Source organism: Microbacterium sp. 1262 (assembly GCF_040544895.1).
GTDB lineage: Bacteria > Actinomycetota > Actinomycetes > Actinomycetales > Microbacteriaceae > Microbacterium > Microbacterium plantarum.
Window position 1 is genome coordinate 395,822 of sequence record NZ_JBEPKU010000001.1, and the last position, 225,396, is coordinate 621,217.

217 protein-coding genes and 4 tRNA genes (2 of these 221 only partly in view) are annotated in these 225,396 nt (G+C 69.7%); 126 read left to right on the plus strand and 95 right to left on the minus strand.

All coding sequences use genetic code 11. The features are described from left to right. Positions 1-322: the end of a transcription termination factor Rho gene (gene rho, locus ABIC53_RS01860; RefSeq protein WP_354450114.1), read on the plus strand. 1,829 nt of this gene lie to the left of the window's left edge; 322 of the gene's 2,151 nt are visible here — the last part of the coding sequence; its start codon lies off the left edge, out of view; its stop codon occupies positions 320-322. Between the two features lie 2 nt (positions 323-324). After that, positions 325-1,401: a peptide chain release factor 1 gene (gene prfA, locus ABIC53_RS01865; RefSeq protein WP_112617271.1), complete on the plus strand. Its 1,077-nt coding sequence runs from the start codon at positions 325-327 to the stop codon at positions 1,399-1,401. A gap of 45 nt (positions 1,402-1,446) precedes the next feature. On the opposite strand, the gene epsC is transcribed toward prfA, so the two are convergent. Beyond that, entirely contained in the window at positions 1,447-2,019 is a 573-nt protein-coding gene (gene epsC / locus ABIC53_RS01870) for a serine O-acetyltransferase EpsC (RefSeq protein ID WP_354450116.1), read from the minus strand. Next, positions 2,019-2,972: a cysteine synthase A gene (cysK, locus tag ABIC53_RS01875; protein ID WP_269267732.1), complete on the minus strand. Its 954-nt coding sequence runs from the start codon at positions 2,970-2,972 to the stop codon at positions 2,019-2,021. The genes epsC and cysK overlap by 1 nt, the downstream gene beginning before the upstream one ends. Before the next feature lie 126 nt (positions 2,973-3,098). Here cysK and prmC point away from each other — a divergent pair, with 126 nt between their 5' ends. The 17 genes from prmC to ABIC53_RS01960 all read left to right on the plus strand — a co-directional run bounded on the left by prmC (position 3,099) and on the right by ABIC53_RS01960 (position 19,773). Further along, positions 3,099-3,980 (plus strand): peptide chain release factor N(5)-glutamine methyltransferase, encoded by an 882-nt coding sequence (gene prmC, locus ABIC53_RS01880; protein WP_323986157.1) that lies wholly within the window; start codon positions 3,099-3,101, stop codon positions 3,978-3,980. A gap of 34 nt (positions 3,981-4,014) precedes the next feature. Then, entirely contained in the window at positions 4,015-4,776 is a 762-nt protein-coding gene (locus ABIC53_RS01885) for an L-threonylcarbamoyladenylate synthase (protein ID WP_112617267.1), read from the plus strand. Then, positions 4,773-5,924, plus strand: a complete 1,152-nt coding sequence (locus tag ABIC53_RS01890; protein ID WP_112617266.1) for an MraY family glycosyltransferase — start codon at positions 4,773-4,775, stop codon at positions 5,922-5,924. The genes ABIC53_RS01885 and ABIC53_RS01890 overlap by 4 nt, the downstream gene beginning before the upstream one ends. Then, positions 5,921-6,379 carry a Cg1360 family ATP-synthase-associated protein gene (locus tag ABIC53_RS01895; protein ID WP_112617265.1) on the plus strand — a complete coding sequence of 153 codons (459 nt, stop codon included), beginning with the start codon at positions 5,921-5,923 and terminating at the stop codon, positions 6,377-6,379. The genes ABIC53_RS01890 and ABIC53_RS01895 overlap by 4 nt, the downstream gene beginning before the upstream one ends. 182 nt (positions 6,380-6,561) lie before the next feature. After that, on the plus strand, positions 6,562-7,338 hold the full coding sequence (atpB, locus tag ABIC53_RS01900) for a F0F1 ATP synthase subunit A (RefSeq protein ID WP_309300110.1): 777 nt from the start codon (positions 6,562-6,564) through the stop codon (positions 7,336-7,338). 43 nt (positions 7,339-7,381) lie between these two features. Beyond that, a complete protein-coding gene (gene atpE, locus ABIC53_RS01905; RefSeq protein ID WP_091502856.1) occupies positions 7,382-7,621 on the plus strand; it encodes a F0F1 ATP synthase subunit C in 240 nt (79 codons plus the stop codon). 31 nt (positions 7,622-7,652) lie between these two features. Next, entirely contained in the window at positions 7,653-8,204 is a 552-nt protein-coding gene (locus tag ABIC53_RS01910; RefSeq protein WP_112617572.1) for a F0F1 ATP synthase subunit B, read from the plus strand. Further along, positions 8,204-8,992, plus strand: a complete 789-nt coding sequence (locus tag ABIC53_RS01915; RefSeq protein ID WP_354450120.1) for a F0F1 ATP synthase subunit delta — start codon at positions 8,204-8,206, stop codon at positions 8,990-8,992. The genes ABIC53_RS01910 and ABIC53_RS01915 overlap by 1 nt, the downstream gene beginning before the upstream one ends. Before the next feature lie 73 nt (positions 8,993-9,065). Next, positions 9,066-10,706, plus strand: coding sequence for a F0F1 ATP synthase subunit alpha (atpA, locus tag ABIC53_RS01920; RefSeq protein WP_274178794.1), 1,641 nt, complete (start codon positions 9,066-9,068; stop codon positions 10,704-10,706). 21 nt (positions 10,707-10,727) lie between these two features. Further along, entirely contained in the window at positions 10,728-11,630 is a 903-nt protein-coding gene (locus tag ABIC53_RS01925; RefSeq protein WP_112617262.1) for a F0F1 ATP synthase subunit gamma, read from the plus strand. Between the two features lie 21 nt (positions 11,631-11,651). Beyond that, positions 11,652-13,097: a F0F1 ATP synthase subunit beta gene (gene atpD, locus ABIC53_RS01930; RefSeq protein ID WP_274178793.1), complete on the plus strand. Its 1,446-nt coding sequence runs from the start codon at positions 11,652-11,654 to the stop codon at positions 13,095-13,097. Position 13,098: 1 nt separating this feature from the next. After that, entirely contained in the window at positions 13,099-13,356 is a 258-nt protein-coding gene (locus tag ABIC53_RS01935; RefSeq protein ID WP_023955192.1) for a F0F1 ATP synthase subunit epsilon, read from the plus strand. A 69-nt stretch (positions 13,357-13,425) separates the two neighbouring features. Next, complete coding sequence (locus ABIC53_RS01940; RefSeq protein WP_282501307.1) at positions 13,426-14,178, plus strand: YaaA family protein; 753 nt, start codon at positions 13,426-13,428, stop codon at positions 14,176-14,178. A 113-nt stretch (positions 14,179-14,291) separates the two neighbouring features. Next, complete coding sequence (locus ABIC53_RS01945; RefSeq protein WP_112617260.1) at positions 14,292-15,023, plus strand: large exoprotein; 732 nt, start codon at positions 14,292-14,294, stop codon at positions 15,021-15,023. Between the two features lie 84 nt (positions 15,024-15,107). Continuing rightward, positions 15,108-16,091 (plus strand): aldo/keto reductase, encoded by a 984-nt coding sequence (locus ABIC53_RS01950; RefSeq protein ID WP_112617259.1) that lies wholly within the window; start codon positions 15,108-15,110, stop codon positions 16,089-16,091. Positions 16,092-16,163: 72 nt separating this feature from the next. Continuing rightward, entirely contained in the window at positions 16,164-16,964 is an 801-nt protein-coding gene (locus ABIC53_RS01955; protein ID WP_274178791.1) for a PP2C family protein-serine/threonine phosphatase, read from the plus strand. A gap of 67 nt (positions 16,965-17,031) precedes the next feature. Next, positions 17,032-19,773, plus strand: a complete 2,742-nt coding sequence (locus tag ABIC53_RS01960) for an FtsK/SpoIIIE domain-containing protein (RefSeq protein ID WP_354450124.1) — start codon at positions 17,032-17,034, stop codon at positions 19,771-19,773. On the opposite strand, the gene ald is transcribed toward ABIC53_RS01960, so the two are convergent. Next, on the minus strand, positions 19,739-20,854 hold the full coding sequence (gene ald, locus ABIC53_RS01965) for an alanine dehydrogenase (RefSeq protein ID WP_354450126.1): 1,116 nt from the start codon (positions 20,852-20,854) through the stop codon (positions 19,739-19,741). The two genes, ABIC53_RS01960 and ald, sit on opposite strands and share 35 nt — an antisense overlap. A 34-nt stretch (positions 20,855-20,888) precedes the next feature. Beyond that, on the minus strand, positions 20,889-21,878 hold the full coding sequence (locus ABIC53_RS01970) for an asparaginase (protein WP_112617255.1): 990 nt from the start codon (positions 21,876-21,878) through the stop codon (positions 20,889-20,891). Positions 21,879-21,930: 52 nt separating this feature from the next. On the opposite strand from ABIC53_RS01970, the gene ABIC53_RS01975 reads away from it, so the two are divergent. Continuing rightward, a complete protein-coding gene (locus tag ABIC53_RS01975) occupies positions 21,931-22,410 on the plus strand; it encodes an OsmC family protein (protein WP_112617254.1) in 480 nt (159 codons plus the stop codon). Positions 22,411-22,419: 9 nt separating this feature from the next. On the opposite strand, the gene ABIC53_RS01980 is transcribed toward ABIC53_RS01975, so the two are convergent. Continuing rightward, positions 22,420-23,223 carry a lysophospholipid acyltransferase family protein gene (locus ABIC53_RS01980; protein ID WP_378719934.1) on the minus strand — a complete coding sequence of 268 codons (804 nt, stop codon included), beginning with the start codon at positions 23,221-23,223 and terminating at the stop codon, positions 22,420-22,422. Between the two features lie 125 nt (positions 23,224-23,348). Then, positions 23,349-24,773 carry an HNH endonuclease signature motif containing protein gene (locus tag ABIC53_RS01985; protein ID WP_354450129.1) on the minus strand — a complete coding sequence of 475 codons (1,425 nt, stop codon included), beginning with the start codon at positions 24,771-24,773 and terminating at the stop codon, positions 23,349-23,351. Positions 24,774-24,915: 142 nt separating this feature from the next. Between ABIC53_RS01985 and ABIC53_RS01990 the strand changes: the two genes are divergently transcribed. Together ABIC53_RS01990 and dxr are read left to right on the plus strand one after the other, a co-directional pair. Continuing rightward, a complete protein-coding gene (locus tag ABIC53_RS01990) occupies positions 24,916-25,893 on the plus strand; it encodes an FKBP-type peptidyl-prolyl cis-trans isomerase (RefSeq protein ID WP_274178787.1) in 978 nt (325 codons plus the stop codon). A 57-nt stretch (positions 25,894-25,950) separates the two neighbouring features. Further along, the gene (dxr, locus tag ABIC53_RS01995) at positions 25,951-27,036 is read left to right on the plus strand and encodes a 1-deoxy-D-xylulose-5-phosphate reductoisomerase (protein ID WP_354450131.1); all 1,086 of its coding nucleotides are present in this window, start codon (positions 25,951-25,953) and stop codon (positions 27,034-27,036) included. A 9-nt stretch (positions 27,037-27,045) separates the two neighbouring features. Here the strand turns inward: dxr and pflA are convergent, their stop codons facing one another. The 5 genes from pflA to ABIC53_RS02020 all read right to left on the minus strand — a co-directional run bounded on the left by pflA (position 27,046) and on the right by ABIC53_RS02020 (position 33,315). After that, positions 27,046-27,849 carry a pyruvate formate-lyase-activating protein gene (pflA, locus tag ABIC53_RS02000; protein WP_274179033.1) on the minus strand — a complete coding sequence of 268 codons (804 nt, stop codon included), beginning with the start codon at positions 27,847-27,849 and terminating at the stop codon, positions 27,046-27,048. A 14-nt stretch (positions 27,850-27,863) separates the two neighbouring features. Then, positions 27,864-30,137 carry a formate C-acetyltransferase gene (pflB, locus tag ABIC53_RS02005; protein ID WP_354450133.1) on the minus strand — a complete coding sequence of 758 codons (2,274 nt, stop codon included), beginning with the start codon at positions 30,135-30,137 and terminating at the stop codon, positions 27,864-27,866. A gap of 182 nt (positions 30,138-30,319) precedes the next feature. After that, on the minus strand, positions 30,320-31,927 hold the full coding sequence (locus tag ABIC53_RS02010) for a Mur ligase family protein (RefSeq protein ID WP_274178784.1): 1,608 nt from the start codon (positions 31,925-31,927) through the stop codon (positions 30,320-30,322). 66 nt (positions 31,928-31,993) lie between these two features. Continuing rightward, positions 31,994-32,695: a DUF1775 domain-containing protein gene (locus ABIC53_RS02015; protein ID WP_274178783.1), complete on the minus strand. Its 702-nt coding sequence runs from the start codon at positions 32,693-32,695 to the stop codon at positions 31,994-31,996. A 56-nt stretch (positions 32,696-32,751) separates the two neighbouring features. Beyond that, positions 32,752-33,315 carry a hypothetical protein gene (locus tag ABIC53_RS02020; protein ID WP_282501304.1) on the minus strand — a complete coding sequence of 188 codons (564 nt, stop codon included), beginning with the start codon at positions 33,313-33,315 and terminating at the stop codon, positions 32,752-32,754. Between the two features lie 80 nt (positions 33,316-33,395). Here ABIC53_RS02020 and ABIC53_RS02025 point away from each other — a divergent pair, with 80 nt between their 5' ends. After that, positions 33,396-34,700: a M50 family metallopeptidase gene (locus tag ABIC53_RS02025; RefSeq protein WP_274178781.1), complete on the plus strand. Its 1,305-nt coding sequence runs from the start codon at positions 33,396-33,398 to the stop codon at positions 34,698-34,700. 25 nt (positions 34,701-34,725) lie between these two features. Here the strand turns inward: ABIC53_RS02025 and ABIC53_RS02030 are convergent, their stop codons facing one another. Next, a complete protein-coding gene (locus tag ABIC53_RS02030; RefSeq protein ID WP_323986152.1) occupies positions 34,726-36,663 on the minus strand; it encodes an anthranilate synthase family protein in 1,938 nt (645 codons plus the stop codon). A 238-nt stretch (positions 36,664-36,901) separates the two neighbouring features. Here ABIC53_RS02030 and ispG point away from each other — a divergent pair, with 238 nt between their 5' ends. Beyond that, positions 36,902-38,032 carry a flavodoxin-dependent (E)-4-hydroxy-3-methylbut-2-enyl-diphosphate synthase gene (gene ispG, locus ABIC53_RS02035; protein WP_023955151.1) on the plus strand — a complete coding sequence of 377 codons (1,131 nt, stop codon included), beginning with the start codon at positions 36,902-36,904 and terminating at the stop codon, positions 38,030-38,032. A gap of 67 nt (positions 38,033-38,099) precedes the next feature. Continuing rightward, positions 38,100-39,170 carry a hypothetical protein gene (locus tag ABIC53_RS02040; protein WP_354450136.1) on the plus strand — a complete coding sequence of 357 codons (1,071 nt, stop codon included), beginning with the start codon at positions 38,100-38,102 and terminating at the stop codon, positions 39,168-39,170. Positions 39,171-39,185: 15 nt separating this feature from the next. On the opposite strand, the gene pcp is transcribed toward ABIC53_RS02040, so the two are convergent. Next, positions 39,186-39,821, minus strand: a complete 636-nt coding sequence (gene pcp, locus ABIC53_RS02045; protein WP_354450138.1) for a pyroglutamyl-peptidase I — start codon at positions 39,819-39,821, stop codon at positions 39,186-39,188. 135 nt (positions 39,822-39,956) lie between these two features. On the opposite strand from pcp, the gene ABIC53_RS02050 reads away from it, so the two are divergent. From ABIC53_RS02050 to ABIC53_RS02060, 3 genes are read left to right on the plus strand one after another with little or no spacing between them, the layout of a single operon-like run. Next, entirely contained in the window at positions 39,957-40,493 is a 537-nt protein-coding gene (locus tag ABIC53_RS02050; protein WP_354450140.1) for an RNA polymerase sigma factor, read from the plus strand. Next, positions 40,484-41,683, plus strand: coding sequence for a hypothetical protein (locus tag ABIC53_RS02055; protein WP_354450142.1), 1,200 nt, complete (start codon positions 40,484-40,486; stop codon positions 41,681-41,683). Before ABIC53_RS02050 ends, ABIC53_RS02055 begins: the two co-directional genes overlap by 10 nt. A 50-nt stretch (positions 41,684-41,733) precedes the next feature. Beyond that, positions 41,734-43,491: a proline--tRNA ligase gene (locus tag ABIC53_RS02060; RefSeq protein ID WP_354450144.1), complete on the plus strand. Its 1,758-nt coding sequence runs from the start codon at positions 41,734-41,736 to the stop codon at positions 43,489-43,491. A 114-nt stretch (positions 43,492-43,605) separates the two neighbouring features. Here ABIC53_RS02060 and ABIC53_RS02065 read toward each other — a convergent pair whose 3' ends face one another. From ABIC53_RS02065 to ABIC53_RS02080, 4 genes are all read right to left on the minus strand, one after another. Beyond that, positions 43,606-44,415, minus strand: a complete 810-nt coding sequence (locus tag ABIC53_RS02065) for a DUF1206 domain-containing protein (protein ID WP_240309721.1) — start codon at positions 44,413-44,415, stop codon at positions 43,606-43,608. Positions 44,416-44,499: 84 nt separating this feature from the next. Beyond that, a complete protein-coding gene (locus tag ABIC53_RS02070) occupies positions 44,500-47,019 on the minus strand; it encodes a LamG-like jellyroll fold domain-containing protein (protein ID WP_354450146.1) in 2,520 nt (839 codons plus the stop codon). A 199-nt stretch (positions 47,020-47,218) separates the two neighbouring features. Further along, positions 47,219-48,325: an NAD(P)-dependent alcohol dehydrogenase gene (locus ABIC53_RS02075; RefSeq protein WP_274178772.1), complete on the minus strand. Its 1,107-nt coding sequence runs from the start codon at positions 48,323-48,325 to the stop codon at positions 47,219-47,221. Positions 48,326-48,423: 98 nt separating this feature from the next. Beyond that, complete coding sequence (locus ABIC53_RS02080) at positions 48,424-49,032, minus strand: acetate uptake transporter family protein (protein ID WP_269267706.1); 609 nt, start codon at positions 49,030-49,032, stop codon at positions 48,424-48,426. A gap of 141 nt (positions 49,033-49,173) precedes the next feature. Between ABIC53_RS02080 and nusA the strand changes: the two genes are divergently transcribed. The 4 genes from nusA to rbfA all read left to right on the plus strand — a co-directional run bounded on the left by nusA (position 49,174) and on the right by rbfA (position 53,918). Then, entirely contained in the window at positions 49,174-50,160 is a 987-nt protein-coding gene (gene nusA, locus ABIC53_RS02085) for a transcription termination factor NusA (RefSeq protein ID WP_274178771.1), read from the plus strand. Positions 50,161-50,190: 30 nt separating this feature from the next. Further along, positions 50,191-50,442, plus strand: coding sequence for a YlxR family protein (locus tag ABIC53_RS02090; RefSeq protein ID WP_112617239.1), 252 nt, complete (start codon positions 50,191-50,193; stop codon positions 50,440-50,442). A gap of 95 nt (positions 50,443-50,537) precedes the next feature. Beyond that, positions 50,538-53,345, plus strand: coding sequence for a translation initiation factor IF-2 (gene infB / locus ABIC53_RS02095; protein WP_112617238.1), 2,808 nt, complete (start codon positions 50,538-50,540; stop codon positions 53,343-53,345). 135 nt (positions 53,346-53,480) lie between these two features. Beyond that, positions 53,481-53,918, plus strand: coding sequence for a 30S ribosome-binding factor RbfA (rbfA, locus tag ABIC53_RS02100; protein WP_274178769.1), 438 nt, complete (start codon positions 53,481-53,483; stop codon positions 53,916-53,918). A gap of 43 nt (positions 53,919-53,961) precedes the next feature. Here rbfA and ABIC53_RS02105 read toward each other — a convergent pair whose 3' ends face one another. Genes ABIC53_RS02105 through ABIC53_RS02115 form a run of 3 tightly spaced genes read right to left on the minus strand, consistent with a single transcriptional unit; the run spans position 53,962 to position 58,243 of the window. Continuing rightward, positions 53,962-54,828: an HhH-GPD family protein gene (locus tag ABIC53_RS02105; RefSeq protein ID WP_274178768.1), complete on the minus strand. Its 867-nt coding sequence runs from the start codon at positions 54,826-54,828 to the stop codon at positions 53,962-53,964. Positions 54,829-54,837: 9 nt separating this feature from the next. Continuing rightward, positions 54,838-57,228, minus strand: coding sequence for a glycosyl hydrolase family 95 catalytic domain-containing protein (locus tag ABIC53_RS02110; protein WP_354450150.1), 2,391 nt, complete (start codon positions 57,226-57,228; stop codon positions 54,838-54,840). Positions 57,229-57,241: 13 nt separating this feature from the next. Continuing rightward, positions 57,242-58,243, minus strand: a complete 1,002-nt coding sequence (locus tag ABIC53_RS02115) for a LacI family DNA-binding transcriptional regulator (protein ID WP_114588436.1) — start codon at positions 58,241-58,243, stop codon at positions 57,242-57,244. 259 nt (positions 58,244-58,502) lie between these two features. Here ABIC53_RS02115 and ABIC53_RS02120 point away from each other — a divergent pair, with 259 nt between their 5' ends. The 5 genes from ABIC53_RS02120 (at position 58,503) to ABIC53_RS02140 (ending at position 63,585) form a co-directional block, all read left to right on the plus strand. Beyond that, positions 58,503-59,780 carry an ABC transporter substrate-binding protein gene (locus tag ABIC53_RS02120; RefSeq protein WP_269267698.1) on the plus strand — a complete coding sequence of 426 codons (1,278 nt, stop codon included), beginning with the start codon at positions 58,503-58,505 and terminating at the stop codon, positions 59,778-59,780. A 61-nt stretch (positions 59,781-59,841) separates the two neighbouring features. Continuing rightward, positions 59,842-60,813, plus strand: a complete 972-nt coding sequence (locus tag ABIC53_RS02125) for a carbohydrate ABC transporter permease (RefSeq protein ID WP_274178765.1) — start codon at positions 59,842-59,844, stop codon at positions 60,811-60,813. Between the two features lie 101 nt (positions 60,814-60,914). Next, the gene (locus ABIC53_RS02130) at positions 60,915-61,724 is read left to right on the plus strand and encodes a carbohydrate ABC transporter permease (protein WP_274178764.1); all 810 of its coding nucleotides are present in this window, start codon (positions 60,915-60,917) and stop codon (positions 61,722-61,724) included. Beyond that, on the plus strand, positions 61,721-62,500 hold the full coding sequence (locus tag ABIC53_RS02135; RefSeq protein ID WP_274178763.1) for a ThuA domain-containing protein: 780 nt from the start codon (positions 61,721-61,723) through the stop codon (positions 62,498-62,500). The genes ABIC53_RS02130 and ABIC53_RS02135 overlap by 4 nt, the downstream gene beginning before the upstream one ends. Then, a complete protein-coding gene (locus ABIC53_RS02140) occupies positions 62,497-63,585 on the plus strand; it encodes a Gfo/Idh/MocA family protein (protein WP_274178762.1) in 1,089 nt (362 codons plus the stop codon). The genes ABIC53_RS02135 and ABIC53_RS02140 overlap by 4 nt, the downstream gene beginning before the upstream one ends. Positions 63,586-63,728: 143 nt before the next feature. On the opposite strand, the gene ABIC53_RS02145 is transcribed toward ABIC53_RS02140, so the two are convergent. The 3 genes from ABIC53_RS02145 to ABIC53_RS02155 all read right to left on the minus strand — a co-directional run bounded on the left by ABIC53_RS02145 (position 63,729) and on the right by ABIC53_RS02155 (position 68,773). Continuing rightward, a complete protein-coding gene (locus tag ABIC53_RS02145; protein WP_354450154.1) occupies positions 63,729-65,141 on the minus strand; it encodes an HNH endonuclease signature motif containing protein in 1,413 nt (470 codons plus the stop codon). A gap of 102 nt (positions 65,142-65,243) precedes the next feature. Then, positions 65,244-66,500 (minus strand): glycoside hydrolase family 27 protein, encoded by a 1,257-nt coding sequence (locus ABIC53_RS02150; RefSeq protein ID WP_354450156.1) that lies wholly within the window; start codon positions 66,498-66,500, stop codon positions 65,244-65,246. Positions 66,501-66,535: 35 nt separating this feature from the next. After that, the gene (locus tag ABIC53_RS02155; protein ID WP_354450158.1) at positions 66,536-68,773 is read right to left on the minus strand and encodes an alpha-galactosidase; all 2,238 of its coding nucleotides are present in this window, start codon (positions 68,771-68,773) and stop codon (positions 66,536-66,538) included. A 76-nt stretch (positions 68,774-68,849) separates the two neighbouring features. Between ABIC53_RS02155 and ABIC53_RS02160 the strand changes: the two genes are divergently transcribed. After that, positions 68,850-70,673, plus strand: coding sequence for a beta-L-arabinofuranosidase domain-containing protein (locus ABIC53_RS02160; protein WP_354450160.1), 1,824 nt, complete (start codon positions 68,850-68,852; stop codon positions 70,671-70,673). Positions 70,674-70,695: 22 nt separating this feature from the next. Here ABIC53_RS02160 and ABIC53_RS02165 read toward each other — a convergent pair whose 3' ends face one another. After that, complete coding sequence (locus ABIC53_RS02165; protein ID WP_354450162.1) at positions 70,696-71,712, minus strand: LacI family DNA-binding transcriptional regulator; 1,017 nt, start codon at positions 71,710-71,712, stop codon at positions 70,696-70,698. A gap of 91 nt (positions 71,713-71,803) precedes the next feature. Between ABIC53_RS02165 and ABIC53_RS02170 the strand changes: the two genes are divergently transcribed. Genes ABIC53_RS02170 through ABIC53_RS02205 form a run of 8 tightly spaced genes read left to right on the plus strand, consistent with a single transcriptional unit; the run spans position 71,804 to position 79,056 of the window. Then, positions 71,804-72,988, plus strand: coding sequence for a Gfo/Idh/MocA family protein (locus ABIC53_RS02170; RefSeq protein ID WP_354450164.1), 1,185 nt, complete (start codon positions 71,804-71,806; stop codon positions 72,986-72,988). Continuing rightward, positions 72,985-73,692: a ThuA domain-containing protein gene (locus ABIC53_RS02175; protein WP_274178756.1), complete on the plus strand. Its 708-nt coding sequence runs from the start codon at positions 72,985-72,987 to the stop codon at positions 73,690-73,692. Before ABIC53_RS02170 ends, ABIC53_RS02175 begins: the two co-directional genes overlap by 4 nt. Continuing rightward, complete coding sequence (locus ABIC53_RS02180) at positions 73,665-74,759, plus strand: Gfo/Idh/MocA family protein (protein ID WP_274178755.1); 1,095 nt, start codon at positions 73,665-73,667, stop codon at positions 74,757-74,759. Before ABIC53_RS02175 ends, ABIC53_RS02180 begins: the two co-directional genes overlap by 28 nt. Continuing rightward, positions 74,756-76,273 carry an alpha-N-arabinofuranosidase gene (locus tag ABIC53_RS02185; protein WP_354450167.1) on the plus strand — a complete coding sequence of 506 codons (1,518 nt, stop codon included), beginning with the start codon at positions 74,756-74,758 and terminating at the stop codon, positions 76,271-76,273. Before ABIC53_RS02180 ends, ABIC53_RS02185 begins: the two co-directional genes overlap by 4 nt. 42 nt (positions 76,274-76,315) lie before the next feature. Then, positions 76,316-77,236, plus strand: a complete 921-nt coding sequence (gene truB / locus ABIC53_RS02190) for a tRNA pseudouridine(55) synthase TruB (protein ID WP_354450169.1) — start codon at positions 76,316-76,318, stop codon at positions 77,234-77,236. Next, positions 77,233-77,601 (plus strand): hypothetical protein, encoded by a 369-nt coding sequence (locus ABIC53_RS02195; RefSeq protein WP_274178752.1) that lies wholly within the window; start codon positions 77,233-77,235, stop codon positions 77,599-77,601. Before truB ends, ABIC53_RS02195 begins: the two co-directional genes overlap by 4 nt. Positions 77,602-77,635: 34 nt before the next feature. Continuing rightward, entirely contained in the window at positions 77,636-78,088 is a 453-nt protein-coding gene (locus ABIC53_RS02200) for a hypothetical protein (protein ID WP_112617219.1), read from the plus strand. Then, positions 78,085-79,056 carry a bifunctional riboflavin kinase/FAD synthetase gene (locus ABIC53_RS02205; RefSeq protein WP_112617565.1) on the plus strand — a complete coding sequence of 324 codons (972 nt, stop codon included), beginning with the start codon at positions 78,085-78,087 and terminating at the stop codon, positions 79,054-79,056. The genes ABIC53_RS02200 and ABIC53_RS02205 overlap by 4 nt, the downstream gene beginning before the upstream one ends. Before the next feature lie 42 nt (positions 79,057-79,098). Here ABIC53_RS02205 and deoC read toward each other — a convergent pair whose 3' ends face one another. Next, positions 79,099-79,815, minus strand: a complete 717-nt coding sequence (deoC, locus tag ABIC53_RS02210) for a deoxyribose-phosphate aldolase (protein ID WP_282501281.1) — start codon at positions 79,813-79,815, stop codon at positions 79,099-79,101. A gap of 92 nt (positions 79,816-79,907) precedes the next feature. Here deoC and ABIC53_RS02215 point away from each other — a divergent pair, with 92 nt between their 5' ends. The 5 genes from ABIC53_RS02215 (at position 79,908) to ABIC53_RS02235 (ending at position 86,622) form a co-directional block, all read left to right on the plus strand. Then, entirely contained in the window at positions 79,908-80,120 is a 213-nt protein-coding gene (locus ABIC53_RS02215) for a heavy-metal-associated domain-containing protein (protein WP_023955083.1), read from the plus strand. Beyond that, complete coding sequence (locus tag ABIC53_RS02220; protein ID WP_282501280.1) at positions 80,120-82,387, plus strand: heavy metal translocating P-type ATPase; 2,268 nt, start codon at positions 80,120-80,122, stop codon at positions 82,385-82,387. Before ABIC53_RS02215 ends, ABIC53_RS02220 begins: the two co-directional genes overlap by 1 nt. Positions 82,388-82,413: 26 nt before the next feature. Further along, positions 82,414-83,058 (plus strand): hypothetical protein, encoded by a 645-nt coding sequence (locus tag ABIC53_RS02225; RefSeq protein ID WP_274178749.1) that lies wholly within the window; start codon positions 82,414-82,416, stop codon positions 83,056-83,058. Positions 83,059-83,268: 210 nt separating this feature from the next. Then, positions 83,269-85,422: a DEAD/DEAH box helicase gene (locus ABIC53_RS02230; protein ID WP_112617215.1), complete on the plus strand. Its 2,154-nt coding sequence runs from the start codon at positions 83,269-83,271 to the stop codon at positions 85,420-85,422. 171 nt (positions 85,423-85,593) lie between these two features. Continuing rightward, on the plus strand, positions 85,594-86,622 hold the full coding sequence (locus ABIC53_RS02235; protein ID WP_023955073.1) for a 6-phosphofructokinase: 1,029 nt from the start codon (positions 85,594-85,596) through the stop codon (positions 86,620-86,622). Between the two features lie 81 nt (positions 86,623-86,703). On the opposite strand, the gene ABIC53_RS02240 is transcribed toward ABIC53_RS02235, so the two are convergent. Beyond that, on the minus strand, positions 86,704-88,095 hold the full coding sequence (locus ABIC53_RS02240; protein WP_282501279.1) for a threonine/serine exporter family protein: 1,392 nt from the start codon (positions 88,093-88,095) through the stop codon (positions 86,704-86,706). Between the two features lie 154 nt (positions 88,096-88,249). Here ABIC53_RS02240 and ABIC53_RS02245 point away from each other — a divergent pair, with 154 nt between their 5' ends. Then, entirely contained in the window at positions 88,250-89,536 is a 1,287-nt protein-coding gene (locus ABIC53_RS02245) for an aspartate kinase (protein WP_112617213.1), read from the plus strand. Between the two features lie 95 nt (positions 89,537-89,631). After that, positions 89,632-91,035: a threonine synthase gene (gene thrC / locus ABIC53_RS02250; RefSeq protein WP_282501278.1), complete on the plus strand. Its 1,404-nt coding sequence runs from the start codon at positions 89,632-89,634 to the stop codon at positions 91,033-91,035. Positions 91,036-91,185: 150 nt separating this feature from the next. On the opposite strand, the gene coaBC is transcribed toward thrC, so the two are convergent. Continuing rightward, positions 91,186-92,397: a bifunctional phosphopantothenoylcysteine decarboxylase/phosphopantothenate--cysteine ligase CoaBC gene (gene coaBC / locus ABIC53_RS02255; protein WP_274178747.1), complete on the minus strand. Its 1,212-nt coding sequence runs from the start codon at positions 92,395-92,397 to the stop codon at positions 91,186-91,188. Positions 92,398-92,468: 71 nt separating this feature from the next. Between coaBC and ABIC53_RS02260 the strand changes: the two genes are divergently transcribed. From ABIC53_RS02260 to ABIC53_RS02285, 6 genes are all read left to right on the plus strand, one after another. After that, positions 92,469-93,185, plus strand: coding sequence for an NRDE family protein (locus tag ABIC53_RS02260; protein WP_274178746.1), 717 nt, complete (start codon positions 92,469-92,471; stop codon positions 93,183-93,185). Between the two features lie 94 nt (positions 93,186-93,279). Next, positions 93,280-94,338: an aspartate-semialdehyde dehydrogenase gene (locus ABIC53_RS02265; protein ID WP_274178745.1), complete on the plus strand. Its 1,059-nt coding sequence runs from the start codon at positions 93,280-93,282 to the stop codon at positions 94,336-94,338. Positions 94,339-94,358: 20 nt separating this feature from the next. Further along, on the plus strand, positions 94,359-95,867 hold the full coding sequence (locus tag ABIC53_RS02270; protein ID WP_181574220.1) for a malate:quinone oxidoreductase: 1,509 nt from the start codon (positions 94,359-94,361) through the stop codon (positions 95,865-95,867). 5 nt (positions 95,868-95,872) lie between these two features. Beyond that, complete coding sequence (locus tag ABIC53_RS02275) at positions 95,873-96,487, plus strand: thymidine kinase (RefSeq protein ID WP_274178744.1); 615 nt, start codon at positions 95,873-95,875, stop codon at positions 96,485-96,487. Between the two features lie 101 nt (positions 96,488-96,588). After that, positions 96,589-97,308 (plus strand): FadR/GntR family transcriptional regulator, encoded by a 720-nt coding sequence (locus ABIC53_RS02280; RefSeq protein WP_274178743.1) that lies wholly within the window; start codon positions 96,589-96,591, stop codon positions 97,306-97,308. A gap of 48 nt (positions 97,309-97,356) precedes the next feature. Next, positions 97,357-98,640 (plus strand): alpha-hydroxy acid oxidase, encoded by a 1,284-nt coding sequence (locus ABIC53_RS02285; RefSeq protein ID WP_112617206.1) that lies wholly within the window; start codon positions 97,357-97,359, stop codon positions 98,638-98,640. A 97-nt stretch (positions 98,641-98,737) separates the two neighbouring features. Here ABIC53_RS02285 and ABIC53_RS02290 read toward each other — a convergent pair whose 3' ends face one another. The 4 genes from ABIC53_RS02290 to ABIC53_RS02305 form a co-directional block, all read right to left on the minus strand. Then, entirely contained in the window at positions 98,738-99,502 is a 765-nt protein-coding gene (locus ABIC53_RS02290) for an HAD-IIB family hydrolase (RefSeq protein ID WP_274178742.1), read from the minus strand. Between the two features lie 61 nt (positions 99,503-99,563). Continuing rightward, a tRNA-Pro gene (locus ABIC53_RS02295) sits at positions 99,564-99,637 on the minus strand. A gap of 48 nt (positions 99,638-99,685) precedes the next feature. Next, the gene (locus tag ABIC53_RS02300; protein WP_274178741.1) at positions 99,686-100,615 is read right to left on the minus strand and encodes a metallophosphoesterase; all 930 of its coding nucleotides are present in this window, start codon (positions 100,613-100,615) and stop codon (positions 99,686-99,688) included. Further along, positions 100,615-103,155, minus strand: coding sequence for a transglycosylase domain-containing protein (locus ABIC53_RS02305; RefSeq protein WP_354450177.1), 2,541 nt, complete (start codon positions 103,153-103,155; stop codon positions 100,615-100,617). Before ABIC53_RS02305 ends, ABIC53_RS02300 begins: the two co-directional genes overlap by 1 nt. 107 nt (positions 103,156-103,262) lie before the next feature. Between ABIC53_RS02305 and sp36 the strand changes: the two genes are divergently transcribed. From sp36 to ABIC53_RS02320, 3 genes are all read left to right on the plus strand, one after another. Next, complete coding sequence (gene sp36 / locus ABIC53_RS02310; protein ID WP_094261190.1) at positions 103,263-103,484, plus strand: Sp36 family protein; 222 nt, start codon at positions 103,263-103,265, stop codon at positions 103,482-103,484. Continuing rightward, positions 103,481-103,948, plus strand: a complete 468-nt coding sequence (locus ABIC53_RS02315; protein ID WP_354450179.1) for a RidA family protein — start codon at positions 103,481-103,483, stop codon at positions 103,946-103,948. Before sp36 ends, ABIC53_RS02315 begins: the two co-directional genes overlap by 4 nt. 102 nt (positions 103,949-104,050) lie before the next feature. Beyond that, a complete protein-coding gene (locus ABIC53_RS02320; RefSeq protein ID WP_114588411.1) occupies positions 104,051-105,790 on the plus strand; it encodes a Na+/H+ antiporter in 1,740 nt (579 codons plus the stop codon). Between the two features lie 22 nt (positions 105,791-105,812). On the opposite strand, the gene acs is transcribed toward ABIC53_RS02320, so the two are convergent. Then, positions 105,813-107,777: an acetate--CoA ligase gene (acs, locus tag ABIC53_RS02325; RefSeq protein WP_354450181.1), complete on the minus strand. Its 1,965-nt coding sequence runs from the start codon at positions 107,775-107,777 to the stop codon at positions 105,813-105,815. 287 nt (positions 107,778-108,064) lie between these two features. Further along, positions 108,065-109,336, minus strand: coding sequence for an MFS transporter (locus ABIC53_RS02330; RefSeq protein WP_354450183.1), 1,272 nt, complete (start codon positions 109,334-109,336; stop codon positions 108,065-108,067). 106 nt (positions 109,337-109,442) lie between these two features. On the opposite strand from ABIC53_RS02330, the gene ABIC53_RS02335 reads away from it, so the two are divergent. The 9 genes from ABIC53_RS02335 (at position 109,443) to ABIC53_RS02375 (ending at position 118,777) form a co-directional block, all read left to right on the plus strand. After that, positions 109,443-110,459, plus strand: a complete 1,017-nt coding sequence (locus tag ABIC53_RS02335; RefSeq protein ID WP_354450185.1) for a TadA family conjugal transfer-associated ATPase — start codon at positions 109,443-109,445, stop codon at positions 110,457-110,459. Continuing rightward, the gene (locus ABIC53_RS02340) at positions 110,456-111,355 is read left to right on the plus strand and encodes a type II secretion system F family protein (protein ID WP_354450187.1); all 900 of its coding nucleotides are present in this window, start codon (positions 110,456-110,458) and stop codon (positions 111,353-111,355) included. Before ABIC53_RS02335 ends, ABIC53_RS02340 begins: the two co-directional genes overlap by 4 nt. Before the next feature lie 96 nt (positions 111,356-111,451). Further along, on the plus strand, positions 111,452-111,652 hold the full coding sequence (locus ABIC53_RS02345; protein ID WP_114588405.1) for a DUF4244 domain-containing protein: 201 nt from the start codon (positions 111,452-111,454) through the stop codon (positions 111,650-111,652). A 26-nt stretch (positions 111,653-111,678) separates the two neighbouring features. Then, positions 111,679-111,987 carry a TadE family type IV pilus minor pilin gene (locus ABIC53_RS02350; RefSeq protein WP_354450189.1) on the plus strand — a complete coding sequence of 103 codons (309 nt, stop codon included), beginning with the start codon at positions 111,679-111,681 and terminating at the stop codon, positions 111,985-111,987. Beyond that, positions 111,987-112,304, plus strand: coding sequence for a helicase (locus ABIC53_RS02355; protein WP_354450190.1), 318 nt, complete (start codon positions 111,987-111,989; stop codon positions 112,302-112,304). Before ABIC53_RS02350 ends, ABIC53_RS02355 begins: the two co-directional genes overlap by 1 nt. Before the next feature lie 352 nt (positions 112,305-112,656). Continuing rightward, positions 112,657-115,362 carry a type I DNA topoisomerase gene (gene topA, locus ABIC53_RS02360; protein WP_354450192.1) on the plus strand — a complete coding sequence of 902 codons (2,706 nt, stop codon included), beginning with the start codon at positions 112,657-112,659 and terminating at the stop codon, positions 115,360-115,362. Then, positions 115,359-115,997 (plus strand): dTMP kinase, encoded by a 639-nt coding sequence (gene tmk, locus ABIC53_RS02365; RefSeq protein ID WP_354450194.1) that lies wholly within the window; start codon positions 115,359-115,361, stop codon positions 115,995-115,997. The genes topA and tmk overlap by 4 nt, the downstream gene beginning before the upstream one ends. A 75-nt stretch (positions 115,998-116,072) precedes the next feature. Continuing rightward, the gene (locus tag ABIC53_RS02370) at positions 116,073-117,227 is read left to right on the plus strand and encodes a DNA polymerase III subunit delta' (protein WP_354450196.1); all 1,155 of its coding nucleotides are present in this window, start codon (positions 116,073-116,075) and stop codon (positions 117,225-117,227) included. Continuing rightward, a complete protein-coding gene (locus ABIC53_RS02375) occupies positions 117,224-118,777 on the plus strand; it encodes an alpha/beta hydrolase (RefSeq protein ID WP_354450198.1) in 1,554 nt (517 codons plus the stop codon). Before ABIC53_RS02370 ends, ABIC53_RS02375 begins: the two co-directional genes overlap by 4 nt. 106 nt (positions 118,778-118,883) lie before the next feature. On the opposite strand, the gene ABIC53_RS02380 is transcribed toward ABIC53_RS02375, so the two are convergent. The 5 genes from ABIC53_RS02380 to ABIC53_RS02400 all read right to left on the minus strand — a co-directional run bounded on the left by ABIC53_RS02380 (position 118,884) and on the right by ABIC53_RS02400 (position 122,271). Then, entirely contained in the window at positions 118,884-119,159 is a 276-nt protein-coding gene (locus ABIC53_RS02380) for a hypothetical protein (protein WP_354450200.1), read from the minus strand. A gap of 149 nt (positions 119,160-119,308) precedes the next feature. Beyond that, complete coding sequence (locus tag ABIC53_RS02385; RefSeq protein ID WP_354450202.1) at positions 119,309-119,497, minus strand: nucleotidyltransferase domain-containing protein; 189 nt, start codon at positions 119,495-119,497, stop codon at positions 119,309-119,311. A 119-nt stretch (positions 119,498-119,616) separates the two neighbouring features. Then, complete coding sequence (locus ABIC53_RS02390; protein WP_181574219.1) at positions 119,617-120,276, minus strand: methionine ABC transporter permease; 660 nt, start codon at positions 120,274-120,276, stop codon at positions 119,617-119,619. Beyond that, entirely contained in the window at positions 120,269-121,306 is a 1,038-nt protein-coding gene (locus ABIC53_RS02395; RefSeq protein ID WP_354450204.1) for a methionine ABC transporter ATP-binding protein, read from the minus strand. Before ABIC53_RS02395 ends, ABIC53_RS02390 begins: the two co-directional genes overlap by 8 nt. Positions 121,307-121,374: 68 nt before the next feature. Then, entirely contained in the window at positions 121,375-122,271 is an 897-nt protein-coding gene (locus ABIC53_RS02400; protein ID WP_354450206.1) for a MetQ/NlpA family ABC transporter substrate-binding protein, read from the minus strand. Between the two features lie 230 nt (positions 122,272-122,501). Here ABIC53_RS02400 and ABIC53_RS02405 point away from each other — a divergent pair. Then, positions 122,502-122,577 (plus strand) — tRNA-Thr (locus tag ABIC53_RS02405). A 68-nt stretch (positions 122,578-122,645) separates the two neighbouring features. Here ABIC53_RS02405 and ABIC53_RS02410 read toward each other — a convergent pair. Beyond that, on the minus strand, positions 122,646-123,773 hold the full coding sequence (locus ABIC53_RS02410; RefSeq protein WP_323986103.1) for a Gfo/Idh/MocA family protein: 1,128 nt from the start codon (positions 123,771-123,773) through the stop codon (positions 122,646-122,648). After that, positions 123,770-124,534: a sugar phosphate isomerase/epimerase family protein gene (locus ABIC53_RS02415; RefSeq protein ID WP_404568857.1), complete on the minus strand. Its 765-nt coding sequence runs from the start codon at positions 124,532-124,534 to the stop codon at positions 123,770-123,772. The genes ABIC53_RS02410 and ABIC53_RS02415 overlap by 4 nt, the downstream gene beginning before the upstream one ends. 188 nt (positions 124,535-124,722) lie before the next feature. Here ABIC53_RS02415 and ABIC53_RS02420 point away from each other — a divergent pair, with 188 nt between their 5' ends. The 4 genes from ABIC53_RS02420 (at position 124,723) to ABIC53_RS02435 (ending at position 128,613) form a co-directional block, all read left to right on the plus strand. Further along, positions 124,723-125,301 (plus strand): TetR/AcrR family transcriptional regulator, encoded by a 579-nt coding sequence (locus ABIC53_RS02420; RefSeq protein ID WP_112617561.1) that lies wholly within the window; start codon positions 124,723-124,725, stop codon positions 125,299-125,301. A 69-nt stretch (positions 125,302-125,370) separates the two neighbouring features. Further along, complete coding sequence (locus ABIC53_RS02425) at positions 125,371-125,766, plus strand: hypothetical protein (protein ID WP_323986102.1); 396 nt, start codon at positions 125,371-125,373, stop codon at positions 125,764-125,766. Between the two features lie 61 nt (positions 125,767-125,827). Further along, a complete protein-coding gene (locus ABIC53_RS02430; protein WP_354450209.1) occupies positions 125,828-128,032 on the plus strand; it encodes an MMPL family transporter in 2,205 nt (734 codons plus the stop codon). Beyond that, positions 128,029-128,613 (plus strand): isochorismatase family protein, encoded by a 585-nt coding sequence (locus ABIC53_RS02435; RefSeq protein WP_112617185.1) that lies wholly within the window; start codon positions 128,029-128,031, stop codon positions 128,611-128,613. The genes ABIC53_RS02430 and ABIC53_RS02435 overlap by 4 nt, the downstream gene beginning before the upstream one ends. Positions 128,614-128,617: 4 nt before the next feature. On the opposite strand, the gene ABIC53_RS02440 is transcribed toward ABIC53_RS02435, so the two are convergent. The 5 genes from ABIC53_RS02440 to ABIC53_RS02460 all read right to left on the minus strand — a co-directional run bounded on the left by ABIC53_RS02440 (position 128,618) and on the right by ABIC53_RS02460 (position 134,992). Continuing rightward, positions 128,618-130,240: a serine/threonine-protein kinase gene (locus tag ABIC53_RS02440; RefSeq protein WP_282501266.1), complete on the minus strand. Its 1,623-nt coding sequence runs from the start codon at positions 130,238-130,240 to the stop codon at positions 128,618-128,620. Between the two features lie 108 nt (positions 130,241-130,348). Beyond that, positions 130,349-131,665, minus strand: coding sequence for an ABC transporter permease (locus ABIC53_RS02445; protein ID WP_112617183.1), 1,317 nt, complete (start codon positions 131,663-131,665; stop codon positions 130,349-130,351). Then, positions 131,665-132,417, minus strand: a complete 753-nt coding sequence (locus ABIC53_RS02450) for an ABC transporter ATP-binding protein (protein ID WP_112617182.1) — start codon at positions 132,415-132,417, stop codon at positions 131,665-131,667. Before ABIC53_RS02450 ends, ABIC53_RS02445 begins: the two co-directional genes overlap by 1 nt. Continuing rightward, positions 132,414-134,027, minus strand: coding sequence for an efflux RND transporter periplasmic adaptor subunit (locus ABIC53_RS02455; RefSeq protein WP_354450212.1), 1,614 nt, complete (start codon positions 134,025-134,027; stop codon positions 132,414-132,416). Before ABIC53_RS02455 ends, ABIC53_RS02450 begins: the two co-directional genes overlap by 4 nt. Next, a complete protein-coding gene (locus tag ABIC53_RS02460; RefSeq protein WP_354450214.1) occupies positions 134,024-134,992 on the minus strand; it encodes a hypothetical protein in 969 nt (322 codons plus the stop codon). The genes ABIC53_RS02455 and ABIC53_RS02460 overlap by 4 nt, the downstream gene beginning before the upstream one ends. 115 nt (positions 134,993-135,107) lie before the next feature. Between ABIC53_RS02460 and ABIC53_RS02465 the strand changes: the two genes are divergently transcribed. From ABIC53_RS02465 to ABIC53_RS02480, 4 genes are all read left to right on the plus strand, one after another. Further along, the gene (locus ABIC53_RS02465) at positions 135,108-136,460 is read left to right on the plus strand and encodes a D-alanyl-D-alanine carboxypeptidase family protein (protein ID WP_282501261.1); all 1,353 of its coding nucleotides are present in this window, start codon (positions 135,108-135,110) and stop codon (positions 136,458-136,460) included. Between the two features lie 222 nt (positions 136,461-136,682). Continuing rightward, positions 136,683-137,234 (plus strand): CGNR zinc finger domain-containing protein, encoded by a 552-nt coding sequence (locus ABIC53_RS02470; protein WP_354450216.1) that lies wholly within the window; start codon positions 136,683-136,685, stop codon positions 137,232-137,234. A gap of 45 nt (positions 137,235-137,279) precedes the next feature. Continuing rightward, positions 137,280-138,149 (plus strand): WcbI family polysaccharide biosynthesis putative acetyltransferase, encoded by an 870-nt coding sequence (locus ABIC53_RS02475; RefSeq protein ID WP_354450218.1) that lies wholly within the window; start codon positions 137,280-137,282, stop codon positions 138,147-138,149. Between the two features lie 172 nt (positions 138,150-138,321). Then, positions 138,322-138,615 carry a hypothetical protein gene (locus tag ABIC53_RS02480; protein WP_269267639.1) on the plus strand — a complete coding sequence of 98 codons (294 nt, stop codon included), beginning with the start codon at positions 138,322-138,324 and terminating at the stop codon, positions 138,613-138,615. A gap of 75 nt (positions 138,616-138,690) precedes the next feature. Here ABIC53_RS02480 and ABIC53_RS02485 read toward each other — a convergent pair whose 3' ends face one another. Next, entirely contained in the window at positions 138,691-139,365 is a 675-nt protein-coding gene (locus ABIC53_RS02485) for a TetR family transcriptional regulator (RefSeq protein ID WP_112617175.1), read from the minus strand. 53 nt (positions 139,366-139,418) lie between these two features. On the opposite strand from ABIC53_RS02485, the gene ABIC53_RS02490 reads away from it, so the two are divergent. Then, on the plus strand, positions 139,419-140,894 hold the full coding sequence (locus ABIC53_RS02490) for a DHA2 family efflux MFS transporter permease subunit (RefSeq protein WP_502915508.1): 1,476 nt from the start codon (positions 139,419-139,421) through the stop codon (positions 140,892-140,894). A gap of 78 nt (positions 140,895-140,972) precedes the next feature. Here ABIC53_RS02490 and tkt read toward each other — a convergent pair whose 3' ends face one another. Then, positions 140,973-143,048, minus strand: coding sequence for a transketolase (gene tkt / locus ABIC53_RS02495; protein WP_354450221.1), 2,076 nt, complete (start codon positions 143,046-143,048; stop codon positions 140,973-140,975). 124 nt (positions 143,049-143,172) lie between these two features. On the opposite strand from tkt, the gene ABIC53_RS02500 reads away from it, so the two are divergent. Genes ABIC53_RS02500 through ABIC53_RS02520 form a run of 5 tightly spaced genes read left to right on the plus strand, consistent with a single transcriptional unit; the run spans position 143,173 to position 146,816 of the window. Continuing rightward, a complete protein-coding gene (locus tag ABIC53_RS02500; RefSeq protein ID WP_354450223.1) occupies positions 143,173-143,916 on the plus strand; it encodes a GntR family transcriptional regulator in 744 nt (247 codons plus the stop codon). Positions 143,917-143,930: 14 nt separating this feature from the next. After that, on the plus strand, positions 143,931-144,383 hold the full coding sequence (locus tag ABIC53_RS02505) for a PTS sugar transporter subunit IIA (RefSeq protein ID WP_274178711.1): 453 nt from the start codon (positions 143,931-143,933) through the stop codon (positions 144,381-144,383). After that, entirely contained in the window at positions 144,380-144,661 is a 282-nt protein-coding gene (locus tag ABIC53_RS02510) for a PTS sugar transporter subunit IIB (RefSeq protein WP_023954969.1), read from the plus strand. Before ABIC53_RS02505 ends, ABIC53_RS02510 begins: the two co-directional genes overlap by 4 nt. Positions 144,662-144,711: 50 nt before the next feature. Next, positions 144,712-146,124: a PTS ascorbate transporter subunit IIC gene (ulaA, locus tag ABIC53_RS02515; RefSeq protein WP_282501252.1), complete on the plus strand. Its 1,413-nt coding sequence runs from the start codon at positions 144,712-144,714 to the stop codon at positions 146,122-146,124. Between the two features lie 59 nt (positions 146,125-146,183). Further along, a complete protein-coding gene (locus tag ABIC53_RS02520; protein WP_274178709.1) occupies positions 146,184-146,816 on the plus strand; it encodes an HAD-IA family hydrolase in 633 nt (210 codons plus the stop codon). Between the two features lie 77 nt (positions 146,817-146,893). Here ABIC53_RS02520 and ABIC53_RS02525 read toward each other — a convergent pair whose 3' ends face one another. After that, positions 146,894-147,913 (minus strand): NADP-dependent oxidoreductase, encoded by a 1,020-nt coding sequence (locus ABIC53_RS02525; RefSeq protein ID WP_274178708.1) that lies wholly within the window; start codon positions 147,911-147,913, stop codon positions 146,894-146,896. 85 nt (positions 147,914-147,998) lie between these two features. Continuing rightward, positions 147,999-148,388, minus strand: a complete 390-nt coding sequence (locus ABIC53_RS02530; protein WP_274179031.1) for a DUF1304 domain-containing protein — start codon at positions 148,386-148,388, stop codon at positions 147,999-148,001. 94 nt (positions 148,389-148,482) lie between these two features. Between ABIC53_RS02530 and ABIC53_RS02535 the strand changes: the two genes are divergently transcribed. From ABIC53_RS02535 to ABIC53_RS02550, 4 genes are all read left to right on the plus strand, one after another. Then, positions 148,483-149,073: a TetR/AcrR family transcriptional regulator gene (locus ABIC53_RS02535; protein WP_274178707.1), complete on the plus strand. Its 591-nt coding sequence runs from the start codon at positions 148,483-148,485 to the stop codon at positions 149,071-149,073. A 109-nt stretch (positions 149,074-149,182) separates the two neighbouring features. Further along, on the plus strand, positions 149,183-150,082 hold the full coding sequence (locus ABIC53_RS02540) for an SDR family oxidoreductase (protein WP_274178706.1): 900 nt from the start codon (positions 149,183-149,185) through the stop codon (positions 150,080-150,082). Continuing rightward, the gene (locus ABIC53_RS02545; RefSeq protein WP_282501247.1) at positions 150,079-151,077 is read left to right on the plus strand and encodes a gluconate 2-dehydrogenase subunit 3 family protein; all 999 of its coding nucleotides are present in this window, start codon (positions 150,079-150,081) and stop codon (positions 151,075-151,077) included. The genes ABIC53_RS02540 and ABIC53_RS02545 overlap by 4 nt, the downstream gene beginning before the upstream one ends. Further along, entirely contained in the window at positions 151,074-152,621 is a 1,548-nt protein-coding gene (locus ABIC53_RS02550) for a GMC family oxidoreductase (protein ID WP_282501246.1), read from the plus strand. The genes ABIC53_RS02545 and ABIC53_RS02550 overlap by 4 nt, the downstream gene beginning before the upstream one ends. Positions 152,622-152,695: 74 nt before the next feature. Here ABIC53_RS02550 and ABIC53_RS02555 read toward each other — a convergent pair whose 3' ends face one another. Genes ABIC53_RS02555 through ABIC53_RS02565 form a run of 3 tightly spaced genes read right to left on the minus strand, consistent with a single transcriptional unit; the run spans position 152,696 to position 155,854 of the window. Then, entirely contained in the window at positions 152,696-154,213 is a 1,518-nt protein-coding gene (locus tag ABIC53_RS02555; RefSeq protein ID WP_274178703.1) for a tripartite tricarboxylate transporter permease, read from the minus strand. Between the two features lies 1 nt (position 154,214). After that, complete coding sequence (locus ABIC53_RS02560; RefSeq protein WP_274178702.1) at positions 154,215-154,835, minus strand: tripartite tricarboxylate transporter TctB family protein; 621 nt, start codon at positions 154,833-154,835, stop codon at positions 154,215-154,217. Next, on the minus strand, positions 154,832-155,854 hold the full coding sequence (locus ABIC53_RS02565; RefSeq protein ID WP_354450229.1) for a tripartite tricarboxylate transporter substrate binding protein: 1,023 nt from the start codon (positions 155,852-155,854) through the stop codon (positions 154,832-154,834). Before ABIC53_RS02565 ends, ABIC53_RS02560 begins: the two co-directional genes overlap by 4 nt. Positions 155,855-156,017: 163 nt before the next feature. On the opposite strand from ABIC53_RS02565, the gene ABIC53_RS02570 reads away from it, so the two are divergent. Genes ABIC53_RS02570 through ABIC53_RS02580 form a run of 3 tightly spaced genes read left to right on the plus strand, consistent with a single transcriptional unit; the run spans position 156,018 to position 158,968 of the window. Beyond that, the gene (locus ABIC53_RS02570; RefSeq protein ID WP_354450231.1) at positions 156,018-157,298 is read left to right on the plus strand and encodes a sensor histidine kinase; all 1,281 of its coding nucleotides are present in this window, start codon (positions 156,018-156,020) and stop codon (positions 157,296-157,298) included. Then, positions 157,295-158,053, plus strand: coding sequence for a response regulator (locus ABIC53_RS02575; RefSeq protein WP_112617160.1), 759 nt, complete (start codon positions 157,295-157,297; stop codon positions 158,051-158,053). The genes ABIC53_RS02570 and ABIC53_RS02575 overlap by 4 nt, the downstream gene beginning before the upstream one ends. Positions 158,054-158,113: 60 nt before the next feature. Next, the gene (locus tag ABIC53_RS02580; RefSeq protein WP_354450233.1) at positions 158,114-158,968 is read left to right on the plus strand and encodes a PhzF family phenazine biosynthesis protein; all 855 of its coding nucleotides are present in this window, start codon (positions 158,114-158,116) and stop codon (positions 158,966-158,968) included. A gap of 23 nt (positions 158,969-158,991) precedes the next feature. On the opposite strand, the gene ABIC53_RS02585 is transcribed toward ABIC53_RS02580, so the two are convergent. Continuing rightward, entirely contained in the window at positions 158,992-159,270 is a 279-nt protein-coding gene (locus ABIC53_RS02585; protein ID WP_274178698.1) for a PLDc N-terminal domain-containing protein, read from the minus strand. Between the two features lie 76 nt (positions 159,271-159,346). After that, positions 159,347-160,384: a YdcF family protein gene (locus ABIC53_RS02590; RefSeq protein ID WP_354450235.1), complete on the minus strand. Its 1,038-nt coding sequence runs from the start codon at positions 160,382-160,384 to the stop codon at positions 159,347-159,349. Positions 160,385-160,542: 158 nt separating this feature from the next. On the opposite strand from ABIC53_RS02590, the gene ABIC53_RS02595 reads away from it, so the two are divergent. Both ABIC53_RS02595 and ABIC53_RS02600 read left to right on the plus strand, forming a co-directional pair. Beyond that, positions 160,543-160,785 carry a hypothetical protein gene (locus tag ABIC53_RS02595; RefSeq protein WP_071917863.1) on the plus strand — a complete coding sequence of 81 codons (243 nt, stop codon included), beginning with the start codon at positions 160,543-160,545 and terminating at the stop codon, positions 160,783-160,785. Between the two features lie 48 nt (positions 160,786-160,833). Continuing rightward, entirely contained in the window at positions 160,834-161,190 is a 357-nt protein-coding gene (locus ABIC53_RS02600) for a hypothetical protein (RefSeq protein ID WP_354450237.1), read from the plus strand. Here the strand turns inward: ABIC53_RS02600 and ABIC53_RS02605 are convergent. The 5 genes from ABIC53_RS02605 to ABIC53_RS02625 all read right to left on the minus strand — a co-directional run bounded on the left by ABIC53_RS02605 (position 161,151) and on the right by ABIC53_RS02625 (position 167,168). Beyond that, the gene (locus tag ABIC53_RS02605) at positions 161,151-161,384 is read right to left on the minus strand and encodes a glycine zipper domain-containing protein (RefSeq protein ID WP_064955024.1); all 234 of its coding nucleotides are present in this window, start codon (positions 161,382-161,384) and stop codon (positions 161,151-161,153) included. The two genes, ABIC53_RS02600 and ABIC53_RS02605, sit on opposite strands and share 40 nt — an antisense overlap. A 79-nt stretch (positions 161,385-161,463) precedes the next feature. Beyond that, the gene (locus tag ABIC53_RS02610; protein WP_036305878.1) at positions 161,464-161,805 is read right to left on the minus strand and encodes a histone-like nucleoid-structuring protein Lsr2; all 342 of its coding nucleotides are present in this window, start codon (positions 161,803-161,805) and stop codon (positions 161,464-161,466) included. Between the two features lie 78 nt (positions 161,806-161,883). Then, positions 161,884-163,539 (minus strand): catalase, encoded by a 1,656-nt coding sequence (locus tag ABIC53_RS02615; RefSeq protein ID WP_354450240.1) that lies wholly within the window; start codon positions 163,537-163,539, stop codon positions 161,884-161,886. 538 nt (positions 163,540-164,077) lie between these two features. Then, positions 164,078-165,439, minus strand: coding sequence for a hypothetical protein (locus tag ABIC53_RS02620; protein WP_354450242.1), 1,362 nt, complete (start codon positions 165,437-165,439; stop codon positions 164,078-164,080). Beyond that, entirely contained in the window at positions 165,432-167,168 is a 1,737-nt protein-coding gene (locus ABIC53_RS02625) for a hypothetical protein (RefSeq protein WP_354450244.1), read from the minus strand. The genes ABIC53_RS02620 and ABIC53_RS02625 overlap by 8 nt, the downstream gene beginning before the upstream one ends. A 249-nt stretch (positions 167,169-167,417) precedes the next feature. On the opposite strand from ABIC53_RS02625, the gene ABIC53_RS02630 reads away from it, so the two are divergent. Beyond that, positions 167,418-167,729, plus strand: a complete 312-nt coding sequence (locus ABIC53_RS02630; protein WP_354450246.1) for a hypothetical protein — start codon at positions 167,418-167,420, stop codon at positions 167,727-167,729. Between the two features lie 71 nt (positions 167,730-167,800). On the opposite strand, the gene ABIC53_RS02635 is transcribed toward ABIC53_RS02630, so the two are convergent. Both ABIC53_RS02635 and ABIC53_RS02640 read right to left on the minus strand, forming a co-directional pair. Next, a tRNA-Lys gene (locus ABIC53_RS02635) sits at positions 167,801-167,873 on the minus strand. A 172-nt stretch (positions 167,874-168,045) separates the two neighbouring features. Beyond that, positions 168,046-168,717 carry a fasciclin domain-containing protein gene (locus ABIC53_RS02640; RefSeq protein ID WP_274178683.1) on the minus strand — a complete coding sequence of 224 codons (672 nt, stop codon included), beginning with the start codon at positions 168,715-168,717 and terminating at the stop codon, positions 168,046-168,048. A gap of 245 nt (positions 168,718-168,962) precedes the next feature. On the opposite strand from ABIC53_RS02640, the gene sigK reads away from it, so the two are divergent. From sigK to ABIC53_RS02660, 4 genes are all read left to right on the plus strand, one after another. Beyond that, complete coding sequence (sigK, locus tag ABIC53_RS02645; protein ID WP_274178682.1) at positions 168,963-169,562, plus strand: ECF RNA polymerase sigma factor SigK; 600 nt, start codon at positions 168,963-168,965, stop codon at positions 169,560-169,562. Beyond that, a complete protein-coding gene (locus tag ABIC53_RS02650; protein WP_282501231.1) occupies positions 169,559-170,410 on the plus strand; it encodes an anti-sigma factor in 852 nt (283 codons plus the stop codon). Before sigK ends, ABIC53_RS02650 begins: the two co-directional genes overlap by 4 nt. 119 nt (positions 170,411-170,529) lie before the next feature. Then, positions 170,530-171,168, plus strand: a complete 639-nt coding sequence (locus ABIC53_RS02655) for a DNA-directed RNA polymerase subunit beta (RefSeq protein ID WP_274178680.1) — start codon at positions 170,530-170,532, stop codon at positions 171,166-171,168. 340 nt (positions 171,169-171,508) lie between these two features. After that, on the plus strand, positions 171,509-172,393 hold the full coding sequence (locus tag ABIC53_RS02660) for an aminodeoxychorismate lyase (protein WP_354450249.1): 885 nt from the start codon (positions 171,509-171,511) through the stop codon (positions 172,391-172,393). A gap of 42 nt (positions 172,394-172,435) precedes the next feature. Here ABIC53_RS02660 and ABIC53_RS02665 read toward each other — a convergent pair whose 3' ends face one another. The 8 genes from ABIC53_RS02665 to ABIC53_RS02700 form a co-directional block, all read right to left on the minus strand. After that, the gene (locus ABIC53_RS02665) at positions 172,436-173,215 is read right to left on the minus strand and encodes an endonuclease domain-containing protein (protein ID WP_354450251.1); all 780 of its coding nucleotides are present in this window, start codon (positions 173,213-173,215) and stop codon (positions 172,436-172,438) included. A 214-nt stretch (positions 173,216-173,429) separates the two neighbouring features. Continuing rightward, positions 173,430-174,209, minus strand: a complete 780-nt coding sequence (pstB, locus tag ABIC53_RS02670) for a phosphate ABC transporter ATP-binding protein PstB (RefSeq protein ID WP_112617144.1) — start codon at positions 174,207-174,209, stop codon at positions 173,430-173,432. Positions 174,210-174,228: 19 nt separating this feature from the next. Continuing rightward, positions 174,229-175,326, minus strand: coding sequence for a phosphate ABC transporter permease PstA (pstA, locus tag ABIC53_RS02675; protein WP_354450253.1), 1,098 nt, complete (start codon positions 175,324-175,326; stop codon positions 174,229-174,231). 1 nt (position 175,327) lies between these two features. Beyond that, positions 175,328-176,281: a phosphate ABC transporter permease subunit PstC gene (gene pstC / locus ABIC53_RS02680; protein WP_112617142.1), complete on the minus strand. Its 954-nt coding sequence runs from the start codon at positions 176,279-176,281 to the stop codon at positions 175,328-175,330. Between the two features lie 79 nt (positions 176,282-176,360). After that, entirely contained in the window at positions 176,361-177,470 is a 1,110-nt protein-coding gene (gene pstS, locus ABIC53_RS02685) for a phosphate ABC transporter substrate-binding protein PstS (RefSeq protein ID WP_112617141.1), read from the minus strand. Positions 177,471-177,632: 162 nt separating this feature from the next. Then, positions 177,633-178,571, minus strand: a complete 939-nt coding sequence (locus tag ABIC53_RS02690) for an NUDIX hydrolase (protein WP_354450256.1) — start codon at positions 178,569-178,571, stop codon at positions 177,633-177,635. After that, positions 178,568-180,736, minus strand: a complete 2,169-nt coding sequence (locus tag ABIC53_RS02695) for an RNA degradosome polyphosphate kinase (protein ID WP_112617139.1) — start codon at positions 180,734-180,736, stop codon at positions 178,568-178,570. The genes ABIC53_RS02690 and ABIC53_RS02695 overlap by 4 nt, the downstream gene beginning before the upstream one ends. Before the next feature lie 50 nt (positions 180,737-180,786). Further along, the gene (locus tag ABIC53_RS02700) at positions 180,787-181,485 is read right to left on the minus strand and encodes a winged helix-turn-helix domain-containing protein (RefSeq protein WP_112617138.1); all 699 of its coding nucleotides are present in this window, start codon (positions 181,483-181,485) and stop codon (positions 180,787-180,789) included. 108 nt (positions 181,486-181,593) lie between these two features. Between ABIC53_RS02700 and ABIC53_RS02705 the strand changes: the two genes are divergently transcribed. From ABIC53_RS02705 to ABIC53_RS02730, 6 genes are all read left to right on the plus strand, one after another. Next, positions 181,594-181,884 carry a hypothetical protein gene (locus ABIC53_RS02705; RefSeq protein WP_205289251.1) on the plus strand — a complete coding sequence of 97 codons (291 nt, stop codon included), beginning with the start codon at positions 181,594-181,596 and terminating at the stop codon, positions 181,882-181,884. A gap of 171 nt (positions 181,885-182,055) precedes the next feature. Beyond that, the gene (locus ABIC53_RS02710; RefSeq protein WP_112617137.1) at positions 182,056-182,661 is read left to right on the plus strand and encodes a nitrobindin family protein; all 606 of its coding nucleotides are present in this window, start codon (positions 182,056-182,058) and stop codon (positions 182,659-182,661) included. Further along, positions 182,661-183,749: a CAF17-like 4Fe-4S cluster assembly/insertion protein YgfZ gene (gene ygfZ / locus ABIC53_RS02715; RefSeq protein WP_354450259.1), complete on the plus strand. Its 1,089-nt coding sequence runs from the start codon at positions 182,661-182,663 to the stop codon at positions 183,747-183,749. Before ABIC53_RS02710 ends, ygfZ begins: the two co-directional genes overlap by 1 nt. Before the next feature lies 1 nt (position 183,750). Beyond that, complete coding sequence (locus ABIC53_RS02720; RefSeq protein WP_354450261.1) at positions 183,751-184,869, plus strand: FUSC family protein; 1,119 nt, start codon at positions 183,751-183,753, stop codon at positions 184,867-184,869. A 104-nt stretch (positions 184,870-184,973) separates the two neighbouring features. Continuing rightward, complete coding sequence (locus tag ABIC53_RS02725; RefSeq protein ID WP_282501226.1) at positions 184,974-186,185, plus strand: alcohol dehydrogenase catalytic domain-containing protein; 1,212 nt, start codon at positions 184,974-184,976, stop codon at positions 186,183-186,185. 128 nt (positions 186,186-186,313) lie between these two features. Further along, positions 186,314-186,988, plus strand: a complete 675-nt coding sequence (locus ABIC53_RS02730; RefSeq protein WP_354450263.1) for a HEAT repeat domain-containing protein — start codon at positions 186,314-186,316, stop codon at positions 186,986-186,988. Positions 186,989-187,016: 28 nt separating this feature from the next. Here the strand turns inward: ABIC53_RS02730 and ABIC53_RS02735 are convergent, their stop codons facing one another. Further along, positions 187,017-187,835, minus strand: a complete 819-nt coding sequence (locus tag ABIC53_RS02735; RefSeq protein WP_354450265.1) for a class I SAM-dependent methyltransferase — start codon at positions 187,833-187,835, stop codon at positions 187,017-187,019. Positions 187,836-187,875: 40 nt separating this feature from the next. Here ABIC53_RS02735 and ABIC53_RS02740 point away from each other — a divergent pair, with 40 nt between their 5' ends. Then, positions 187,876-188,625, plus strand: a complete 750-nt coding sequence (locus ABIC53_RS02740; RefSeq protein WP_112617128.1) for a phosphoglyceromutase — start codon at positions 187,876-187,878, stop codon at positions 188,623-188,625. Positions 188,626-188,691: 66 nt separating this feature from the next. Here ABIC53_RS02740 and phoU read toward each other — a convergent pair whose 3' ends face one another. Continuing rightward, positions 188,692-189,378 carry a phosphate signaling complex protein PhoU gene (gene phoU, locus ABIC53_RS02745; protein ID WP_274178669.1) on the minus strand — a complete coding sequence of 229 codons (687 nt, stop codon included), beginning with the start codon at positions 189,376-189,378 and terminating at the stop codon, positions 188,692-188,694. Positions 189,379-189,549: 171 nt separating this feature from the next. On the opposite strand from phoU, the gene ABIC53_RS02750 reads away from it, so the two are divergent. Further along, complete coding sequence (locus ABIC53_RS02750) at positions 189,550-190,758, plus strand: sensor histidine kinase (protein WP_112617126.1); 1,209 nt, start codon at positions 189,550-189,552, stop codon at positions 190,756-190,758. Next, on the plus strand, positions 190,755-191,438 hold the full coding sequence (locus ABIC53_RS02755) for a response regulator (protein ID WP_112617125.1): 684 nt from the start codon (positions 190,755-190,757) through the stop codon (positions 191,436-191,438). The genes ABIC53_RS02750 and ABIC53_RS02755 overlap by 4 nt, the downstream gene beginning before the upstream one ends. A 75-nt stretch (positions 191,439-191,513) precedes the next feature. On the opposite strand, the gene ABIC53_RS02760 is transcribed toward ABIC53_RS02755, so the two are convergent. Further along, the gene (locus tag ABIC53_RS02760) at positions 191,514-192,029 is read right to left on the minus strand and encodes a DNA modification methylase (RefSeq protein WP_114588359.1); all 516 of its coding nucleotides are present in this window, start codon (positions 192,027-192,029) and stop codon (positions 191,514-191,516) included. A 155-nt stretch (positions 192,030-192,184) separates the two neighbouring features. Here ABIC53_RS02760 and ABIC53_RS02765 point away from each other — a divergent pair, with 155 nt between their 5' ends. Both ABIC53_RS02765 and ispD read left to right on the plus strand, forming a co-directional pair. Beyond that, positions 192,185-192,667 (plus strand): CarD family transcriptional regulator, encoded by a 483-nt coding sequence (locus ABIC53_RS02765; protein WP_023954865.1) that lies wholly within the window; start codon positions 192,185-192,187, stop codon positions 192,665-192,667. A 22-nt stretch (positions 192,668-192,689) separates the two neighbouring features. After that, positions 192,690-193,871: a 2-C-methyl-D-erythritol 4-phosphate cytidylyltransferase gene (gene ispD / locus ABIC53_RS02770; protein ID WP_282501225.1), complete on the plus strand. Its 1,182-nt coding sequence runs from the start codon at positions 192,690-192,692 to the stop codon at positions 193,869-193,871. Positions 193,872-193,978: 107 nt separating this feature from the next. On the opposite strand, the gene ABIC53_RS02775 is transcribed toward ispD, so the two are convergent. Both ABIC53_RS02775 and ABIC53_RS02780 read right to left on the minus strand, forming a co-directional pair. Next, positions 193,979-194,473, minus strand: a complete 495-nt coding sequence (locus ABIC53_RS02775) for a GNAT family N-acetyltransferase (protein WP_323986056.1) — start codon at positions 194,471-194,473, stop codon at positions 193,979-193,981. Between the two features lies 1 nt (position 194,474). Beyond that, positions 194,475-195,395, minus strand: coding sequence for a DMT family transporter (locus ABIC53_RS02780; protein WP_323986055.1), 921 nt, complete (start codon positions 195,393-195,395; stop codon positions 194,475-194,477). 81 nt (positions 195,396-195,476) lie between these two features. Here ABIC53_RS02780 and cysS point away from each other — a divergent pair, with 81 nt between their 5' ends. The 4 genes from cysS to ABIC53_RS02800 all read left to right on the plus strand — a co-directional run bounded on the left by cysS (position 195,477) and on the right by ABIC53_RS02800 (position 201,166). Then, positions 195,477-196,880: a cysteine--tRNA ligase gene (cysS, locus tag ABIC53_RS02785; protein WP_282501221.1), complete on the plus strand. Its 1,404-nt coding sequence runs from the start codon at positions 195,477-195,479 to the stop codon at positions 196,878-196,880. Then, complete coding sequence (gene rlmB / locus ABIC53_RS02790) at positions 196,873-197,862, plus strand: 23S rRNA (guanosine(2251)-2'-O)-methyltransferase RlmB (protein WP_274178664.1); 990 nt, start codon at positions 196,873-196,875, stop codon at positions 197,860-197,862. The genes cysS and rlmB overlap by 8 nt, the downstream gene beginning before the upstream one ends. Positions 197,863-198,003: 141 nt before the next feature. Next, positions 198,004-200,472: a glycogen/starch/alpha-glucan phosphorylase gene (locus tag ABIC53_RS02795; RefSeq protein ID WP_439117199.1), complete on the plus strand. Its 2,469-nt coding sequence runs from the start codon at positions 198,004-198,006 to the stop codon at positions 200,470-200,472. Between the two features lie 55 nt (positions 200,473-200,527). Continuing rightward, positions 200,528-201,166, plus strand: coding sequence for an NAD(P)-dependent oxidoreductase (locus ABIC53_RS02800; protein ID WP_282501220.1), 639 nt, complete (start codon positions 200,528-200,530; stop codon positions 201,164-201,166). A 37-nt stretch (positions 201,167-201,203) separates the two neighbouring features. Here the strand turns inward: ABIC53_RS02800 and ABIC53_RS02805 are convergent, their stop codons facing one another. Beyond that, the gene (locus tag ABIC53_RS02805; protein ID WP_112617117.1) at positions 201,204-202,508 is read right to left on the minus strand and encodes a DUF4032 domain-containing protein; all 1,305 of its coding nucleotides are present in this window, start codon (positions 202,506-202,508) and stop codon (positions 201,204-201,206) included. 85 nt (positions 202,509-202,593) lie between these two features. After that, positions 202,594-203,697: an ABC transporter ATP-binding protein gene (locus ABIC53_RS02810; RefSeq protein ID WP_274178662.1), complete on the minus strand. Its 1,104-nt coding sequence runs from the start codon at positions 203,695-203,697 to the stop codon at positions 202,594-202,596. Positions 203,698-203,942: 245 nt separating this feature from the next. On the opposite strand from ABIC53_RS02810, the gene ABIC53_RS02815 reads away from it, so the two are divergent. After that, on the plus strand, positions 203,943-204,923 hold the full coding sequence (locus ABIC53_RS02815) for a DsbA family protein (RefSeq protein ID WP_274178661.1): 981 nt from the start codon (positions 203,943-203,945) through the stop codon (positions 204,921-204,923). A 66-nt stretch (positions 204,924-204,989) separates the two neighbouring features. Next, positions 204,990-205,062: transfer RNA gene (locus tag ABIC53_RS02820), tRNA-Thr, on the plus strand. Positions 205,063-205,075: 13 nt separating this feature from the next. On the opposite strand, the gene ABIC53_RS02825 is transcribed toward ABIC53_RS02820, so the two are convergent. Together ABIC53_RS02825 and ABIC53_RS02830 are read right to left on the minus strand one after the other, a co-directional pair. Then, a complete protein-coding gene (locus ABIC53_RS02825) occupies positions 205,076-205,507 on the minus strand; it encodes a hypothetical protein (protein WP_274178660.1) in 432 nt (143 codons plus the stop codon). Positions 205,508-205,752: 245 nt separating this feature from the next. Next, positions 205,753-206,100: a hypothetical protein gene (locus tag ABIC53_RS02830; protein WP_282501162.1), complete on the minus strand. Its 348-nt coding sequence runs from the start codon at positions 206,098-206,100 to the stop codon at positions 205,753-205,755. Between the two features lie 198 nt (positions 206,101-206,298). Here ABIC53_RS02830 and ABIC53_RS02835 point away from each other — a divergent pair, with 198 nt between their 5' ends. Then, on the plus strand, positions 206,299-206,628 hold the full coding sequence (locus tag ABIC53_RS02835) for a DUF7882 family protein (protein ID WP_274178658.1): 330 nt from the start codon (positions 206,299-206,301) through the stop codon (positions 206,626-206,628). 4 nt (positions 206,629-206,632) lie between these two features. Here ABIC53_RS02835 and ABIC53_RS02840 read toward each other — a convergent pair whose 3' ends face one another. The 5 genes from ABIC53_RS02840 to ABIC53_RS02860 form a co-directional block, all read right to left on the minus strand. Continuing rightward, entirely contained in the window at positions 206,633-206,977 is a 345-nt protein-coding gene (locus ABIC53_RS02840; RefSeq protein WP_274178657.1) for a hypothetical protein, read from the minus strand. A gap of 176 nt (positions 206,978-207,153) precedes the next feature. Next, positions 207,154-207,513 carry a hypothetical protein gene (locus ABIC53_RS02845; RefSeq protein WP_274178656.1) on the minus strand — a complete coding sequence of 120 codons (360 nt, stop codon included), beginning with the start codon at positions 207,511-207,513 and terminating at the stop codon, positions 207,154-207,156. 64 nt (positions 207,514-207,577) lie between these two features. Then, positions 207,578-207,895 carry a hypothetical protein gene (locus ABIC53_RS02850; RefSeq protein WP_274178655.1) on the minus strand — a complete coding sequence of 106 codons (318 nt, stop codon included), beginning with the start codon at positions 207,893-207,895 and terminating at the stop codon, positions 207,578-207,580. A gap of 78 nt (positions 207,896-207,973) precedes the next feature. Beyond that, positions 207,974-208,249 carry a hypothetical protein gene (locus ABIC53_RS02855; protein ID WP_112617109.1) on the minus strand — a complete coding sequence of 92 codons (276 nt, stop codon included), beginning with the start codon at positions 208,247-208,249 and terminating at the stop codon, positions 207,974-207,976. A gap of 21 nt (positions 208,250-208,270) precedes the next feature. After that, positions 208,271-208,636 carry a DUF7882 family protein gene (locus tag ABIC53_RS02860; RefSeq protein ID WP_282501161.1) on the minus strand — a complete coding sequence of 122 codons (366 nt, stop codon included), beginning with the start codon at positions 208,634-208,636 and terminating at the stop codon, positions 208,271-208,273. Positions 208,637-208,831: 195 nt separating this feature from the next. Between ABIC53_RS02860 and ABIC53_RS02865 the strand changes: the two genes are divergently transcribed. Continuing rightward, positions 208,832-209,785, plus strand: coding sequence for a DMT family transporter (locus tag ABIC53_RS02865; RefSeq protein ID WP_258524673.1), 954 nt, complete (start codon positions 208,832-208,834; stop codon positions 209,783-209,785). A 17-nt stretch (positions 209,786-209,802) separates the two neighbouring features. On the opposite strand, the gene ABIC53_RS02870 is transcribed toward ABIC53_RS02865, so the two are convergent. From ABIC53_RS02870 to ABIC53_RS02895, 6 genes are all read right to left on the minus strand, one after another. Further along, on the minus strand, positions 209,803-210,777 hold the full coding sequence (locus ABIC53_RS02870; protein WP_354450274.1) for an NAD-dependent epimerase/dehydratase family protein: 975 nt from the start codon (positions 210,775-210,777) through the stop codon (positions 209,803-209,805). After that, the gene (locus tag ABIC53_RS02875; protein WP_354450276.1) at positions 210,774-213,395 is read right to left on the minus strand and encodes an alpha/beta fold hydrolase; all 2,622 of its coding nucleotides are present in this window, start codon (positions 213,393-213,395) and stop codon (positions 210,774-210,776) included. Before ABIC53_RS02875 ends, ABIC53_RS02870 begins: the two co-directional genes overlap by 4 nt. Before the next feature lie 41 nt (positions 213,396-213,436). After that, positions 213,437-214,459, minus strand: a complete 1,023-nt coding sequence (locus ABIC53_RS02880; RefSeq protein ID WP_240309742.1) for a 3-oxoacyl-ACP synthase III — start codon at positions 214,457-214,459, stop codon at positions 213,437-213,439. Between the two features lie 124 nt (positions 214,460-214,583). Next, on the minus strand, positions 214,584-215,012 hold the full coding sequence (locus ABIC53_RS02885) for an ImmA/IrrE family metallo-endopeptidase (protein WP_354450278.1): 429 nt from the start codon (positions 215,010-215,012) through the stop codon (positions 214,584-214,586). Then, complete coding sequence (locus tag ABIC53_RS02890; RefSeq protein ID WP_354450280.1) at positions 215,002-215,367, minus strand: helix-turn-helix domain-containing protein; 366 nt, start codon at positions 215,365-215,367, stop codon at positions 215,002-215,004. The genes ABIC53_RS02885 and ABIC53_RS02890 overlap by 11 nt, the downstream gene beginning before the upstream one ends. A gap of 45 nt (positions 215,368-215,412) precedes the next feature. Next, positions 215,413-215,739, minus strand: a complete 327-nt coding sequence (locus ABIC53_RS02895; protein ID WP_354450282.1) for a helix-turn-helix domain-containing protein — start codon at positions 215,737-215,739, stop codon at positions 215,413-215,415. A gap of 83 nt (positions 215,740-215,822) precedes the next feature. On the opposite strand from ABIC53_RS02895, the gene ABIC53_RS02900 reads away from it, so the two are divergent. After that, entirely contained in the window at positions 215,823-216,065 is a 243-nt protein-coding gene (locus tag ABIC53_RS02900) for a helix-turn-helix domain-containing protein (RefSeq protein ID WP_162815455.1), read from the plus strand. A gap of 7 nt (positions 216,066-216,072) precedes the next feature. Here the strand turns inward: ABIC53_RS02900 and ABIC53_RS02905 are convergent, their stop codons facing one another. Continuing rightward, on the minus strand, positions 216,073-216,609 hold the full coding sequence (locus ABIC53_RS02905) for a nitroreductase family protein (protein WP_112617104.1): 537 nt from the start codon (positions 216,607-216,609) through the stop codon (positions 216,073-216,075). Continuing rightward, entirely contained in the window at positions 216,606-217,013 is a 408-nt protein-coding gene (gene msrB, locus ABIC53_RS02910; protein WP_023954808.1) for a peptide-methionine (R)-S-oxide reductase MsrB, read from the minus strand. Before msrB ends, ABIC53_RS02905 begins: the two co-directional genes overlap by 4 nt. A 66-nt stretch (positions 217,014-217,079) precedes the next feature. On the opposite strand from msrB, the gene ABIC53_RS02915 reads away from it, so the two are divergent. The 5 genes from ABIC53_RS02915 (at position 217,080) to groL (ending at position 221,061) form a co-directional block, all read left to right on the plus strand. Further along, on the plus strand, positions 217,080-218,075 hold the full coding sequence (locus tag ABIC53_RS02915) for a DUF2332 family protein (protein WP_354450285.1): 996 nt from the start codon (positions 217,080-217,082) through the stop codon (positions 218,073-218,075). Between the two features lie 9 nt (positions 218,076-218,084). After that, positions 218,085-218,327: a DUF3263 domain-containing protein gene (locus ABIC53_RS02920; protein WP_354450287.1), complete on the plus strand. Its 243-nt coding sequence runs from the start codon at positions 218,085-218,087 to the stop codon at positions 218,325-218,327. A gap of 29 nt (positions 218,328-218,356) precedes the next feature. Further along, complete coding sequence (locus tag ABIC53_RS02925) at positions 218,357-218,941, plus strand: LytR C-terminal domain-containing protein (protein ID WP_354450288.1); 585 nt, start codon at positions 218,357-218,359, stop codon at positions 218,939-218,941. Between the two features lie 121 nt (positions 218,942-219,062). Beyond that, a complete protein-coding gene (locus tag ABIC53_RS02930; RefSeq protein ID WP_023954799.1) occupies positions 219,063-219,266 on the plus strand; it encodes a cold-shock protein in 204 nt (67 codons plus the stop codon). Positions 219,267-219,441: 175 nt separating this feature from the next. Further along, a complete protein-coding gene (gene groL / locus ABIC53_RS02935) occupies positions 219,442-221,061 on the plus strand; it encodes a chaperonin GroEL (protein WP_354450290.1) in 1,620 nt (539 codons plus the stop codon). 60 nt (positions 221,062-221,121) lie between these two features. On the opposite strand, the gene ABIC53_RS02940 is transcribed toward groL, so the two are convergent. From ABIC53_RS02940 to ABIC53_RS02950, 3 genes are all read right to left on the minus strand, one after another. Continuing rightward, positions 221,122-221,409, minus strand: coding sequence for a WXG100 family type VII secretion target (locus tag ABIC53_RS02940; RefSeq protein ID WP_354450292.1), 288 nt, complete (start codon positions 221,407-221,409; stop codon positions 221,122-221,124). A 131-nt stretch (positions 221,410-221,540) separates the two neighbouring features. Then, entirely contained in the window at positions 221,541-223,226 is a 1,686-nt protein-coding gene (locus ABIC53_RS02945; protein WP_354450294.1) for a sensor histidine kinase, read from the minus strand. A gap of 112 nt (positions 223,227-223,338) precedes the next feature. Further along, complete coding sequence (locus ABIC53_RS02950) at positions 223,339-224,031, minus strand: response regulator transcription factor (RefSeq protein ID WP_023954791.1); 693 nt, start codon at positions 224,029-224,031, stop codon at positions 223,339-223,341. Positions 224,032-224,119: 88 nt separating this feature from the next. On the opposite strand from ABIC53_RS02950, the gene ABIC53_RS02955 reads away from it, so the two are divergent. After that, positions 224,120-225,124 carry a CPBP family intramembrane glutamic endopeptidase gene (locus ABIC53_RS02955; RefSeq protein ID WP_354450296.1) on the plus strand — a complete coding sequence of 335 codons (1,005 nt, stop codon included), beginning with the start codon at positions 224,120-224,122 and terminating at the stop codon, positions 225,122-225,124. Positions 225,125-225,148: 24 nt separating this feature from the next. On the opposite strand, the gene ABIC53_RS02960 is transcribed toward ABIC53_RS02955, so the two are convergent. Then, positions 225,149-225,396: the end of a DNA repair helicase XPB gene (locus ABIC53_RS02960; protein WP_354450298.1), read on the minus strand. The gene runs 1,396 nt beyond the window's last position; 248 of the gene's 1,644 nt are visible here — the last part of the coding sequence; its start codon lies off the right edge, out of view — the gene reads right to left on this strand; it ends in the stop codon at positions 225,149-225,151.

Below are 225,396 nucleotides of genomic sequence, written 5' to 3' on the forward strand. Positions count from 1 at the left end.
GGTCATCTTCGAAGAGTTCAAGGGCACGGGCAACAGCGAGCTGCGCCTGTCGCGTCAGCTGGCCGACAAGCGCATCTTCCCCGCCGTCGACGTCAACGCCTCCTCGACGCGTCGTGAAGAGATGCTGCTCTCCTCCGACGAGGTCAAGATCACGTGGAAGCTGCGCCGTGCCCTCGCGGGTCTCGACCAGCAGCACGCGCTGGGCGTCATCCTCGACAAGCTCAAGGAGACGCAGTCCAACGTCGAGTTCCTCGTGCAGATGCAGAAGTCCATCCCGGCGCCGACCACGCACTCCGGCGGGCACGACAACAGCATCCGCTGATCGTGTTCGAGTCGGTCCGGGGGCTGCTCGACGAGCACCGCGCGGTTCAGGAGGAGCTCTCCGACCCCGCGGTGCACGCCGACGCTGCGCGCGCGAAGCGCGTGAACCGGCGGTACGCCGAGCTGTCGCGGATCGTCGCGGCCCACGACGCGTGGGTCGCGGCATCCGACGATCTCGCGGCGGCTCGCGAGCTCGCCCGCGAGGACGAGGCCTTCGCCGCGGAGGTGCCCGCGCTCGAGGAGGGGCTGCGCGAGGCGCAGGAGCGGCTTCGCCGTCTGCTCATCCCGCGCGATCCCGACGACGCCCGCGACGTCATCATGGAGATCAAGCAGGGCGAAGGGGGAGCGGAGTCCGCTCTCTTCGCCGCCGACCTGCTGCGGATGTACATGCAGTACGCCGCCTCGCGCGGATGGAAGACCGAGCTGCTCGAGCGCAACGAGTCCGACCTCGGCGGGTACAAGGACGTCCAGGTCGCCATCAAGGGCTCGTCGTCCGACCCGTCGCAGGGGGTGTGGGCCCACCTGAAGTACGAGGGCGGGGTGCACCGCGTGCAGCGTGTGCCCGCCACCGAGTCGCAGGGGCGCATCCACACCTCGACGACCGGCGTGCTCGTGTTCCCCGAGGTCGATGAGCCCGAAGAGATCACCATCGACCCGAACGACCTGAAGATCGACGTCTTCCGTTCGTCCGGCCCGGGCGGGCAGTCGGTCAACACGACCGACTCGGCCGTCCGCATCACCCACGTGCCGACGGGCATCGTCGTCTCGATGCAGAACGAGAAGAGCCAGCTGCAGAACCGCGAGGCCGGCATGCGCGTACTGCGCGCCCGGCTGCTCGCGAAGCAGCAGGAGGAACGGGATGCCGCGGCATCCGACGCCCGCCGCTCGCAGATCCGCGGGATGGACCGGTCCGAGCGCATCCGCACGTACAACTTCCCCGAGAACCGCATCGCCGATCATCGGACCGGGTACAAGGCCTACAACCTCGATCAGGTGATGGACGGCGCCCTCGCGCCGGTCATCGACAGCTGCATCGCCGCCGACGAAGAGGCCCGCCTCGCGGCTCTTGCCGACGACTGAGCCCCGCTCCCCCTCCCGCCAACAGGGCGGACAGGGGAGGGGGAGTCAGATGTGGTACTCGGGGGCGGTCAGGACGGCGCGGGTGTCCTCGCCCTCGCGGCGGGCACGCGGCCGGGCGGGGACGCCGACGAGCACCGAGTCGGCCGGGGCATCCTTCGTGACGACCGCATTGGCGCCGACGACGCTTCGGGCGCCGATCGTGATCGGACCGAGGATCTTCGCGCCGGCGCCGACGGCGACGCCGTCCTGGAGGGTGGGATGCCGCTTGCCGGCATGACGGGTGCGGCCGCCGAGGGTGACCCCGTGGTAGAGCATGACGTCGTCACCGATGACGGCGGTCTCGCCGATCACGACGCCCATGCCGTGGTCGATGAAGAACCGGCGGCCGATGCGCGCCCCCGGGTGGATCTCGATCCCCGTGAGCCAGCGGGTCAGCTGCGACCCGGCGCGCGCGAGGAAACGCGCGCGCCGGAGCCACAGCCGATGCGTGATGCGGTACGACCAGACCGCGTGCAGCCCCGGGTACAGCAGCGCGATCTCGAGGCCGCTGCGAGCCGCGGGGTCGCGGAGCTTCGCGGCGGCCAGGTCTTCGCGGATGCGTGCTCGGAGCGTTCCCATCAGTCTTCGCGCAGGTCCTCGAACAGCGGGGTCGAGAGGTAGCGCTCACCGAACGAGGGGATGATCACGACGATGTTCTTGCCCTCGGACTCGGGGCGTGCCGCGACCTGGAGCGCGGCCCAGACGGCGGCTCCCGACGAGATGCCGACGAGGATGCCCTCCTTCTGCGCCACCTCGCGCGCGACGCGGACAGCGTCGTCGAAGGTGACGTCCTGCACCTCGTCGATGACGCCCTGGTCGAGGATCGGCGGGATGAAGTTGGGCCCGATGCCCTGGATCTTGTGGGGGCCGGGCTTTCCCTCCGTCAGGAGGGGCGAGTCCTTCGGCTCGACCGCGACGACCTTCACATCGGCGACGCGCTCCTTGAGCACCTGGCCGACGCCGGTGATGGTGCCGCCCGTGCCGATGCCGGCGACGAAGTAGCCCACCTGGCCATCGGTGTCGCGAAGGATCTCCTCCGCGGTCGTGCGGCGGTGGATGTCGGGGTTGGCCTCGTTGGCGAACTGCTTCGCGAGGACGGCGCCCGGCGTCTCGGCGGCGATCTTCTCCGCCTCCGACACGGCGCCCTTCATGCCCAGCGACGGGTCGGTGAGCACGAGCTCGGCGCCGTAGGCCTTGAGCAGGAGGCGACGCTCCATCGACATGGAGGAAGGCATCGTGAGGATGACGCGGTAGCCCCGCGCCGCGCCGACCATCGCCAGGGCGATGCCGGTGTTGCCGCTCGTGCCCTCGACGATCGTGCCGCCGGGCTGCAGGGCACCGGCCTTCTCGGCCGCATCGACGATGGCGATGCCCAGACGGTCCTTGACGGATGACGCGGGGTTGTAGAACTCGAGCTTCGCGAGAACCGTGCCCGGCAGGCCCTCGCTGACGCGGTTCAACCGCACGAGAGGCGTGTTGCCGTACGCGGTGGTGATGTCGGGGTGGATGCCGTGAGTGACCGGGTCGGACATGTCTGCCTTTCGGGTTTTCGAGCGGATGCCGCGTCGCGGCGGGATCGTCGCCCCAGCCTATTGTCGCCCTTCGCCACGGGAGCCGAATGTGACGAATCCGCACTCGTGATTAGGCTTGTCGGCGCCATGAGCACCGCGCCCCTTCCCGCACCGACCCTGACCGAGGTCCTGCGTGCCGCGACCGCCGAGCTCGAGGCCGCCTTCGTCCCGACCCCGCAGGTCGACGCCGAGCTCCTCGCCGCACACGTCCTGGGAGTCGGCCGCGGCGAGCTGTCGGCCGCCGTCTTCCGCGGCGATGCGATCGGCGCCGAGGATGCCGCGCGACTGGCTGAACTGGTCGCGCGTCGCGCGTCGCGCGAGCCCCTGCAGCATCTGACCGGCGTCGCGCCGTTCCGCCACCTCGAGCTCCGCGTCGGCCCCGGTGTGTTCGTGCCGCGCCCCGAGACGGAGTCGGTCGCTCAGATCGCGATCGACCTGCTGCGCGCGGCGGCCGGCCCCGAGCCCGTCGCGGTCGACCTGGGCACCGGCTCGGGAGCGATCGCCCTCGCTCTGGCGACAGAGGTGCCGCACGCACGCGTCTACGCCGCCGAGAATTCCGTCGACGCGTTCATCTGGACGAAGGAGAACTTCGCCCTCGTCGGGGCTCCGAACGCCCGCCTCGCCTTCATCGACCTCGAGCGCGCGTTCCCGGAGCTCGACGGCACCGTCTCGGTGCTCGTGTCGAACCCGCCGTACGTGCCCGACGACGCGATCCCGCGCGATCCCGAAGTGCGGCTGTGGGACCCGCCGGCGGCGCTCTACGGCGGCGCGGACGGCCTGGACGTCGTGCGGACCCTGTCGCGCGTCGGGCTCCGCCTGGTGCACCCCGGGGGCAGCATCGTCATCGAGCATGGCGAGCTGCAGGGGGCCGCGATCCGCGGCATCCTGGCCTCCGACGGGTGGTCGGCGACCGCGACGCATCCCGACCTCACGATGCGCGACCGCACCACGACGGCCATCCGCTCCTGAGTGCGGCCGGGGTCCGCCGTACACTGGAGCGGTCATGTCTCCCGTTTTCGACTGCCGCGACGAGACCCAGGTCCTCCCCGGCATGCGCCAGGCGCGCCAGGCCATCGGTCGCGGCGATCTCATCGTCCTGCCCACCGACACCGTCTACGGTGTCGCCGCCGACGCCTTCAGCGCCTCGGCCGTCGCCAAGCTGCTCGCCGCGAAGGGACGGGGTCGTCAGTCGCCGCCCCCGGTGCTCGTCGCCGGCATCGCGACGATGCGCGCGCTCGTGGCCGAGGTCCCCGAGCCCGTCGAACGGCTCGTCGAGGCCTTCTGGCCGGGCGGCCTGACGATCGTCCTGCCGGCACAGCCGTCGCTGTCGTGGGATCTGGGGGAGACCCGCGGGACCGTCGCCGTGCGCATGCCCGCCGACAGGTTCGCCCTGGAGCTCCTGGAGGAGTGCGGGCCCTTGGCCGTCTCGAGTGCGAACCTCACCAAGATGAACGCCGCCGTCACGATCGACGACGCGGTGCGGATGCTGGGCGACAGCGTGTCGGTCTATCTCGACGGCGGCCCCGCGGCGACCGGCGTCGCATCGACGATCATCGACGCGACGCCCCTCGTCGGCCCCGACCCCGCCCCGGTGCGCGTGCTGCGTGACGGGGCGGTCACACGTGAGGCTCTGCGCGACGTCCTCGGCGACCTGCTCGAGCCCGACGTCGAGCCGGAGCATGCCGAGGCGGCGAATCGCACGCCCATGGAGTCGGGCTCGGCCGGTGTCACCGGCGGAGAGACCGCCGGCGGCAGCGTCGCGTGAGGCTCTACCTGGCCACCTTCGTGGTCACGGCCCTCGTCACCTTCGGGCTGACCTGGCTCGTGCTGAGGGTGAGTCTGCGCTACAAGCTCTATCCGGAGATCCGCGAGCGCGACGTCCACAAGACACCGACACCGAGGCTCGGCGGCGTCGGGATGTTCCTCGGCGCCACCGCCGTCATCCTGACTTCGTCGCAGATTCCCTTCTTCTCGATCTTCTGGGCCAGACCCGAGCCCATCTGGGCCATCCTGGCGGCGACCGCCCTCATCGTCGTCGTCGGCGTCGCCGACGACCTGTGGGACCTCGACTGGCTCATCAAGCTCGGCGCGCAGTTCGGCGCCGCAGCGATCGTGGTCGGGTTCGGGGGCGTGCAGATGTACACGATCCCGCTCGGCGGGCAGACTGTCGTCTCGAGCGCCGCGAGCTTCACGATCACGGTCTTCTCGATCGTCGTCGTGATGAACGCCGTCAACTTCATCGACGGTCTCGACGGCCTCGTGGCGGGCGTGGCACTGATCGCGAACGGGGTGTTCTTCACTTACACCTACCTGCTCGGTCGCGACTTCGGTGCGAGCAGCTACGCGAACCTCGCCTCCTTCCTCGCCGTGGTGCTGCTCGGGGTCTGCGCGGGCTTCCTGCCGCTGAACTGGAACCCTGCGAAGCTGTTCATGGGCGACTCCGGAGCGCTCATGATCGGGTTGCTCATGAGCTGCTCGGCCATCCTCGTCACGGGCACCCTCGTCCCGGCCACGGGTGACAACGACGTGTTCGGCCGCTCGCAGCTGCTGGGTGCGTTCATCCCCATCCTGCTGCCGGTCGTCGTGGTCCTCCTGCCGCTGCTCGACTTCGGGATGGCGGTCATCCGCCGCATGTCCCGGGGCAAGTCGCCGTTCTCGCCCGACCGCAAGCATCTCCATCACCGCATGCTCGACATGGGTCACAGCGACCGCGACGCCGTCCTGATCTTCTACGCCTGGACCACGGTCGTCAGCCTCTCGGTGCTGCTGATGTACATCGGCACGACCGCCGCCTGGCCGGGGGACTACCTCTTCGGCCTCGGCTTCCTCATCCTCGGCGTCGCCGCGTGCCTCGTCGTCACCCTGATCCCCGCTCGGTCCGCGCGGGATGCCTCACCCGTGGAGAACTCATGAATCAGAAGACCCTCTCGAGCACGCCGATCCTGCGTGCCGCGCTCACCTGGGGCCTCATCGTCGGTGCCGTCGTCGCTGTCGTCGCCGCCGTCGCGGGCGCGGTCGTCGCCGGACCCGAGGGTGCGTGGAGCGGAGTGATCGGTGCGGCGGTGGGAGTCATCTTCCCCGCACTCACCGCGCTCAGCATCCTGATCGCCAACCGGTGGTACGGGCAGGACACGTTCCTGCCGATCTACTTCGGCATCGTGATGGGCGGCTGGGTGGTCAAGTTCGCCCTCGTGCTCGTGGCGCTCCTGGTCATCAGCCGCATCGAGTGGATCGTGTCGCCGATGTTCTTCTTCGCCCTGGTGGCTGCGGCGATCGGCGCGATCACCGTCGATCTCGTCGTGATGGCGCGGATGCGACTGCCGCACGTATCGGACACGACGCTGCCGGAGACGAACCCCGAAGTCTGACGTCCAGGCATTCGGATGACGGGCAGTGCCCGGTTGTTTGATAGGCTGACACAGCACTTCACGGATGGTGGGCAGCGGCGACGCTGAGGCCCCGTGGAGATCTCTTCTCATACTTACCGAGCTGGTTCACGCTGGCACGAGAAGCTGGAGCCAACCCGTTGACTCAAGCGGCAATGATCGCCATGGCGGCCGACAACGAATTCCACCCGCCCTCCATCAGCGACTTCTTCCCTGAGGTCCTGCTCTTCGAAGGCACTCCGTTCGCGTTCACGCGGATCTCGATGGTGCAGTTGATCGCGACCGCGGTGCTGGTGCTCATCCTCGTGATCGGCGCACGGCGCATGACCGTCGTGCCGGGACGCTTCCAGAGCGTGCTCGAGCTGGGCTTCGGCTTCGTGCGCGAGCAGGTCGCCTATCAGGTCCTGGGCGAGAAGGACGGCAAGCGGTTCCTTCCGATCCTGACGTCGCTGTTCTTCGGGATCCTCTTCCTGAACCTCACGGGCATCATCCCGTTCCTCAACATCGCGGGCACCGCGGTCGCGGGCGCGCCGCTGATGTTCGCGCTGGTCGCATACGTCGTCTTCGTCTACGCCGGCCTCAAGAAGCACGGCCTCGGACGTTTCCTGAAGAACTCGCTCGTGCCGAGCGGTGTGCCGATCGTGATCGTGCCGCTGATCGCCCTGATCGAGCTCATCTCGATCTTCGTCGCGCGGCCCTTCTCGCTGTTCCTGCGACTGCTCGCCAACATGATGGTCGGCCACCTCATGCTCGTGCTGTTCTTCGCAGCCACCCAGTTCTTCCTGATGAGCTTCAACTGGTTCTCGATCCTGTCGGCCGGTACCCTCGCGATGGGTTTCGCCTTCACCCTGTTCGAGATCTTCGTTGCCGCCCTGCAGGCATACATCTTCACCATCCTGACCGCGGTCTACATCCAGCTCGCTGTCGCCGAAGAGCACTGACGATCAGCCACCCGGCTGCTCGCCCTACGAAAGGAAAAATCCAGTGGACGCTACGACGATCCTTGCCGCCGTCACCGGAAACATCGCAACCGTCGGCTACGGCCTCGCCGCCATCGGTCCGGCCATCGGCCTGGGCATCATGATCGGCAAGACCATCGAGTCGACGGCCCGTCAGCCCGAGCTCGCCGGTCGCCTCCAGGTGACGATGTTCATCGGTATCGGCCTCATCGAGATCCTCGCGCTGATCGGCATCGCCACGCCGTTCATCTTCAACGCGCTCTGATCCGCTCGTCATTCACCAAGAGGGAGGCATGATGGTCGACGCACTGCTCACCGTCGCCGCCGAAGAGGGCTCCGGCAACCCGCTGCTGCCCGCCTACTACGACATCATCTGGTCGGGCGTCTGCTTCGTCATCATCGTTCTCGTCGTCGTCTTCTACGCGCTGCCCCGTGTCACCACGGTGCTCGACGCGCGCAGCGCGGCCATCGAGGGCAACATCGCCAAGGCTGACGAGGCGCAGCGCAAGGCGGAGGCAGCGCTCGAGGAGTACACCGCTCAGCTGGCCGAGGCCCGCAAGGAGGCCGGTGAGATCCGCGACGCCGCTCGCGAGGACGGTCGCAAGATCGTCAGCGAGGCGAAGCAGAACGCATCGGCCGAGGCCGAGCGTCTCACCGCTGCCGCGCACACGCAGATCGAGGCCGAGCGCCAGGCTGCCGTCGTCTCGCTGCGCAGCGAGGTCGGCACGCTCGCTCTCGACCTGGCCGGCGGCGTCATCGGCGAGACCCTGTCCGACGACCAGAAGGCGCAGGCCGTCGTCGACCGCTTCCTCAGCGAGCTCGAGGCTTCTGAGAAGGCGTCGAACTGATGGGCAGCGCGACCACTCAGGCACTCGTCGCGACGACGGCGGCCATCGCCGAGACCCCCGGGCTCACGCTCGACGTGTCCGGTGAGCTGTTCGTCGCGGCGCGGGCTCTGGCGGACTCGCCGCAGCTGAGCGGCGCGCTGACGGACAACGCGGCTTCGCCGCAGGCTCGCGACAAGGTCGTCGGCGACGTGTTCGGTCCGGCCTTCGCGGCGCAGACCGTGTCGCTGCTGCGCACAGCCGTCGCGCAGCGCTGGTCCTCGGTCGACGACTTCGTCGACGCCGTCGAGGAACTGGCGATCCGCGCCGCAGCCGTCGCCGATCAGGGCGATCTCGAGAACGAGCTGTTCGGTGTGCTGCACACCGTGTCGGCGAGCCCCGAGCTCGAGCTCGCTCTCGGCAGCCGGCTGGGGGAGGCCTCGGCCAAGGGGGCTCTCATCGAGCGCCTTCTCGACGGGCGTTTCGGTTCCGCAACGCGTCTGATCGCTTCGTCGATCGTGCAGCGTCCGCGTGAGCGCCGTGTGCGGCAGCTGCTCGAGCGGGCGATCCGCATCGTCTCGGACCAGCGCGGCCGCGTCGTCGCGAGCATTCGCACGGCGACCGCTCTCAGCGATCAGCAGCGCGCCCGCCTCGCCGAGACCCTCTCGAACCGCTACGGCACGCCCGTCGCGCTCAACCTCGTCGTCGACCCCGCGGTCGTCGGGGGGCTGCGCATCGAGATCGGCGACGACGTGATCGACGCGACCGTCGCCTCTCGCCTCTCCGATCTCCGCCAGCGACTGGCGGGCTGACCCACCTCACCGCCCGCAGGGGCGCACCGGCCGGATGCATCCGGACCCTCAGACTCAGGACCGAAGGAACACCATGGCAGAACTGTCCATCAGCCCGGATGTCATCCGTGACGCGCTGAAAGACTTCGTCGCCGCGTACGAGCCCACCGGGGCCGCCGCGACCGAGGTCGGCACCGTCGTCGACGCGGCCGACGGCATCGCCCACGTCGAGGGTCTGCCCGGCGTTATGGCGAACGAGCTCGTCCGCTTCGAGAACGGCGTCGAGGGCCTCGCGCAGAACCTCGACGAGCACGAGATCGGTGTCGTCGTCCTCGGCGACTTCGCCGGTATCCAGGCGGGCCAGAAGGTCACGCGAACCGGTGAGGTGCTCTCGGTCGGAGTCGGCGAGGGCTACCTCGGCCGTGTCGTCGACCCGCTCGGCAACCCGATCGACGGTCTCGGCGAGATCGCCACGACCGGCCGTCGCGCACTCGAACTGCAGGCGCCCGGCGTCATGCAGCGCAAGTCGGTCCACGAGCCGATGCAGACCGGCATCAAGGCCATCGACGCCATGATCCCCGTCGGCCGCGGTCAGCGTCAGCTGATCATCGGCGACCGCCAGACCGGCAAGACGGCCATCGCGATCGACACGATCATCAACCAGAAGGCCAACTGGGAGTCGGGCGACGTCAACAAGCAGGTCCGCTGCATCTACGTCGCGATCGGCCAGAAGGGCTCGACCATCGCTTCGGTGAAGGGCGCGCTCGAGGACGCCGGTGCCATGGAGTACACGACGATCGTCGCGGCTCCCGCATCCGACCCCGCCGGCTTCAAGTACCTCGCTCCGTACACCGGCTCGGCCATCGGCCAGCACTGGATGTACGAGGGCAAGCACGTCCTGATCATCTTCGACGACCTGTCGAAGCAGGCCGAGGCCTACCGTGCGGTCTCGCTGCTGCTGCGCCGTCCGCCGGGCCGCGAGGCGTACCCCGGTGACGTCTTCTACCTGCACTCGCGTCTGCTCGAGCGTTGCGCGAAGCTCTCCGACGACCTGGGTGCCGGATCGATGACGGGTCTGCCCATCATCGAGACCAAGGCCAACGACGTCTCGGCGTACATCCCGACCAACGTGATCTCGATCACCGACGGCCAGATCTTCCTGCAGTCAGACCTGTTCAACGCCAACCAGCGTCCGGCGGTCGACGTGGGCATCTCGGTGTCGCGCGTCGGCGGTGACGCTCAGGTCAAGTCGATCAAGAAGGTCTCGGGAACGCTGAAGCTCGAGCTCGCTCAGTACCGCTCGCTCGAGGCGTTCGCGATGTTCGCGTCGGACCTCGACGCCGCGTCGCGTCGTCAGCTGGCTCGCGGTGCGCGTCTGACCGAGCTGCTCAAGCAGCCGCAGTACTCGCCGTACCCCGTCGAGGAGCAGGTCGTCTCGATCTGGGCCGGCACCAACGGCAAGCTCGACACGATCGAGGTCGAGGACGTCCTGACCTTCGAGCGCGAGCTGCTCGACTACCTCAAGCGCAACACGTCGATCCTCGACACGCTGCGTGAGACGAACGTGCTGGGCGATGACACCGTCGCCGAGCTCGAGAAGGTCGTCGACGAGTTCGTGCTCGAGTTCCAGGGCGGAAAGGGCCAGGCCATCAACAAGCCGGGCCACGAGGAGACCGCTGCCGCCGAGGCCGACGACGTGAACCAGGAGCAGATCGTCAAGGGCCGCCGCGGCTGACGCGGAGGACGACACACACTTATGGGCGCACAACTCCGGGTCTACAAGCAGAAGATCAGTTCTGCTCAGACGACCAAGAAGATCACGAAGGCGATGGAGCTCATCGCGGCTTCGCGCATTCAGAAGGCGATGGGACGCGTCCGCGCATCCTCTCCCTTCGCGCGAGCTGTGACGCGCGCCGTCTCCGCGGTGGCGACCCACTCCGACGTCGAGCACCCGCTGACGACCGAGCGCGAGACGATCCGTCGTTCCGCGGTCGTCATCTTCGCCTCCGACCGCGGCCTCGCCGGCGCGTTCAACTCGCAGATCCTCCGCGAGGGTCTCGAGCTGGCCGAGCTGCTGCGGTCGCAGGGCAAGGAAGTGGACTACTACCTCATCGGTCGCAAAGCCGTCGGGTACTTCCAGTTCCGCCGGATGCGGGCTGCGGGCGAGTGGACGGGTGACACCGACACGCCGCACTTCAGCACGGCCGAGCAGGTCGCCGGGGCTCTCCTCGACGCCTACGCTCAGGGCGGCGAAGACGGCGGCGTCGACGAGATCCACCTCGTGTACAACCGTTTCGTCAGCATGATGACGCAGACGCCTGAATCAGTCCGTCTGCTGCCCCTCGAAGTCGTCGAGGCCGATGCGGCGACGGCGGACCAGGCTCCGGTCTATCCGCTGTACGAGTTCGAGCCCGACCCCGAGACGGTGCTCGACGCGCTGCTGCCGGTGTACGTCCAGAGCCGCGTGTTCAACGCGCTTCTCCAGTCGTCCGCCGCTAAGCACGCCGCGACGCAGAAGGCGATGAAGTCGGCGAGCGACAACGCCGACAAGCTCATCACCGACTACACCCGCCTGCGCAACAACGCTCGCCAGGCCGAGATCACTCAGCAGATCGCCGAGATCGTCGGCGGCGCCGACGCTCTGGCGTCGGGCAAGTAAGACCAACCGAAAGAGACAGACATGACTACCGTCACTGCCGAAGCCACGTCGGTCGTCGGCCGCGTTGCGCGCGTCACCGGCCCCGTCGTCGACATCGAGTTCCCGCACGACTCGATCCCCGACATCTACAACGCGCTGAAGACCACGATCACGATCGGCGGCGAGTCGACCGAGATCACCCTCGAGGTCGCTCAGCACCTCGGCGACGACCTCGTTCGCGCCATCTCGCTGAAGCCGACCGACGGCATGGTCCGCGGCCAGGAGGTGCGCGACACCGGCGGCCCCATCACGGTCCCCGTCGGCGACGTCACCAAGGGCAAGGTCTTCAACGTCACGGGCGACGTTCTCAACGCCGCCGAGGGCGAGACCGTCGAGGTCACCGAGCGCTGGGGCATCCACCGCCAGGCGCCGAGCTTCGACCAGCTCGAGTCGAAGACCCAGATGTTCGAGACGGGCATCAAGGTCATCGACCTCCTCACCCCGTACGTCCAGGGTGGAAAGATCGGCCTCTTCGGTGGTGCCGGCGTCGGCAAGACCGTCCTCATCCAGGAGATGATCCAGCGCGTCGCGCAGGACCACGGTGGTGTGTCGGTGTTCGCCGGTGTCGGTGAGCGCACCCGTGAGGGCAATGACCTCATCCACGAGATGGAGGAGGCGGGCGTCTTCGACAAGACCGCCCTCGTCTTCGGCCAGATGGACGAGCCGCCGGGGACGCGTCTGCGCGTCGCCCTGTCGGCCCTGACGATGGCGGAGTACTTCCGCGACGTGCAGAAGCAGGACGTGCTGCTCTTCATCGACAACATCTTCCGCTTCACGCAGGCCGGTTCCGAGGTCTCGACGCTGCTGGGCCGTATGCCCTCGGCCGTGGGCTACCAGCCCAACCTCGCCGACGAGATGGGTGTGCTCCAGGAGCGCATCACCTCGACGCGCGGTCACTCGATCACCTCGCTGCAGGCGATCTACGTCCCCGCCGACGACTACACCGACCCGGCCCCGGCGACGACCTTCGCGCACCTCGACGCCACGACCGAGCTCTCGCGCGAGATCGCGTCGAAGGGTCTGTACCCGGCCGTCGACCCGCTGAGCTCGACGAGCCGCATCCTCGACCCGCGCTACATCGGTGAGGACCACTACCGCGTGGCCACCGCCGTGAAGCAGATCCTGCAGAAGAACAAGGAGCTGCAGGAGATCATCGCGATCCTCGGTGTCGACGAGCTCTCCGAAGAGGACAAGATCGTCGTGTCGCGTGCACGCCGCATCCAGCAGTTCCTCTCGCAGAACACCTACATGGCGAAGAAGTTCACCGGTGTCGAGGGCTCCACGGTCCCGATCAAGGAGACCATCGAGTCGTTCGACGCGATCGTCAAGGGCGACTTCGACCACGTGGCCGAGCAGGCCTTCTTCAACGTCGGCGGTATCGGCGACGTCGAAGAGAAGTGGGCGAAGATCCAGAAGGAGAACAGCTGACATGGCTCTGACGGTCACGCTCGTCTCCGCCGAGGCGGAGGTCTGGTCGGGCGAGGCGTCCCTCGTCGTGGCCAAGACCGTCGAGGGCGAGATCGGCTTCATGGCGGGTCACGAGCCGGTGCTCGCGATCCTCGCCGAAGGTCAGGTGCGTATCACGCAGCCCGGCGGCGAGAAGATCGTCGCCAATGCGCAGGACGGCTTCCTGTCGATGGAGGGCGACGAGCTCACCATCGTGGCGGGTAACGCTGCGCTCGCCTGACCCGCACTGCGTCTACGAGAGACCGCACCCTCCGGGGTGCGGTCTCTCGCGTTGAAGGGAGATTTCCGGATGCTGCTCCTGCTGCCGCCGTCCGAGACCAAACGCGCCGGGGGTACCGGTGCGCCGCTCGACATCGACGCCCTGGCCCTGCCGCAGCTGGCGCCCGAGCGCCGCGCGGCCGTGGACGCGCTCGTCGCGTTGTCGGCGGATCCGGACGCCGCGGCGCGGGTGCTCAAGCTCAGCGCGCGTCAGCTGGGCGAGGTGGCGGTGAACTCCGCGCTCATGACCTCTCCGACGATGCCCGCCGTCGACCGGTACACCGGCGTCCTCTTCGATGCTCTCGATGCGGCCGCGCTCGACGCCGGGGCGCGGGGCTGGCTCGGCGAGCATGTGCTCATCCAGTCGGCGCCCTTCGGTCCCGTCGCCGCGCTCGATCCCATCCCGGCGTATCGGCTGGCGGCGGGCACGGCGCTTCCGGGCATCCCGCCGCTCCGCCGGCATTGGGCTGCGGCGAGCTCGGCCGCCTTGATGGGGGCCGGGGCGCCGTTCGTGCTCGATCTGCGCTCGGAGGCCTACGTGGCCCTGGCTCCGGTCCCCGCGGCGATGCCCTCCGCGTTCGTCCGCGTGGTCTCCGCCGGCGCCGATGGAACAGTGCGCGCCCTCAACCACTTCAACAAGCACGCGAAGGGCGAGTTCACGCGTTCGCTCGCCCGTTCGGCTGCGACCGTGAGCTCTCGAGACGACCTTCTCGCGTGGGCCGCGTCACACGGATGGGTGCTGCGCGAGACGGCTGGATCGTCCGAGCTCGAGCTCGTCGTCTGATGCCCCATGCCCGGTGCTGTCGAGGTCGCACGCCGGGTCCGGTGTTTCGCTAGCATGAGCGGCGACCCACGGCGCGAGCGCTTCGTGCCGGGTCGCGACTGAGGAGGTCGTACATGTCGGGTTACTACGACGATGGTGCGGGCGCGGGCGCTTTCCTCGCCCTCATCCTGCTGATTCTTCCCATCATCCTGATCATTGTGCTCGCGGGCTACATCATCAGCTCGTTCTTCTACATGAAGATCTTCGAGAAGGCCGGCGTGCAGGGAAAATGGCGCGCCTGGGTTCCGGTCTACCGCGAGATGGTCTTCGCGAAGCTCGGTGACATCTCTCCCTGGGTCATGCTGGGCGCGCTCGTCGCGACGGCGGTGCTGAGCAACATCCCGGCGATCGGATTCATCTTCAGCTACCTCGCGATCGTCGCGCTGGCTCTGGCCAGCGTTCGCGTCGGTCAGAAGCTCGGCAAGGACTGGCCGCTCGTGCTGCTGTACATCATCCCCGGCATCGGCGGGCTGATCTGGCTCGGTATCGCCGCGTTCTCGAGCTCGCCGTGGAATCCCCACGTGCAGCCCTCGCCGTGGCGCACCTCGTTCCTGCGCGACACGACGGTCTGGCAGGGCATCCCGGTCCAGCCCGACGGCGGCGCGGCACCCGCACCGGGCGCGTACGGCTCCACCGGTGCCGGCTATGCATCTTCCTCCGCTCCCGCCGCGCCGCCGGCCGGTTCGTACCCGCCGCCGGCCACGCCGCCGGCGCCCCCGGCCGGTGCCTACCCGCCGCCGGCGGCACAGCCGCCCGTGACGCCTCCGACCACCGAGCCCCCCGCGCCGGACGCCCCGCGGCAGTGAACACCCGAGGAACCCTCGTCGTATGACGGGGGTTCCTCGCCGTAGCGGGCGCCGACCCCACGGATTCGGGTCTAGCGTGGAGGGATGGACGACGCAGTGCACACCCGCCGACTCGGAACCTCCGGCCTGCTCGTCTCGGCCGTCGGGCTGGGATGCAACAACTTCGGGCGGCGGGGAACTCCCACGCAGACTCTCGACGGCACGGTCGCGGTGCTCGACGCCGCTTTCGACGCCGGCATCACCTTCTTCGACACCGCCGACATCTACGGCGGCGAGCCCGGTCTGTCCGAGACGCTGATGGGTGAGGCCCTGCGGGGACGTCGCGACCGCGTCGTGGTCGCCACGAAGTTCGGTCACAGCGCCGTGGACCTCGGGCTGCCGGGCGCGAAAGGATCTCGCGCCTACATCCGACGCGCGGTGGAGGCCTCGCTCGAGCGCCTGCAGACCGACTGGATCGACCTCTACCAGCTGCACACCCCCGACCCCGAGACGCCTATCGAAGAGACGCTCGACGCGCTGTCGGAGCTCGTACGGGAGGGCAAGGTCCGCTACATCGGACACTCCAACTTCGCGGGTTGGCAGATCGCCGAGGCCGAGGCCGTGGCGCGTGCACGCGGTGATGTGCCGTTCGTCTCCGCGCAGAACCACTACAGCCTGCTCGCACGCGCCGCCGAGCGTGAGGTCCTGCCGGCCGTCCGTCATTTCGGGAGGGGATTCCTCCCGTACTTCCCGCTGCACAACGGCTTGCTCACCGGGAAGTTCACCCGCGACCACATCCCCGCCGACTCGCGGGTCGCGAGGGAACGGCGTCATCTGTGGGAGAACGCTCCCTGGGACGCCATCGAGGCGTACCGGACCTTCTGCGACGAGCGTGGCATCACGATGGTGCAGGCGACCTTCGGCTGGCTCCTGGCGCAGCCGGCCCTGAGCAGCGTGATCGCCGGCGCGACCTCACCCGAGCAGGTTCACTCGAATGCGGCAGCCGCCTCGGCGTGGCACCCCGATGCTGCCGAGCTGGCCGCGATCGACGCGCTCTTCCCGCTGCCGTCCGACCCCGCCGCGGGGTGAAGAAATCACGCTCAGCGGGTGCGTCCACTAGAGTGTGACACGCCCATCCGTCGACGAAAGAAGAGTGACAGCGTGCCCGACCCCACGACCCAATCCCGGATCGTGGACGTCCCGTCCGGTGCGATCGAACTCCGGTGGGCCGCCGCGACCGACACCGGACGCCGCCGCGACAGCAACCAGGACGCCGTCCTCGCGCAGTATCCGCTGTTCATCGTCGCAGACGGCATGGGCGGACATATCGGCGGCGAGATCGCGAGCGCGAGCGCCGTCGACCGGCTCCGTGGTGTCGCCGAGCGCGGAGTGGTGACTCCCGAAGACATCGAAGAGGCCCTCGAGCGCGCCGTCGGAGACATCGCGGATCACCCCGAGACGACGGATGACGGAACGGGAACGACCGTCACCGGCGTGTACCTCGACATCGTCGACGGCGAACCGCAGTGGACGACGTTGAACATCGGCGACTCGCGGGTGTACCTGTTGCGCGACCAGGCGATCGCCCAGGTCACGACGGATCACTCCGTGGTGCAGGAGCTCGTGGCGGCCGGCCGCCTCAGCCCCGAAGAGGCGGAGCAGCACCCGTACGGGAACGTCATCACCCGCGCCGTCGGGCCGAGCGACGGAGTCACCCCCGACTACGTTCGCCTCGATGTCGTCGACGGCGATCGCTTCGTGATCTGCAGCGACGGGCTCACGAAAGAGCTCACGGACTACGGCATCCTGCACTTCCTGCTCGAGAACGCCGATCCGGCGGCGGCTGTGTCGGCGATGATGACGGCGGCGCTGGAGAACGGGGGTCGTGACAACGTCACGGTCATCGTGCTCGACGCGCACGTGCGTGCTTCGAACGACGACTCCTCCCCGGACCAGGGCTGAGCCCGATCCTCCACCGCGGGCCGTGGCGCCTCTCCGGCGGCGTCTCGTCATCGCTTGACTGGGGTGCGTGCACTCCTCAGCCCGACTCGACGACCCCATCCGGCTGTCCACGTCGCTGACGCAGACGCAGGCGCGGCGATCATCCTTTCCGCTGTGGGCGGTGGTGGTCCCCATCGCCGGGGCGGTGATCCTGTGGCAGGTGACCGGCTCGCCGACGGTGCTCTGGTTCGCTGCGCTCGGTCCTCTCGTAGCCACCGCCACCATGCTCGATTCTGCACGCGTCGCGCGGCGGGAGCGGCGGCGGGCCGCGAAGCACGCAGCGGCGAGCATGCACAGAGCGCGCCTCGAGGTCGACGAGCGGCACGCGCTCGAGCGCGCGGAGCTCTGGCGTGCCACGCCGGATGTCGCGCGGCTGCTCGACGACCCCGACGAGCTGTGGCGCCCGAGGGCGGTACGCGATGTGCTCGTGATGGGAGCGGGTGATGCGCGGTCGTGTGTGCGGATCGAGGGCGAGCCGACGCCGGAGCTCCGGCATGCCGCAGGGGTGCTCCGAGATGCACCGGTCACGATCCCACTGACTGCAGGAGTAGCCGTCGTCGGACCGGCTGCGGCGGCAGCGGCGATCGCGCGCGCTCTCGTGATGCAGATCTGCCTCGTCCACCCGTCCGGTGAGGTGTGGGTGGTCGGCGCCGCTGAGGACTGGGCCCGTGACCTCCCGCACGCATCGACTCCGGGCGGCCGGCGCCTGTGGTGGGGGACCGGGGTGCCGCCTGCCGATGCCGACATCGTCATCGTCTCCGCGGGCTCCGGCGCACCGCCGCCGCAGTGTGCGGCCGTGCTCCGCGTGGGGGACGCCGACGCGGCGGTGCTCGCGTACAGCGGTTCGTCGCGGCCGATCCGTCCGGAGCCGCTCGGACGGGAGCAGGCTGCTGCGGTGACCGCCCTGCTGCGGGAGCGCGCGGAGGCGATGGGTGGTGACGCGGCGGCACCTCCGTCATTCGATGATCTCCCCGTCGTCGGAGGGGCCGGCCTCGCTGCCGTCCTCGGGGCGGGGCCCGACGGCCCGCTGGCGATCGACCTGGTCGACGACGGGCCGCACGCCGTCGTGGTGGGGGTCACGGGCAGCGGCAAGAGCGAACTGCTCGTGACGTGGATCGCCGCGCTCGCGCGGAGTCTGCCGCCCGAGCGGGTGAATTTCCTGCTCATCGACTTCAAGGGAGGTCGGGCTTTCGATGCCCTCGCGTCGCTGCCCCACGTGACCGGCGTCGTGACGGATCTCGACGAGCGCAACGCGGTGCGCGCGATCGAGAGCCTCACCGCGGAGGTGCGCCGTCGCGAGCGCGTTCTCGCCGGCCTCCGGGCCCGCGACATCGCGGATGTGCCGGACGCTCTGCCGCGATTGGTCGTCGTCGTCGACGAATACGCCGCGCTCACCTCGACACACCCCGCGATGCACGATGTCTTCGCCGACATCGCCGCTCGAGGCCGCGCACTCGGGATGCACCTCGTGCTCGCGACCCAGCGTGCTGCGGGCTTCCGTGAGGCGGTGCTCGCGAACGCACCGTTGCGGGTCGCGCTTCGCGTGACCGACGTCGCGGATTCGCGCGCCGTGCTCGGTTCGGGCGACGCCGCCATGCTTCCCGGCGGCCGCGACGAGCGCGGGACCGCGCTGGTGATGCGTCCGGCTGATGTCCATCCGCACGTGATTCGGGTGAGCCGGTGCCCGTTGCCGGCCATCGAGTCGATCGCGCGAGCCGCGGCGGGTGCGGCCCCCGCGCGTCGGCCCTGGTTGCCGCCCTTGCCGGATCGCGTCGCGCTCGCCGACCTGCGGGGCGAGGGGTCCGTGGTGCTCGGTCTGGCCGACGAGCCGGATGCGCAGCGTCAACGTGCGGTGACGCTGGACCCTGGAGCGCCGGGGGTGGCGGTGCTCGGACGAGCCGGAGCCGGGCGCACGACGGTGCTCCGGACCATCGCTGCCCAGGTGCCCCACGATCGGGTGTGCTGGCTGCCCGACGATCTCGAGGCCGCGTGGGACGTCATCGTCGGACTCGACGACATCCCGCCGGGGTGGCTCATCGTCGTCGACGATCTCGACCGTGTGCTGGCGAGGCTGCCGGATGACTACAGCGCCGCCGCCGCGGCGATCCTGGAACGTGTGGCGCGCGACTCGCGGTCGCGTGGCGTTCAGTTCATCTGCTCTGCACAGCGGATGACCGGCGCCGTCGGCAGGATCGTCGACCAGCTTCCCGATCGCGCCGTGCTCGCCGCCGTGTCCCGGTCGGAGCATGTCGCCTTCGGCGGTGAGGGGGCTCACCATGACCCGACGGCCCCAGCGGGCCGCGGGAGGTGGCGCGGCATACTCGTGCAGTTCGCGGACGCCGGAGCGTTCGACCCCGCGCGGGAGCGGGCCCGGCCGCCCGACGTGTTCGAGCCGCGCCACGCCACGGCGTTCGTCGCGCCGCCCACCGCCGCCACGCGTGCCGCGCTGGAGCATTGGAATCGTCGGGGCTTCGAGATCGCGACCGTCGAGCAGACGACGTCGCTGCGGTCGAGGAGGGTGGTCTGGGGCACCCCGGACGCCTGGATCGGTCGGTGGCGCGCAGCGGCGACCGCCGCGCAGACCCGATGCCAGCTCGTCATCGATGCCTCGTGCGTGGGGGAGGTGCGGCTTCTGACCGGCAACAGAGATCTGCTGCCGTACGCCGCTCCCGGGCGCGGCCGCGCCTGGGTCATCGACACGCGGACGGATCGGGTCCGGCGGGTGGTGCTGCCCCTCAGCTCAGCGCGTCATCCAACGACCCCGCGGTGATGCCGTGCGCCGCCGCGACGCCGGAGTTGACGACGTGGCCTCCGGCGGTGTTCAATCCGGCGGCCAGGGCGCCGTCTGCCCGCAGGGCAACGCGCCAGCCGTGGCGGGCGATCTGCCGGACGTAGGGCAACGTCGCGTTGGTGAGCGCGGATGTCGAGGTATTCGGCACGGCGCCCGGCATGTTGGCGACGCAGTAGAACACGGTGTCGTGCACGCGGAAAGTCGGGTCGGCGTGGGTCGTCGGTCGCGTGTCCTCGAAGCAGCCTCCCTGGTCGACCGCGATGTCGACGAGCACCGAGCCCGGCCGCATCCGTGCGACGGTCTCGTTGCGCACCAGTTTGGGAGCCTTCGCCCCGGGGATGAGCACCGAGCCGATCACGAGATCGGATGCCACGACCGCACGTTCGAGATCGAGCGGGTTGGATGCCGCGGTCTTGACGCGCCCCTGGAAGTGATCGTCGAGGAAGCGGAGACGCTGGATGTTGGTGTCGAAGATCGTGACGTCCGACCCGAGACCCGCCGCGATGTACGCCGCGTTGGCCCCGGCGACCCCGCCGCCGATGACCGTCACCGCGGCGGGCCGGGTTCCGGGAACGCCGGACATCAGCAGTCCGAGGCCCCCGGCGGAGCGCAGCAAGGTTGAGGCCCCCACCATCGGGGCGAGGCGGCCGGCCACTTCGCTCATCGGGGCGAGGAGCGGCAGGCCCCCGCCGGGCAACTGCACCGTCTCGTAGGCGATGGCGGTCATGCCGCTTTCCATGAGCCGGTCGGTGAGCGGACGGTCGGCTGCAAGATGCAGGTAGGTGAACAACACGAGGTCGTCGCGGAAGCGGTGGTACTCGCTCGCGATCGGCTCCTTGACCTTCAGCAGCAGCTCCGCGCGTGCCCAGACCTCGTCGGGGTCGTCGAGGAGCACCGCGCCGGCGTCGGCATACTCGGAGTCGGGAAGCGACGATCCTTCGCCGGCCCCGCGCTGGACGAAGACCTCATGGCCTGCGACGACCAGGTCGTGCACGCCTGCGGGGGTGAGGGCGACGCGGTACTCGTTGTTCTTGACCTCGGTGGGAACGCTGATGCGCATGGCAGTCCTTTCTGCGCTCCCTCGTGAGGAGCCGCTACACCGTCGGCCGGATGATGCCGACGTTCTGTCCGCCGCCGAGCACGGTCAGCGGAAGATGAGAGATCACGCGGGCCACCGGCGCCGCTTCGAGCGCACCGGCCTTCACGAGGAGCGTGAGTGCGATCGCCGTCGCGGCTCTCCCGTTGCCGTCGAGCACCTTCAGGGCCACGGTGGTGCCGTCGGGGGCCACCATCACGAGCACACCCTCGGCACCGGTCTTCGCGAAGACGCCGAGGCGCTCGATCGCGACGGTGTCGGGCCGGCCGGGGCCGTCGATCGTCCACGGGTTCTCGCGAACTGCTCGGACGAGGGCGCCGGCCATGCGGTGCAGCGCGAAGGGCGACCGCTCGCTCGCGGTGCCGATGCGCTGGATAGCGCGTCCGAGCGCGATGAGGCTCATCGCGTAGACGGGGGCGCCGCAGCCGTCGATCGCCATCGCCGACGCCTTGGTGCCGGTGAGTCGCTCGATGACCTCGCGGGTGTGAACCTGAAGCGGGTGGTCGGGGTCGAGGTAGGTGGTGGTGTCCCATCCGCTCGCGACGCAGGCAGCCAGCATCGCGGCGTGCTTGCCGGAGCAGTTCATCCGGATGCGGGTGGGGGAGCCGAGTTCGCGGACCATCTCGTCGCGCGTCGCGGTGTCGCCCGGCCAGGCGGGAGGGCAGCCGAGGTCGTCCTCGCCCAGCCCGACGTCGTTGAGGATGCCTCGGACGACGGAGACATGCCGGTCGGTGCCGGAGTGGCTGGCCGTCGCCAGGCCGAGTCGCTCACCCTCGAGAGAGGCCCCGGCGGTCAGGCTGGCGAGGGCTTGGAGGGGCTTGAGCGTCGAGCGCGGCAGGATCGGGGCGTCGACGTCGCCGAGGGTGCGGATCGGTGCGCCGTCGGCGCCCAGGACGACCGCTGCACCGGCATGTCGCGACTCGATGAAACCGCTGCGCTCGACGACCGCGAGCTCGACAGCGGCGGGAACGGCGAAGGTCTGCGGCACCCCGACAGCCTACCGTCGCGGACCCCGCGATGCCGCGTGCCAGACTGTCCGCATGTTGGGTGAGCATCACTACTCCGTGCGGGCTGAGTGGACCGGCAACCGCGGCACCGGGACGAGCGGCTACCGGGACTATGACCGGGCCGTGACGTTGAGCATCGAGGGCAAGCCGCCCCTCGCCGCGTCGAGCGATAAGCCCTTCCGCGGAGACCCGAGCCGGTGGAATCCGGAGGATCTTCTGCTCTCGGCGCTCTCCGAGTGCCACCTGCTGTCGTATCTGCACGCCTGCGTGACGACCGGCGTCGTCGTCGTCGAGTACACGGACGACGCCACCGGGATGATGCGCGAAGACGGGCGTGGCGGCGGTGCGTTCACGGAGGTCGTTCTGCGGCCCCGCGTCGTCGTCGCTGAGGAGTCGATGCGCGAAGCAGCCATCGCGGCGCACGCGCAGGCGAACGAATGGTGCTTCATCGCGAACTCGGTGAACTTCCCGGTCCGGCACGAGCCGACGATCGTCGTGTCGGGCGAGGGATGATTCGCTGCGTCAGCGGCGCTCGTGGGGCAGGGCCTGCTTGATCCGTTCGACGGCGTTCTGCGGCGGGGCCTCGTTGTAGGCGCCGGCGAGCTCCTGACCCGACAGGGCGTGGATCGCGGCCATGATCTCGTCGGTGGCATTGCGGCGCGCGCGACCGGAATCCGCCGACCCGTGGTGGCTGAGGTCGAGCGGCTCGCCGAATCGCACGGTGACGCGTGGGCGCAACCGCGGGAACTTGGCGCCGACGGGCATGATCTCGCTCGTGCCGATCAGTCCGACGGGGATGACCGGTGCGCCGGTCTGCAGAGCCAGGAAGGCGACCCCGGTGCGGCCCTTGTACAGGCGGCCGTCGAGTGACCGCGTGCCTTCCGGGTAGAGAGCCGTCGACCATCCCGCGTCGAGCATCTTCTTCTGCTGATCCAGGGCATCCAGCGCAGCCTGGCCGGCACCGCGCCGGACCGGGAACGCGCCGGCGGCGTAGAAGAACTCGCGCGAGAGCCACCCGCGGAAACCGGTGCCGTCGAAGTAGCTCGACTTCGCCAGGAACCGCACCGGACGCGGCGAGGCCATCGGGATGACGAAGGAGTCGATGAACGAGAGATGGTTGCTCGCGAGGATGACGGCGCCCTTGCGAGGGAAGTTCTCGCGGCCCTCGATGCGCGGGCGGTAGAGCATGCGCGCCAGCGGCGCGAGCACCCAGCGGCCGATCACGTAGGTGAGACCGATTCCGGGAACGGCTTCGACGGCGGCTGCGGCTTCTTCGTGCTCGCCGGGCTCGCCGGACTGCGGCTCGGTTGCGTCAGCGTTCACCAGACGAGGCTACTGCGGAACGCATAACTCCGTGGACATGTTGTCCCAGCGCGCGCACCCGCCGAGCGCGCGCGCCGAACTCGCGGAGCGGGCCGAACTCGCGGAGCGCGCGTCGAAGGGTGGACTCGTCAGAATGGCGGAACTCCCGGTCCGGGCGGAGCCGCGACGGTGAAGGCGACGAGCGGTGGTGGTGCGTCCTCGCGGTAGACCCGCCCCGTCGGTGATGTCCAGATCAGCCGTCCGCCGGGGAGTTGTCGTACTCGCCATCGGGTGTGGTGTTTGACGTCGTGATGGCGTTTGCAGAGGTTGGCGAGATTGCACACGTGGGTGGCACCGCCGTCGGATGCGGCGATGGTGTGGTCGAGTTCGCAGCGGATGGCGGGTTGCCGGCATCCGGGGAATCGGCAGTGCCGATCACGGGCCCGCAGCAGCCTGACCATGGCGGCGGTGGGCCGGTAGCTGTCGCACTCGAGCACGGTTCCCGTGACCGGGTCGGTCATCAACCGATCCCACGCGGTCGCGTTGCCCGCGAGCTCACGTGCAGTGGCGGCATCGATGGGGGAGCGGCCGGCCAGGTCAGCCGGCCCCTCGTCCTGACCCATCAGCGTGAGTGCCGATACCGCGACCTGCACGTGCGCGCGGATCGCCCCGAGGGTTCCGTTCCCGTCACCGGTGCCAGTCGGGTCGAGGGTCGGCGAGCCGGCGAGGAGCAGGTCGGAGAACACATCGGCGCGCACCTGATCGATCGTGCGGGCATCGTCGACGAACGACGACCCGTCGCAAATCGTCGTATCGGCATGGAGCGCGCCACCGCTCGCGTCGGTTCGCGCGTCAGGGACGTCGGCTCGTGCTTCGGGGGCGCCCGCGCCACCCGCCGCGTCGCCCTGCACCCGCGCATTGATGATCTCCCGGGCCTGGCGCGTCAGCCGGTCCACGATTCCGTCGGCGATCACGGTCGGCAGCGTCGCGATCAGGTCCGACATCCCATCCGGCCCGGGCTGCACCCGCACGCACCGCCCCGCGGCGGCGTCTTCGTGCCGCTCGGTGAACGTCCGCGGGTTGATCCGCTCCGCCAGCATCCGCAGCGCTTCGCGCACCCGGTTGGGCGTCTCGCCCTCGCACTTCTCGATCGCGGCGCGTTCGAACTCCGCCCGGCCCTCTGCGGGCACGAGGCATCCGACCTCCTGAATCACCCGCACATGCCCGCGGACGATGCGCCCGTCCTCCCACGCGGCCATCGCCAGCGGGAAGTTGTCGACCAGATCCCGGGCCTCGTCGATGCGGCGCTGCAACGTCCGGTCGGTCGCGACGAACACCCCGGCGAGCTCCGCCGCGATCCCCCGCAGCGCCATCTCGCGCGCCTTGACCTTCTCGGACGCGCCCGCGGCCTGCTTCTCCGCGAGCACCGAGGCCGCGGCGAGCACCCGAACCTCACGCACCTGACCAGCCCGAACGACGTCCGCCGCTCCTTCGGCATCCGCGACCAGCTCCGCGAGCGCATCGACGTCTGCGTCATTGCCCATCCCGCCGCTCAACCCGCCATTCGAATGCATGTTCTAATATTCCCACGGACCTCCGACATCGCCCCGCGGTTCTCCACAGCCCGAAGGGGCACGTGCATCCGCCGCTCTCAGCGCACACCGATGCTCGTGCGAGAGGATGAGAGCTCCCACCCCCGATCGAAGAGGTTCTTCCGTGCGTCTGCGCCCGTTCGCCGCCCTGTCCGTCGTCGCCGTCTCGGCGCTTGCGCTCGCCGGTTGCGCGAGCGGTGACACGGCCACCGAGTCGCCCAGCCCGAACGCCTCCGGTGCGTCGGAGCAGTGCCTCGTGAACGCCCAGCCGGGGGAGTCCTCCGACAGCATCGAGGTCTCGGGGTCCGCACCCGAGCTCACGGCGAAGGTCAATCCGGGCCTCGAGCCCGCCGAGATCGAGCGGACGCTCACGACTCGCGGCGACGGCGAGGACCTCGTCTCGGGCGATCTCGTCTCCGGCTCCTACGCGATCTACGACGGCGCGACGGGCGAGCTGCTCGAGCAGTCGCGCGACACCTCTCCCGATGACTCCGGTCTTGTGCCGGTGCTGCTCGACCCGCAGCAGTACTCGGTGTTCGTCGCGGCTCTCGAATGCGCGCCGCTCGGCTCGACCGCCGCCCTCGCGATCCCCGGCTCGGCCTTCGGTCAGGATCGGACATCAGTGGTCGTCGTCGCCGAGGGGGTCGAGAAGCTTCCGACGCGAGCCGACGGCGCCGACCAGGCCCCCGTCGACGGAATGCCGACCGTCGCCCTGGCCGACAACGGCGCCCCCACCATCACCCTCCCCGGCACGGACGCGCCGACCGAGGTGCAGCTGGCCAACCTCAAGACCGGTGACGGCGCCACCATCCAGCCCGGTGACACCGCGTTCGTGCAGTACACCGGCGTGAAGTGGTCGGACGGCTCGGTGTTCGACTCGAGCTGGGACCGCGGCCAGCCCGCAGCGTTCGAGACGAATAAGGTCGTCGCCGGCTTCCAGCAGGCGCTCGAGGGGCAGCAGGTCGGCTCGCAGGTGCTCGTCGTCATCCCGCCGGCCGCGGGTTACGGTGCGCAGGAGGGCAGCGAGCTCCAGAACGAGACGCTCATCTTCGTCGTCGACATCCTCGGCGTCCAGCGCACCCCGGCCCCCGCCGCGGGCTGAGGTCACCCACCGCCGCGGCAACTAAACCGGCACACCCGCAGCACCTAGGCTGACGGCATGCGTCGCGTCCTCATCCTCGGCTCCACCGGCTCGATCGGAACGCAGGCGCTCGACGTCATCGACTCCCGTCGAGACCGGTTCGAGGTCGTGGGACTCGCCGCGGGCTCGAACGCTCGGATGCTGGAAGAGCAGGCGGCGCGGTTCGGTGTGACCCACACCGCACTCGGTGCGGCCGACGCGGAACGTCTCGTCCGTGACGTCGAGGCCGATGTCGTGCTCAACGGCATCACGGGGTCGGTCGGGCTGGGCCCGACCCTGGCCGCCCTGGAGTCGGGCCGCACCCTCGCGCTGGCGAACAAGGAATCTCTCATCGTCGGCGGCGAGCTCGTCGCGTCGCTCGCCGCGCCCGGTCAGATCGTGCCTGTCGACTCGGAGCACTCCGCCATCGCGCAGGCGCTGCGGTCGGGCGAGCCTGACGAGGTCCGGCGGCTCGTGCTCACGGCATCCGGCGGGCCGTTCCGCGGCCGTCGCCGCGACGAACTGGCCTCCGTCACACCGGACCAGGCCCTCGCTCACCCCACGTGGGACATGGGACGCGTCGTGACCACCAACTCCGCGACCCTCGTCAACAAGGGGCTCGAGGTCATCGAGGCGCACCTGCTGTTCGGCGTGGAGTACGACCGCATCGACGTCGTCGTGCATCCCCAGTCCGTCGTGCATTCGATGGTCGAGTTCCTCGACGGGTCCACCATCGCCCAGGCCTCGCCGCCCGACATGCGCCTGCCGATCTCGCTCGGTCTCGACTGGCCGCGCCGGGTCGCGGGCGTCGGCGCTCCGCTCGACTGGACGCGCGCGAGCGCGTGGACCTTCGAGCCGCTCGACGACGCCGCGTTCCCGGCCGTCGCCCTCGCCAAACGCGTGGGTCGCGAGGGCGGAACCTATCCGGCGGTCTTCAACGCCGCGAACGAGCAGGCCGTCGAGGCGTTCCATGCGGGCGCGCTGAGCTTCCTCGGCATCGTGGAGACCGTCGAGCGCGTCGTCGAAGCGCACCGCCCGCCGAGCGAACTCTCGCGGGAGTCGCTCGCGGAGGCCGAGTCGTGGGCCCGGAACGCCGCTGACCGGGCGATCGGTGCGACGCGATGACGACCGCCGTCAGTAGACGGTGAGGCCTCGCGCGGCGAACTGACCGCGGACCCGGGCGAGCAGCTCGGCATCCGGCGTCGGTCGCCCGGCGAGCGGATAGGGGATGCCCAGACGCTCCCACTTCGACGTACCCATCTGATGGAACGGCAGCACCTCGACCCGCTGCACGTTCTGCCACCGGGCGACGATGTCGGCGACGGCGTCGACGTTCTCCGCGGCATCCGTGAGTCCGGGCACGAGCACGAACCTGATCCACACCGGAGTGCCGCGGGCCGCGAGGCGGTCGCCGAACTCGATCGTCGGCTGCAGGTCGCGGCCGGTGACCTCGCGATAGGTGTCGGGCAAGCCCGACTTCACGTCGAGCAGGACGAGTGAGACGTCGTCGAGCAGCGCATCGGATGCCGCGCGGCCGAGGTTGCCGGAGGTGTCGATGGCGACGTGCACCCCGAGCTCGGCGGCGGCTCGGGCCAGGCGGGTGACGAAGGCCGACTGCTGCAGCGGCTCGCCGCCGGAGATCGTGAGCCCGCCGCCCGTCGCGCGGAAGACCGGCAGGTACCGGCGCAGCCGGGCGACGATGTCGTCGAGAGCGGTGAGCTCGCCGTCGCGCTGACGCCAGGTGTCGGGGTTGTGGCAGTACTGGCACCGCAGCGGGCATCCCGCGAGGAAGAGGGTCATCCTGGTGCCGGGGCCGTCCACGGAAGTGACGAGCTCCCAGGAGTGCACACTCGCGACGTGCCCGGACCGTCGTGCGGCGAGACGGTCATGACGGGGATCGCTCAGATCGGCGGTGCAGGCTTCGCCCGGCACCAGGATGGCGGACACGGGAGTCAGACCCCCGTGTGGAAGGTGCGGCTGAGCACGTCGAGCTGCTGCTCTCGGGTCAGTCGCACGAAGTTGACCGCGTAGCCGGACACCCGGATGGTCAGCTGCGGGTACTTGTCGGGATTGACCATCGCATCCTCGAGCGTCTCGCGCGTCAGCACGTTGACGTTGAGGTGGTAGCCGTCCGACGCCATCTGCGCATCGAGCAGCCCCACGAGGTTGCGCACCCGTTCCTCGGGCGTGCGCCCGAGACCGCTCGGCGTCACCGTCGTGGTCAGCGAGATGCCGTCCTGGGCCTGGTCGAAGGGCAGTTTCGCGACCGACAGTGCCGCCGCCAGCATCCCGTGCGTGTCGCGCCCGTTCATGGGGTTCGCGCCCGGGGCGAAGGGCTGACCGGCACGGCGACCGTCGGGGGTGTTGCCGGTGGCCTTGCCGTACACGACGTTCGATGTGATCGTCAGCACCGACTGGGTATGCACCGCATCGCGGTACGTCTGGTGCTTGCGGATCATCGACATGAAGTCCGACACCAGCTCGCGGGCGATCTCGTCGACGCGGTCGTCGTCGTTCCCGAAAGTGGGGAAGTCGCCGTGCACAAGGTAGTCGACGACGAGCCCCGACGCATCGCGCACCGGCTCGACGGTCGCGTACTTGATGGCCGAGAGCGAGTCGGCGGCGACCGAGAGCCCCGCGATGCCGCATGCCATGGTGCGCAGGACGTTGCCGTCGTGCAGAGCCATCTCGAGACGCTCGTAGGCGTACTTGTCGTGCATGAAGTGGATGCAGTTGAGCGCGTCGACGTACGTCTCGGCGAGCCACTCCATCATCACCCGGAAGCGCTCGCGCACGTCGTCGTACCCGAGCACGTCTCCCGAGACGGGGGCGGCGGCCGGTGCGATCTGCTTGCCGCTCACCTCGTCGCGTCCGCCGTTGATGGCGTACAGGAGAGTCTTGGCGAGGTTGACCCGAGCCCCGAAGAACTGCATCTGCTTGCCGACCGTCATCGGCGAGACGCAGCACGCGATGGCCGCGTCGTCGCCGCACAGTGCGCGGATGTGGTCGTCGGACTCGTACTGGATCGACGAGGTGTCGATCGAGACCTGCGCGCAGAACTCCTTGAAGCCGTCGGGCAGGGCGTCGGTCCACAGCACGGTCAGATTGGGCTCGGGTGCGGGGCCGAGGTTGTAGAGCGTCTGCAGGAAGCGGAAGGCGGTTTTGGTCACGAGCGTGCGTCCGTCCTCGCCGACGCCGCCGATCGACTCGGTCACCCAGGTCGGGTCGCCCGAGAACAGTGCGTCGTACTCGGGTGTGCGCAGGAATCGCACGATGCGCAGCTTGATGACGAGGTCGTCGACGAGCTCCTGGGCCTCGGCCTCGGTCAGGATGCCGCGCGCCATGTCGCGCTGGATGTACGCGTCGAGGAACGCGGTGTTGCGCCCGAAGCTCATCGCGGCGCCGTTCTGCTCCTTCACTGCGCCGAGGTAGGCGAAGTACAGCCACTGGATCGCCTCGCGGGCGGTGGCGGCGGGCCGGGTGATGTCGAAGCCGTACGAGGCGGCCATCTCGGCGAGCTCGTGCAGGGCGCGGATCTGCTCGGCGTTCTCCTCGCGCGAGCGCAGGATGTTCTCCGTCGAGGGGTGCATGTCGAGCTCCGCCCGCTCGACGTTCTTCGCCGCCACGAGTGCGTCGGTGCCGTACAGGGCGACGCGGCGGTAGTCGCCGATGATCCGGCCGCGGCCGTAGGCGTCGGGAAGGCCCGTGATGATGTGGCTGCTGCGGGCGCGGCGGACGGCCGGCGGGTAGACGTCGAACACACCGTCGTTGTGCGTCTTGCGGTACCGCGTGAAGATCGTCTCGAGGGTCGGATCGACCGGATAGCCGTATGTCTCGAGGGCGCCCTTGACCATGCGCCATCCGCCGTTCGGCATGATCGCCCGACGGAGGGGCGCGTCGGTTTGCAGACCGACGATCAGCTCGTCCTCTCGCCGGATGTAGCCCGGAGCGTGCGACGTGATCGTCGAGGGGGTGAGGGCGTCGACGTCGTACACGCCGCGCTCGCGCTCCGCCGGGAACATCTCGCTGAGCGTCTGCCAGAGCCCGGTCGTGCGGGCCGTCGGTCCCACGAGGAACGATGCGTCACCGGTGTAGGGCTCGTAGTTGCGCTGGATGAAGTCACGGACGTCGATGTCGTCCTGCCACGGGCCCGGGGCGAAGCCCGCCCACGCGGCGGGGACCGCGTCGTCGTCGTGTGCTGTCGTGGTCGGGATGACTGTGCTCATCGTGGGTCCTTCGTCCTGTCGGAAGGCCCGCCGGGGAGCGGGGAAGGCGCTGGTCGTGCCTGCCGCGGCGTGCCTGTGGCCGACGCTACGCCGCACCCGCAGGTGGTGGAGGAATCGTGCACGCGAGCGACAGGACGGCGGGAGACCCCTGATTTTTCACAGTGGTCCGACCACAAACGCGCTCAGTCGGCGTAAGGCACGGCCCAACTCGGTTCGGGCACGGGCCAGCCGGCGTCTCGGAGCGCGCGACGGGCGAGCTCCCGAGCGGAATACGGCGTGCGGACTCCGCGGATGTCGCGATAGTCCTGGTGTCCCGGCCCCGCCCACAGGATCGCGTCGCCTTCTCCGACGAGCGAGACGGCCTCGATGATCGCCTTCTCGGGCGGCGACGACTCGCGGATGTCGGCATCCGGTCGCGCTCGCCGAGCGCCCTCGAGGAGAGTGGCCCGGATCGCGTCGGGATCCTCGAACCGTGGGTGGTGGTCGGTAACGATCAGGATGTCGCTGCCGAGGACGGCAGTGGCACCCATGTCGTGCCGCTTGGTCTTGTCGCGATCGCCGTCGGCCCCGAAGACCATGACGACGGTCCCGGGGGTGACGCGCCGCACGGCGGCCAGGGTCTTCTCGAACGCATCGGGGGAGTGCCCGAAGTCGACGTACACGGCCGGGCCGCGGTCACCCGAGACGCGCTGCGTGCGCCCCGGCAGGTGAGCGTCGATGCGTCGCCCGTCCAGCACGCGCACGAGCTCGTCCCACGCGTAGCCGCCCTCGAGCAGCATGACGATCGCGAGGCCGGCATTCGCGGCCATGTGCCGTCCGATGACCGGAACCGTCGTGGTGAGCTGTCGTTCGTCCGGCCCGACCAGGCGGAACTCGGTGCCGCTCTGCCGCTCCGCGACGATCTCGACCGTCCAGTCCGCGGTCGCGGAGGGCGACTCGGCGATCGCGGGTGTGACGATCGTCGTCACGGGGATCTCGGCCCGCGCAACGATCTGGGTGCCGGCTTCGGAGTCGAGGCAGACCACGCCCCGGCGCGCACGGTCGGCACGGAACAGGGGGAGCTTGGCCTCGAAGTACTCCGCCATGTCGCGGTAGTCGTCGAGGTGGTCGTGCGTGAGATTGGTGAAGCCGGCGACGTCGAAGACCACACCGTCGACACGGTGACGTGTCAGTGCCTGCGCGCTCACCTCGACGGCGACCGCCTCGACGCCGCGTTCGCGCATGAGGGCGAGCAGCGCGTGGAACTCCGAGGCCTCGGGCGTCGTGAGCCGCGAGACGATGACCTCGCCCGCGATGTGGCGCTCTGCCGTGGACGACAGCCCGGTGACGGCTCCGAGCTGACCGAGGATGCCCTCGATGAGGTGCGACACGCTCGTCTTGCCGTTCGTCCCGGTCGTGCCGAAGAGAAGAGGAAGGCGGTCGTCACGGCCTGTGCCGTAGACCCAGGCAGAGAGCTCGCCCAGTCGGGCCCGGGGGTCGTCGACGACCACGATGGGCAGGCCGGCGTCGGCGGCGAGCTCGGCCCCGCGGGTGTCGGTGACGATCGCGGCGGCGCCCGTCGCGGCGGCCTGCGTCGCGAACTCGGCGCCGTGCCGCGCCGCGCCGCGGATCGCGACGAACGCTTCCCCCGGACGCAGGTCGGCCGTCGCGAGGGTGATACCCGTGACCGAGACGTCGGATGCATCGCCGACGATCCGGCCGCCGACGTGGGCGGCGAGCTCGGCCAGGGAGCGGCGCGGCGGCGTCTCGGGTCGGAGGACGGGAGGGAGGTTCGGGGCGTCGGTAGGCATTCCCACCATTGTCTCATCCCGGTTCCGGGGCGGCCGCGCCGATTGACGCGCCCGCCCCGGCTGTGCTCACGCGCGTCGGCGGGTGATCGCCAGGACGAGCGCCGCAGCCGCGAGGACGAGTGCGCCGGCCGAGAGCCAGATCGGCAGCGGGTCGGCCGCGGGCGCGGCCGCGGCCGTCGCCTCGGCATCGGCGGCGTCGGACGTGCCCGCGGACGAGTGGCCGCTCTCGGAGTGACCGCCGTGCGCGTCGGCTGCGGCCGCCCCCACAACCACGACGGGAGCGGGGTACTCGAGGTCGTCCGGGTCCTGGCCGTCCTCGGCGACCTGCACCCAGGCAGCCTCTCCCGCCTCGCACTGCTGCGTCACGGGGAAGGCGAAGCTCTCGCCCTCGGCCGATCCCGGGAAGATCACGTTCATGCCGGCGGAGGCCGCGTAGGCGTCGGGGATGGGCGCCACCGCTGTGTACGTGACGCGCGTGGGGATGCCGTTCTCGCCCGCTTCGGTGGTGATGGTCCACGCGCCGTCGATGACGGGGGTCGCTCCCTGTGCCTCGGCGGGGATGTCGACGACGAGCGCCGTCGTGGGCGATCCGTCGCAGCCGTGGCTGAACGAGAAGTCGATGCGGGTCGAGCCGTTGGCGGCGACTTCCTCCGGCGTCACGTGGACGTGCGCGGAGGCGGCCAGCGGAAGGGCCAGGGCGAGTGCGGCGCCGGCGGTCACGCCGACGGCCAGGCGCGCACGGCGGCGCGCGGTGATGGTGAGGGTCATTGTCGTCTCTCGGAACATGCGGGCGGCGTCGTGCCGGCCGCTACGGGAAGGGGGGGTCACGCGGTGGCGACCGGCGGACCCCGCAGCGACAGAGAGGAACGGAGACGACGTGCCGGGACGACGCGCGTGCTCCCGACGGCGGGACGCAGCAGGGGCGTCCGCGCGCGAACCGACGGCGACATCAGACGCACGAACCGACGGATGCCGCGATGGATGAGGCGCACGAGGCGCTCGCCGACGACGAGCGTCGCGACGGTGACGGCGGCCGCGACGACGTGCGTGGCGGTCATGTTCATGCCGAAGGCGTGCGTGTGCGCGACAGGCCCGAGCGCGGCGAGCGTTCCGCCGTGGACGTGCCCGAGGGGCGCCGTCGGGTCAGTGGAGCCGGCGATGGAGAAGAACGTGTGGAACAGGCCCTGGCTCGCCAGCACGACGAGGCAGGTCCGCCATGCCGAGGGTGCCCTGCCGGCGAGCCAGACGGCCGCGGGGGCAGCGAGCAGCGTCGCGACGACGATGAGCCAAAAGGGCGCGAGCCCGCCCGAGATGGTGTGGGCGGTGGCGGCGAAGACGGTGGCGATCGCGGCGGAGGCGGTTCCGCGCAGCGCGCGAGCACGCCGCACTGTCGCACTCTGCGCCCGCTCCATAGTGGGAGTTTACGGCCTGGGCCGATTCAAAGACTCGGCGGGTACTCTGAGCGGTCGTGACCGTCCTCGCTTTCGTCATCGGCGTCGTGCTGCTCGTCGTCGGGCTCGCCGTGTCGATCGCGCTGCACGAGGTCGGCCACCTCGTGCCCGCCAAGCTGTTCGGCGTGCGCGTCGGCCGGTACATGATCGGCCTGGGGCCGACGCTCTGGTCGCGGCGCTTCGGCGAGACCGAGTACGGCGTGAAGGCGCTGCCTCTCGGCGGCTACATCTCGATGTCGGGCATGTACCCGCCAGCACCCGACGAGCCCGACGCCGCCACCCGGCGCAGTGGTCGCTTCTTCGGGGCGATGGTGCAGGACGCCCGTCTCGCCAACGCCGAGACCCTCGTCGAGAACGACGCGCGTCCGGCGTTCTACCAGCTCTCGGTGTGGAAGCGCATCGTCATCATGGTCGGCGGGCCGCTGATGAACCTCGTGCTCGCGATGGTGCTCTTCGGCATCGCGCTGAGCGCCATCGGGCTGCCGAGCGTCTCCACGACGATCGCCGGTGTGAACGAGTGCGTCGTTCCGGCCGGCGTCGAGCGCACGACATGCGAGCCCGGCGATCCCGTCTCACCGGCCGCGGCCGGCGGCATCCGTCCCGGGGACGTCATCGTCGCCGTCGACGGGACCGAGGTGTCCGGCTATGTCGAGGCGACCGCGATCATCCAGGCGTCGCCGGGACGCACGATCCCGGTCGTCGTCGAGCGCGACGGCGACCGCGTCACGCTCGAGGTCACCCCGATCGCCGCGGAACGTCCCGTGACGACGGCGGACGGCGCGACCGAGGTCAAGGAGGTCGGGTTCGTCGGCATGACGGGAACACGGGTCAACGTGCCGCAGCCGATCTGGACGGGGCCGCAGGCCGCGGTCGAGCGGCTGGGTGCCGTCGCGAGCGTCATCTGGCAGCTGCCGGTCAAGGTCTACGAGACCGGAGTCGCCCTCGTGACCGGTGGGGAGCGCGATCCCAACGGACCGCTGTCGGTCGTCGGTGCCGGGCGTATTGCCGGGGAGGTGGCCGCGACCGACGCGCCGATTCAGGACCGTGCCTTCCAGGTGCTGAACCTGCTCGGCTCGCTCAACATCGCGCTGTTCATCTTCAACCTGCTGCCCCTGCTGCCTCTCGACGGCGGACACGTCGTGGTGGCCCTGTGGGACGGGATCAAGCGCGCCTGGGCGAAGCTCTTCCGCCGCCCGCCTCCGCGCCCCGTCGACGCCACGAAGCTCGTGCCCGTCACCTTCGTCGTCGTGATCGGGCTCATCGTCATGGGCGGCACGCTGATCCTCGCCGACGTCTTCAACCCGATCTCGATCCTCGGCTGACGCGCTCGCCGCCGACGCGGCGCGATCAGGCGGAGACGGGCTCGAGCGCGAATCCGATGAGCCGCTCGAGTGTCGGCAGACCATCTCGCGACAGGATCGACTCGAGATGCCCCTGCACGGAGGCGTACGCCGGTCCCCGGAGCGCGTACACGTCACCCGACGACGGGTCCGCCGCGATCTCGGTGTCGCCCAGGCGTTCGGTGCCGGGGGCGACGCGTGCCGTGAACGTGTTGTAGAAGCCGATGGACGCGGGTTGTCCGAACACGTCGACGCTCTTCTGCAGGCCCTGATGGGGCGACGCGAGGGGGGCCAGCGCGATCCCGAGCCGGTCGGCCAGGATCTGGTGGCTCAGGCACACGGCGAGCAGCGGCCTGCCCGCGTCGGCGCGCCGGCCGACGAGCTCGCGCATACGGGCGATGCGAGGGCTGGCGCCGTCGCGCGGATCGCCCGGGCCGGGGCCGAAGACGACGAGACCGGCCTCGTCGACCGCGGCATCCGTGACCTCGTGCCAGGGAGCGATGCGAACGGCGAACCCGAGGTGGTGCAGCTGGTGCCCGAGCATCGTGGTGAACCGGTCCTCGGCGTCGACGACCAGCACCTCGCGGCCCGCGTAGGGGCCGCCCCCCGCTGCTTGCGGGTCGAGCCAGAACTGCGCGAGACGCGCGTTGCGCGAGGAGAGCAGGGCCGCGATCGTCGGATCGTCGCCGATCCGCGGGCGGTGCGCGGCGGGTGCGTCCTCGTCGACCGCCGTCGTGTCGGCGATCGCCGCGGGCGCTTCGTCGCGGTCGACGGCGCCGATCGCGCCCAGGACGCCTGCCGCCTTGCCGTGGGTCTCGCCCACTTCGCCCGCCGGGTCGGAGTGCCGAACGAGCGTCGCTCCGACGGGCACGCGCAGCCGGCCGTCGACGAGATAGGCCGTGCGGATCAGGATGGGGGCGTCGAGGTCGTGGCCGCCTCCCGCCGCGGGGGTGAAGAGGGCGGCGACACCGGAGTAGTAGCCGCGGGGCGTCCGCTCGTGCCGCGCGATCACCGTGCAGGCGTTCTGCATCGGCGACCCCGTGACGGTGGGTGCGAACATCGTCTCCCGAAGGATGTCGCGGGGGTCCATGGTGCTCGAGCCGCGCAGCATGTACTCGGTGTGGGTCAGGCGCGACATCTCCTTCAGATGAGGGCCGGTGATACGGCCCCCGTCGGAGCAGACCGCAGACATCATCTTCAGCTCTTCGTCGACGACCATGAACAGTTCCTCGGTCTCCTTGGTGGAGGAGAGGAACTCCGTCAGCGTCTCGGCGGTCGCGCCACCGCGGGGATGGCGGAAGGTGCCGGAGATCGGGTTCATCGTGACGATGCTCGTGCCGGGCTCCGCGGGCGCCCCGCTGCGCGCGCTGACATGGGCCTCCGGGCTGGCGCCGACCGCGACGTGACCGTCGGTCACGACGAGGAAGGTCCAGTAGGCGCCGCGCTCGTGCTGCAGCAGCGCCCGGAACCAGGTGAGGCCGGCGGTGACGGCATCCGTCTCGACCGTCGCGGTGAAGTCGCGCCGGATGACGAAGTTGGCGCCCTCGCCGCGGCCGATCTCGTCGGCAATCACGCGACGGACGATTTCGGCGTAGTCCTCGTCGGAGATGTCGAACCCGGCGTCCTCGAGCGGCACCCGCTCCGACGGCAACTGGCGCAGTGCCTCGGCCAGGGGCAGGGAATCGTGGTCGGCGACACGCAGGCAGCGCAGCGGTGCCCGGTCGTCGTGGCAGACGAAGCCGCGTTCGACGACCTGGCGGAACGGCACGAGGGCGAGCACTTCGCGCGGTGTGCCGTCGGGATCGTCCAGCGGGATGTCGGCGAGCCGGTCGACGTCGACGACGTCGCCGCGGAGCACCTCGACGGTCGCCCCGTCGCGCGCGATGAGCGCGAAGGGCGCACCGCTCGCCGCGAGATCGGTCAGGGTCGGGAGAGAACCGGTCATCGTCGTCTTTCTTCGTCGGAGCGCCCGCCCCACGAAGAAGACCGCCGGGCCTTCAACGCCGGGCGGTCTGAAACGTGTGCACGTCGAACACACCGCCTAGGCGGTGTGCCACCAGGAGAGGCGCGTGCGCATGGGCCGAAATTATCACACCCGCGCCGGGGACGCGGTGTCGCGCGGCTCCCAGCCCGTCTGCGGCGGTGCCGCGTAGGCTGTGCCCGTGCCAGCTGTCAATCTCGGGATGCCCCAGGTTCCGGACGTCCTCGCCCCTCGCCGCAAGAGCCGGCAGATCCGCGTCGGGAAGGTGCTCGTCGGGGGAGGAGCCCCCGTCAGCGTGCAGTCGATGACGACGACGCCGACCACCGACATCAACGCGACGCTGCAGCAGATCGCCGAGCTCACGGCATCCGGCTGCGAGATCGTGCGCGTGGCCGTTCCCTCGCAGGACGACGCGGATGTACTGCACATCATCGCCAAGAAGAGCCAGATCCCCGTCATCGCCGACATCCACTTCCAGCCGAAGTACGTCTTCCAGGCGATCGACGCCGGATGCGCCGCGGTGCGCGTGAACCCGGGCAACATCCGGAAGTTCGACGACCAGGTCGGTGCGATCGCGAACGCGGCGAAGGCCGCCGGCGTCTCGCTGCGCATCGGCGTCAACGCCGGCTCTCTCGACCGGCGCCTGCTCGAGAAGTACGGCAAGGCGACGCCGGAGGCGCTCGTCGAGAGCGCCGTCTGGGAGGCCTCGCTGTTCGAGGAGCACGACTTCCATGACTTCAAGATCTCGGTCAAGCACAACGACCCGATCGTCATGGTCAAGGCCTACCGGCAGCTCGCCGAGCGCGGCGACTGGCCCCTGCACCTCGGGGTGACCGAGGCGGGGCCGGCGTTTCAGGGCACGATCAAGAGCGCCACCGCGTTCGGCATCCTGCTGGGCGAGGGGATCGGCGACACGATCCGCGTCTCGCTGTCGGCGCCGCCGGCCGAGGAGGTCAAGGTCGGACACCAGATCCTGCAGTCGCTCAACCTGCGGGAGCGCAAGCTCGAGATCGTCTCGTGCCCCTCGTGCGGGCGTGCGCAGGTCGACGTCTACACGCTCGCCGACGACGTCACCGCGGGTCTGAAGGATGTCACCGTGCCGCTGCGCGTCGCCGTCATGGGCTGCGTCGTCAACGGGCCGGGCGAGGCGCGGGAGGCTGACCTCGGCGTCGCGTCGGGCAACGGCAAGGGGCAGATCTTCGTCAAGGGCGAGGTCATCAAGACCGTGCCCGAGTCGGAGATCGTCGCGACCCTCATCGAAGAGGCCCGCCGTATCGCCGACGAGCTCGGTCCCGACGCGCCGCTCGGCACGGCGCAGGTCGTCACCGCCTGAGATCGGTTCCATAAAGCTTCGACGGCGGATGCCGCGGCCGGCATGCCGGTCCTGCCAGGCTGGCTGCGTGCTTCGCCGTCCTGCCGCGCTCCTGTCCCTCGCGCTCGCCGCAACTCTCGCGGTGGGGTGCGCTCCCGTCGACCGAGCGGCGGAAGCACCGACGCCGGCGCGCCCGTCCTCGGACGCGCCCTCCCCGACGCCCACGCCGACGCCGAACCTCGAGCCCGTTCGGGCCTTCGACGGCGACTGCGAGCAGATGCTCACGGGTGAGCAGCGCGACGAGCTCCTCGGTGCGGGGTCGCTGACCCGGGCCGAACAGTACCTCGCGTGGGACGCGGAGCGTCCGGTGGAGGTCGACGTCGAGCCCCTCGGGACGCTCGGGGGCCTCGCCTGTACCTGGTTCGCCGGTGAAGGCGCGGATCTTCCCGAAGGTATCGGCAGCCTCACCATGACAGTGGTTCCGGCGGTGGAGGTGAGCAACGAGTTCGCAGCGCGCTACTCCGTGGCGACCTGCGAGCCCAGCTACGACGCCAACCACTGTCGTCTCGGGCGCGTGGTGGACGACGTGTGGGTCGGCGCGAATGCCGGCTGGGGCGCGGTCGAGACCCCGGACGAGCTGCTGGGTGCAGCCATCGAAGCGGTCGCCGCCAACCTACCGACGGCGACGCAGCCTCGGCGCGCTGCCGCCACCGATGACGTCTGGCCGGTTCCCGACTGCGTGTGGCTCGGCGAGGCCATGGGCCTCGAGGAACTGATCGGTCCGTATCGCCACGGCTACTGGGAGGGTTCCGAGCAGCCGGAGGAGGTCCTGCTGGCAGCGGCGGGTGTCTTCCGAGCGTGTCCGCTGTTCTCCGACGGCGAGCGGATAGATTACGAGACGGACGAGTTCCACATCCTCTCGCCGCAGGTCGCGCCGGGCCTGGGGTGGCAGTGGGACGAGTTGCGCGGGCGGGCGGCGGAGTCATCGGTTGTCGAGCTGGACGTGGCCGGTGCGACCGACGCCTTCGCCACAGATTGGGGTTACGGCTCGTACAAGGCGTTCGCGACCGACGGAGTGAACGTGGTCAGCCTCTACGACGAGAATCTCGACCTCGCAGGGCAGGTCCTCGGGCGAATGCTCTCCGCGCTCTCGAGCTGACGAGGCAGCTGCCTCTCACCAGATGGAGCCTGCCGCGTACGAGTGGTCCACCTCGGTGTCCAAGGAGGTGCGGATGGCGATGCGCAACGCTTGCGCAATGTCCGAGAGCGGCAGCGACGGCTGGCCCTCGGGTGCGTTCTCGGTGGCGTAGGGAACGTGGATGAAGCCGGCGGCGCGATCGCCCGGCTCGCCGCCATCCAGGGCCGTGAACATCACGTGGTTGCAGACGAAGGTGCCCGCCGAGTATGAGACCGAGGCGGGGATGCCCGCCGCCATGATGTCCGCGGCGATCGCTTTCACGGGCAGCGTCGCGAAGTGTGCGTCGGGCGCGTGCCCGACCGACGGCTCGTCGACGGGCTGCTCGCCGCTGTTGTCCGGGATTCGCGCGTCCTTGAGGTTGAGCGCCACTCGTTCGACAGCGATCCCCGTGCGGCCCCCGGCCAGGCCGGTCGCGATGATGACGTCGGGGGAGTGCTCGATGATGAGCTCGAGCAGCTGCAACCTGGCCCCGTGGAAGGTCACCGGCAGCACCGCCATGACCAGGTTCTCCGGGCCCGTCCAATGGTCGGCGACCAGGTTCACCGCGTCCCCCGATGGGTTCGTCGCGTCTCCGGCGAACGGCTCGAATCCAGTCAGCAGCACGGTTCTCATGAGTTCAGGCTAGGCGGCCGCTCCGACATTCGACCGGGGCGAGTCGCTGCTCCACGGCCTCCGGCACGGTCGTCATCCGCTCAGATTAGTTCGCACGACCGCGAACCTTCTCGGTGGTGCCGGACACTACATGGTGTGGGAGATGATGAGGCCGCTGCATGGCAGCGACTGCGGGCGGGCGACGAGTCCGCGCTGGGAGACCTGTTCGACAGATACGAGTCGCGACTGTTCCGGCACGCGACCCGGCTGCTGACCGATCGCGAGGATGCGAAGGACGCGGTCGCCATCGCGTTCTTCGAGCTCTGGCGCAAGCGCGCGAGCGTGCGCCTGGTCGACGGGTCGCCGCTGCCGTGGCTCTTGACGACCGTCGCGAACGCGGCTCGCAATCTCGAGCGAGCGGGGCGGCGCTACCGAGCGCTGCTGGCGAAGACCCCTGCGGCGTCCGCATCCGCGGCACCGTCCGCCCACGACGAGAGCGGTGTACTCGCGGCGCTCAAGCAGCTGCCGGCCGGTGAGCAGAGCGTCGTCGTCCTCAGCGTGCTCGAGGGCTACCCGGAACGCGACGTCGCGCAGACCCTGGGCATCCCGGTCGGCACGGTGAAATCACGCCTCTCACGGGCGAAGAGCCGGCTACGAGACGAGATGACGGCGTTGGAGGCATCGTGGACCTGAACGATCAGCTCACCCCGAACGAGCACGGCGATCTGCGCGATCGTGTCGTCGGGGGTGTGAAGCGGCTGCGCGCCGCCCGCGCGCGCCGCTCGCGCATCGTCGCGGGAGCGGCCGCGTCCGCCCTCGTGGCAGTCGTCGTCGCGGGCGTCGCCTTCGCGGCCCTCCGCCCGGACGACCGCATCCTGACTCCGGTCGAGACGTCCACGCCGACGCCGACGCCCACACCCACGCCTTCCCCCACTCCGACGGCGGAGCCTTCGCCCACCCAGACAGCGACTCCGGATGCGGAGCCGCAGCTGTCCGCGCCGACCATGGCCTTCAGGGGCGATTGCACACAGGTGTTCGATGCGAGCGCGCTCTCGTCGGCTGTCGGGGTCGAGCTCGGCCCCGCGACGGACCTCAGCACGCCCGAGGTCCGGACGCTCGGCGGTCTCGATTGCTCGTGGGAATCCAGCACTTTCGAATCCGTGCAGGTGTCCGCCCTCCCCGCGGACGTTGTTCCCGCGAGCGTCGTCTCCACGTACTCCGACACGGTCTGCGAAGGTTTCCGCTACGACAGCGAGGGTTGTCGTCGGGCGGTGTCCGATGGCGACACCTGGATGCTCGTGACGGTCAGCGGCGTGTTCGGTAACGCTGACGGGGTCAGCAATGACGTCGTCACGGCCCGACTCGACGCGGTTGCCCCGCTCTTCATGTCAGCCCTCGAGAATGCCGGTCGTCCGATGCCGGCGGCGCGCACTTCCTCGTGGTGGTCTCCGACGACGTGCGATGAGCTGCGGGAACGGGTCTCGGTGGCCGACATCCTCGGCACGACCGACTTCGTCGAGGGGTACCCCTCGGCTTTCGGCACAGACGTTCACATCGAGATCGCGCGCGACGCGGGGCTCGGCACCGTCTGCCGCTGGTACGCGCCGAACTCAGCCCGTCTCGACGCGGTCATCGTGACGATCTATCCCGGAGGCGCATGGGAATGGGATCGACTCGCTGCAGGTGACGGGCGACGAGACGTCCCGGTGCCGGTCGACGTCGCGGGCGCGACCGAGGCCGTGCAGGGCGTCGGGGCTATCCGTCCGGACAGCTCCTACCTCCTCGCGACAGATGGCGTGAACGTCGTCGAGATCATGGAGGCGCCGGACGTCGTGGATGCCGCGGAGCGCGTGCTGTCGGCGATGCGGGACGCGGCGGGGTGAGGAACGATCGCGCGCACACCGCGGCCCCGCGGCATCCGTAGACTCGACTCGTGGTCACCCGTATGTCGCACCTGTTCCTCCGCACGCTCCGTGAAGATCCCGCGGGCGCCGAGGTCGCCAGTCACAAGCTGCTGATCCGCGCCGGCTACATCCGACCGCAGGCGGCGGGCATTTTCGCCTGGCTGCCTCTCGGCCTGCGCGTCAAGGCCAAGATCGAGCGCGTCGTGCGTGAGGAGATGGCGGCGGCCGGTGCGCAGGAGGTGCACTTCCCGGCGCTGATGCCGCGCGAGGCGTACGAGGCGACGGGACGCTGGGAGGAGTACGGCGACCTGCTGTTCCGCCTGCACGACCGCAAGGGCGGCGACTACCTGCTCGCTCCGACCCACGAGGAGGCCTTCACCCTCCTCGTCAAGGACCTCTACTCGTCGTACAAGGACCTGCCGCTGACGATCTACCAGATCCAGGACAAGTACCGCGACGAGGCCCGTCCCCGTGCCGGCCTGCTGCGCGGCCGCGAGTTCACGATGAAGGACGCGTACTCGTTCGACGCGAACGACGCCGGGCTCGAGGCGAGCTATCAGGCCCAGCGCGACGCGTACGAGCGCATCTTCCAGCGCCTCGGTCTCGAATACGTCATCGTCCAGGCGGATGCCGGGGCCATGGGTGGCTCCCGCTCGGAAGAGTTCCTGCACCCGACCCCCGTCGGCGAGGACTCGTTCGTGCGCTCCGCGGGCGGATATGCCGCGAACGTCGAGGCGTTCACGACGGTCGTCCCCGAGGCGGGGCCGATCGACGGGCTGCCGGAGCCGGTCGTCTTCGACTCGCCTGACACCCCCACGATCGAGACGCTCGTGGCACACGTCAACGCCACCCTCGAGGGCGAGTTCACCGCGGCGCACACGCTCAAGAACGTCGTGCTCGCTCTCACGCACCTCGACGGCACGCGGGAGCTCGTCGTCGTGGGCCTGCCCGGCGACCGCGACGTCGACGACAAGCGTGTGGAGGTCGCCTTCGCGCCGGCCGAGGTCGAGCCGGCGACGGCCGAGGACTTCGCCAAGAATCCGCTGCTGGTCAAGGGCTACATCGGCCCTTGGTCGCCCGAGGGCCCGGTGCTCGGCGAGGAGTCAGCGACCGGCATCCGCTACGTCCTCGACCCCCGCGTCGTCGACGGGACCTCGTGGATCACGGGCGCGAACATCGACCAGAAGCACGTGCACTCCCTCGTCGCGGGCCGCGACTTCACGGCCGACGCGTTCGTCGAGGTCGCCACCGTGCGCGAGGGCGACCCGGCGCCCGACGGCTCGGGCCCGGTCTCGATCGCGCGGGGCATGGAGATCGGTCACGTCTTCCAGCTCGGCCGCAAGTACGCCGAGGCGCTGGGGCTGAAGGTCCTCGACGAGAACGGCAAGCTCGTCACGGTCACGATGGGCTCGTACGGCATCGGCGTGACCCGCATCCTCGCGATCATCGCCGAGCTCAACAACGACGAGCGTGGACTCATCTGGCCCGCGTCGGTCGCTCCGTTCGACGTGCACGTCGTGGCGACCGGCCGGGACGCCGCGGCCTTCGAGCTGGCCGAGCAGCTCTCGGGCGAGCTCGAGGCGACGGGCCTGGAGGTCGTCTACGACGACCGCCCGAAGGTGTCGCCCGGCGTGAAGTTCGGCGACGCCGAGCTGGTGGGCGTGCCGCGCATCCTCATCGTCGGGCGAGGCGCGGCCGACGGCCAGGTCGAGCTGTGGGACCGTCGGACGGGCGAACGCGAGACCCTCGCCGCGGCCGACGCGGTCGCGCGACTCACCGCCCGCTGATCTCAGCGCCCGGTCGCCGGATGCCGCGCAGATTGCGGCATCCGGCGCACGTGTTCCTGCGGTCGACAGGCCGAAGTGCGCCCGAAAGCGGGCAGCCGCCGAGAGACCCGGGGCTCAGAGGTCGGCGTAGCGCGCTCGGAAGACCGTGAACACGCCGTAGGCGATGAGCCCGGCCCCCACGACGACCACGATCTCGGGGCCGAACGTCAGGTCGAGCAGCGCCCGGATCGCGGCATCCAGGCTGCCGGCCTCGTCGGCGCGCGAACGCACGGCGGCGACGATGAGCACACCGCCCAGCGACCCCAGAGCAATGCCCTTCGCGATGAAGCCGAGGATCCCGAGGCCCTCGACGGCGCGACCGACCGCTCCGTCGGGGATCGTCATCTTCGAGTGGAAGGAGCGCCGCACGCCCATCACGACGAAGACCACTCCCGCGATCGCGACACCGGCCCCGACGAGCACGATCGCGAACACGCCGCCCGGAAGCGCGAGGATGCCGCGGCTCGCGTCGCGCGCGGCTTCATCGGCCTGCGGGCGTGCGCCGAGCGCCACGGCGGCGGACAACCCGCCGAAGAACAGGAACACGACGGCCTGTCCCCATTCCGAGACCCGCAGCCCCCAGACGGCGGCGCCGCGCCGGCGCCGCGAGGCCAGCATCCCCTCGGCGAGATGCCACACGCCCAGCGCGGTCAGGAGAGCGGCTGCGGCCCACAGCGCGACGAACCCGAGCGGAAGCTCGGCGACCGCGCGGAAGGCTCCCGTCTGGTCGGCGTCGCGGTCGCCGCCGAAAGCGACCGCGACGATGAGCGACCCGATCAGCAGGTGCACGAAACCGTTCGCGACGTAGCCGCCCCGGGCGAGCACGCGCGCCGCGGGATGCCGTTCGACGGCGCGCGCCGCGTCGTGCACCCCGTGTTCGGCCATCCCGCGAGCCTACGACGGCACGGGCCGGAGAGGGCGGCGGCGGGCCGGGACGCGACGGATGCCGCCGCGCCCCGGCCCGGGGGATCAGCCGCGAGCGATGCGTCGGCGACGCAGCGCCAGGAGCACGCCACCGAGGACGGTGAGCACGGATGCCGCCACGGCGACGGGCATCAGGATGCCCGAGTCGCCGCCGGTGGCGGCCAGCGAACCGTCGACGTCCGCGGCAGGTGCGCCGGTCGGCACGGCGCCTCCCGGCGCGGTCCCGCCGGGAACGGTCCCGCCGGGAAGGGCGGGCGTCGTCGGAGCCGGAGCGGGCGCAGCGGCCGCGATCGCGAAGTCGACGCGCTGCGGCGTGATCGAGCGCGCTCCGAGAGCCTGCGAGAGTTCGACGGCGTGCTCGCCGGCGGTCAGGCCCGAGGTGACGACGATCTCCCACGTGCCGTCCGCCGCCACGGCGGTGACGGCGCCGCCGAGGTCGGCACGTGCCGCCACGCCCTCGGCGGCGGGCGCCAGGCGCACCTCGGCGCCGGGGAAGCCGACGCCCGCGAAGCGCACGGACGACACATCGGAGGCGAGCTCGCCCGACGGCGCCTCGCGCACCCCGAAGCCGGTCAGGTCGGCGCGCTGCGTCAGCCACTCGTCCGGCGTGGTCGGGCGGTCGATGATGCGCGTCTCGCCGATGCAGCCATGCCATCCGTTGCGCGCGGCGTCATCGGTCCAGTCGGCCCCGAGGATCCACGAGTGTCCCTCGTGCCAGGCCATACCGCCGACGTTCGTGGCGTTGCGCAGCACCGGGGCACCGTCGACGTACATGGTCGTCGTGCGCGACTCGGGGTCGTTCACGATCGCGACGTGCTGCCATTGGTCGACCATGATCTCGCCCGACCAGTTGACGCGGTCGCCGAGCGTGGCGTCGGCGTCGAGGCTGGTGTACTGGAACTCGCGCAGGTTCGAGATGCCCAGCGCGGTGGGGGAGGCGGTCCAGTCCCAGCGGGTCTCGGGCACACCGATCTGCGACCGGTTGCCGGTGCGGGTCACGGCCTTCGACCATCCGTTCGCCGAGGCGTTCCAGTCGGCGTCCATCTTCACGAAAGTCTCGATCGTGTACCCCTGCGACAGGTCTGCCTCATTGATCGGGGCGTCGGCGGCCGTCGTCAGGTAGCTGAAGCGCGATCCCGACGAGTCGTCGAAGCACACGGCCGCCGCGTCCGACGAGTAGCCGTGCACGTCGGACGACTGGACGGTCACGTCCTCCCAGAGCGTTCCGACCGCGTTCGTGTCGGCGGGGTCGGGACGGGTGAGGTCGTTGTCGCCGGCGATGTCCTCGATCACCGTGTCCGCGTCGACGACGCCCTCCTGACCGTTGAATCGCCAGTGCGCGAGCGTGCCCTCGGCCTCGACGAAGTCGAGTTCGTTGCCCGGGGCCTCGGTCGAGATCGGATCGGGGCCCTCGAAGCCGTCGAGAAGGATAGCGCGCGCGGCCTCCGTCAGCCTCGGCTCATCGGCGGAACCGGCGGTGAACCCGGGAGCGAAGCCGGCGAAGCGTTCCCGGAAGTCGATCGGGACCGAGAAACGCTGATGCTCACCGTCGAGGAGGGGCTGGTCGTAGCTCGTGAGGCTCTCCTGCGGCTTCTGCACAACCCACGGCGACCCCGTTTCGAGCGACAGGCGGCCGTTGGTGAGGTCGAACTCGACGAGGCCGAGGTAGCCGTTGCCGCCCTCGTACGCCATCTGATAATCCATCAGCACCTGATGCACGTCGTGGCCGAAGTCGTTCTGCTTGACCTGTCGCGTCGCGCCGTGGAAGTGGCCGTTGAAGGTCAGGAAGATCTGGTCGTTGCCCCGGATGAGGCGGTCCCACATCCGCTGGCTGTCGCCGGTCTCGACGGGGGAGGTCTGGTCGGCCGCGACGTTGATCAGTGCGTGCGAGGTGAGGATGACCGGGACGTCCGGGTGCGCGTCGAGCACGCTCTGGGCCCAGGCGAGCGTTGCGTCCGAGGCGTTCCAGGCGACGGCGAGCGACATGAACCGCTGGCCTTCGGCCTCGAAGATGTGGAACTGGCTCAGCCCCAGCGGGTCGCTGCCGCCGTACGTGCTCTGCGTCGCCGCCCGTGTCGCGCCGAACCAGCGGTTGAAGGGCTCGTTCGCGACGTCGAGCTGGTCATCGCGGACGCCACTGTTGAGCACGTCGTGGTTGCCGGGAAGGATCGAGTAGGGCGCAGCGGCCTCGTCCATGGTGCGCATGGCGGCGTCGGCCGCACGCCACTCGGCCTCGACGCCGGCGCGGTCGACGATGTCCCCGAGGTGCAACGTGAAGGGAATGCGCAGGTCGTCCGCGTGAGCCGTCAGCCACTCCGTCTGCGTCGCGAACGGGTCGGTGCCGTAGCGCGGCAGGAACTGGTCGGCCGAGTAGCGCGAGTAGAACTGCGTGTCGGGCAGCACGGCGAGGGTGAAGCGGGAGGCGAGGTCTTCGGCGGGAGGCGCGGCGGCGGTCGCCGCGGTGGTTGCGGGCGCGGCCACGGCGAGACCGGCGGCGAGGCCCGCCACGGTCAGGGCGGCGGCGGTGCGACGCGTGCGGGTGGCTGACGGAAGGCGTGAGGACACGCGGGAACTCCTGTTCGACGGGGAGGGCGGCGCGATGTGCGCCGATCCCGACTCTGGAGAGACTCCGTGACGGCTAGGTGTCCGAGGGGCGACCGCCGGGTGGCTCAGCGATGGCCGAAGTCGTGCCGCCAGACGGAAGGAATCGGGCCGGAACGCGCAGCGATGTGCGTGCTCCGGCCCGATCGGCGTATCCGGGTCGTCAGTCCATGACGAGGACGGCCTTGACCGCCTTGCCCGACTGCGTGTCGGCGATGGCCTGCTCGATCTCCGAGAACGGGTACTTGGTGATGAGCTGGTCGAACGGGAAGCGTCCGGCCTCGTGCAGCGCGAGCATCTCGGGGATGAACTTCTGCGGCACCGCGTCACCCTCGATCGCGCCGACGAAGGTCTTGCCCGAGCCCGAGATGGACGCCAGCGCGATCTCCGTGCCCGGCTTCGGCACACCGACCAGCGCGATCTTCGCGCCGAACGCGGTGGCGGCGACGATCGTGTCGACGACCGCGGGAACGGCCGTGGTGTCGACGGCGAAGTCCGCGCCGACCCCGCCGGTGATCTCGAGGATGCGCGCCACGGCGTCTTCGTCCTTGCTGTTGACCGTGTGGGTTGCGCCGAGCTTCGCCGCGAACTCGAGCCGCTCCGGGATGATGTCGACCGCGATGATCGTCGTGGCGCCGGCCACCTTCGCGCCCATGATCGACGACAGCCCCACGGCGCCGGTGCCGGTCACGATGACCGATGCGCCGGCGGGAACGTCGAGCGAGTTGAGCACGGTGCCGGCTCCGGTCTGCACGCCGCAGCCGAGGGGGCCGGCGATCTCGACGTCGGCGGTCGTCGGCAGCTTCACCGCGTTGCGGGCCTCGACGATGACGTGGCTGGCGAACGAGGACTGACCGAAGAACGAGCCGTGCACGGCGGAACCGTCCGCGGCGGTCATGGTGGCCGAGCCGTCCTCGCGCGCCCCGCCGAAGTTGAGCGCCATGAAGTTGCGGCAATAAGCCTCGCGTCCCGTGAGGCAGTTGGTGCAGTGGCCGCACGAGGCGAACGACACCGCGACCTTGTCGCCGACGGCGTAGCCGACGACGGCATCGCCGACCTGCTCGACGGTGCCCGCGCCTTCGTGGCCCAGGACGAACGGGAACGCCGCGGGGATGTGACCATGCTGCACGGCGAGGTCGGTGTGGCAGAGGCCGGTGGCGGCGACCTTCACGAGCAGTTCGTTCGGACGGATGCCGTCGAGGGTGATCTCCTCGAATGTGAACGGTGCGTCCTGGCCGTGGAGAACGGCGGCGTGCGCGTTGGTGGTCATGAGAGGTTCCTTTCGCGTTGCGGTCGCGGCGGCAGAGCCGTCGTCGCGACCGATGTCACGATCGGGCGTGGTCTCCCGCAGCGCGGGCCGCCCGGTCCTCAAACAGTATGCGCCTGAATCGATACAGGGGAGGCGACCCGGAACCACGCGGGCCCCAGCGGCAGGATGCTGCGACCGAGCGTTCGCGCGTAGAACTTCTCGAGCAGCATGTACGCCGCGAGCGCGGAGGCCAGGAGCAATGCGACCGAGCCGGCTGCTCCGACGGCCGGCGGCCCGCCGAACGCGGTGACCGTCTGCAGGCCGAGGCCGGCCGCGACGGCCAGCAGTGTCACCGGCAGCACGGTGTTGCGCGATGCCGCCGAGAGGGCGAACACGAGGGCCAGGATCGAGAACATGAGCGTGAACACGCCACGCGCGGGCCCCTCGACCTCGAAGAACCCGAGCTCGCCGCCGAGCAGGAAGCCTGGCATGCAGATCCAGTACCACCCGAAGGCGTTGTAGACGATGAAGTGGAAGTCGTCGCCCGCGAAGTACGACAGCATCCCCGCGGTGACCTGAACCACGCCGCCGAAGACGGCACCGACCCAGAACACCGGGCTCTCGTTCTGCAGTCCGAGATGCTCCAGCTGTGCCGTGAGCGTGGCGATCACGAAACCGAGCAGTCCGATCAGTCCGGGGTCGGCGAGGCGGGGAGCGCGTTCGGTCATGCCCCCAGTATCCCGAGATGGCCCGCTCGACGTGGCGTCCTCGGCGCCGGGCAAACACGTTCCCCGCCCCATCGGGTAACGTGGGATGGATGCCGGGAGCGCGAAACGCGCCCGGACAAGAGCTGAATATGGAGGGCCCCCATGGACATCGATCTCTCACTGCTGCGCACCGTCGAGCGAGAGAAGGAGATCCCCTTCGACGAACTCGTCCGCATCATCGAGCAGGCGGTCCTCACGGCGTACGCCAAGCACACCTCGCCCGACGGCGAGCTGCCCGAAGGGGCTCGTGCGGAGCTCGACCGCAAGACCGGCCACGTCGCCATCTACGTACCCCTCCGCGATGACGAGGGCGCCGTCGTCGGCGAAGAGGAGTCGACTCCCGACGACTTCGGCCGCATCGCCGCCTTCGCCGCGAAGCAGGTCATCAGCCAGCGCCTGCGCGACATCGCCGACGACGCCGTGCTGGGGGAGTTCCGGGGCAAGGAGGGCGACATCGTCGCCGGTGTCATCCAGCAGGGGCCGAACCCGCGCATGGTGCACGTCGACCTCGGCACGATCGAGGCCATCCTCCCGCCCGAGGAGCAGGTCGCGGGCGAGGAGTACCGGCACGGCTCGCGTCTGCGCGTCTACGTGACCTCGGTCTCGAAGGGCACCAAGGGCCCCTCGATCACCGTCTCCCGCACGCACCCCGGACTCGTCCGCAAGCTCTTCGCCATGGAGGTGCCCGAGATCGCCAACGGTCTCGTCGAGATCACCTCGCTCGCGCGCGAAGCCGGTCACCGCACGAAGATCGCGGTCAAGGCCAACGATCCCTCCATCAACGCCAAGGGCGCCTGCATCGGCGAGTTGGGCCGCCGCGTCCGCGCCGTCACCGAAGAGCTCGGCGGCGAGAAGATCGACATCATCGACTACAACGCCGACCTGCCGGCGTTCGTGGCCAACGCCCTGTCGCCGGCCAAGGTCACCTCGAGCTTCGTGCTCGACGCGGCCACGAAGGCCGTCCGGGCGCTCGTCCCGGACTACCAGCTGTCGCTCGCCATCGGCAAGGAGGGGCAGAACGCCCGCCTCGCCGCGAAGCTGACCGGCGCGAAGATCGACATCCAGCCCGACTCGATCCTGGAGTCCTGACGAAACCGGGACGTCGGTCGAGGGGGTAGAATGGAACCTGTTCGAACGTGCGTGGGCTGTCGCGCGCGTGCCTCCCGGTCCTCACTCCTGCGAGTCGTGGCCCGCGACGGCGTCTTGATCGCAGATCGAGCCGCGTCGCTGCCGGGCAGGGGCGCGTGGGTGCACGAGACGCACGAATGCATGGATGCCGCGTTGCGGCGCCGCGCGTTCGGACGAGCCCTGCGGGTGTCCGGCCCACTGGACACGCAGGATTTCCCGATTGATCACCAGCGCAAAGGCTGAACGGCTATGGACACGAAGTGAACGGCTCGAAATGAGACCCGTCCGCGCTTAAGCGGTCCGCCCTGTCCGAGGGTGGGCCTTCAGACAGGAGAATTGTGGCAAAACCACGCGTACACGAGATCGCTTCCGAACTCGGCGTCGACAGCAAAGTCGCGCTCGCGAAGCTGAAGGAGCTCGGCGAGTTCGTCAAGAGCCCCTCGTCCACCATCGAGCCCCCCGTGGCTCGCAAGCTGCGGGCTGCGCTCGAGGCTGAGGGCGGCTCTGCCGCCGCGGCTCCCGCTCCCGCTGCGTCGGGCGGCGCCAAGCCCGGTGCCGCTCGTCCGGGTGCTGCGCGCCCCGGCGCCGGCAAGCCCGGTCCCGCCGGAGCGAAGCCCGGCCCGGCCGTCAAGCCCGGCCCCGCGAAGCCCGCCGCGCCCGCAGCTCCGGCTGCCCCCGCGGCATCCGCCCCGGCAGCTCCCGCTGCGCCTGCCGCGCCGTCGGCGACCCCTGCGGCGCCTTCCGCTCCGTCGGCCCCGACGCCCGGCGCCGGCAAGCCCGGTCCGGCCAAGCCGGCAGGCCCGACGCCCGGCGGCTCGCAGCCGCCGCGTCCCGGTGGCGCACGCCCCGGCAACAACCCCTTCGCGCCCTCGCAGGGCATGGGCCAGCGTCCCGCCGGTCCCCGTCCCGGCAACAACCCCTTCGCCTCGGCGCAGGGCATGGGCCAGCGGCCTACGCCCGGCAACATCCCGCGTCCGCAGGCCCCGCGACCCGGTGCTCCCCGTCCCGGCGCTCCGCGCCCCGGTGGCGCCGGTCGTCCCGGCGGCGGCGGTCGTCCCGGTGCTCCCTTCCAGCAGCGTCCCGGCGGTCCCGGTCGTCCCGGCGGTGCCGGCGGCTTCCAGCGTCCGGGTGCTCCCGGTGGCGGTTTCGCCGGTCGTCCCGGTGGCGGCGGTGGTCGCGGTCGCGGCCCCGGCGGCGGCACCGCAGGCGCCTTCGGCAAGGGCGGCGGCAAGTCCAAGCAGCGTAAGTCGCGTCGGGCGAAGCGGCAGGAATTCGAGATGCGGTCGGCGCCGGTCGTCGGCGGCGTCAACGTCCAGAAGGGCAACGGCGAGATCATCCGCCTGCGCCGCGGTGCATCGATCGCCGACTTCGCGGACAAGCTCGAGGCGCTGCGCGGCTACACGGTGCAGCCCGGCACGCTCGTGACGATCCTGTTCAACCTGGGCGAGATGGCCACGGCCACCGAGTCGCTCGACGAGGCCACCTTCGAGGTGCTCGGCGAGGAGCTCGGCTACAAGATCCAGATGGTCTCGCCCGAGGACGAGGACAAAGAGCTCCTCGAGGGCTTCGGTCTCGATCTCGACGCCGAGCTGGAAGCGGAGAGCGACGAAGACCTCGAGATCCGTCCTCCGGTGGTCACCGTCATGGGCCACGTCGACCACGGTAAGACGCGACTGCTCGATGCGATCCGTCAGACCAACGTGGTCGCGGGCGAGGCCGGCGGCATCACGCAGCACATCGGTGCGTACCAGGTCTGGACCGAGCACGAGGGCATCGAGCGTGCGATCACCTTCATCGACACCCCGGGTCACGAGGCGTTCACCGCCATGCGTGCCCGTGGTGCGCAGGTGACCGACATCGCGATCCTCGTGGTCGCGGCCGACGACGGCATCATGCCGCAGACGGTCGAGGCCCTGAACCACGCGCAGGCCGCCAACGTGCCGATCGTGGTCGCGGTGAACAAGGTCGACAAGCCCGACGCCAACCCGGCCAAGGTTCGCCAGCAGCTCACCGAGTACGGTCTGGTCGCCGAGGAGTACGGCGGAGACGTCATGTTCGTCGACGTGTCGGCTCGACAGGGCACCAACATCCAGGAGCTCCTGGACGCCGTCCTGCTCACCGCCGACGCCGGTCTCGACCTGACGGCGAACCCGAACAAGGCGGCGCGCGGTGTCGCGATCGAGGCCAAGCTCGACAAGGGCCGCGGTTCGGTCGCCACGGTGCTCATCCAGTCCGGAACGCTCCGCGTCGGCGACGCGATCGTCGCGGGAACGGCCTACGGTCGCGTCCGCGCCATGATCGACGAGAACGGCGACGCGGTCGACGAGGCCTACCCCTCGCGCCCGGTGCAGGTGCAGGGTCTGAACTCGGTGCCCCGAGCCGGCGACGTGTTCATCGTCACCGAGGAGGACCGCACCGCGCGTCAGATCGCGGAGAAGCGCGAGGCTGCCGAGCGCAATGCCCAGCTGGCCAAGGCCCGCAAGCGCATCTCGCTCGAGGACTTCACCCGTGCTCTCGAAGAGGGCAAGGTCGAGTCGCTCAACCTCATCATCAAGGGTGACGTCTCGGGTGCCGTCGAGGCCCTCGAGGAGTCGCTGCTCAAGATCGAGGTCGACGACTCCGTCCAGCTGCGGATCATCCACCGCGGCGTCGGCGCCATCACCGAGTCGGACATCAACCTGGCGACGATCGACAACGCGATCGTCATCGGCTTCAACGTCCGTCCCGACACGAAGGCGCGGGAGCGTGCCGCCCGCGAGGGTGTGGACGTCCGGTTCTACTCGGTCATCTACAACGCGATCGACGACGTCGAGCAGTCGCTCAAGGGCATGCTCAAGCCGGAGTACGAAGAGGTCCAGTCGGGTGTGGCCGAGATCCGCGAGGTGTTCCGCTCCTCGAAGTTCGGCAACATCGCGGGTGTCATCGTCCGCTCGGGCACGATCACGCGCAACGCCAAGGCGCGCGTCATCCGCGACGGTGTCGTGATCGCCGATGGTCTCGCCATCGAGTCGCTCCGCCGGTTCAAGGACGACGTCACCGAGGTCCGTACGGACTTCGAAGCCGGTATCGGCCTCGGCAAGTACAACGACATCCAGATCGGCGACGAGATCGAGACGACCGAGATGGTGGAGAAGCCGCGCGGCTGACCCATCGTTGGTTGCTACGGCGACGGATGTCGCTCGGATAACAGGACCCCCAAGACCCCGACTATCCGAGCGACATCCATCGCCTCCGCAATCGCCGGTCCGCCGACGAGCGGGCCTGAGTAGGGAGAAGAAGGTATGTCCAGCGAACGTCAGTCGCGTCTGGCCGATCGCATCCGCGTGCTCGTCGCGGAGCGGCTCGAGAAGGGCCTGCGCGATCCGCGCCTCGGCTTCGTGACCATCACCGACGTGCGTGTGACGGGTGACCTGCAGCACGCGTCGGTGTTCTACACCGTGTACGGCTCCGACCAGGAGCGAGCCGACTCGGCCGACGCCCTGCGCGCGGCGACGGGCATGCTCCGCAGCGAGGTCGGTCGCAAGCTCGGCGTGCGGGTGACCCCCACGCTCGAGTTCATCCTCGATGCCATCCCCGAGAACGCGGGTCACATCGAGCACCTGCTGCGCGAGGCGCGCGAGCGGGATGCCGCCACCGCGGCCACCGCGACGGGCGCGAGCTACGCGGGAGAAGCCGACCCCTACGTCAAGCCTCGCGAGGCCAACGAGGACGAGGACTGAGAAGAGGGATGCCGCGCTGCCGCGGCATCCCTCTTCCGTCTCGTCACCGGGGTAGGCGCAGCCGGCCGTCGACGGCTTCGACGAGGCCGTCTGAGACGAGCGAGTCGATCGCGCGGTCACGCTGAGTGGCGTCGGGCCAGTCGCCGATGACGTCCTCGGCGGCGACGTCGTGCGTCGTCGTCGACCGCAGGACTCGGAGGATCGCGCCTCGTGCCTGCCGGTCGCTGCCCTCGTACCGCGCCTGCTTCACGCGGGTGTCGCCGGTGTCGGGATAGCCGGCGGCGCGCCACGCGCAACGGTCGGCCAGCGGGCACGCAGCGCACCTCGGTACGCGGGCCGTGCACACGAGCGCTCCCAGCTCCATCGCCGCCGCGTTCACGACGGCCGATGCGGCGATGTCGTGGGGCAGGATCTCGGTCATGTCGGCGAGGTCGCGCTTCGCCGCCGGCCCGGGCTGCGAACGCCCCTGCACGGCTCTCGCCAGGACGCGGCGAGTGTTCGTGTCGACGACCGGATGCCGGTCGCCGTACGCGAAGACGGCGACGGCACGCGCGGTGTAGTCGCCGATACCGGTGAGCGCGAGCAGGTCGTCGACGTCGCGGGGCACGACGCCGGCGTGGCGGTCGCGGATCTCGACGGCGGCACGGTGCAGCCAGAGCGCGCGCCGCGGATAGCCCAGGTTGGCCCATTGCCGGACCGCGTCGGCTGGGGCCGCGGCGGCGAGATCCGCCGGTGTCGGCCATCGCTCGAGCCACGCCTCCAGCAGGGGGATCACCCGGGCGACGGGAGTCTGCTGCAGCATGAACTCACTGACCAGGGTTCCCCAAGCCCCGAATCCCGGGCGTCGCCACGGGAGATCGCGCGCGTTGTCGCGGTACCACGCGATGAGCGGCGAGGCGAGGTCGGGCATCCGTTCAGCCTACGATGTCGTGGCTGTGCTCCTCCGTCGCGGGGTGCGCCGCAGTCTCAGGGTGACGGGCTCATCGCGCAGCTCGACGACGCGCGCGCTGCCGTCTGCGTCGCCCTGCTCGTCCCCCCACGTGAACCCCGAGCCGGTATGCATGATCGTGGTTCCCGCCGGACACAGCCACGAGGCTGCGGGGAGTCTGCGCAACTCGACCGTCGCCGAGGCCTCATCCCACGCCAGGCGGTCGATCACGATGCCGCCGCGCGCGCGGAGCCCCGTGACCTCGCCACGCGGCCACCGTGCCGGAAGCGCGGGCAGCAGATGGAGGGAGTCCATCGTCGACCGAGTGAGCATCGACGCGACGACGGCGGGCAGCGCTCCGCTGGCGTCGAGGTTGAAGATGCTGTCGGCGTCGTGGGTCGTCGTGAGCGACGGCCGCCAATGCAGGAGTGCGAGCCATTCGACGCAGCGCACCGCCGCCTCCGCATCGCCGAGAGCGGCAGCCGCCTGACCGAGTTGCCCGAGCCCGAACGCCATCTCCATCCGGCCCGGCGGGGGAGCGGGATCGTGTGCACGCCAGGCGATCTTCGCGTCGATCGTCCGACGAGCGGCCTCCCGCAGCGCGGCGGACGAGGGGCTGTCGGCGGCGAACATCTCGTCGGCGTCGTACCAGAGCGGGTACAGCTGCGAGACGTGTCGGTGCGCGATGTTCTCCGGTACCGCCGGATCGAGCCACTCGGCCAGCGTCCCGTCGGGCGCGACCGCCAGGTCGGGGAGGCTGTTCGCCAGCGCGTCCCACCGCTCGTCGAGCGAGCCGTCTGCCCGGGCTCGACCGAGCAGGCGGGCCGCGCGGGCGGCGTCGCGGTAGGCGGCGACATCGACGGCGGCGTCGACCGCGAGCGGCGTCGCCCACCCGGCCGGAGTGTTCTCGGGTGAATAGCTCGGTGAGAAATGGCGGATGCCGTCGACGACGACCGTCGCGGTCTCGCCGAAGGACAGCACGCCCTCGACGAGCTCCCAGAGGCGATCGTCCACGATCGAGCGGTCGCCCGTGAGCGCCAGGACGTCGGCCGCGATCCGGAGGACCCAGGGGCCGGCGCCGGCCCAGAAGACGTGCGGGTAGGCGCGGTCGACATGGTTGGCGATGCCGTGCGTCGACATGCGCGAGGGGAGCAGCATCCCGTCGGCGCCGTAGATCCGCCGCGCATTCTCCCGGTAGTCGTCGAGGTGCGGAAGGACGAGCCCGAGGAGCGAGAGCGCGAGCTCGGGTGTTCCCGTCACGCCCACGCCGGCGAGGGCCCCGTTCTGCACGTTGCCGTTCATCGTGTAGTCGGCCGACCATGCCGGCCTCCAGGTGCCCTGCCAGACGCCCTGGAGGGTCGGCGGCAGCTCTCCGGCCGACGAGATGATGTTCGACCGGCCCGAAACATAGGCGATCTCGATCGCGCGACGGACGGCGTCGGCGCTTCCCGATCGGGCGTCCCGCCACAGCTCGCCGGTCGTCGCCGTGCCCACGCCGGGTGCGACGTCGAGGTCGAGCAGCGATGAGGTGACCAGGGAGCCGTGATCGCGCTCCTGCGAGCGGAGTCGGTCCTCCCAGTCGGCAGCGCGCGCGGGAGCGAACGGCTGCCCCACGACCGACAGATCGACGCGCACCGTCCGCCTCACCCTCGCGGGTACGAGCACGCGAGCCTCGAGCGCGTCCGCATCCTCCCGCCAGGCGACGCCCGGCTCGGGGATCGCCGCGGTCACGGTGGCGAGGAGTCGACCGGCGACGTCGACGATCTCGAGGCATCCGGTGTCGCCCGCGCGCAGGCGCCCCGTGACGGTTCCGGTGTAATCGGGGGCGAACGACGCGGCGGGGGTGTCGTCGACGGGAGCGAGTGCCAGGCGGATCCGCATCTCGGTGTCGGCGTCGGCTTCGAGGGCGAGCTCGATCGTGTCGCTCGCGCGCGGGGCGACGACGCTGACCCGATGGGACGCGTCGGACTCGTCGCGCCAGGCCACGCTCGCCACGCCGCGGACGAGGTCGATCTCGCGCGCCTCGGTCGAGCATCCGCCCGAGGTTGCCACCGTCAGCGAGCCGCACAGCGCGAGCGGGTCGGTCCAGACGAGCTCGGCGAACCCGGCGTCGGTCAGCGCGGCGTCGAAGATCTCGGCGGCCAGCGCCGGGTTGCCGCTCCCGAGGGCCGCCCGCAACCGCGGCAGGGCGGGATGCAGCCGGGGTGCCGGTGGCCGCGGGTTCGCGGGCAGGAAGAACCTCTCGTGGGCCATCGAGATGCGCAGCTCGTCGCCGGGTCCGTGGACGACGGCGCCGACACGACCGCTTCCGACGATGACGCCGTGCTCCCACGACTCGGCGGGCTCCGCGCTGCGGAAGACCAGATCCGGGCCGGCTTTCACGAGCGCTTCGAGGTCACAGCGATTCCCGGTGCACGAGCGAGGTGGGCAGCACCTGCACACGCTCGACGTCGTCCCCGCGAATCGCGCCCAGAAGCGTGTCGGCGGCAGCACGGCCCATCTCCTCGAGCGGTTGGCGCACGGTGGTCAGCGGGGGGTCGTTCGCTGCGGCGAGCAGGATGTCGTCGAAGCCGACGAGCGAGACGTCGGTGGGCACACGCCTACCGGCCGCTTGCAGCACGCGCATGGCGCCTGCAGCCATGAGGTCGGAACAGGCGAACACCCCGTCGAGGGCCGGGACGCGCTGCAGCAGCCGGGCCATCGCCGCCGTGCCGCTGTCGAGGGTGAAGTCGCCGTGGACGATGGGTCCGGGCTCGATGCCGTGGCGCGCGAGCTCGTCGGTCCATCCGCGGGTGCGCTCGCGCGCCTGCTCCATGTCGAGGGGGCCCGTGATGATGCCGATGTTGCGGCGCCCGTGCTCGACGAGCGCCCGTGCGGCGAGGACCCCGCCGCCGTAGTTGTCCGAGTCGATCACGATCGGGTCGGGGCCGATCTCGCCGCGTGGGCGGCCTACCCACGCGATGGGCACCGGCGAGTCGGCGAGCCGGTCGACGAGGTGGGTGATCTCGTGCTGGAGCACGACGATGGCGCCATCGAGTGCTCCAGATCGCAGGAACCGCGGGATGCGATCGAGGTCCTCGTGATCGGCGGGAAGCAGGACCGGTTGCACCTCGCCGGCAGAGAGGCCCTTGGCTGCGCCCTTCATGACCGCGGTGAAGAACGTGCCGCTCAGCCCGCCGAGCTCGTCGAAGGCGATGACGAGTCCGATCGCGCCGGCGCGCCCGCCGCGCAGCACGCGCGCGGCGAAGTTCGTCTCGTAGCCCAGGCGCGCGGCCTCGCGGCCGACGGCGGCCGCCATCGCCGGGTCGACGTTCGTTGCTCCAGCCAGGACGCGCGCTGCCGTAGCGCGTGAGACGCCGGCCGCGCGGGCGACGTCGACGATGGTCGGTCGAGACATGGCTCCCTCTTCCTAGGTCGGGTTCAGCGAGCGAAAGATCGTTCTCTGACGCGATGATCTTCGCACGACAGCAGCCGCTGCGCGCAACCCATCCGTTCATGGTCCCGGTCTTGCAGTGCGTGTGACGAAACTGGCGGATGCCGCGGCTTGCCAGCTGTTCGATCTCGGGATACTGTTTCCCGGCATGAGAGAACGATCTCTCAGTGGGGTCTCTGATCGCCCCGCGCACATCACATGTCCCCAAAGAAGAGGAGCAGTTGTGAATCGTCGCAGACTGGCCCTGCCCGTCGCAGCTCTCGGCGTCGTCGCGATCGCGATGACCGCGTGCACGTCCGGTGGATCGGGCGGCGGGTCAGACGACCCGAACGCCGAGTTCGAGTTCTGGTCGTTCACGGGAATCGGGCAGCAGGACTCCGTCAACCAGTACCTCGAGCAGAACCCGGACGCGAAGGTGAAGCTGTCGGAGGTCGGCAGCACCGCCGAGACGGCGACCGCGCTCACCGCGGCCCTGGCCGGCGGACGCGTCCCCGACCTCGTCATGATCCAGAACGACGAGTTGCCGAAATTCATCGAGAACCCCGGGAACTTCATCGACCTCCGCACGCTGGGCGGCGACGACATCGGCGAGGGCTACCTCGACTGGGCCATCGCCGAGGCGACGGGTGAGGATGGCTCGATCATCGGCATCCCGACCGACATCGGCGGGCTCGGCTTCGCCTACCGCGCAGACCTCTTCGAGGCGGCAGGACTGCCGACCGACCCGGACGAGGTCGCCGAGATGTGGTCGACGTGGGACGGCTTCATCGAGATGGGCAAGAAGTACACGGCCGCGACCGGAGAGCCCTTCGTCGACAACGTCGAGACGAGCGTCTTCTTCTCGACCGTGAACCAGGTCACCGAGAAGTACTACACACCGGACGGCGAGCTCATCTTCGACACCAACCCGCAGGTGGAGGAGGCGTTCGACGTCGCGGTGCGCACCTACGAGGCGGGCATCAGCGCCGGCATCGCCGCCTGGTCGTCGGGCTGGGCTCCGGGCAAGGCGAACGGCGCGTTCGCGGTCAGCACTGCGCCCTCCTGGATGCTGTCCGGCTACAAGAACGACGCTCCCGACACCGAGGGGCTCTGGCGAGTCGCCGCGATCCCCGGCGTCGGCGGCAACTGGGGTGGCAGCGTCATCGCGATCCCCGCCCGCGCGAAGAACCCGCAGGCCGCGTGGAAGTACATCGAGACGATGCTCTCGCCGGAAGGACAAACGGCGCACTTCGCCCGCACCGGCACGTTCCCGGCGGCCAAGAGCGCTCTCGAGAGCAGCGAGGTGACCGGCTACACCGATCCCTTCTTCGGGGACTCCCGGATCGGCGAGGTCATCAGCAACTCGGTGCTGCAGTTCCAGTCCTTCCACAACGGGCCGGACACGAGCGCGATCGGGGCGGCGCTGCTCAATGCCCTCGTCGACATGGAAGCGGGCAACGTCGCGCCGCGCGACGCGTGGCAGACCGGCGTCGACAGCGCCCGGGCCGCGATCGGCGGTTGACCTTACCCGCTCGGTGGTGGTCCGCCCGTGGGCGGGCCACCACCCTCATCGAGGACGCATCATGACCGCGACAGTCACCGCCACCGCCATCACCATCGACAAGAAGACCGCTCGGCGCGAGCGTCCGCCGAGACGCGCCATCCGCCAGCCGCTCGCGGAGCGCATCGCGCCGTACATCTACATCGCCCCGTTCTTCGTGATCTTCCTGATCTTCGGGCTGTTCCCCCTGCTGTTCACGTTCTACGTGGCCTTATTCGACTGGAACCCGATCGGGGAGCAGACGTTCGTCGGTCTGGCGAACTTCGAGCGGCTCGTCCAGGACTCCCGGTTCTGGAACGCGTTCGTGAACACCTTCGGGATCTTCCTCATCTCCACGATCCCGCAGCTGCTGCTGGCGCTCGGCCTCGCGCACCTGCTGAACCACGCCACCCTCAAGATGGCGAACTTCTTCCGCATGGCGCTGCTGGTGCCCTACATCACCTCGGTCGCCGCGACCGCCCTCGTCTTCGCTCAGATCTTCGACAAGAACTTCGGGCTCATCAATTGGGTGCTCGACCTCTTCGGCATCCCGGCGGTGAACTTCCTGTCGTCTCAGGTCGGCTCGTGGATCGTCATCTCGTCGATGGTGATGTGGCGATGGTTCGGATACAACACGCTGCTCTACCTCGCCGGGCTGCAGGCGCTCCCGCGCGAAATGTACGAAGCGGCCTCGGTCGACGGCGCGTCCGGCTGGCAGCAGTTCATCCACCTGACGATCCCGTCGCTGCGGCCCATCATCATCTTCACCGTCATCATGTCGACCATCGGCGGGCTGCAGATCTTCACGGAGCCCCTGCTGGTGGCTCCCGAGTCGGGGCTGACCTGCGGCGGCGGGCGACAGTGTCAGACCCTCGCGCTGTTCCTCTACGAGCAGGGCTTCGGCCAGTTCGAGTTCGGCTACGGTTCGGCGATCGGTGTCGCCCTCTTCGTCGTGGTCGTCGTGGTCTCGGCGATCAACTTCTTCCTGACCACCCGCACCCGAAAGGCCCGATGATGTCCGACGCCGTCGACACAGCTGTGCCGTGTCCCCTCGATCCAACCGCGCTGAGCGCGCCCCGCAAGCGTGCGCGGCGCGGAGGCGGGCGCGTCGGCCGCGTGCCCTGGCCGGTCTACGTGCTGCTCGGGATCGCGGTCGTGATCAGCGTCTTCCCGCTGTACTACATGTTCGTGATCGCGTCGGTGGGTGCCTCCGCGGTCACCTCGATCCCGCCGCGCTTCTACCCGGGGCTCAACTTCTTCGACATCGCGACGAAGGTGTTCGACACGGTGCCGTTCTTCCAGTCGTTGCTGAACAGCGCGATCGTCTCGCTCTCGATCGCCGTCATCGCATCACTGCTGTGCGCGCTCGCCGGTTTCGCCTTCGCGAAGCTGCAGTTCCGGGGCCGCAACGCGCTCTTCGTCATCGTGCTGCTCACCATGACGGTGCCCGCTCAGCTGAGCGTCATCCCGCAGTACCTGATCATCTCGTGGCTGGACTGGGTCGACACCCTGCAGGCGATCATCGTCCCGGGGCTCGCCAGCGCGTTCGGCATCTTCTGGATGCGGCAGCACATGGCGACCACCCTCAACGACGAGCTCATGCACGCGGCCCGCATCGACGGGGCGAACAGCTGGCAGATCTTCTGGCGCATAGGGTTCCCGGTCGTGCGGCCGGCGGCCTTCGTGCTCGGCCTCATCACGTTCACCTCGGTGTGGAACGACTTCATGTGGCCGTTCATCGTGCTGAAGTCGCCCGAGCTGTTCACGGTGCAGATCGCCCTGAAGCAGCTGCAGGCGAACCGGTCGATCGACCTGGCGCTGACGATGGGCGGGTCGTTCCTGGCAACCTTGCCGCTGCTCATCGTCTTCTTCGTCGTCGGGCGCCGCATGGTGGCGGGCATCATGGACGGGGCGTTCAAGGGGTGACGGGCACGACATCCACCCCCATCCGCGTGCTGGTGTGGGGCGAGAACCATCACGAGAAGCATCACGACATCCCGCGCGCCCTCTATCCCGAAACGATGCACGGGACCATCGCCGCGGGCCTGCGGCGACTGCTCGGCGACGCTGCCGTCGTCGAGACGGCGACGCTCGACGATCCGGAGCACGGGCTGAGCGAGGAGCGCCTCGCGCAGACGGATGTGCTGTTCTGGTGGGGGCACCTCCTGCACGACGAGGTCGACGACGTCGTGGTCGAGCGGGTCCATCGGCACGTGCTCGGCGGGCTCGGTTTCGTGGCGCTGCATTCGGCGCACTTCTCGAGGATCTTCATCCGTCTCATGGGGACGACCTGCGCGCTGCGCTGGCGGCAGGCGCATGACCGGGAGCTCGTGTGGACGGTCTCGCCGTCGCATCCGATCGCCGCCGGCGTGCCGCAGCCGATCGTCATCCCCGAGCAGGAGATGTACGGCGAGTTCTTCGACGTGCCGCAGCCGGACGAGCTCGTCTTCGTCTCGAACTTCTCGGGCGGCGAGGTGTTCCGCTCGGGCATGACGTTCTTCCGCGGTCACGGGCGGGTGTTCTACTTCTCGCCGGGTGACCAGGACTATCCCGTCTACCATCAGCCCGAGATCCAGCTCGTCCTCGCGAACGCGGCGCGATGGGCTCGGAACGACCGCCCCCGCGCCGCCGCCCGTCTGGCGATGCATCGCACGGGGGAGTGGGACGTTCCGCGGGAGTGGGACGGCGAGGAGCAGTCGTGACGGGGCGCGCCCGTCGTGTCGTCATCGTCGGGGCGGGAGCGATGGGGAAGGCGTGGATCGACACGGCCGCTCGTCGTCCTGATCTCGAGATCGTCGGGCTCGTCGACATCGTCGCCGACGCCGCGCGGGCCGCGGCAGTCGAGCGGGGACTCGATGTCCCGAGCTTCGGCTCGGTCGATGATGCGCTCGACGCCTTCGACGTCGACCTGGTCGTCAACGTCACGATCCCGCAGGCGCATCTCGAGGTGAGCGCCGCGGCGCTGCGGGCGGGTGTTCCCGTCCTGAGCGAGAAGCCGGTGACGCCGACTGTGGCCGAGGCGCTGCTGCTGTCCGCCGTCAGCGCGTCGACCGGGACCCTGATGGCGACGAGTCAGTCGCGTCGGCACTCCCGCGGGATCCGGGCGTTCCGCGACGCCCTGGCCAGCCTCGGCGGGGCCGAGCAGCTCGACGTCCGCTTCTTCCAGAACCCCCGGTTCGGAGGTTTCCGAGACGAGATGCCGTCGCCGCTGCTCATGGACATGGCGATCCACCAGTTCGACCAAGCCCGGTACCTGCTCTCGAGTGAACCCGTGTCGGTCTTCTGCGAGGAGTTCTCGCCGAGCTGGAGCTGGTATCGCGGCGCCGCCGCGGCCGAGGCGATCTTCCGCTTCGCCGATGGGCGCCGGTTCTCGTACTCCGGCAGCTGGTGCGCCGACGGTCTGACGACCTCGTGGAACGGCGACTGGCGGGGAAACGCTGCCCATGGATCCGCTGCCTGGGACGGAGAGACCGACGTCGTGATCCAGCCACGTGAGGGCGGCGCGCAGGCTGCTGTGCTGGCGGACGGGGCCGAGGGGCTGGATGCCGCCCTCGCCGAGTTCGTCGCAGCCCTCGACGGCGGTCCGGTGCCGTCCGGCGAGATCACGCGCAACATCGGCAGCCTCGCCATGGTCGAGGCTGCCGTGGCGTCCGCGGCCGCCGGCGCCCCGGTCAGGTTCGACGACCTGTTCGAGCGGGCATCGGCGCGCGCCGCGGAGCTCGCTCGCGTCGGTGGCTTCGATGACGCCGTCGGCAGACTCGGGATCGACCCGCGCCGCGCGTCCTGACGGTCAGCCGAACGCGAGCAGACGCGTGTCGTCTTCCGGCGGTGCGGCCGGCGGCCGCGGGCATGATGGACGGCGCTCTCGCGGTGTGACGGGCACGGCAACCACCCCCTCCCGTGGGCTGGTTCAGGGCGAAGACGATCCCGTCAGAACGGCGGAGCGGACCCCCGAGGCGCGTCGGGTCGCCCCAGTGATCGTGGTGGGGGAAACGCTCCGGGTGGTGCTTGATCGCCTCGGCGATCGGTTGGCTCGTCGATGGTGAAGGCGACGAGTGGTGGGGGTGCGTCTGCGCGGTAGACCCGCCCGGTAGGTGAGGTCCACACGAGCCGCCCACCCGGGAGTTGTCGGACATGCCATCGGGTGTGGTGTTTGACGTCGTGGTGTCTCTTGCAGAGGTTGGCGAGGTTGCACACGTGCGTGCCCCCGCCCTCGGATGCGGCGATGGTGTGGTCGAGTTCGCAACGGATGGCGGGTTGCCGGCATCCGGGGAACCGGCAGTGCCGATCCCTCGCCCGTATAAGTCGCACCATGGCGGCGGTGGGGCGGTAGCTGTCGCACTCGAGCACGGTTCCGGTGACGGGGTCGGTGAGCAGCCGGTCCCACGAGGTCGCGTTGCCCGCGAGCTCGCGTGCGGTCGCGGCATCGATGGGGGAGCGGCCGGCTAGATCGGCCGGCCCCTCGTCCTGACCCATCAGCGTCAACGCCGACACGGCAACCTGCACGTGTGCCCGGATCGCCCCGAGCGTTCCGTCGCCGTCACCGCTCGCGGTGGGATCGAGGGCCGGCGTCCCGGCGAGCAAGAGGTCGCTGAACACGTCGGCGCGGACTTGGTCGATCGTGCGGGCGTCGTCGACGAACGATGACCCGGCGCCCACTGCGCTCTCAGCATCGCTCTCCACATCCGCATCCGCGGCGTCAGCCTGCTGCCGCGCGTTGATGATCTCCCGCGCCTGTCGGGTCAGCCGGTCGACGATCCCGTCGGCGATCACCGTCGGCAAAGTCGCGATCAGGTCCGACATGCCATCGGCGCCGGCCTGCACCCGCACGCACCGCCCGGCCGCGGCCTCCTCGTGCCTCTCGGTGAACGACCGCGGGTGCATCCGCTCGGCGATCATCCGCAACGCGTCGCGCACCCGGTTCGGGGTCTCGCCCTCGCACCGTTCGATCGCGACCCGTTCGAACTCTGCCCGTTCCTCCGCGGGCACGAGGCATCCTGTCTCCTGAATGACCCGCACGTGGCCGCGGACGATGCGTCCGTCCTCCCACGCCGCCATCGTCACCGGATAGCTCTCCACCAGGTCTCGCGCCTCGTCGATGCGCCGCTGCAACGTCCGGTCGGTCGCGACGAACACCCCGGCGAGCTCCGCCGCGATGCCACGCAGCGCCATCTCGCGCGCCTTGACCCGCTCCGCCGCCCCAGCCGCCTGCTTCTCGGCCAGCACGCCAGCTGCCGCGAGCACCCGAACCTCACGAATCTGCGCCAACCGCGCAGCATCCGCCGCCCCCTCCGCATCCGCGACCAGTTGAGCGAGGACGTCGACATCAGCGTCGCTGCCCATCCCGCCACTAAGCTCGCCGTTCGAATGCATGTTCTAATGTTGCCACGGGCCTCCGACATCGCCCGTGCCTTTCCACAGCCGGCCCGCTCCTCCTCCCGACGGTCAGCCGAAGACGAGCAGCCGTGTGCCGTGAGCCGGCACCGTCAGCGTGACGCGTCCGTCGGCGACCTCGACGCTCGTCCCGCTCCACACATCCGTGCACGAACCCGCCGTCCCCACGTCCCCGAGCCCGAGCCCGAGCCCGAGCCCGAGGTCGGCGAGGTGGACGACGAGCTCCTGCTCATCGTCGCCGAGCCAGAACACCGCACGGTACTCGCGCGCGCCCACGCGCGCGCTCCAAATGACCAGATGTCCGTCGCGCACGATCTCGCGCGACTCCTCGCCGTCGCGCAGCGCGAGGACGCCGGGATTACGCAGCAGCGCGAGCGTCTCTGGCGGAGTGTCGGGCAGGTGGCCGCCCATCATGAGCGGTGAGCGCATCATGCTCCACAGCGTCATGACGGTGCGCTGCTCGTCGACCGACAGGCGGCTGAGACGGTCTTCGCCGACGTGTCCGCGCACGCCGATGCGTCCGAAAGGGAGCATGTCGGCATCCGCCCACGCACCGCGCCGCTGGAACGGCGCCCAGCGGGCGGCGCGCTGGAACTGTTCGACCACGTGCGCCCAGTCATCCCAGAAGTCGTCCGAGATCCGCCACATCTGGCCGTGTTCGCGCAGCGTCTCGAGGTGCGCGAGCGACAGTCGCTTGCCGGGCGACAGGCTCAGAACCATCGCCCGTCCCGACCGATCGATTGCGCGCGAGATCGCTGCGATCTCGGCGGTCTCGACGGGCGGGTAGAGCACATCGTCGAGCTTCACGAAGTCGACGCCCCAGGCGGCCAGTTGCGCCATGACCGAGTCGTAGTACTCCTGCGCACCGGGTGCCGTCATATCGACGCCGTAGTTGTCGGGGTTCCACACGCAGACGTTCGAGCGGTCGGCGATCGAGTCGCACGTCGCGTCGGGGCGGCCCGAGACGGGCAGAGCCGCATCCGCTGCGGCGCGCGGGACGCCCCGCATGAGGTGCACCCCGAAGCGCAGGCCGAGTTCGTGGACGCGGTCGGCGAGCGGCTGGAAGCTCCCGTCCGCCGCGGAGGGGAAGCGTCCCGGCGCGGGGAGCGGCCGGCCCCAGGCATCCAGCAGCGGCCGAGAGACCTCGCGATAGTCGTGCGCCCCCGGATCGGGTTCGTACCACTGGATGTCGACGACGATCGTGTCCCAGCCGAACGCGAGCAGGTGCTCCGCGACGTATTCGGCGTTCGCCAGCACCTCGGTCTCCGTCACGGACGACCCGAAGCAGTCCCAGCTGTTCCACCCCATCGGGGGACGGGATGCCGCGGCCCGGCGCTCGCCGATCACGGCGCTGCCACCGCCGCGAGGTGAACGACCGCCGCGCGGTCGGGGTGGAACGTGGGGAACTCCAGCCCCACCCGTGCGAGCACGGTACCCGCGATGACCGGGCCGTCACCCACACGCTCGCCGCCACCGCCACCGCCACCGTCACCGTCACCGCCGAGCTCGGGGCTCTCCCGAAGCCACGCCGGAACCTGCCAGGGCGGTCCGAACGAGTCCGAGCCGCTCACCGACACCCGGTAGCTGCGGTCGGTCGACAAGCCGGGGAACCGCACACGGGCGATCGTGTCGGCCGAGGTCGTCGGCGTGACGATCGTGAAGAGCGCCTCCGACCCGTCGGGCGCGACCACGCCGCGCACCTGCGGAGCCGCGGCGTCGAGCTCACCCGAGCCGACGGTGCGCCCCGTCGCGATGAGGTGGCGGTGCCGGCGGTATCGTGCGATCCAGTCGCCGAGGACGCGCCGGTCGTGCTCGTCGAGATCGCGGATGTCCCACTCGATGCCGAAGTGGCCGAGGAAGGCGACTGCGCACCGGAACTGCAGGTCATGCGCGCGTCCCGTGACGCTCGACACGGGGGAGGCGACGTGCGATCCCATCATCTCCGGCGGCACCAGGAGTCCCGTCCAGCGCAGGATGCCGAAACGGTCGTGGGGGTCGTGGCTGTCGGAGGGATGGATCCGGTCAGTCCGTTCGAGGATCCCCAGGTCGACCCGCCCGCCGCCGGAGGCGCAGCTCTCGATCTCGAGGTCGGGATGGCGACGGCGGAGCTCGTCGATGAGGCGGTACACCGCGAGGGTCTGCTCGTGAACGGCAGGGGTGCCCGAGGCGGGGTGCCCGGCCGCGATGAGGTCGCGGTTGTGGTCCCACTTGAGGTAGCTCACGCCGATGTCCTCGATGAGCCCGTCGAGCACGCCCAGGATGTGGTCGAAAGCGGCCGGATGCGTGAGGTCGAGCACCTGCTGGAACCGCTGGCGCGGCGGCAGCTCGGGCCCCGCCCGAAGGATCCACTCGGGGTGCGCACGGGCGAGATCGGAGTCCTCGTTGATCATCTCCGGCTCGACCCAGAGCCCGAACTCCATGCCGAGAGAGCGCACCTCGTCGGCCAGTGGGCGGAGGCCGTCGGGCCACGCAATCGGGTCGGGCGCCCAGTCGCCGAGCCCCGCGCGGTCGTCATTGCGCCCCCGGAACCAGCCGTCGTCGAGGACGTAGCGCTCGACGCCGAGCTCGGCGGCGCGGGCCGCCAGATCGACGAGCACGCGGTGGTCGTGGTCGAAATACACCGCCTCCCAGACGTTCATCGTCACGGGGCGGGGGCGGCGCGACGAACGCGAGCGCTCACGCAGGTAGGAGTGGAAGCGCGCCGCAGCGCCGTCGAGTCCGCGCCCGTAGCTGCCGAACACCCAGGGGCCGGTGTACTCCTCGCCGGGCGTCAGCCGGATCTCGCCGGGAAGGATCGACTCGCCGCCCCGAAAGTGCAGGCGCCCGTCGGTGCGCTCGATCGTGTGCTCGTGGTCGCCGCTGAATCCGACGTGTCCGATCCATACCTCGCCGGAGCCGGCGGAGAACCTCGGCGTGCCGACCGCCTGCACCAGCGTCGCGTCGAGACCGGTGCGGCCGCGCCGCGAGACGCGCGAGTGATCACCGCGGACGACCGGATGCCGCTGGGGCATGCGCTCGTGCCCCCATCGGCCGGTGAAGTCGAGCACCTCCTGCGCCCACGTCGGTATCGGAAGGGCGACGGCGAGGGACTGGATCTCGAGCGGTGCCGCCGCCTCGGTTGCGCCGGCGGTGTTCCGGACCCGAGCGCGGGAACGCACGAGGCCGTCTCGTGTGAGATCGATCTCTACACCGAGCTCAATCTCAGCAGCATCGTCGTGGAGGACCGCGTCGACCCGCCCCGCTCCGCCGGACGTCACGCCCGGTCCGGCCTCGGCGCCGTCGAGAGTCAGCGAGCGCAGCACGAACCGCGGCGCCCACCCCGAGCCGTCGCGATGTGCGGACAGCCCCGGGGCTCCGAACCACCCGCGGCTGTGCTCGGGCAGCACGCTCGCGCGGTACGGAACGTCGGAATCACCGGTCATCCCGTTCCGCTGCTCGGCCGCGACGAATGCGAGGAGGTCGGGCTCCGCCGACGTCACCGCCTCGCCCCAGTGGACGATCTCCGGCATCCCATCGTCCGCCGTTGCGATCACGACGGAGACGTCCTCGGCGTTGAGGTGGATCACGCGCATGGAATCCATGCTCCTATTCTGCTGACATCGCTCGGGCGGTACAGTCAGAGATCGATCTCAGCACATCGAAGGAGATGTCACAACCATGACCGCATCCGCCCTTGCGCCCGATGCCTCCCGGCTGCTCCCGGGAACCTATGATCGTCGTCGCCGCACCAATCGCACGTACCTCGTGTCGCTCGACGAGCACGCTCTCGTGCAGAACCACCGCATCGAAGCGGGCATCGGCGATCAGGCCTGGCACCTGAAGCCGTCCGTCACACCGGGCGTCGAGAACGGCTGGGCACGTCATTGGGGCTGGGAGACGCCCGGCGCACTCTTGCGGGGCCATTTCGTGGGGCACTGGATGTCGGCGGCCGCGCGCGAGATCGCCGTCACCGGCGATCCGGTGCTGCGGGGCAAGCTGGCCGTTGTCCTCGACGAGCTCGAAGCGTGCCAGGATGCCGGCGCGGGCTGGGTGTTCGGCATTCCGCAGACGTTCCTGCGCCGGCTCGCCGAGGGGCGCGAGGTGTGGGCGCCGCAGTACAACATCCACAAGACCTTCATGGGTCTGGTGGACGTGTACCGAGACCTCCGCGACGAGCGAGCCCTGCGCATCGCCCACCGCGCTGCGGCGCTGATCGCGGAGTGGGCGCGGGAGTTCGAGCGCGACGAGTTCCAGGCCATCCTCGAGGTCGAGACGGGCGGCATGCTCGAGGTGTGGGCAGACCTCCTCGAGGCCACCGGCGACGACATGTATCGCGAGCTCCTCGACCGATACGACCACCGGTCGCTCTTCGACGGTCTGCTGGCGGGCGAGGACATGCTGACCAACATGCACGCGAACACGACCATCCCGGAGGTGCTCGGTGCCGCGCGGGCCTTCGAGGTCACGGGTGAGGAGCGCTGGCGACGCATCGTCGAGGCGTACTGGGACTGGGCCGTCACACGACGCGGAACCTTCTGCACGGGCGGACAGACCTCGGGTGAGATCTGGACGCCGCCGTTCGCCTTCGCCGCGCGACGGGGCACGAAGACCCAGGAGCACTGCGCCGTCTACAACATGATCCGGCTGGCCGACGTGCTGTTCCGATGGACGGGCGAGGCGTCGTACCTCGACTACATCGAGGCCAACCTCGTCAACGGCATCCTGGCGCAGCAGCATCCCGGCACCGGCATGGTGAGCTACTTCCTGCCGCTGCAGAGCGGAGCGCGCAAGGAGTGGGGATCGCCCACCGAGGACTTCTGGTGCTGCCACGGCACGGTGGTGCAGGCGCACACGCGCCACTCGTCGCTGGCGGTGTACAGCGACGGCGAAGCCGTCACCGTCGCGCAGTACATCCCCGTCCGCGCCGACGTCGCCACGGCAGCAGGCCAGCTGGCCGTCGAGGTCCGCACGATCGACGACGCCCTCTACGTCGGTCCGGACGCGAACGCGGGCCCCGGCGGCCCGGCGCATCGGCCGCACGCCCTTCGGGTCTCGGTGGCGGTCGAGTCGCCGCCGACCGTTCGGGGCCGCGTCCGGATGCGTGTGCCCGCCTGGACCGCGGGCGAGGTGCACGTCCGGTCGGACATCGCCGTGGTGCGGCGCGGCAGCTTCGTGGAGATCGATCATCCCGGCGGGCGCACCGAGATCGAACTCGGTTTCGGATTCGAGCTGCGGACGGTGCCGATCCCGGATGAGCCCGAGACCGTCGCCTTCGTCGAGGGCGCCGTGGTGCTCGCGGGTCTCGTCGACCGTGAGACGCCGCTCATCGGCGACAGCTCCGACCCGGCGACGCTGCTGGCTGCCGACGACGAGAGGCAGTGGTCGCAGTGGCTCACGCGATACCGCAGTGTCGGCGGCTCGGCCGGCATCCGATTCGTGCCGCTGAACGAGATCGTCGACGAGCGCTACGCCGTGTACTTCCCGGTCGTCGCGCCCGCGTGAGCCCCGTCGGTGGCGGCCTCGGTCAGCGCGGACGGCCGGTCGAGCCGCGGGCCACGAGAACCGTCGGCAGCTCGACCACCTCGTCGGCGAGCTGCGCACCGCCCGCCATCTGAGCCAGGAGCGTGACCGCCGCAGCGGCCATCTCGCGGATGGGCTGACGGATCGTGGTGAGCGGCGGATGCAGCCACCGCGCGCCCCGCACATCGTCGTATCCCACGACGAGAACGTGGCGCCCCACCGCGAGCCCAGCCTCGGCGATCGCCCGGTAGGCGCCCGCGGCCATCTCATCGGAGCAGGCGAAGAGCCCGATGGGGCCCTCGCCGCCGAGGTCATCGAGCGCCGCGGCGCACGCTCGTCGCGCGTCCGCCGCACCCCAGTCCGCCGTCGTCAGGATGCGGGGCGCAGCCGGGGCCGTCTCGTCGAGCGTCGAGAGGAAGCCCTCGATCCGCGCACGGCCGTACCGGTACGACGGAGCCCCGCCGATGACGATGAAGCGCCGCGCGCCCTGCGCCAGCAGGTGCTCCGCCGCCGCCGAGCCGCCCGCGTGATCGGTGTTCCGCACGCTCGGCACGTGCTGGGTGGTCCCCGACGGAGGCTCGAGCAGGACGATGGGGATGCCCGCGCCCTGCACGACCTCCAGCTGGGCCGCGGTGGGCAGGATCAGACCGAGCACGACCCCCGCCGATCCCCGGGAGCGGATGCGGGCCGGCCAGTCATCGCCCGGATCGTCGCGCTCCGCGGTGAGGACGAGGTCGTAGCTCAGGCGCGAGGCCGCCGTGTGAGCCCCGGCGACGACCTCGTCGGTGTAGGGGTCATGGAAGTGCCCGAGAACCAGATCGAAGATGCGGGACGTCCCGCCGCGGGGCCGGCCGCGCGGTGTCCCGCTTCGCGTGTACCCGAGCCGCTCCGCCGTCTGCAGCACACGCGTGCGGGTCTCGGGCGACAGCTCGCCGCGGCCGCGGAGCGCCCGTGAGACGGTCGCGACGCTCACGCCCGCGGCCGTGGCGACGTCGGTGAGGCTCGGTCGGGAAGACGGCATTCGCCTATTTTGCGCAAAGCCCGACGTCCGCGTCGAGGGGCTGTGACATCGTGGTCCGCGATCACACGCACCGGTGCGGAGGGAGACGAGGATGTCGAGACGATTGCGCATCGCGATCATCGGGACCGGGTTCATGGGACGGATGCACGCGCACGCCTGGCGCACCGCTCCGCGGTTCTTCGATCTGCCGGTCGAACCGGAGGTGGTCGTGCTCGCGGGCAGCGACGCACAACGCGCGGCCGACGCCGCATCGCGGTTCGGCATCGCCGAGTCGAGCGACGACTGGCGAAGTGTCATCGCACGCGACGACATCGACGCCGTCGACATCTGCACCCCGGGCGACACCCACGCCGAGATCGCGCTCGCAGCCCTCGACGCCGGCCGTCACGTGCTGTGCGAGAAGCCGCTGGCCAACGACGTCACCGACGCCAACCGGATGACGGATGCCGCCGCCGCGGCGGCATCGCGCGGGGTCGTCGCGATGTGCGGGTTCAGCTACCGCCGCACGCCCGCCCTCGCTCTGGCGCGACGTCTGATCGAGGAGGGACGCATCGGCCGCATTCGGCACGTGCGCGCGCAGTACCTGCAGGACTGGCTCACCGACCCGGACGCGCCGTTCACCTGGCGTCTCGATCGCGGTCGCGCGGGATCGGGTGCGCTCGGCGACATCGGGGCGCACAGCATCGATGCCGCCCAGTGGCTCACCGGCGCGCGCATCACGAGCGTCTCCGGCACACTCCGCACCTTCGTCGACGAGCGCCCGGTCCTCGACGAGCGCGTCGGGCTCGGCGGCCGAGCCGGTGCCGGAGCCGCAACTGAACGCGTGACCGTCGACGACGCCGCGGCGTTCACCGCATCGTTCTCCGACGGCGCCCTCGGCATCTTCGAGGCCACGCGCATGGCCACGGGGCACCGCAACGCCAACCGCATCGAGATCAGCGGTGAACGCGGAGCCGTCGCCTTCGACTTCTCGCACCTGAACGACCTGCTCTTCGCCGACGCGACGCTCCCTGCCGGTGAGCAGGGGTTCCGCCGCATCGACGCGACCGAGCCCGAGCATCCCTATGCCGGAGCCTGGTGGCCGGCAGGACACGGACTCGGCTACGAGCACTTGTTCACCCACCAGAGCGTCGACTTCGTCCGCGCCGTCGCCGGTGAGATCGAAGCGCACCCGTCGTTCGCCGAGGCCGCGGGCGTGCAGCGCGTCCTCGCGGCGGTCGAGGAGAGCGCGGCATCCGACAGCAGAAGCATCCGAGTGGAAGGGGTCATCTCATGACCGCGAGACAGGCGCTCATCGTCCGAGGCGGCTGGGAGGGGCACAAACCCGTCGAGGCCACCAACCTCTTCGTGCCCTTCCTCGAAGAGAACGGCTTTGAGGTCCGCATCGAAGAGGACAATGAGGTCTACACCGACCGGGCGACGATGGAAAGCACCGACCTCATCGTCCAGTCCGTGACGATGTCGAAGATCTCACGCGAGGCCTTCGCCGGCCTGCGCGACGCGGTCGAGCGCGGAACGGGGCTGGCGGGCTGGCACGGCGGCATCGCCGACTCGTACCGCGACAACTCCGACTACCTGCAGCTCATCGGCGGCCAGTTCGCGACGCATCCCGCGAAGCACCCCGATGCCCGCGTCGGCGACGAGACCGACAACTACCTCTGCTACACCGTCGACCTCACCGACGCAGGTCGCCGCTCGGAGATCATGGCGGGCCTCGAGGACTTCACGCTCCGCACGGAGCAGTACTGGGTGCTCTCCGACGACCTCAACGACGTGCTCGCGACGACGACGCATCCCGTGCAGCCGTACCACCCGTGGCACCGCCCCATCACCTCGCCTGCCGTCTGGACGCGCGAGTGGGGACAGGGCCGCATCTTCGTCGCGACGCCGGGGCACAGCCTCGTCGTGCTGCGCGACGTCAACGTCCGCACCATCATCGAGAGGGGGATGCTGTGGGCGAGCCGCACGGCATCGGTGTAGTCGGCCTCGGGGTCATCTCGGGCCAGTATCTGGAGACGCTGGGCGATCACCCCGCCGTCCGTATCGTTGCGACGGCCGACCTCGACGTCGACCGCGCCCGGTCGGTCGCCGAGCGGTTCCCCGGAGCCCGCGCCCTATCGGTCGCCGAGCTCGTCGCCGACCCGGCGGTGCAGACCGTGGTCAACCTGACGATCCCCGCCGCTCACGGCGAGGTCGCGCGCGCGGCGCTCGCCGCGGGCAAGAACGTCTACGGCGAGAAACCGCTGGCCGCGACCTTCGACGAAGCGCTCGGGGTCATGGCCGGCGCGGCCAGCGCCTGGGTCGGCGGGGCCCCCGACACCGTGCTGGGGTCCGGTGTGCAGACCGCGCGAGCGGTCGTCGACGCCGGCGAGATCGGCCGACCGGTCGCGGCCGTCGCGACGTGGCTGTCGTCGGGCCACGAGGCCTGGCACCCGCATCCCGACTTCTACTATCGCGAAGGCGGCGGACCGCTCTACGACATGGGGCCGTACTACCTCACGGCGCTGTTCCACCTGCTGGGACCCGTCGTCAGCGTGTCGGGTGCTTCGTCGCGATCACGCGACGACCGCACGATCGGTTCGGGCCCGCGAGCGGGGGAGCGCATCCCCGTCGAGATCGACACGCATGTCACCGGCGTGCTCGAGCACGCCGGCGGCGCGGTCTCGACGGTCACCTTCAGCTTCGACGCCGCCGCAACCCACGCCGCACCGATCGAGGTGCACGGCGAGAGCGCATCGCTGACCCTGCCCGACCCCAACTTCTTCGACGGCGACGTGACCATGCGGCGACCCCGCGCGGAGGAGTGGACGGCCATCGCGCCGCGCGCGGGCTATCGAGGCGCGGGCCGCGGCATCGGGGTCCTCGACTTCGTACGCGGCGGCTCCGGCGCGGGGCGTGCGAGCGGTGAGGTCGCCCTGCACGTCCTGGAGATCATGAGCGCCCTCACGCGGTCGGCGCGAGAGGGACGCCGCATCACCCTGACCACGACCGCGGAGCGTCCTCCGCTGGTCCCGCTCACCGAGCACGAGCACTGGAGAACCACATGACCTCGTCCGCACGTGCGGTCATCGACCTCGACGTCGTCGGCGATCGCATCAGCCGGCACATCTACGGGCACTTCGCCGAGCATCTCGGACGCTGCATCTACGACGGCTTCTGGGTCGGCGAGGATTCGGCGATCCCCAACACCCGCGGCATCCGCACCGACGTCGTCGAGGCCCTCCGCGCGCTCGACATCCCGAACCTGCGCTGGCCGGGCGGTTGCTTCGCCGACACGTACCACTGGCGCGATGGCATCGGTCCGCGCGAGCAACGGCCGAAGATCGCCAACACGAACTGGGGCGACGTCGTCGAGAGCAACCACTTCGGAACCCACGAGTTCATGGATCTGTGCGACCTGCTCGGCACCGAGGCGTACGTCAACGGGAACGTCGGCAGCGGCACGGTGCAGGAGATGTCGGAGTGGGTCGAGTACCTCACGCGCGACGACGACAGCCCCATGGCGCGTCTGCGCCGCGAGAACGGTCGCGACGAGCCCTGGCGTGTGCCCTTCTGGGGCATCGGCAACGAGCCGTGGGGATGCGGCGGCAACCTGTCTCCCGAGTTCTACGCGGAAGAAGCGCGGCGCTACGCGACCTATTGCCACGACCACGGCGAGAACAGGTTGACGCTCATCGCCGCCGGCGCCAACGAGGACGACTTCGAGTGGACGCGGGTGCTCGTGAAGACGCTCGTCGAGTCGCACGCCGCGAACCTGTACGACAAGCATCCGTACCAGGCGATCTCGTTCCACTACTACACGCACACCGGATCGGGCATCAATCGCGAAGACGCGACGACCTTCACCGACGAGCAGTTCTACGACACGATGGCCTACGCCCGCGACTTCGAGCGGGTCGTCCGCGGACACGTCGCGGTCATGGACTCGTACGACCCCGAGAACCGGGTGAGCCTCGTCTGCGACGAGTGGGGCACGTGGTGGAACGCCGAAAAGGGCACGAACCCGGGCTTCCTGTTCCAACAGAACACGATCCGCGACGCGCTCGTCGCCGGCATCCATTTCGACATCTTCCACCGGTACGCGCGGCGCATCTCGATGGCGAACATCGCACAGACGGTGAACGTCTTGCAGGCGATGATCCTCACCGACGGCGAGAAGCTCGTTCTCACGCCGACCTACCACGTGTTCGAGATGAACAAGGGGCACCAGGACGCCCGTGCGCTCGCCGCCCACGTGCTCGACGCGCCCGCGACGACGGCGCGCGGGGGAGAGCTGCCGCTGGTGTCGATGTCGGCCTCGACGAAGGAGGGGGCGGCGCTCATCTCGCTCACCCACCTCTCGGTGGACGACGAGTGCGAGGTGCGCATCGACCTCCGCGGACGTGGCGCCCGCGTCGTGCGTGCCCGGGTGCTGGGAGCAGAGAGCGCGACGACGTACAACGACGCCGACGTGCCCGCTCGTGTCGAGCCGCGGCCCCTCGCGACCGCCCTCGACGGTGGCGAGCTCGTCGTGACGCTGCCGCCGCACTCCTTCGCGACCATCGAGCTGGCGCTGGACTGACCGCGGACGGGGCCGACGGGGCGTCACCGTAGGCTGGGAGACATGCCCGAACCCGCGCCCCGCGGCATCCTGCTCGTCGACAAGCCGGGCGGGATGACCAGTCATGACGTCGTCGCCCGAGCCCGTCGAGCCCTCGGCACCCGCAAGATCGGCCACGCCGGCACTCTGGATCCGATGGCGACGGGGCTGCTCGTCCTCGGTGTGGGGCCGGCGACCCGCCTGTTGACCTACATCGTGGGGCTCGACAAGACCTACGAGGCGACGATCCGCCTCGGCGTCTCGACCGATTCCGACGACGCCGACGGCACCGTGACGGAGCACGCGACGAACCAAGCCCTCGCCGCGGTCGACCGCGCCGGCATCGATCGCGGCATCGCGGCGCTCACCGGCGAGATCGACCAGGTACCGAGCCGGGTGTCGGCGATCAAGGTCGGCGGGAAGCGGGCGTACGACCTCGCTCGCGCGGGCGAAGAAGTCGAGCTGAAGGCGCGTCGCGTCACCGTCTCTCGCTTCGATGTGCGCGACGTCCGCGACGTCGTCCTGAACGATGTCGCGGGCGGATCCCGCGCGATCGACGTCGACGTCATCGTCGACTGCACGAGCGGTACCTACATCCGCGCCTTGGCCCGCGACCTGGGAGCAGATCTCGGCGTCGGCGGGCATCTGACGGCGCTCCGGCGCACCCGCATCGGACCTTTCGAGGTGTCGGATGCCGAGGCCGAGATCGCCCCGGACGCGACGCTGCTGCGCGACGCGGATGTCGCGGCCGCGGTGCTCGGCGCCTTCGAGGTGACCGCCGACGAGGCGCGCGACCTGCGCCACGGCAAGCGTCTCGTCGGAGCGGCGGCGCGCCTGTCGGCGCCGCACCCGGCGGCGATCGACCCCGATGGGCGACTGGTGGGGATCGTCGAGCGTCGCGGCGACGACGTCAAGAGCCTGATGAACATGGCGGAGGACGCATGATCACGGTCTTCACCATCGTTCAGGTGGCGGTGGCGGTCGCCGCCGGTCTGCTCTGTACCGTCCTCGGCCTCGCGAACCGCCGCCCGAGCGACCTCTCGGTCGGGTCGCTCGCCCTCGTCGAGGTGCTTCTCATCACCCAGGTCGTCGTCGCGATCATCGCCCCGCTCGCAGGCAACGCCCCTTCGGGCAGTCTCCTGGAGTTCTGGGTGTATCTCGTCTCGGCCGTCCTGCTGCCGCCTGCCGCTGTGTTCTGGGCGCTCATCGAACGCAGTCGCTGGAGCACCGTCATCCTCGGCGTCGCCGCCCTGTCGGTCGCGATCATGGTGTGGCGGATGCAGGTGATCTGGACGGTTCAGGTCGTCTGAAGCCATCCGCGCGACGCCTATCATTGGTGGGGTCATGGATCATCCCCGCCCTCGAATGACCGGCATCGGCCGCGTCCTCGTGGTCGTGTACGCCGTGATGGCGCTCGCCGCGACGGGACGCTCGTTCGTCCAGATCGTCGAGGACTTCTCCAACGCACCGCTCGCGTACTCACTGTCGGCGGCCGCGGCGCTGGTGTACGTGCTGGCGACCGTCGCGCTGGTGAAGTCGGGCTCGCGCACCTGGTACGCGATCGCGTGGGTCGCGATCTGCTTCGAGCTGGCCGGGGTGCTCGTCGTCGGCACGCTCAGCCTCGTGCTGCCCGACCTGTTCTCGCACGACGCCACCGTCTGGTCGGGCTACGGTTTCGGCTACTTCTGGGTTCCGCTCGCCCTGCCCTTCGTGGGGATCTGGTGGCTCGTGTCGCACCGCAACGGTGCCGGAGAGAGCAGCGAGCGCCCGGCCGTCCTGGAGGGATCGTCATGGTGACCGTGTACCGAGACCCCGCGGAGGTCCCCGCGGACTTCGGCCCGAGCGTCGTGGCCATCGGCAAGTTCGACGGCGTGCACTCCGGGCACCGCGCGGTCATCGACCGGGCCCGGGTGGATGCCGCCGCCCGCGGCGCGCGTGTCGTGGCGGTCACCTTCGACCGCAACCCGCTGAGCCTGCTGCGTCCGGAGCTCTGCCCCGAGCCGCTCGTCGCTCTGGATCAGAAGATCGGGCTCCTCGCGGCGGCCGGGGTGGATGCCGTCCTCGTGCTGCGGTTCGACGCCGAGCTCGCAGCGCTCTCGGCGCGTGACTTCGTCGAGAGCATCCTCGTTCGCGCGCTCGGTGCCGTCGGCGTCCTCGTCGGCGACGACTTCCGCTTCGGTCGAGGCGGCGAGGGCGATCCCGAGGTGCTGGCCGCACTCGGGCGCGAGCACGGTTTCGATGTCGACGTCGTCACGGACGTCCGCGCCCGCGACGCCGGCCGGCGCGTCTCGTCGACGTGGGTGCGCGATCTGCTCGCGGCCGGCGATGTCGCCGGTGCCGCCCGCCTGCTCGGCCGCCCTCACGCGGTCGAGGCCGAGGTCGTCCACGGACTCAAGCGCGGCCGGGAACTCGGGTATCCGACCGCGAACCTCGCCACCGACGCCGCGGGCTTCATCCCGGCCGACGGTGTGTACGCCGGCTGGCTCGTCGACCTCGGGATGCCGGGTGCCGACGGCGCGATGCCGGCAAGTGTCATCCGGTATCCGGCGGCGATCTCGGTGGGCACCAATCCCACGTTCGACGACGTGCCGCAGCGACAGGTCGAGGCGTACGTGCTCGACGAGACGGATCTCGACCTCTACGGTCACCGCGTCGAGGTCCGCTTCACGGCCCGCATCCGCGGGATGGTCGCGTTCGCGGGTATCCCGGCGCTCATCGAGCAGATGGACGACGATGTCGTCCGCGTGCGCGAGGCCCTCGCCTGAGGCCAGCGCCTCGCGCGCCCGTGCGGGCCGCAGCCCGCGGGATCAGTACGACGACTCGTCGACCGCGCCGGTGGCTGCGCCGCCGGCCTCGAGTCGGCGCGCCTCGCCGAGAATGGTCGCGCTGCCGCTCGTGCCGAGGCGCGTGGCGCCTGCGTCGAGCATCGCGACGGCGTCAGCGAAGCTGCGCACGCCGCCGGAGGCCTTGACCTGCACGGCCTCGCCGACGTTCTCGCGCATGAGGCGGACGTGGGGAACTGTCGCCCCGCCGCCGGCGAAGCCGGTCGAGGTCTTGACGAAGTCGGCGCCGCCGGCCTCGGTCAGGCGGCTGCCGCGGGCGATCTGCTCGTCATCGAGCAGGCTCGTCTCGAGGATGACCTTGACGATCTTGCCTTCGGCGGCCTCGACCACGGCGCGGATGTCGTCGACCACGACGTCGTCGAAGCCCGAGCGCAGCGCGGCGATGTTGACGACCATGTCGAACTCTGAGGCGCCGTCCGCGGCGGCCTGACGGACCTCGGCGACCTTCGACGCCGTGGACGTCGTGCCGTGGGGGAAGCCGATGACCGTACCGACGGCGACACCGGTGCCCGCGAGACGCGCGACAGCGTGCGGGATGTCGGAGGGGCGTACGCACACCGAGAAGACTCGCCACTCGGCGGCGATGTCGAGCTCGGCGTCGACCTGGTCGCGGGTCAGCTCGGGCTTGAGGATGGCGTGGTCGAGGGTCGCGGCGAGCTCGCGCTCGGAGATCGTGGACATGCTTTCAGCGTACGCCGTCCGGATCTCGAGGCATCGACGGGAATACCCCTGGGGGGTATCCTGTTGTCGTCGCTGAACCACGAAGGAGCATCATGACGACTCAGACCTACACCGTCGAAGGCATGACCTGCGGGCACTGCGCCGCAGCGGTGACCCGCGAGCTCGGGCTCGTCCCGGGCGTCTCCGACGTCGCCGTCGACGTCGACGCCGGCACCGTCGCGGTCACGGCTGTGCAGCCGCCCGACGACGACGTCGTCTCGGCCGCTGTGGCCGAGGCGGGCTACACGGTCACCGGACGCCGCTGATGAGCGCGGACACCGCCGGGCGGGAGAGCAGCCATGCCGTCCTCGACATCGAGGGGATGACGTGCGCGAGCTGTGTCGCCCGGGTCGAGAAGCGGCTGCAGCGCCTGGACGGTGTCCACGCGACGGTGAACCTCGCGACCGAGTCGGCGCGCGTCGAGCATCCCGCCGCCGTCTCGGTCGACGACCTGGTCGAGGCCGTCGGCCAGGCGGGGTATACCGCTCGAGTGCGCTCCTCTCCGGCGCAGCATCCGGCGGAGCATCATGACGCTCCGGGCCACCAGCACGACGTCGAGGACATGCCGGGCCAGACCACTCTGCGCACCCGGCTGATCTGGGGCATCGTGCTCGCCGCGCCCGTCGTGGCGCTCGGCATGGTGCCGGCGTGGCAGTTCCCCGGCTGGCAGTGGGTGTCGCTCGTCCTGACCGCGCCGGTCGTGTTCTGGGCGGGTTGGCCGTTCCACCGCGCCACCTTCGCGAACGCGCGCCACGGCGCGCTGACGATGGACACGCTCGTCACATTGGGCACCTTCGCGGCCTTCGCCTGGAGCCTGTGGGCGGTGCTGTTCGGCTCCGCCGGGCGCATCGGCATCCGTCACGACGTCGTCCTCTTCGGCCCCGTGCACGACCCGACATCGCTCGTCTACTTCGAGGTCGCCGCAGCGGTGACCGTGCTCATCCTGCTCGGTCGCTACATCGAGCAGCGCTCGCGGCGACGTGCGGGCGCCGCGCTGCGCGCCCTGCTCGAGCTCGGGGCGGCGGATGTCGAGCTGCCGGACGGGCGTCGCGTCGGCATCGACGCGCTGCATGCGGGCGACGAGTTCATCGTGCGGCCCGGTGAGAAGGTGGCCACCGACGGCATCGTCGTCGACGGCGCGGCGGCGGTGGACGAGAGCATGCTGACGGGCGAGTCGGTGCCCGTCGACGTCGGCCCCGGTTCCGAGGTCACCGGCGGCACGATCGCCTCCGGCGGACGGTTGCGGGTACGCGCCACCTCGGTCGGCGACGAAACCCGCCTCGCGCATCTGGCGCGGCTGGTCGACGAGGCCCAGTCGGGCAAGAGCCGCGTGCAGCGTCTCGCCGACCGCGTCTCGGCGGTGTTCGTCCCCGTCGTCATCGTCGTGGCAGTGCTGACCCTTCTCGGCTGGGTCATCGCCGGCGCACCCGTCGCCGCGGGCTTCACCGCCGCCGTCGCGGTCCTGATCATCGCCTGCCCGTGCGCGCTCGGGCTCGCGACGCCCATCGCCGTCCTCGTCGGCACCGGCCGAGGCGCCGAGCTCGGCATCCTCATCACCGGTCCCGAAGCCCTCGAGGCCGCCGAGCGCATCGACGTCGTGCTCATGGACAAGACCGGCACCCTCACCGAGGGGCGGATGTCCGTCGCCTCGGTCGTCACCGCGGCCGGAGCCGATCGCGACGACGCGTTGCGGGCGGCCGGCGCCGTCGAATCCGCCTCGGAGCACCCGATCGCGCGCGCGATCGTCGCAGCCGCTGGCACCGTGCCGCCGGTGACGGAGTTCACGGGCGTCGCCGGAGGCGGCGTCAGCGGCGTAGTCGAGGGGCGCGAGGTCACCGCGGGGAGCGTCGCCTTCGTCACCCAGCGACTGGGCGAGCTGAGCTCCGAGCTCGATGAAGCCGCGCGCGACGCCGCGGCATCCGGTGCTTCCGTCGTCGCCGTCGGCTGGGACGGGGCGGTCCGTGCGGTCATCGCGGTCTCGGACCGGGTCCGCGACGACGCCCGCGAAGCCGTGGCGCGGCTGCACCGCACCGGGGCCTCGGTGGTCCTGGTCACCGGCGACAACGCCGGCGCCGCGGGGGCGGTCGCCCGCGAGCTGGGCATCGACGACGTGGTCGCCGACGTGCGTCCCGAGGGCAAGCTCGAGGAGGTACGGCGCCGCCAGGCCGCGGGGAAGCGCGTCGCGATGGTCGGCGACGGCGTCAACGACGCGGCCGCCCTCGCCGCTGCCGACCTCGGCATCGCGATGGGCGGTGGCACGGATGCCGCCAAGCACGCCAGCGACATCACGCTCACCGCTGGCAGCCCCCGGGCCGTGGCCGAGGCGATCGAACTCAGCCGCCGTACCCTCGGCATCATTCGCGGCAACCTGTTCTGGGCCTTCGCCTACAACGTCGCCGCCGTGCCGCTCGCGGTGGCCGGTCTGCTCAACCCGATGGTCGCCGCGGCCGCCATGGCGTTCTCGAGCGTCTTCGTCGTGCTCAACAGCCTGCGACTGCGATCGGCGTTGCGGCCCGCGCGCCGGAGCGCGTAGCCGACCCGGCTCGTTAGGATCAGTTCATGGCCGTCAGACACCGCACAGCTCTCCGCTTCATCCCGGTCGTCACGGCGGTCGCGCTGCTGGCTACGGCATGCGCGACTCCCGCCGGCGGAGCTGCTACACCCGCTCCGTCCGAGTCGGCCGCGACGCCGTCGCTCGCGCCCACTCCGTCGGAGACGCCAAGCCCTGTCGAGACGCGGTCGACAACCGACGAGATCAATCTGCCGTCGTCATGCGACGAGCTCTTCACGGGCGATCTGCGCGCCACGCTCGACGCTGAGATCGCCCCGCTGAACGACCCTGGCGTGACGATGTACTCGACCGAGAACGCCGAGGCCCTGACGGTGCTCGAATCGGGGGTGCCGAGCTTGCGTTGCACGTGGGGAAAGCCCTCCGACCGAGGCATCGCGACCACCGTGGCACTCGTCTCGCCCGCCCAGTCCGAACTCATCGCTGACGCGTTGTCCACCGCGGGCTTCGGCTCAGAGGAAGCTTCGGGAGGCGTTTACTTCCGGACATCGCAGCAGATGCTCTCGATGGACGAAGAAGTCGTCGACTTGGGTGAGACTCACTTCCTTCGCGGGAACGCCTGGGTGTCGACGCGGTGGGTCAACTACAGCCCCGATTCCTACACCCCCGGCATCGTCGCTCAGCTCTGGCGCTGAGTAACGCCCCGCATCGCGGGGCGCGCCGGTCATGGCATAGAATGGTGAGCGGGGACATCGTCGGGTTCGACGCCGCAGCTCGCTGAAGCGAGTGCCCGTGGCCGACCGACGCGAACGCCCTTCGCTCGCATGACGCTCCGGTGTCCGTTCGAGCGGCACCTCGTACGTTTCCGTCACGACGGAACTCCGGCACTCAGGCTCAGGAGGAGCATGCCGACCATGGCCACCGCCGCAGCGACCGCCAACCGCCGACGGAGATCTTCGTCCGCCCGACGCGATGATGACGCGCCGCTGATCCCGATCTTGGCGCGCAAGGTGCGCGAGGTCGAGGCCAAGGCCCAGCGCGGAAAGCTCGGACCCACGAACCGCGTCAAGTTCCAGGTCATCGCCTTCTTGGTGCGCGAAGAGCGCGCGCGGGTGAAGGCCGACGAGAACGTCTCCACCGCCGCCCGGGCGGAGCTGCTCAAGCGGCTCGACGGCGTCGCCACGATCCTCGCGAAGACGGCCGCGCGCGACACGTCTCTCATCCAGCTGCTCGAGGTCGACCAGGCGACGTCGCCGGTGGCGAAGCGGATGCGGCGCGACTGGCTTCTCGAGTCGGGTGCCGAGCTGCCGGAGGACGAGCTCATCATCACCGATGCCGCTCCGGTTCAGGCGCCCGTCGTGCCCGCGGCTCTCGCCGACCGGCAGGTCACACCGCCGCAGGTGATCGCACGACGCGAGGCGAACCCCTTCCTCGCGCCCGACCTCGAGCTGCACGCGCCGCACGACACCCCGCGTCGGAGACTCGACGGCTGGGAGTTGATGGGGCCGCTCTACAAGGCGTTCGAGTCCGGCGCCGGCGGGGCGGCTGCCTCGATGGACCTGCCTCCCGTGCCGGAGTTCGACCGCCTGTCGCCCAAGGGTCTCGAGATCATGCCGCACCAGTCGCGGTTCCTCGAGTCGGTGCGAGCCGGTCACCGCTCGTTCCTGCTTGCCGACGAGCCGGGTCTCGGAAAGACGGCGCAGTCGGTGCTCGCAGCATCCGTCGCCGGCGCCTATCCGCTGCTGGCCGTCGTGCCGAACGTGGTCAAGATGAACTGGGCGCGCGAGGTCGAGCGCTGGACGCCGCAGCGACGCGCGACCGTGATCTCGGGCGACGGCGATCAGATCGACGCGTTCGCCGACGTCTTCATCGTCAATTACGAGGTGCTCGACCGCCACCTCTCGTGGCTCGGTTCGATCGGCCTGCGCGGCATGGTCGTCGACGAGGCGCACTTCATCAAGAACCTCAGCTCGCAGCGTTCGCAGAACGTGCTCGCCCTCGCGGGCCGCATTCGCGAGCAGGTGCGCGACCCGCTCATGCTGGCCCTCACCGGAACCCCGCTGATCAACGACGTCGAGGACTTCGACGCGATCTGGCGGTTCCTGGGGTGGACCAACGGCGAGAAGCCCGGCCCCGTGCTCATGGAGCGTCTGGACGAGACCGGCCTCACGCCGGCCGACAAGGCGTTCTATCCCGCTGCCCGCGACGCCGTCATCTCGATGGGCATCGTGCGCCGCAAGAAGAAGGACGTCGCCGCCGACCTTCCCGACAAGCTCATCGCCGACCTGCCCGTGCAGCTCGACGACGAGTACGGCCGGTCGATCCGCCAGGCCGAGCACGAGCTCGGCGAGCGTCTCGCCGCGCGGTACCGCCGGATCATCGAGGCGCGCGGCGACCGTGTGCTCATCGGCGAGGCCGACTCCGACATCGTGCGCCTCGTCGCGACGCAGGAGCTCGAGGAGTCGAAGGCCGCGGGCACCGGCGCCGAGAACGTCTTCACGATGGTCCGCCGCATCGGCCAGGCCAAGGCCGTGCTCGCCGCCGACTACGCGGCCCAGCTGCAGCGCTCCGTCGGCAAGGTCGTGTTCTTCGCCAAGCACATCGACGTCATGGATGCCGCTGAGGCCCACTTCGCGGCCGCCGGGCTGCGGACCGTGTCGCTGCGCGGCGATCAGAGCGCGACGGCACGCCAGGACGCGATCGACGCGTTCAACAACGATCCCGATGTCGCCATCGCGGTGTGCTCGCTGACGGCTGCCGGCGTCGGCGTGAACATGCAGGCAGCCTCGAACGTCGTCCTCGCCGAGCTGTCGTGGACGGCGGCCGAGCAGACGCAGGCGATCGACCGGGTGCACCGCATCGGTCAGGAGGAGCCCGTCACCGCGTGGCGGATCATCGCCGCTCACACGATCGACACGAAGATCGCCGAGCTCATCGACTCGAAGCAGGGTCTCGCGGCTCGGGCGCTCGATGGTGAGGCCGTCGACCCGACCTCGAGCGACTCGGTGCAGCTGTCGGCTCTCATGCACCTGCTGCGTCAGGCGCTCGGCGCGGACTGAGCCGTCCTCTCCGCTGTTCGTCGGTGGTCGGAGGGCGCGCCTGGTCGCATCCGCACGGGCCTCGCGAGTTCTCCCGGCGGGCTCGCCTGGCAGCACCCGCGCCGCGACGATAGTCTCGACCTGAGGCAGCGTCGCCACACTCCACCCTGAGCAACAACGAAGGATCTCCCCATGAAGATCGGCATCCTCACCAGCGGCGGCGACTGCCCCGGACTCAACGCTGTCATCCGAGGCGTCGTGCTCAAGGGCACCACCTCGTACAACATCGAGTTCGTCGGCATCCGCGACGGCTGGCGCGGCGTCGTCGACGGCGACTTCTTCCCCCTCACGCGCCACGAGGTGAAGGGCCTGTCGAAGGTCGGCGGAACCATTCTGGGTACGAGCCGCACCAACCCGTACGAAGGCCCCCGTGGCGGCGCCGAGAACATCGCGGCGACCCTCGACAAGCACCGCATCGACGGCATCATCGCCATCGGCGGCGAAGGCACGCTCGCTGCGGCCAACCGTCTCGCCAACGACGGCATCAACGTCCTCGGTGTGCCGAAGACTATCGACAACGACCTGAAGGCGACCGACTACTCGTTCGGCTTCGACACCGCCGTCAACATCGCGACCGACGCGATGGACCGCCTGCGCACGACCGGTGACTCGCACCAGCGCTGCATGGTGGCCGAGGTCATGGGCCGTCACGTCGGCTGGATCGCCCTGCACGCCGGCATCGCCGCCGGCGCCCACGTCATCTGCATCCCGGAGGTGCCGATGTCGATCGAGGAGATCACGGCGCAGGTGACCAAGGCGTTCGACCGTGGCCGCGCCCCGCTCGTCGTCGTGTCGGAGGGCTTCAAGCTGAAGGGTCAGGACGAGGCCTACAGCGACAAGGGCCTCGACGCGTTCAACCGTCCCCGTCTCGGTGGCATCAGCGAGGTGCTCGCTCCCGAGATCGAGCGCCTGACCGGCATCGAGACGCGCGCCACCGTGCTCGGTCACATCCAGCGCGGCGGCTCGCCGTCCGCGTTCGACCGTGTGCTGGCCACGCGCCTCGGGCTCGCGGCGGCCGACGCGCTCGTCGACGGTGCCTGGGGTCAGATGGTCTCGCTCAAGGGCACCGACATCGTCCGCGTCTCGTTCGACGAGGCCCTCGGCGAGCTGAACACCGTTCCGCTGTACCGCTACGAGGAGGCCGCCGCGCTGTTCGGCTGATCTCCGCGTCGCTTCGTCTCGGCCGCGTCCGCGGCAGGTTCCCCGCCTGCTCGTGACGCGGCCGTTTCGCTTCTCTCGGTTTCAGCGCACCCGCGCGCGCGCACGGATGACCGACCCCAGCGACGCGCGGAGCGGCTGGCCGAGGTAGATGCCGAGCGACGCGCCCACCGCCAGGGCGATGCCGACGGTCGCGGCTGCCGCGAGGGTGCTGAATCCGGTGAGCAGGGTCGCCGGGCTGTCACCCGACTCGACCACGCCGAGGAGCCCGCGGAACACCGCGGCACCGGGGACCATGGGCAGGATCGCCGCCGTCGTGATCGCGACAGACGGAACGTGCAGACGATAAGCGGCGAGAATGCCGACGAGGCTCCCGACGAACGCGCCGACGCCGCTCGCCGCCGCCGTCTCGAAGCCGAGCGAGGCCGCGGCCACGTATCCGAGCCACGCGACGATGCTGAGCGCGACGCTGACGACGATGATGCGGAGCCCGGCCCCGTTGATGACGGCGACGGCGAGGGCGATCAGACCTGCGCCGAGGAACTGCAGCGGCACGGGTCCGAGCGGCAGCGCCTCCGTCGGGGCCTCCAGGCCCAGCCCGATGACTCGCGCGGTCTCGATGCCGGCGAGGATGCCGAGCACGACGCCGAGAGTCTGCGTCACCAGCTCGAGGATGCGGCCCATCGCCGTCAGCGCGAAACCGTCGATGGCGTCCTGAGCCGCCCCGACCACGGTGAGGCCCGCCAGCATCAGCACGATGCCCGAGGCGACGATGACGGAGGGGCGCATGGTCATCGCGGCCTCCCACCCCGTCGCTCGAAGAAGCGGGGAGGCCGCGGCGACGATCGTGAGCACGAACGCCCCGGCGATCTGACTGAAGAAGAACGGCACGCGCGCCCGGCCCAGGAGGAACTGGGTCACCGCCGCCGACCCCGCGGCGAGGAACGACAGCACGATGACGAGCCAGTTCGCCCCGAACATCACCGCGACCCCGACCGCCAGCAGCGCCTGCGCGGCGACGGCGACGGGCTGCTGATACCGGAACGGTGTGCGACGGATGCCGCGGAAGCGCAGGGCCGCGGCATCCAGGGGGAGTCCCGACCGGATCTCGGCCACGAGCGCCTGCAACCGCTGCAGCCGTGCATGGTCGGGCGCGGCGCCGCGGACCACGCGCATGAGCGTGATCGGTCGGTCCTCGCCGCTGCGATGGTGCGCGACGGTGATCGAGTTGTACGTCACGTCGACGTGCACCGGGTCGAGGCCGTAGACCCCCGAGACCCGCACGATCGTGAGGGTCACTTCGCTGGCCGGCGAGCCCGCCACGAGCATCGTCTCGCCGAGTCGGATCGCCAGGTCGAGCACCCGCACCGCGAACGCGTCGTCGATCACCGGGAGCATCTCCGTCGCCGGGCCGCCGGCCGGATCGGAGGTGTGGACGAGCGCATTCAGCGCCGTGAAGAGCGAGCGGCGTCCCATGGGTTCCAGCCTAGGTCCGTGCGCCCGGGGCCTCGCTCCCGGACGGGTCGTCACATGGCGCTGCGCGCATGGGACGCTCCGTAAGATGGTCCGGTGGGCGCGGCATCCGGGCGCCCGTAGCAATCGCGCCGGCACCGGCATCCGGGAGTCCCACATGGCATTGATCGTGCAGAAGTACGGCGGGTCGTCCGTCGCCGACGCGGAGAGCATCAAGCGGGTCGCGAAGCGCATCGTCGACACCCGCCGCGCCGGTCATGACGTCGTCGTCGCGGTGAGCGCGATGGGCGACACCACCGATGAGCTGCTCGATCTCGCGAACGAGGTCGCACCGATCCCGGCTCCCCGCGAGCTCGACATGCTCCTGAGCTCGGGCGAGCGCATTTCGATGGCGCTCCTGGCGATGGCCATCCACTCGATGGGCTTCGAGGCGCGGTCGTTCACCGGCAGCCAGGCGGGCATGATCACGGATGCCACGCACGGTGCCGCGCGCATCGTCGACGTCACGCCCGTGCGGCTGCGCGAGGCCCTCGACGAGGGAGCGATCGTCATCGTCGCGGGGTTCCAGGGGTTCAACCGCGACACCCGCGACATCACGACGCTCGGCCGTGGCGGATCCGACACCACGGCCGTCGCGCTCGCCGCAGCGCTCTCGGCCGACGTCTGCGAGATCTACAGCGACGTCGACGGCATCTACACCGCCGACCCGCGCGTTGTGCCTAAGGCTCGCAAGCTCGGCGTCGTCTCGGCGGAGGAGATGCTCGAGCTCGCCGCGAACGGCGCCAAGGTCCTCTACATCCGTGCGGTGGAGTACGCCCGCCGTCACGGCGTCATGATCAACGCCCGGTCGACGTTCAGCTCGGGGTCCGGCACGTTCGTGCTCGGTCCCGGGATGACGCTGCCCGAAGGCCGAAAGGAAGAAGAGATGGAAGAGCCGATCGTCGCGGGCGTCGCCACCGACCTCAGCCAGGCCAAGATCACCGTCATCGGCGTGCCCGACGTCCCGGGCAAGGCTGCCGAGATCTTCAAGATCGTGGCGAAGTCGGGCGCGAACGTCGACATGATCGTCCAGAACGTCTCGGCGGCCACGACGGGTCGCACCGACATCTCGTTCACGCTGCCCAAGACGGATGCGACCGTCGCGCTCCGCGCCCTCGCGGGCGAGCAGAGCGAGGTCGGCTTCGAGAGCCTCGTGCACGACGATCAGATCGGAAAGCTCTCCGTCGTCGGTGCCGGGATGCGCACGCACTCGGGCGTCTCCGCGACGCTGTTCGAAGCGCTGTCGAACGCCGGGGTGAACCTCGAGATGATCTCGACCTCGGAGATCCGCATCTCCGTCGTCGTCCGCGGCGACGAGCTCGCCGAGGCGGCTCGCGTCGTGCACACGGCGTACGGGCTCGACGGCGACACCGAAGCGGTCGTCTACGCCGGCACCGGGCGCTGACGCCCCGCCGGCCGTCGACGCCCCGCCGACGCCGGGCAGGCGCGGCACCTGCGACAATCGAAAGCCGTCCCCGACCCGTCACCGAGGAGCCCCGCGTGCTGTACATCTCGACCCGAGGCGGCGCTGAGCCGCTGCCGTACTGCGACGCTCTCCTCGAGGGGCTCGCGACCGATGGCGGTCTCGCCGTGCCGCAAGAGATGCCCTCGGTCTCGCCCGAGACCCTGGAGCGCTGGCGTGCCCTGACCTACCCGCAGCTGGCCACCGAGGTCCTGGCGCTCTTCGCCACCGACATCGAGCGCGACGACCTCGCCCGCATGACCGAGGCCGCATACGCTCCCTTCCCCGATGCTGTCGTGCCGCTGCGGCGGATCGGTGGCGGGATCACGCTGGTCGGGCTCTCCGAGGGCCCCACGCTGGCCTTCAAGGATCTCGCGATGCAGTTCCTCGGTCAGGTCGTCGAGCACGCTCTCGCGCGCACGGGGTCCGTGCTCAACGTTCTCGGTGCGACCTCGGGCGACACCGGATCGGCCGCTGAGTACGCGCTGCGCGGCAAGGAGCGCATCGCCGTGTTCATGCTGTCGCCGCAGGGCCGCATGAGCCCGTTCCAGCGGGCGCAGATGTTCTCGCTCGACGAGCCGAACATCCACAACATAGCCATCGAGGGCGTTTTCGACGACTGCCAGAACCTGGTCAAGGAGCTCGCGGGCGACCTCGAGGTCAAGCGGTCGCTGCGCCTCGGCGCGGTCAACTCGATCAACCTCGCCCGCATCACGGCGCAGGTCGTCTATTACTTCTGGGCCTGGCTGCGCGCGACGGACGCCGACGGCCACGCCGAGGTCTCGATCACGGTGCCGTCCGGCAACTTCGGCAACATCCTCTCGGGGTTCTACGCGCGCGAGATGGGTCTGCCGATCCGCCGGCTCGTGCTGGCGGCGAACGAGAACAACGTGCTCGACGAGTTCTTCCGCACCGGCATCTACCGTCCGCGCTCCGCCGCGCAGACGTTGCAGACCTCGAGCCCGTCGATGGACATCTCCAAGGCCTCGAACCTCGAGCGCTTCATCTTCGAACTCGTCGGGCGAGACCCCGAGCGCGTCGTCGCGGCGTGGAAGGATCTCGAGTCGCAGGGTTTCGCGGACTTCTCCGCCGACCTCGCTCGCTTCACCGCCGAGTTCGGCATCGTCAGCGGAACGTCCACGCACGCCGACCGCCTCGCCACCATCCGCGCGGTCCACGAGGAAGCGGGCGAGATCATCGACCCGCACACCGCCGACGGAGTCACCGTTGCTCGCCAGTACATCGAGCCCGGCGAGGCCATGCTCGTCCTCGAGACCGCCAAGCCCGAGAAGTTCGCGGAGACCATCCGTGAAGCCATCGGGATCGACATGACCTACTCCGACGAGCTGCAGGCGATGCTCGATGCGCCGCAGCACGTCGTCGACCTGCCCGACGACGCCGCCGCGCTGACGGCCTTCATCCGCGAGCGCGCCCTGAGCTGATCCCGCTCGTCCGCAGTCGGCCCCGCCGCGGCGTGGCGGTGGCGATACACCTGCAGGACCGGTGGTGCTGGTGTCGCCTCCGCGTGACTCTGAGTGCGCGTGGGCACCACACATCCGACGGATGTATCGCGCCCGGCCAGGGGTTGAGCGTCAGCTCGCGGCGCGGAGCGCGACGATCGCGTCCCAGATTGCGCGCGCGACGGCGTCCTTCGGACCGGAGGCTTCGGCGACAACCGTGCCGCCGTGTCCGATGACGGCGACGGCGTTCTCGCCCGCACCGAAACCGGCGTCCCACCCGACCTCGTTCACGACGAGGAGGTCGACGCCCTTGCGGTCGCGTTTGCGTCGCGCGCGCTCCAGCAGGTCGTCGTCCCGGGTCTCGGCGGCGAACCCGACAACGGTCTGACCGTCGCGGCGAGCGGCGGCGAGCCCTGCGAGGATGTCGTCGTTCGGCACCAGCTCGATCGTCTCGAGCGGACCGTCCTCCTTCCGCAGCTTGTGCTCCGACACCCGAGCGGCGCGATAGTCGGCGACGGCTGCGACCATGATGACGATCTCTGCCGCGGCGGCGGCATCCGACATCGCCCCGCCGAGCTCAGCCGCGGTCTCGACATGCTGGACCGTGATGCGCGGGTGCGCGATGGCGGCGTCGAGAACGCCGGCGTCGACGGATGCCGCGACGAGCGTCACCGTGGCGCCGCGCCGCGCCGCCTCGACGGCGATCTCCGCGCCCTGACGACCGCTCGACCGGTTGCCGAGGAAGCGCACGGGGTCGAGCGGTTCGCGGGTGCCCCCGGTCGAGACCGCGACGTGCAGGCCGTCGAGGTCGGTCGGCGCGGGGGACACCAGCGCGAGAGCCGCCGCGACGATGTCCTCTGGCTCCGACATGCGGCCCGGGCCGCTGTCGCCGCCGGTCAGCGGGCCGTCCGCGGGCCCGACGAGCAGCACGCCGCGCTCGCGGAGCGTGGCGACGTTGGCGGCGGTCGCCGGGTGCCGCCACATCTCGGTGTGCATCGCAGGGGCGACCACGACGGGTGCCGTGGTGGCGAGGAGCGTCGTGCCCAGCAGGTCGGATGCCAGACCCGCGGCCATCGACGCGATCGTGTTGGCCGTCGCGGGCGCGACGATCACGAGGTCGGCGCTCTGCCCCAGGGCGACGTGCCGCACACGCGCGACGTCGTCGTGGACGGACGTCGTGACGGGGTTGCGGCTGATCGCCTCCCATGTCGTCAGGCCGATGAAGCGCAGCGAGTCCTCGGTGGGGATGACGTGGACGTCGTGCCCCTGCTGGACGAGCAGCCGTACGAGCTGGACGCTCTTGTAGGCGGCGATGCCACCGGTGACCCCGACTACGATGAACATGCCCCCGATCCTCCCACGGCCCCGGGCGGGGTGCGCGGATCGACCACCGGCCGCCGAGAGCGAGTGATCCCATGTGCACCGTCGTCATCCAGGTGCCCGCCGATCCGAGCCGGCCGGTTCGGCTGCTGGCCGTCCGCGACGAGGATCCGTCGCGTGCGTGGGACCCGATCGGTCCCTGGTGGCCCGACACGCACGCCGATGTCGTCGGCGTGCGCGACCGTCGCGCCGGCGGGGCCTGGCTCGCCGCCGACCCGGCCGCTCGCCGGCTGGCCGTCATCCTGAATCGAGCCGACGTGCTCCCGGATGGCGCGCCGGCGCTGTCGCGCGGCGGCATCGTCCTGGATGCGGTCGCGGGCTCGCCGCCGACGGGCGCCCCGCCCACGCACGGCTTCAATCTCGTCGACGTCTCGCCCGGTGGGGTCCGCGTCTCGATGTGGGATGCCGCGACCCTGCGGACGGTCGACCTCCGTCCCGGCACCCACATGATCGCCCACGACGACGTCGACGATCCGCGCACCGCCCGGATCCGTCGCTGGCTCGGCGAGTTCGCGGCGGCCGCGCCGGAGCTCGATCGCGCGGACGGCCTGCAGCCCTGGCTCGACGTGCTCCAGGACACCGCGGCCACCCCGGCCACCGACGACGCCGCGATCATCCGCGACAACCGTCCGTACGGCGTCCCGACCTTGTCGCTGCTCGTCTGCACCGCCTCCGTCGGCACTGGCGGGGTCGACCTCGCTTACGGCGCCCTCGACGTGCCGGGGGAGTGGAACCGCCCCGAGATGGCGTGAATCGCGCGGTCATCGGCCGTCACGTGCGTCGGACCCGCCCCGGTGCGCCGATAGAATCGCCGAAACCCGATCACGCTCCACGCAAGGAACCGCTATGACCCGCATCTCCGATTCCGGACTCTCCGTCGCCGTCGTCGGCGCCACTGGCCAGGTCGGAAAGGTCATGCGCGAGATTCTCGTCGAGCGGAACTTCCCGATCCGCGAACTGCGCTTGTTCGCCACCGCGCGCTCGGCGGGCACCTCGATCGAGTTCGCCGGGCACGATGTGATCATCGAGGACATCGCCACCGCAGACCCCGCCGGCATCGACATCGCGCTCTTCTCTGCGGGGGCGACCGGATCGCGCGCGCACGCGCCGCGCTTCGCAGAAGCGGGCGCCGTCGTCATCGACAACTCCAGCGCCTGGCGCATGGACCCCGAGGTTCCCCTCGTCGTCAGCGAGGTCAACCCCCACGCCACGGTTACCCCGCCGAAGGGCATCATCGCGAACCCGAACTGCACCACGATGGCCGCGATGCCGGTGCTGAAGGTGCTCGACACCGAGGCGGGGCTCGAGCGCCTCATCGTCTCGACCTATCAGGCGGTCTCGGGCTCGGGCCTCGCCGGCGCCGAAGAGCTGCTCGGCCAGGTCGAGGGGGTCCTCGCTCAGGGACACACGCTCGATCTCGTGCACGACGGCTCGGCGGTCGACTTCCCGCAGCCCGAGAAGTACATCGCCCCGATCGCGTTCGACGTCATCCCGTTCGCCGGCAACCTGGTGGACGACGGCGACAACGAGACCGATGAGGAGAAGAAACTCCGCAACGAGAGCCGCAAGATCCTCGAGCTGCCCGACCTGCGTGTCGCCGGCACCTGCGTGCGCGTCCCCGTGTTCACGGGTCACTCGCTGTCTATCCACGCCGAGTTCTCGCGCGACATCACGCCGGAGCGGGCGCGCGAGGTCCTGGCCGCGGCGCCCGGTGTCGTGCTCGAGGAGGTCCCGACGCCTCTGCAGGCAGCCGGCAACGACCCGAGCTACGTCGGCCGCATCCGCGCCGACCAGTCCGCGCCCGAGGGCAAGGGACTCGTGCTGTTCATCAGCAACGACAACCTCCGCAAGGGTGCCGCGCTGAACGCGGTGCAGATCGCGGAGATCGTCGCCGAGCGTCTCTGACGTCAAGGCGGGGCGGCGGGATGCCGCGCGCCGCCACCGGGATAGACTGGTGCATCGTGAGTGAAAAGGTCGACGTCGTCCTGATCGGCGGGGGCATCATGAGTGCCACGCTCGGTGTGCTGCTGAAGCAGCTCCAGCCCGATTGGAAGATCGAGGTGCACGAGCGCCTGTCGGATCTGGCGCAGGAGAGCTCGAACCCGTGGAACAACGCGGGCACGGGCCACGCCGCGCTGTGCGAGCTGAACTACACGCCCGAGGCGTCGGACGGCTCGGTAGATCCCGGCAAGGCGATCACGATCAACGAGCAGTTCCAGCAGAGCCGTCAGCTCTGGGCCTCGCTCATCGAGCGCGGCATCCTCGACGAGCCGTCGACGTTCATCAACGCGACGCCTCACATGACCTTCGTCCGCGGTGAGAAGGACGTCGCGTTCCTCAAGCGCCGCTACGAGGCGCTCAAGGACCAGCCCCTCTTCGCGGGCATCGAGTACTCGGAAGACTCGCGCGTCATCAACCAGTGGGCGCCGCTGCTGATGCAGGAGCGCCGCAAGGGCGAGCCGTTCGCGGCGACGCGCGTCCCCGCCGGCACGGATGTCGACTTCGGATCGCTCACCCGGCAGCTGTTCTCGCACCTGCAGGAGCAGGGCGTGGAGGTCATCACCGACCGTGAGGTGCGCACGCTGAGCCGCCAGAAGGACGGCTCGTGGCGGGTCTTCTGGCGCAATCGCCTCGGCAAGACCCCCGGGCACACCGACGCGCGCTTCGTCTTCGTCGGGGCCGGCGGCTGGGCGCTGAAGCTGCTGCAGAAGTCGGGTATCCCCGAGATCAAGGGCTACGGCGTCTTCCCGATCGGCGGGCAGTTCCTCAAGACCACGAACCCCGCCGTCGTCTCGCAGCACAAGGCCAAGGTGTACTCGCAGGCCTCGGTGGGTGCTCCGCCGATGTCGGTTCCCCACCTCGACACCCGCGTCGTCGACGGCGAGGCCTCGCTGCTGTTCGGACCGTTCGCGACGTTCAGCCCGAAGTTCCTCAAGAACGGCCGCATCACCGACATCGTGTCGCAGGTGCGCCCCCACAACCTGCTGCCGATGCTGAAGGTGGCCGTCGACAACCCGAGTCTCATCTCGTACCTCGTCGGCGAGCTGCTCAAGAACCACCGCAAGAAGGTGGAGTCGCTCCGCGTCTTCATGCCGACCGCGAAAGACGAGGACTGGGAGCTGATCCAGGCCGGTCAGCGTGCTCAGGTCATGAAGAAGGACCCGAAGAAGGGCGGCGTGCTGCAGTTCGGCACCGAGGTCGTGACCTCTGCCGACGGGTCGATCGCCGGTCTGCTGGGGGCCTCGCCGGGCGCCTCGACTGCGGCATCCATCATGCTCGGACTTCTCAAGACGTGCTTCCCCGACCGCATCGCGGGCTGGGAGCCCGAGCTGAAGAAGCTCATCCCGAGCTACGGGCAGCCGCTGAACCCGCGGGCGGATGCCGCTCGCGCGTCGATCGAGGCGACGGCCGAAGCGCTCTCGATCAATCCCTGACGGGCATGGCCAAGCTCTACTTCCGTTACGGAGCCATGAACTCCGGCAAGTCGACGGCTCTCCTGCAGGCGGCTTACAACTACGAGGAGCGCGGCCAGCACGTGCTGCTCGCGAAGCCCGAGATCGACACGAAGGGCGCCGGCCAGATCGCAAGCCGGCTGGGCGTCGAGCGAGACGTCGACTTCCTCGTCGGTGCGGACGACGACCTGCGGGCCGTCTTCGGCGTGCATCGTGAGCGCGTGCGCGCCGAGACGGGAGCGGATGTCGCCTGCCTCCTCATCGACGAAGCGCAGTTCCTGACGTCGGAGCAGGTCGACGATCTGCTGCGGACCGTGGTGGAGGAGAACGTCCCGGTGCTCGCCTACGGCATCCGCACCGATTTCCAGACCCGCGCCTTTCCCGGTTCGGCGCGTCTGATGGAGCTCGCGCACAGTCTCGAAGAGCTGAAGACGATCTGCCGCTGCGGGCGGAAGGCCCTCTTCAACGCACGTCTGGTCGGCGGACGCTTCGTGTTCGAAGGCGACCAGGTGGCGATCGACGAGCTCGCTCTCGACCGGGTGACGTACGAGTCGATGTGCGCTGAGTGCTATCTCCGCGAGTCGGGTGGTCGCCTCGCCTGAGGCATCCGGCGACTGATACGTTTCACGACGCGCCTGTCCAGGGCTTTGCGCGGTCAGACCACAAGATGTATCGTGGTCCGGCCACCAAGGAGAGGGGCGTCATGGCTGACGGAACCCCGGCGCGCGCCTGGCGCGTCGTATTGGAGAAGATCGAATCCGATCTTCTCGCCGGCAAGCTCGGTCCCGGCGACCGACTGCCGTCCGAGCGCGACCTCGTCGCGCAGCTCGGGGTCGGGCGATCCAGCGTGCGCGAAGCGCTCCGCGTGCTGGAGGTCATGGGCCTCATCCGCACCGCGACGGGATCGGGGCCGAGCGCGGGGGCCATCGTCGTGGCCCGCCCGACCGGCGGCATGCAGGCGCTCCTTCGGTTGCAGGTCGCCGCGCAGGGCTTCGCCATCTCGGATGTCGTGAACACGCGTCTCCTGCTCGAGGAGTGGGTCGCCGGTGAGCTGGCCGGCTCGTCCGACGTCGATCTCGAGCGGGCGCGCGAAGCGCTCCGTGCGATGGATGCCGCCGACCTCAGCCCCGCCGACTTCCTGGTACTCGATGCGCAGTTCCACGTCGCCTTGGCCGAGGCGTCGGGCAACGAAGTCGTGGCGGCGATGATGGCGGGCCTCCGATCGTCGATCGAGGACTACGTGCTCCAGGGTGCCGCGCGCATCCCGGATTGGGACAGCGCGGTGGACCGCCTGCGCGACGAGCACAACGCGATCGTGGCGGCGATCGACGAACAGCGGGTAGACGATGCCCGCACCGCCGTCCACGACCACATCACGGGGTACTACGCGTCCGCGAACCCCGTGCGCCCCGAATCCACCTGAACCCATCCGGTCCGACCCCGTCGGCCCCGCCGGAACTGAGGAGAGAATATGGTCACCCGACAGTTGCCCAAGATTCCCGAGCTGCTCGAACTGATGCAGTTCAAGGCCCCCGATCTCAATGGACGCCGCCGCCGACTCACGTCGGCCCTGACGATCGATGATCTGCGGACCATCGCGAAGCGCCGCACGCCCAAGGCGGCGTTCGACTACACCGACGGTGCGGCGGAGGGCGAGATCTCGCTCGCGCGAGCACGGCAGGCGTTCCAGGACATCGAGTTCCACCCCGACATCCTGCGTCCGGCGGAATCGGTCGACATGTCGACCGAGATCCTCGGCGGGCGCTCGGCGTTGCCGTTCGGAATCGCCCCGACCGGATTCACCCGGTTGATGCAGACGGAAGGCGAGAGCGCGGGGGCATCCGCCGCGGGCGCGGCCGGCATCCCGTTCACCCTCTCGACGCTCGGGACGACGTCGATCGAGGGCGTCCGGGCGGCCAACCCGCACGGACGCAACTGGTTCCAGCTCTACGTCATGCGCGATCGTGAGATCTCATATGGTCTCGTCAAGCGGGCGGCCGAGGCGGGCTTCGACACTCTCATGTTCACCGTGGACACCCCGGTTGCGGGAGCGCGCCTGCGTGACAAGCGCAACGGGTTCTCCATCCCGCCCGCGCTGACCGTCGGGACGATCGTCAACGCCATCCCGCGCCCCTGGTGGTGGATCGACTTCCTCACGACGCCCAAGCTCGAGTTCGCGTCGCTCACGACCACCGGCGGCACCGTCGGCGAACTCCTCAACGCCGCGATGGACCCGACCATCAGCTACGACGACCTCGAGGTCATCCGCAGCATGTGGCCCGGGAAGATCGTCATCAAGGGCGTGCAGAACGTCGAGGACTCCAAGCGGCTCATCGACCTCGGAGTCGATGGCATCGTGCTCTCGAACCACGGCGGCCGCCAGCTCGACCGCGCCCCCGTGCCGTTCCACCTCCTGCCGCAGGTCGTGCGCGAGGTCGGGAAGGACGCCACGGTCATGGTCGACACCGGCATCATGAACGGTGCCGACATCGTTGCCTCCATCGCGCAGGGCGCGAAGTTCACTCTGATCGGACGCGCTTACCTCTACGGGCTGATGGCGGGCGGCCGTCAGGGCGTGGACCGGACCATCGCGATCCTGCGCAGCGAGATCGAGCGCACGATGCAGCTGCTCGGCGTCTCGAGCCTAGAGGAGCTCGAGCCGCGTCACGTCACGCAGCTGCAGCGGCTCGTGCCGATCACAGGCTCAGCTCCGCGTCGCGCCGCCACGCGGGCCAAGACGGCGTCGCGAGCCTGACGACGGGACGCGAAGCAACGGGCCCCGGTGCCGGCAGTCGTCAGGCTGCTCGGCCCGGGGCCCGAATGCGTGGCGCGGTGTCGCCCGCGTCAGTGGGTCAGCGCAGCGGAAGCGTGGGGATGAGCTGGTCGAGGAAGTCGGCGGTCTCTTCCCAGCCCTCGACCGCGTGGCAGGCCACGCCCATCGCGAGCACCGGATAGTCGTTGCCGTTCTCGTCGAGACGGTCGCCGACGAACAGGATGTCGTCCTGCGGGATGCCGCTCTGCTCGATCAGGCGCGTCATGCCGTAGGCCTTGTCGATGCCGCGCTCGGTGATGTCGACCGACGTCGAGCCGCCCGCGCGCACCTCGAGGTCGGGGATGCGGTCTGCCACCGCCGCTCGCAGCGCATTCTTCTTCTCGCCGGAGGGATCCCACGCCATCTTCGCGTCGACGGGAGCTTGCTGGCCCAGCGCGGAGAACGTGATCTGAGACCCACGGTCCTCGAGGATGGGGCCCCAGGTCTCGCTCTCCCACAGGCCGAGCCGACGCGCCTCTTCCTCGACCGCGGCGAGGGCGCGGGACTTCTGGTCATCGGTCAGCGAGCGGGCGTAGACCGTCTCGATGCCGGCGGGGGAGAGGCGGTAGTACTGCGTTCCACAGGTCGGCAGCAGGTGGAAGTGCGACAGCAGGTCTGCATCCGTCTCGGGCAGCTGGTCGACGACCTGCGCGGTGAACTGCGCGAGCTGTCCGCCGGAGATGATCGCGACCTCGACGCGGGCCGCAAGATCGAGCAGCTGGCGCCCGATACGCGGGTTGATGGCGCTCTTCGAGGGAGCGAGGGTGTCGTCGAGGTCGAAGGCGACCAGTCGGGGGATGGGCATCCGTGCTCCGTTCTCCGGTGGCATGAAAGAGGCCCCGCCTTGCGGCGGAGCCTCTTCGCTGTCGGGGTGACAGGATTTGAACCTGCGGCCTCGTCGTCCCGAACGACGCGCGCTACCAAGCTGCGCCACACCCCGTGGCAACCCTCCAAGCTTACCCCGATCCGGCTCGGAAGACGAATCGGCTCACGCCCGAGCGCGGAGGACCAGCACGGAGGCCTCGGGGCGGCACCCGAAACGCACCGGCGCATAGATGGAGTGACCGAGGCCCGCGCTCACATTGAGTGGGACACGGTCCGCACCCCATGAGCTCAGGCCGCGCGCCTGATCGAGCGGAATATCGCAGTTGGCGACGAGGGCGCGCGAGGCGAAGGGGATGCGGACCTGCCCGCCGTGAGTGTGGCCGCCGAAGACCATGTCCGCCCCCAGATCCACGAAACGGTCGAGCACGCGGCGATACGGGGCGTGGGTGACGCCCAGGGTCAGGTCGGCGCTTCTGCGGCCTTGCAGGGCCGCCAGAGCGCCCGGCAGCACGTCGAGGTCGTCCCAGTCGCGGTGCGCGTCGTCGACCCCGACGCCGTCGATTCGCATGCCGGCCACGCGCACGGCAGCGGCGGCGTTGTCGAGCTCGGACCAGCCGAGGTCGTCGGCGAAGAACGAGTCCATCGCCGCGGTGTCGATTTTCGGCGCCGCTTTGGCGTGACGCGAGGGGCCCGTGAAGTAGCGCAGCGGGTTCCGCGCGCTCGGCTCGAACACGTCGTTCGACCCGTGGACGAAGAAGCCCGGCACGCCGCGGAGGGGAGCAAAGGCGCGGCGGATGCCGGCGAGGCCGCGGGCATGGCCGAGGTTGTCGCCCGTGTTGATGACCAGGTCCGGCTGCGTCGTCTCGGCCAGCTCTGCGATCCACCGCTGCTTGCGCTGCTGCCACGGCGCCATGTGGGCGTCGGAGAGGTGCAGCACGGTGATGCTGGGGCTGCCCTCGGGCAGCACGTGGACTTCGTGGCGACGGACGGTGAACAGATGGCGCTCGATGCCCACCCCCCAGACGACCGCACCGCCGGCGCCCAGGGCGCCGGCGGTGGCGATCGTGGAGAGCGTCCTGCGGACGCCTGCCATCAGCAGTTCTTCGCGGTGTACTCGATGGTGATCTGCGTCCCGCGGCCGACCGCCTCGCCTGCGGCAGGGCTGGTGCCCGTCACCGTCGGCTGCGGCGGGTCGTCCTTCTCGGTACACGCCGTTGTCACGCTCGTGAAGCCGGCGGCTCGCAGTTGGCGCTCGGCCTCCTGCGGGTTGCCCGTCACCGGCGGCACCGTGGCGCCCTGACCGTTGCTCGGTGTGATCGTGATGGTCGCGCCGCCCGCGGCGCGACCCGCGCCCGGATCCTGCGACACGATCCGGCCTTCGGGCTCGGTCGAGTCGGTGGGCTCGGCGACGTTCACCGAGAAGCCGGCCGCCTCGAGGATGCCGCGCGCCTCATCGACGTTCTGACCGACGACGTTCGGGAGCTCCGTGAGGGTGTTCTTCGTGAGGTTCGTGTCCGGGGTCGGGAACCGATCGCCGCCGAACTTGGCGTTCGCCGCTCCCTGCATCTTCGGCCAGATCGCGTTTCGGATCTGATCGAGTCGCCAGCCGTTGACGCGGTACTCGTTGAGCTTCGCGAAGCCGTCGACGTTGCCGACCCAGACCACGGTGGCCACCTTGGTGCTCGCACCGTCCATCCAGGTGTGCTCGTACTCGTGGATACCGGTCTTGCCGAACACCGGCACGCCGTCGAAGATGCGGGCGCCCTGGCCCGTCGCGTTCATGACGCCTTCGAGCGCGAAAGCGGCAGTGGCGGCGACGTTGGCGGAGATGGCCTGGTCGCAACTCGTCTGCGGCGTGATGTCGGTGCCGTCGGACTTGACCGCACGGTCGATGACCTTCGGCTCGCACCGCGTGCCTCCACCGGCAATCGCCGCGTAGGCCTCCGCCATGTCGATGGGTGCCACCGCCGCGGATCCCAGCACATCATAGGGGTTGTTGTTGACGTCCAGCGGGTCGCCGTTGGACTGCATGACGCCCATCTTCATCGCGACCTGGTTGGTCGAGCACACCGAGATGCGCTCGGCCATCGCGAGGAAGCCCGAGTTCAGCGAGTCTTCGGTGAACTTCTTGATCGTGCCCGAGTAGCCGTTGCTGCTCTGGAAGTTGCCGATCTCGTTCGGGCGGCCGCTGTTGCCGGTGCGGACGTTCTGGGTGGCGCCGTCGCAGCTCGTCAGCACGCGCTTGTTCCCGACACGGCCGTTGATCACTTCGTTCACGGAGTGCCCCTGCTCGAGCCAGTTGATGAGGCTGAACACCTTGTAGGTCGAGCCCGCGGAGTGACCACCGCCGCCGTCCTGGTTGCGCACGTTGTAGTTGACCGGGGTCACCGTGCCGGCGTCGTCTCCGGTGGGCGCGAACGGGCGATTCTGCACCATCGAGAGCACGCGGCCGGTGCCGACCTCGACCTGGACGCCAGAGGCGCCGAGGTTCAGACGGTCGTCGGTCGCGGGCACGACGGACATCGCGTCGAGCGCGGCATCCTGGAGCTGCGGGTCGAGAGTGGTGTAGATCTTCATGCCGCCGCGGCGCAGGTTCTGTTGGCGCTCCTCGAGCGACTCGCCGAAGGCCGGGTCGTCGAGGACGATGTTGCGGACGTACTCGCAGAAGAACTCGGCGCCGGCGGCGAGCTGGCAGCCCTGCGGGCGCTCCTGGATGTTCGGGGTGATCGGCTCCGCGACAGCGGCATCCCGCTCTTCCTGCGTGATCTTGCCATCCGAGAACATGCGGTTGAGCACGTAGATCTGACGGTCCTTCGTCAGCTCGTAGCCGTTGGCGGCGCCGTTCGACTCGCTGTCGGGTCGATCCAGACGGTACGTGTTCGGCTCCTGCACCATGCCGGCGATCGCAGCCGCCTGGCCGATCGTGAGCTGCGAGGCGGGCACGCCGAAGTAGTACTGCGACGCCGCGCCGATGCCGTAGACGGTGCCGCCGAAATGCGCGATGTTCAGGTAGCCGAGGAGGATCTCGTTCTTCGGATACCGCTTCTCGAGCTGGATCGCGTACCGCATCTCCTGCAGCTTGCGCTCGATGCCGTCGGTGCCGGAGGAGACGGTGGTCGAGCGGAAGCACGCCTCGACCTCGTCCTGCGACTTCGCTTCCTTCTCGCACGCCTGCTGCAGCACGTTCTTGACGTACTGCTGGGTGATCGACGAGCCACCGCGGGTGTCGCCACCGCGCAGGTTGCCGAACACCGCGCTCGCCGTGCCGAGGAGGTCGACGCCGCCGTGCGTGTAGTAGTTCTTGTCCTCGCTCGACGTGATGGCGTCGAACATGACCGGCGCGACCTCATCCCACGTGACGGGAATGCGGTTCTGGTCGTAGAACTGCGTCATGAGGACGTCGTTGCCGTCGCTGTCCTTGCGGTAGAACTCGGTCGGCAGCATGAGCTCGTCGACTTCGAGGTAGCTCGGCATCTTGTCGAAGACGTCGATGGCGCTGCTCGCCGCGTAACCCGACACGGCGATGGCGGGGGTTACGGTAGCCGTGACGAGGATCCCGGCCACAGCGCTCAGGCCGACCAGGCCGGCGAGACCGCCGAGCACACCGGTGGCCGTGCGTTTCTTGTGAGGCATAGGGTGATCGTAAGCGAGATACCTGGGCATCCGCCTCAGGACCACCCCTTGCGCGCGTGCCTCCGCGCATGCCGGCGCGCGAGCGAAAGCCACAGATCGGAGCCCCGATGACGACGTGGGAGTACCTCACCACGCCCCTGCTGATCCACAACACCGCGGCGATCCTCAACAACTGGGGCAAGCAGGGCTGGGAGCTCGTGCAGGTCGTTCCTGGACCCGAGGGCGGGCTCGTCGCCTACTTCAAGCGTCCCGTGGGCGGGGGAGCAGCCAACGCCGGTCTCGGGGCGGCCCACCAGGCGGCCCAGCAGTTCGAGGGCACGGGCGCATGAGCGTCTCGGCGCGTCTGGCCGAGCTCGGCATCCAGCTTCCGCCCGTCGTCCCGCCCGTCGCCGCCTACATCCCCGCGACTGAGCACGACGGTCTCGTCTACACCTCCGGGCAGCTGCCCATGGTCGACGGCTCGCTGCCCGCGACCGGCAAGGTCGGCGAGGGCGACGGTCACGTCGCCGCCGACGCGGCCAAGCAACTCGCGCGTCAGTGCGCGCTCAACGCCATCGCCGCCGCGGCGGATGTGGCCGGCGGTGTTGACAACCTCGCTCGGGTCGTGAAGGTGACCGGGTTCGTGGCGTCCGTCCCCGAGTTCACGGGACAGCCCGGTGTCATCAACGGTGCGAGCGAGGTGCTGGGCGAGATCTTCGGCGACGCCGGTCGTCACGCGCGGTCGGCGGTCGGGGTGCCCGTGCTCCCGCTCGACTCGCCCGTCGAGGTCGAGGTCGTCTTCGCCCTGGTCTGATCCTCGCGCTCTCCGCCCACCGCGAACCTCGGCCGGAACACCGCCCGTGCGGTCGCTCGCGGCTCTACGCTCTGGTGTGGACCACGCGGAAGGGCGGTAGGGATGCAGGGACTCGAGGTCACGGTTCTTCTGGGCATCGCCCTTCTGGTCGGAACCGTCCTGGCGCCGCGGCTGCGCGTCGCGACGCCGCTGGTGCTGCTCGTGATCGGTCTGCTGCTCGGGTTCGTGCCCGAGCTGCGGGCGATAGAGCTGCCGCCGGAGACGGTGCTGCTGCTCTTCCTGCCGGTGCTGCTGTTCCGCGAGGCGTGGACGACGTCGCTCCGCTCAGTCCGCCGGTCGCTGCGCTACATCGTGCCGATGAGCACCCTGCTCGTCGTCGCCTCGGCGTTCGCCGTCGCGGCGGTCGCGACTTGGCTGGGGGTGCCGTGGGAGGCCGCGCTCGTGCTCGGGGCGGCCGTGGCGCCGCCCGACGCCACCGCGGTGGCCGCGCTCGGCCGGCTGCTGCCCGCCCGCACCTTCATGAAGCTCAAGGCGGAGAGCCTCACGAACGACGGCACCGCCCTCGTCCTCTACGCCATCGCGGTCTCGCTCCTGCTCGGCGACCAGGTCAGCGCCCTCTCGATCACGGGCATGGTGCTCCTCTCGTACCTCGGCGGCGCTGCGGCCGGCATCGCCGTCGCGGCCCTCGCCTTCCTCGCGCTGCGGCGGATGCAGTCGACTCTGACGATCAACCTGACGCTGCTGCTCGTCCCGTTCGTCGCGTTCCTCATCGCCGAGCTGATTGAGGCGTCCGGCGTGCTCGCGGTGGTCTTCGCGGGGCTCATCGTCGCCTGGGTGTCGCCGCGCATCACGACTGCCATGTCGCGCCGTGCCGCCGATGCCACCTGGCCGTTCGGGGTGTACCTGCTCAACGGAGCGCTGTTCGTGCTCATCGGCCTCGAGGTCCAGCTGGTGCTGCATGAGATCTCGCCGTCGGAGATCGGCATCCTGCTTCTCGTCACTCTTGCGGCGTGGGTCGCCCTCTTCGTCGTGCGCTACCTGTTCCAGTGGCTGTTCTCGCCCTTCTCGCGCCCGGCGGCCGGGTCGAGCAGATCGCTGCGTCATCGCTCGCGGGTCGTCAGCACGGTGTCGGGGTTCCGCGGCGCCGTGTCGCTCGCCATCGCGCTGTCGGTGCCGATCACGACGGCTTCAGGGGAGCCGGTCGAGGGACGCGATTCGATCGTGTTCGTCACCGCGGGGGTCATCGTGCTCACGCTGCTCGTGCAGGGGCCGTTGCTGCCCGTCGTCATCCGGTGGGCGAAGCTCCCCGCCGACGACGCGGCGATCGAGGAGTACGAGCTCGCGCAACGCGCGATCTCGGGCGCCGCTCTCGCAGCACTCGACGACCTCGCGGCGGAGCACGGGGTCAGCGATCGTGTCCGCGACCGTGCCCGGCACGAGGGCTACGAACGCCTCGAGCTCGCCAACGCCCGCGCCGTCGCGCGCCAGCGGGCGGCGGAGGAACGCGACCCGGATGCCGACATCGACGACGACTCGTCCGACGAGGATGCGTCGCGCATGGGCCCCGTGCCGCCGGGACCGTCGGACGGGGACGGGCATCGGCCCGCGCCGCAGCTCGAGATGCTCGCCGTGAGCGACGACATCGACTTGACGCAGCGCTCGCCGCTCATCCGGCACCGGGAGGCGACGCGGCTGCGGCTGGCGATGCTCGATCGCAAGCGCGAGGTGCTGCTGCGCCTGCGGCGTGACGGCACGATCGACGACCTCGTGGCACGCCGCATCCTCGCCGACCTCGACATCGAGGAGATCCGGGCCCGCGGGCTCGATCGCGACGCCGAGTGACGCGATCGAGCCCGCGCGCGGGCTACTTCAGCTGTGCGCTGATGACCGACATCACCGCGGTGTCGGCGAGTGTCGTGGTGTCGCCGACCTCCCGGCCCTCGGCGACATCCCGCAGCAGTCGTCGCATGATCTTGCCCGAGCGGGTCTTCGGCAACTCGCCGACGATGTAGACGTCGCGGGGCCGTGCGATGGGTCCGATCTGCTCGCCGACCCACTGCCGGAGCGACGTCGCGAGACCGTCGGGGGAGTGCGCGTCGAGGTAGCTCTGCTTGATGATGACGAACGCCACGACGGCCTGGCCCGTGGTCTCGTCCGAGGCTCCGACGACCGCAGCCTCGGCGGTGGACTCGTGGGCGACGAGCGCGGATTCGATCTCGGTCGTCGACAGGCGGTGGCCCGAGACGTTCATGACGTCGTCGACGCGGCCCATGAGCCAGATGTCGCCGTCGTCGTCGAGCCGGGCGCCGTCGCCGGCGAAGTAGTAGCCCTGCTTCTGGAACTTCTCCCAATACGTCTCGACGAAGCGGTCGGGGTCGCCCCAGATGCCGCGCAGCATGCTCGGCCAGGGCTCGGTGATGACGAGCAGCCCGCCGTTGCCCTCGCCCACGCGGTTGCCCTCCTCGTCGACCACATCGATCGAGATGCCGGGCAGCGCGACCTGCGCCGATCCGGGCTTGGTCTCGGTAACCCCCGGCAGCGCGGAGATCATGATCGCGCCGGTCTCGGTCTGCCACCACGTGTCGACGATGGGCGCCTTCTTGCCGCCGATGACCTTGCGGTACCACATCCACGCCTCGGGGTTGATGGGCTCACCCACCGAGCCGAGCAGGCGGATGCTCGACAGGTCGTACTCCGCCGGAACCTGTCGGCCGACCTTCATGAACGAGCGGATCGCGGTGGGGGCGGTGTAGTAGATCGTCACGCCGTACTTCTGGATGATCTCCCACGAGCGGCCCGAGTGGGGCGTGTCGGGAGTTCCCTCGTAGAGCACCTGCGTCGCGCCGTTGGCGAGCGGGCCGTACGTGACGTAGCTGTGGCCGGTGACCCACCCGATGTCGGCGGTGCACCAGTAGACGTCCGTCTCCGCGTGCAGGTCGTGCACGACGCGGTTGGTGAACGCGGCCTGCGTCAGGTATCCGCCGGAGGTGTGCAGGATGCCCTTCGGCTTTCCCGTCGTGCCCGAGGTGTACAGGATGAACAGCGGATTCTCGGCGGGGAACGCCTGCGCCTCGTGATCGGGGGATGCCGCGGGCACGACGTCGTGCCACCACAGGTCGCGCTCCTCGTTCCACTCGATGTCGTTGCCGCCGCGCCGTACGACGATGACGTGCTCGACCGTGAGCTGCGGACCTGCGCCCCGGTCGGCCAGCGCCTGGTCGACGGCGGGCTTGAGCGGCGAGACCTTGCCCTTGCGATAGCCGCCGTCGGCGGTGATGACGAGCTTGGCTCCGGCGTCGTCGATGCGGGTCCGCAGGCTGTCGGCGGAGAACCCGCCGAACACGACCGAGTGCACGGCGCCGACGCGGGCGACGGCGAGCATCGCGGCGACGGCCTCGGGGATCATCGGCATGTAAATCGCGACGCGGTCGCCCTTCTCGATCCCGAGCTCGGTCAGGACGTTGGCGAGGCGCTTCACCTCGTCGGTGAGCTCGCCGTAGGTCACGGCGCGGTCATCGCCCGGCTCGCCCTCCCACAGCAGTGCGACGCGGTCACCGAGGCCGGCCTCGACGTGACGGTCGAGGCAGTTGTACGCGACGTTCAGCTCTCCGTCGGCGAACCACTCCGCGAACGGGGGATTCGACCAGTCGAGCACCTGGGTGAAGGGCTTGTGCCAGTGGAGCTCCCGGGCCTGGTCGGCCCAGAATCCCTCGCGGTCGGCCGCGGCGCGCTCGTAGAGCTCGGCGGTGCCGACGGCGGATGCGGCGAACTCGGGCGACGGCGCGAACCGTCGGGTCTCGGTCAGCAGGTGGTCGATCTGGCTGCTCATACGGCACGCTCCTTCGCGGTCGATGGCGCCGCGCGCGGGCGGCGTGCGGTCAATCTAGACCGCGGCGAGATCAGGAGACTACCGCCGATAGTGGGTGGTCATGCCGACGGTGGCGCGGGGGTGCGGTGATTGGGTCGCAGCCGGTTCGACAGCGTAAGCTGATCCCGGCTGCGACATCGTTCGCGCCCGTGGCGGCCCGACCTACCCCCCAAGCGGCGGGACGTTGCGTGGGCGGCACCCCTATCCCCCAATGTGGGGTGCCGTCCTTCTTCTTTTTGTCGCGGGTTTCACGCGGCGAGGTGGTGCTTCCACTCGTCCGGCAGCGCACGGTGGGGCCGCAGCGGCGAGAGAGCGAACGCGGCCGCTGCGAGTGTCAGCAGCAGAGGCGACAGCAACAGGGCGACACCGTTCGATGCCGCGCTGCCGACGATGCCCGCGACGAGTGCCCCGAGGGGCATGGCGCCCTGCGTGACGAATCGGTTCGCGGCGGTGGCGCGTCCCATCAGCTGCGGCGGAGTCACCTCGGCGCGCAGGCCGGCGGAGCTGATCATCGTCGTCACGACGATCAGGCCGAAGGCGAAGCTCGACCCCGCGACGAACACGACCGAGGGAAGCGGCACCACGTACGCGGATGGCAGGATCAGCGCGGCCACGGGAAGCAGGCAGTATCCGACGAGCATCGTCCGGATGGGACCCAGGCGGTTGCGGATCCGCATGGCGACGAGCGAACCGATGATGGCGCCGGTCGCTCCGATGCCGCTCGCGAGCGCGTAGCCGCTCGCGGTCATCCCGAGGTCGTCGAGCGCGACGAGAACGATCAGCGTTGCGAAGACGCCGGCGCCGGCGTTGATGAGGGCATTCGTGACGAGCATGGTCCGGAGAACGGGATGCCGCCGGACGAACGCGATCCCCTCGACGAGCGACGCCCAGAACGGGGGAGGGGCGACACCCTTCTCGCGAGGCTCCGGTGCGCGGATGAGCGAGGCCGCGACGGCGGCCAGGATGCCGGTGACCGACGTGATGACGTAGAGGAGCGGTGCCGCCAGGCGTGTGAGCACGGCTGCTGCCAGCGCGGGGCCGACGACTTGCATCGAGGCGTCGGTCGACTGGATTCGAGCCGTTGCCTCGGATACCCGCGACGGCCCGACGATGGCCGGGGTGAACGCCGTCTGCGCCGTGTCGGAGAATACCGACGTCACGCTGATGATTGCGGCGACCGCCATGAGCTGCCACACCGAGAGCCAGCCGGCGATGTACGCGACCGCGACGCTCGCCGCAGCGACAGCCCGGATGAGCTCGGTGCCCACGAGGATGGGCCTCTTAGGCCACCGGTCGACCCAGACGCCCGCCGGGAGACCGATCACGAGATAGGCGCTCAGACCCAGCGCGGAGATGACGCCGACCTGCCACGCCTCGGCTCCGAGGACGGCCACCGCCGTCACCGACAGGGCGAGTGTCGCGAACTGGCGTCCGGTCTCCTGGAGGGCATTCGACGCCCACAACCATCGGAAGCCCGTGTTGCGGTGAACCGCACCGGTCGACTCGTCCTGAACCACCATGCCAGTGTCTCGTTCCGGTTCCTCCCCAGCGGGGATAAGACACGGCTTGTGCCACGAATGGCGGCAGCCCGCGAATGAGGGCGGGGGCGCTTTCTAGTGTCGGGGCATGGCATCAGCATTCGTCGTCGTTCCGCGCCCGGGCTCCGCTGCGCCCTCACGCGGCGAACCGGCGTCGGTGCCGGGACCGCGGCGACAGCTCCCCGATGATGCGGCGCTCGACCCGTTGCGCGAGTACCTGCTCGATCCCGATGTGACGGACGTCTTCGTCAACGGGGAACGCGGCGTCTTCATCGACCGCGGCCGGGGCGCCGAGGCCGTCGAGGGGTGGTGTCCGAATGAGGCGGAGGTGCGCGCTCTCGCCGTCGCGTTGATCGCCCTCGGCGGGCGTCATCTCGACGACGCTACGCCCTGTGCCGACGTGCGCTGGGCCGGCGGCATCCGGGTGCACGCCGTGCTTTCGCCGGTGGCCTGCGAGGGGTCGGTGATCTCGATCCGGCTCCCCGCCGCCGAGCAACTGAGTCTCGCCGATCTCGAGCAGCGAGGCATGTTCGACACCGCGGTCGCCGCGGACCTTCGTCGGCTCGTCGAGGAGCGGACCAACCTCCTCGTCACAGGGGCGACGGGCGCCGGCAAGACGACGCTCCTCGCAGCGCTGCTCTCGGCCGCGAGCCCGACCGACCGGATCGTCACGATCGAGGATGTCGCCGAGCTTCGGCTCGATCACCCGCACCATGTGAGGCTCGAGGCGCGCCAGCCCAATCTCGAAGGCGCCGGAGCTGTGCCGCTCGCTCGGCTGGTCCGGGAGGCGCTGCGCATGCGGCCCGATCGGCTCGTGGTGGGCGAGTGCCGCGGCGAAGAGGTCCGCGAGTTGCTGACTGCCCTCAACACGGGGCACCAGGGCGGAGCAGGGACGGTGCACGCGAGCGGTCTGGCCGACGTCCCGGCCCGGCTCGAGGCGCTCGGTGCGCTGGCGGGCCTCGACGATCACGGCGTCGCCCGCCAGGTGGTGAGCGCGATCGGCGCGGTCGTCCACGTAGGAAACGTCGACGGTGTGCGACGGGTCATGGGGATCGCCCGCCCGGTCCTCCGGGACGGGCGCCTCGGAATCGAGGAACAGGCATGACGCGGACTTGGCGCTGGCGCCGTTCCGCGGCTGAGTCGGATGCTGCAGCGGCGGATGTCGCACCCGTCCTGCATCGTCTCGCCGTGCTCCTCGAAGCAGGCATCGCACCCGACCGGGCCTGGGAGCACCTCGCCGCCTCGGGTGACTCGGCACCTCGGCGCGTGCACGAACGACGACGAGCGGGCCGACCGCTCGCCGACGCCATCGCTGCCGAGGAGGGCGCCTGGCGCGAGGTCGCCGAAGCCTGGCAGGTCGCGACGACGGTGGGCGCCCCGCTCGCGCGCACGCTGCGCGGGATGGCCGAGGCGCTCCGCGACGCCGAGGCAGCTCGTGACGACATCCGCGTCGCGCTCGCCGAGCCGGCGGCCACGGCGCGCCTGGTCGGGTGGCTGCCGCTCGTGGCGGTCGCGCTGGCTTTGCTGCTCGGCTTCGATGTGCTCGCCACGCTGCAGCACCCCGTAGGCGCCGCGTGCCTCGTCGTCGGGGCGCTGCTGATGGTGGGCGCGCACGTGTGGACACGTCGTCTCGTGGCTCGCGCCCGCCCTGCTGGCGGCGTTCCCGGAATGTCGGCGGAGCTCCTCGCGGTCGCGCTGTCGAGCGGCGTGTCGATCGGCCGCGCAGAGGAGGTACTGGCGTCCGTCGACGTCTCGCCGGCGGATGCCGACCGCGACGTCCTGGATCTGTCGACCTCGGCAGGCGTGCCCGCGGTGGATCTTCTGCGGGCCACCGCGGAGCTCGAGCGTCACCGCGCCCGCATCGAGGGGCGGATGCGGGCGGCGCAGCTGACATCACGGCTGCTACTGCCGCTCGGGGTCTGCACACTGCCCGCGTTTCTTCTCATCGGCGTCGCGCCGATGCTTCTCAGCGCGATGACGAGCACCTCGGTGACGCTGTGACTCCGCCACCCCCGCGCGAGCTCGATCGCGTCCGACCAGACCCAGACCGTGCCCACCGTGCCCGATCCGAACACTCAACGACAGAACGGAGCAGACATGAACCGATCCCTTCCTCGATTGACACGAGCGCGCGCCGCGAGGCTCTTCGCCGACGAGTCCGGCGCCGCGACCGCGGAGTACGCCATCGCGACGATGGCCGCCGTCGCCTTCGCGGGCCTGCTGGTGATGATCATGCGCAGCGACGAGGTGCGCGGCATCCTCACCGATCTCGTGCGGCGGGCGTTGACCGTCGAATGAGGTTCTGCCGAGACGAGCGCGGTTCGGTGGCCGCCGAATTCGCGGTCGTCGTTCCGGCGGCGATGCTCCTGGTGCTGCTCGCCGTCGCCGTGTTGGCGGCGGCGGGCACGCAGATCCGGCTCGAGCATGCGGCTGCTCAGGCCGCGCGGCTCGTCGCGCGCGGCGAGGTTCCGGGGCGGGCGGCGGCGGCGGTGCAGGCAGCGGCAGGGGGCGCCGCGCTCGACGTGCGATCCGACGCGGACCTCACGTGCGCGATCGTGACGGCCGATCATGCGATCCCGCTGCCGCTGCCGTCACTGCGCGCGGAGAGCTGCGCGCTCACCGGAGGGCTCTGATGGCGGGCGTTGCGACGGCCATCGGCGTTCTGGCGGTGACGGCGACGGTCGCCGCGGGCTGCGCCCTGGCGGGAGTCGCGGGGATCCAGTCGGCGCGGGTGTCTGCCGTCGCCGACACGGCGGCGCTCGCGGCGGCCGATGCCGCGCTCGGGTTCGTCGGGGGAGTGCCGTGCGAGCGAGCCGGGCAAGTCGTCGCACGGTCGGGGCTCGCGCTCACAGCGTGCGAGGTGGACGGCGTGGTCGCGACCGTCGCGGTCGCGTCGTCGGCCGGCGTGTTCGCCGTTCAGGCGCGCGCCCGGGCCGGCCCGCCGGAGTGACTCATTCGATGTCTCGACCGCGGTCGTGAACCCGCCACCCAGGGGAGCGGCCCGGTCGCCTCAGCCACCGGGCCTGGCCGAGTGGGACTGATCAGGAACCGCCGGCTTGCTGCGATCGTAGGGGGCGTCCGTCATCCGCCGCGTGGGGGTGATCCGCAATGCGTGATTCCCGGCTGAACCCCGTCGCATCCTGCCGTCGCCAGGCGGGCCTGTGAAGGGTGTATTTCGCGTGCACGCGCGCGCCCGCGCGGCCCGTGAGCCCCGGCATGCCGACGCGAGGATATGGCGCGCCGTTCCCAGCGTCCTCCACCGTGTGGCGCGTGTATGGTGTGCGCTGGAGAAAGGAAGACTCGTGGCAGGCGGCAAGAAACTCGTCATCGTCGAGTCCCCGACCAAGATGAAGTCGATCCAGGGCTACCTGGGCGACGAGTACGAAGTGCTCAGCTCGGTCGGGCACATCCGGGACCTCGCTAAGAAAGAGGACATCCCGGCCGACAAGAAGCAGGCGTACGGCAAGTACTCCATCGACGTCGAGAACGGCTTCGATGCGTATTACGTGGTCAGCGATCGCAAGACCAAGACCGTTGCCGAGCTCAAGCGCGCCCTGAAGGACGCCGACGAGGTCCTGCTCGCCACCGATGAAGACCGCGAGGGCGAGGCGATCGCCTGGCACCTGCTTGAGGTGCTCAAGCCCAAGGTCCCGGTCAAGCGCATGGTCTTCCACGAGATCACCAAGGACGCCATCCGCGCGGCTGCCGACAACACCCGCGAGCTCGACCTCGCACTCGTCAACGCGCAGGAGACCCGCCGCGTCCTCGACCGCCTGTACGGGTGGGACGTCTCACCCGTGCTCTGGCGCAAGATCGGCTCCGGCCGCGACGGTCAGGCGCTGAGCGCCGGCCGCGTGCAGTCCGCCGCGACCCGCATGGTCGTCGAGCGCGAGCGCGAGCGGATGTCGTTCGTCTCGGCGTCGTACTGGGACATCGAGGCCCACGCGGCGAAGGACGGCGGCTCGTTCTCGACCCGCCTCGCGCGTCTCGACGGCGCCCCGCTGGCCCGCGGCACCGACTTCGACGACGCCGGCTCGCTGAAGAAGGCGGTCGTCGTCCTCAGCGAGAAGGACGCCCGCGAGCTCGCCGCAGCGATCGAGAAAGCCGCCACCGCCGCCGTCACCGCGGTCGAGGCCAAGCCCGGAACCCGCAGCCCCAAGCCGCCCTTCACGACCTCCACGATGCAGCAGGAGGCCGGCCGCAAGCTCTCGATGAGCGCCAAGCACGCGATGAGCGTCGCCCAGCGTCTCTACGAGAAGGGCTACATCACCTATATGCGCACCGACTCGACCGCGCTCTCGGCGCAGGCCGTGACGGCCGCGCGCACGCAGGCGGTCGCGCTGTACGGCGACCGTGCGGTTCCCGCGAGCCCGCGCTCGTACCGCAACAACGCCAAGAACGCCCAGGAGGCGCACGAGGCGATCCGCCCGTCGGGCGAGGAGTTCCGCACGCCTGCATCCGTCGCGTCCGGTCTCGACCGCGACGAGCAGCGCCTGTACGACCTCATCTGGAAGCGCACCGTCGCCAGCCAGATGTCCGACGCGAAGTACGAGACCACGACCGTCACGCTCGAGGTCGACGCAGCCGGCAAGCGGGCCGCTTTCACGGCATCCGGAACCGTCTACACCTTCAAGGGCTTCCTCGAGGCGTACGAAGAGGGCAACGACGAGAAGCGCGGCGACAACGACCGCTCCGCCGACCAGTCGCTGCCGCCCGTCGCCGTGGGCGACGAGCTCGCGCTGTCGGATGTCGAGCCCAAGGGCCATGCGACGAGTCCCAAGCCCCGCTACACCGAGGCGAGCCTCGTCAAGGCGCTCGAGGAGAAGGGCATCGGCCGTCCGTCGACCTTCGCGAGCATCATCGACGTCATCCTCGAGCGCGGCTACGTCACCAAGCGTGGCCAGGCGCTCGTCCCCAGCTGGCTCTCGTTCAGCGTCGTGCGGCTGCTCGAGCAGCACTTCTCCGACCTCGTCGACTACGACTTCACGGCGGCGCTCGAAGACGACCTCGACGCCATCGCCCGGGGTGAGCAGGCGCGCGAGGCGTGGCTGAAGGAGTTCTACTTCGGCTCGGACAACCACGTGGGCCTGCGCAACATCGTCGAGAACCTCGGTGACATCGACGCCCGCGAGCTCAACGCGACGCCCATCGGCGACGTGGCGACCCTGCGGTTCGGCAAGTACGGGCCGTACCTCGACGTCCCCGTCGGCGAGGGCGAGACGCGCATCGTCAACGTCCCGGACGACCTCGCGCCCGACGAGCTGACGCCCGAGAAGGCGCAGGAACTCATCGACGCTCCCGTCGCCGGTGACCGCGTCCTCGGTGAGAACCCCGAGAACGGCAAGCTCATCGTCGTCAAGGACGGACGCTTCGGCCCTTACGTGCAGGAGCTCGAGCCCGAGCCCGAGGAGACCGTCGACGAGGCGACCGGCGAGGTCGCCCCCGCCAAGAAGAAGACGACGAAGAAGAAGGAAGCGGCCCCGAAGCCGCGGACCGCGTCGCTGTTCAAGTCGATGAGCGTCGACACGGTCGACCTCGAACAGGCGCTCAAGCTGCTGTCGCTTCCTCGCGTCGTGGGCGTCGACCCCGAGTCGGGCAACGAGATCACCGCACAGAACGGCCGCTACGGTCCGTACCTGAAGAAGGGCACCGACTCGCGCACGCTCGCGAGCGAGCAGCAGCTGTTCGACATCACGCTCGAGGAAGCCCTCGCCGCTTACGCGCAGCCCAAGTACGGCGCTCGTGCGGCGTCCAGTGCGCTCAAGGAGTTCGAGGCCGACCCCACCAGCGGCAAGCCGATCAAGCTGAAGGACGGCCGCTTCGGCCCCTACGTCACCGACGGCGAGACCAACGCGACGATCCCGCGCGGTGAGAACGCCGAAGAGGTCACGTTCGAACGCGCCGTGCAGCTGCTCGCCGACAAGCGCGCCAAGGGGCCGGCACCCAAGCGCAAGACGGCGGCGCGCAAGACCACGACAACGCGCAAGCCCGCGGCAAAGAAGAAGTGACCGGCTCCGCCGACCGCGGACTCTGGATCACCCTCGAGGGCGGCGACGGGTCGGGGAAGACGACCCAGGCGACCGCTCTCGAGGCCTGGCTCCGCGAGAGCGGACGCGAGGTCGTTCGCACGCGCGAGCCGGGCGGCAGCGACGTGGGCGTGCTCATTCGCGACATCGTCCTGCACCACCGGGGAGACATCGCTCCGCGCGCCGAAGCCCTGCTGTACGCCGCCGACCGTGCTCACCACGTCGCGACCGTGGTCCGTCCGGCCCTCGACCGCGGCGCCGTGGTCGTGCAGGATCGGTACCTCGATTCGTCCGTGGCCTACCAAGGGGCCGGACGGGTCCTGGATGCGGGCGAGGTGCGCGACCTCTCGCTGTGGGCCACCGACGGCGCGCTGCCCGACATCACGGTGCTGCTCGACCTCGATCCCGCCGCCGCCCGGGCACGTCTCGACGCCGACGACAAACCGTTCGACCGGCTCGAGGCCGAGAAGGCGGACTTCCACGAGCGTGTGCGCACCGCCTTCCTCGGGCTCGCCGCAGCGGAGCCCGAGCGGTTCCTCGTGCTCGACGCATCCCGTCCACCGGTCGACCTGTCCGTCGAGATCCGCGCGCGCGTCGAACGCTCGCTGCGCGGCTGAGCCGGCGCGGACGGCGGGCCGCGGCCCGCGCGGCGTGGGGTAACCGACGTCGGAGGCTCCCCGTAGGCTGGACCCATGACCGCCTCCGCTCCGCTCGCGCCGCCGTGGGGCGAGGTCTGGGGTCAGGACTCGGCCGTCGCGGCGCTGCAGGCCGCGGCATCCGACCCCGCGCAGCTCGCGCACGCCTGGCTCATCACGGGCCCACCCGGCTCGGGGCGTTCGACGCTCGCGCACGCGTTCGCCGCAGCGCTGATCGCCGAGCCGGGGGATGAGGGCGCGATGCGGCAGGTCCTCGCGGGCACGCATCCCGATCTCACGGCCCTCCGCACGGAGGGCGTGGTCATCTCCATCCGTGACGCCCGCGCGCTCGTCGAACGGTCGTACTTCTCGCCGTCTCTCGGTCGCTACCGGGTCATCGTCGTCGAAGACGCCGATCGGATGGTCGAGCGGACGAGCAACGTTCTGCTCAAAGCTCTCGAAGAGCCGCCGGAGCAGACGGTCTGGGTGCTGTGCGCGCCGAGCGATGCTGATCTGCTGCCGACGATCCGCTCGCGCGTGCGGACGCTGCGACTGCGTGAGCCCGACGTGGCGGATGTCGCCGGCCTGATCTCCGCGCGCACGGGCGTCGACGAAGCGGTGGCCGAGCAGTCCGCTCGTCTCGCCCAGCGTCACATCGGTATGGCTCAGCGCCTCGCGACGGATGCCGCCTCTCGGGAGCGCCGCGATGCGACGCTGCGCGCGGTGCTGGCGGTGCGCGGGGTGTCCGACGCCGTCGAGACGGCCGGTCGCATCGTGAGCGCCGCGACGGAAGATGCCAAGGCTCTGACGGCCGAACGCGACGAGTCCGAGCGAGAGGCGCTCCGGCGTACGCTCGGGGTCGCTCCGGGTGCACCCGTGCCGCCCGCCGTGCGCGGTCAGCTCAGCGCGCTCGAGGACGAGCAGAAGCGTCGGGCGACGCGCAGCCTGCGCGACGGCATCGATCGGGTCCTCACCGATCTCGAATCGATGTACCGCGACACGCTGATGCTGCAGTTCGGCCGGGAGGGCGACCTCATCAATCGCGAGCTGACGAGCGAGCTCGCCGCTCTCGCGTCGGCATGGACTCCCGACCGCACGCTCGTCGTGCTCGATCGGATCTCGGCCACGCGAAGCGCCCTCGAAGGCAACGCGGCCCCCCTGCTCGCCCTCGAGAGCATGCTCATCACCGTCGCCAGCGGAAGGACACCGTGAAAGCTCCCCGTCGTCTGGTCACCGTCGTCGCGATCGCCGCGGCCACGGTGACGGTCCTCACCGGATGCGTCTTCAAGGGAAGCCCCGATCAGGCTTCGCCGGCGCCGAGCCGCACGCCTATCACCGAGGGCGTCTCAGCGGATCTGATGCCGTTCTACGGGCAGGAGCTCGAGTGGGAGTCCTGCGTGGGCGCCGACTCGGGTTCATACGATTGCACGACGGTGCGCGCGCCGCGTGACTGGAACGATCCGTCCGCGGGCGAGATCGAGCTCGCGGTCGTCCGGCGTGCGGCCGGGTCGGGCGAAGCGCTCGGGTCGCTGCTGGTCAACCCCGGCGGTCCCGGCGCGAGCGGGTACGACCTGATCGCCGACAGCGCGCAGTTCGCGGTCGGGTCGGTGCTGGCCGACGCCTACGACGTCATCGGGTTCGACCCGCGCGGTGTGGGCCGCTCGAGCGCCGTCGCGTGCTTCGACGCCGCGGGCACCGACGCCTACTTCTTCGACATCCCGGCGGCGCCTCGAGGCACGCCGGAGTGGGAAGCGGAGTTGACGGAGCGCAACGAGCAGTTCGCCGCCGCGTGCGACGAGAACAGCGGCGGCATCCTGCCCTTCATCACGACCGAGTTCGCCGCGCGCGACATGGATCTGCTGCGTGCGGTGCTCGGCGACGAGAAGCTCAACTACCTCGGGTACTCGTACGGAACCTTCCTCGGGGCGACCTACGCCAAGCTCTACCCCGAGAACGTCGGGCGTCTCGTGCTCGACGGTGCGATCGACCCGAGCGTGTCGTCTCTCGATGTCAGCGCCACCCAGGCGGTCGGCTTCGAGTCTGCGCTGCGCGCGTTCATGGCGGCCTGCATCGAGGAAGAGGACTGCCCCTTCCGAGGGTCCGTCGATGACGCGATGACCGACCTCGGGACGCTGCTTGCGAGCGTCGACGCGTCGCCCCTGCCGGCATCCGACGGTCGCCGGCTCGGCGCCGACTCGCTCATGACCGCGATCATCGCCGCGCTGTACTCGCAGGACAACTGGCCGATCCTGCGGCAGGCTCTGTCGCAGACTCTGGCGGGCGACCCGCAGACGGCGTTCCTGCTCGCCGACTTCTACTACGCGCGCACGTCCGACGGGCAGTACTCGGACAACTCGTCCGAGGCGTTCCGCGCGTACAACTGCATGGACTACCCGGTCGAGAACGACCCCGAGGCCGAGGCCGCGTCGAAGGCGCGCCTCGCGGTGGAAGCGCCGACGGTCGCACCGTACTGGGAGGGCGTCGACGCCTGCGCAGTCTGGCCGTACCCGCCCACCGGTACCCGCGGCGAGATCACGGCCGACGGTGCCGCGCCGATCGTCGTCGTGGGCACGACCAACGATCCCGCCACTCCGTACGAGTGGTCGGAATCGCTCGCCGATCAGCTCGCCTCGGGCGTGCTCGTCACGCGAGAGGGCGAGGGGCACACCGGGTTCCAGAAGGGCAACTCGTGCGTCGACGACGCGGTCGAGGCCTTCTTCCTCGACGACACGGTGCCCGAGGACGGCCTCGTCTGCCGCTAGGTCTCTGCTCCCTCGGCATCCCACCGGTCCCAGCTTGCCGCGTGAGGTCCCAGTTCGGCCGGGAACGGGGCCGCTGAAACCGGCCCAAGTGGGACCTCGGCGGCGGTCAGGACGGGCGCGGCAGGGTCCGGAGCATCTCGACCGCTGCCCGCGCGCCCTCGGGTGAGCCGTCGAGCGCGCTGAGAGCAGCGGCGACCCGGATGTCGAAGTCGGCCGGGGCCGATGTCAGACGAGAGACTCCCGGGACGATGCCCTTCTCGTTGATGGCCCAGGCTCTGGCGTCGGCGTGCCACGCGTACCCGAGCCGCACGGCCGCGTTGCTCAGGCAGAGACTGAGGTAGGCGGTGTCGCCGCGACCAGCGACCTTCGCTGCGGCGTCCACGAGGAAATCCACCTGCCACAGGTCGTCGAGGAAGGGTCGGCGTCGCGGATGATGACGTCGACGGGCATTCCCGCGATCGTCGCCCACGCGCCGCTGTCCACCCACGGGCCCCAGCTCCCGGCCGGTCCGATGGTGACCGACGTCCCGGCTCAGCGAGACACCGACGCGGAGAGGACGCCGCGGTCGAATGTTCGCCCGTCGACGTAGACGCCGAGATCGACGTCCGAGTCGGCGGCATGCGTGCCGCGCGCGCGGCTGCCTCCGAGCGCCACCGCGACCACGCCCGGCGTCGCTGCAAGATCACGCGCGATGCGAACCAGATCGGCATCCGAAAGCATGCCGCCAGGCTAGCCCCCGCCGCCGAGGTCCCACTTGGGCCGGGAATGATGCCGCCATACCCGGCCGAACTGGGACCTCGACGGGCGCGGACCCCGCCCAACTGGGACCTCGGCGGGTATCAGCGTCGAAGGATGCGGCGCGCGAGGGCGTTGCCGAGGAACTGTACGCCCTGCACGAGCAGGATGATGATGATCACGGCCGCCCAGGTCACCCACGGGTTGAACTGACGGAAGCCGTTCACCAGCGCGAACTGACCGAGGCCACCCGCCGCGATCGCGCCGGCGACCGCGGTCATGTCGACGAGCGCGACCACGATGAAGGTGTAGCCGAGCACGAGCGGTCCGAGCGACTCGCGGGGGACCAGCCGGAACAGGATGCGCGAGCGGCTCGCACCGGCGGCGCGGGCAGCCTCGATCACCCCAGGGCGCACCGTCAGCAGGTTCTGCTCGACGATGCGTCCGATGGCGAACATCGACGCGATCGAGATCGCGAAGACGGCGAACTCGATGCCGATGCCGCGGATGCTGAACGCGCGGGCGAGCGGCTGGACCGCGGCCATGAAGATGATGAACGGGATCGGCCGGAACGTGTTGACGATCACATTGACGATGCCGAACACGACGCGGTTGGGGAACAGGCTGCCGGCCCGGGTCGCGTACAGTGCGAGGCCGATGAGGAAGCCCGCGATACCGCCGAACACGAGGCTCAGCGTGATCATGTAGAGCGTCTCGGCCGTCGCCGGCCAGAGGTCGGGGAGCAGGTCGATGAGCCTATCCACGGGAGTCCTCCTCGATGAGCGGTGCGTGGGCGGATGCCGCCGCCACGGCACGGTCGACGGCGTCCTTCTCTCCCGACAGAGCGAGGGTCAGATGGCCGAAGACGCGACCGCGGATGTCGTTGATGCCGCCGTGGATGAGCTCGAACCGGACGCCGTGCGACGACAGCGCCGCGAACACGTCCGCCTGCGGCGACTCGCCCTCGCGGATCGTGAAGGTGACGATGCGGCCGGGGTGCCGGGCGCGCAGTGCCGCGAGCTTGTCGCCCGTGGGCGCCTCATCGATGATGCTCGCCACGAAGCGGCGCGTGGCGTCGTGCGACGGTGCCGAGAGAACGTCGAAGACGTCACCGCTCTCGATGACTCGTCCATGCTCCATCACGACGACGCGGTCGGCGATCGCGCGGACGACTTCCATCTCGTGGGTGATGACGAGGATCGTCACGCCGAGCTCGGTGTTGATGCGCTTGAGGAGGGCGAGCACCTCCTGAGTCGTGTCGGGGTCGAGAGCGCTCGTCGCCTCGTCCGCCAGCAGGATGCGGGGGCTCGTGGCCAGCGCCCGCGCGATGCCGACGCGCTGCCGCTGCCCGCCCGAGAGCTGTTCGGGGTAGTTCTTGGCCTTGCCCGAGAGCCCGACGAACTCGAGCAGTTCGGCCACGCGTTGCTTGACCTCGGCACGCGGGCGGCCGGCGACCTCGAGGGGGTACGCCACATTGCCCGCGACGGTGCGCGAGTCGAACAGGTTGAACTGCTGGAAGATCATGCCGATGTCACCGCGCAGGGCTCGCAGCTCGCGCTCGCGGAGTCCCGTGATGTCGCGGCCGTCGATCTCGACGCTGCCGCTCGTCGGCGTCTCGAGAGCGTTGACCAGGCGCAGCACCGTGCTCTTTCCCGCGCCGGAGTACCCGACGATGCCGCACACGGTTCCGGCCTCGATCTCGAGGTCGACGCCATCGACCGCGACGACGGGCTCGCCGCCCTTCGTGGACGGGGGGAAGCGTTTGGTCACGCCGGACAGGCGGATGAGGGTCATGCGGGTCTCCTCGAACGGGACATGCGTGTGCGGCCCGTCCGGGGGAGCGGGCCGCACACGCGGGGATGTCACTGGTTGGCGCGGATGTCGTCCTCGACCTGCTTCAGGGCGGAAGCCAGCTCGTCCTTCGGCGTCTTCACGAGCACGGCCGAGCCGCCGGACGCCTCCTGCAGGCCGTCGGTGACCGCCTGGGTGTCCTGGAAGATCTCGACGAGCTTCTGGTAGGTCGGGTTGTCGGCGTCCTCGGCCTTCGCGGCGAAGATGTTGATGTACGGCTGCGCGCTCGGGTCGCTGGGGTCGTCGGTCGCGAGCGCGTCGTCGAACTTCAGGCCGGCATCCTCGACGAAGTCGTTGTTGATGATCGCGGCGGCGACATCGGGCAGCGACGTCGCGGTGAGGGCGGCGTCGAGTGCCTCGACCTTGACCTTCGAGCCGGGCTCGACGTCCGCGGTCGTCGAGAACACCGTGCCGCCGTCCTTGAGCTCGATGAGGCCCTGCGCCTGCAGCACGAGCAGACCGCGGGCCTGGTTGCTCTCGTCGTTGGGGACGGCGACGGTGGCGCCCTCGGGGATGTCGTCGACCGAGTCGTACTGCGTCGAGTACAGGCCCAGCGGGTAGGTCGCGGTCGAGCCGACGGCCACGAGGTCGTCGCCGGCGTTCACGTTGTAGGTCGCGAGGTAGATGATGTGCTGGAACTGGTTGAGGTCCAGCTCATCGGCCGACAGCGCGGGGTTGGGCTGCGTGTACTCGGTGAAATCGACGATGTCGACCTCGATGCCTTCCTCGGCCGCGGCCTCCTTGTAGGTCTCCCAGTAGGGGTCGCCCGCGCCCACGACGCCGATGCGCACCGGGCCGTCCTGTGCGGCCTCACCGGCGTCGCCGGCGCCGGCGTCCGACGCGCACGCGCCGAGCAGGAGGGTCAGGGGGAGGGCCAGGGCGGCCGCGGTCAGAAGTCGCTTGGACATGAGTGGTGCTCCTCGGATCGGGCACCGCGGGGCGGTGACCCGCCCGTGCGCGACCGGGGTCGCGCTCGCCTCATCGCGGTGCCCTCCGACGGTAAGCGCCACGGGTGGACGGGGAGTAATCGTCGCGTAACACGGCGTCTCCCGATATAAGGGCGTCGGCCGCGCCCCCGGTTCGCGACGGGGTCGGAGACCATGTAACATTGCTGATCGTGCATCGCACAGCGACGCGCGCCGCCTTAGCTCAGACGGCAGAGCGATTCACTCGTAATGAATAGGTCAAGGGTTCGATTCCCTTAGGCGGCTCCACAACGAAAGGCCCGAACTCCGAAGAGTCCGGGCCTTTCGCGTTCCCGTTGGACGGGCCGCCGCGCGGCTTACAGCGTCGCGGCGAACGGGTCGAAGTCGACCGGCACGGTGGGCACGGGCGCCACGGTGCTCGCGACCTTCACGAACTCGCCCGAGGCGGCCGATTCCTGCGCCGAGAGCATGACGTCGAGCACGTGGTAGCCGAGCTCGCCGGTGGCGACATGCGGCCGGTCCTCCGCGATCGCGCGGACCATGTCGAGCAGGCCCAGGCCGCGGCCGGTGAGCTTGCCCTCCTGCTCGATCTCGATCCACTCCTGCTCGCCCCAGTTGCCGTCCGAGATCGACTTCCGCGCCTTGACGTAGGCGATGCGTCCTTCGAACTGGTTGGGGTCGGGGAGCACGATGGAGCCCTCGGTGCCGTGCACCTCGAACACGCCGTGGCGTTCGAGGGCCGAGTCGAAGCTCAGCAGGCTCGCCGCCTGCTGACCCGCCTCGAAGGCCGTGATGACCTGCATCGTGGTGGGCACCTCGACGGGGAAGACGGTGCCCGCGTTGGGCCCGGCCTGGATGGTTCGCTCCTCGAGCTTCTTACGCCCGACGGCGGCGACGCGGTCGACCGACCCGAAGAGGCTGACGAGACCACTGAAGTAGTACGGACCCATGTCGAGCAGCGGTCCGGCTCCCTGGGCGAAGAGGAACGCGGGGCTCGGGTGCCACAGGTCGGGGCCGACGGTCTGGAACGTCGTCGACGCGAACATGGGCTCGCCGACCACACCGCTCTGGATCGCGCGCTTCGCGGTCTGGAAGCCGGGGCCGAGGAGCGTGTCGGGGGCCGAACCGATGCGCAGGCCCGCGGCATCCGCCTGGCGCAGGAGCTCCGCCGTGCTCTCGCGGTCGAGGCCGAGCGGCTTCTCGGTCCAGACGTGCTTGCCCGCCGCGATCGCGCGCGAGGAGATCTCGACGTGGACGGCGGGGATCGTCAGGTTGACGACGACGTCGACATCGGGGTGCGCGAGGACATCGTCGGTCGTGCCCCATCCGGCGACGCCGTGCTTCTCGGCCTGAGCCTTGGCGCGGTCGACGTCGAGGTCGCCGAGGATGACGACGCGGACATCGGGAAACGAGCCGAGGTTCTCGAGGTAGGTGTCGCTGATGACACCGACGCCGACGAAACCGACTCCGACGGGCCCGGTCATGCGCTGACTCCGTTCTCACGCAGGAACGCCAGGCTGGCGGCGACGTCGGCGAAGACGTCGCCGGGTGCCTTATCGTATTCGACGACGGCGTACTTCAGAGCGGTCGCCGCGCGCAGCGACTCGGCGAGGGGGACGTCGCCCGTGCCGGCGTGACGCTGATCGAGGCTGTCGGATCCGAACTCCGCGGCTCCTGGGGCCCAGGGGTTGGATGTCGGGACGACGCCGTCCTTGACGTGGACGGCGATGAGCCGGTCGCCGAGGCTCTTCACGAGGGCCGGGACGTCCTGGCCACCGGTGAGCGCCCAGAAGAGGTCGAGCTCGAGCGTGACGCGCTCGTCGAGGAGCGAGACGAAGCGCTCGTAGGCGCTCTGACCGTCGAAGGACGCGACGAACTCCTGCGCGTGGTTGTGGTAACCGACGCTCAGGCCGAAGCCGGCGGCGATCTCGGCCTGCGCGTTCAGGCGCTCCGCGATGTCGGCGACGCCGTCCTCGGTGAGCCACCGCTCGGGGGCGACGAACGGGTCGATGACCGTCTTCATGCCGATCGTTGCGGCGGCCTCGTAGACGACCTCGGGTGCGGGGGTGGGGATGGAGCCGTCCGGCGTCCAGAGCTCGTCGGTCAGCAGGGGAGCGTGACCGGTCGGCGAGGTGAGGCCGGCGGCATCCAGCGCCGCGCGGATCTCGGTCGGACGCGAGACGAAGTCGAACGCCTCGACGTGTGCGAATCCGATCTCGGCGAGCTTCGCCAGCGAGCCGGACATGTCGGCGGAGAACTCCTTCGCAAGCGAATAGAGCTGGACGGATGCCTGGACCTGAGTCACAGTCGACCTTCTTTCGTACGTCATCGTGCGGGGTGCCTGTGGTGGCACGACGTCACGCTAACACGTAATACATCCAGGTGGAGGTTTCTTGTTACAGTCGCGGTGTGAGCAACGCCGATCGCGCGAAGATGGGGCGCCCCGGCGCGTACGCCAAGGGTGTGGCGCGACGTCAGGAGATCCTCGACCGCGCGATCGAGGTCTTCCAGGAGCGTGGGCTGCAGGGAACGTCGCTGCGGCGGATCGCCGAGGCCATCGGGGTCTCGCACGCCGCACTGCTGCACTACTTCGAGTCGCGCGAGCAGCTCCTCGTGGCCGTGTACGAGCACGCTGAGACGCAGCGCGGACAGCGCGGTCGGACTCCGCCCGAAACGGCGGTCGGGGTGATGACGCGCGCAGCCGTCGACAACCTCGAGGTTCCGGGCCTCGTCGAGCTCTACTCGATCCTCGTCGCCGGTGCGCTCGAGGCGGGGAGCGAGCACGGCAAGCGCTTCTTCACGGCCCGGTTCGAGCGCATTCGAGGCGAGCTGACCGAGCGGCTGCGGGCCGAGCAGCGTGCGGGAACCGTTCGTGACGACGTGCCGGCGGAACAACTGGCGGCTCTGCTCATCGCGGCATCCGACGGCTTGCAGATCCAGTGGCTCCTCGAGCCCTCGATCGAGCTCGAGCGCACGCTCGCCTCTCTCGCAGTGCTCCTGCGTCCGTCATGAATTCGCACCCGGCGTGAACCATACTGAGTGCATGGCCCGAGCGACCCGCTTCCCGAGCCGGCGGCGCGCGTGACGACGACTCTCGATGCGGTCCTCGAGATCCTCAGCTGGGCGGGCTTCGGCGGCGCTGTCACGTTCGGCATCGCGCTCCTCGTGCTGTGGGCGGCGGACGGGACGTGGCTTCCGGCCGACGCGCTCGTCGACCACGAGCCCGACGGCACGTGGGTGCGCTGGTTCGACGACGAGGGTGAGGCGAACAGCGCGCGGGTCGATGAGCATACGGCGGCGCTCCTCGCGGGCCGCGATCGCGCCGACATCTGGTATCGCCACGGGTGGCGGGGAAGGATGCGGCTGACCCGTCGGCCGCCGGTTCGCCGACTGCTCGTCGGCTTGTCATCCGGATTTCTCGCTGTGGGCGTCGTCGCGCTCGTCGCATCCTGGGTCGTCCTCTTCGTCCGCGGCTGAGCGGGGTCTCGAGTCGGCGGACGGACTGGCGTATCCGAATGTAGCTAGATAAGCTACCTACGTGAATAGCGAACGAAGTGTCCCACGCTGGCTGCGCATCGGCATTCCCGCCCTGCTCGTGCTCGTCTGGCTCGTGGGCGGCTCGGTGGGTGGACCCTACTTCGGGCGCGTCAGCGAGGTGGCCACGAACGACCAGTCCTCGTTCCTCCCCGCGAGCGCCGACGCGACGAAGGTCAGTGAGCGCCTGACCGACTTCACCGGCGGTGAGGAGATCCCGGCGGTCGTCGTCGCCGCGGCATCCGATCCGCTCGACGAGGCGCAGCTCGCAGCACTCGGCGAGCTCGGCACCGCCATCGGCGAGCTCGACGGTGTCGGCGAGGTGTCGCCGCCCATCCCGTCCGAGGACGGTCTGGCTGTCCAGGTCTTCGTGCCGATCGACGCCTCGGGGGAGGTACGCGACGTCGTCGAAGAGGTCCGGGCGCTCGTCCAGGAGGACCTGCCCGCGGGCGTCGAAGCGTGGGTCACGGGACCCGCCGGCTTCACGGCGGATCTCGCCGAGGGCTTCCTCGGCATCGACGGACTGCTTCTGATCGTCGCGCTGGCCGCGGTGTTCATCATCCTGGTCGTCGTCTATCGCTCGCCGTTGCTGCCGATCCTCGTTCTGCTCACATCGGTCTTCGCGCTGTGCGTCGCCCTCCTGACGGTCTGGTGGCTCGCCAAGGCCGACATCGTCGTCCTCAACGGACAGGTGCAGGGCATCCTCTTCATCCTGGTGATCGGCGCGGCGACCGACTACGCCCTGCTCTACACGGCTCGTTACCGCGAGGCGATCGGGGCGGGCGCATCCCGCTGGGACGCGACGCTCCGCGCCTGGAAGGGCGCTGTCGAGCCGATCCTCGCCTCGGGCGGCACCGTGATCGCGGGCCTTCTCTGCCTGCTGCTCAGCGACCTGGCGAGCAACAAGGCGCTCGGTCCGATCGCCTCCATCGGCATCGCGTTCTCGATGCTCTCGGCGCTTACCTTCCTGCCGGCACTCCTGGCGCTGTTCGGGCGGGCCGCCTTCTGGCCCTTCATCCCCCGCACCGGCGCCATCGATCTTCCTGACGACCCGCGGGAGCCGGTTCGCGGACTCTGGCCGCGTCAGGCGCGTTTCGTCGCACGTCGTGCCCGGACGGTCTGGATCGCGAGTACCGTCGTGCTGCTCGTCGGCGCTGCAGGCGTGCTGCAGCTCAACGCGAACGGTGTGCCCTCGAGCGACCTCGTGCTCGGAGCCTCAGAAGCCCGCGACGGTCAGGCCGCTCTCGCCGAGCACTTCCCGGCGGGGTCGGGCAGCCCGGCGTCCGTCATCGTTCCGCAAGACCGTCTCGCCGACGCGCTCGCCGTGCTCGAGGAGAACCCCGGCATCTCATCGGTCGCCGCGGTCGCAGCGGATTCACCCACCGGGCAGGTCTCGGTGGCTCTCGAGGGCGGCGAGCCGGTCTTCACCGCCGCCGGGCCCCCGGGGGCACCGGCCCCCGAGCCGACGGTGTCGGAGGGCGATGTCCTGCTGTCGGTGACGCTCGCCGATCCGGCGGACTCGCTCGAGGCCGAGCAGACGGTCCGCGATCTGCGAGCAACCTTCGCCGACGAGGCACCCGAGGTACTCGTGGGCGGGACCACAGCGACGAACGTCGACACCAACGACACCTCGATCCGCGACCGGACAGTCATCATCCCGGTCATCCTGGTCGTGATCCTGCTCATCCTGATGCTGCTGCTGCGCTCGATCCTCGCGCCGGTGCTGCTCATCCTGAGCACCATCCTGTCGTTCGGCACGGCGTTGGGAGTGAGCGCCCTCGTGTTCAACCACGTGTTCGACTTCCCCGGAGGCGATCCCGCGGTGCCGCTGTACGGCTTCGTGTTCCTGGTGGCGCTGGGGGTCGACTACAACATCTTCCTCATGTCGCGTGTTCGTGAGGAGACTCTCGAACACGGAACCCGTCGAGGCATCGCCCGGGGGCTCGTGGCGACCGGCGGGGTCATCACCTCGGCGGGGCTCGTGCTGGCGGCGACGTTCGCGGCTCTCGGCGTCATCCCGATCCTGTTCCTCGCGCAGATCGCCTTCATCGTGGCCTTCGGGGTGCTGCTCGACACCTTCGTCGTCCGCTCGCTCCTCGTCCCCGCACTCGCTCACGACATCGGCCCCGCCATCTGGTGGCCGTCGAAGCAGTGGCGACGCGAGCGGGACGTGCAGCGCGGGGACACGCGGCGTACCCTCGACGCATGACCCGTGCCCTGTTCATCGTCGATGTCCAGAACGACTTCACCGAAGGCGGAGCACTCGGTGTGACCGGGGGTGACGCGGTCGCCGCGGCGATCACGCGTCACCTCCGGGAGCACGCCGGCGATTACGAGATCATCGTCGCCTCGCGCGACTGGCATCACGGCGATCATGACAACGGTGGGCATTTCGCCGTCGACGAGCCCGACTACGTCGACACCTGGCCGGTGCACTGCGTCGCCGACACCGCGGGCGCGGAGTACGACCCCGAGCTCGACGTGTCCGCCGTGACCCACCACGTGAAGAAAGGGCAGGGCGTGCCCGCGTACTCGCTCTTCGAAGGGACGACCGAGGAGGGGCATGCCGTCGCCGACCTGCTGACGCAGCACGGGGTCGTCGACGTCGACATCGTCGGCATCGCGACCGACTACTGCGTGCGCGCATCGGCCCTCGACGCGATCGCGCACGGTCGTCGGGTACGCATCCTGACCGACCTCGTGGCGGGCGTCGCGGAAGAATCGAGCGCGGCCGCGCTCGCCGAGCTGGCCCACGCGGGCGCGGCGCTCGCCGCCAGCACGGACCGGTGAGAGCTCAGCCGCCCGGCTTCTCCGGCTTCCCCGGCTTCTGAGAGCCCGGACCGTTGGACATCGGCCCCGCGCCGCTGTTCGCACCGGGACCGTTACCGTTGCCGCTGTTCTCGCCCGGTGCTGATCCGTTGCTCCCCGCGGGAGGCGCGTCGGTGATGACCGTTTCGGTGGTCGGGGTGTCGGCTGGCACGATGTCGGCCGGCACAGTGTCGGTGGTTTGCGCCGGAGCGCCGGCCTGACCGGTGCCGGGGGCGACGACAGTCTGCGTCCCCGTCGTGACATCGTCCGCGGGCGTTTCTGGCTCCTCGCTCTCGCCTGCATCGCCGTCGACGCCCGAAACGGACGGGGACGGAGTCTCGACGACGGTCGGCACGGCGACATCCGTCACCGGAGAGGCCTGCGGCGGCATCAGCATGAGATGTGCGGCGACCACCACGCCAGCCGACGCTGCGGCGAGGGCGCCGACAGCCATCGCCGTCCGCTTTCGGTGACGCTGTCGGGCGGCGGTGACCCGTTCCGGTGCGGACGTTGCGGTCGCACTGAGGCTGGGCGAGAAGAACGTGGGTTCCGTGCCTGCTCCGCGTGCCGCGAGAGCCGCGGCTGCCGTCACGGGGGCGTCGAGGTTCGTCGGCGACGCGGTCCCGCGCGTCGAGGTGAGCGGCCACGCGGCGGTCGCGACGTCAGACTGAGCGGCGCGGCTCGCGGCGGGCACGAAGCCGGATCGCGCCGCTGCTGTGCTCGCCGGGAAGGCGACGGTGGCTTCTCCCGCGACGTCGGCCTGGGCGCGCGCCCCACTCAGCCGTGACATGACCTCGAGCGCGGTCGGGCGATCCTCGGGGCGGCGTGCTGTCATCGCGCACAGCAGGTCGCGCCAGTGATGATCGAGCCCCTGGGGCATGTCGGGATCGCGTGACAAGCGTGCCAGCAGCTGGCCGCGATTGCCGTCCGACCCGGAGAACGCGCGCTCGCCCGTGGCCGCCTCGAGCATCACGAGGCCGAGGGCGTAGATGTCCGACGGCGGGGCCGGGTCGGCCCCGTGCAGCAGCTCGGGAGCAATATAGGCGGCGGTGCCGATCAGCAGGCTCGGTGAGGTGACACGTTCGCTGTCCAGAAGGTGGGCGATGCCGAAGTCGGCGAGCTTGGCGCGCAGCGGAACCCCCGGGACCGTCGAGCGCGCGAGGAGGATGTTGGACGGCTTCACGTCGCGGTGCACGATTCCCGCGTCGTGGACGACGTGAAGCGCGTCCGCGAGCTGGCCGCCGAGCGCTGTGAGCTCGCCCTCGTCGAGCACACCTGTCGCGATCCGCTGGGCCAGCGTCGTCCCGACGACGTGCTCCATCACGAGGAAGCGCGGTTCGGCCGTCAGATGGGCGTCGAACAGCGTGACCAGTCCCGGGTGGTTCAGCGAGGCGAGCAGGCGCGTCTCGATCGCCGCACGATCGGACGCGGCACTGTCGGTCAGCTCGGGCCGCAGCACTTTGACAGCGACCGGGCGTCCGAGGGCCTCGTCGCGCGCGAGGAACACCCGCGCCATGCCGCCCGAGCCGATCGGCTCGACGACGCGATACCGGCCCGCCAGGAGGGCGCCCGGCAGCGCGACATCATCGTTCGCGACACCGTCGATCATCCCGCGTCCTCGTCCTCGGCCGTCCCCACCGCGAGCAACGGTAGACCTGCGCGATCTCGAGCGAAGAGGACTGGCGCTCGGGCCCGGTCCGCGCTATGGGGCGACGGTTCAGGCGTTGCCGCGCAGGGCGACGACGGGTTCGATGCGAGAGGCTCGTCGAGCCGGGATGCCGCCGGCGGCGAGGCCGATGATCGCTCCCAGGACCGTTCCGCCGAGTGCTACCCACGGGTCGAGCACCGGCGACCACTGCTGCACGATCGAGACCCCCAGCACGGCGAACACGCCGAGCGCCGACCCGATGAGGCCACCGAGCAATCCGATGACGATGGACTCGACGACGAACTGGCCGGCGATCTGTCTGCCGGTGGATCCCAGCGCGCGGCGCAGCCCGATCTCGCCGGTGCGTTCGAGCACCGAGAGGGTCGTGACGTTCGCGATCCCCAGCCCTCCCGCCAGCAGCACGATGACGCCGAGGATGAGGAAGACCACATTCACGTCTCCCTGCACGTCGCGGGCGAGGTCGGAACGCCCCTGCGGTGCGCTGACCTCGAGCGTGTCGACCGCGTCGGGGGCGAGGGCCAGCGGTGCCTGCTCGCGCAATTGCGGACCTGTGCCGACCACGATGCGCGCGATCGCGTCGCCGGGGGAGGCGAGCTGGAAGTCCTGCCGGGCAGCCCCCGTGGGGATCACCACGGCATCGACGACCTCGGCGCGGCGGTCGAGTTCGTCGAAGATGCCGACGATGGCGTAGGCCACCCCTCCGATGAACACCGACGGCTGCGTGTCGACGCGGTTGATCGCGAGCCGCTCGGCGGCCCGCGACCCCAGCATCGCGACGCGGTCGCCGCGTGCGTCGTGCCCCTCGTCGAACGATCGGCCGGTGACGATGCGCCCGCCGAGGGTGTCGAGGATCTCGCCCGAGGCCGCGAAGAGCGCCGGCGGAGCGGGCGCCGCGATCGAGGGATCGTTGATGGGGACGGTGGTGATCGTGTTCTCGCGCAGCGTGACGGGCGCCAGCACGGCGGCGGACTCGACGCCGGCGAGGTGCTCGAGGCGCAGGGGGGCGTCCCACGGCAGCGAGGCGGTCGCGACCCGCTGTCCGCCCCGCGCCTGCGCTTCGGTCGGGGCGATGCTCAGATGGGTGGCTGCGGCCGCGTCGAACTGTCGGGCGATCTGCCCGGCTGCGGTCTGCGCGAAGCCGACGGTCGCGACGAGCGCGCCGATGCCCAGCACGGTTCCCATGACGGTCATCACGAGGCGTCCCGGGCGTGAGCCGATGTCGGTCGTCGCCTCGAGCACGAGGTCGCCGAATCCGAAGCGATCGGCGCGCGCCACCTGGCGTGCCTCAGCGACCGCAGTCGTCGTCTCGACGTCGGTGCGGCGGCGAGAGACGCGCCCGCGGAGCTTCTTCCAGAACGCCGGCATCAGCTCAGCTCGCTCATGCGGCCGTCGGCGATGCGGATGCGCCGTGCCGCGCGGTCGGCCACGCCTTGGTCGTGGGTGATGACGACGAAGGTCAGCCCACCCGCGTTCAGCTCCTCGAACAACGCCATGATGTCCGCCGTCGTGGACTGGTCCAGATTGCCGGTCGGCTCGTCGGCGAGGATGACCCGCGGCTGCGTGACGACGGCACGCGCCACCGCCACCCGCTGGCGCTCGCCGCCCGAGAGGAGACCGGGCCGGAAGTCGACGCGGTGGCCGAGGCCGACGCGCTCGAGCGCGGCCCGTGCGCGGTCGGCGCGCTCGGCCCGCGGTGTGCCGCTGTAGAGCATCGGCAGCATGACGTTCTCGAGCACGGTCCGCCGCGGCATCAGGTGGAAGGCCTGGAACACGAACCCGAGCCGACGTGCTCGCACCGCGGCGCGCTCGTCCTCGGTGTATCCGCCGGTGAGCTCGCCCGCGAGGCGGTACTCACCCACCGTCGGGCGGTCGAGGAGGCCGAGGATGTTGAGCATCGTCGACTTGCCTGACCCGCTCGGCCCGACGATCGACACGTACTCACCGTCGGAGACGGTCAGATTGATGCCTTTGAGCGCCTGCACCTCGGGCGGTCCGGGGAACGATCGAGTGACGTCGCGCAGTTCGATCACCGGCGGAATTTCATCCGATCGGATGACGTCCTCGCCCGCGTCAGGCGCGGCGGAACGGTCGGAGGTGGCGACGATCGTGTCTGTCATCGCCCGACCACGACGAGATCGTCCTCCGCCAGTTCGCCCTCGGTGGCGCGCACCTCGACGGCGCCGCCGGCCGACAGTCCGGTCTCCACGACGACGAGCCGGGTACGGGCGTCTGGGTCACGCGGGTCGCCCTCGACGACCTCGACGCGGGTCTCGCCGCCCGGCCCCGCCGTCAGCGCCGCCGCGGGAACGCTCAGCACGTCGCCGGCGGTCGCGCCGACGGCGATCGTCACGCGCACGTTCGTGCCCTGGAGCTGCGAGATCTGCTCGGGGGTCAGCTCCGCCGGCTCGAGGCTGACCTTCCACCGGCTCTCGCCGCCGGTGCCCGGTGCCACCGCGGTCACGGTCGCGGCGTGCTCAGCCCCATCGGGCAGCGCGAAGGTGGCGGCCGAGCCGACCGTGAGCAGCTTCGCGTCGGCCTCGGCCGCCGAGCCGTTCAACGCCACGGTCGCTCCGGAGACGGTCATCGCCGCGCCGGAGAGGATGCTGCCGCGCTCGGCCGTGACCGCGTCGACGCGGCGGGGCAGCTCGGTCAGATAGAGCACTTCGCCGGCCGGCAGAGCGGGCAGCGCTTGCTGGCGGGCTCGGGCGAGATCGTCCTGCGCCTGCGAGAGCTGGCTCGCGGCGGCGTCGACGGCGGCGCGCTCGCTGCTCGTGTCGGGGGCGGCGTTCGCCTGCTCTCGCGCGAGCTCCGCGGTAGCCACCTGGTTCTGGGCGGCGACGATCTCGTCCCAGGAGGCGCCGTTATCCCGCGCACCCTGCAGGACCGCGCGGGCGTTCGCGACCTCGAGGTCGGCGCGAGCGATGGCGTCGCCGTCTCGCCCGGCCGAGGCCAGCTGAGCGCGCGCGGCGGAGAGAGCTTGCTCGGCCGATCGGACGCTCTCCTGCGCCGCGCGCACCGCGCTGTCACCGTCTTCTTCCGACTCGGGGCCGGTGTAGCCGACAGCGGCGTACAGCGCGGTGACCGCGTTCGCCGCCTGCTCGTCGAAGACGTTGTCGGCGGGATCTCCCGCGTCGATGCCGACGGAGCGCATGGCCTCCTTGAACTGCACGACATCGGGGCCGGAAACGCCGAACCGGAGTGTGCGGTACGCAGGCAGCTCGCCGGGCAGCGTGATGACGGGACGCCCCGCCACCTCGAGCGCGACCGAAAGTTGCGTCAGCTCGGCTCCCAGAGCCGGAACCTGCCCGGTGACGACGGCCGGACCCGAGATCGCGGACGTGTCGATCTTCACCTCGACGGGGTCGGCGAAGCCCACCTCACCGCGGATGGTGACGTCATTGCTCAATGGGCCGAACTCCACCGGAACGGTCACGAGACCCGGTGCGGGGGCGTCGTCCGCCGCCGCCGAGGCGGGCGCCATGACGAACCGGCCGACGAGCAGCCCGCCGACCAGCGCGACCACGGCGACTGCTGCGGAGATCCAGAGCACGCGGTTGCGTGAGACGACCGACCGCCAGACGGCGAGTCGTGCACCTCCCGCGGCCGGCGTGGATACCGCGGCATCCGTGCTGTCGGCGGCGTCGGGCGCTTCCGCGGGGTCGCCGATGAGTTCATCGAACGAGTCGTCAGCCTCCGAGACGGCGTCGTTCACGCGCTCACCACTCACGGACGAGCCTGCTCAGCAGCCGCCTTCATCGCCTCGAGCTCCGTCTTGTGATCGGCGATGAACTGCTCCTCGGCGTCGAACTGCGCCTTGTCGTACTTCGCGCGGTAGTCGGTCTCCTTGCGGCAGTCGAGATCCGCGAGCGCGAGTTCGACCTCGCGCTCGTAGATGTCGTCCATCGTCGCCTGGTCGGGCCCGGCTTCCGTCATGGTCTCGTACATCTTGTTAAGCTCGTCGAAGATCGAGTTCTGGGCGTCCGCCTGCGTAGCGAATCCGGGGTATCCCGCGGCATCCATGCACGCGGACCATTCGCGGTCGAGGTCGACGATGGCGGGGAGCGACGCGGAGTTCTCGTAGAACTTCGTGATGGCGTCCATCACGTCGGCGAATTCGTCGGACTGCAGGGGGTCGTCGCCGCTGATCTCGTGAGAGGCCGAGCCGTTGCAGCCGGCTGTCTCCCAGTTGTATTCGTACGACCCGTCCTCCGACATCTCCTCTTCGCTCGGGGTCGGCCCGTACAACGCCTCGTAATACGCGGCCTGTTCCGACTCGGAGAGCGCCATGACGTAGTCCGAGTTGGGGTCGGGGGTCATCTGCTCGGGCTCAGGCTGCTCGTCCGCCTCGGGGTACTTCACAGCGCCGTAACCCCACTGGGCCACGAAGTCGCGATCCTCGGGCTTCCATTCGGTGCCCGAGCTGAACGACATGCTGCTGGGGGCGGGGATGTACTCGAAGCCCTCGTCCTGCATGCATTGCGCGACGAGTTCTTCGCGCTGCTTGTTCTCCTTCTCGAACTTCGCCTGCTGCTCTTCCTCGCTCATGTCGCTGCCGTAGAAGGCGGAGAAGTACTCGGAGAGCGGCGATTCCTCAGCCGCGTCGGCGGAACCGTCGGCGGCCGTGCAACCGGCCAGAACGAAGACGAGACCGATCGCGGCCGGTGCGGCCCATCGAAGCGTTTTGCGGTGCACGTGCAACCCCCTTGTTTCAAGATCGCCTCAACACTATGGGGTCGCTGAGAGTCGCGAATCATCCATGAGGATGACGTTTGAGTGAAGATGGGCGACACAGACGGAGGGAACCGCGATGACGCGACGCGACTCGGAAAGCGACGACCTCGGCGAATTCGGGGAGTTCTTCTCGGCAGCCGCTGGGGTGCCTGTGGCGTCCCCGGAAGAAGTGTCGGCATCGCGCCGCCGTCGACGCCGCACCGGCTGGATCGCCGCAAGCGTTACGGCCGCGATCATGCTCGGTGCGCCCGGGGGATACGCCGCCTGGGCGTTGACCGCCCCGCTCAAGCCGGCTGCGGGCGAGGTCTCGATTCCCCGAGCGCCCGCCCCGCCGGCTGCCGTCGACCTCGGTCTTACCGCTGATGGCGCAGCCGCCCTCTCGGTCGCGGGCGCCGAGCCGTATCTCGGCCCGGAGGCAGCCGGGGTCTGGATGGTCCAGGGCGGTGACGATCCTCGCCCGATCGCCAGCATCACCAAACTCGTCACAGCGCTCGTGGTCCTTGACGCCTACCCGATCACCGACGGCGACCGGGGGCCGACGCTCACCTTCGACCGCGACGATCACGCGCTCTACGACGCGTACTTCGTCCGTGACGCGACGATCGCTCCGATGCCGATCGGCAGCTCGCTCTCGCTGCGCGACGCCCTTGCGACCATGCTCATCCCGTCGGCGAGCAACTACGCCGAGGCGATCGCCGTGTGGGCGTTCGGCTCGGTGTCGGGCTTCCGCGCAGCTGCCGATCGGTGGCTCACGGCGAACGGCCTGGAGCGGACGAGCATCGTCGAGCCGTCTGGCCTGGATCCCCGGAACACCAGCTCCCCGAGCGACCTGATCGCACTCGGTCGCATCGCCGCGGCAGATCCGACGGTGGCGGCGATCGCCGCGACGCCGTCTCTGACCCTGCCGGGGCCGGGGGCCATGGCGAACACCAACCGGTTGCTCGGACAGAGCGGGATCACGGGACTCAAGACCGGCACGCTCGAGGAAAGCGGTGCGAATCTGCTCTACACAGCGACTGTCGACGTCGGTCTTCCCGAGCCGCTGAGCGTCGTGGGGGTGGCACTCGGCGGCTCATCGCAACGCGGCGTGGGCGCCAGTGTGCTCGGCATCCTGCAACGTGTCTCCGACGGGTTCCACGTCACCTCTGTCGCGCAGCCCCGTCAGCAGATCGGCACGTACACGACCGCGTGGGGCAGCTCGGCCCGGGTCGTGCTGGGGGAGGGGGCCTCGTTGCGCACGTGGTCCGACACGCCCATCGTCGTCGATGGAGACGTGCGCGAGCCCCGCCTCTGGACCGACGGCGAGGTACTCGGCGAGATCACCTGGTCGGCCGGCCCGGAGTCGGTCACCGTACCCGTCGTGCTCGACGGCGAGATTGAGCCTCCCTCCGAGTGGTGGCGTCTCACTCATCCGGGTGAAATCGGCTGATCGATTTCCGCGGTCTCCGCGACCGGCGGGAGGGATGGTGTCGGTTGTAGGTCGACCCGTCGTATGCCGCATCCCGCGCATCGGACGTAACGGACGATTCCCTCCGACGTCGGGTGCGCGGACTCGGTCGTCCAGCCGTGCTCGTGAGTGCGCGTGTGAAGCGGTGCGGCGGACGATGCGGGGGAGGAGGGTGACATGATTCGATCGTGATGTAATGCCGTTATGCAGCTCAACCCTTACGGCGAGTACGCGGTCCTGCTCGCCGCTTCGCTGGCCAACGACTGGCCGAGCGATCGAGATGGGATCGTCGCGCGCACATACGAGTTCGGGATGACCGCGATCTACGCCCCGGCGGCCCCGTCCGACCTCGATGCGACCCGCGCGGTCATCGATTCCTGGCTCGAGGTCGTCGATGCCGAGTCGGCAGCGCAGCGCGCCACGCTGCTCAACCGGCTCATGGCCGCAGCGACGGCGTACCCCCGGCTGACCGACCACGACGGCGAGTGGCACCTCCACTACCGCGACGACGACCAGCGTTTGCCGCAGGTTCTCCGCGCGGTCATCGCGGTCGGTACGGCTCTCCACGTGACGACGCGGGGGATGGAGCGCCTGTCGCGGTGCGCCGCGGGCCGTGTTGCCGGAGATCCGTGCCGCAACGTCGTGGTCGACGTGACCCGTAACGGCCGGCAGCGCTACTGCTCGGTTCGGTGCGCCAATCGCGACGGCGTGCGTCGTCACCGGGCGCGCTCGGCGATAGCGCATCGGGTGGGCTGACCGCAAACACCGGCGCCCGTCGAGGCGGATGGTCACAGTGGAGGGATGCACCACGCCCCCTCCCCGTTCCGGGGTGTCGAGCCGCCGGAGGGCTTCGGGCTCGTCGTCGGCAACTGCCAGGCCGAATCGATGCGTATCGTCCTCGACGCCCCCGACCGTCCGACGGTTCGGGTGCCTCCCGTCCACGAGATGGATGCCGCCGACGTTGAGCGCCTGCACGAGCTGCTTCCCCGGGCTTCCTTCCTCGTCGCTCAGCCTGTTCGTGACGACTACCACGGTCTACGCCTCGGAACCCGCCAGCTGGCGGCATCCCTCACGCCGTCCGCCCGCCTCGTGACCTTCCCGGTCGTCCGATACGCGGGTCTGCATCCGTTCCAGGCGGCGCTGCACGTGGACGGGATCGAAGAAGTGCCGCCGATCGTGGCGTACCACGACATCCGCACCCTCGCCGCGGCGGCCGGGGTCCCTGCGCTTCCGCTGCTCGACCGCCGGGCCGTGCACCAGGTTGAGAGCGACTCCCTCGCCGAGCTGCGTCGCCGGGAGGAGGCGATCGACGTCGCTGCGTCAGACCTGCTGCGGCCCACCTCCGCCGAGGTCATGCGCACGATCAACCATCCGGGCAACGGCGTCTGGATGCCCCTGGCCGAGCGCGTGCTGTCGGCGCTCGGCCTGCCCGGCGGCCCGACCGACCCGGGGAGGCCCCTGCTGAACGCCGTGCGGGCCCCGCTCGAGGACTGGGTGGTCGATGCCTGGGGGCTGCCCGATGCACCGCGTCGCTCGTGGATCGTCGACGGGGTCGAGGTCGATCCGGCACTCGTCGCCGAAGCTCACACTGAGTGGTACCGGGCGCACCCCGACTTCGTCGCCGCGGCGATCGTCAGGCTCCGCGAGCTGGCCGGGCGGTGGAGCGGTTGACCCCGTCCGGCCCCCGCTCATCGGGGGCGTGCTAGCGTTGGAACGTCCCTTCGGGGCTCGTGTGTCGTTCGCCTGGCTCACTGTCGAGCAGATCGTCCGACGCGATCACTGGTTCATCCAGCTCCCTTCTTCTTCCGCGCATCACGCTGTGCGCGCTCATTCTCAGGACATCGTGCTTTCAACTCTTTCTTCTTCCGCGCCCGCGCTCGTCTGGCGACAGGCGGACGCCGACTTCTTCGTCGCGACTCTCGACGGCCAGTACGCCGGATTCGTGACCACCGGTTCAGCACCGGCGACCTTCGACGCCGAGAGCGGCCACGGCGCCGATCTCGGCACGCACGCCTCGCCCGACGCGGCTGCTGCAGCCGTCGCCGAAGCGGCCCGGCCGGCATCTGCGCGCCGCAATGCGCGCTCGCCGCGACGACGCACCCGCGGCCCGGCGTCGCCTCAGCGCGTACGCGCCTGAGCTCCGACTCCACCCTGCGAGGTCCCACTTGGGCCGGGTCCACCGCCGGTTTTCCCGGCCGAAGTGGGACCTCGGTCAGCCGTGGTGCGGGGGGTCGGCCTCGAGGTCGCGGGCGACCGTCGCGACGCCTCGGCGCATCTCGAGGTAGATCTGGCGGACGCTCGCGCGCTCGTTGAGCTCGGCACGCCGGACCCACTCGTCGATCGTGAGCCGGAGGACGAGGGCCATCGTCGAGACGGCCGCGCGAGCGGCGAGCACATCGGCGTCGGCGCCCGCCGCGTCGACGGCGGCATCGGTGAGCTGCTCGACCTCTTCGGCCTCATTGCGCAGCGCGACGGCCAGCAGCGACGGCTCCGAGCCGACGAGACGGCGGATGCGCAGCGCGCGGATGTGCTCGTCGGGATGCGCGTCGAAGCGGTCGAGGAGTTTCAGCCAGCTGCGTTCGATCCCTTCGACGACGGACGCTCCCGCGCGCACGGCGTCGATGGCGTCGCCCACGACGCGCGCCGAGTCGTCGGCGCTGGCGAACACGGCTGCCTCCTTCGTCGCGAAGTAGCGGAAGAAGGTGCGCTGCGACGTGCCGGCGCGGCGTGCGATGTCGTCCACCGTCGTGCCATGCACGCCGTGCTGCTCGAAAAGGTCGAGCGCGGCATCCGACAGCTCGCGCTGGGTCTCCTGGCGTCGACGTTCGCGCAGACCCGCGGGATGCTCCTCGATGATCGGGGCATCGTTCTCGCCGTCGCGGTGCATGGCATAAGTGTCGCACAGCGCCAACGTGGCAGAGACTGCCATATGATCAGTCAGTGACACTTGAGCAGCAGCATCCCGATACCTCAGCCATTCCGACATCTTCTGCCTCCCGCGCGACATCCGTGCGCACCGGCCCCGTCATCGCACTGCTCGTCGCCTCGGCGTTCGTGGTCATCCTCAACGAGACGATCATGGGTGTCGCGCTTCCGCGGCTCATGGTCGACCTGGAGATCACCGCCGCGACCGCGCAGTGGCTCACCACCGGATTCCTTCTGACGATGGCCGTCGTCATCCCACTGACGGGGTACGTGCTCGCACGCTTCCCGATTCGCAGCGTCTTCTTCACCGCGATGTCGCTGTTCGCCGCGGGCACGCTGATCGCGGCGCTCGCGCCGGGCTTCGGGATGCTGCTCACCGGACGCGTCGTGCAGGCCTCCGGCACCGCCATCATGATGCCGCTGCTCATGACCACCGTCCTGAATGTGGTCGAACCCGCTCGTCGTGGGCGGATGATGGGCGTCATCAGCATCGTCATCGCTGTCGCCCCGGCGATCGGACCGACCGTCTCGGGTCTGATCCTGTCGGTGCTCGACTGGCGCTGGATGTTCTGGCTCGTCCTCCCGATCGCGCTGCTCGCGCTCGGCCTCGGCGCGATCTGGGTGCGGAACGTCACCGAGACACGCGAGGCGCGCTTCGATGTCGGATCCGTCGTGCTCTCCGCTCTCGGCTTCGGCGGGCTGATCTTCGGGTTGAGCTCGATCGGGGAGTCGGCGACCGGCCACGCACCGGTCCCGGTGTGGATACCCCTCGTCGTGGGTGCCCTGTCGCTCGCCGCCTTCGTCGTGCGTCAGCTGAAGCTGCAGCGCACCGATGCGGCCCTGCTCGACCTGCGGACCTTCCAGTCGCGGTCGTTCAGCCTCGCCGTCGTGCTGGTCGTGGTCGTGATGTCGGCGCTGTTCGGATCGCTCATCCTGCTGCCGCTCTACCTGCAGCAGGTGCTCGGTCTCGACACCCTGACCGTGGGCCTGATGCTGCTGCCCGGCGGCGTGCTCATGGGGCTCATCGCTCCCGTGGTCGGCGCGCTGTTCGACCGGTTCGGCCCGACCCCGCTGGTCATCCCGGGCATGATCGTCGCGGCCTCCGCGCTGTGGGGCATGACGACGTTCGGAGTCGGAACCCCGATCGCCTGGATCATCGCTGTCCACATGGGCCTCAACCTCGGCCTGGGGTGTGTGTTCACGCCGCTGCTCACCTCGGCGCTGGGCTCGCTGCCGGTGCGGCTGTACTCCCACGGCAGTGCGACGGTGAGCACGCTGCAGCAGGTCGCCGGCGCAGCCGGAACCGCTCTGTTCGTGACCCTGATGTCGGTCGGTGCCGCATCGGCTGTCGCTGACGGCGTCGATGCGATCGCCGCGACCGCCGCGGGCGTCCACACGGCGTTCGTCACCGGCGCATGCATCGCCTCGGCGGCGGTCGTGCTGACGTTCTTCGTCCGCCGCCCGGCTCCCGTCGCGGCGCCGCGGCACTGACGGGCACCCATCCGACGAAGAAGGCGGTGACGCGCGAAGCGTCACCGCCTTTTCGGTCGGGTCGACGGATGAGGCCGGTCAGCTCCGTGCGGTGACTGAGCGCAGGGCCTCGAGAACGCGCTCCTCCGTCATGCCGCGCTCGCGCAGAGCGTCCGCCGCGGGAGCGGAGAGGCCGAACTCGTCGATGCCGACCACGGCGCCCGTCGAGCCCACGATCTCGTGCCAGCCGAACGGCGACGCCGCCTCGACCGCGACTCGCGCGTGGAGCGACGGCGGCAGGACCGCGTCGCGGTACGCCGCGTCCTGAGTCAGGAACCACTCACGGCTCGGCATCGACACGACCCGGACCGCGAGCCCGGATGCTGCGGCCGTCTCGGCGGCCGAGAGAGCGAGGGCGACCTCGCTCCCGGTCGCGATGATGACGGCGTCCGCATCCGCGGCGTCGCGCACGACGTAGCCGCCGCGGCGGACCCCGGCGTGCACGTCATCGATCGGGATGTCGAGCACCGGCACGCCCTGCCGGCCCAGCACGAGCCCGGCGGGGGAGTCCGCCTCGACGATCGCATGCCATGCCGCCACGGTCTCGTTCGCGTCGGCTGGGCGGACGACGGAGAAACCGGGCATCGCGCGCAGGCTCGCCAGGTGCTCGATCGGCTGGTGGGTGGGACCGTCCTGACCCAGCGCGACCGAATCGTGCGACCACAGGTACGTCACCGGAAGTCCCATGAGCGCCGACAAGCGGATCGCGGGGCGCTGGTAGTCGCTGAACACCAGGAATGTGCCGGCGAAGACGCGCCAACCGCCGGCGAGGGCGATGCCGTTCATCGCGGCACCCATCGCGTGCTCGCGGACGCCCCAGTGGATGTTGCGGCCCGCTCGCGTTCCCAGGCCCGTCTCCTCGGGCAGGAACGATCCGCCCGCGTGGATCTCGGTGCGGTTGGGCTCGGCGAGATCGGCCGATCCGCCCCACATCGCGGGCAGCGCCTGCGCGAGGGCCTGGATGGCGGCACCGGAGGCGTCGCGCGTCGACACCTCCGTGCCGGGGTCGAAGCGGGGGAGTCGCGCGCCGAGATCATCGGGCAGACGGCGTGCCCGGAACGTGGCGTGCGCGTCGGCTCGAGCGGCATCCGATGCCTGCCACCGTGCGAACGCCTCGTCCCATTGCGCGTGCAGACGCGCACCGCGCGCTCGAGCGGCGCGCGAACGGCGCAGGACCGCCTCGCTCACGTCGAAGGGCGCAGCCTGCGTGCCGAGCGCGTCGCGCAGCAGTTCGATCTCGGCGGCCCCCAGCGGAGCGCCGTGGGATGCCGCGGTGTTGAGGGCTCCGGGCGAGGGATACGCGATCTGCGACTTCAGGATGACCAGGCGCGGCTTGCCGATGGGGTTCGGTGCGCCCAGGACGCGGTCGAGCTCGTCGACGTCGACGTCGCCGCTTGCGGCCAGCTCGATCCGTTCGACGTGCCACCCCTGGGCGCGGAAGCGGGCGCCCACGTCCTCCGACGACGTCAGACGCGTGTCGCCCTCGATCTGGATGTCGTTGTCGTCGTACACCACGGTGAGGTTGTCGAGTCCATGACGGCCCGCGAGGGCCCCGGCTTCGTACGAGATGCCCTCCTGCAGGTCGCCATCGGAGGCGAGGACCCACACGTGCCGGTCGAAGGGCGATGCGCCCCGCGGGGCGTCGGGGTCGAAGGTCGCCCGCTCGTGCAGCATCCCCATGGCCATGCCGACGGCGGTGGCGAGGCCCTGTCCGAGCGGCCCGGTCGTCGTCTCGACCCCGGCGGTGTGTCCGAGTTCGGGGTGGCCGGGAGTGCGCGAGCCGAGCGTGCGGAAGGCGCGGAGGTCATCGATCGTGACGTCGTACCCGGTGAGGAAGAGCTGCGTGTACAGCAGGATGCTCGCGTGCCCGCACGACAGCACGAAGCGGTCACGACCCTGCCACTGCGGGTCGGCGGGGTCGTGCTCGATGTGCCGCTGGAAGAGCGCGGTCGCGATCGGCGCGAGGGCGATCGCGGTGCCCGGGTGTCCGGAGCGAGCGGCCTCCACGGCATCCGCAGCGAGCAGGCGGGCGGCGACGACGACGTCGTGCTCGGTGGCTTCGGTGGTGTCCGGGATGGTGGCCGGTGCGGCGGGCGTCGACATCAAGTTCTCCATAGTCATCATGATGTCATAACGACTCTGCGACGCAATCTTGCAGGAAAGCCGGGTTTCGGGCATGATCGACCTCGGATTAGTCATGACGTCATGATGACGCGAGTCAGCAAGGAGGCGACCGAAGGTGACAGCAGCCGGAACCGCGAAGTACCGGACCGTCCACGACGAACTCCTGCGACGCATCCGCGAGATGGCCGTCGGCGACCGGCTGCCGTCCGAGCCCGAGCTGTGCGAGGAGTTCGAGGTGAGCCGCATCACCCTGCGCAAGGCCGTCGACGGGCTCGTGCAGGACGGATGGCTCGCTCGCGAGCACGGCCGCGGCACGTTCGTCACCGAGCCGGTTGCGGGCGATCACTACCCGGAGCACTTCGCCGACGTCGTCACCGGGTTCCACCGTCAGCAGACGAGCGCGGGCAACGTCGTCACGACCCGCGTGCTCCGTCAGGAGCTCGTGCCCGCCGGTGCGCAGGTGGCCCGCCTCCTCGAACTCGAGGAGGGGGAGGGCGTGGTCGAGCTCGTCCGTCTGCGCTACGTCAACGGCCAGCTCCACCAGCACGTGTTCACGTGGGTTCCGCACGCCCGGTACCCCGGGGTGTACACCGGTGACTTCTCGGACCAGTCGCTGTACGCCTTCCTGCAGGAGCAGTACGGAGTCAGCCTCGTCCGCAACGACATGACGGTGCGCGTCGACGAGGTAGCGCCGGACGTGGCGCTGAACCTCGGGGTGAGCGCCGGCCTGCGGCTGCTCACCATCGATTCCCTCGTGTTCGACGCCGACGGCACGCCGGTCGCCTTCGGCACGGCACGCCACGCTCCGGAGAACAGCGAGATCTCCCTCACGCTCCACGGCCCTCGGCCCGGCGTCTGACCGGAAGGACCCCCATGCTCATCGAACAGCTCAGCGACGACCGCATCCAGTTCGCGACCGACCTCGACGGATGGCGCGCGGCCATCGAGACGGTCAGCCGACCGCTTCTCGGCGACGGCTCCATCACGCGGTCGTACATCGACGCGATGATCGAGTCGATCGCCGCCGGCGGCACCTACATCGATCTCGGGTTCGGCATCGCGCTGGCCCACACCCGCCCCGAGAAGGGTGTCGTGCGCACGGGGCTCTCCGCGCTCTGGGTAGACCCCGCCGTCCTGCTCAACGACGAAGGGGCCCACCCCATCACCCTCTTCTTCTGCCTGGCGGCGACCGACACCGAGTCGCATCTCTCGACGATGTCGGAGCTCGCCCGACTGCTCAGCGACGACCGCGCCCGTGCGGTTCTGCTCTCCGCCCGAACCACCGCCGACGTCCGCGCGGCCCTCATGACAGGAGTCACCCAATGACCAAGTTCCTCGCCGTCTGCAGCTCCGGCCTCGGCAGCAGCTTCATGGTGCACATGAACATCGAGAAGGTGCTGAAGGAGCTGGGAGTCTCCGGCATCACCGTCGATCACGCCGACCTCGGCTCGGTCGCCCGGGGCGACGCCGACACCATCTTCGTCGGCCGCGACATCGCGGAGGCCGCGAGCGGCCTCGGCGACGACGTCGTCGCTCTCGACAGCATCATCGACCTCGCGGAGCTCCGGACGAAGGTCGACGAGGCCGTCAAGCGGCACTCCTGACCCGACCCTCCCTCCACCCGACGCTTTCACCGACGAAAGGAGCATCCGCGATGGATGCTGTCATCGATGTCCTGCTCGACATCTTCACTCAGCCGGCGGTCATCGTCGCGCTCATCGCCCTGATCGGTCTCGCTGTGCAGGGGAAGTCGTTCAGCGACGTCCTCAAGGGCACGATCCGCACCCTGGTCGGCTTCCTCGTGCTGGCCGCCGGCGCCGGCGTCGTGGTCGGCTCGCTCGATCCGTTCGGCGCGATGTTCCAGCACGCGTTCAACGTGCAGGGCGTCGTCCCCAACAACGAGGCGATCGTCGCGCAGGTGCTGCTCGACTACGGCTCCGCCGCCGCGCTCATCTTCTTCTTCGGCATGATCGTCAACATCGTGCTGGCGGCGACCACGCGCTTCAAGTACATCTACCTGTCGGGTCACGTCGCGTTCTACATCGCGGCCATGTTCGCCGTCATCCTCGGTGTCGCCGGCTTCGAGCCGTGGGCTGTCGTGCTCTGGGGCTCGATCGCGCAGGGCATCTACATGGTGGTCTCGCCTGCTCTCGTCCAGCCGTTCATGCGCCGCGTGACCGGCAGCGACGACGTCGCCCTCGGGCACACCGGCGGCGCCGGCGTCGCCCTCAGCGGTCTCGTCGCCCTGATCACTCGGGGCAAGGGCCGCTCGAAGTCGACCGAGGAGATCTCATTCCCCAGCGGGCTCGGCTTCCTCCGCGACACGACCGTGATCGTCGCGCTCTCGATGGCCGTGATCTACATCATCGTCGGACTGTTCGCGGGAGCCGCGTACATCGAGGGGGAGCTGTCGAACGGACAGAACTTCATCGTCTTCCTCGCTCTGCAGGCCGCGACGTTCTCGGCCGGCGTCTTCATCATCCTCGCCGGCGTGCGCGTCGTGCTCGCCGAGATCGTGCCCGCCTTCAAGGGCATCTCCGAGAAGCTCGTGAAGAACGCCAAGCCCGCGCTCGACGTGCCGATCGTCTTCCCCTTCGCCCCGAACGCGGTGCTCATCGGGTTCCTCGCGAGCTTCGTCGGCGGCATCGTCGGCATGCTCGGGATGGCCGCGCTCGGCACAGCGATCATCATCCCCGGCGTCGTGGCGCACTTCATGACGGGTGCCGCCTCGGGCGTCATCGGCAACGCCGTCGGCGGCCGCCGGGGCGCCGTCCTCGGAGCCTTCGCCAACGGTGTGGCGATCACCTTCCTGCCGCTGTTCCTGCTGCCGGTCCTCGGTGACATCGGGTTCTCGAACTCGACCTTCTCCGACTCGGACTACGGCGTCTTCGGCCTGATCCTCGGCGGAGTCTCCGGTGCCGGCGGCCAGATCGCCGTCATCGTCGCGCTCGCCGTCGCCCTCGTCGCGCTTTACGGCACGACCTTCGCCCTGCGCGGTCGCGACCGGCGCAAGGTGGCGGAAGCCGAGGCCGACGCGAGCCCGGCCCCCGCAGCCACGTCCCGCTGAACCGAACCGATGCCCGCCGGGGTCCGCCCCGGCGGGCATCGTCCTCCTTGGAGCATCCTGTGACCACCATCACCCCGCGCGCCGTGCTGTTCGACTGCGACGGCGTGCTCGTCGACTCCCTCGAGGCCGCCGCCATCGCATGGGACGCCTGGGCGAGGCGGTACGCCCCGGGCTTCGACTTCCGCACGCAGATCGAGCACGGGGTGCGCGCCGCCGACACCGTCGCGACGCTCGTGGCGGCAGGGCTGCGCGACGAGGCCGTCGCCGCTCTCGAGGAGGCGGAGGTCGCATCCGCCGCACTGACGGCGCCGATCGCCGGCTCGGTCGCCCTCACCTCACGTATCCCGTCGGGGTCGTGGGCCGTCGTGACCTCGGCCACGCGCGAGCTGGCGCACCGGCGACTCGCGGCCGCGGGGCATCCCGTCCCGTCCGCGCTCGTGTCGGCGGAGGACGTCGGTCACGGCAAGCCCGACCCTGAGCCCTACCTCGCCGGCGCCGCCCTGCTCGGCGTCGACATCGCGCGATGCGTCGTGTTCGAGGATGCCGAGGCCGGCGTGCGTTCGGCTCGCGCCGCCGGAGCGGGATGGGTCGTCGGCGTGGGGGACCACCTGGGTTCCGCCGTCGTCGACGCTCGGATCGATGACCTCCGCTCCGCCGACTGGCGAGACGGCAGCCTGCACCTGCCGGGGTGATGACCTCCCCCGTCGCCGAGCCGACGCGAAAGGCGGTGACGCGCGGAGCGTCACCGCCTTTTCCGTCGGCTCAGGGCTTACCGCGCGGAGGTCCGCACGAGCATCTTGCCGGTGTTGGCCCCGCGCATCATCGCCAGGAAGGCGTCGACGGTGTTCTCGATGCCGTCGACGATGGTCTCGTCGTAGGCGATCTTCCCCTCGGCGAACCAGGCGGTCATCTTCTCGGTGAACTCCGGCGCGAGGTGCAGGTAGGCGGCGAGCGTGAAGCCGGTCGCGGTGAGACCACGGGTGATCATGTTGGCCATGTTGTCGGGCCCCGGCGTCTTCTCGGTGGTGTTGTACCCGGTGATCGCGCCGCAGAGCGCCATACGACCGCCGGTGTTCATGACGTCGAGCGCGGCCTCGAGGTGGTCGCCGCCCACGTTGTCGAAGAACACGTCGACGCCGTCGGGGGCGTGCGCGGCGAGCTGCTCGCGGACGGGCGCGTCCTTATAGTTGAAGGCTGCGTCGTAGCCGTACTTCTCGGTGAGCAGCGCGACCTTCTCCGCAGAGCCGGCCGAGCCGATGACCCGGCCCGCTCCGAGCAGCTTGGCGATCTGACCGACGGCGGTGCCGACGGCTCCGGCTGCACCCGAGACGAAAACAGTGTCGCCCGGCTTCATGTGCGCGATGGCGGTGAGGCCGACGTAGGCGGTCAGGCCCGTCATCCCGAGGATGTGCAGGCGCACCGACAGCGGAAGGCCCGGCACCTCGGGGACGGCACGGAACGTCGAGGCGTCGGCCTGGACGACATCCGACCACCCGTGCTGGTGCAGCACGACCGTGCCCACGGGCAGATCGTCCGAGGCGCTCGCCACGACGCGGCCGATCGCGCCCCCGGCGATCACGTCGCCGAGGGCGTACGGCGGGACGTAGCTGCGGACATCGTTCATGCGCCCGCGCATGTACGGGTCGACGGAGACGAACTCGTTCGCCACGCGCACCTCGCCCGGAGCGGGCTCGCTCAGCTCGACGCGCCCGATCGAGAAGTCGTCGGGCGTCGGCCAGCCCTGAGGGCGGCGAGCCAGACGGATCTGTGTGCTGGTTCCGTGGGTCATGTTTCTCCTTCGTGAGGGGTCGGTGACGGATGCCGCGGGCTCGGTCGGAGTCGCGGACGAGAGGGCGGCGCGGATGGGCGCCGGGTCAGATCGCGAGGCCGAGCGCGAGTGCGATGACGCCGAGAGCGGGGATCACGCCCTGCTTCAGGGCGGCGGAGGCCTTGGAGCGGTCGGAGAGGATGAGCACGAGGCTGGCCGCGACCATGGAACCTGCTCCGGTGAAGACGAGGGCCGCGCCGACCGGGACGTTCCCGGCGATGACGAATGCGATGCCGATGAACACCGTGATCGCGAGGAAGAGGTTGTAGAAGCCCTGGTTGAAGGCGAGGGCCTTCTGCGTCTCGGCCTGCGCGACCGTTCCGGTGCCGAACGTCTTGCGGGCCCGCTCGCTCGTCCAGGCGATGGACTCGAGGTAGAAGATGAAAACGTGGATGAGCGCTGCGAGGCCCGCGAGCGCAAGACCGACGATGATCATGAGCTGTTCCCTTCCGGCGGTGGACACCGCAGTTTCTGTATCGCTTGGTTCAATATATACTGAACTGACCGATACACAAAAGGGGGCGCGGCGCATGGGCCGAACGCAGAGCTACGACCGCGACGACGTCGTTCGCGCGGCGCGGAGCGTCTTCTGGGAGCAGGGCTACGAAGGCGCGCCGTTGCCCGAGCTCGAGCGCGTCACCGGCCTGAACCGATCGAGCATCTATCACGCATTCGGCTCCAAGCGCGGCCTTTTCGACGCCGCGGTCGAGAGCTACCTCGACGAGATCATCCGGCCCCGACTGTCGCCTCTGACCGTCGATGAGGTCGCCCCGGGCGCCCTGGAGGAGTACCTCCTCGGCCTGCGAACCGCCCTCAAGCAGCCCGCTTCGCTTCCGGCGTCGAGCGGGTGCCTGCTCGTGAACACGGCAGCGGCGCCCATCGGGCGCGACGAAGCCGTCGCGCACGTGATCGCCGGGTACCGATCCGAATTGCGCTCAGCCTTCGGTCGCGGTGTCGCCGCCCGCCGCTCCGACCTCGACGGTGCTCAGGTCGCGACCCTGGCGGACGCGTGCACGGGGTTGGTCGTGTCGGCCTTCGCCCTCGCGCGCGTGGATGCCGCCGGTGCGGCGGACGCTGTCGGCACGGCGATCGCGCTCGTCACAGGGTCGCCGCAGTCCTGACAGCGGCGGGCGGGTCCGCAGGGCGTCGGCCGGTGATCCGCTTTACGCCCCTCCCTTGACTTTTGGCAAGCGTTCGCGCCGAGTTTCGGCCGAGACCTACGGTGAGCCCGTGGAGCACAGCGATCAGTACACCTTCGACAACCCGGTGACCCGATACGACCGGGTCGAGCCGCCCGTCCAGCACCAGCCCGAGCCGGGCATCCAGGCCAACATGCAGCCGGTTCCCGACCTCGGCGAGCAGACGTACCGCGGTTCGGGGCGCCTGTTCGGTCGCAAGGCCCTGATCACCGGCGGAGACTCCGGCATCGGCGGCGCCACCGCGATCGCCTTCGCCCGGGAGGGGGCCGACGTCGTGATCGTCCACCTGCCCGCCGAGCAGCGCGACGCCGACCGCATCCTCGGCCTCATCGCCGACGCCGGCGTGCGCGGGCATGCCATCGCCGCTGACATCTCGACGGCCGAGGCGTGCCGTGCGCTCGTCGCGGAGGCCGCCGACTTCCTCGGGGGCATCGACATCCTGGTCAACAATGCGGGAAAGCAGGTCGCGGTCGAACGGCTCGAAGATTTGACCGACGAGCAGTTCGCCGCGACCTTCCACACGAACGTCTTCGCGAACTTCTGGATCACGAAGGCGGCTCTGCCCCACCTCCCGGCGGGCGCCTCGATCATCAACACCGCCTCGCTGGAGGCGTACAAGCCGGCACCCGACCGGGTCGACTATGCCGCGACGAAGGCCGCGATCAACAATCTCTCGAAGGGGCTCGCACAGCAGCTCGCGCCCCGCGGCATCCGGGTCAACGTCGTCGCGCCCGGTCCGACGTGGTCGGCGCTCCAAGTGAGCGACGGCGTCTCGGACGACCAGATGCAGGCCTTCGACGACGAGAGCACCTACCAGCGCGCCGGCCAGCCCGCCGAGATCGCTCCCGCCTTCGTCTTCCTCGCCTCTGCCGAGTCGAGCTACGTCTCCGGCGAGACCCTCAACGTCAACGGGGGCATGGTCACCCCGTGAGCGACACCCCCTTCGCGGTCGTCTCGCTTCGCGGGGACGTACCGCAGCTCGACGACGCATCGGACGATTCCGTCGGCGCGTTCCGGCAGATCACGGTCGACCCGGCGCTCGGCGCCGACGCTCTGATCGAGGCCATCGCCGCTGCCGAGATCACCACGCCGTGGATCCTCGTGGCCGGCCACGACGATCACGGGCTCGCGGAGGATCTCGTCGAGCGGATTCTCGACGGCGCGCTCGGCGTCTTCGGTCTCGCCGGGCTCGTGGTCGAGGGGGCGGTGATCCCCGACGGCATCCGCGAGCACGAGGTGCCCGCGACCCTCGTGACGGAGGACGTCGCGGCGTCGGTGCGCGACCTCGCGGCCGACATCGCCGCGTGGGGGCCGCGCGTTCCCGAGGCGTGGGCGCAGGTCATCGCGTCGTCACGGACGGATACCGCCGTGCGCGCCACCCTCGCCCGACGTGCTCTCGTCGACGATCCGGCCTACCGTCCGACGGCCCTCACTCCCGCGCAGCTGGCGCTCCTGCGCGACGTTGCGCGCCGCATCATCCCGCAGGGCGCAGGAGCGACGATCGATCTCGCTGCCCGCCTCGACCGCATGATCGAAGCGGGGGAGAGCGACGGCTGGCGTCCCACCGGCATGTCGACCGATGCCGAGGCATACCGGGCAGGACTCGATGCACTGGCCGCCATCTGGATGCGCGGACCTGCCGCCCAGGATGCCGTCATCCGTCAGGTGATCGAGGGTGAAGCCCCCTCCGGCACGGTCCTCACCCCCGATCAGCTGAGCCTGTGGTTCGAGGACGCCCGTAACGACCTCGCCCGCGTCTGGCTGTCGCACCCGGCGTCGCTCGCACGTGTCGGCTACACCGGCTTCGCGACCGGCGGAACCGGGCCGGAGCCCGCCGGCTACCTCGTGCTGGCCGCGGGCGAGCGCGAGGAATGGGAACCCGAAGAGCTCGGACGCCTCGGCGCCGCGAAAGGACGCACCGCATGAACCTCTCCGGAATGCGCCGATACGACCTCGACGAGGTCGTGGATGTCGTCGTCGTCGGGACCGGAGCCGGCGGCGGGCCGTTGCTCAGCAGGCTCGCCGAGCGCGGACTGCGGGTCGTCGCGCTGGAGGCCGGACCGAACCTCGAGATGGACGAGTTCACCCCCGATGAGCGCGAGGCGACGCGCATCAACTGGATGTCCGACCGGTTCAGCGGCGGCGACACCCCCACAGCCTTCGGCCCGAACAACAGCGGCTGGGGCGTCGGCGGCGGGACGCTGCACTGGGGTGCGTTCACCCCGCGCCCGGACCGCCGCGACCTCTCGTTGCACAGCGAGACGGGGCAGGGCCACGACTGGCCGGTCGACTACGACGAACTCATCCGGTACATCGTCGAGGTCGAGCGGGTCATCGGCGTCAGCGGTCCCACTCCCTACCCGTGGGATCCGCAGCGCGAATACCTCGACGGTCCGACCCGCCGTAACGCGCCGGCCGATCTCGTGCTGCAGGGCTGCGAGCGTCTGGGGATCACCGCGACGGACGCTCCGGCCGCCATCATCACCAGCGATCGCGACCAGCCGCACTACGGCCTGCGTAAAGCGAGCATCGACGTCGGCGGCATCCATCAGGGCGACCGATTCGGGTACAAGGCGACGACAGCCATCACCTATCTGCCCGTCGCGGTCGCTCACGGAGCCGAGATCCGGCCGGACTCGATGGTGCACCGCATCGAGCAGGATGCCGCGGGCCGCGTAACGGGCGTCGTCTACCTGCACGAGGGCGTCGAGTACCGGCAGCGCTGCGCTGCTCTGGTTCTCGCGGGCGGGGGCATTGAGACGCCGCGGCTCCTGCTGAACACCGGGATCGCGAACTCGAGCGGACAAGTGGGGCGGAACTTCCTCGCCCATGGCGCCGTGCAGGTGTGGGGCCGGTTCGACGAGAGCGTCCGGGGCTACCGCGGCTATCCGTCTGCGGCGATCACGGAGGACTTCGTGCGGCCCGAGGGCGTCGATTTCGCGGGCGGCTACCTCATTCAGAGTCTCGGTGTCATGCCGCTGACGTACGCGACATCGCTCGTGCGGGGCGGTTCGCTCTGGGGACAGGACCTCATGGACGCCCTCGACGCCTGGCAGTTCTCCGCGGGCATCGGGATCAACGGCGAGTGCCTCCCGTCCGACGACAACCGGCTGATCCTCTCGGACGAGACCGACGAGTGGGGCATCCCGCGCGCGGAGATCAGCTTCTCGCCCGGGCCGAACGAGAAAGCGATCGACGACCACGCCGTGGGAATCATGACGCGGATCCTTGACGCTGCGGGCGCACGCGAGACGCGCGTCCTCGCGCGGACGGCCCACACGATGGGCACGTGTCGCATGAGCAGCGATCCCGGTGACGGCGTCGTCGATCCGGAGGGTCGGTCTCACGACATCCCCAACATGTGGATCTGCGACAACTCGACGTTCCCGAGCGCGCTGTCGGCGAATCCGGGACTGACGCAGATGGCGCTGTCACTGCGCACGGCGGATCGGCTGCTCGCCTCGGCCTGATCGGCGGGAAGACGGGGAAGGGCGGATGCCGCGTGCTGCGGCATCCGCCCTTCCCTCGTCCGTGCCGTGTTCGATCAGCTCTTCACGAGCTGCTTCTCGCGCTTGCGGGCGACGACGCGGCCCCGCACCGAGACGATCAGCACGAGCGCGAGGAGCGCGTAGAGCACGATCGTGATCGGGCTCTGGACGAGCACGGAGAAGTCGCCGTTGGAGCTCATCGCCGCGTCGCGCAGGCTCGTCTCGGCCAGCGGCCCCAGCACCATGCCGATGATCAGCGGCGCGAGCGGGAAGTCGAGCGCGCGCATGAGGAACCCGAGCAGTCCGATGCCCAGCAGCATGAGCAGGTCGAACGTCGAGCCCGAGGTCGCGTAGATGCCCAGGCCGCAGAACACCGTGATCCCCGCGTAGAGGTACGGGCGCGGGATCAGCAGCAGCTTCGCCCACAGCATCGCGAACGGGAGGTTCAGGATGAGCAGCACGACCATCGCGATGAAGAAGCTCGCCAGCAGCGACCAGACGAGGTCGGGCGCCCGGTCGAACAGCAGCGGGCCGGGCTGCAGGCCGTACTGGCGGAAGGCGGCCAGCATGATCGCGGCCGTCGCCGAGATCGGCAGCCCGAGCGCGAGCAGCGCACCCATCGCCATACCCGTCGTGGAGTTGCCGGCGGCTTCCGGAGCGGCGAGACCACGGATGGCGCCCTTGCCGAACTGCGGGTTCTTGCGCCGCGCGTCGAGTCGCTTCTCCAGGCCGTAGGCGAGGAAGGTCGGGATCTCCGAACCGCCGGCGGGCACGACGCCGAACGGCAGACCGATCGCGGTGCCGCGTGCCCAGGCGGGTGCGGCTTCTTTCAGCTCGCGACGCGAGAGCCACGGCCGTCCCGTCGGCTTGATGAGCGCTTTGTTCGAGGTATGCCGTTCGAGGCAGGCGACGTAGATGACCTCGCCGAGGGCGAGGATCGCGACCGTCACCGTGACGAGGGAGATGCCGTCGAACAGGTTGGGGGAGTCCATCGTGAAGCGCGGAGCGCCCGACACGCCGTCGATGCCGATCACGGCGATGCCGAGGCCGATGAACAGAGCGGTGAGGCCCTTGACGACGTTGTCGGTGACGACCGACGACGTGGCCGCGAACGCGAAGACGGCGAGCGCGAAGAACTCGGCGGGGCCGAACCTGCTCGAGAAGTCCGCGAGGGCTGGAGCGACGAAGACCACGACGATCGACGCCACGAAGCCGCCGATGAACGCGCCGATGGCTGCCGTTGCGAGTGCCTGTGCCGCGCGTCCGTTCAAGGCCATCTTGTGGCCCTCGAAGGTCGACGCGATCGCCGAGGCCTGGCCGGGCGTGTTCATGAGGATGCCCATGGTCGAGTCGCCGAACAGGCCGCCGAAGTACACGCCCGCGAACATGATGAAGGCGGCCGTCGGGTCGAGCGAGAACGTGATCGGCAGCAGCAGGGCGACCGCCATCGAGGAGCCGAGGCCGGGAAGAACGCCGACGGCCGTGCCGAGGAGGCATCCCACGAGCACCCAGAGCAGGTTGGCGGGGGTCAGTGCGCCGGCGAAGCCCTCGCCGAGAAGCTGAAGCACATCCATGTCAGAACCCTCCGAGGATGCCGGAGGGGAGCGGCATCCCGAGCACCATGTCGAAACCGATGTAGGCGATCGAGCTCACCGTGAGCCCGACGACGAGTCCGCCGAGATGCCTCGTCGAGCCGAAGGCGCGCGCGACGCACCAGAAGAGGAGACCTGCCGCGATGATCCACCCCAGGACCTCGAGCAGGAAGGCGAAGCCGAGGAACGACAGGACGACCCACAGCAGCGAACGCACGTCCACCCGGACGGCCCGGGCGGGAGCGGAGCCGTCGGATTCGGCATCCGCTTCGTCGCCGCCGATGACGTCGGCGCTGACCGCTGCGATGTCGGGCTGTGCCGCGCTCGTCTCGCGCATCTCCTTCACCGCCGAGACCACGAGCGCCGCGGCGAAGATGTAGAGGCCTCCGGCGATGATGGCGGGGAAGAACTGCGGCCCGGGGAACACGGCGTTGGCCGGCACCTTCATCGTGAAGATGCCCACCACCAGATAGGTGGCGAAGGCGGCGATGATCACCGGCATCGTCAGCCCCTTGAGCAAGGCGGCGATGCCGGGGCCCGAGACGAGCCGCAAGCGATCGCCGACGACGGCCGAGGTCGCGGTCGGGTTCGGGGGGAACGTCATAGTCCCATCTCCTCGTACAGGTTCGTGATGCGCTCTTCCTCGTCGTCGAGGAAGGCGGTCAGCTCGTCTCCGGTGATGATCCGCTCGGTCCAGCGGTAGCGCTCGATCGCGTCCTGCCACTCCGGGGTGGCGACAGAGTCGAGCACGAGCTCGGTCAGAGCGGTCACGTCGGCCTCATCGAGCCCCGAGGGCGCCGCGAGCATGCGCCAGTTCGACAGCGAGATGTCGTAGCCCTGCTCAGCGGCGGTGGGGATGTCGATGCCGTCGATCGGTTCCTTCGCGACGAGCGCGAGCGCCCGCAGTCGGCCCGCCTCGATCTGATCGATGTTGTCGGGGTAGCCGCCGGCGGCCGCTTTCGCGGTGCCGTTGAGGAGCGCCTGGATGGCCTCACCACCGCCGTCGGACGAGATGTAGGTCGTGTCGACGGGGTCGATGCCTGCGGCGAGGGCCAGGTCGGTGACCACGAGCTGATCGAACGATCCGCCGCCCGTCCACGGAATCGACTTCGGGTTCTCGCGCCAGGCGTTCACGAGGTCGTCGAGAGTCTCGTACGGCGAGTCGGCCGGCACGACGATGACGTCGTACTCCTCGACGACGACCGCGAGCGGAGTCACGTCGCTGAGCTTGGCGGCTGAGTCGAACTGGATTGTCGCCGCAAGCAGCCCGGTGCCGCCGACGAGCATGTTGCCCGGTTGGCCGTCGAGCACCGAGACGTTGCCGAGCGCGATCGTCCCGCCCGCGCCCGGCATGTTCACCACCTGCACGTTGTTGACGAGGCCGTTGGCCTTCTGCGCCTGCTGCAGCTCGCGGGCCACGCCGTCCCAGCCGCCGCCGGCGGCCGCGGGGGCGATGATCGTCATCGAGGCGTTGATCTCCTGGCCGGTGGCGGCCGAGGTGACCGAGCCGACCGCAGCGGTCGTGATGGCCGCCGCCGCGACGGCGCCCCCGATGATGCGGGCCGCGGTGCGCCGGCCGCGGTGCGCCGGGCGCGCGCCGGCGTCTGTCGCGCTATGCGTCATGATCACTCCATTCGCGCGGACATCGTCGTCTCCGCGAGATCGAATTAGGATGGCACTTCGCTGAGCCGCCCCCGAGCGTGGCGGCATTTGTTCTCATAGATGCGCACGGGCACGGCCCGACAGCGTCCGATCGCACGAGGAAGTGGACAGGATGCCGTTCACGGTGAGAGCGTCTGCCGCGCGCCTCGTGCTGCTCGTGCTCCCGTCGGTGGTGACCCTCGCGGCGTTGTCGGCCACGGTGGCCACAGCCCTCGCGGCGCAGGAACGGACGATCCGAGAGGCGACGACCGAACGCGTGCTCGAGGTGGCGTCGAGCCTCGCCGACCTTCCGGAGGTGCGCGAGGCCGTGACCGGGGCCACGGGAGCCGGGTCGTCGACCGACCTGGCGGATGCGGCCGACCTGGCCGATGCGACCGCGGTCCTGCAGCCGATCGCGGAGCTCGTCGGCGAGGCGGCCGGCGTCTACTACGTCGTCATCACCGACGACGAGGGTGTCCGGATCACCCACCCCCTCGCGTCCGAGCGCGGCGTGCAGGTCGAGACCGCCAACGCCTCCGTGCTCGCGGGCGAGACGTTCGTCGGCACGGAGGTCGGCGCCTCGGGGCCGTCGCTGCGCGCGAAGGTCCCGGTGCGCGGTTCGGACGGAACACCCATCGGGATGGTGGCTGTGGGGGTGCTCGAGTCCCAGATCGCCGGCGAGCTCGACGAGGCCGTCGGCGCCCTGCTGCCCTGGGCGATCGGTGCGCTCGTCGTCGCGACGCTCGCGAGCTCGATCCTGACCGCCGCGGTCGAGCGCCGGTTCCGCCGGCTGGATGTCATCGCCGCGGAGCACGCGCAGATGCGGCGGACGGCGACGGCGCTGCGCGAGCAGTCGCACGAGTTCAGCACACGGCTGCACGTCATCCACGGCCTCCTGTCGCGCGGCGACACCGACGAGGCTCGCGGATACATCGAAGACATCGCGAGCGTGCGCCGCCCCCTCGGCACCGGCGACGACGGGGCCCGCGACGACCAGCCCGTGCTCGCCGCGATGATCCCGACCGTGCGTGCCGAGCTGCACGAGATCGGGGCTCGGGTGCGCTTCGACCTCGACCTCGGCGGGGACGTCGCCCCGGACATCGACGAGGGGATCGTGTCGGTGGTCTCGAACCTGTGCCGCAACGCGGCGGAGGCGGGCGCGGCGAATGTGATCTGCGAGCTGGGCCGCCGGGGGTCCCGCATCGTGGGCTCGGTCGACGACGACGGCCCGGGTGTCGAGCCGCGCGTCGCCCGCCGCATCTTCGCGCCCGGTTACTCCTCGAAGACCGACACGACGGGCCTCGGTCGAGGCTTAGGACTGGATGTCGTACGCCGAATCGTCACGGCCCGATCGGGCTCGGTCGAGGTCGGGAGATCGGCGCTCGGGGGAGCGCGATTCGCCTTCGAGCTGGAGGCTGCGCGATGACCGGACCGATCAGGGTCCTCGTCGTCGATGACGACCGCGGTGCGCGCGCCCTCCACGCGGGATTCGTCTCCGACACACCCGGATTCGTCGTCGTCGCCACCGCGGGTACCGGCGAGGCGGCTCTCGAGCACAGCCGGTCCGGGGTCGACCTGATCCTGCTCGATATGCGGCTGCCCGGCATCAGCGGCATCGAGGTGCTCCACCGGCTGCGCACGCTCGGCGACGACGGACCCGACGTGCTGGTCATCAGCTCGTCGCAGGATCAGACCACCGTGCGTCAGGCTCTCGCGGCGCGGGTCGTCGGCTACCTCGTCAAGCCCTTCACGCAGGCCGCGCTGAGCGAGCGACTCGAACGCTATGCCGCCGACCGCGAGCGGATCGTCAGCGGCGACCGTGACGCGCTTCTGGCTCAGGGCGAGATCGACCGGCTGCTGTCGACCGGCACCATCCGAACCGCGCCGGTCGCGGCATCCGGATCGCACCGGGGGGAGGGACGGATGACGGGCGGTGGTGACCACGCCGGCCTGCCGAAGGGCCTCGCTGCGCCGACGCTCGCGCAGGTCGTCGCCGCCCTCGACCCGGTCGTCGCGCTCACGGGAGCCGAGGTGGCCGCGGCCTGCGGCATCTCTCGCGCTACCGCGAACCGCTACCTGACGCACCTGGTCGACACCGGCGTCATCCATCTCTCGCATCGCTACGGCAAACGCGGCCGTCCGCAGGTGCTGTACCGGCTCGCCCCGTCGCCCGAGCGCTGAGCGTCGCCGCGTCGTCGGCGGCTTCGGCGTGCCACCGACGCGCGGGCGTAGCCTGAACGGATGAGTACGCCCGAGGTCTTGCGATACACCGCGTTCAGCACGCGACCCGAAGGTGGGAATCCCGCCGGCGTGGTCCTGGATGCCGGCGCACTCGATGCCAGCGCCATGCAGCGCATCGCTGCCGACGTCGACTACGCCGAGACGGCCTTCGTCACCGGCACGACCGCCGACGGTGCACGCTCGGTCCGCTACTTCTCGCCCATCGCCGAGGTTCCGTTCTGCGGCCATGCGACGGTGGCCACGGCGGTCGCGCTCGCCGCGCGGGGCCAGGTCGCCTCCGACGGTGCGGTTCGTTTCGATACCCCCGTCGGCGTCGTGTCGATCGCGGTCTCGCGCGACGACGACGGCATCCGCGCGTCCTTCACCAGCATCGAGCCGTCGGTCCGCGACCTCGACGACGCCGATCTCGAGGCGATTCTCGGTCTGCTCGGCCTCACGCGGGCCGACCTCGACCCCGAGCTGCCGCCGCGGCTCGCGAACACGGGCAACACGCATCCGGTCATCGTGCTGGCAGAGCAGAGGACCTTCGACGACTTCTCGTTCGACCCCGACGCGGTTCGTGCGCTGCTCGACGACCGAGGGTGGCCCGCCACCATCACGGTGGCTCTCCGCGCCGCTTCCGATCGCTTTCAGGCCCGCAACCTGTTCCCCGTCGGCCGCATCACGGAGGACCCGGCGACGGGTTCGGCTGCCGCGTCGTTCGGCGCGTATCTGCGCGCGCTCGGCGCCGTCGACGCTCCCGCGGTCGCGGTCATCGAGCAGGGGGCCCATGTCGGCAGGCCGGGGGAGCTGACCGTCGACATCCCCGTGGAGGGCGGCATCACCGTCTCGGGTCACGCCGTCGCCATCGTCTGATCAGCTGAGCCTCGCCGCTGCAGTCACAAGCGATCGGTGCGAATCCGAGCGTTGCGGCCGCCGAGCCACCACACGAGCGGACCGGCGATCGGAAAGACGAAGATCCCGATGATCCACAGCAGCTTGCCCCCGCCGGTGTAGCGAGGCGAGGCGAGGATCGAGATCAGGCTCGAGATGAACAGGATCGCGACGACGGCAGCGACCACGGCGGATACCACGGCGACCGACGTCGTCACCCCCGGCATCCACTCGCGAGGCAGCCACTCGTCTGAGACGACGAGGAATCGTGCGGTTTCGATCATGCTTCCAGCCTCGCCCCAGGCAGGGCTCGTGTCGTGAGCCTGTCGATGGTTCTCGGCTACGCCGGCAGGATGACGTTCAATCCGCGAAGAGAGTGATCAGCGAGATCGCCACGAACGCGATGAGCGGCAGCATCAGGATGCCGAGCGCGACGGCGTTGAGCACGAGGTGGTCGCGCAGCAGGGCGAGGTACTCGCGCAGCAACGCGCTCGGCCGGTAGTAGCGGGCGGTGCGCGCGCCGATCGCGTGGCCCGGCATGCCGAGGGTCCGCAGAAGAGTGGCGGCGCGGAATGCGTGATAGTCGCTCGTCACCGCGAGCACCGGGCCCGTGATGCCGCGTTCGGTGAGGATCCGGCGGGTCAGCGTGAGATTCTCTTCGGTCGTCCGGGATACATCCTCGATGACCAGGCGTTGGGCGGGGGCGCCGAGCTCTGCGGCGTACTCCGCCATCGCGGCCGCCTCGCTCCGCGGCTCGTCTGCGCCCTGACCGCCCGAGACGACGAGCATCGCGCCGGGGGATCGCTGCAGGGTCTCCACGCCGAGCGCCACGCGTTGGGCGAGCAGCGGCGGCACGCTCCCGTCGCGGCGAAGGCCCGACCCGAGGGCGATGATCGCGGCCGGTGCTGCGCTGCGGCGCGCGATGCGCGCGTACACCGCCGACCAGCAGAGGTAGGCGACGAACCCCATCCCGACGTAGCCGATCGGACCGGCGAGCAGCAGGAGAATGACGGCGAGCTCGAACCATCCCGCCGTGACGGCGACGATGCCGAGGGCAAGGATGGCGAGAACGCCGATTCCGGCCAGGAGCGAGAGGCGGTTCGCCAGCGATCGTCCTTCGCGCTGCAGCATCACCACACCGTTGGCGAGCAGGGCGACCCCCAGCCCGATCGCGGCGAGCAGAGGGACGATGAAGACCAGCAGGAGACCGACGACGTCGTTCCCGGGAACGGCGAGCGTGGCGAGCGCCACCGTCAAGCCGAGGATGAAGGTCACCACAGCGGCGACGAGCGAGGTCGCCGCGAGCGTCAGGAGGACGCCCGGCAACATGCGGCGGGAGTCGCGGGCGGCGAGGAGTATCCCGAGCGCCGCGAAGAAGAGTGTGAAGAAGCCGGGCACGTCCTCAGCCTAGAGAGGGGGGATAAGCGCAGTCCGGTGCCGTTGTCAGGCTGTGAGCGGGGAATCGGCCCGGAGCACAGATTGGATCGGCGCTCAGCCTGTCGACGGCACGGCAAGGTCGAGCATCGCCCGGCCTGAGCGGCTGTTAGGTTCGCTGGGTGCAGAGTCTGTTCCAGCGAATCGCAGCGACTTCGGCGGCGACACCGTTCGGGGTGATCGTCGTACAGGCGATCGTGTGGGTCGGGATGTCGGCGATCTGGATTCCCTGGGCGCTCGACGGCGGCGACGTCATTCGTATCGTCCTCGCCGTCATCTCACCGTTGCTCGCGCTCTACTGGGTGGTGGCGCTGGTTTTCGGCATCCGTCGACGGCGGCTTGCGCGGGAGTCTCGCGACGACTGATCCATTCGTCGCTGGCCGTCGATGCATCCGTGTGATTGCATCGAACAGATGGATCTCTCGTGGATGTGGTTGTTGCTCATCGCGGCCGGAGCGGCGATGCAGGTCGTCTCGGTGCTCTGGTTCGAACGGCTTCGCCCGGGCATTCCCTACCCGATGTGGACATTCCCCACGCGGGAACCCGGTCGAGTGCGGGCCGTGCGCATCGTCGGGGTCGCCTTCATCATCTTCGGGTCGACCATGTTCGCCTCGTCGCTCTCGGGGCTGTGGTTTCTCGCGCCGATCGCCGTGGCGGTGGCATTCGTGCCGATGCTCGCCGCGATCTATCTCGTGAACGGCGGTTTTACCTCGAGCAGCGGGCAGCGAGCTCAGTCGGCATCATCGGCACCATCCGCGTCATCCGACTGATCGCGGCGACGCGCGTCGGCAGCGACGCCCAGCACGATCCCGAGAGAGAGGCCGATCGCGCCGCCGAGCGCGATGTTGTCGAACGCGAGCATGCCGATCGCACTGCCGAGGGGAAGGCCGAGCGCGATTCCGATTGCGACCCCGTTCGCGCCACTGCTCGCGCGATCGCTATTGCTGGCTGAGCCGTCGTTCACGAGGCGCTCCGTCGTTGTTGGGAAACGAGAAATGGCTCAGGACTGGAGGTGCCTGAGCCATTTCTGCGGTCGGATGGGGTCAGTTCGCGGCGCGGTACGCCTCGATCACGGCTGCCGGAACACGGCCGCGCTCGTTGACGGTGTGACCGTTCGAACGCGCCCATTCACGGACAGCCGTCAGGTCGAGGTCGCTCTTGTTCGCGCGCGAGGAGCGCGAACGCGAAGGCGTGTTCGCGCGGATCGAACGAGCGACGTCGACGAACGGCGCCAGAGCCTTGTAGAACTTCTCGGCGTTGTCGTCCGAGAGGTCGATCTCGTAAGCGCGTCCCTCGATCGAGAACGTGATCTGCTTTCCTTCGCCGCTCTCGAGAACGGTTCCGTCGAGATCGTCGATGAGCTGGGTGATTTGTTTGCGGGCCATGGCTGACATATTAGCGGTTCGATCGCGTTACGCATCACCACTCGACAACACTATTTCGTGTCGTCGCCAGCAAAAGACTCAGGCCTTCTGTGCGCGCGCATTGGGAACGCAATGAGTCATCTGAAGACCCGCCACGTCGCGAGGGCCGTTGTGCCCGAGATTGCGCAGTCGCTCGAGCTCGTCCTCGCTGAGCGTTTGCGACTGCAGAGGCGGCAGGTCCTTGATTTCTTCCAGCGTGATTCCCAAGCCCTCGCCGACGCGACGGCCGAGGTCGTCCTCCACCATGTAGAAGTGCCAGAGCATCCGCTCTTGGACGAGGCGAGCTGCCTGTCCGATCAGGTCGACGAAGTTCGCCACGAGGTCATCGCGCTCCCAGTCCTCCATCAGCAGGTACCGCTGTCCGGCCTGCGTGTAGTCGTTCGTCCGGGGGATCCGCTTGCGCGTCAGCCGCCCCACGATCTCCGGCCCCTGCTCGTCGTGGATCGGGTACTGGGCTTCGCGGAGCCCGCCGGTGATGGACGGCTCGTAGTTGACGTGGGGATTCTCACCGCCGTTGTCGACGTGGTACGCCATCTGTCCATCGCGGAGGTTCGTCGCCACCGTGGCGTTCTTCGGGGAATTGACCGGCAGCTGCAGGTAATTCGGACCGACGCGGTAGCGCTGAGTGTCGGAGTACGAGAACGTGCGCCCTACCAGCATCTTGTCGTCGGAGAAGTCGAGGCCGTCGACGAGGACGCCGGTGCCGAACGAGATCTGCTCGTTCTCGGCGAAGAAGTTCGACACGTTCCGGTTGAGCACCATCTTGCCGACCACGCGCGGCGGGAACTCGTTCTCGGGCCACACCTTCGTGTCGTCGAGCGGGTCGAAATCGAGCTCGGGGTGGTCGTGGTCGTCCATCATCTGCACCTGGAGCTCCCATTCGGGATACTCGCCGCGCTCGATCGCCTCGTACATATCGCGGGATGCGTGACCGAGATCACCGGCTTGCACGGCGGCGGCATCCGCTTCGGTCATCGAGCTGACGCCGACGGAGGGGATCCAGTGATACTTGACGAGCTTCGTCTCACCTTGCTCGTTGACCCATTTGTAGGTGTTGACCCCGAAACCCTGCTGGGTGCGATAGTTCGCCGGGATGCCGCGGGGGCTGAAGAGGTTCACGAGCATGTGCATCGACTCCGGCGTCTGCGACATGAAGTCGAAGATGCGCGCCGGCTCCTGCCGGAAAGTGATCGGGTCGGGCTTGAGCGAGTGAATGACGTCGGGGAACTTGATCGCGTCACGGATGAAGAAGACGCCGAGGTTATTGCCGACGAGATCCCAGTTGCCGTCTTCGGTGTAGAACTTCACGGCAAACCCGCGCGGGTCGCGCGCCGCCTCCGACGAATCGCGTCCGCCGATGACGGTCGAGAACCGGACGGCGAGGTCGGTGCGCTTGCCCGGCTCCTGGAAGAGCTTCGCGCGCGTGAACTGCGAGATGGGCTCGTCGCCCCACATGCCCGTGGCCTCGAAGTAGCCGAAAGCGACGAAGCCGCGCGCGTGCACGACCCGCTCGGGGATGCGCTCGCGGTCGAAGTGGCTGATCTTCTCGAGGAAGTGATAGTTCTCGAGCGTCGCGGGCCCGCGAGCTCCGACCGTCCGCTGATTCTGGTTGTCGTAGACGGGGTGTCCCTGTCGGGTCGTCAGCTCGGGACGGTCGTCGCCCTCAGCCGGGCCCTGGTTCGATACATCGGTCATCGCGTCCTCCGTATGGTTCGCATCGTCGTGGGGATGCGGCCGACGGTACGGGGGAGCAGATGCGGTCGGAAGGGGGTTGCGGGGGTACCGGCGTTTGTCAGTCCCGCCCTGGTCCGCGAAGTCGGGTTGAGCGCGCAGAGCGTCGGCTATCTGTTCTTCCGGCCGCGGCGCGACGGTCGCAGCAGCCTCGAGCTCAGGAACGCTCGGCTCATCCGCAGCCGGGATGTGGTGACCAGAAGTGTTGTCGTACGACGCGGCGGATCCTTCGGCCGGCGCACTGCCAAGCGGTACGTCCATGTCGAGGCAGGCATCATGAGCATGGAGATTGCTGCGTGGCCAAGAGGCGGTTGCGTTATGTGCGAGCGTTCCGACTTCTTCGGAGGCTGAGAGTTCTGACGCTGCTCCAAGGCGAGCCCCGTGGGGCTCGAGCCCCCGCAAGCAGGTTTCAGGCGCAGTCCTCGCTTTTCAGACCGCTGAGGTCCGCGGATCACTGATGTCCCACCCGCCCCACATGATGCTGATACAGTGATCGGTGCTCTTAGGACTCTCTGACCCGTGAGCGAGCGCTGCCCAGCAGCAGCCTGGAGACCACGCTCACGGCGTAGTTGACGTCGCCTCTGGTGAGGTCTTCGACGTCGCCTCCGTGGACCAGTGCGTTCCGGTACCCGCGCGTTCGTGCGATCACGTTGCGATCTCCGCTCGAGACCCGGACGCCGTCCAGCGAAGCTTGATGCCAGATCCGTTCCTGCAGGGAGCTTGAGTTGAGCTGAGCGATAGCAAACTCGACCCGACGACTTTGATCGTCGGTCAGGCCATCGACGGCTCGCTTTCTCAGCGCGCGAAGTTCGTGCTTTTGGAATGACGGCTGACGCCGCACATCGGCGGCGTAGTACTCGAGTGCTTCCCAGATCGCCGAAACGCGAATTGCGATCGGCAACTGCTCGTCTGCGGCACGGCGGAACGCGGCGAAACTCTGCGAGCTACGTTCATCGGCGGGAGCAGAAGGCGCCGCCTGTATCGTCTTGTCAAGCTGTGCCTCTCCCGCTCGCACCGGGTTGCGAAGGTCCCTAGCCCATGACCGTCCGCTCTGCATGCCCGTGACGATCGCGACAGATGACTGGCGCAGAAAACCTCGCACATCGTCCCTCCGGAATGATGCAGGAGTGCCGTCGCTACCTACGGAGGCCCCATTGCGCATCAGCACGAGGAGCCAATCGAGTGCGCGACGGATCACAGCTACTCCCTCTTCCTCTGCGTCAGACATCCAAGTGACATTCGAAACATGCGTGACCGCTATAGCCTTGGCTCCTCGGTACAGGGCCGCGAGCTCATCGACGGCGTTGGTTTGGCCCTTAAACCGGTGCAGCAAGCCTTCCGGCATCGGCAGGAGTCGGACCGAAGGGTTGAGCGTCAGAGCCGACTCGATGTCGCAGTCCAACACCGGCACGGCAACTTCGAACAGCTCCGCCGTCGGTTGTAGCTCCTTGCTAAGCTTCACACGGTCACGCGAAAATCCGGCTCCTCTGACCTGCATATTGATGAGGTCAGGCGCGCCGACTCGCGAAAGTGCAAATGGGCTGACGCCATACTCGCGGAACTCGCTGACGCTGAATACGTCGAGGATGAGAGCATTGACTTGGGTTTCCGCCGCTGTTATGGTTCCGCCGAAGTAGGGCTCCTCAGAGCCCGGCCGAAGTACGGCAACGTCCGCCAGGTAGTCGAATTGTGGGAACGGTCCACCAGTCAGTGTCAGGCGCGCATGCGGAAGACGGTCCTCCTCAAATACGACAATGTTCGAGGCGAACTCGGAGACGTCCGTCTCACCGATTCGAACAGTGAACCTCGGCTGGGAAAATCGGCTGCGGAGGTGCGCGTCTGGGCGCTTCCAATTTTCAGTCATTGGGGTCGTCGGGCGCTCGAAGACGGATCTCGTTAGCGGTCATCGCAATGCTGAGGGTTTCAACGAAAGTGACAGCGAGTGGGCTCGTCACGGAAATGGGCTGCGCCGTCTTTGCCGCAGCGCTCAGAACATCTTGAACTCGAGGCAATGCGGCGATTAGCTGCTCGACAGCTGCCTGTCGCTGGGGCGAGCGTCCCGGGATGTCACGATCGGCCCACGAATCGAAGGCGTAGCTGGCATACATTAGCGCCGCTTCCGGCAGGCCGCACTCGATAGCACGCGTCGCGCAATCGAGCCAGAGGTGCGCAGCGGGTGTTTGCAGGTGATCAGGAATACCGAGACCAGTTCCCGCTCGTCCCGATGCGCCAATCGACTGCACCGTTCGGAGGAGCAGATGCGCGGCATCGCGAACTGTCGCGAACCCTCCTGAACTCCACCAGGCTGACAGACTGGCGGTTTCGTTCTCGATGACGAGTTGACGTTGCGATGGTTCCGCGAGCACGCGCAAGGTCCCCGAGAGTCGATCGATCGCAGCGAGATACGCCATGATGGGCGCACGCGCGTCGTCATCTCGTATTCTCGCGACCTCGTCTGTCGCCAGCGGCCAGGTGATGACGACGGTGTCGTCGGCACTGCCGAGCTTGCTCAATTCGGCGGCGATGAGCGCGTGCCACTGCTGCAGGTCGGCTGCGATGGTTTCGTCTCTGATGGTTTCCGATAAGGCTGCTGACCACCTCTGTTCCGTCGTCAGGGAGAGTCGCATTGCTGCCAAGAAGAGACCGGCTGGATCGATGGCGCTCCAGTCCGGTTCGAGGGTGGATGGATCCGGCCCGACTGGGTCATCCTCAGAATGGTTCGCCCGCCCGCTCGGCTCTTCCATGGGGGTATTAACGGCTCGCAAGTCGTCTGGTTCGGTATGCGGTTGAATCACCGCAGACTTCGAGCCTGACTCTGGTTCTTGCCGAGGTGCTGCGCGCGAAGCGCGTTCCAGCGATATTGACAGCAACGGGAGGACGTCCAAGGAAAGGTCGCGCATCTGGACGGGGTGTTGTCCATCTTTGACCTCACCCAGGCGGAAAAGGATAGGACGGCCAAGACCGACCTCGGCCGCCAGCCTCTTCACGGTGACCACGGAACTAGAAATCGACTCAGAGAAGACTCGGAGTAGACACGTCTGATGTGCTTCGGCTGCGGACAGAAAGCGCTGCAGCACTCGGTCGAGTTCCTGATCCGCGACCTCTCGCAGGCCGAGCCATTCGCAAGCTGCCTGAGTGAGAACAACGATTTTCTGTGTCTGACCGATACTCACGCTTCTCGTGGTTATCTCGACCAGTGGGACGGGTTCCACCAGCGCCCGGTCACGCATGCCTTCGGAAAGTGCTGTCCATTCGGAAGTGTCCTCAAGGGAGACCCTGTGAGCGATCGCAGACACTTCAACCGGTGCGCTTGCGAGCTGTTCGGAGAACGCAGTCAGGGCTCGTAGCATCGAGAACATCGACTGATTGAGAAGCGCCAGCTTCGGCGGCGAAGTTGCGGGCGGCGGGGGCATGGCGTCCCACGCTTCTAAGACGTCGTTCCAACGCGAGCCGTTGGTGACCCAATGGATCAAGCGGAGTGCCGCATCCACATGTCGCACTTCCTCGCTCGTGACGGGGCGCATGTCCCTGATCGAGTGATCACGACCGTCGTCCACCGCGGATCCGAGCGACCAGCCTTCAAACGCGTCCATTACGTACCCCCGTCACGGATTGTAATGGTCGAACGTCGACTCGCGGCTGGCCTTGAGGCTGCAGACCCTCGTCGCCGCCGAGGGCGAGCTCGCCGCCCCCCCACCGATCCCGCCGGGTGCGCCGCGCTCGCGCGACAGTGATTCTCGCTCGACGCAAAAAGGCGAGGTTGACGAGCTTGTACATGTCGAGCGTCTGTTGTCGCGTCGTTCCAATCAGATCAAATCGAACCGTGCCCAGCTCGTCGAGCGATGGCTGGAGGCGCACCGGGCGCCGCGCTCTCGGCTTACGTCCTCGCGCGGCTCGAGCCGCAGGCACGGTCGCTGTCTCGGCCCACCGAACCGGACGATCTTGACGAGGATGACCGGGCGATCGCGCTGCAGCACGAGCTGGCAGTGATCGACCCGCACCTGCATGAGCGCCGGACTGCCAACCGCCTCAGTCGCGTGGAGGCCGAGGCGTTGAACAACGACCTTCTTGCCGCGAACGGGGTGGCGAACGGACCGACGCTCAAGCGGTATCGGGGGTCGATTCAGCGTCGTCGACCTGCGCCGGTGCGCTGAGGGCGATAGCGGCATCGCTGATTGCGAGTTGCTTGAGCCGGGATTACGCGGGTTTTCGGCCCTGCTCAAGGTGGGCCCCGTGGGGCTCGAACCCACGACCCGCGGATTAAAAGTCCGATGCTCTACCGACTGAGCTAGAGGCCCTGAGCTTCCCAGCTTAGTAGCCGCGGCGGGGGCCCCAAACCGCCCGACACCCGACCCGCCGACATCCGTCCGGACACGACAAAGCCGCCGGTGTGCTCGCACCGGCGGCTTCGCCTCGGCCACGGAGATACCGAGGCCGTGCCGCGGGAACCCCTCACCGCGGCTGTTCGGGTCACATCGGGGGCATCAGCACCGTGTCGATGAGGTAGACCGTGGCGTTGGCCGTCGTGACGCCACCGCAGATGACCGCGGCGCTGTCGTTGACCATGATGTTGTCGCCCGAGCCGGTGACGGTCAGGTCGGCACCGTTGACGGTGGTGTGGGTGCCGTCGATCTCGTCGGGCGCGATCTGGCCGGGCACGACGTGGTAGGTGAGGATCGACGTGAGGGTCGCCGAGTCGGTCTTCAGCGACTCGATGGTGGCGGGGTCGATCTTCGCGAAAGCGTCGTCGACGGGAGCGAAGACGGTGAACTCGTCACCGTTCAGCGTGTCGACGAGGTCGACGTCAGGGTTGAGCTGTCCGCTGACGGCGGCGACGAGGGTGGTGAGCAGCGGGTTGTTCGAGGCTGCGGTGGCCACCGGGTCCTGAGCCATGCCGGCGACCGAGCCGGATCCGTCCGGAACGGCTGCGGCGTAGTCGGCACAGCCGGGGCCGACGAGGTTGGCGGCCGGGTCCATCGAAGCGTCGGGCGAAGCCGTCTCCATGGGAGCGGCGGACGACGAGGGGGCCTCGGTCTCCTCGGTCATGGTGTCACCCGATCCCGACGAGCAGGCCGACAGAGCGAGGGCTCCGGCGAAGCCGAGGGCCAGGGCAGCAGTGAACTTCTTCTTGGTGCTGAGCATGATTGCCTCCGTGTGTTCTCCGCCGTGGGTCCGTCCCCGGCGTCGAGGGTTCTTCGGAGGCCCCCACCGATCGGATCGGAAAAAGTTCAAGAAAGTTCGAAACCGAGTTTTCAGGCATCCGAAGCACCCCTCTCATACGAAGAAGGGCGACACGGATGCCGTGACGGCCGTGGCCGCGAAGTGCGGCAGGTAGAGAACCGATAACAGGTCGGCGCTGCATCCGGGAACAGGTCGGAGGATGCGGCATGCTGGTAGCGATGGTCATAGATGGAATGGACGTGCCCGACGACGGGCCGTCGACGGATCACGTCGCGGAGCTGATCCAGCGTTGCGCCGACGGTGACCACAGTGCTTTCGCCCGCCTGTACGACACCCTGTCGGGGCGGGTCTTCGGACTCATCCTGCGCGTGCTGGTCGACCGCGCGCAGAGCGAGGAAGTGCTCCAGGAGGTCTTCCTCGAGGTGTGGCAATCCGCTTCGACGTTCGCTCCGAAGAAGGGGCAAGGAAGATCGTGGGTTCTCACGATCGCCCACCGCCGAGCGGTAGACCGAGTCCGGTCGTCGCAGGCGAGCAGCGATCGCGATGTACGTGCGGGCTACCGAGAGATGGCGACACAGCCCGAAGGCGTCGCCGAACAGGTGGAGCTGCGCATCGAAGGACGGCGCGTCGCTCGGGCTCTCAGCTCTCTACCCGAGGCGCAACGAGAGGCCATCACCCTCGCCTACTACGGGGGTTACAGTCAAAGCGAGATCGCAGCGCTGGTGGGAGCGCCGCTCGGAACGATCAAGACACGGATGCGTGATGGATTGACCAAGCTCCGTAGTGCAATGGGGGTGACATCGTGAACGAACAGACATTCGCCGAGCTCTCGGCAGGGTACGCGCTCGGAGCGCTGTCGCCTGAGGACGAGCTCGCCTACCGCGAGGCCCTCGACGCGCACCCCGAGTGGATGCCCCTGGTCGAGGCGGATGCTGCAGCGGCGGCTCTGCTGTCGGAAGGTGTCGCCGATGTGACGCCCCCGCCGGGCCTGAAAGCGAGCCTGCTCGCGCAGATCGGTGCGCCCGAAGCCGTCGAGCCGCAGGCCGAGACCTCCGCACCCGTCGAAGCGCCGCGCCACGAAGACGACGTCGCCGACCCGGCGGATGAGCTCCAAGACGACGACCCGCGGGCCGCGGCATCCGGCTACTCCGTCGGCTCTCCCGTGACCGAGGAAGTGCAGCTGGTGCAGCGTCGCAACTGGACGCGCAGCCTGTTCGCCCTGACCGCCTCGATCGCGTTGCTCGTCGGCATCGGCTGGGGCGTCGGCACCCTGACGCAGGGCATGCGCGCGCCGTCCGCCGAGAGCGTGCTCGCACAGATCGAGCGCTCCGACGACGCCCAGTCGAGCACCGCACAACTCGTGGACGGCGGCGAAGCCACTGTTCACTGGTCGCCGAGCGTCGACGGCGTCGTGCTCGTCGCCGAAGGCCTGCCCGAGATCGCCGACGACCAGTCGTACGAGGCATGGTTCGTGCGCGGCAGCGCGCCGATCCCGGCGGGCGCGTTCGAATCGAGCGACGGTTCGGCCGCCATGCTTCTCGAGGGTGACATGCAGCCTGAGGACGTCATCGCCCTCACCATCGAGCAGAGCGGCGGGTCGCCGAGCGGCCTGCCCACCACCGACCCCATCGTCGCGATCCCGACGAGCGCCTGACTGCCCGACCCCGTTATCCGGCAGCGGAACGGCTGGCCCCGCGTGGGCCGGCCGTTTCGTCGTTTCCAGCTTGTGCCCGCGAGGGCCGGAGGGCTGCCGCTCTCGCTTAGCCTGGAATGATGACGGACGGATCCCGGGACTACCACAAGCCCGTTCGGCGACCCGCCGACGAGTTCGATCGGCACTTCGCGGGTGAAGATCCGGCGGAGGTGTCTCGCGTCGCCCACGCGACGGCGGGTGCCCTGTTGTCGCGGGTGCGCGAAGACCCGAGCGACGCCGTGGTCGACCGCCTCGTCGGATTCACCGCCGAGCACGGCATCGACACCGTCGCCGAGCTGTGGTCGCGATCGCCCGCGAAGTCGCTGCCGGGCGCGCTCTGGCGGCTGTACCTCCTGCAGCTGATGATCCACCGCGACCCGCGCACGGCCGCGCTGCTCTACGAACGCGGACGGATCGTGCTGCGTTCTGCCGACGAAGTGATCGCCGGGGCCCCCACACCGGCGGGGCCGGAAGAGCTCGTGGCCCTCATCGACGTGATCATGCGCGGCGTCTTCCGCGGCGACTTCGCGGTTGCGCTCGAACGGGCCGCGTCGTTCTGCCGCGTGCAATCCGCCGGAGCGACCTCGGTGGCCGACGACCACGACGTCAGCGAACCCGACCGTTCGTCGGCGCTGACCGCGCGCGCCCTCCGGCTGAGCACGTACGCCGACGACCTGGGCTCGTGCGCGGGGCTGTGGCGCCGCGAAGCTCTCACCTGAGGCAGCGCCGGCGTCCGGAGAGAAAGCCGGCAAAGACCCCGGAAAAGAGAAGTGCCGGGCCGCAGAACGCCTCTCGGCGCGTGGCCGCTCGCAGCGGCTGAAGATGGAGCCCGGGGTTACTGCGGCCCGGCACATACAGTCTAACGGAGCCTCGGACGTGGGCATTCCCGGGGTAGACAAAACCGGTGGTCGGCCGGTACTGGAGGGGGCTCGCGGGCGGCGGCGGGCGGGCCGCGATGCAAGGGATCGTGGGCGACGCGCCGGGGGGAGCGGCATCCGTACCGGGGTGTCGCGCAGGATGTCGTGCATCCCGGCACCGGGCGCGTCGTAGGCTCGGCGCATGGCACTGCGTTTCGCGCTGATGATCGACCCGCTCGCGGCGGATGACACCCGGTCGGACTTCGCGTCGACCTTCACTGCGGTCGATCCCGCGGCCCCGGCGCTGACGGTGGGGGAGCTCAGCACCCAGCGCGGCGACGGCATCTTCGAGTCCATCGGCGTGGTCGACGGCCACCCCCAGGAGGTCGAGGCGCACCTCGAGCGCCTGGCGCACTCCGCCGAGCTCTGCGACCTGCCGGTGCCGAACATCGCCCAGTGGCGGGCGGCCGTGGCTGTCGCGGCATCCGAATGCGGTTCGGGAGAGGGAGTCGTGAAGCTGATCCTCAGCCGCGGCATCGAGCACGGACCGACCCCGACGGCGTGGGCGACGGCAGCGGCCGCGGCGGACTTCAGCGAGCCGCGCACGAGCGGCATCCGCGTCGTGACGCTCGACCGCGGCTACGCCATCGACGCGCCCGCGCAGGCTCCGTGGCTGCTCCTGGGTGCGAAGACCCTGTCGTATGCCGTGAACATGGCCGCCCTGCGCGAGGCGCACCGGCGGGGAGCCGACGATGCGATCTTCCTCAGCTCCGACGGGTTCGTGCTCGAGGCGCCGACGGCATCGCTCATCCTGCGGCGCGACGACACCTTCGTCACCCCGGCGCCCAACGGCGGGATCCTGCACGGCACGACGCAGCTGAGCCTGTTCGAGCACCTCGCGGAGCGCGGCTTCGAGACGGCGTACGAGACGATTCCGGTCGACGAGCTGCGACGAGCGGATGCCGCATGGCTGGTGTCGAGCGTCCGGCTCGCGGCTCCCATCATCGAGCTCGACGGCGCCGCTCTCGACATGGACGCCGAGTTCACGGCATCCCTCAACGCCTACCTGCTCTCGCCGCGCGACTGACCCCCGGTCTCGGCGGTCAAGGCCGAGGGTGTGGAGTGGGCATCAGGCGGATGCCGCGAGCTGCAGGCTCGGGTGGGAGCGCAGGGCGCCGAGGGCGGCGGACTCGACGAGCTCCCAGTCGTGGCCGACGAGCGCGTAGTCGAAGCGCAGTGTCACGTAACCCCATGAGGCAGCGTTCGCGTCGCGAGTGAGGTCCTTGTGGCGCTTCGCCTCGCCGTGGTGATTGGCCCTGCCGTCGAGCTCGACGATGAGCCGGTCGCCGATCAGCGCGTCGACGACGCCGACTCCGAAGACGGAGACCTGCGTCCTCACCCGGAGGCCGTGCTTCCGTAGACGCCACCGCAGGAGCGACTCGAGTCCGCTGTCAGCATCCGTTCGAGCGAGGCGCAGCGCCTCCCGGCCGCGGGCATGGGTGTGCCGGCAGAGCCACCGCAGGTCGTCCCGCGTGAGGCGGCGCTGTCGCAGCGCGGATTCGAGCGTGACGAAGAAGCGCTCAGGGCCGCGGCATCCGAGGATCTGGCACAGCACCTGCCGGAGGGGAAGAGGACCGGATGCCGCGTCACGCGCATCTCGGTCCCAGTGCTCGATGCACCCGCAGGACCCGTCGTGGTGGGCTCGCTGGCCGGTCTTCAGCCATACGTGCGGTTCGTCGTCGTCATCGAGGGTCCAGAGGCCGTGATGCCTCGCGGCCGTCACGCATGCCATCGAGCCGCCGTGCGCTGCAATGGCTCGGGCCGAGGCGCACGCGCCGGGGGAAGCGTACATGCCGATCCGGATGCGGCTGAGCCGGCCGGAATCGACCGCCGCGGTTCGCCCCGACACCCCGCCCGAACGGCATCCTCACCGGGGTGCCGGCACGGATCCCTTGCATCCGGGCACGACGGCCGCCCGAACGCCCGACGCAGCCCGCCGCACCGGGATGCAAGGCGGAAACGGCGACGCGCCGGGCGAGGAGTCCTCGCACCGGCGCGTCGCGCACGATCCCTTGCATCCCGGCCCTTGCCGGACCCGGCCCACGACGAGCCGGGGGCTCGACTCACCCGAAGCGGCCGGAGACGTAGTCCTCGGTAGCCTGCACGGACGGGGTGGTGAAGATCGACGTCGTGTCGTCGTACTCGATGAGCTTGCCGGGCTTGCCGGTTCCGGCGATGTTGAAGAACGCGGTCTTGTCGCTGACGCGCGACGCCTGCTGCATGTTGTGCGTGACGATGACGACGGTGTAGTCGCTCTTGAGCTCCTGGATGAGCTCCTCGATCGCGAACGTCGAGATCGGGTCGAGGGCCGAGCAGGGCTCGTCCATCAGCAGCACGTCGGGCGAGACCGCGATCGCGCGAGCGATGCACAGACGCTGCTGCTGTCCGCCCGAGAGGCCTGAGCCGGGCTTGTCGAGGCGGTCCTTGACCTCGTTCCAGAGGTTCGCGCCGCGCAGCGACTTCTCGACGAGGGCGTCGGCGTCCGACTTCGAGATGCGACGGTTGTTGAGCTTGACGCCGGCCAGCACGTTCTCGCGGATCGACATGGTCGGGAACGGGTTCGGCCGCTGGAACACCATGCCGACCTGACGGCGCACGAGCACCGGGTCGACCCCGGGGCCATACAGGTTGTCGCCATCGAGCAGAACGCTGCCCTCGACGCGAGCGCCGGGGATGACCTCGTGCATGCGGTTCAGGGTGCGCAGGAAGGTCGACTTGCCGCAGCCCGACGGGCCGATGAAGGCGGTGACGCTGCGGGGTTCGATGTCGAGGGAGACACCCTCGACGGCGAGGAAGTCGCCGTAGTAGACGTTGAGGTCGTTGACTTCGATGCTCTTGGACACGGAGGTTTCTTCTTTCGGGTCAGCGGCCGGTCTTGGGTGCGAAGAACTTGGCGATCAGGCGCGCCACGAGGTTCAACAGCATCACGATGACGATGAGGGTCAGAGCCGAAGCCCAGGCGCGGCCGACGAAGGCCTCGGCGGGGATGCCCTGGTTCATGTACTGGGTGTAGGTGAAGACCGGCAGGGTCTGCATACGACCGTTGAAGAGGTCGTAGTTCATGGATGCCGTGAAGCCGGCGGTGATCAGCAGCGGGGCGGTCTCGCCGATGACGCGCGAGATCGAGAGCATCACACCGGTGGTGATACCGGCGATGGCGGTGGGGAGCACGACCTTGGCGATCGTGAGCCACTTGGGCACACCGAGCGCGTACGACGCCTCGCGCAGCTCGTTGGGGACGAGACGCAGCATCTCCTCGGTCGAGCGGACGACGACCGGGATCATCAGCACGGCGAGTGCGACCGACCCCATGATGCCCAGGCGGATGCCGGGGCCGAGGAAGAGCGCGAACAGGGCGTAGGCGAACAGGCCCGCGACGATCGACGGGATGCCCGTCATGACGTCGACGAGGAACGTGATGCCCTGAGCCAGACGCTTCCCCTGGCCGTACTCGATGAGGTAGATCGCGGTGAAGATCCCGATCGGGATCGAGATCACAGCTGCGGCGAGAGTGATCAGGACCGTGCCCATGATGGCGTGCAGCGCGCCGCCGCCTTCACCGACGACGTTGCGCATCGACGAGCTGAAGAACTCGCCGCTCCAGCTGGGAGCGCCGAGCGTGATGACGGTGAAGGCCACCGAGACGAGCGGCACCATCGCGATGAGGAACGCGACGGTGACGACCCCGGTCACCAGGCGGTCGACCGACTTGCGGCGGCCTTCCACGGCGGCCGAGACCGCCGTGATGAGCACGAGGTATGCCACGGCCGACAGGATCAGCCATCCGGGGACGTTGAGCGCAACGCCGGATGCCGCGGCGATGACGCCGAAGAAGATGCCGACGACCACGAGCGAGGCGCCGAGGATCGCCCAAGGCCCCCACTTGGGCAGGTGCCCCGTGGTGAGGCTCGTCGAAGCGCTGCGCGCCGACGTGCTCGGGGGAGTGAGAGTCGCGGTCATGTCAGTTGGCCCCCGAGAATTCCTTGCGGCGGCTCACGATGTAGCGCGCGACCGCGTTCACCGCGAAGGTGACGACGAAGAGGATGAGGCCCGTGGCGATGAGGACGTTGACGTTCGTCCCGTAGGCCTCGGGGAAGGTGAGAGCGATGTTCGCCGCGATCGTCGAGGGGTTGCCCGACGTGAAGAGCGCGAACGTGACCCCGCCGGACACGGACAGGACCATGGCGACGGCCATGGTCTCGCCGAGTGCTCGTCCGAGGCCGAGCATGGCGGCCGAGACGATGCCGCTGCGGGCGAAGGGGAAGACGGCCATCCGGATCATCTCCCAGCGCGTCGACCCGAGGGCCAGCGCGGCCTCTTCGTGCAGGGTCGGGGTCTGGAGGAAGATCTCGCGGCAGATCGCGGTGATGATTGGGGTGACCATGACCGCGAGGACGACAGATGCCGTGAAGATCGTGCGGCCCGTGCTCGAGACGGGACCGTTGAAGAGCGGGAACCACCCGACGTTGTCGACGAACCAGCTGTAGATCGGCTGCACGGCGGGTGCCAGTACGCCGATGCCCCACAGACCGAAGACGACGGAGGGAACGGCCGCGAGCAGATCGACGACGTACCCGAGTGCCTGAGCCAGCCGGCGCGGGGCGTAGTGCGAGATGAAGAGGGCGACGCCGAGCGACAGCGGCACGGCCATGAGCAGCGCCAACGCGGCTGCCCAGACGGTGCCGAAGACGAGCGGCCCGACGTACGACCAGAAGTTGTCGGGCAGGATCGAGGCGTCTTCGTTGGTGGCGACGAAGGCGGGGAGCGACTGGATGACCAGGAAGATCGCGACCGCGGCGAGGGTCACGAGGATCATCGAGCCGGCGAAGAGCGCCGTGCCGGAGAACCAGCGGTCGCCCGCTCGGGTCTTGGCCTTCGGGGCTCCGGTGCGGGTGACCTCGGGTGTGGTGGTCATGGCTTCGATTCTGTGCGACGGACGGGAACCGCGCGAGGTGCCCGGTCCGGCGCGAACCGGACCGGGCACCCGGAGCGTATTACTTGATGGCCTCGATGGCCTCGGTCACCTGCGTGCGCAGGGTCTCCGAGATCGGAGCGGAGCCGGCCGCGGATGCCGCGGCATCCTGGCCCTCGGCGCTCGCGGCGTAGCTGAAGAAGCCCTTGACCATCTCAGCGGTCGCGGCGTCCTTGTACTCGGCGCAGCCGATGAGGTAGCTCACGAGGACGATCGGGTAGACGCCGGCCTCGGTGCTGGTGCGGTCGAGCTTGATCGCGATGTCGGTGGCGGCGCGACCCTCCTCCTCGGGCGAGGCGTCGACGATCGCGGCAGCAGCCTCGGGGGAGTACTCGACGAATTCCTCGCCGACCTTGATCGCGACGGTGCCGAGGTCGCCGGCGCGCGAGGCGTCGGCGTAGCCGATGGTGCCCTGGCCGCCCTCGACGGCCGAGATGACACCCGACGTACCCTGAGCGGCTTCGCCGCCGAGGGCCGGCCACTCCTCGACCGAACCGGCGGTCCAGACGTCGGGAGCGGTCTTGCCGAGGTAGTCGGTGAAGTTGCCGGTGGTGCCCGACTTGTCGGAGCGGTGAACCGGGGTGATCGCGGTCGCGGGCAGCTCGACACCCTCGTTGAGGGCCGTGATGGCCGGGTCGTTCCACGTCGTGATCTGGCCCGCGAAGATCTTCGCCAGCGTCATGGCGTCGAGGTTGAGCGAGTCGACTCCGTCGATGTTGAAGACGACGGCGATCGGCGAGATGTAGGTCGGGAGCTCGACGAGGTCGGAGCCCTCGGCGCACGCCTCGAACGGGCCGGCGGTGATCTCGTCGGTCTTGAACGCGCGGTCCGAGCCGGCGAACTGAACGGCGCCGGCCTGGAACGACTCGCGTCCCGTGCCCGAGCCGGAGGGGTCGTAGTCGATCGTGAGACCGGGGTTGGCGGTCTGCAGGCCCTGGGTCCAGGCCTGGACGGCGACCTCCTGCGACGAGGCGCCGCCACCGACGAGGTTGCCCTCGAGGGAGGGGGCCGAGGAGTCGCTCGAGCCGGCGCCGGCGTCGGGAGCGCCGCCTTCGTTCGCAGCGCAGCCCGCGAGGGCAAGAGAGGCCACGGCGGCCACGGCGCCCAGCTGGGCGAGTCGGGAGAGCTTCACTGTGTGAATCCTTCGCATGTTGATGACGAGAACCCGGTGCAGGTTCGTCCCGAACGGTAGACACCGTCCCTTACGAGAGTGCGCTGTGGGGGTGAACAGAAGGTGAACGGCGCTCCCCAGCCCCGGAAAGACGCGGCTATCGGGGGATCATCGCGTGCGAGATCACACCTTCGGAATGTGGGTTTCGATTGCGACGATCCCGGCCCCGGGGTTCTCCCGCGGCAGGTGCACGACCGAGAATGCGCCCGTCTCGAGCGATGAGGCGCTACCGAGATACGACCCGCGCAGGGTGCCGGTGGCCAGCGCCATCTCGCTGAGGAGGTCGGGCAGCACCGGGCCGTGGGTGCAGAGCACGACCGGCTTGCGGGCGCGCACGCGATCACCGACGACCGACCGGACATCGGCCTGACCGTTCTCCCAGGCATCCTGCGAAAGGTGCGGAGACTTGTCGATCCGCTTGCTGATCGCGGCCGCCAGGGGCGTCACGGTGCGCACGCATCGCCGCGCGTCGGACGAGATGATGCGGCGGACGCCGAACGCGACGAGCGGGCCGACGATCGCGTGCGCCTGCTTCTTGCCTCGGGACGAGAGCGGCCGCGCGGCATCCTCGCCGTCCCAGTCCTCGCGAGCCACGGCTTTTGCGTGCCGCAGCGCGATGAGGGGGAATGTGTCGATGGCGCGCTCGTCGACGAGCCGCACGAACTCGTCGAGGATCTCAACGTCGACGGGGTAGCTGAGCGCTTTGCGAGCCTTTTTCAGACTCATCCACTCGAGCGCGGCGATCTCCTTGTTCGGTACGAACGTCGACATCCTGATCGCCAGGTCGGTCGCCTCAGCCGCCCAGTAGTGGACGATCTTCTGCTTCTTGCTCGGCAGGTGGTACTTCGAGACACCGACGGGCGGACCGAGCCGGACCGAGATGCCGGTCTCCTCCCGGATCTCGCGCACGGCCGTCTCGGCGAGCATCTCACCGGGATCGACCTTGCCCTTGGGCAGGGTGAGGTCGCGGTACTTGGTGCGATGGATGATCAGCACCCTGACCTTGTCGTCGACCCACCGCCAAACGACTCCGCCTGCCGCGTACACCGCGGTGTCGGTCATCGCACCGCCCGCGCCCGGCGGCGCCGCTGCACCTGAGCCATGGTGCGGTCCTGCAGATCGACCAGCGGCTTGCCGTCGTCGTCGAACGCGTGGCGCGTCCACACCCCGCCGTCACCGAGGTGCCACGAGCTGGTCGAGTCGCTCATCGCCAGGTCGAACAGCGTCGTCAGCTCCTTCACGTGGGCAGGAGCGACGACGCGCACCAGGGCCTCGACGCGGCGGTCGAGGTTGCGGTGCATCATGTCGGCGCTGCCGATGTACGCGATCGTGTCGCCGTCGTTGTGGAACGTGAAGATGCGCGAGTGCTCGAGATAGCGCCCGAGGATCGACCGGACGGTGATGTTGTCGGTGACGCCGGGAAGGTCGGTGCGCAGCGAGCAGATGCCGCGCACCCATACGTCGACACGCACGCCCGCCTGGCTCGCCCGGTACAGGGCGTCGATGATCTGCTCATCGACCATCGAGTTGACCTTGATGCGGATGTGAGCGGGCTTGCCGTCGAGCGCGTTGCGGCGCTCGGCGTCGATGTGCCGAAGCAGCCCCTTCCGCAGGTGGAGGGGTGCGACCAGCAGCCGCTTGAACTTCTTCTCGATCGCGTAGCCGCTGAGCTCGTTGAACAGACGCGTCAGGTCGCGGCCGACCTGCTCGTCGCTCGTGAACAGGCCGAAGTCCTCGTAGAGCCGGCTGGTCTTGGGGTTGTAATTGCCGGTGCCGATGTGGCTGTAGCTGCGGAGCGTGCCGTCCTCTTCGCGGATGACGTGCAGCAGCTTGCAGTGGGTCTTCAGCCCCACGAGGCCGTAGACGACGTGCACACCGGCCTTCTCGAGCTTGCGAGCCCACACGATGTTGGCGGCCTCGTCGAAGCGGGCCTTCACCTCGACGAGCGCCAGCACCTGCTTGCCGCGCTCGGCGGCGTCGATCAGCGCCTGCACGATGGGGCTGTCGCCCGAGGTGCGGTAGAGCGTCTGCTTGATGGCGAGCACGTGGGGATCGCGGGCCGCCTGCTCGAGGAACGCGACGACACTCGTGGTGAACGACTCGTACGGGTGGTGTACGAGGACGTCGCCGGCGCGGATGGCGCCGAAGAAGTCGGTGCGCCCGTTCTGCTCGGCGGGCTGGAAGGCGGTCGCCGTCGTGGGGACGTGGGGCTTGTACCGCAGCTCGGGGCGGTCGATGCGCGCGAGGTCGAAGAGTCCGCGCAGATCGAGCAGTCCCGGCAGCCGGTAGACCTCTTGGTCGGTGATGTCGAGCTCGCCGAGGAGCAGGTCGAGCGTGACGTCGTCCATGTCCTCGGTCACTTCGAGCCGGATCGGCGGCCCGAAGCGACGCCGGAGCAGCTCGGCCTCGAGGGCCTGGATCAGGTTCTCGGTCTCGTCCTCCTCGATCACGACATCCTCGTTGCGCGTGAGCCGGAAGGTGTGGTGCTCGAGGATCTCCATGCCGGGGAAGAGGTCTTCGAGGTTGTTCGCGATCAGGTCCTCGAGCGGCAGGTAGCGCTTGACCGATGTGCCGGTGTTCAGCTCGACGAACCGCGGGAGCATCGGCGGCACCTTCAGGCGCGCGAACTCCTGCCGGCCGGTCTTGGCGTTGCGGATGCGGATCGCGAGGTTCAGCGACAGCCCCGAGATATAGGGGAAGGGGTGTGCCGGGTCGACGGCTAGCGGCATCAGAACGGGGAAGACCTGCGCCTGGAAGTAGTCGTACAGTCGGCCGCGCTCGGAATCGTCGAGGTCATCCCATCCGACGATCTCGATGCCCGCCTCCGCCAGGGCGGGCTGCACCATGTCGCCCCATGCGCCGGCGTGGCGCAGCTGCAGCGCGTGCGCCTCGGCGGAGATGTCGGAGAGCACCTCCTGCGGAGCTCGGCCGACGTTGGTGGGTACCGCGAGGCCGGTGACGATTCGCCGCTTGAGGCCCGCGACGCGCACCATGAAGAACTCGTCGAGGTTGCTCGCGAAGATCGCCAGGAAGTTGGCCCGCTCAAGCACCGGCAGCGTCGGGTCTTCGGCGAGCTCGAGCACGCGCTGGTTGAAGGCGAGCCAGCTGATCTCACGGTCGGTGTAGCGGTGGTCGGGCAGCTGTGCGTCGACGTCTTCGACGGCCGGGTCGAAGTCGTCGTCGTCGGCGTCGCCCAGACCGGAGTCCAGAGCCTCGGTGTCGATCATCCCCTCATCATGGCAGTCCTGCGTGTCCTGCCGGTGAACGAGGCGGAGAGTCAGCTCTGCGCGGATGCGCCGCCGGCGGGAACCGGCTCGTCTTCGTACACGTTGAAGCGGTAGCCGACGTTGCGGACGGTGCCGATCAGCTGCTCGAGGTCGCCGAGCTTCGCGCGCAGTCGCCGGACGTGAACGTCGACCGTGCGCGTGCCGCCGAAGTAGTCGTATCCCCAGACCTCGCTCAGCAGCTGCTCGCGGGTGAACACCCGCGAGGGGTGCGTCGCGAAGAAGTGCAGCAGCTGGAACTCCTTGTACGTGAGATCGAGCGGCCGTCCGTGCACCTTCGCTGAGTACGACGACTCGTCGATCGTGATGCCGGAGGTCTGGATGCGGCTCGAGACCGCCTCCTTGCTCACCCGTCCGATCGCCAGACGGATGCGCGCGTCGATCTCGGCGGGGCCGGCGGTCGCGAGGATGACGTCATCGATGCCCCAGTCCGTGGAGACAGCGGTGAGGCCGCCCTCGGTGACGATGAGCACGAGCGGTGCGTCGATGCCGGTGCTGCCGAGGATCTTGCACAGCGACTTCGCCCCCACGAGGTCATGACGCGCGTCGACGAAGACGACTTCGGCGCTGGGGGCGTTGACCAGCTGTGCGGGTTCGGCGGGGATCTGCCGCACCCGGTGGCTGAGCAGCTCGAGCGCCGGGAGCGCGAGACCACCGCCGTGCGTGGAACTCAGAACGAGAAGCTGTGCCAACGGGGATTCCTCCGGGAGCGGCCGGGACGTGACCTCATCTTAGGCGTTCGCTGGGCGCGGCCTGTGCGCACCGTCGCACCGCGCGACATGGTGGGCCACAATGGGACGGTGACCACGCCCGATCTCGCACCCCCGCGCACCGTCGTCGGAGTCGTCGCCGTCTGGATCGCCGCGGCCGTCGCCGCAGTCGTCGTGGGGATCCTCGCCCCCGCCGAAGACCGGGCCATGTGGATGCCGGTGGCCCTCGGCGGCTGCCTGATCCTCGCCTTCGCGATCCAGCTGGCGCTGGGACGGGTGCGCGGCTTCATCGAGCGCGTGGCCGTGAGCGTGCTCGGCGCGCTGTTCGTCATGGGCTTCATCGGCATCGGGTTCGGGCTCGCGTCGCTCGTCGGAGCCTGACCGCAACCGCTTGCCACAGGCGTGAACGGTCCGCGCGGGCATAGAGTAGAGACATGGATCTCCTCGCGCTCGAAATCTTCTACGTGGGCCTGCTCGGACTGGCGTCGCTCGCCATCGTCTTCGTGTCGGGTGTCGTCGTGAAGAACCTCTACCGCGGCCAGCGCTGACATCGTGCTCGAGCTGCCCACCGACCTGCCGGCGGACCTCGTCCCGCTGTCGTGGCTGCTCGGAGTCTGGGAGGGCTCGGGCGTCATCGACTACGAGACGGCCGACGGTCATCTGACCGGCGAGTTCGCGCACCAGGTGAGCTTCAGCCACGACGGTGGCGACTATCTGAACTACTCCGCCAGCGCCTGGCTCCTCGATGACAGCGGTGCACGCATCCGCCCGCTGGTCGCCGAGACCGGCTATTGGAGGGTCGCGCGTCCGGCAGGAGCCGAGGATGCGGGACCGGGACTGCTTCCGGCATCCGCACCCGGGCGCGAGCGCACCGTCGACGACGTCGAGGCGCTCCGCAACGCTGAAGGCGGCTTCGACCTGGAGGTCGCCCTCGTGCACTCCGACGGCGTGAGCGAGCTCTACCTCGGGCAGGTCCGCGGGCCGCGCATCGACCTCGCGACGGACGCCGTCGTCCGCACGGCGGGGGCCAAGGAGTACACCGCGGCGACTCGCATGTACGGGCTGGTCGACGGCCACCTCCTCTGGGCGTGGGACATCGCGGCGCTCGGCGGCGAGCTCGCCTCGCACGCGTCCGCCCGTCTGGCCAAGGCCGAGTGATGCCGGGCGACGGCGCGACCTTCGCCGGCGTCGACGGAGCGGTGTGCGACGACCTGGGGCTCACGCACATCGGCAATCCGATGCGCGAGCAGCAGCTCCTCGACAGTGGCGGTGCGGTCGCACCCCTGGGCGACCGTGCAGTGGTCACGGTCGCGGGCCCCGACCGGCTCAGTTGGCTCGACTCGCTCACGTCGCAGGCGCTGACGCAGCTGCTCCCGGGGGAGAGCACCGAACTGCTCGTGCTCGACCCGCACGGTCACGTAGAGCACGCGGCATCCGTCGTCGACGACGGCGAGACGACCTGGCTCATCACCGACGTCGAGCGTCTCGAGGCGCTGGTCACCTGGCTCACGCGCATGCGGTTCCGGCTGCGGGTCGAGGTCGTCGATCGTTCCGGCGACACGGCGGTCGTCGGCGGAACGGCATCCGCCGTGGCCGACCTGGCATCGTCCGCCGTGTGGCGCGACCCGTGGCCCGAGGTCTCGATCGGAGGGTGGGGGTACGCGGCCGGCGAGGGGCATCCCGCCGCCGGCCGCGACTGGGCCGAGGCGATCGTCGACCGCGAGGACCTCCGCCGGCTCGCCGACGATGCCGCCGCGGGCCGTCGCCGTGTCGCCGGGCGATGGGCCGCGGACGCCCTGCGCGTCGCCGCGTGGCGGCCGCGCGCGGCCACCGAGGCCGACGGCATGACGCTTCCCCACGAGGTCGACTGGCTCCGCACCGCCGTCCACCTGTCGAAGGGCTGCTACCGCGGCCAGGAGACGGTGGCGAAGGTGCACAACCTCGGCCACCCGCCCCGCCGGCTGGTGGCCTTGCAGCTCGACGGCAGCGACGCGGTGCTTCCGGAACGCGGAGCGGTCGTGCGCCGCGACGGCGACGAAGTCGGTCGCATCACCTCGGTCGCCCGGCACTTCGAGCAGGGCCCGATCGCCCTGGCCATCGTCAAGCGGTCGGTGCCCGTCGACGCCGAGCTCGTGGTGGACGCGGACGGCGAGAGCGTGGCCGCTGTGCAGGAGGTCGTCGTGCCGCCCGACGCCGGGCGCACTGCTGCGCCGCCGAGGCTGCCGCGCCTGAGCCGCCGCACCTGACGTGTCGCCCGAGCGCTCCGACGAGCCGCCCGCCGTCACCGCACCCATCGCGACCGGCTGGCGGGCGCGCGTGCGCCCGCGTCGGGGTTTCGAGCGCGCGCGCGACTCCGCTCCGGCGATCGTGCAGATCGTCGTCGCGGCATCCGCGGCCTACGCCTTCGCGCACCTCGTGCTGGGGCATCCGTCGCCCCTGCTCGCGGCGACCGTGACCATCTCGAGCCTGGGTCTGGTGCGCGACGCGCGGCCTCGTCGGGTTCTCGAGACGGTGATCGGGATGCTGGTGGGCGTGCTCGTCTCGGAACTCATCGTGGTCGTCGTCGGATCGGGAACCTGGCAGCTCGCCCTGGCTCTCGCCGCGACGCTGCTCACCGCACGGGCGCTCTCGGCGCAGCCGAGCTTCGCGATCTCGGCAGCGATCCAGTCGGTGATCGTGATCGCGATTCCCGGAAGCATGCCGTTCCTGCGCCTCGTCGACGGATCGGTGGGAGCGGTGGCCGCGCTGCTGGCGACGGCCCTGCTGCCGCGCCGGCCGCTGCGCGAAGTCTCGCGCGCGGGCCGCGCCCTGTTCGCGAACTTCGACGGCGCGGCGGCGACCGTCATCCAGGCGTTGCGCCGCGGCGACCGCGTGCGTGCTGACCGCGGACTCGAGAAGGCGCGAGCGCTGCAGCCGCTCGTCGACGACTGGGCGACCTCGCTGGACTCCGGGCTCGCCGTAGCGCGCATCTCGCCGTTCCTCCGGCGCCAGCGTGAGGAGCTGCAACGTCAGGACCGGATGCGCGCATCCCTCGACCTCGCGACACGCAACCTCCGGGTCATCGCGCGCCGCGTGGTGTACGCCCTCGAAGACCGCCAGCCGCGCCCGATCGCGGCGGACTTGCTCGCCCAGATCGCGCGCGCCGCCGACCTGCTGGGTCAGTCGATCGACGACATCGCGCTGGAACCGGCCGCCCGAGAGTCGCTGCTCGCGGTCGCCACCCGGCTCGATCCGACCAGTCTGGCGCCCGGTTCCTCACTCGGCGACCAGAACGTCATCACGGCGCTGCGTCCACTGGTCGTCGATCTGCTCACGGCGGCGGGGATGCCGCAGGCCGAGGCCCGCGCGGCGATGCCGCGGATCTGAGCGCCCGCCGACGGTACGGCAGGCAGCAGGGGTTCGCAACCGCCTCGCGCGGCATCCCGGCGCCTCCCTGGCGTGGTCGTCTTCCCCTGGAGTGAGGAGCGATCATGAAGGCAGTGGTCTGGCACGGCATCGGCGACATCCGGCTCGACGAGGTCGACGAACCGCGCATCGAAGACGGGCATGACGCCATCGTCCGCATCACCCGCAGCGCGATCTGCGGCACCGATCTTCATTTCATCCGCGGCACCATGTCGGGGATGAAGGAGGGCACCATCCTCGGACACGAAGCGGTCGGCGTCGTGACCGATGTCGGCGGACATGTTCGCGGCTTCCAACCCGGTGACCGTGTCGTGATCAACTCGACGATGTCGTGCGGCGCGTGCCGCTACTGCCGCGATGGGCACACCGCGCAGTGCGACGTGGCGAACCCGAACGGGCCGCACGCCGGCACATCCTTCTTCGGCGGGCCCGAGGCGACGGGGCCGATCAACGGTCTGCAGGCCGAGTATGCGCGCATCCCGTGGGCGCAGAACACGATGACGAAGCTGCCCGACTCCGTCACGGACGATCAGGCGATCCTGCTCTCGGACATCTTCCCGACGGCATGGTTCGGCGCGCAGCTGGCGGGGGTCTCCCGGGGTGACATCGTCGTCGTGCTCGGAGCGGGGATCGTCGGGCAGTTCTCCGTCGTCTCGGCGTTCAAGCAGGGGGCGGGACGCGTGATCGTCGTCGACGGCGTCGCGGATCGCCTTGCACAGGCCCGGACCCTCGGGGCAGAGATCATCGACTTCAACGACGTCGACCCCGTGTCGGCCGTCATGGAACTGACGAACGACATCGGGGCCGACTGCGTCATCGACGCCGTGGGTGTGGACGCCGAACGTCCGGCTCGTGGGCCGGCCGCTCCGGATGACGACGCCGCGGCGGAATTCGACGAAGAGGTCGCGCAGGTCGCGCCCGACATCGCGCCCCAGGGCGATCTCTGGCGACCCGGCGACGCTCCGTCGCAGGCATCGCGCTGGGTGGTCGAGATGGTCGCCAAGTACGGCCGCATCGGGATCATCGGGGTCTACTCGCCGCTGGCCGAGGTCTATCCGATCGGGCAGGCCATGAACAAGAACCTGACCGTGCGGATGGGCAACTGTGATCACCACAGCGTCACGCCTCCGCTGATCGACATGGTCGCCGCCGGTGTCTTCGATCCCACCGCCCTCATCACGGCGCACGAGTCGCTGGCGGGCGTCATCGATGCGTACGAGGCCTTCGACCGCCGCGAGCCCGGCTGGATCAAGGTCGCCCTCGACATCGGCGGCTGATCCTCGACCCTGCCCTCGGACGTGCTGAGCCGATGCGGCGGCCGCCGATCCTGCCCTGCCGGCGCGCTCGGCCTGTCGACGGAACAAGCGAGCCGGCGAGGGTGTTCGATGGAGGGGAGGGAAGCCACATGACCAGCGAGAACGCCCCCACGGCCGCGGATCTGCTGCGCCGCGCACTGGCCTCACCCGACGGGTCGGAGCGGGTTCGCAGCGCGATGGCGGCGGGAACCTACCCGCGTCCCGAGTACGTTCCGGTGCTCGTCGAGCAGTGCGCGCACGAGCCCGACCTCACCGTTCGCGAGACCCTGACCTGGGCCCTCACCCGGCAGGACCGCGACACGACTCTCGATCGGGTGCTTCCCGAGCTCGGATCGCCGTTCCCGAGGGCACGGGCTCAGGCGCTCCACACGCTCTCGAAGATCCGCGACCCCCGGGCCTGGCCCGCGATCACATCGGAGCTCCTGCACGACGAGAACGCCGAGGTCGCGCGGACCGCGTGGCGTACGGCAGCCGGACTCGCACCCGAGGCCGAGCGCGCCGCGCTCGCATCGGAACTGGCGGCGCACTTGGGCCTCGGGCCGGACGATCTGCAGCAGAGTCTGAGCCGGGCGTTCGTGATGCTCGGCGAATCGGGCCGCGACGCGATCGACCGGGCTGCGGCAGCGGGGGAGTGGAACGTCCGCGTGCACGCCCTCGCGACGGAGCACCTCGTCTCGTACCCCGAGGAGGGCTACGAAGCCGCTGTCGCCGTCGCTCGCCGTGCTGCGGCGCGACGGGACGCCGCTGACTGGAACGAGGGCTGACCTCGCGCGATGACGGACGCGGCGGGCGTCAGTGCGGCGCGACTGCGCTCCACGGAACGGTGAACTCGCCCAGGCGCCACCGTGAACGGTCGCCGAGGTCGATTCCGCGGTCAGCCATCGCCCCCAGGGCCGTCCGCCACCGTTGCACCGGGCCGAAAGCGGATGCCGGCGCGGCCCGCCGCCACTCGTCGTCGAGCGACGACAGCAGCTCGTGCACCCGCTCACCGGCGACGTTCCGGTGGATGAGGGCCTTCGGCAGACGTTCGGCCGCGATCGCGGGGGAGTCGAGCCCCGCGAGACGGAGCGAGATCGTGAGGCTGCGGGGTGCGGCACCCGGGCCCACCTCGATCCAGGTGCTCACCCGGCCGATCTCGTCGCACGTGCCCTCGACGAGCATGCCGTCGGGTGCGAGGCGCGACGTCATCCGGGACCACGCGTCGGCGACATCCGCTTCGTCGTACTGGCGCAATACGTTGAAGGCACGGATGATCGCCGGCCGGCGGCTACCCGGCACGGGCACCTCGAACCCGCCTCGCGCGAATCCGACGCGGGCGTCCGGGGCGAAGGGCGTCCGTCCGACCCGCACCTCCTCGAGTTGCGCGCGCGCGCGAGCGACGCGCTCGGGATCGATCTCGAGCCCGAGCACCTCGACGTCGGGTCGCGCGGGGCGCAGGCGTGCCTCCAGCTCGAACGCCGTGACGCCGCTCGCGCCGTAGCCGAGGTCGATCACCAGGGGGTCGGCGCACCGGCGCAGCACGGGATGCCGCGCGATCCAGCGATCGACGCGACGCAGGCGGTTCGTGTTCGTGGTTCCACGGGTGGCCTGCCCGATATGTCCCGGGGCCATGACCCCATGATCGCAGGCCCCGGCTCGATAGACTCGGAGCATGAGTGCGCCCTACACGCTGATCCTCCTCCGCCACGGGCAGAGCGAGTGGAACAAGTCCAACCAGTTCACCGGCTGGGTCGACGTCCGACTCACCGACCAGGGCAAGGCCGAGGCCCAGCGCGGCGGTGAGCTGCTCGCCGAGGCGGGCCTGCTTCCCGACGTCCTGTACACATCGGTCCTCAGCCGCGCCATCCAGACCGCTCAGATCGCGCTCGATGCGGCCGACCGCCTCTGGATCCCGGTCAAGCGTTCGTGGCGTCTGAACGAGCGCCACTACGGCGCCCTGCAGGGCAAGGACAAGGCGCAGACCCTCGCGGAGTTCGGCAACGAGCAGTTCATGCTGTGGCGTCGTTCGTTCGACGTGCCGCCGCCGCCCCTCGCCGACGACGACCAGTACAGCCAGGTGAACGACCCGCGCTATGCCGACATCGACGGCGAGGTGCCCCGCACCGAGTCGCTGAAGCTCGTCATCGACCGTCTGCTGCCCTACTGGGAGTCCGACATCGCCACGGACCTGCGTGCCGGCAAGACCGTGCTCGTCACCGCTCACGGCAACTCGCTCCGCGCGCTCGTCAAGCAGCTCGAGGGCATCAGCGACGACGACATCGCCGAGCTGAACATCCCCACCGGCATCCCGCTGGTCTACAAGCTCGACGAGGACCTGAAGCCGCTCGGTCCGGGAGAGTACCTCGACCCCGAGGCGGCCGCAGCGGGAGCTGCTGCCGTGGCCAACCAGGGCAAGGCCTAAGTACGACACGCACGAAGGGGCGGTGCCGATCGGCACCGCCCCTTCGTCGTCGAGACCGGATGCCGGTCAGAGACCGCTCTCGCTCACGATGACGTTGATCGTCTCGGTGTCGGGGCGCCATTCACCCGTCGCGAGGTAGGCCACGCGCTTGCCGACCGTCACCGCGTGATCGGCGAAGCGCTCGTGGTACCGGCTGGCGAGGGTCGCGTCGACCGTGGCCGCGGCCTCGCCCTGCCAGTTCTCGCTGAGCACCTTCTCGAAGACGCTGAGGTGGAGGTCGTCGAGCCGGTCGTCGAGAGCACGCAGCGTCTCGACGAGCGCGAGGTCTTCCGAGCGCAGCAGCTCGGTCAGCGTGCGCGCGACCTCGACGTCGATCTCGCCCATCTTGGTGAAGGTGCCCTTGAGGCCCTTCGGGATCGCTCGCTCGGGGAAGCGCATGCGGGTGAGCTGCGCGATGTGCTCGGCGATGTCGCCCATGCGCTCGAGCGACGCACTCGTGCGCAGCGCTGAGACGACGATGCGCAGGTCACGGGCGACCGGCTGCTGGCGGGCGAGGATCTCGATCGCCAGCTCGTCGATCGCGATGGCCTTCTCATCGATCACGGCATCCGCGTCGATGACCTCTTCGGCGAGGGTGATGTCGCTCGTGCCGAATGCACGCGTGGCCTTCTCGATCGCGACGGTCACCAGCTCGGAGATCTCGACCAGGCGGGTCTGGACGTCCTCGAGGGACTGGTGGAACACTTCGCGCATCGGAGCACCTTTCCTTCTTGCGGAGACAGCACGACGCCGTACTCACGGCGACGCGATTGTCGCTCGACAAGGTTAACGAACGGTGCCGAGCCGATGAACATCCGCGCGAGTCGGGGTAGGAACGGCCGAGACGCGATGGGCGGACCCTGCGCCGCGTTCTAATCTGGAGGAATGAATCCGACGCAGCTCGCGCTGCTCGCCCTTCTCGCGGGCGTGTTCGTCGGCCTTCTCATCAGCGCCGTGGCCTTCCTCGCCTGGCGTGCTCGCGCTCAGGCGCAGGAACAGGCCGACGGCGAACTGCCTGCGGGCGCGCGTGAGGTTCTGGGCGCCCTCGACGAGGCTGCGCTCATCGTCGATGCGTCGTTCACGATTGTCGCGACGTCGCCCTCCGCCGAGTTGTTCGGTCTCTTCGAGGGCGAGTCGATCCCCGGCGATGAGCTGCGCGAGCTGCTGCGGTCCTCCCGCGGCGTGCCGCATTCCGAGACGGGAACGCTGAAGCTCCGACGCGGCGTCGCGCCGGCGGAACCGCGCCTCATCGTCGCGCGCGCCAGCAGCATCACGCCGCGTTTCACGCTCGTGCTGGTCCGCGACATCACCGAGCGCGAGCGGCTCGCTGAGATGCGCCGCGACTTTGTGGCCAACACGAGCCACGAGCTGAAGACACCGGTCGGAGCCGTCACTCTGCTCGCCGAGGCGATCGAGTCGGCCGCCGACGACCCGGAACAGGTGCGCTCGTTCGCCAGCAGGCTGAGCGCCGAGGCGATGCGGCTCGGCAACCTGACCTCGCGCATCATGAGCCTGTCTCGCCTGCAGTCCTCCGACGAGCTGACCGAGCTGCGCGACGTCGCGATCGACGAGGTCGTCACGTCGGCGATCGAGACGCACGCGATCGCTGCCGAGTCGGCGGGCGTCGCCCTCGTGCGCGGTGGCGACCGCGGGCTCTACGTCCGCGGGGACGTGCAGGTGCTGAGCGAAGCGGTGGGCAATCTCATCGCCAACGCCATCGTCTATTCGCCGCCGGCGAGCCAAGTGGGCGTGGGCATCCGTGGCAACGGCGACACGGTGGAGATCGCCGTCACCGACCGGGGTATCGGGATCCCCGAGAGCGAGCAGCAGCGCGTCTTCGAGCGCTTCTACCGGGCCGACTACGCCCGTTCCCGACGCACCGGGGGCACCGGGCTCGGGCTGTCGATCGTCAAGCACGCCGTCCAGCGCCACGGGGGCGAGGTCCAGCTGTGGTCGCGGCCGGGCCGCGGCTCCACGTTCACCATCCGCCTTCCCGCGATCGCCGCGCCCGACGGCGCGGCGCCGACGCCCCGGAAGACCAGAAAGAAGATCGCCCGGGCCCTTCCCGCCCGGACGAAGGGAGACCCATCATGACCCGTGTCCTGCTCGTGGAGGATGAGCCCGACCTCGCCGACCCGCTGGCCTACCTGCTGCGACGGGAGGGCTTCGAGGTCGAGATCGCCGAGGACGGACCCGCTGCGCTCGAGGCTTTCGAGTCGCGTGGTGCCGACATCGTGCTGCTCGACCTCATGCTGCCCGGGATGCCGGGAACCGAGGTGTGCCGCATCATCCGGACGACGTCGAAGATCCCGATCATCATGCTCACGGCCAAGGACTCCGAGGTCGACATCGTCGTCGGGCTGGAATTGGGCGCCGACGATTACGTGACGAAGCCGTACTCGTCGCGCGAGCTGCTGGCGCGGATGCGGGCTGTGCTGCGCCGTGCGGCGACCGCAGAGGTCGATGTCGACGAACGCGTGCTCGTCGGTGGTCGGGTCACGATCGACCTCGACCGTCACACGGTCGCCGTGGACGGCAGCGTGATCAACATGCCGCTCAAGGAGTTCGAGCTGCTCGAAGTGCTCATGCGCAACGCCGGACGCGTGATGACCCGCGGGCAGCTGATCGACCGCGTGTGGGGCAGCGACTACTTCGGTGACACGAAGACCTTGGACGTGCACATCAAGCGCATCCGCTCGCGTATCGAGAGCGACCCGGGGCAGCCGTCGATGCTGCTCACCGTTCGAGGCCTCGGCTATCGATTCGAAGGCTGACGCTCGCGAGCGCGATGAACAGAGGGCCCGGCGATGAACGCCGGGCCCTCTGTTCGCGTCAGATGCGCCGAGTCGTCACGGTGTCGGGGTGGCCGACGGGGTGGGGGTCACCGACGGGGTCGGCGTCTCGAGCGGGACGTACTCGGTGTAGTAGGGAAGCTTGCCGTCGAGGACGGGCACGTCGATGCGTACGCCCTCGGCGTCGCCCGACTGGAACGACATCGGAAGGGTCGCGCCGGGCTTGGTGTCGATGCCGTCGAGCAGGATCGGCTCGTTGCCGTCGACGCCCAGGCTGATGCTGTCGCGAGCCGGAACCTCGATCTCGGTGGTGACGCCGTCGAACCCGAAGATGAGCGTGTGGTCCTCGTCGGTGGGGTTGACGATGGCGGCGAGGAAGTTGCCGGCCGTGCCGGACTCGTCGGCGATGACCATCGCGTTGCGGACGTCGAGCGGGCCGGACGGCGGGATGTTCACGCCGTCCGAAGCGGAGAAGTCGATCGTGGTCGCCTGCGGCGCGATCATGCTGCAGCCGGCGGCTCCCAGGGTCAGGGCGGCGCCCACGGCAATCGAAGCGACGATTCGCAGTTTCACGGATCCTCCAGGCAGGCAGACGGCGTCCTCAGCAGTCTAGAGGGTGACGAGGCTGGTCCGCCGACATCGGCTGGATGCTGCGGGGCATAAGCGGCGGCAAACCTTACTGTATGCCCCCTGTGTTATCCTGGATGTTGCCGAAGGGATATAACTCCATGCTTTTTGAGGTTGGCGAAACCGTCGTCTACCCCCACCACGGGGCAGCCACGATCATCGAGGTCAAGGACCGGATCATCAAGGGCGAGACGAAGAAATACCTGAAGCTCAACGTCACCCAGGGAGACCTCATCATCGAGGTCCCGGCTGACAACGTCGACCTGGTCGGCGTTCGCGACGTCATCGGCAAGGACGGTCTCGAGCGCGTGTTCGACGTCCTGCGCGCTCCCTTCACCGAAGAGCCGACCAACTGGTCGCGTCGGTACAAGGCCAACCTCGAGAAGCTCGCCTCGGGCGATGTCATCAAGGTGAGCGAAGTCGTTCGCGACCTGTGGCGTCGCGATCAGGACCGTGGCCTGTCCGCGGGTGAGAAGCGCATGCTCGCCAAGGCGCGTCAGATCCTCGTCTCCGAGATCGCGCTCGCGCTGAAGGCCGATGAGGACCACGCTTCGGGCGTCCTCGACGAGGTCCTCGCCTCCTGAGGCCGATCCGGCATCCGCTGCCGTGGGCATCATCCCCGTTCCGCGCGTCGCTATCGTCGTCGTCGCGGCCGGTTCCGGAACACGATTGTCGGCCGGGGCGCCGAAGGCTTTCGTCGGTATCGACGAGCATTCGATCCTGAGGCACGCCCTCGACGGCATTGCCCCGGCGCCGGCGGCGCAGGTCGTGATCGTCGTTCCCCGCGGACGTCAGGGCGACGCGCAGACCGAGGCCGAAGCGGCGTTCGGCGGGCGGTCCGATCTCGTGTCGGTCGTCGTCGGTGGCCAGACGCGGCAGCAGTCGGTCGCCGCGGGGCTCGCAGCGCTGTGGGCCGACGTCGAGACCGTCCTCGTCCATGACGCCGCTCGCGCCCTCACCCCGCCGGATGTCTTCGAACGGGTGATCGCCGAGGTCGAACGCACCGGCGCCGGGGTCGTCCCCGCCCGGCCGGTCGTCGATACGCTCAAACGCGTGACCGGCGCCGTGGTCGACGAAGCCGTCGATCGCGCTCCGCTCGTAGCGGCGCAGACTCCCCAGGGTTTCCCCCGCGCGCTCCTCGAGGCGGCGTACGCCGCGGCGACGGAGGAGTACACCGACGACGCCGCCCTGTTCGCGGCCGTCGGTCACCCCGTCCACACGGTGATGGGCGACGATCTGTCGTTCAAGATCACCACGCCCGCCGACCTCGATCGAGCGCGTCACCTGTTGCGGCCGGCGACTCCTGCGGCATCCGTGATCCCGCTCGTCGGTATCGGTACCGACGTCCACGCCTTCGGGGGGGACGGGGAATTGCGGCTGGCTGGGCTCGATTGGCCCGGCGAGGCCGGACTGCGCGGTCACTCCGACGGTGACGCCGTCGCCCACGCGATCGTCGACGCGGTGCTCGCGGCCGCGGGCCTCGGCGATATCGGCACCCACTTCGGCGTCGACCGTCCCGAGTACGCGGGTGCCTCGGGCGTCGTCTTCCTGCGGCGGGTGCGCGAGCTCGTGTCTGAGGCCGGGTTCGCGATCGGCAACGTCTCGGTTCAGGTGCAGGCCAACCGCCCGCGATTCGCGCCGCGCCGTGCCGAGGCCGAGGCGGTCTTGACAGATGCCCTCGGGGCGCCGGTTTCCGTCGCCGCGACGACGACCGACGGGCTCGGGTTCACCGGCACCGGCGAAGGCGTCTCAGCGACCGCCGTCGCCCTCGTTCACCGCATCCGCTGACGGGTCAGCCGACATCCGGCACGGGTCGGGCGCAGTTGCGCGGATGAAGCGCGGTTCGAGCTGCGCCTGATGCATCGAAGTGCGCCCGACGTCGACCGTGCTGCGGCTCAGCGAGCAGCGGACTCGGTCGCGGGATCGAGGTCGCGCGTCATGAACACCGACAGCGGATCGGGGGAGTAGTCGCCGAAGGGCGGGCAGCACGAGAACCCGGCGCTCTCGTAGAGTCCGCGTGCCGGGACGAAATCCGCGCCGGAGCCGGTCTCGAGCCAGAGCGAGCGGATGCCGACGTCCCGGGCTTCCCGCTCGAGGTGCTGCAGCATCGCGCGTCCGAGCCCGCGCCCGATGAAGGCCTCGGAGACGCGCATGGACTTGATCTCGGCGCAGTCGCTGCCGAAGACCTTGAGCGCTCCGACGGCGGCGATCTCGTCGCCCAGCCAAGCCGAGTACACCCGCACGGAGGGATGCTGCAGCGCCGTCAGGTCGAGTGCGTGCACGCTCTCGACGGGCGTGTTCGCGAGCATGCCGGCCAGATGTGCGGCCAGCAGCCCGCGCGTCGCGACGCCGGAGAGATCATCTCGGACGATGGTGAGCGATTCCGTCATGTCAGGCCTCCAGGGGTGTCGGGGCAGGGTTGCTACGAGAGCGCGAGGTCGCGGCGAGCAGCACCAGGCCCGCGGCGAGCACCGCCAGCCCAACGAGCGCGAGCGGAGCGAGACGTTCACCGAGCAGGATGACGCCGAGCAGACTTGCCGTCAGCGGTTCGGCGAGGGTGAGAGTCGCCGCGGTCGCGGCGCTCAGACCGCCGAGCCCCCAGGTGAACAGGGCGTAGGCGAGCGCGACGGTCGCGAGCCCGAGCCAGAGAGCCATCGTCCAGCCGCGGGCGTCGGTGAGCCAGCCCATGTCGGTGAAAGGGAGCATCGCGACGCCGCACGCCGCAGCTCCGGCTCCCATCGCGCCCGAGACGGTGAAGGCGTCCCAGCCGCCGGAGATCAGCCGCCGCTGCGCGTTGGCGATCACCGCGAACGAGGCGCCCGCCCCGAGTGACCCCAGCACGCCAAGACCGTCCGCCCCCGCCGAGCCGCCTCCCGCGACGGCGAGCAGGGCGACTCCGGCCGTGGCCAGGGCGGTCGCTGTCATCCACGACGTCGTCGGCCGCCGCCGCGTGAGGGCCCACTCGAGCAGTCCGGCCAGCACCGGCGCGGATCCGAGTGCGATGACCGTCCCTACGGCGACACCGTTGCGCGCCGTGCCGAGGAAGAACAACGGCTGGTAGAGGGCGAGGCAGAGCCCGGTCAGTGCCATGAGGGCGACGGCGCGCGAACTTGCGACCGGGCGGATGCCGTCGCGTGCGAAGCGTGCGCGCTGTCTTCGGGCCCCGACCGAAAGGCCGACGGCAGCGAGCGCCGTGCCGCCGACGATGAGCCGGGCGGCGCCGACCCCCAGCGGTGTGGTGCTCTCGGGGCCGAGAGCCTGTGCGGTGCCGGTCGTGCCGAACAGCACTGCCGCGGCAAGGACGGCGATCACGGGCAGCACCCTCCAGTTCTACCGCGTCTCGGAGCGCGCTCATGCCACGGCGGCGTGGCAGCCCGCCGGTAGGCTGGTGCAGTGACCGTTCGCCTCTACGACACCCGCGCGCAGGCGCTGCGCGATTTCGCGCCGCGCGACCCGTCGAACGTCACGGTCTACGTCTGCGGTCCGACGGTCCAGTCGGGGCCCCACATCGGCCATGTCCGGGCCGCTGTCGGGTTCGACATCCTGCGTCGCTGGCTCGAGTACCGTCACGGGCGGGTGACTTTCGTCCGCAACGTCACCGACATCGACGACAAGATCCTCGCCAATGCGACGGATGCCGAGCCCTGGTGGGCGCTCGCCTACCGGATCGAGCTCGAGTTCACTCGCGCTTATGCGGCGGTCGGCGTGCTCGCGCCGACGTACGAGCCGCGCGCCACGGCATCCGTTCCGCAGATGATCGAGCTCATCGAGACCCTCATCGAGCGCGGCCACGCCTACGCGGCGCCGGACGGATCGGGAGACGTGTACTTCGATGTGCGGTCGTGGCCCGATTACGGTTCGTTGACGCGCCAGTCGCTTGACGCGATGGAGGCCGCGGCGGACGCCGACCCCCGAGGCAAGCGCGATCCGCGCGACTTCGCCCTGTGGAAGGGCGCCAAGCCCGAAGAGCCGTCGGACGCCGCCTGGAGCTCCCCCTGGGGACTCGGCCGTCCCGGCTGGCACATCGAGTGCTCGGCGATGAGCCGGCGCTACCTCGGCGGCGAGTTCGACATCCACGGCGGCGGGCTCGACCTGCGCTTCCCGCACCACGAGAACGAGCTCGCGCAGTCCACCGCCGCGGGTGACGCCTTCGCGCGCTACTGGGTTCACAACGGCCTCGTCACGGTCGGCGATCAGAAGATGTCGAAGTCGCTCGGCAACTTCCTGCTCGCCGACGATGTGCTGCGTGAGCGCGACCCCCGCGTCGTGCGATACGCGCTCGGAGCCGCCCACTACCGCTCGAGCCTCGACCTGACCTCACAGAGTTTCGATGAGGCGGAGGCGGCGCTTGCCCGCATCCAGGCGTTCCTGCAGCGCGCCGCACGCCTGCTTCCCGACGCATCAGCGTCTCGCGACGTCGAACTTCCCGCCGCCTTCGCCTCGGCGATGGACGACGATCTCGCCGTCCCGCAGGCGCTCGCCGTTCTGCATGAGACGGTCCGGGCGGGCAACACCGCTCTCGACGCGGGCGATCGAGACGCAGTGGCGCATGCCGTCGCAGCCGTCTCGGGAATGCTCGCTGTGCTCGGACTCGACGCCGCCGGCGAGGCGCGCGGCGACGACGCCGAGACCATCGCTCTCGATGCGCTCGTGCGCACCATGATCGACCAGCGCGCCGAGGCGCGCGCCACCAAGGACTGGGCGACGGCCGACCGCATCCGCGACGCGATCGCGGCGGCCGGCATCGTCCTCGAAGACGGTCCCGAGGGGACCCATTGGAGTGTGAACCGTGGCTAAGCCAGGAAACCCGTCCGCCGGACGCGGCAAGAAGAAGGGCCCCACCAAGGGCACCGGCGGCAAGAACCGTCGCTCGCTCGAGGGGCGCGGCCCGACCCCCAAGGCCGAAGACCGCGCCTGGCACCCCGCCGGTAAGCGCAAGGCCGCCCAGGAGCGCTACGTCGCTGCCGGCGGCAAGCCGCAGCAGCGCCAAGGCAGCTCGAACCGCGCGCCCAAGTCGAAGTCGGGTGACGACACCGAGACGGTCACCGGCCGCAACAGCGTCCTCGAGGCGCTGCGCGCCAAGATCCCCGCCACCGCCTTCTACATCGCGCAGCGCGTCGAGATGGACGACCGCGTCAAGGAGATGCTGTCGATCGCCACGAACCGCGGCATCCCCGTGCTCGAGGTCACGCGGCAGGAACTCGACCGCATGGCCGGGTTCGACGGCGTGCACCAGGGCGTCGCGATCAAGGTGCCTCCGTACGAGTACGGCCACCCGCAGGATCTTCTCGAGCAGGTCATCGACTCGGGCGAGACACCGCTGCTCGTCGCGCTCGACGGCGTCACCGACCCCCGCAACCTCGGAGCGATCATGCGTTCGGCGGCCGCCTTCGGCAGCCAGGGCGTCATCGTGCCGCAGCGCCGCTCGGCGGGCGTCAACTCGGCCGCCTGGAAGACCAGCGCCGGCGCGGCCGCGCGCATCCCGGTCGTGATCGCACCGAACCTGACGACGACGCTCAAGGAGTTCAAGAAGCAGGGCGTCTTCGTACTCGGTCTCGATGGCGGGGGAGACGTCGCGCTGCCAGCGCTGCAGCTGGCCGACCGCCCGGTCGTCATCGTCGTGGGCTCGGAGGGCAAGGGGCTCTCGCGTCTCGTGACGGAGACGTGCGACCAGGTCGTCTCGATCCCCATCTCGTCGGCGACCGAGTCGCTCAACGCCGGTATCGCGGCGTCCGTCGCGCTCTACCAGGTCGCCACGATCCGCGCCGCCCAGGAGTGATCGCGGTGACGCCGGCTGTGACCGAGCGATGACCTTCCTGTAAATTCCGGGCGGTCCATCAGAGACGACCCCGCGGGATGACGATCCAGCGGGTAGTTTCGAACCGTGAGCGAGAACGACAACACCTCCGGCTCCCGCACGATCGTCGCGACCCACCCGCTGGCGCTCGCGCCGGTGAGCTCGCCTCCGGCCACGGTCGACGGTTTCGTGCGTGAGTTTTTGCTGAACCTCAACATGGAGCGCGGCGTCGCCCTGTCGGCGGCCACCGAGACCGACAAGTACATGGCGCTCGCGGCGACCGTCCGCGATTACCTCGTCGCGCGGTGGCTCGAAGATCAGCGACGTCAGCGCGAGGACCAGCGGAAGGCCGTCTGCTACCTGTCGGCGGAGTACCTGCTCGGGCGCCAGCTCGACAACAATCTGCTCGCGTCGGGGCTCACCGACATCGCCACCGAAGCACTGGCCGCGTGCGGCATCGACATCGACACGATGCGTGCCCACGAGGTCGAGCCGGGCCTCGGCAACGGCGGTCTCGGGCGGCTGGCCGCGTGCTTCGTCGACTCGCTGGCCACCCTCAGCGTGCCGAGTATCGGCTACGGCATCCGCTACGAATACGGCATCTTCCGGCAGGTGTTCCGGGGCGGCGAGCAGATCGAGAAGCCGGATGCCTGGCTCGCACTCGGCTCGCCGTGGGAGTTCCGTCACCCCGAAGCGGCGCAGACCGTGTCGTTCGCGGGTCACACCGAGACCTACGACGATGACGGCGTCATCCGCAGCCGGTGGGTGCCGGCCTGGAGCGTCCGTGCCGTGCCCTACAACTACATGGTCCCCGGCTACCAGAACGGTCGGGTGAACACCCTCCGCCTCTGGAGCGCCGAGGCGACGAAGGCCTTCGACCTGCGCACCTTCAACAGCGGCGACTACGTCGAGGCGGTGCGCGCGCAGACCTTCGCCGAGAACATCTCGAAGGTCCTCTACCCCGAGGACTCCACTCCGCAGGGCAAGGAGCTGCGCCTGCAGCAGCAGTACTTCTTCGTCGCGGCATCCATCGCCGACTACATGACGAAGGTGCTGCCGGAGGACTTCGATCTCGAGGATCTGCCCGACCGCGTCATCTTCCAGCTCAACGACACCCACCCCGTCATCGCCGTCCCCGAGATGATGCGCGTGCTGGTCGACGAGCGGAAGCTCGACTGGGATGCCGCGTGGGCGATCACCCAGAAGTGCTTCGCCTACACCTGCCACACCCTGCTGCCGGAGGCGCTCGAGGTCTGGTCGGTCGATCTGCTCGGTCGCCTGCTGCCGCGGCATCTCGAGATCATCTACCGCATCAACGACGAGTTCCTGCTGCGCGTGCGCGAGCGGTTCGGCGACGACGAGCAGCGTCTGCGCGACATGTCGATCGTCTCCGAGCACCGGGCGGTGCGCATGGCCTACCTCGCGACGGTCGCCGGGGCGAAGGTGAACGGCGTCGCCGAGCTGCACTCGCAGCTGCTGCGCGAGAAGGTGCTGCATCAGTTCGACGAGATGATGCCCGAGAAGTTCACGAACGTCACGAACGGCGTCACGCCGCGCCGGTTCATGCGGCTGGCGAACCCGAAGCTCTCCGAGCTCATCACGGCCGCGCTCGGCACGGGCTGGCTCACCGACCTCGAGCGGTTGCGTGAACTCGAGTCGTACGCGGAGGACCCGGACTTCCGCGCTGCCTTCGCCGACGTGAAGGCCGCGAACAAGCGGCGCCTCAACGACGTTCTGATGAAGCGCGACGGCTTCGAGATCGCCGACGACCATCTGCTGGACGTCATGGTCAAGCGGCTGCACGAGTACAAGCGTCAGACGCTGAAGCTGCTGCACATCGTCACCCTCTACGAGCGTGTCGTGTCGGGCCGAGTGGCGGTATCCGACCTGCAGCCGCGCACCTTCATCTTCGGCGCGAAGGCGGCTCCCGGCTACGCGATGGCCAAGCGTGTGATCCATCTCATCAACGCGGTTGGCGCAGTCGTCAACAACGACCCGCGCCTCGAGGGGCGCCTCAAGGTCGTCTTCCCGCCGAACTACAACGTCACCCTTGCCGAGCGGGTCATCCCCGCCGCCGACCTGTCGGAGCAGATCTCGCTGGCCGGCAAGGAGGCTTCGGGCACGGGCAACATGAAGTTCGCCCTGAACGGCGCGCTCACCATCGGCACCGATGACGGCGCGAACGTGGAGATCCGTGAGCTCGTCGGTGACGACAACTTCTTCCTGTTCGGCATGAGCGAGCCCGAGGTCGAGGAACTCTGGGCCGCCGGCTACCGGCCGGGAGAGTTCGCCCAGGCTGACGACGAGCTGCGCCGTGCCCTGGACCTGATCGGGTCGGGCGCGTTCTCGGAGGGCGACCGCTCGACCTTCGAGCCCGTCGTGTCGAACCTGCTCTACGACGACCGGTTCATGGTGCTGGCCGACTACACGTCGTACATCGCGGCGCAGGAGCGGGTGGATGCCGCCTACGCCGACCGCGATGCCTGGACCCGTTCGGCCATCCTGAACGTCGCCCGCACGGGTTTCTTCTCGTCGGACCGCTCCATCCGCGACTACATCGACCGTATCTGGCACACCCAGCCCGCTCGCTGACTCGCCACACGCGCGGACCGCGGTCTGCGCTCGACACCCAACGGAGGTAACAGTCATGGCACGCATCGCTGTCATCGGAGGCACCGGCTACGCCGGCAGCCACATCGTCGAGGAAGCCGTGTCGCGCGGCCACACCGTGGTCTCGGTCGCCCGCAAGGTTCCCGCTGAGCGCGTCGAGGGTGCGACCTACCTCGAAGGCACCCTGCTCGACGTGCCGGCGCTCGTCGGTCAGCTCGAGGGCGTCGATGTCGTGGTCTCCGCCGTCGCGCCGCGCGGCGACATGCAGGGCCAGGTGCGCCCGAACACGGCGCTGCTGGTCGAGAGTCTTCCCAAGAACGTGCGCGTCGGCGTGGTCGGCGGCGCGGGTGGCAGCCTCGTCGCGCCGGGCGGTCCGCGCCTGATCGACAGCGGCTTCCCCGAGGAGTTCAAGGACGAGGCGCTCGAGGCGATCGGCATCCTCGAAGACCTGCAGGCCGACGAGAGCGGTCGCGACTGGTTCTTCATCCACCCTGCGGGCGGCTTCGGCTCATTCAACCCGGGCGAGCGCACCGGACACTATCGCGACGGTGGAGACGTGCTCGTGACCGACGAGAACGGCGACTCGTTCATCTCGGGCGCCGACTTCGCCATCGCGGTCGTCGACGAGATCGAGAACCCGAAGCACGTCCGCGAGCGCTTCACTGTCGGCTACTGACCGGCCGCACCCCCTCGGAGCGCGGGCGACCTGGCGCTCAGACCAGGTCGCGCCAGTCGACCTCCGCCTCGTCGTCGTCGACCGGGACGGAGTCGGTGACGATCGGCACCGACATCGTCTCGGTCGGCGGCCCCATGACGGTCGCCTCGTCGCGCCGGTGACGGAGCACGTTCTCGACGTACGACGACAGCACCTCCGCGAGGGGAACGGACCGTCCCTCGGTCTGCGAGAGGTACCAGCGGTGCTCGAGCACCTGATGGAAGAGCTCCGCCGGTTCGAGCTTGGCGCGCAGGTCCCACGGCACCGAGAGGACGACGGGCTCGAACACGCGGGTGAGCCACTCGTGCGCGACCATCTCCTCGTTCGACCCGAGGCGTGACACACGCGCGCTGAACTCATCGAGGTCGTTGAGCAGACGGCGGGCCTGGTTCTCCTCGACATCCAGTCCCGTCAGGCGGAGCAGGCGACGCTGGTGGTGGCCGGCGTCGACGACCTTCGGTTGGATCGATACGCGTGTGCCGTCGGCGGCCGCGTCGATCGACATCTCGCCGATGTCGAACCCGAGCGAGTTGAGCTTCTGGACGCGCTCGGTGATGCGCCACGACTCGTTCGCCGAGAACGTCTCCTGGTCGGTGAGGGCCGCCCACAGCGAGTGATACGACGACATGATGCCGTCGGCGATCGCGATGGCGTCCACACCGCCTTCGAGGCGGCCACCGGCTTCGAGGTCCATGATCTCGCCGGCGATGTTCGTGCGTGCGATGTCGAGGTCGTGCATCCGCTGACCGCGCGTGAGGCCCCGCTCATGCAGCTCGCCGGTCTCGGCGTCGACCAGGTACGCGGCGAACGCGCCGGCGTCGCGGCGGAAGAGCGTGTTCGACAGGGAGACGTCGCCCCAGAAGAAGCCGACGTTGTGCAGGCGCACGAGGAGCACGGCGAGGGCGTCGACGAGACGGGTCGCCGTGTCGGGACGCAGCACCTGGGTGAAGAGGGCGCGGTAGGGGAGGGAGAACTTCAGGTGGGCCGTGACGAGGGCAGCGGGCAGTTCCTCGCCGTTCTCGTCGCGACGTCCGTCGATGACTGCGACGCGCTCGACGCAGGGCACGTCGAGGCGCTGCAGCGAGCCGAGCATCTCGTACTCGCGCCGAGCCATCGTCGCCGTCGTCTCCTTGATCGCCACGACGCGTCCGGACAGGTTCGCGAAGCGCACGAGGTGACGCGAGATGCCCTTGGGAAGGTAGACGATGTCGGGCGTCGACCAATCGGCGAGGGTCGTCGACCAGGGGAGGGCGAGCAGACCCGGGTCGACGCTGCTGGCGGTGATCGAGAGCGAGGCGGTCACGGATTCTCCGATCGGATGTGAGGCGCAAAGACTGCGGCGCGGGCGACCAGAGGCCACCCGCGCCGCAGCGTACGAAGATACCGGATCAGGCCGAAGCGATGGCCTTGTCGGTGAGGCGCTCGCCGGTCTCGCCGTCGAACACGTGGACGTGTCCGGTGACGGGGGCGAGGACGACCCGGTCGCCCGCGTTCGGGTGACGGCGGCCGTCGACGCGCGCGACGATGTCGGTGCGCTTGCCGTTGATGTCGGTGTGGCCGTAGAGGTAGCCGTCAGCACCGAGCTCCTCGACCAGGTCGACGTCGACGGTCAGGCCCTGGCCGTCCTCGGGGTTGACGATGATGTCCTCGGGGCGGATGCCGATCGTGACCGTCGAGCCGTGCGCCTTGCCGAGCGTGTCGGCCTCGACCGCGGCGACCTTGGTGCCGAACTGCACGCCGCCCTCGGCGAGCGACGCCGTGAACAGGTTCATGGCGGGCGAGCCGATGAAGCCGGCGACGAAGACGTTGTTCGGCTTCTCGTACAGGTCGCGCGGCGTGCCGACCTGCTGCAGGATGCCGTCCTTGAGGACCGCGATGCGGTCACCCATGGTGAGGGCCTCGGTCTGGTCGTGCGTGACGTAGACCGTGGTGACGCCGAGGCTGCGCTGCAGCGAAGCGATCTGGGTGCGCGTCTGGACGCGGAGCTTGGCGTCGAGGTTCGACAGCGGCTCGTCCATGAGGAACACCTGGGGCTTGCGGACGATGGCGCGGCCCATCGCGACACGCTGACGCTGACCACCCGAGAGGGCCTTCGGCTTGCGGGTCAGGTACTCCTCGAGGTCGAGGAGCTTGGCGGCCTCGAGCACGCGCTGCGCGCGCTCTTCCTTGCCGACGCCGGCGATCTTGAGCGCGAAGCCCATGTTCTCGGCGACCGTCATGTGCGGGTAGAGCGCGTAGTTCTGGAAGACCATCGCGATGTCGCGGTCCTTCGGGGGAACGTCGGTGACGTCGCGCTCACCGATGCGGATGCTGCCCGAGTTGACCTCTTCGAGGCCGGCGAGCATGCGCAGCGAGGTGGACTTTCCGCAACCGGAGGGGCCGACCAGAACGAGGAACTCGCCGTCGCCCACTTCGAGGTTGAGCTTGTCGACCGCGGGGCGCGTGCCACCGGGGTACAGACGGGTTGCGTTGTCGAAAGTGACAGTCGCCATCGTTTCTTCTCCTTCACCGGCAGGTACGTGCCGGACGATCCGTTGTGAATGGAACGGGGTCGCCCCCGTACGCCCCTCATCGGGCGCGCTCTCAGTATGGCACGGGCGCGGGCGTGCGGGAGACAACGCATTCCGGGTGGTGCTCTGGGCTTTCCCAGGCTGGCTGATTACCATCGAGTGACCCGTGAGGCCCGCCGCGAGTCGCCCCGCGCGGCCTCATCCTTACTTCTGTTCCCCGAGGTTCCATGTCTTCTGACGACACTCCTGACGCTCCCGAATCGCCGGCAGTCATCGACCGTCGCGAGGCGGTGCGCGAGAAGGCGCTGCAGGTTCACACCCGGCAGTCGCGTGCGCGCATCGCGCGTCGCTCGGGTCTCGGGGTGCTCGCTGTCGGAGTCGTGGCAGCCGCAGCGGTGGCCGTCACCATGACCGTCTCGAGCGCCGGCAGCAAGCCGCAGCTCGAGCCCGCCACCGCGTCGGGCGACGGTTTCGTCGTCGCCGACGTCGTCAACACCTCGGTCTCCACCGACATCGCCGCCGAGACCGACGCGTCCGCGCCTGCCGAGCCCGCCCCGGATGCCGCGGCCGCGACTCCCGCCGAGGGCCTTCCTACTCCGACCTCCACGACGGCACCGCCCGTCGAGATCCGGGTCTACGTCGACTATCTCTCCGCCGGCGCGCGCGAGTGGCAGGTCGCCAATGCGCAGCAGCTGACCTCGTGGGTCGACGACGGTGCGGTCACGCTCAGCTACTACCCGGTCGCGATGCTGACGGCGAAGTCGAACGGGACGAAGTACTCGCTCCGTGCGGCCAGCGCTGCAGCGTGCGTTGCGACGAACGCGCCCGACGCCTTCTTCGCGTTCAACAACGAACTGCTGACGCGTCAGCCCGAGGTCGACTCCGACGGCTACTCCGACAGCGAGCTCGCCAACATGGCGCAGGCTTCCGGCGTCGACTCGACCCGCGTCGTCCGCGACTGCATCGAGTCGGGCTCGTACGCCGCATGGGCGAAGTCGGCGACCGAGCGCGCCGTCGCCGGCATCCCCGACACGAATGGGCTGGCGCTGACCGGAACACCGATGGTGCTCGTCAACGGCAAGCAGTACATCGGCGACCTGAGCGACCCGGCCGAGTTCTCGCAGTTCGTGCTGACGACCGCGAGCGACGCGTACTACAAGTCCGCGCCCACCCCGACTCCGACGCCGACCGAGGCGCCCGCGTCCTGACGGGCCGCCTGCGAGGCTCGCGGGAGTTTCGGCGCCGCTCGCGTCCGTCGCTAGACTGGACGCCTTGCCGACTTGGCGCAATTGGTAGCGCACCGTACTTGTAATACGGGGGTTACGGGTTCGAGTCCCGTAGTCGGCTCAGTAAGGTCAGCTCAGCTCGTGGGGATCCGTCCCATCACGTCGCGTGCGAGTTCCGCGGCGGTCGTCTTGGTGACGAGCGTGCCGTCGACGATCACCCATACTCCGTCGCTCAATGCATATGCCAGGACACTCCCGATGCCGTCTTCGACATCGCGGTGGAAGACATCGACACGCGAGAAGCTCTCGTAGGTGTACTCGTTCGAGGCCGTGAGCGCGGTCCGCAGCTCCTGCTCTACCTGAGGCTCGAGAAGGGCGACTTCCACGTTCACGACTCCGTCCGACATCGGAACACCCCAGCCGCAGCTCGTCGTTTCGCGAGCGCCCTCATATGCGGCGCGAGCCAGCGGGCCGGGCAGAGCTTCGGCGCTCCACGCGATGGTGGAGAGAGGGCCGATTCGGGCGTCATCGTTAGCCGCTGCACGCACCTGCTCGGTGGTCAGCATCTCAGCGCACGACGGTACGGAGACGACCCTGGGCGTCGGCGCCGCCGTTGGCGTCGACGGCGCGGGTTCAGCCGTCTGCTGCGGAGCTTGCGATGGAGGAGGCGTCGTCGTGAGCCTCGTCTCCTCGTCGGGAGTATTCGCCGTGCACCCTGTCGCTGCGAGAAGGAGGGCTAGCGAGAGCAGGCTGAGGCGGCGCAGACGATGGCGGGGCTTCATGTCTCGCAACGCTATCGCAACGCCTCGGCTCAGTAGCCCTCGAGATCGGGGTCCCAGTCGTCCGTGTCGATCGGCGCCATCGGCTGCGCCTGTCCGGCGGGGCGCCGATAGGGGTAGTGCGGGTTCATCCGGAGCAGGGTGGCACCGGTCGAGAAGTCCGGTTCGTCTCCGTGCCACGGAGCGGGCTCGGACATGATCGCGATGCCGGGGCCGAGGATGAGGTCGACGCTGCTGTTCGCGGAATCGCCGCTCGCGACGGGAATCGTCACCCGCTCGGAGTGCGCAAGGTTGGCGAGGGCGACGTTGAGTCGGAGCAACACGTCGGCGACGTCGTCCGTCGTGAGGACGACGCCCGTTCCGTAGTGGATCCGACGCACTGGACAATTGTCGTCGGGTGGCGAAAGTATGCAAGGTGGCTTGCGCGAGCGGGGGAGCGCGACGCATCATTTGCGCCCTCGGCGCGGTCTCCCGACGCCCGACGGGCGCGGTACATTTTGGTCAGCCGCTCGGACGCTCAGGCGTCAGAGGAGCCCCGGTCCGGGGCGGGTCGCGACCGCTGCTCGAGAGGGAGAACCATGGGACATCTGATCTACGGTGTCGCACCGGCCATCAACATCGACGACTGGGCGCTGCAGCATCTCCGTGCGGTCATCGTCACCAAGCTCCGTCGCGACGAGAGCTTCGTCTTCACATGGGGCAGCGAGCCCGACACGCATGGTGACGACGCGGCCGCGGGGCAGGAAGGCGAGTACGGAAGCGTCTGGATCTCACGCGCCTCCTCGCTGTACTTCAGCTTCACCGAAGCGCCGACGGGGACCCTCAACCGGCGGTGGCTCGTGGTTCTCAATGAGGCGGCGAACAGCGCGGCCGGGTTGCGGTTGGTCCCGGAGCCGCCCGGCGACTGAGTCCTCAGGCCGCCCGGCTGGCGATGAACGCGGCGGACTTGGACTGCAGGAACGAGCACAGAGCGGACACCATCGCGAGCTCTGAAGAGAGTTCGAAGGCGCGGCCCGCGTCGAGCTTGACGTCCTGCTCGCGCGCTTCGAACGTGATCGCCCAGTGCGTCGACCCGACGGGCTCGGGCTGCAGGTAGGTCACGGTGCCGGCGTTCACCAGGTCGAGGCCGATGAGGCCGGTGTCGTGGCCCCCGGTGCCGTCCTGAGGCATGACCCGCAGCCGCTCGCTGATCGGGTAACCGAGCTCAGCGAACTCGGCCAGCCAGGCCTCCAGTGTTTCCTTCGTGCGAAACGGCATGCGCTCCTCCAATGGCACCCGGCAAAACACCCTGTCGTGTTGCCAGCGCTCATTATCACCTGAGCTCGCGACCGTTCCCGACGCCCGCGCCCGCGGCGTTCGCTTCGATGCTCGCCTCTACTGAAACGGGATCAGCACGTTGCGTTCCACAGCTCCGTGCCACACTGCGGCAGGCATCAGATGATGTCGATCGCTCCGCCGAAATCGTCGTTCCACGACGTGAGGTCGTCGGTGTCGGCTGTCGGGCCTGGCTCAGGCGCGAGCCGGGGATAGTCGGGATGAAGCTGCAGCCAGCCGACGGCATCCTCGAAATCCGGCTCCGGGATGTCGATGGCGGCGGGCCGGGACAGGATGTGGATGCCCGTCCCGATCACGAGGTCGACCTGCGCGGGTTCCTCCGATCCCGGCTCGATTGCGAGGATGGTGACGACTTCACTTCCCGATGTGGCGGCGACGCTCGCGGTCAGAGCCAGCAGCGCGCGGGCGACGGCGTCGCTGGTGATGAAAGTCTCGCCCCCGTACTTCACGTAACGCATCGCCGTGCACGATGCCACCTCACCCCGCGATGCGGCACGGGGTTGCCAACTCGCGCTCGGCGGGCTAACCGCGCCTGTGGTCGCTCCGACGCGTGACGGCGTTGCGCCAGACGACCGTGTTGAGCTCGCCGGCGGGGCTCATCCAATGCACCACCACGACGCGGTCGTTCCATCCGTGTGCGACAGCCGCGACCCGTTCGGCCGGCTTGTGCGGCCACGACACCCATGCCCACACCGTGGGCCGCTCCGCCGGCCACTCGAGCGGGTCGGGGCCGTAGGCCTGCATCGGGATCGTGCACGGCGGGATGCGCATGAGGACCCGCTCGGTGCGCTCGTCGGCACGGCGATCGATCGCATCGGCGTAGCGCTTGTTGGTCCCCACAGGCCGGGTTCTCCTCTCCCGGCCCGAAGACTGTCATGGCCCGACGACATCCCGACGAGATGGCGCGCGGACGCGTCGTCAGTGCTTGCGGATGTTGACGAGCTGCCAGCCCTCCGGCACCTGCGCGAAAAGCGCCTGCCGGTCATCGGCCTCGATGTCGCGCAAACCGTCGCGCCGCTGATACGTCGCGGTCGCCTTCAGCTCTGTGCTGCCCTTGATCATCTGGACGGGAGCCGACACGAGGTCGAAGCCCTCCGGCGCGGCAGCCTGCGCCTGATCGCGGATCTCCTCGAGCGAGTGCCCGGCAAGCTCGACGGTGGTGTTCTCGACACGACGAATGGTGCCCACGTACATGGGACAAGCCTAAGCGTCGCGTCAGTGCAGCCCGATCATGTCGGCACGATCGTGCATCGTCACGGCATCGCGACCGCCGCGACCGCGAGGGGTCGGCTCCGGGGTCAGGTACAGACCGCTCCCGGAATTCGCGACGGCGGTGAGCGCCTCGAGCCAGTCGCGGTTGAGCTGCGGCGAACGGTGACCGTGGTACTTGAATACCAGGTCGGCGTTCTGATGGATCCAGACCGACCGCCGCCCGTCGCCGATGCTCACGTCGTCGCGCCACGTGAAGAAGAAGCACTCGTTGCGCCGCAGCTTCGACCCGATCACCTGCTGCAGGTGCGCGAGCGCGCGGTCCTCGATCTCGACTTTGGTGTTGCCGTTGCCATAGATGAATCGCCCCATGATGGTCCCCGAGAAGAACGATTCGCGGGTCGGCCGCCGCACCGAGGGGGGATGTGCGACGTGCGGACCAGACCCGCGAACCGTTCCCCGTTCTCCTTCTCCACGGTCCCGGTTCGTCCTGCGAGCGTCAAGAGGGGGCGGATGCAGTGCTCGCGGGTTCGTGGCGTGCGGCGCTCCTGATGCACTATTGACCGAGTGACCGATCAGACTCGACCCCCGGCTCTGCCGCTCGGAGCGGCGATCGCCGCGACGGTGTTCATCGGCGTCCTCACCGCCGTTCAAGCGCGCATCAACGGCGCGCTCGGCGCAGCGATCGGTGACGGGTTCGTCGCGGCATCCATCTCGTTCGGAAGCGGGCTGGTGCTCATCCTCGCGATCACCCTGCTGGCTCCCAGCGGGCGGCGGGGACTCCGTCTCCTGATCGCGGGGGCGGGGCGCGGCATCCCGATCTGGATGCTGCTGGGCGGCCTCGCGGGCGCCGTCACGGTCGCCACGCAGGGGCTCACCGTCGCCACGATCGGAGTCGCGCTCTTCACCGTCGGGCTGGTCGCGGGCCAGACGGCGGGCGGCCTGGTACTCGATCGCGTCGGGTACGGACCCGCCGGGGTGGTCGCCGTGACCGTGCCCCGCCTGGTCGGGGGACTGCTCGCGATCGTCGGAGTCGTCCTGTGCGCGCTCGGTCAGCGGGGTGAACCGGTCGCGTGGTGGATGCTAGCGCTGCCGCTCATCGCCGGAGCCGGCATCGCCTGGCAGCAGGGCACCAACGGGCGCCTGCGCCAAGAGCTTGGCAGCCCGCTGTCGACGACGGTCGTGAACTTCACGGGCGGCTCCATCGCGCTCGGCATCGCGGCTGCGGTGAGCGTGACCCTCAATGGAATGCCCGCGGCGCTGCCGTCCGAGCCCTGGATGTACCTGGGCGGCGCGATGGGGGTCGTCTACATCGTCATCTCGGCCGCGCTGGTGAAGCGCACCGGCGTGCTGCTTCTGGGCCTCGGATCGGTCGTGGGGCTGCTCGCCGCATCGATCGTCCTCGACGCGATCGCGCCCCCTCCGGCGGGACCGTCGCTGCTGGCCGCCACGGTCGCGGCCGGTGTGGCCTTCGTCGGCGTCGTCATCGCCGTCGTACCCTGGCGGCGCCGAGTCCGCTGAGGTGTGATGAGCGCGACTCAGCGACGAGCGGCGTAGTGCTCCGCGAGGCGCGCGAGGCCCTCATCGATAGAGACGGTCGGCGCCCACTGCAGGTCGCGCCGGATGTCGGTCTGATCGAACCAGTGCGCGGTCGACAGCTGTTCGGCGAGGAAGCGCGTCATCGGCGGCTCGTCGGCGCCGGGACGCACCTCCCAGACCTTCTCCACGGCGGCTCCCGCCGCGCGCGCGACGGCAGCCGGTAGGCGCAGCTTCGGCTCGGGGGCTCCCGCTGCGCGGCAGATGCCCGCCATCAGGTCGCCCACGGGCCGCGGTTCGCCGTTGGTGAGCACGTAGGCGCGACCGCCGACGGCATCCGCCCGGTGCAGGGCCGCGACGATGCCGGAGGCGGCGTTATCGACGTACGTGGTGTCGATCAGCGCCGTGCCGCCGTTGAGGAGGGGCAGGGTGCGCCGCCGCGCCCGAGCGACGATGCGCTCGATGAGCTGCGGGTCGCCCGGCCCCCACACCAGGTGCGGCCGCACCGCGACGACGTGCATGGCTGCGCTGTCGCGGCTCAGCGCGATGAGCTCGGCCTCCGCCTTCGTGCGCGCGTATTCGCCGCGCGCGCGGACGGGGTCGGCCGGGTCGGCCCCCGCTCCCGCGAGCGCAGACCCGGCATGGGCGACCGATGGTGAGGAGACCTGGACGAAGCGCGCCACGCCGGCTGCCGCCGCGGCGTCGAGGAGGGTCGTCGTGCCGCCGACGTTGACGTCGTGGAACTCGCGCCGGTCACCGGCGAGCGACACCTTCGCGGCGAGGTGGACGACGGCATCGGCGCCCGCCACCGCATCCGACACGGTCCTCGCATCCGTGACGGATCCCCGGACGTCGTGCGCGCCGGCGACACCCGAGGGGCGACGCTGCAGGGTCCGCACCTCATGTCCGGCGGAGATCAGCTCGGCGACGACGGCGCGACCGAGAAATCCGGATGCACCGGTGGCGAGGACGATCACGGCGCGCTCGGCTTCGCGCCCGCGAGCACGCGCTCGGCCCATGCCGCCAAGCGCGACCGGTCGATCTTGGAGTTGTGACGGATGTCGGTCGGCAGCGCCGGGACGATGAGCGCCGCAGCGACGGGCGTGTCGGATGCCGCGCGGATGCGCTCGGCCAGATCCGACGGTGCGAGGCCCGGCCGACGCGCGCCGGGCGTCGTCTCGACGACCGCGACGCAGACCTGGCGGCCGCGCGGTCCGACCCCGACGATCGCGGCACGGCGAACGTCGTCGATGCTCTCGATCTGCTGCTCGGGACCGACGGGCGTCACGGGGCCGTCGGTCGTGACGATGACGTGGGGGAGCCGCCCCTCGACCCAGAGCCTGCCTTCGCCGTCGAGGTGGCCGACATCGCCGGTGCGGTGCCAGCGTCCCGGATGCGCCTGAGTGCCGCGTACGGCATCGCGGTCGGTAGCCCAGAGGCGGTGATATCCGCGCTTGAGGTGCGGTGCCGAGACGACGATCTCACCCGTCACGTGCGGCGTGTCCGACAGATCGCCCGTTGCGCGCCCGTCGTCGTCGAGAGCCGAGATGCGCACCGTGCCCGATCCGATCGGCGTGCCGACGCAGACCCCGGCGTCGGGTGCCTGCTGTGCGCTCTCGAGCTCGCCGAGGGTGACGTCGGTGACGAGCAGGCACTCGGTCATGCCGTACGGCGTATGCGCCGCGGCGGCGGGCATGAGCTGGTGCGCCTGACGCAGGAGATCGATGCTCACCGGCGCGCCGGTCGAGAGGAACGTCCGGACCTGCGCGAGCGCTGCGCGATCGTCGGGAGTGAGCGCGCCGGCTGTGGCGCAGACGTTCGCGACGGCGGCGGGGGAGAGGAACACGATTCGCGCACGCGAGGCGCGCACGGCTTCGGCGACGGCCGACGCCGTGAGGGTGCGCGGTGCCGAGACGTCCATGCGCGGCGTCGCCGATCGCGTACCGAGCGCGGGTCCGAGCAGCGCAAACGGAGCGAAGCCCGTGACCAGTCCGACGTCCGGGGTGACGTCGAAGTGCGCCCCCAGGGTGTCGCGTAGCGCGGCCAGTTGCGCGTGCGTGTAGACGACGCCCTTCGCCGGTCCCGTCGAACCCGACGTGAAGAGGATGGCCGCCTCGTCGTGCGCGCTCGGGGGTGCCGGAACGGTGGCACGCGACCCGGAAGCCGCGATCTCGGCCAGACTCGCCTCGACGCCGAGCGCGCGCGCTGCCGGCGCCGGAAGGTTCGGCGCCGAGATGCGTCGGCCGGGCCATCCGAGTGCGCGGGCCGCTGCGAGGCCCGCCTGCTCGCCGATGACGAAGGCGGGCGCGGTGCCGCGAACGGCCCGCGAGAGTCCGCGGATGCCCAGCCCCCGGTCCGCGACGACCACGACGGCACCGATGCGAAGGCATGCGTAGAGCACGGCCGTCAGGGTCGGGCCGGGCTGGACCAGGAGCGAGACGCGGTCTCCGGGACGGATGCCGAACGCCGCGAATCCGGCGGCGAGCTGGTCGACGCGCTGCGCGAGTTCGTTCCAGCTGACATCGAGCGGTTCGCCGCCGACCCGACGGGTGAGGTCGACCACGGCGGTGTCCCCGTCGTCGCGCCGGTCGTACAGTCGCTGCCAGATCGGAACGAACGGCTGAGCGTCGCCGTACGCGTTCTCCTCCTCGGCGCGAATGCCGCGGTCGACGGAGTCGCCGTGGTCGCCGCCGGACAGGCCCTTGTCGTCGAGCCAGTCGAGCACCAGCTCTGCGTACGGTCGTTCCTCGGCGAGCATGTGACCGGCGCCTTCGAAACGGTGGACGTCGGCGTGCGGGAGTCGACGCGCGAGATCGTCGAGGTGGTGCTCGCCGAACACGGGGTCGCGCGGTCCGCGAAGCAGCAGGGCGGGCACGGTGAGGTCTACGAGACCGCCCGCGAGCTCATCCAGCGCCGGTGTGCTCGGGTGGTCGGGCGTCGCGGGGATGTCGGCGACGAAAGCGCCGATGCCCCGGCGGAGCTCGCTCGACGCGTAGGGCGCCCGGTAGGCGGCGCGCACGTCGGGCGCGAGCGGGGGATCGGCCAGCGCGAGGGTCGTGTCGAGGAACGCGGTCGTCTTGACCGTGGTGGTGGCCAGCAGCGATCGGGCTCCTGCGACGCGCAGGGCCGAGGGCAGCGGCATCCCGGCCGGGTGGTGCACAGCCGTGTTGAGCACGGCGACGGCGTCGACCCGGTCACGATTGCGCACGGCCCACCCGAGAGAGACCGGGCCGCCCCAGTCGTGTCCGAGAGTGACGAGGGTGCCGGCGATGTCGAGGTCGTCGATGATCGCACCGAGGTCGGCGATGCGCTGGGGCAGACCTCTCGTCAGCGACGTCCGCTCGGAGTAGCCCATCTCGAGCTGGTCGACGGCGACGATCCGCCAGGCCGGCCCGCCGGCCCGTGCACGCTGCAACGACGCAGCGACGAGGCCGCGCCAGAGGTACGACCAGGTCGGGTTGCCGTGCACGGCGATGATCGTCCCGACGGGCTTGATGCCTTCGCGCGCGAGCAGCGGGGCGGTGTCGAGCAGGTGCCAGCGGCGCTGCGACCCGGCGTCGGCGCCGACCCCGGTGACGACGCGGGTCGTCGACACGTTGCTCTCTACTCCGGGCAGCTCCCGCGGCACCGAGGGGATCACCAGGCGAGCTCCAGCATGCTGGTGTTCAGGCCCGACCCGACCCCCATCAGCAGGACCCGGTCGCCACGCTGCAACGTCGACTTCTCCGCATCGAGGGTGATCGGGATGGACGCCGGTCCGACGTTGCCCAGGTGAGGGTAGGTCACCGGCACACGACGCCGGTCGAGACCGACCGCCTTGACGATCGCGTTGGTGTGCACGGACGAGACCTGATGCGTGATGTAGCGGTCGATCGTCGACCACGAAAAGGTCGACTGCGCTTCCTTCCACGCATCGACGACGAGCGCGAGCCCGCCTTTCAGGAGCGCTTTGGCGTCGGTGAACATCCCGTCGACGCTGCCGACGCACAGCTCGTGGAACTGCGTGGCCGCGCGGGTGACGCCACCGACGATCCGGTGCCCGCCGGGGTTCTCGCTCGCCCGCCCCAGCACGGCCGCGGCGGCGCCGGAGCCGAGCGTGAGCGACGCGAACTCGCTCATGAAGCCGTCGCGGCCGAGACCGCCGCGATTGAGTCGCTCGACGGTGTTGACCTGGATCTCGTCGGCATCCTCGCCGTTGACGATGATCGCGTAGTCGATTTGGCCCGACTGGATCATGCCCGACGCGAGGCTCATGCCGTTGATGAACCCGAGGCAGGCGTTGGCCACGTCGAAGTTGATGGCCGAGGTGGGCAGGCCGAGCCCGTGGTGCAGCCGAACCGCGACCGACGGCTCGAGATGCTTGCGCGACACCGAGGTGTTGATGAGCAGTCCGATCTGGTCCGGGCGCACACCCGCCTCGTCGAGCGCTCGCCGGCCGGCCTGGATCGTCGCGTCGTCGGACGACTCGCCCGCCGCCCAATTGCGCCGCTCGTTCACGCCCGCGACGCGTCGCAGCAGGCCGGGCTTGAGCTTCAGCTGACGCAGCACATCCGACAGCCGCTCCTCTATCGCGTCTGACGGGGTGATGCGGGAGGGGAGGACACTCGCGACCGAGAGGAGGGCGACGTCGTCGTAACGAGTGGTGGCGTTTCCGTGCAATGCGACTCCCGCGGTGTCTCCGGTGGCCAGCGGCTTCTGCCTCCGACCTGCGCTCGAGGCGCCTCCGGGCATCCCTCGATTTTACGTCTCGACTCATGCGGTCGGCTGCATGCGGATCGCTGTGCTACCTCGCCGCGCCCGTCGGGATGTCCGGCATACGAAGGGTGCGAGGGTGCCGGAGCGTGCGTTGGAAGGCCCGGATGAGGTCGACGGTGACATCGAGCTCGAGGGCCATCGCATCCACGTGTCCGTCGTGAATGCTCTCGGCGCGCGCGTAGTCGTCGACGGACACCAGCATCCGCGCCGCCCATTCGTCGGCTCTCGCCTCCTGCCGTTCGGCGTGGTGCGGGTCGCGAAGCGGCACGTCACCGTGGACGGCATGAGCGCACTCGTGTGCCAGCACCGACCGGTGGAGGCGTCGGGCCATTCCCGGCCGGAGCCGGACGATACGGAGCCCGTGCTCGTACTCTCCGTCGCGATCGGGAGGCAGGTCGGTGATCGTCAGGCGTACGCCGAGAAGATCGAGTGTGTCGAGAAGTTCGTCATCCGTCACCGTCGTCCCCTCCGCGGTCATCGTGTGGCGCTTTGGCCACCGCCCGCTCAGTATCGCGTGAGGGTCCGACATCGATGCGAGGGATGGGAGACCCGTCGCGGGTCCGGCGAGACTGCCGGCCCGGCATGACGACGACCTGCGCGATAGGGATGCCGACCGCGCGGCAGACGGCGTCGAGTTGGTCGATCGTGAAGACCTTCTTGGCAGCGAGCACCCGCGACAATTGCGAGGCCGACATGCCCGCTTGGGCGGCGACGTCGGTCTGGCGCAGTCCGCGGCGTGCGATCTCGGTGGCGAGCAGGCTCGCCACATGACGACTGAGCGGGCCGGGTTCCGGGGTCTTTCCTGAGGGCACGTGCCCAGTTTGGCGGAGTTGGCGGCATTCTGCCGCCCGGCTGCATCATCCGTCACACTCGTCCGCTCCGCGGTCATTCTGCGGCGCCTTGGACACGGCGATGTCGACGGCTCCGCTGCCGGGCCACCGCCGCCGGCCGGGCATGACGACGACCTGCCCGATAGGGATGCCGACGGCGCGGCACACCGCGTCGAGCTGATCGATCGTGAAGACCTTCTTCGCGGCGAGGACGCGCGACAGCTGCGAGGCCGACATGCCGGCCTGGGCGGCGACATCGGTCTGACGCAGCCCGCGACGAGCGATCTCGACGGCGAGCAGATTCGCGACGTGGCGACTGAGCGAGCCGGGTTCCGGCGTTCTTCCTGTGGGCACGTGCCAAGTTTGGCTGAACTATTGCCATGTGGCAAGAGCGTCAATAGTGTTGCCATATGGCAGACGGCTTGCTAAGCGCTCGAGTGGCTCGGTCCATCCGCGCGGTTCTCGCGGATGAGCGGTTGACGCAGGAATGGCTGGCAGAGGCGAGCGGGATCCCGATGCGAACGCTCGCCCGCCGCTTGCACGTTCGGCAGCCGTCGGCGATGTCGATCGAGGAGCTGGCGCGGATCTCGGCAGCGCTCGACGTCGACATCGCCGACCTCCTCGACGAGCGTCGTCTGTCGGCCCGCAGGCTCCGATCCCGCTCGCAGCCTCCGACCTGAGGGCGATTCAGGGCATCGGGCTCAGAAACGACTCGCCGTCGATCGACTTGCGGCGCCCCGAGTCGCGGTCTGCGGGCTTACCGCCGACATAGAGCCAGCCGAGCAGCTCCTCGCGCTTGCCGAGCTTGTGCGCCTTCGCGACCGCCTTGGATCGCGTCGCGCCGCCCGTGCGCCAGAACACGCCCCACCCGGCCTCGTCGAGAAGCAGGCTCAGCATGTGAGCGACGCCTGATGCCACGGCCTCCTGCTCCCACCGCGGGACCTTGCTCTTCTTGCTGTAGCTGGCGACGACCGCGATGAGCAGCGGGGCGCGCATCGGCTTCGTCGAGACACCGAGCTTGCCCTCGGCCTTGTTCAGCGCGCGGCCCAGCCGCGTCCGCCCGTCGCCTCGGATCTCGATGAGCCGCCACGGACGCAACGACGAGTGGTCGGCGACCCGCCCCGCGGCCGAGACCAGTCGCACGAGCTCCTCGTGCGAGGGTGCCTCGTCGGTGACCTTCGACCACGACCGGCGTGCGCCGGCGGCTTCGAAGGCTCCGGTCACTTCTCCTGCTCGGGCGTGAACGACAGCGACAGCGAATTCATGCAGTAGCGGTCACCGGTGGGCGTGCCGAAACCATCAGGGAAGACGTGCCCCAGGTGCGAACCGCAGTTCGCGCAGCGCACTTCCGTGCGCACCATGCCGTGCGAGCGGTCCTCGATCAGTTCGACGGCCTCGGGGCGCACCGACTCGTAGAAGCTCGGCCACCCGCAGTGCGAGTCGAACTTCGTTCCGCTCTGGAACAGCTCGGCGCCGCAGGCGGCGCAGGTGTACAGGCCCGCGCGGCTCTCGTCGAGCAGCTCCCCGGTCCACGCGCGCTCGGTGCCGGCCTGCCGCAGCACCGCGTACTGCTCAGGGGTGAGCTCCTCGCGCCACTGCTCGTCGGTCTTGTTCACGGAATAGGTCATGTCTGCTCCTTCGCCTCGTCCTATTCAACTCGACGTTGCGGGTCGATGTTCCCTGAGAATGGCTTCATGTCCGACGAGTTCGCCGCCGTGATCGAGCGCTACCGGCGGTTCGCCGTCGACGAGGCACCCGGGCGATCGGATCTCTACGCGGCATGGGCGCGTCGCGTCGTCGAAGATCGCGACCTGCTGCAGGTGCTCTCGCGGCTTCCCGCGAACCGGCGCCAGCCGCCGCTCGTGTTCGCGGTCTGCCGCCTGCTGGGTTCCGGCGACGTGGATTCGTCGTCGTGGGCATCGTGGGTGCTCGACCACGCCGACGCCGTCGTCTCGGAGACCCTCGTCCGCTCGGTGCAGACGAACGAGCCGCTCCGCTGCGCCGCGCTTCTTCCGACGCTGTCGCGCGTCGCGGGGCCCATCGCGTTGCTCGAGGTCGGAGCGAGCGCCGGGTTGTGCCTGTATCCCGACCGCTACTCGTATCGGTACCTGGGTGACCACGGCGAGACGCGCCTCGACCCGCCCGCGGGGGCGGCCCCGGTCGAGCTGACGAGCGAGGTGAGGGGAGTGCGGATGCCGCGCGTGCGGCATCCCGAGATCGTCTGGCGCACCGGCATCGATCTCGCCCCGTTGGACGTGCGCGATCCCCGCGACGTCGACTGGCTGACGCGCCTGGTGTGGCCGGGCGAGAGCGGGCGGGCGGAGCGCATCCGAGCGGCGGCGGCTGTCGCGGCATCCGACCCGCCCCTTCTGTTCGCCGGCGACGCGTACGACCTTCTTCCGGACGTGGCAGCGCTCGCCCCGGCCGACGCGACGCTCGTGATCACCACGCCCGGGGTGCTCGTGCACATCCCGCGGGAACGACGCGCGGGCGTGGTCACGCGTGCTCGCGGACTGGGGCGGTGGCTGACGATCGACGAGCCCGCCACCCATGACGGCTGGGCAGGCGGTGCTCCCTCCGGCTGGCGCGACGGCTTCGCGGTCGCCCTCGACGGGGAGATCGACGCTGCGGCCGACCCGCTCGGGCGATGGTGGGAGTGGCGTCCCGGCTCCGAGCGCGCGCGGTCGTAGCGTGGAGACGTGCCACTTTCCGAACGCGACCGCTCGATCCTCGATTTCGAGGCGCGTTGGGGTGCTCACAGCGGCGCGAAAGAAGAGGCCGTCCGCGAAGAGCTCTCGCTGAGCCCCGCGCGGTACTACCAGCTGCTCGGGCGGATCATCGAGTCGGTCGACGCGCTGTCGCACGATCCCCTGCTCGTGCACCGCCTGCGGCGCATGCGTGCGGCGGCCGAGCGCTCGCGCGCCGACCGCGCGGCCATGTGACGCGAAGCTTCGGCAGATAGCATTCCTCCGTGCCGACAACGACATACCCGAAAGACCGCTTCGACGAGCTGCCCGCCGACACCACCCGCGTCGGCGCCCACCGGGCCGAGAACCCCCGGCTGCGCGCCGGCGTGCTCCTGGTCTGGGCTGCCGTCGCGGTCCTCGTCCTGGTGGCGGCGGGCGTCCTCGGCACGATGATCGTCACCGGTCGCATCGGGTTGTTCCCGGCGGCGCCCACGGCGACGTCCGTGGTCGAGGCTCCCGTCGAGGCCGATCCGGTCGTCGACACCTCGTATCCCGTCCTGATCCTCAACGCGACGTCGGAGCGCGGACTGGCGACCGCCCTCCGCGACACCGTCGTCGGTGCCGGATGGAACTCGGATGTCGTCGACGCGGGTGACGCCAGCACTCATGACTTCGCGACGACCACGATCTTCTACGTCCATGCGGAGGACGAGGGCGCCGCGCGGGGCCTCGCCCAAGTCATCGGCGGAGCGGACGTGGAGATGAGCGAGGCCTATGCAGGCCCGGACGGCGCGGACGGGGCGCCCAGCAAGCAGCTCACCGTGGTCGTCGGCGAGGACCGCGCGGGCGGCTCTTCCGGCGGCGAATGAGGGGGCGTGTTTCACGCTCGTGAAATTCTCGATGCGGCCGTGTCAACAGTGACCGGAAGCGCCGGATCCGGCGGAACGCCCTGCATACGATGACGCTGTCGCACAGCATCAGGAGATTCGCATGACACAGGGCACCGTCAAGTGGTTCAACGCCGAGAAGGGTTTCGGCTTCATCACCGTGAACGAAGGGCAGGACGTCTTCGTCCACTACTCCAACATCGAGATGAGCGGCTTCCGCGTGCTCGAAGAGGGCCAGGCGGTCGAGTTCACCGTGGGGACGGGGCAGAAGGGTCCGCAAGCGGAATCGGTGCGTGTCGTCGCCTGAATCGCAACACTCCACGGAGCGCACCGCCATCGCGGTGCGCTCCGTCGTTTCCCCGGGTCGCGTCACCGGCCACGCGGCTTGCACTCCCCATGGGCGAGTGCCAGAATGGCTTTAGCACTCACGTTCATCGAGTGCTAAAGACTGTTCTCCACCGTCCGGGAGGGACGACACACACATGGCAAAGATCATCGCTTTCGACGAGGAGGCCCGCCGCGGCCTCGAGCGCGGCCTGAACACGCTGGCCGACGCCGTCAAGGTGACGCTCGGCCCGCGCGGTCGCAACGTCGTGCTCGAAAAGAAGTGGGGCGCCCCCACCATCACGAACGATGGCGTCTCGATCGCCAAGGAGATCGAGCTCGACGACCCGTACGAGAAGATCGGTGCGGAGCTCGTCAAGGAGGTCGCCAAGAAGACCGACGACGTCGCCGGTGACGGAACGACCACCGCGACCGTCCTCGCTCAGGCGCTCGTCCGCGAAGGCCTGCGCAACGTCGCAGCCGGCGCCGACCCCATCTCGCTCAAGAAGGGCATCGAGAAGGCCGTCAAGGCCATCACCGACCAGCTCCTCGCTGACGCCAAGGAGGTCGAGTCGAAGGAGCAGATCGCTGCCACCGCTTCGATCTCGGCTGCTGACGCCTCGATCGGCGAGCTGATCGCCGAGGCCATCGACAAGGTCGGCAAGGAGGGCGTCGTCACCGTCGAGGAGTCGAACACCTTCGGCACCGAGCTCGAGCTCACCGAGGGCATGCGCTTCGACAAGGGTTACATCAACCCCTACTTCGTCACGGACCCGGAGCGCCAGGAGGCCGTCTTCGAGGACCCGTACATCCTCATCGCGAACCAGAAGGTCTCGAACATCAAGGACCTTCTGCCCATCGTCGACAAGGTGATCCAGGAGGGCAAGGAGCTCCTCATCATCGCCGAGGACGTCGAGGGCGAGGCTCTCGCGACGCTGGTCCTCAACAAGATCCGCGGCATCTTCAAGTCGGCTGCCGTCAAGGCTCCCGGCTTCGGCGACCGTCGCAAGGCTCAGCTGCAGGACATCGCGATCCTCACCGGCGGCCAGGTCATCACCGAAGAGGTGGGCCTCAAGCTCGAGAACGCCACCGTCGACCTTCTCGGCCGTGCGCGCAAGGTCATCATCACGAAGGACGAGACCACGATCGTCGAGGGTGCCGGTGACTCGGCTCAGCTCGAGGGCCGCGTGACCCAGATCCGTCGCGAGATCGACAACACCGACAGCGACTACGACCGCGAGAAGCTCCAGGAGCGGCTCGCGAAGCTCGCCGGTGGCGTCGCCGTCATCAAGGCCGGAGCTGCGACCGAGGTCGAGCTCAAGGAGCGCAAGCACCGCATCGAGGACGCCGTCCGCAACGCCAAGGCAGCTGTGGAAGAGGGTGTCGTCGCCGGTGGTGGTGTCGCGCTCATCCAGGCCGGCAAGAACGCGTTCAGCGGTCTCGAGCTCTCGGGCGACGAGGCGACCGGTGCGAACATCGTCAAGGTCGCGATCGAGGCTCCGCTGAAGCAGATCGCTCTGAACGCCGGCCTCGAGCCGGGCGTCGTCGCCAACAAGGTGGCCGAGCTCGAGATCGGACACGGCCTGAACGCCGCGACCGGCGAGTACGGCAACCTGTTCGAGCAGGGCATCATCGACCCGGCCAAGGTGACGCGCTCCGCGCTGCAGAACGCTGCGTCGATCGCGGGCCTGTTCCTCACGACCGAGGCGGTCGTGGCGGACAAGCCGGAGAAGACCCCGGCTCCCGCGGGCGACCCCACGGGTGGCATGGACTTCTGATCCATCGCATACAGAACGGCCCCTCCTTCGGGAGGGGCCGTTCTGCGTTTCGGAGGGGCCTCAGCGGAACAAGCCCGCGGCCGCTGCCTCGGCCTGCAGGTACTGCTGGCCGGCGGCATCCAGTGCCGATCCGATGTCGCCGAGCGCCGCCTCCACCTCGCGCTGCGCCGCGCGCCACCTCTCGACGACGACCTGGAAAGCGAGAGCGGCGCTGCCGGTCCACGAGCCCTGCAGTTGTGTCAGTTGCGCCATCATCGCGCCGGTGTCGCTCTCGATGCGTCCCGAGGTGGCGCGGATGGCGGCGGTGGCGCTCGCTACGGCGTCGCTGTCGATCGAAAAGGTGGCCATGTCGCTCCTTGCGTCGTGTGCGGTGGATGCCGACACGCTAGGTCGCCGTCGACCCGCTGCGCTCTCGCGCGGATGCGATCGGGGAGAGGCCGGTGCCCGGTGCGGCGGGGGAGAAGCCGCCGCCACCCCGCTCAGCGCTCGTCGCGCAGACGCGGCAGCGGCTGGGTCTCGATCCAGAGATGCTCGGCGGCCTCGCGGCGATCGGCTAGGGGGAACGCGACCCGGAACGTGGCGCCGCCGCCCGGCGTGGCCTGGACGTCGATCGAACCGTGCAGCGCCTCCACGATCGAGGCGACGATGGACAGGCCGAGGCCCGAGCCGCCGGTCTCGCGCGTGCGCGACGTGTCGGCCCGCCAGAACCGCTGGAAGATCTTCTCGCGCAGCGGTTCGGGGATGCCTTCGCCGTGATCGATCACCGAGATCCATCCCATGCGGGCGTCGCGATCCAGGCCCACGGCGATCTCGATCGGGGTGCCCTCCGGGCTGTAACGCCGCGCGTTGCCGATGAGGTTGGCGACGACCTGGCGGATGCGGTTCTCGTCGCCGAGGACGACCGGTACGAGCGGCGGCTCGCTCGGCTGCAGCAGCGGCTTCGTGTCGGCGGTCGCGCCGGGCGACGTGCTCGCGGACGCGGCATCCGTCTTCCGGGACGCCGTGCCGGAGTCTCCCGAACGAGCGCCCCGCTCGTCCTTCGGTCGCCGCCGCAGGCGGGAGAGCGTCTGGCCGGTGCGGTTGCGGGCACCGCCGGAACGCTTCGTCGTCGTGGCGGTCCCCGTGTTCGTCGGCAGATCCACCGTGAGCGTCTCATCGGAGTACTCGATCACCGAGACATGGCGCTCGGGCGCCGCCGCTCGCGTGTCGAGCGCGGCGTCACGGGCGATGGGACGCAGGTCGACCGGCGCGATGACCAGGTCACGGCGTTCGTCGAGGCGCGCGAGCGCCAGGAGGTCTTCAACGAGACCGCTCATCCGAACGGCCTCCTTCTCGATCCGCTCCATCGACTGCGCGGTGTGCTCGGCGTCGGTGATCGCGCCCATCCGGTACAGCTCCGCGTATCCGCGGACCGTCACGAGCGGCGTGCGCAGCTCGTGACTGGCGTCGCCGATGAACCGCCGCATCTGCTGGACCGTGGCGTCGCGCTGGGCCAGGGCGGTGTCGATGCGGTCGAGCATCGCGTTGATGGCGATCTTCAGCCGGCCGACCTCGGTGCCGGGGGAGATGTCGCCCATGCGCTGGCTCAGGTCGCCGGCCGCGATCGTCATCGCGGTCTCCTCGACCTGACTGAGGCTGCGGAAGGTGAGGGTCACGAGCCAGCGGGTGCCGAGAGCGCCGGCCACGAGGATGAGGGCGGCGATCACGGTGTAGATGCTGATGAAGTTCGCGACGGTCTGCGTCACCGAGGTCAGCGGAAGCGCGACGAGCTGCGTATAGCTCTCACGCGACCCCTCGGGCTGGAGGACATCGACACTCGCGTGGAAGGTGCCGGTTCCCTGGCGAGCGGGGAGCTCGAAAGGCTCGGTGCCTTTGACGACCGTGCGGTCGAGGGGGAACGAGGCGGGCAGATCGGGGCGGACCGACTCGGGTCCGCCCGCGACCGACAGCAGCTCGCCCTCAGCGCTGTAGATCGCGACGACGAAGGTGGTCGGCGCCGGTGACTCCTTCGCCTCGAAGAGCGCGATGCCGTCTTCGACGGTGACATCCATCACCGTGCTCGCCAGGTCGGTCGGGGCCAGCGAGCGGAGGCTGCCGTCGAGCGCGGCGACCTGGGCGTTGCGCAGGAAGATCATCGTTCCCACGCCCGCCGCGATCAGCCCCATCGCCAGCAGGGTGACGATGACGCCCGTGACCTTCGTACGCAGGCTGATGCCGCGCCACCACCGGGTGACGCCGTCGTTCGCGGAATCGCTCAGGCGTCTGCGCTCCCGCGGATCACGCCGACTTGTCGGCCTTGAGCATGTATCCGAAACCGCGCTTGGTCTGGATCAGCGGCTCGGAGGAGTGCGGGTCGATCTTGCGGCGCAGGTACGAGATGTAGCTCTCGACGATGCCGGCATCGCCGTTGAAGTCGTACTCCCACACGTGGTCGAGGATCTGCGCCTTGCTCAGCACCCGGTTCGGGTTGAGCATCAGGTAGCGCAGCAGCTTGAACTCGGTGGGCGACAGGTCGATCGAGACGTCGCCGACCTGGACGTCGTGGGTGTCCTGATCCATCGTCAGCTCGCCGGCGCGGATGATCGACTCCTCGTCGGCCTGCATCGTCCGGCGCAGGATGGCCTGGATGCGGGCGACGATCTCGTCGAGACTGAACGGCTTCGTGACGTAGTCGTCGCCGCCGGCGTTGAGTCCCTCGATCTTGTCCTCGGTCTCGTCCTTCGCGGTGAGGAAGAGGATCGGCGCGGTGTAGCCCGCGCCCCGCAGGCGCTTGGTGACGCTGAAGCCGTTCATGTCGGGCAGCATCACGTCGAGCACGATCAGGTCGGGCTCCTCCTCGAGCACGGCCGAGATCGTCTGCGCTCCGTTGCCCACGGCGCGGACCTGGTATCCGGCGAACTTCAGCCCGGTGATCAGCAGGTCACGGATGTTCGGTTCGTCGTCCACGACGAGAATGCGCGGTGCTGTCATAGGCCCATACTGGCACCGGATCCCATCGGTTTGCTGGATATCGCGCCGCAGGGGGTCGACCTGGTAGGGGTCGCGAGAGGATGGAGGCATGCCGCGTCCGATCGATTCCGACCGTCTCGCATTCCATCGGCTCGTCTTCGCACGTCGTCGTTCGGGGTGGTGGACCCCGCTCGCGGTCGGCGCCGTCGGCGTCATCTTCTTCCTCGCCATGCTGCTCGTCGTCGCGCTCGCGGCGCTTCTCATCGCGCTGTCGAGCGACGACGCGGCTCGGGCGCTGAACCGCGTGCTCGAGACCTCCGAGTCCCTGGATGTGACGAACCCGCTGTCGCTGCTGGTCGGCCTCGGCGCCATCGCACTGCTGCTGCCCGCGTACCTGCTCGCGTCGCTCCTCATCAACGGACGTCGTCTCGGGTTCGCCTCCGCCGTCTTCGGGCGGCTGCGCTGGCGCTGGCTGATCGTGTGCGTCGGACTCGCCGTGGCCATGGCGGTCGTCGTCGCGATCGTCACCTCGCTACTCCCGGCCGAGCAGAGCGGAGCATCGCTCACGCCCCCGGCGGGTGCCACGCTGTGGCTGAGTCTGCTCGTGGTCATTCTCGTCGTGCCGGTCCAGGCCGCCGCCGAGGAGTACATCTTCCGCGGCTACCTGATGCAGTCGATCGGGCGGTGGCTGCGGCATCCGCTGTTCGCCATCCTGCTGCCGGTGCCCCTCTTCGTCATCGGGCACCTCTACGACCCGGTCGGTCAGGCAGCCGTCGCGCTCTTCGCGATCGCCGCGGGCTGGCTCACGTGGCGCACCGGCGGACTCGAGGCCGCGATCGCGGTGCACATCGTCAACAACCTGCTGGCCTTCGTGACCGGGATCGCGACGGGAGCCGACCCGGCGGCGGCGGATGTCGGCTGGGTCAGCTTCGCGACGTCGGTGCTGCTGCTCGGGGGCTACTGTCTCGCCGTCGAGCTCGTGCTGCGGCGGCGACCGATCGCGCGCACGTACGGCCTGCCGCGGACCCAGCTGCCGCCGCCGATCCCTATGCCGACGCCGACGGCGACCGTGCCGCTTCCCGGCGAGCCGACGCCCGAGCTCACCAAGCCCTGACACGTCCGCCGTGGGGCGACCGGCTCAGGCCGCTTCGAGCTTCTCGGCGTCGAGGATCGTGTAGCTGTACCCCTGCTCGGCGAGGAAGCGCTGCCGGTTCTGTGCGAAGTCCTGGTCGACGGTGTCGCGCGCGATGAGCGTGTAGAAGCTCGCGGTGTGACCGTTGGACTTCGGCCGCAGCAGACGCCCGAGTCGCTGCGCCTCCTCCTGGCGCGAGCCGAACGATCCCGAGACCTGAATGGCGACAGAGGCGTCGGGGAGGTCGATCGAGA

What these genes read in the sequence shown, in the direction of transcription:
- ABIC53_RS02640 (WP_274178683.1), bottom strand. Translation starts at nt 168,717, where the DNA reads ATGCTCAGCACCAAGAAGAAGTTCACTGCTGCCCTGGCCCTCGGCTTC.
- ABIC53_RS01950 (WP_112617259.1), top strand. Translation starts at nt 15,108, where the DNA reads ATGGACGACGCAGTGCACACCCGCCGACTCGGAACCTCCGGCCTGCTC.
- ABIC53_RS02340 (WP_354450187.1), top strand. Translation starts at nt 110,456, where the DNA reads ATGACGCGGACTTGGCGCTGGCGCCGTTCCGCGGCTGAGTCGGATGCT.
- ABIC53_RS02475 (WP_354450218.1), top strand. Translation starts at nt 137,280, where the DNA reads ATGCACCACGCCCCCTCCCCGTTCCGGGGTGTCGAGCCGCCGGAGGGC.
- ABIC53_RS02155 (WP_354450158.1), bottom strand. Translation starts at nt 68,773, where the DNA reads ATGGATTCCATGCGCGTGATCCACCTCAACGCCGAGGACGTCTCCGTC.
- ABIC53_RS02105 (WP_274178768.1), bottom strand. Translation starts at nt 54,828, where the DNA reads ATGCCCGACCTCGCCTCGCCGCTCATCGCGTGGTACCGCGACAACGCG.
- ABIC53_RS01940 (WP_282501307.1), top strand. Translation starts at nt 13,426, where the DNA reads ATGCTGCTCCTGCTGCCGCCGTCCGAGACCAAACGCGCCGGGGGTACC.
- ABIC53_RS02950 (WP_023954791.1), bottom strand. Translation starts at nt 224,031, where the DNA reads ATGACAGCACCGCGCATTCTCGTCGTGGACGACGAACCGAACATCCGT.
- ABIC53_RS02630 (WP_354450246.1), top strand. Translation starts at nt 167,418, where the DNA reads ATGGCTGGAGGCGCACCGGGCGCCGCGCTCTCGGCTTACGTCCTCGCG.
- ABIC53_RS02525 (WP_274178708.1), bottom strand. Translation starts at nt 147,913, where the DNA reads ATGACCCACGGAACCAGCACACAGATCCGTCTGGCTCGCCGCCCTCAG.
- ABIC53_RS02440 (WP_282501266.1), bottom strand. Translation starts at nt 130,240, where the DNA reads ATGATCGACGGTGTCGCGAACGATGATGTCGCGCTGCCGGGCGCCCTC.
- cysK (WP_269267732.1), bottom strand. Translation starts at nt 2,972, where the DNA reads ATGTCCGACCCGGTCACTCACGGCATCCACCCCGACATCACCACCGCG.
- ABIC53_RS02930 (WP_023954799.1), top strand. Translation starts at nt 219,063, where the DNA reads ATGACACAGGGCACCGTCAAGTGGTTCAACGCCGAGAAGGGTTTCGGC.
- ABIC53_RS02580 (WP_354450233.1), top strand. Translation starts at nt 158,114, where the DNA reads ATGAGTACGCCCGAGGTCTTGCGATACACCGCGTTCAGCACGCGACCC.
- ABIC53_RS02235 (WP_023955073.1), top strand. Translation starts at nt 85,594, where the DNA reads ATGAAGATCGGCATCCTCACCAGCGGCGGCGACTGCCCCGGACTCAAC.
- ABIC53_RS02510 (WP_023954969.1), top strand. Translation starts at nt 144,380, where the DNA reads ATGACCAAGTTCCTCGCCGTCTGCAGCTCCGGCCTCGGCAGCAGCTTC.
- ABIC53_RS02160 (WP_354450160.1), top strand. Translation starts at nt 68,850, where the DNA reads ATGACCGCATCCGCCCTTGCGCCCGATGCCTCCCGGCTGCTCCCGGGA.
- ABIC53_RS02300 (WP_274178741.1), bottom strand. Translation starts at nt 100,615, where the DNA reads ATGGCAGGCGTCCGCAGGACGCTCTCCACGATCGCCACCGCCGGCGCC.
- ABIC53_RS02565 (WP_354450229.1), bottom strand. Translation starts at nt 155,854, where the DNA reads ATGACGCATAGCGCGACAGACGCCGGCGCGCGCCCGGCGCACCGCGGC.
- ABIC53_RS02165 (WP_354450162.1), bottom strand. Translation starts at nt 71,712, where the DNA reads ATGCCGTCTTCCCGACCGAGCCTCACCGACGTCGCCACGGCCGCGGGC.
- atpA (WP_274178794.1), top strand. Translation starts at nt 9,066, where the DNA reads ATGGCAGAACTGTCCATCAGCCCGGATGTCATCCGTGACGCGCTGAAA.
- pflB (WP_354450133.1), bottom strand. Translation starts at nt 30,137, where the DNA reads ATGAGCACAGTCATCCCGACCACGACAGCACACGACGACGACGCGGTC.
- pstA (WP_354450253.1), bottom strand. Translation starts at nt 175,326, where the DNA reads ATGACCGCGACTCTCACTCCCCCGAGCACGTCGGCGCGCAGCGCTTCG.
- ABIC53_RS02800 (WP_282501220.1), top strand. Translation starts at nt 200,528, where the DNA reads ATGGCACGCATCGCTGTCATCGGAGGCACCGGCTACGCCGGCAGCCAC.
- ABIC53_RS01885 (WP_112617267.1), top strand. Translation starts at nt 4,015, where the DNA reads ATGTCTCCCGTTTTCGACTGCCGCGACGAGACCCAGGTCCTCCCCGGC.
- ABIC53_RS01975 (WP_112617254.1), top strand. Translation starts at nt 21,931, where the DNA reads ATGTTGGGTGAGCATCACTACTCCGTGCGGGCTGAGTGGACCGGCAAC.
- ABIC53_RS02600 (WP_354450237.1), top strand. Translation starts at nt 160,834, where the DNA reads ATGGATCTCTCGTGGATGTGGTTGTTGCTCATCGCGGCCGGAGCGGCG.
- ABIC53_RS02750 (WP_112617126.1), top strand. Translation starts at nt 189,550, where the DNA reads ATGAATCCGACGCAGCTCGCGCTGCTCGCCCTTCTCGCGGGCGTGTTC.
- nusA (WP_274178771.1), top strand. Translation starts at nt 49,174, where the DNA reads ATGGACATCGATCTCTCACTGCTGCGCACCGTCGAGCGAGAGAAGGAG.
- ABIC53_RS01925 (WP_112617262.1), top strand. Translation starts at nt 10,728, where the DNA reads ATGGGCGCACAACTCCGGGTCTACAAGCAGAAGATCAGTTCTGCTCAG.
- ABIC53_RS02175 (WP_274178756.1), top strand. Translation starts at nt 72,985, where the DNA reads ATGACCGCGAGACAGGCGCTCATCGTCCGAGGCGGCTGGGAGGGGCAC.
- ABIC53_RS02285 (WP_112617206.1), top strand. Translation starts at nt 97,357, where the DNA reads ATGGTCACCCGACAGTTGCCCAAGATTCCCGAGCTGCTCGAACTGATG.
- ABIC53_RS02550 (WP_282501246.1), top strand. Translation starts at nt 151,074, where the DNA reads ATGAACCTCTCCGGAATGCGCCGATACGACCTCGACGAGGTCGTGGAT.
- ABIC53_RS02945 (WP_354450294.1), bottom strand. Translation starts at nt 223,226, where the DNA reads ATGGGGCTGATCGCGGCGGGCGTGGGAACGATGATCTTCCTGCGCAAC.
- ABIC53_RS02145 (WP_354450154.1), bottom strand. Translation starts at nt 65,141, where the DNA reads ATGGGCAGCGACGCTGATGTCGACGTCCTCGCTCAACTGGTCGCGGAT.
- ABIC53_RS02245 (WP_112617213.1), top strand. Translation starts at nt 88,250, where the DNA reads ATGGCATTGATCGTGCAGAAGTACGGCGGGTCGTCCGTCGCCGACGCG.
- ABIC53_RS02080 (WP_269267706.1), bottom strand. Translation starts at nt 49,032, where the DNA reads ATGACCGAACGCGCTCCCCGCCTCGCCGACCCCGGACTGATCGGACTG.
- prmC (WP_323986157.1), top strand. Translation starts at nt 3,099, where the DNA reads ATGAGCACCGCGCCCCTTCCCGCACCGACCCTGACCGAGGTCCTGCGT.
- ABIC53_RS02855 (WP_112617109.1), bottom strand. Translation starts at nt 208,249, where the DNA reads ATGTACGTGGGCACCATTCGTCGTGTCGAGAACACCACCGTCGAGCTT.
- ABIC53_RS02690 (WP_354450256.1), bottom strand. Translation starts at nt 178,571, where the DNA reads ATGACCGACACCGCGGTGTACGCGGCAGGCGGAGTCGTTTGGCGGTGG.
- ABIC53_RS02730 (WP_354450263.1), top strand. Translation starts at nt 186,314, where the DNA reads ATGACCAGCGAGAACGCCCCCACGGCCGCGGATCTGCTGCGCCGCGCA.
- ABIC53_RS02420 (WP_112617561.1), top strand. Translation starts at nt 124,723, where the DNA reads ATGGGGCGCCCCGGCGCGTACGCCAAGGGTGTGGCGCGACGTCAGGAG.
- ulaA (WP_282501252.1), top strand. Translation starts at nt 144,712, where the DNA reads ATGGATGCTGTCATCGATGTCCTGCTCGACATCTTCACTCAGCCGGCG.
- ABIC53_RS02290 (WP_274178742.1), bottom strand. Translation starts at nt 99,502, where the DNA reads ATGCCCATCCCCCGACTGGTCGCCTTCGACCTCGACGACACCCTCGCT.
- ygfZ (WP_354450259.1), top strand. Translation starts at nt 182,661, where the DNA reads ATGCCGGGCGACGGCGCGACCTTCGCCGGCGTCGACGGAGCGGTGTGC.
- ABIC53_RS02345 (WP_114588405.1), top strand. Translation starts at nt 111,452, where the DNA reads ATGAACCGATCCCTTCCTCGATTGACACGAGCGCGCGCCGCGAGGCTC.
- ABIC53_RS02265 (WP_274178745.1), top strand. Translation starts at nt 93,280, where the DNA reads ATGACCCGCATCTCCGATTCCGGACTCTCCGTCGCCGTCGTCGGCGCC.
- rbfA (WP_274178769.1), top strand. Translation starts at nt 53,481, where the DNA reads ATGTCCAGCGAACGTCAGTCGCGTCTGGCCGATCGCATCCGCGTGCTC.
- ABIC53_RS02915 (WP_354450285.1), top strand. Translation starts at nt 217,080, where the DNA reads ATGTCCGACGAGTTCGCCGCCGTGATCGAGCGCTACCGGCGGTTCGCC.
- acs (WP_354450181.1), bottom strand. Translation starts at nt 107,777, where the DNA reads ATGAGCAGCCAGATCGACCACCTGCTGACCGAGACCCGACGGTTCGCG.
- ABIC53_RS02185 (WP_354450167.1), top strand. Translation starts at nt 74,756, where the DNA reads ATGACCTCGTCCGCACGTGCGGTCATCGACCTCGACGTCGTCGGCGAT.
- tkt (WP_354450221.1), bottom strand. Translation starts at nt 143,048, where the DNA reads ATGGAGAACTTGATGTCGACGCCCGCCGCACCGGCCACCATCCCGGAC.
- msrB (WP_023954808.1), bottom strand. Translation starts at nt 217,013, where the DNA reads ATGACCTATTCCGTGAACAAGACCGACGAGCAGTGGCGCGAGGAGCTC.
- ABIC53_RS02395 (WP_354450204.1), bottom strand. Translation starts at nt 121,306, where the DNA reads ATGACCCTCATCCGCCTGTCCGGCGTGACCAAACGCTTCCCCCCGTCC.
- ABIC53_RS02280 (WP_274178743.1), top strand. Translation starts at nt 96,589, where the DNA reads ATGGCTGACGGAACCCCGGCGCGCGCCTGGCGCGTCGTATTGGAGAAG.
- ABIC53_RS02010 (WP_274178784.1), bottom strand. Translation starts at nt 31,927, where the DNA reads ATGCCTACCGACGCCCCGAACCTCCCTCCCGTCCTCCGACCCGAGACG.
- ABIC53_RS02835 (WP_274178658.1), top strand. Translation starts at nt 206,299, where the DNA reads ATGGGACATCTGATCTACGGTGTCGCACCGGCCATCAACATCGACGAC.
- ABIC53_RS02725 (WP_282501226.1), top strand. Translation starts at nt 184,974, where the DNA reads ATGAAGGCAGTGGTCTGGCACGGCATCGGCGACATCCGGCTCGACGAG.
- ABIC53_RS02065 (WP_240309721.1), bottom strand. Translation starts at nt 44,415, where the DNA reads ATGGCCGAACACGGGGTGCACGACGCGGCGCGCGCCGTCGAACGGCAT.
- ABIC53_RS01915 (WP_354450120.1), top strand. Translation starts at nt 8,204, where the DNA reads ATGGGCAGCGCGACCACTCAGGCACTCGTCGCGACGACGGCGGCCATC.
- ABIC53_RS02275 (WP_274178744.1), top strand. Translation starts at nt 95,873, where the DNA reads ATGGCCAAGCTCTACTTCCGTTACGGAGCCATGAACTCCGGCAAGTCG.
- ABIC53_RS02955 (WP_354450296.1), top strand. Translation starts at nt 224,120, where the DNA reads ATGCCGCGTCCGATCGATTCCGACCGTCTCGCATTCCATCGGCTCGTC.
- ABIC53_RS02755 (WP_112617125.1), top strand. Translation starts at nt 190,755, where the DNA reads ATGACCCGTGTCCTGCTCGTGGAGGATGAGCCCGACCTCGCCGACCCG.
- coaBC (WP_274178747.1), bottom strand. Translation starts at nt 92,397, where the DNA reads ATGTTCATCGTAGTCGGGGTCACCGGTGGCATCGCCGCCTACAAGAGC.
- ABIC53_RS02575 (WP_112617160.1), top strand. Translation starts at nt 157,295, where the DNA reads ATGACCGGACCGATCAGGGTCCTCGTCGTCGATGACGACCGCGGTGCG.
- ABIC53_RS01945 (WP_112617260.1), top strand. Translation starts at nt 14,292, where the DNA reads ATGTCGGGTTACTACGACGATGGTGCGGGCGCGGGCGCTTTCCTCGCC.
- ABIC53_RS02815 (WP_274178661.1), top strand. Translation starts at nt 203,943, where the DNA reads ATGTCTTCTGACGACACTCCTGACGCTCCCGAATCGCCGGCAGTCATC.
- ABIC53_RS02200 (WP_112617219.1), top strand. Translation starts at nt 77,636, where the DNA reads ATGGATCATCCCCGCCCTCGAATGACCGGCATCGGCCGCGTCCTCGTG.
- sp36 (WP_094261190.1), top strand. Translation starts at nt 103,263, where the DNA reads ATGACGACGTGGGAGTACCTCACCACGCCCCTGCTGATCCACAACACC.
- ABIC53_RS02825 (WP_274178660.1), bottom strand. Translation starts at nt 205,507, where the DNA reads ATGCTGACCACCGAGCAGGTGCGTGCAGCGGCTAACGATGACGCCCGA.
- ABIC53_RS02625 (WP_354450244.1), bottom strand. Translation starts at nt 167,168, where the DNA reads ATGGACGCGTTTGAAGGCTGGTCGCTCGGATCCGCGGTGGACGACGGT.
- ABIC53_RS02435 (WP_112617185.1), top strand. Translation starts at nt 128,029, where the DNA reads ATGACCCGTGCCCTGTTCATCGTCGATGTCCAGAACGACTTCACCGAA.
- ABIC53_RS02315 (WP_354450179.1), top strand. Translation starts at nt 103,481, where the DNA reads ATGAGCGTCTCGGCGCGTCTGGCCGAGCTCGGCATCCAGCTTCCGCCC.
- ABIC53_RS02445 (WP_112617183.1), bottom strand. Translation starts at nt 131,665, where the DNA reads ATGCCGGCGTTCTGGAAGAAGCTCCGCGGGCGCGTCTCTCGCCGCCGC.
- ABIC53_RS02330 (WP_354450183.1), bottom strand. Translation starts at nt 109,336, where the DNA reads ATGGTGGTTCAGGACGAGTCGACCGGTGCGGTTCACCGCAACACGGGC.
- groL (WP_354450290.1), top strand. Translation starts at nt 219,442, where the DNA reads ATGGCAAAGATCATCGCTTTCGACGAGGAGGCCCGCCGCGGCCTCGAG.
- atpD (WP_274178793.1), top strand. Translation starts at nt 11,652, where the DNA reads ATGACTACCGTCACTGCCGAAGCCACGTCGGTCGTCGGCCGCGTTGCG.
- ABIC53_RS02535 (WP_274178707.1), top strand. Translation starts at nt 148,483, where the DNA reads ATGGGCCGAACGCAGAGCTACGACCGCGACGACGTCGTTCGCGCGGCG.
- ABIC53_RS02505 (WP_274178711.1), top strand. Translation starts at nt 143,931, where the DNA reads ATGCTCATCGAACAGCTCAGCGACGACCGCATCCAGTTCGCGACCGAC.
- ABIC53_RS02560 (WP_274178702.1), bottom strand. Translation starts at nt 154,835, where the DNA reads ATGACGTTCCCCCCGAACCCGACCGCGACCTCGGCCGTCGTCGGCGAT.
- ABIC53_RS02150 (WP_354450156.1), bottom strand. Translation starts at nt 66,500, where the DNA reads ATGGGGTGGAACAGCTGGGACTGCTTCGGGTCGTCCGTGACGGAGACC.
- ABIC53_RS02860 (WP_282501161.1), bottom strand. Translation starts at nt 208,636, where the DNA reads ATGGGGCGATTCATCTATGGCAACGGCAACACCAAAGTCGAGATCGAG.
- ABIC53_RS02115 (WP_114588436.1), bottom strand. Translation starts at nt 58,243, where the DNA reads ATGTCTCGACCGACCATCGTCGACGTCGCCCGCGCGGCCGGCGTCTCA.
- ABIC53_RS02415 (WP_404568857.1), bottom strand. Translation starts at nt 124,534, where the DNA reads ATGTCCGGCTCGCTGGCGAAGCTCGCCGAGATCGGATTCGCACACGTC.
- ABIC53_RS02740 (WP_112617128.1), top strand. Translation starts at nt 187,876, where the DNA reads ATGAGTGCGCCCTACACGCTGATCCTCCTCCGCCACGGGCAGAGCGAG.
- ABIC53_RS02840 (WP_274178657.1), bottom strand. Translation starts at nt 206,977, where the DNA reads ATGCCGTTTCGCACGAAGGAAACACTGGAGGCCTGGCTGGCCGAGTTC.
- ABIC53_RS02610 (WP_036305878.1), bottom strand. Translation starts at nt 161,805, where the DNA reads ATGGCCCGCAAACAAATCACCCAGCTCATCGACGATCTCGACGGAACC.
- dxr (WP_354450131.1), top strand. Translation starts at nt 25,951, where the DNA reads ATGCGTCGCGTCCTCATCCTCGGCTCCACCGGCTCGATCGGAACGCAG.
- ABIC53_RS02220 (WP_282501280.1), top strand. Translation starts at nt 80,120, where the DNA reads ATGAGCGCGGACACCGCCGGGCGGGAGAGCAGCCATGCCGTCCTCGAC.
- ABIC53_RS01910 (WP_112617572.1), top strand. Translation starts at nt 7,653, where the DNA reads ATGGTCGACGCACTGCTCACCGTCGCCGCCGAAGAGGGCTCCGGCAAC.
- ABIC53_RS02305 (WP_354450177.1), bottom strand. Translation starts at nt 103,155, where the DNA reads ATGCCTCACAAGAAACGCACGGCCACCGGTGTGCTCGGCGGTCTCGCC.
- ABIC53_RS02810 (WP_274178662.1), bottom strand. Translation starts at nt 203,697, where the DNA reads ATGGCGACTGTCACTTTCGACAACGCAACCCGTCTGTACCCCGGTGGC.
- epsC (WP_354450116.1), bottom strand. Translation starts at nt 2,019, where the DNA reads ATGGGAACGCTCCGAGCACGCATCCGCGAAGACCTGGCCGCCGCGAAG.
- ABIC53_RS02225 (WP_274178749.1), top strand. Translation starts at nt 82,414, where the DNA reads ATGGCCGTCAGACACCGCACAGCTCTCCGCTTCATCCCGGTCGTCACG.
- sigK (WP_274178682.1), top strand. Translation starts at nt 168,963, where the DNA reads ATGCTGGTAGCGATGGTCATAGATGGAATGGACGTGCCCGACGACGGG.
- pstC (WP_112617142.1), bottom strand. Translation starts at nt 176,281, where the DNA reads ATGACCACCACACCCGAGGTCACCCGCACCGGAGCCCCGAAGGCCAAG.
- ABIC53_RS02775 (WP_323986056.1), bottom strand. Translation starts at nt 194,473, where the DNA reads ATGACGGAATCGCTCACCATCGTCCGAGATGATCTCTCCGGCGTCGCG.
- ABIC53_RS02240 (WP_282501279.1), bottom strand. Translation starts at nt 88,095, where the DNA reads ATGGGACGCCGCTCGCTCTTCACGGCGCTGAATGCGCTCGTCCACACC.
- ABIC53_RS02450 (WP_112617182.1), bottom strand. Translation starts at nt 132,417, where the DNA reads ATGACAGACACGATCGTCGCCACCTCCGACCGTTCCGCCGCGCCTGAC.
- deoC (WP_282501281.1), bottom strand. Translation starts at nt 79,815, where the DNA reads ATGTCCACGATCTCCGAGCGCGAGCTCGCCGCGACCCTCGACCACGCC.
- ABIC53_RS02030 (WP_323986152.1), bottom strand. Translation starts at nt 36,663, where the DNA reads ATGACCGGTTCTCTCCCGACCCTGACCGATCTCGCGGCGAGCGGTGCG.
- ABIC53_RS02765 (WP_023954865.1), top strand. Translation starts at nt 192,185, where the DNA reads ATGCTTTTTGAGGTTGGCGAAACCGTCGTCTACCCCCACCACGGGGCA.
- ABIC53_RS02075 (WP_274178772.1), bottom strand. Translation starts at nt 48,325, where the DNA reads ATGACCACCAACGCGCACGCCGCCGTTCTCCACGGCCAGGACGCACCG.
- ABIC53_RS02660 (WP_354450249.1), top strand. Translation starts at nt 171,509, where the DNA reads ATGGCACTGCGTTTCGCGCTGATGATCGACCCGCTCGCGGCGGATGAC.
- ABIC53_RS02655 (WP_274178680.1), top strand. Translation starts at nt 170,530, where the DNA reads ATGACGGACGGATCCCGGGACTACCACAAGCCCGTTCGGCGACCCGCC.
- ABIC53_RS02695 (WP_112617139.1), bottom strand. Translation starts at nt 180,736, where the DNA reads ATGATCGACACCGAGGCTCTGGACTCCGGTCTGGGCGACGCCGACGAC.
- ABIC53_RS02195 (WP_274178752.1), top strand. Translation starts at nt 77,233, where the DNA reads ATGATCACGGTCTTCACCATCGTTCAGGTGGCGGTGGCGGTCGCCGCC.
- ABIC53_RS01895 (WP_112617265.1), top strand. Translation starts at nt 5,921, where the DNA reads ATGAATCAGAAGACCCTCTCGAGCACGCCGATCCTGCGTGCCGCGCTC.
- ABIC53_RS02555 (WP_274178703.1), bottom strand. Translation starts at nt 154,213, where the DNA reads ATGGATGTGCTTCAGCTTCTCGGCGAGGGCTTCGCCGGCGCACTGACC.
- ABIC53_RS02215 (WP_023955083.1), top strand. Translation starts at nt 79,908, where the DNA reads ATGACGACTCAGACCTACACCGTCGAAGGCATGACCTGCGGGCACTGC.
- phoU (WP_274178669.1), bottom strand. Translation starts at nt 189,378, where the DNA reads ATGCGCGAAGTGTTCCACCAGTCCCTCGAGGACGTCCAGACCCGCCTG.
- ald (WP_354450126.1), bottom strand. Translation starts at nt 20,854, where the DNA reads ATGCGCATCAGCGTTCCCACCGAGGTCAAGAACAACGAGTACCGCGTC.
- ABIC53_RS01985 (WP_354450129.1), bottom strand. Translation starts at nt 24,773, where the DNA reads ATGCATTCGAATGGCGGGTTGAGCGGCGGGATGGGCAATGACGCAGAC.
- ABIC53_RS02410 (WP_323986103.1), bottom strand. Translation starts at nt 123,773, where the DNA reads ATGACCGGGCCCGTCGGAGTCGGTTTCGTCGGCGTCGGTGTCATCAGC.
- ABIC53_RS02530 (WP_274179031.1), bottom strand. Translation starts at nt 148,388, where the DNA reads ATGATCATCGTCGGTCTTGCGCTCGCGGGCCTCGCAGCGCTCATCCAC.
- ABIC53_RS02470 (WP_354450216.1), top strand. Translation starts at nt 136,683, where the DNA reads ATGCAGCTCAACCCTTACGGCGAGTACGCGGTCCTGCTCGCCGCTTCG.
- ispG (WP_023955151.1), top strand. Translation starts at nt 36,902, where the DNA reads ATGCCCCAGGTTCCGGACGTCCTCGCCCCTCGCCGCAAGAGCCGGCAG.
- ABIC53_RS02620 (WP_354450242.1), bottom strand. Translation starts at nt 165,439, where the DNA reads ATGACTGAAAATTGGAAGCGCCCAGACGCGCACCTCCGCAGCCGATTT.
- ABIC53_RS02845 (WP_274178656.1), bottom strand. Translation starts at nt 207,513, where the DNA reads ATGCGTTACGTGAAGTACGGGGGCGAGACTTTCATCACCAGCGACGCC.
- ABIC53_RS02735 (WP_354450265.1), bottom strand. Translation starts at nt 187,835, where the DNA reads ATGGCCCCGGGACATATCGGGCAGGCCACCCGTGGAACCACGAACACG.
- truB (WP_354450169.1), top strand. Translation starts at nt 76,316, where the DNA reads ATGCCCGAACCCGCGCCCCGCGGCATCCTGCTCGTCGACAAGCCGGGC.
- ABIC53_RS02320 (WP_114588411.1), top strand. Translation starts at nt 104,051, where the DNA reads ATGCAGGGACTCGAGGTCACGGTTCTTCTGGGCATCGCCCTTCTGGTC.
- ABIC53_RS02335 (WP_354450185.1), top strand. Translation starts at nt 109,443, where the DNA reads ATGGCATCAGCATTCGTCGTCGTTCCGCGCCCGGGCTCCGCTGCGCCC.
- ABIC53_RS02385 (WP_354450202.1), bottom strand. Translation starts at nt 119,497, where the DNA reads ATGCTTTCGGATGCCGATCTGGTTCGCATCGCGCGTGATCTTGCAGCG.
- ABIC53_RS02585 (WP_274178698.1), bottom strand. Translation starts at nt 159,270, where the DNA reads ATGATCGAAACCGCACGATTCCTCGTCGTCTCAGACGAGTGGCTGCCT.
- pcp (WP_354450138.1), bottom strand. Translation starts at nt 39,821, where the DNA reads ATGAGAACCGTGCTGCTGACTGGATTCGAGCCGTTCGCCGGAGACGCG.
- ABIC53_RS02230 (WP_112617215.1), top strand. Translation starts at nt 83,269, where the DNA reads ATGCCGACCATGGCCACCGCCGCAGCGACCGCCAACCGCCGACGGAGA.
- ABIC53_RS02015 (WP_274178783.1), bottom strand. Translation starts at nt 32,695, where the DNA reads ATGACCCTCACCATCACCGCGCGCCGCCGTGCGCGCCTGGCCGTCGGC.
- ABIC53_RS02485 (WP_112617175.1), bottom strand. Translation starts at nt 139,365, where the DNA reads ATGCACCGCGACGGCGAGAACGATGCCCCGATCATCGAGGAGCATCCC.
- atpB (WP_309300110.1), top strand. Translation starts at nt 6,562, where the DNA reads ATGGCGGCCGACAACGAATTCCACCCGCCCTCCATCAGCGACTTCTTC.
- ABIC53_RS02270 (WP_181574220.1), top strand. Translation starts at nt 94,359, where the DNA reads ATGCCGCGCGCCGCCACCGGGATAGACTGGTGCATCGTGAGTGAAAAG.
- ABIC53_RS02260 (WP_274178746.1), top strand. Translation starts at nt 92,469, where the DNA reads ATGTGCACCGTCGTCATCCAGGTGCCCGCCGATCCGAGCCGGCCGGTT.
- ABIC53_RS02125 (WP_274178765.1), top strand. Translation starts at nt 59,842, where the DNA reads ATGACCGCGACAGTCACCGCCACCGCCATCACCATCGACAAGAAGACC.
- ABIC53_RS02170 (WP_354450164.1), top strand. Translation starts at nt 71,804, where the DNA reads ATGTCGAGACGATTGCGCATCGCGATCATCGGGACCGGGTTCATGGGA.
- ABIC53_RS02355 (WP_354450190.1), top strand. Translation starts at nt 111,987, where the DNA reads ATGGCGGGCGTTGCGACGGCCATCGGCGTTCTGGCGGTGACGGCGACG.
- ABIC53_RS02465 (WP_282501261.1), top strand. Translation starts at nt 135,108, where the DNA reads ATGACGCGACGCGACTCGGAAAGCGACGACCTCGGCGAATTCGGGGAG.
- ABIC53_RS02400 (WP_354450206.1), bottom strand. Translation starts at nt 122,271, where the DNA reads ATGTCCAAGCGACTTCTGACCGCGGCCGCCCTGGCCCTCCCCCTGACC.
- ABIC53_RS02615 (WP_354450240.1), bottom strand. Translation starts at nt 163,539, where the DNA reads ATGACCGATGTATCGAACCAGGGCCCGGCTGAGGGCGACGACCGTCCC.
- ABIC53_RS02090 (WP_112617239.1), top strand. Translation starts at nt 50,191, where the DNA reads ATGGAACCTGTTCGAACGTGCGTGGGCTGTCGCGCGCGTGCCTCCCGG.
- ABIC53_RS01935 (WP_023955192.1), top strand. Translation starts at nt 13,099, where the DNA reads ATGGCTCTGACGGTCACGCTCGTCTCCGCCGAGGCGGAGGTCTGGTCG.
- ABIC53_RS02370 (WP_354450196.1), top strand. Translation starts at nt 116,073, where the DNA reads ATGACCGCCTCCGCTCCGCTCGCGCCGCCGTGGGGCGAGGTCTGGGGT.
- ABIC53_RS02940 (WP_354450292.1), bottom strand. Translation starts at nt 221,409, where the DNA reads ATGGCCACCTTTTCGATCGACAGCGACGCCGTAGCGAGCGCCACCGCC.